This window comes from Streptomyces sp. NPDC015345, from assembly GCF_043078805.1.
In the GTDB taxonomy this organism is placed as follows: domain Bacteria; phylum Actinomycetota; class Actinomycetes; order Streptomycetales; family Streptomycetaceae; genus Streptomyces.
The window spans coordinates 841,212-1,046,166 of the sequence record NZ_JBIBTX010000003.1 but is presented as its reverse complement, the minus strand read 5'-3'; the positions used below and the strand labels follow the sequence as shown (position 1 = coordinate 1,046,166).

The 204,955-nt window shown below is 70.1% G+C and carries 208 protein-coding genes, 4 tRNA genes and 3 pseudogenes; 154 read left to right on the top strand and 61 right to left on the bottom strand.

Going from position 1 to position 204,955, the window contains the following annotated elements; translation table 11 throughout:
* Nucleotides 1–104 precede the first annotated feature (104 nt).
* Complete coding sequence (locus ACF062_RS17220) at nucleotides 105–542, bottom strand: hypothetical protein (RefSeq protein WP_030565229.1); 438 nt, start codon at nucleotides 540–542, stop codon at nucleotides 105–107.
* Between the two features lie 335 nt (nucleotides 543–877).
* Here ACF062_RS17220 and hemL point away from each other — a divergent pair, with 335 nt between their 5' ends.
* The 8 genes from hemL (at nucleotide 878) to ACF062_RS17180 (ending at nucleotide 9,180) form a co-directional block, all read left to right on the top strand.
* Complete coding sequence (gene hemL / locus ACF062_RS17215; RefSeq protein WP_392138826.1) at nucleotides 878–2,203, top strand: glutamate-1-semialdehyde 2,1-aminomutase; 1,326 nt, start codon at nucleotides 878–880, stop codon at nucleotides 2,201–2,203.
* Complete coding sequence (locus tag ACF062_RS17210; protein WP_392138824.1) at nucleotides 2,200–2,892, top strand: histidine phosphatase family protein; 693 nt, start codon at nucleotides 2,200–2,202, stop codon at nucleotides 2,890–2,892. The genes hemL and ACF062_RS17210 overlap by 4 nt, the downstream gene beginning before the upstream one ends.
* 202 nt (nucleotides 2,893–3,094) lie before the next feature.
* A complete protein-coding gene (locus ACF062_RS17205; RefSeq protein WP_392138822.1) occupies nucleotides 3,095–4,324 on the top strand; it encodes a hypothetical protein in 1,230 nt (409 codons plus the stop codon).
* A 66-nt stretch (nucleotides 4,325–4,390) separates the two neighbouring features.
* Complete coding sequence (locus tag ACF062_RS17200) at nucleotides 4,391–5,038, top strand: TlpA disulfide reductase family protein (protein ID WP_223776066.1); 648 nt, start codon at nucleotides 4,391–4,393, stop codon at nucleotides 5,036–5,038.
* A complete protein-coding gene (locus ACF062_RS17195) occupies nucleotides 5,038–5,802 on the top strand; it encodes a cytochrome c biogenesis CcdA family protein (RefSeq protein ID WP_223776067.1) in 765 nt (254 codons plus the stop codon). Before ACF062_RS17200 ends, ACF062_RS17195 begins: the two co-directional genes overlap by 1 nt.
* A 3-nt stretch (nucleotides 5,803–5,805) precedes the next feature.
* Nucleotides 5,806–7,539, top strand: coding sequence for a cytochrome c biogenesis protein ResB (locus ACF062_RS17190; protein ID WP_392138820.1), 1,734 nt, complete (start codon nucleotides 5,806–5,808; stop codon nucleotides 7,537–7,539).
* Nucleotides 7,536–8,627 carry a c-type cytochrome biogenesis protein CcsB gene (gene ccsB, locus ACF062_RS17185; RefSeq protein WP_392138818.1) on the top strand — a complete coding sequence of 364 codons (1,092 nt, stop codon included), beginning with the start codon at nucleotides 7,536–7,538 and terminating at the stop codon, nucleotides 8,625–8,627. The genes ACF062_RS17190 and ccsB overlap by 4 nt, the downstream gene beginning before the upstream one ends.
* 46 nt (nucleotides 8,628–8,673) lie before the next feature.
* Nucleotides 8,674–9,180: an SRPBCC domain-containing protein gene (locus ACF062_RS17180; protein ID WP_392138816.1), complete on the top strand. Its 507-nt coding sequence runs from the start codon at nucleotides 8,674–8,676 to the stop codon at nucleotides 9,178–9,180.
* Here the strand turns inward: ACF062_RS17180 and ACF062_RS17175 are convergent.
* Nucleotides 9,170–10,144, bottom strand: a complete 975-nt coding sequence (locus ACF062_RS17175; protein WP_392138815.1) for a zinc-binding alcohol dehydrogenase family protein — start codon at nucleotides 10,142–10,144, stop codon at nucleotides 9,170–9,172. The two genes, ACF062_RS17180 and ACF062_RS17175, sit on opposite strands and share 11 nt — an antisense overlap.
* A 119-nt stretch (nucleotides 10,145–10,263) precedes the next feature.
* On the opposite strand from ACF062_RS17175, the gene ACF062_RS17170 reads away from it, so the two are divergent.
* On the top strand, nucleotides 10,264–10,581 hold the full coding sequence (locus ACF062_RS17170; RefSeq protein WP_392138813.1) for an ArsR/SmtB family transcription factor: 318 nt from the start codon (nucleotides 10,264–10,266) through the stop codon (nucleotides 10,579–10,581).
* A 128-nt stretch (nucleotides 10,582–10,709) separates the two neighbouring features.
* Nucleotides 10,710–11,675, top strand: coding sequence for a DMT family transporter (locus ACF062_RS17165; RefSeq protein ID WP_392138811.1), 966 nt, complete (start codon nucleotides 10,710–10,712; stop codon nucleotides 11,673–11,675).
* Here ACF062_RS17165 and ACF062_RS17160 read toward each other — a convergent pair.
* A pseudogene (locus tag ACF062_RS17160) lies at nucleotides 11,572–12,468 on the bottom strand (LysR family transcriptional regulator); the annotation flags it as partial. The gene ACF062_RS17165 and the pseudogene ACF062_RS17160 sit on opposite strands and share 104 nt — an antisense overlap.
* Nucleotides 12,468–12,800 carry a PLDc N-terminal domain-containing protein gene (locus tag ACF062_RS17155; RefSeq protein WP_392138809.1) on the bottom strand — a complete coding sequence of 111 codons (333 nt, stop codon included), beginning with the start codon at nucleotides 12,798–12,800 and terminating at the stop codon, nucleotides 12,468–12,470. The pseudogene ACF062_RS17160 and the gene ACF062_RS17155, both read right to left, overlap by 1 nt.
* An 89-nt stretch (nucleotides 12,801–12,889) precedes the next feature.
* Between ACF062_RS17155 and ACF062_RS17150 the strand changes: the two genes are divergently transcribed.
* The 3 genes from ACF062_RS17150 to ACF062_RS17140 are packed head-to-tail and all read left to right on the top strand — an operon-like array spanning nucleotide 12,890 to nucleotide 15,955.
* On the top strand, nucleotides 12,890–14,344 hold the full coding sequence (locus ACF062_RS17150) for a menaquinone biosynthesis decarboxylase (protein ID WP_392138807.1): 1,455 nt from the start codon (nucleotides 12,890–12,892) through the stop codon (nucleotides 14,342–14,344).
* A complete protein-coding gene (mqnP, locus tag ACF062_RS17145) occupies nucleotides 14,341–15,246 on the top strand; it encodes a menaquinone biosynthesis prenyltransferase MqnP (RefSeq protein ID WP_392138805.1) in 906 nt (301 codons plus the stop codon). The genes ACF062_RS17150 and mqnP overlap by 4 nt, the downstream gene beginning before the upstream one ends.
* Nucleotides 15,247–15,253: 7 nt before the next feature.
* A complete protein-coding gene (locus ACF062_RS17140) occupies nucleotides 15,254–15,955 on the top strand; it encodes a UbiX family flavin prenyltransferase (RefSeq protein WP_392138803.1) in 702 nt (233 codons plus the stop codon).
* A gap of 86 nt (nucleotides 15,956–16,041) precedes the next feature.
* On the opposite strand, the gene ACF062_RS17135 is transcribed toward ACF062_RS17140, so the two are convergent.
* Nucleotides 16,042–16,167: a hypothetical protein gene (locus ACF062_RS17135; protein WP_392138924.1), complete on the bottom strand. Its 126-nt coding sequence runs from the start codon at nucleotides 16,165–16,167 to the stop codon at nucleotides 16,042–16,044.
* Between the two features lie 132 nt (nucleotides 16,168–16,299).
* On the opposite strand from ACF062_RS17135, the gene ACF062_RS17130 reads away from it, so the two are divergent.
* From ACF062_RS17130 to ACF062_RS17100, 7 genes are all read left to right on the top strand, one after another.
* A complete protein-coding gene (locus tag ACF062_RS17130) occupies nucleotides 16,300–16,755 on the top strand; it encodes an Lrp/AsnC family transcriptional regulator (protein WP_030791839.1) in 456 nt (151 codons plus the stop codon).
* Nucleotides 16,756–16,824: 69 nt separating this feature from the next.
* The gene (gene mqnE, locus ACF062_RS17125) at nucleotides 16,825–17,988 is read left to right on the top strand and encodes an aminofutalosine synthase MqnE (protein ID WP_223776078.1); all 1,164 of its coding nucleotides are present in this window, start codon (nucleotides 16,825–16,827) and stop codon (nucleotides 17,986–17,988) included.
* 97 nt (nucleotides 17,989–18,085) lie between these two features.
* Complete coding sequence (locus ACF062_RS17120) at nucleotides 18,086–18,610, top strand: GNAT family N-acetyltransferase (protein ID WP_392138801.1); 525 nt, start codon at nucleotides 18,086–18,088, stop codon at nucleotides 18,608–18,610.
* A 160-nt stretch (nucleotides 18,611–18,770) separates the two neighbouring features.
* A complete protein-coding gene (locus ACF062_RS17115; RefSeq protein WP_392138799.1) occupies nucleotides 18,771–19,064 on the top strand; it encodes a DUF4229 domain-containing protein in 294 nt (97 codons plus the stop codon).
* A gap of 375 nt (nucleotides 19,065–19,439) precedes the next feature.
* Entirely contained in the window at nucleotides 19,440–20,813 is a 1,374-nt protein-coding gene (locus ACF062_RS17110; RefSeq protein ID WP_392138797.1) for a dicarboxylate/amino acid:cation symporter, read from the top strand.
* A 204-nt stretch (nucleotides 20,814–21,017) separates the two neighbouring features.
* Entirely contained in the window at nucleotides 21,018–21,638 is a 621-nt protein-coding gene (locus ACF062_RS17105) for a TetR/AcrR family transcriptional regulator (RefSeq protein WP_392138916.1), read from the top strand.
* 447 nt (nucleotides 21,639–22,085) lie between these two features.
* Complete coding sequence (locus ACF062_RS17100) at nucleotides 22,086–23,594, top strand: alpha/beta hydrolase (RefSeq protein ID WP_392138914.1); 1,509 nt, start codon at nucleotides 22,086–22,088, stop codon at nucleotides 23,592–23,594.
* A 13-nt stretch (nucleotides 23,595–23,607) separates the two neighbouring features.
* Here the strand turns inward: ACF062_RS17100 and ACF062_RS17095 are convergent, their stop codons facing one another.
* Nucleotides 23,608–24,591 (bottom strand): helix-turn-helix transcriptional regulator, encoded by a 984-nt coding sequence (locus tag ACF062_RS17095; RefSeq protein WP_392138795.1) that lies wholly within the window; start codon nucleotides 24,589–24,591, stop codon nucleotides 23,608–23,610.
* 232 nt (nucleotides 24,592–24,823) lie between these two features.
* Between ACF062_RS17095 and ACF062_RS17090 the strand changes: the two genes are divergently transcribed.
* Nucleotides 24,824–26,233, top strand: coding sequence for an MFS transporter (locus ACF062_RS17090; protein WP_392138793.1), 1,410 nt, complete (start codon nucleotides 24,824–24,826; stop codon nucleotides 26,231–26,233).
* A gap of 16 nt (nucleotides 26,234–26,249) precedes the next feature.
* On the opposite strand, the gene ACF062_RS17085 is transcribed toward ACF062_RS17090, so the two are convergent.
* From ACF062_RS17085 to ACF062_RS17070, 4 genes are read right to left on the bottom strand one after another with little or no spacing between them, the layout of a single operon-like run.
* On the bottom strand, nucleotides 26,250–27,146 hold the full coding sequence (locus ACF062_RS17085) for an aminoglycoside phosphotransferase family protein (protein WP_392138791.1): 897 nt from the start codon (nucleotides 27,144–27,146) through the stop codon (nucleotides 26,250–26,252).
* A gap of 1 nt (nucleotide 27,147) precedes the next feature.
* Nucleotides 27,148–27,408: a DUF397 domain-containing protein gene (locus ACF062_RS17080; protein WP_392138789.1), complete on the bottom strand. Its 261-nt coding sequence runs from the start codon at nucleotides 27,406–27,408 to the stop codon at nucleotides 27,148–27,150.
* A gap of 19 nt (nucleotides 27,409–27,427) precedes the next feature.
* A complete protein-coding gene (locus ACF062_RS17075) occupies nucleotides 27,428–27,676 on the bottom strand; it encodes a DUF397 domain-containing protein (RefSeq protein ID WP_392138788.1) in 249 nt (82 codons plus the stop codon).
* Nucleotides 27,673–28,542 (bottom strand): helix-turn-helix domain-containing protein, encoded by an 870-nt coding sequence (locus tag ACF062_RS17070; protein ID WP_392138786.1) that lies wholly within the window; start codon nucleotides 28,540–28,542, stop codon nucleotides 27,673–27,675. Before ACF062_RS17070 ends, ACF062_RS17075 begins: the two co-directional genes overlap by 4 nt.
* 130 nt (nucleotides 28,543–28,672) lie before the next feature.
* On the opposite strand from ACF062_RS17070, the gene ACF062_RS17065 reads away from it, so the two are divergent.
* Nucleotides 28,673–29,098 (top strand): ATP-binding protein, encoded by a 426-nt coding sequence (locus ACF062_RS17065; RefSeq protein WP_392138784.1) that lies wholly within the window; start codon nucleotides 28,673–28,675, stop codon nucleotides 29,096–29,098.
* Between the two features lie 130 nt (nucleotides 29,099–29,228).
* Entirely contained in the window at nucleotides 29,229–30,284 is a 1,056-nt protein-coding gene (locus ACF062_RS17060) for a methyltransferase (protein ID WP_392138912.1), read from the top strand.
* Nucleotides 30,285–30,296: 12 nt separating this feature from the next.
* On the opposite strand, the gene ACF062_RS17055 is transcribed toward ACF062_RS17060, so the two are convergent.
* The 3 genes from ACF062_RS17055 to ACF062_RS17045 form a co-directional block, all read right to left on the bottom strand.
* Nucleotides 30,297–30,767 carry an MSMEG_6728 family protein gene (locus ACF062_RS17055; RefSeq protein ID WP_392138782.1) on the bottom strand — a complete coding sequence of 157 codons (471 nt, stop codon included), beginning with the start codon at nucleotides 30,765–30,767 and terminating at the stop codon, nucleotides 30,297–30,299.
* Between the two features lie 172 nt (nucleotides 30,768–30,939).
* Nucleotides 30,940–31,083: a hypothetical protein gene (locus ACF062_RS17050; RefSeq protein ID WP_392138780.1), complete on the bottom strand. Its 144-nt coding sequence runs from the start codon at nucleotides 31,081–31,083 to the stop codon at nucleotides 30,940–30,942.
* A 109-nt stretch (nucleotides 31,084–31,192) separates the two neighbouring features.
* Nucleotides 31,193–32,365 (bottom strand): lipase family protein, encoded by a 1,173-nt coding sequence (locus ACF062_RS17045; RefSeq protein ID WP_392138779.1) that lies wholly within the window; start codon nucleotides 32,363–32,365, stop codon nucleotides 31,193–31,195.
* A 212-nt stretch (nucleotides 32,366–32,577) separates the two neighbouring features.
* On the opposite strand from ACF062_RS17045, the gene ACF062_RS17040 reads away from it, so the two are divergent.
* Nucleotides 32,578–33,411, top strand: coding sequence for a tetratricopeptide repeat protein (locus ACF062_RS17040; RefSeq protein ID WP_392138777.1), 834 nt, complete (start codon nucleotides 32,578–32,580; stop codon nucleotides 33,409–33,411).
* Here the strand turns inward: ACF062_RS17040 and ACF062_RS17035 are convergent.
* Nucleotides 33,297–34,436: an AraC family transcriptional regulator gene (locus ACF062_RS17035; RefSeq protein ID WP_392138775.1), complete on the bottom strand. Its 1,140-nt coding sequence runs from the start codon at nucleotides 34,434–34,436 to the stop codon at nucleotides 33,297–33,299. The two genes, ACF062_RS17040 and ACF062_RS17035, sit on opposite strands and share 115 nt — an antisense overlap.
* A gap of 99 nt (nucleotides 34,437–34,535) precedes the next feature.
* On the opposite strand from ACF062_RS17035, the gene ACF062_RS17030 reads away from it, so the two are divergent.
* Complete coding sequence (locus ACF062_RS17030) at nucleotides 34,536–36,317, top strand: AMP-dependent synthetase/ligase (protein WP_392138773.1); 1,782 nt, start codon at nucleotides 34,536–34,538, stop codon at nucleotides 36,315–36,317.
* Nucleotides 36,318–36,488: 171 nt separating this feature from the next.
* Here ACF062_RS17030 and ACF062_RS17025 read toward each other — a convergent pair whose 3' ends face one another.
* Together ACF062_RS17025 and ACF062_RS17020 are read right to left on the bottom strand one after the other, a co-directional pair.
* Nucleotides 36,489–36,803 (bottom strand): AzlD domain-containing protein, encoded by a 315-nt coding sequence (locus ACF062_RS17025; RefSeq protein ID WP_223776095.1) that lies wholly within the window; start codon nucleotides 36,801–36,803, stop codon nucleotides 36,489–36,491.
* Nucleotides 36,800–37,576 carry an AzlC family ABC transporter permease gene (locus tag ACF062_RS17020; protein ID WP_392138771.1) on the bottom strand — a complete coding sequence of 259 codons (777 nt, stop codon included), beginning with the start codon at nucleotides 37,574–37,576 and terminating at the stop codon, nucleotides 36,800–36,802. The genes ACF062_RS17025 and ACF062_RS17020 overlap by 4 nt, the downstream gene beginning before the upstream one ends.
* 132 nt (nucleotides 37,577–37,708) lie before the next feature.
* Between ACF062_RS17020 and ACF062_RS17015 the strand changes: the two genes are divergently transcribed.
* The gene (locus ACF062_RS17015) at nucleotides 37,709–38,272 is read left to right on the top strand and encodes a helix-turn-helix domain-containing protein (protein ID WP_392138769.1); all 564 of its coding nucleotides are present in this window, start codon (nucleotides 37,709–37,711) and stop codon (nucleotides 38,270–38,272) included.
* A gap of 149 nt (nucleotides 38,273–38,421) precedes the next feature.
* Here the strand turns inward: ACF062_RS17015 and ACF062_RS17010 are convergent, their stop codons facing one another.
* Entirely contained in the window at nucleotides 38,422–38,625 is a 204-nt protein-coding gene (locus tag ACF062_RS17010) for a cold-shock protein (RefSeq protein WP_006138897.1), read from the bottom strand.
* A 337-nt stretch (nucleotides 38,626–38,962) separates the two neighbouring features.
* On the opposite strand from ACF062_RS17010, the gene ACF062_RS17005 reads away from it, so the two are divergent.
* Both ACF062_RS17005 and ACF062_RS17000 read left to right on the top strand, forming a co-directional pair.
* Nucleotides 38,963–39,817 carry a menaquinone biosynthetic enzyme MqnA/MqnD family protein gene (locus tag ACF062_RS17005; protein ID WP_392138910.1) on the top strand — a complete coding sequence of 285 codons (855 nt, stop codon included), beginning with the start codon at nucleotides 38,963–38,965 and terminating at the stop codon, nucleotides 39,815–39,817.
* A gap of 370 nt (nucleotides 39,818–40,187) precedes the next feature.
* Nucleotides 40,188–41,870, top strand: coding sequence for a protein kinase (locus tag ACF062_RS17000; RefSeq protein ID WP_392138767.1), 1,683 nt, complete (start codon nucleotides 40,188–40,190; stop codon nucleotides 41,868–41,870).
* 259 nt (nucleotides 41,871–42,129) lie between these two features.
* Here the strand turns inward: ACF062_RS17000 and ACF062_RS16995 are convergent, their stop codons facing one another.
* Nucleotides 42,130–46,887: an FtsK/SpoIIIE domain-containing protein gene (locus ACF062_RS16995; protein WP_392138765.1), complete on the bottom strand. Its 4,758-nt coding sequence runs from the start codon at nucleotides 46,885–46,887 to the stop codon at nucleotides 42,130–42,132.
* A 258-nt stretch (nucleotides 46,888–47,145) separates the two neighbouring features.
* Here ACF062_RS16995 and ACF062_RS16990 point away from each other — a divergent pair, with 258 nt between their 5' ends.
* Nucleotides 47,146–47,445, top strand: a complete 300-nt coding sequence (locus ACF062_RS16990; protein ID WP_392138763.1) for a WXG100 family type VII secretion target — start codon at nucleotides 47,146–47,148, stop codon at nucleotides 47,443–47,445.
* Between the two features lie 94 nt (nucleotides 47,446–47,539).
* Here ACF062_RS16990 and ACF062_RS16985 read toward each other — a convergent pair whose 3' ends face one another.
* The 7 genes from ACF062_RS16985 to ACF062_RS16955 all read right to left on the bottom strand — a co-directional run bounded on the left by ACF062_RS16985 (nucleotide 47,540) and on the right by ACF062_RS16955 (nucleotide 52,902).
* Nucleotides 47,540–48,142 (bottom strand): hypothetical protein, encoded by a 603-nt coding sequence (locus tag ACF062_RS16985; protein ID WP_392138761.1) that lies wholly within the window; start codon nucleotides 48,140–48,142, stop codon nucleotides 47,540–47,542.
* A complete protein-coding gene (locus ACF062_RS16980) occupies nucleotides 48,139–48,837 on the bottom strand; it encodes a hypothetical protein (RefSeq protein ID WP_392138759.1) in 699 nt (232 codons plus the stop codon). Before ACF062_RS16980 ends, ACF062_RS16985 begins: the two co-directional genes overlap by 4 nt.
* Nucleotides 48,837–49,415: a hypothetical protein gene (locus ACF062_RS16975; RefSeq protein ID WP_392138757.1), complete on the bottom strand. Its 579-nt coding sequence runs from the start codon at nucleotides 49,413–49,415 to the stop codon at nucleotides 48,837–48,839. The genes ACF062_RS16980 and ACF062_RS16975 overlap by 1 nt, the downstream gene beginning before the upstream one ends.
* 35 nt (nucleotides 49,416–49,450) lie before the next feature.
* Complete coding sequence (locus tag ACF062_RS16970; RefSeq protein ID WP_392138755.1) at nucleotides 49,451–50,677, bottom strand: hypothetical protein; 1,227 nt, start codon at nucleotides 50,675–50,677, stop codon at nucleotides 49,451–49,453.
* A complete protein-coding gene (locus ACF062_RS16965) occupies nucleotides 50,674–50,985 on the bottom strand; it encodes a type VII secretion target (protein ID WP_230902219.1) in 312 nt (103 codons plus the stop codon). The genes ACF062_RS16970 and ACF062_RS16965 overlap by 4 nt, the downstream gene beginning before the upstream one ends.
* 166 nt (nucleotides 50,986–51,151) lie before the next feature.
* Nucleotides 51,152–52,231: a hypothetical protein gene (locus ACF062_RS16960; RefSeq protein WP_392138753.1), complete on the bottom strand. Its 1,080-nt coding sequence runs from the start codon at nucleotides 52,229–52,231 to the stop codon at nucleotides 51,152–51,154.
* Nucleotides 52,228–52,902, bottom strand: a complete 675-nt coding sequence (locus tag ACF062_RS16955) for a hypothetical protein (RefSeq protein ID WP_392138751.1) — start codon at nucleotides 52,900–52,902, stop codon at nucleotides 52,228–52,230. Before ACF062_RS16955 ends, ACF062_RS16960 begins: the two co-directional genes overlap by 4 nt.
* A 225-nt stretch (nucleotides 52,903–53,127) precedes the next feature.
* On the opposite strand from ACF062_RS16955, the gene ACF062_RS16950 reads away from it, so the two are divergent.
* From ACF062_RS16950 to ACF062_RS16930, 5 genes are all read left to right on the top strand, one after another.
* Complete coding sequence (locus ACF062_RS16950; protein WP_392138908.1) at nucleotides 53,128–53,397, top strand: GntR family transcriptional regulator; 270 nt, start codon at nucleotides 53,128–53,130, stop codon at nucleotides 53,395–53,397.
* Nucleotides 53,398–53,470: 73 nt separating this feature from the next.
* Complete coding sequence (locus ACF062_RS16945; protein WP_392138749.1) at nucleotides 53,471–54,007, top strand: DinB family protein; 537 nt, start codon at nucleotides 53,471–53,473, stop codon at nucleotides 54,005–54,007.
* 98 nt (nucleotides 54,008–54,105) lie between these two features.
* Nucleotides 54,106–54,747 (top strand): hypothetical protein, encoded by a 642-nt coding sequence (locus ACF062_RS16940; RefSeq protein ID WP_392138747.1) that lies wholly within the window; start codon nucleotides 54,106–54,108, stop codon nucleotides 54,745–54,747.
* 161 nt (nucleotides 54,748–54,908) lie between these two features.
* Nucleotides 54,909–55,139, top strand: a complete 231-nt coding sequence (locus ACF062_RS16935; protein WP_392138922.1) for a hypothetical protein — start codon at nucleotides 54,909–54,911, stop codon at nucleotides 55,137–55,139.
* 301 nt (nucleotides 55,140–55,440) lie between these two features.
* Nucleotides 55,441–56,187 (top strand): hypothetical protein, encoded by a 747-nt coding sequence (locus ACF062_RS16930; RefSeq protein WP_392138746.1) that lies wholly within the window; start codon nucleotides 55,441–55,443, stop codon nucleotides 56,185–56,187.
* Between the two features lie 232 nt (nucleotides 56,188–56,419).
* Here the strand turns inward: ACF062_RS16930 and ACF062_RS16925 are convergent, their stop codons facing one another.
* Together ACF062_RS16925 and ACF062_RS16920 are read right to left on the bottom strand one after the other, a co-directional pair.
* Entirely contained in the window at nucleotides 56,420–57,295 is an 876-nt protein-coding gene (locus ACF062_RS16925; RefSeq protein WP_392138744.1) for a S1 family peptidase, read from the bottom strand.
* Between the two features lie 209 nt (nucleotides 57,296–57,504).
* Nucleotides 57,505–58,476, bottom strand: coding sequence for a hypothetical protein (locus ACF062_RS16920; RefSeq protein ID WP_392138742.1), 972 nt, complete (start codon nucleotides 58,474–58,476; stop codon nucleotides 57,505–57,507).
* A 482-nt stretch (nucleotides 58,477–58,958) separates the two neighbouring features.
* On the opposite strand from ACF062_RS16920, the gene ACF062_RS16915 reads away from it, so the two are divergent.
* From ACF062_RS16915 to ACF062_RS16875, 9 genes are all read left to right on the top strand, one after another.
* On the top strand, nucleotides 58,959–59,687 hold the full coding sequence (locus tag ACF062_RS16915) for a hypothetical protein (protein WP_392138741.1): 729 nt from the start codon (nucleotides 58,959–58,961) through the stop codon (nucleotides 59,685–59,687).
* Nucleotides 59,688–59,704: 17 nt separating this feature from the next.
* Nucleotides 59,705–60,574: a hypothetical protein gene (locus ACF062_RS16910; protein WP_392138739.1), complete on the top strand. Its 870-nt coding sequence runs from the start codon at nucleotides 59,705–59,707 to the stop codon at nucleotides 60,572–60,574.
* Nucleotides 60,571–61,881 (top strand): CpaF family protein, encoded by a 1,311-nt coding sequence (locus ACF062_RS16905; protein ID WP_392138738.1) that lies wholly within the window; start codon nucleotides 60,571–60,573, stop codon nucleotides 61,879–61,881. The genes ACF062_RS16910 and ACF062_RS16905 overlap by 4 nt, the downstream gene beginning before the upstream one ends.
* A gap of 7 nt (nucleotides 61,882–61,888) precedes the next feature.
* Entirely contained in the window at nucleotides 61,889–62,914 is a 1,026-nt protein-coding gene (locus ACF062_RS16900) for a type II secretion system F family protein (RefSeq protein ID WP_392138736.1), read from the top strand.
* On the top strand, nucleotides 62,911–63,840 hold the full coding sequence (locus tag ACF062_RS16895) for a type II secretion system F family protein (protein ID WP_392138734.1): 930 nt from the start codon (nucleotides 62,911–62,913) through the stop codon (nucleotides 63,838–63,840). The genes ACF062_RS16900 and ACF062_RS16895 overlap by 4 nt, the downstream gene beginning before the upstream one ends.
* 64 nt (nucleotides 63,841–63,904) lie before the next feature.
* Nucleotides 63,905–64,156 (top strand): hypothetical protein, encoded by a 252-nt coding sequence (locus ACF062_RS16890; protein WP_392138732.1) that lies wholly within the window; start codon nucleotides 63,905–63,907, stop codon nucleotides 64,154–64,156.
* Nucleotides 64,157–64,188: 32 nt separating this feature from the next.
* On the top strand, nucleotides 64,189–64,641 hold the full coding sequence (locus tag ACF062_RS16885; RefSeq protein WP_392138730.1) for a TadE family protein: 453 nt from the start codon (nucleotides 64,189–64,191) through the stop codon (nucleotides 64,639–64,641).
* The gene (locus ACF062_RS16880; protein WP_392138728.1) at nucleotides 64,641–65,099 is read left to right on the top strand and encodes a TadE/TadG family type IV pilus assembly protein; all 459 of its coding nucleotides are present in this window, start codon (nucleotides 64,641–64,643) and stop codon (nucleotides 65,097–65,099) included. Before ACF062_RS16885 ends, ACF062_RS16880 begins: the two co-directional genes overlap by 1 nt.
* Nucleotides 65,096–65,560: a pilus assembly protein TadG-related protein gene (locus ACF062_RS16875; RefSeq protein WP_356577981.1), complete on the top strand. Its 465-nt coding sequence runs from the start codon at nucleotides 65,096–65,098 to the stop codon at nucleotides 65,558–65,560. Before ACF062_RS16880 ends, ACF062_RS16875 begins: the two co-directional genes overlap by 4 nt.
* 11 nt (nucleotides 65,561–65,571) lie before the next feature.
* Here ACF062_RS16875 and ACF062_RS16870 read toward each other — a convergent pair whose 3' ends face one another.
* A complete protein-coding gene (locus ACF062_RS16870) occupies nucleotides 65,572–65,958 on the bottom strand; it encodes a hypothetical protein (protein WP_392138726.1) in 387 nt (128 codons plus the stop codon).
* 226 nt (nucleotides 65,959–66,184) lie between these two features.
* Here ACF062_RS16870 and ACF062_RS16865 point away from each other — a divergent pair, with 226 nt between their 5' ends.
* From ACF062_RS16865 to ACF062_RS16840, 6 genes are all read left to right on the top strand, one after another.
* Nucleotides 66,185–69,220 (top strand): BTAD domain-containing putative transcriptional regulator, encoded by a 3,036-nt coding sequence (locus tag ACF062_RS16865; protein WP_392138724.1) that lies wholly within the window; start codon nucleotides 66,185–66,187, stop codon nucleotides 69,218–69,220.
* Nucleotides 69,217–69,957 carry a prepilin peptidase gene (locus ACF062_RS16860; RefSeq protein ID WP_392138722.1) on the top strand — a complete coding sequence of 247 codons (741 nt, stop codon included), beginning with the start codon at nucleotides 69,217–69,219 and terminating at the stop codon, nucleotides 69,955–69,957. Before ACF062_RS16865 ends, ACF062_RS16860 begins: the two co-directional genes overlap by 4 nt.
* A 71-nt stretch (nucleotides 69,958–70,028) precedes the next feature.
* Entirely contained in the window at nucleotides 70,029–71,243 is a 1,215-nt protein-coding gene (mqnC, locus tag ACF062_RS16855) for a cyclic dehypoxanthinyl futalosine synthase (RefSeq protein WP_223776130.1), read from the top strand.
* Between the two features lie 7 nt (nucleotides 71,244–71,250).
* Complete coding sequence (locus tag ACF062_RS16850; protein WP_392138721.1) at nucleotides 71,251–71,850, top strand: hypothetical protein; 600 nt, start codon at nucleotides 71,251–71,253, stop codon at nucleotides 71,848–71,850.
* Between the two features lie 194 nt (nucleotides 71,851–72,044).
* Nucleotides 72,045–72,740 (top strand): demethylmenaquinone methyltransferase, encoded by a 696-nt coding sequence (locus ACF062_RS16845; protein WP_392138719.1) that lies wholly within the window; start codon nucleotides 72,045–72,047, stop codon nucleotides 72,738–72,740.
* Nucleotides 72,741–72,874: 134 nt separating this feature from the next.
* Nucleotides 72,875–75,361 (top strand): zinc-ribbon domain-containing protein, encoded by a 2,487-nt coding sequence (locus tag ACF062_RS16840; RefSeq protein WP_392138717.1) that lies wholly within the window; start codon nucleotides 72,875–72,877, stop codon nucleotides 75,359–75,361.
* A 45-nt stretch (nucleotides 75,362–75,406) separates the two neighbouring features.
* Here ACF062_RS16840 and ACF062_RS16835 read toward each other — a convergent pair whose 3' ends face one another.
* Complete coding sequence (locus ACF062_RS16835; protein ID WP_392138715.1) at nucleotides 75,407–75,949, bottom strand: GNAT family N-acetyltransferase; 543 nt, start codon at nucleotides 75,947–75,949, stop codon at nucleotides 75,407–75,409.
* A gap of 97 nt (nucleotides 75,950–76,046) precedes the next feature.
* On the opposite strand from ACF062_RS16835, the gene ACF062_RS16830 reads away from it, so the two are divergent.
* On the top strand, nucleotides 76,047–77,333 hold the full coding sequence (locus ACF062_RS16830) for a geranylgeranyl reductase family protein (protein ID WP_223776135.1): 1,287 nt from the start codon (nucleotides 76,047–76,049) through the stop codon (nucleotides 77,331–77,333).
* A gap of 104 nt (nucleotides 77,334–77,437) precedes the next feature.
* Nucleotides 77,438–77,767, top strand: a complete 330-nt coding sequence (locus ACF062_RS16825; RefSeq protein ID WP_392138713.1) for a putative quinol monooxygenase — start codon at nucleotides 77,438–77,440, stop codon at nucleotides 77,765–77,767.
* A 101-nt stretch (nucleotides 77,768–77,868) separates the two neighbouring features.
* On the opposite strand, the gene ACF062_RS16820 is transcribed toward ACF062_RS16825, so the two are convergent.
* Nucleotides 77,869–78,696 carry a C40 family peptidase gene (locus ACF062_RS16820; RefSeq protein ID WP_223776137.1) on the bottom strand — a complete coding sequence of 276 codons (828 nt, stop codon included), beginning with the start codon at nucleotides 78,694–78,696 and terminating at the stop codon, nucleotides 77,869–77,871.
* 830 nt (nucleotides 78,697–79,526) lie between these two features.
* Between ACF062_RS16820 and ACF062_RS16815 the strand changes: the two genes are divergently transcribed.
* From ACF062_RS16815 to recQ, 15 genes are all read left to right on the top strand, one after another.
* Complete coding sequence (locus ACF062_RS16815) at nucleotides 79,527–79,886, top strand: NADH-quinone oxidoreductase subunit A (RefSeq protein ID WP_003992243.1); 360 nt, start codon at nucleotides 79,527–79,529, stop codon at nucleotides 79,884–79,886.
* Between the two features lie 21 nt (nucleotides 79,887–79,907).
* Nucleotides 79,908–80,462, top strand: a complete 555-nt coding sequence (locus ACF062_RS16810; protein ID WP_031035164.1) for an NADH-quinone oxidoreductase subunit B family protein — start codon at nucleotides 79,908–79,910, stop codon at nucleotides 80,460–80,462.
* Nucleotides 80,459–81,196, top strand: coding sequence for an NADH-quinone oxidoreductase subunit C (locus ACF062_RS16805; RefSeq protein ID WP_392138711.1), 738 nt, complete (start codon nucleotides 80,459–80,461; stop codon nucleotides 81,194–81,196). Before ACF062_RS16810 ends, ACF062_RS16805 begins: the two co-directional genes overlap by 4 nt.
* The gene (locus tag ACF062_RS16800; protein ID WP_392138709.1) at nucleotides 81,196–82,518 is read left to right on the top strand and encodes an NADH-quinone oxidoreductase subunit D; all 1,323 of its coding nucleotides are present in this window, start codon (nucleotides 81,196–81,198) and stop codon (nucleotides 82,516–82,518) included. The genes ACF062_RS16805 and ACF062_RS16800 overlap by 1 nt, the downstream gene beginning before the upstream one ends.
* Nucleotides 82,519–82,559: 41 nt before the next feature.
* Nucleotides 82,560–83,393: an NADH-quinone oxidoreductase subunit NuoE gene (gene nuoE / locus ACF062_RS16795; RefSeq protein ID WP_392138906.1), complete on the top strand. Its 834-nt coding sequence runs from the start codon at nucleotides 82,560–82,562 to the stop codon at nucleotides 83,391–83,393.
* Nucleotides 83,393–84,754 carry an NADH-quinone oxidoreductase subunit NuoF gene (nuoF, locus tag ACF062_RS16790; protein ID WP_392138707.1) on the top strand — a complete coding sequence of 454 codons (1,362 nt, stop codon included), beginning with the start codon at nucleotides 83,393–83,395 and terminating at the stop codon, nucleotides 84,752–84,754. The genes nuoE and nuoF overlap by 1 nt, the downstream gene beginning before the upstream one ends.
* Nucleotides 84,751–87,261, top strand: a complete 2,511-nt coding sequence (locus ACF062_RS16785) for an NADH-quinone oxidoreductase subunit G (RefSeq protein ID WP_392138706.1) — start codon at nucleotides 84,751–84,753, stop codon at nucleotides 87,259–87,261. Before nuoF ends, ACF062_RS16785 begins: the two co-directional genes overlap by 4 nt.
* The gene (gene nuoH / locus ACF062_RS16780; RefSeq protein WP_392138904.1) at nucleotides 87,261–88,649 is read left to right on the top strand and encodes an NADH-quinone oxidoreductase subunit NuoH; all 1,389 of its coding nucleotides are present in this window, start codon (nucleotides 87,261–87,263) and stop codon (nucleotides 88,647–88,649) included. Before ACF062_RS16785 ends, nuoH begins: the two co-directional genes overlap by 1 nt.
* Complete coding sequence (nuoI, locus tag ACF062_RS16775) at nucleotides 88,642–89,367, top strand: NADH-quinone oxidoreductase subunit NuoI (protein WP_392138704.1); 726 nt, start codon at nucleotides 88,642–88,644, stop codon at nucleotides 89,365–89,367. The genes nuoH and nuoI overlap by 8 nt, the downstream gene beginning before the upstream one ends.
* On the top strand, nucleotides 89,364–90,203 hold the full coding sequence (locus ACF062_RS16770; RefSeq protein WP_356578009.1) for an NADH-quinone oxidoreductase subunit J: 840 nt from the start codon (nucleotides 89,364–89,366) through the stop codon (nucleotides 90,201–90,203). The genes nuoI and ACF062_RS16770 overlap by 4 nt, the downstream gene beginning before the upstream one ends.
* On the top strand, nucleotides 90,200–90,499 hold the full coding sequence (nuoK, locus tag ACF062_RS16765; RefSeq protein ID WP_067282377.1) for an NADH-quinone oxidoreductase subunit NuoK: 300 nt from the start codon (nucleotides 90,200–90,202) through the stop codon (nucleotides 90,497–90,499). Before ACF062_RS16770 ends, nuoK (ACF062_RS16765) begins: the two co-directional genes overlap by 4 nt.
* A gap of 10 nt (nucleotides 90,500–90,509) precedes the next feature.
* Nucleotides 90,510–92,405 (top strand): NADH-quinone oxidoreductase subunit L, encoded by a 1,896-nt coding sequence (gene nuoL / locus ACF062_RS16760; RefSeq protein ID WP_392138701.1) that lies wholly within the window; start codon nucleotides 90,510–90,512, stop codon nucleotides 92,403–92,405.
* Nucleotides 92,406–92,410: 5 nt separating this feature from the next.
* The gene (locus ACF062_RS16755; protein ID WP_392138699.1) at nucleotides 92,411–94,024 is read left to right on the top strand and encodes an NADH-quinone oxidoreductase subunit M; all 1,614 of its coding nucleotides are present in this window, start codon (nucleotides 92,411–92,413) and stop codon (nucleotides 94,022–94,024) included.
* Nucleotides 94,021–95,670 carry an NADH-quinone oxidoreductase subunit NuoN gene (gene nuoN, locus ACF062_RS16750; RefSeq protein WP_392138697.1) on the top strand — a complete coding sequence of 550 codons (1,650 nt, stop codon included), beginning with the start codon at nucleotides 94,021–94,023 and terminating at the stop codon, nucleotides 95,668–95,670. The genes ACF062_RS16755 and nuoN overlap by 4 nt, the downstream gene beginning before the upstream one ends.
* A gap of 193 nt (nucleotides 95,671–95,863) precedes the next feature.
* Nucleotides 95,864–97,855 carry a DNA helicase RecQ gene (recQ, locus tag ACF062_RS16745; protein WP_392138695.1) on the top strand — a complete coding sequence of 664 codons (1,992 nt, stop codon included), beginning with the start codon at nucleotides 95,864–95,866 and terminating at the stop codon, nucleotides 97,853–97,855.
* A gap of 100 nt (nucleotides 97,856–97,955) precedes the next feature.
* Here the strand turns inward: recQ and fahA are convergent, their stop codons facing one another.
* From fahA to ACF062_RS16720, 5 genes and pseudogenes are all read right to left on the bottom strand, one after another.
* Entirely contained in the window at nucleotides 97,956–99,293 is a 1,338-nt protein-coding gene (gene fahA, locus ACF062_RS16740; RefSeq protein ID WP_356578021.1) for a fumarylacetoacetase, read from the bottom strand.
* A gap of 140 nt (nucleotides 99,294–99,433) precedes the next feature.
* Nucleotides 99,434–100,822 (bottom strand): SUKH-3 domain-containing protein, encoded by a 1,389-nt coding sequence (locus tag ACF062_RS16735; protein WP_392138693.1) that lies wholly within the window; start codon nucleotides 100,820–100,822, stop codon nucleotides 99,434–99,436.
* A gap of 162 nt (nucleotides 100,823–100,984) precedes the next feature.
* A complete protein-coding gene (locus ACF062_RS16730; RefSeq protein ID WP_392138902.1) occupies nucleotides 100,985–101,416 on the bottom strand; it encodes an RHS repeat-associated core domain-containing protein in 432 nt (143 codons plus the stop codon).
* A 280-nt stretch (nucleotides 101,417–101,696) separates the two neighbouring features.
* Nucleotides 101,697–101,831: pseudogene (locus ACF062_RS16725) on the bottom strand (hypothetical protein); the annotation flags it as partial.
* A 194-nt stretch (nucleotides 101,832–102,025) separates the two neighbouring features.
* A pseudogene (locus ACF062_RS16720) lies at nucleotides 102,026–102,379 on the bottom strand (putative T7SS-secreted protein); the annotation flags it as partial.
* Between the two features lie 331 nt (nucleotides 102,380–102,710).
* Between ACF062_RS16720 and ACF062_RS16715 the strand changes: the two are divergent.
* The gene (locus ACF062_RS16715; protein ID WP_392138691.1) at nucleotides 102,711–103,526 is read left to right on the top strand and encodes an HAD family hydrolase; all 816 of its coding nucleotides are present in this window, start codon (nucleotides 102,711–102,713) and stop codon (nucleotides 103,524–103,526) included.
* A 76-nt stretch (nucleotides 103,527–103,602) separates the two neighbouring features.
* Here ACF062_RS16715 and ACF062_RS16710 read toward each other — a convergent pair whose 3' ends face one another.
* Together ACF062_RS16710 and ACF062_RS16705 are read right to left on the bottom strand one after the other, a co-directional pair.
* Nucleotides 103,603–105,603 (bottom strand): CocE/NonD family hydrolase, encoded by a 2,001-nt coding sequence (locus ACF062_RS16710; protein WP_392138689.1) that lies wholly within the window; start codon nucleotides 105,601–105,603, stop codon nucleotides 103,603–103,605.
* A gap of 64 nt (nucleotides 105,604–105,667) precedes the next feature.
* On the bottom strand, nucleotides 105,668–106,996 hold the full coding sequence (locus ACF062_RS16705; protein WP_392138687.1) for a peptide MFS transporter: 1,329 nt from the start codon (nucleotides 106,994–106,996) through the stop codon (nucleotides 105,668–105,670).
* Between the two features lie 258 nt (nucleotides 106,997–107,254).
* On the opposite strand from ACF062_RS16705, the gene ACF062_RS16700 reads away from it, so the two are divergent.
* The 4 genes from ACF062_RS16700 to ACF062_RS16685 all read left to right on the top strand — a co-directional run bounded on the left by ACF062_RS16700 (nucleotide 107,255) and on the right by ACF062_RS16685 (nucleotide 111,870).
* The gene (locus ACF062_RS16700; protein WP_223776149.1) at nucleotides 107,255–108,265 is read left to right on the top strand and encodes a polyprenyl synthetase family protein; all 1,011 of its coding nucleotides are present in this window, start codon (nucleotides 107,255–107,257) and stop codon (nucleotides 108,263–108,265) included.
* Between the two features lie 285 nt (nucleotides 108,266–108,550).
* On the top strand, nucleotides 108,551–109,855 hold the full coding sequence (locus tag ACF062_RS16695) for an outer membrane lipoprotein carrier protein LolA (RefSeq protein ID WP_392138685.1): 1,305 nt from the start codon (nucleotides 108,551–108,553) through the stop codon (nucleotides 109,853–109,855).
* A gap of 133 nt (nucleotides 109,856–109,988) precedes the next feature.
* The gene (locus ACF062_RS16690; protein WP_392138683.1) at nucleotides 109,989–110,972 is read left to right on the top strand and encodes an ABC transporter ATP-binding protein; all 984 of its coding nucleotides are present in this window, start codon (nucleotides 109,989–109,991) and stop codon (nucleotides 110,970–110,972) included.
* Entirely contained in the window at nucleotides 110,959–111,870 is a 912-nt protein-coding gene (locus ACF062_RS16685; protein ID WP_392138682.1) for an ABC transporter permease, read from the top strand. The genes ACF062_RS16690 and ACF062_RS16685 overlap by 14 nt, the downstream gene beginning before the upstream one ends.
* Nucleotides 111,871–111,888: 18 nt before the next feature.
* Here ACF062_RS16685 and ACF062_RS16680 read toward each other — a convergent pair whose 3' ends face one another.
* From ACF062_RS16680 to ACF062_RS16670, 3 genes are all read right to left on the bottom strand, one after another.
* A complete protein-coding gene (locus ACF062_RS16680) occupies nucleotides 111,889–112,485 on the bottom strand; it encodes a flavodoxin family protein (RefSeq protein WP_392138680.1) in 597 nt (198 codons plus the stop codon).
* Between the two features lie 149 nt (nucleotides 112,486–112,634).
* Nucleotides 112,635–114,251, bottom strand: a complete 1,617-nt coding sequence (locus tag ACF062_RS16675) for a hypothetical protein (protein WP_392138678.1) — start codon at nucleotides 114,249–114,251, stop codon at nucleotides 112,635–112,637.
* A 410-nt stretch (nucleotides 114,252–114,661) separates the two neighbouring features.
* Nucleotides 114,662–115,114, bottom strand: coding sequence for a VOC family protein (locus ACF062_RS16670; protein WP_392138676.1), 453 nt, complete (start codon nucleotides 115,112–115,114; stop codon nucleotides 114,662–114,664).
* A gap of 221 nt (nucleotides 115,115–115,335) precedes the next feature.
* Between ACF062_RS16670 and ACF062_RS16665 the strand changes: the two genes are divergently transcribed.
* Nucleotides 115,336–116,451, top strand: a complete 1,116-nt coding sequence (locus ACF062_RS16665; RefSeq protein WP_392138675.1) for a hypothetical protein — start codon at nucleotides 115,336–115,338, stop codon at nucleotides 116,449–116,451.
* Here the strand turns inward: ACF062_RS16665 and ACF062_RS16660 are convergent.
* Nucleotides 116,388–117,251: an AraC family transcriptional regulator gene (locus ACF062_RS16660; protein WP_392138673.1), complete on the bottom strand. Its 864-nt coding sequence runs from the start codon at nucleotides 117,249–117,251 to the stop codon at nucleotides 116,388–116,390. The genes ACF062_RS16665 and ACF062_RS16660 overlap by 64 nt on opposite strands.
* 81 nt (nucleotides 117,252–117,332) lie before the next feature.
* Between ACF062_RS16660 and ACF062_RS16655 the strand changes: the two genes are divergently transcribed.
* The gene (locus ACF062_RS16655; RefSeq protein ID WP_392138672.1) at nucleotides 117,333–118,259 is read left to right on the top strand and encodes an NAD(P)H-binding protein; all 927 of its coding nucleotides are present in this window, start codon (nucleotides 117,333–117,335) and stop codon (nucleotides 118,257–118,259) included.
* Between the two features lie 51 nt (nucleotides 118,260–118,310).
* On the opposite strand, the gene rarD is transcribed toward ACF062_RS16655, so the two are convergent.
* A complete protein-coding gene (gene rarD, locus ACF062_RS16650) occupies nucleotides 118,311–119,294 on the bottom strand; it encodes an EamA family transporter RarD (RefSeq protein WP_356578047.1) in 984 nt (327 codons plus the stop codon).
* Nucleotides 119,295–119,421: 127 nt separating this feature from the next.
* Nucleotides 119,422–120,282 carry an SDR family oxidoreductase gene (locus tag ACF062_RS16645; RefSeq protein WP_392138670.1) on the bottom strand — a complete coding sequence of 287 codons (861 nt, stop codon included), beginning with the start codon at nucleotides 120,280–120,282 and terminating at the stop codon, nucleotides 119,422–119,424.
* Between the two features lie 123 nt (nucleotides 120,283–120,405).
* Here ACF062_RS16645 and ACF062_RS16640 point away from each other — a divergent pair, with 123 nt between their 5' ends.
* Nucleotides 120,406–120,777, top strand: coding sequence for a winged helix-turn-helix transcriptional regulator (locus ACF062_RS16640; RefSeq protein ID WP_392138668.1), 372 nt, complete (start codon nucleotides 120,406–120,408; stop codon nucleotides 120,775–120,777).
* Nucleotides 120,778–120,817: 40 nt separating this feature from the next.
* Here the strand turns inward: ACF062_RS16640 and ACF062_RS16635 are convergent, their stop codons facing one another.
* The 5 genes from ACF062_RS16635 to ACF062_RS16615 form a co-directional block, all read right to left on the bottom strand.
* Nucleotides 120,818–121,879, bottom strand: coding sequence for a 2-oxoacid:ferredoxin oxidoreductase subunit beta (locus ACF062_RS16635; protein WP_392138667.1), 1,062 nt, complete (start codon nucleotides 121,877–121,879; stop codon nucleotides 120,818–120,820).
* Complete coding sequence (locus tag ACF062_RS16630) at nucleotides 121,872–123,803, bottom strand: 2-oxoacid:acceptor oxidoreductase subunit alpha (protein WP_392138665.1); 1,932 nt, start codon at nucleotides 123,801–123,803, stop codon at nucleotides 121,872–121,874. Before ACF062_RS16630 ends, ACF062_RS16635 begins: the two co-directional genes overlap by 8 nt.
* 314 nt (nucleotides 123,804–124,117) lie before the next feature.
* Nucleotides 124,118–124,777 carry a response regulator transcription factor gene (locus tag ACF062_RS16625; protein WP_276573902.1) on the bottom strand — a complete coding sequence of 220 codons (660 nt, stop codon included), beginning with the start codon at nucleotides 124,775–124,777 and terminating at the stop codon, nucleotides 124,118–124,120.
* 217 nt (nucleotides 124,778–124,994) lie between these two features.
* A complete protein-coding gene (locus tag ACF062_RS16620; protein ID WP_392138901.1) occupies nucleotides 124,995–126,353 on the bottom strand; it encodes a sensor histidine kinase in 1,359 nt (452 codons plus the stop codon).
* 229 nt (nucleotides 126,354–126,582) lie between these two features.
* Nucleotides 126,583–127,788, bottom strand: a complete 1,206-nt coding sequence (locus tag ACF062_RS16615; protein ID WP_392138663.1) for a sensor histidine kinase — start codon at nucleotides 127,786–127,788, stop codon at nucleotides 126,583–126,585.
* A gap of 284 nt (nucleotides 127,789–128,072) precedes the next feature.
* Between ACF062_RS16615 and ACF062_RS16610 the strand changes: the two genes are divergently transcribed.
* The 13 genes from ACF062_RS16610 (at nucleotide 128,073) to ACF062_RS16550 (ending at nucleotide 140,305) form a co-directional block, all read left to right on the top strand.
* Nucleotides 128,073–128,462, top strand: coding sequence for an NADH-quinone oxidoreductase subunit A (locus tag ACF062_RS16610; RefSeq protein WP_055547887.1), 390 nt, complete (start codon nucleotides 128,073–128,075; stop codon nucleotides 128,460–128,462).
* Nucleotides 128,453–129,091: an NADH-quinone oxidoreductase subunit B gene (locus ACF062_RS16605; RefSeq protein ID WP_392138661.1), complete on the top strand. Its 639-nt coding sequence runs from the start codon at nucleotides 128,453–128,455 to the stop codon at nucleotides 129,089–129,091. Before ACF062_RS16610 ends, ACF062_RS16605 begins: the two co-directional genes overlap by 10 nt.
* On the top strand, nucleotides 129,088–130,518 hold the full coding sequence (locus ACF062_RS16600; protein WP_392138659.1) for an NADH-quinone oxidoreductase subunit C: 1,431 nt from the start codon (nucleotides 129,088–129,090) through the stop codon (nucleotides 130,516–130,518). Before ACF062_RS16605 ends, ACF062_RS16600 begins: the two co-directional genes overlap by 4 nt.
* Nucleotides 130,515–131,483 carry an NADH-quinone oxidoreductase subunit H gene (locus tag ACF062_RS16595; RefSeq protein ID WP_392138657.1) on the top strand — a complete coding sequence of 323 codons (969 nt, stop codon included), beginning with the start codon at nucleotides 130,515–130,517 and terminating at the stop codon, nucleotides 131,481–131,483. Before ACF062_RS16600 ends, ACF062_RS16595 begins: the two co-directional genes overlap by 4 nt.
* Complete coding sequence (locus tag ACF062_RS16590) at nucleotides 131,483–132,091, top strand: NuoI/complex I 23 kDa subunit family protein (protein WP_392138655.1); 609 nt, start codon at nucleotides 131,483–131,485, stop codon at nucleotides 132,089–132,091. Before ACF062_RS16595 ends, ACF062_RS16590 begins: the two co-directional genes overlap by 1 nt.
* Nucleotides 132,088–132,708 carry an NADH-quinone oxidoreductase subunit J gene (locus ACF062_RS16585; protein ID WP_392138653.1) on the top strand — a complete coding sequence of 207 codons (621 nt, stop codon included), beginning with the start codon at nucleotides 132,088–132,090 and terminating at the stop codon, nucleotides 132,706–132,708. The genes ACF062_RS16590 and ACF062_RS16585 overlap by 4 nt, the downstream gene beginning before the upstream one ends.
* A complete protein-coding gene (gene nuoK, locus ACF062_RS16580) occupies nucleotides 132,708–133,106 on the top strand; it encodes an NADH-quinone oxidoreductase subunit NuoK (protein ID WP_320590203.1) in 399 nt (132 codons plus the stop codon). Before ACF062_RS16585 ends, nuoK (ACF062_RS16580) begins: the two co-directional genes overlap by 1 nt.
* On the top strand, nucleotides 133,103–135,097 hold the full coding sequence (locus tag ACF062_RS16575) for an NADH-quinone oxidoreductase subunit L (protein ID WP_392138652.1): 1,995 nt from the start codon (nucleotides 133,103–133,105) through the stop codon (nucleotides 135,095–135,097). The genes nuoK (ACF062_RS16580) and ACF062_RS16575 overlap by 4 nt, the downstream gene beginning before the upstream one ends.
* 6 nt (nucleotides 135,098–135,103) lie before the next feature.
* Nucleotides 135,104–136,732 (top strand): NADH-quinone oxidoreductase subunit M, encoded by a 1,629-nt coding sequence (locus ACF062_RS16570; protein WP_392138650.1) that lies wholly within the window; start codon nucleotides 135,104–135,106, stop codon nucleotides 136,730–136,732.
* Nucleotides 136,729–138,261, top strand: a complete 1,533-nt coding sequence (locus tag ACF062_RS16565) for an NADH-quinone oxidoreductase subunit N (RefSeq protein ID WP_392138648.1) — start codon at nucleotides 136,729–136,731, stop codon at nucleotides 138,259–138,261. The genes ACF062_RS16570 and ACF062_RS16565 overlap by 4 nt, the downstream gene beginning before the upstream one ends.
* 158 nt (nucleotides 138,262–138,419) lie before the next feature.
* Nucleotides 138,420–139,283, top strand: coding sequence for a zinc metalloprotease HtpX (gene htpX / locus ACF062_RS16560; RefSeq protein ID WP_392138646.1), 864 nt, complete (start codon nucleotides 138,420–138,422; stop codon nucleotides 139,281–139,283).
* Nucleotides 139,280–139,675 carry a YccF domain-containing protein gene (locus ACF062_RS16555; RefSeq protein ID WP_392138644.1) on the top strand — a complete coding sequence of 132 codons (396 nt, stop codon included), beginning with the start codon at nucleotides 139,280–139,282 and terminating at the stop codon, nucleotides 139,673–139,675. The genes htpX and ACF062_RS16555 overlap by 4 nt, the downstream gene beginning before the upstream one ends.
* A gap of 81 nt (nucleotides 139,676–139,756) precedes the next feature.
* Nucleotides 139,757–140,305 carry an SMI1/KNR4 family protein gene (locus ACF062_RS16550; RefSeq protein ID WP_392138642.1) on the top strand — a complete coding sequence of 183 codons (549 nt, stop codon included), beginning with the start codon at nucleotides 139,757–139,759 and terminating at the stop codon, nucleotides 140,303–140,305.
* Nucleotides 140,306–140,389: 84 nt separating this feature from the next.
* Here ACF062_RS16550 and ACF062_RS16545 read toward each other — a convergent pair whose 3' ends face one another.
* Complete coding sequence (locus ACF062_RS16545; protein ID WP_392138640.1) at nucleotides 140,390–141,622, bottom strand: APC family permease; 1,233 nt, start codon at nucleotides 141,620–141,622, stop codon at nucleotides 140,390–140,392.
* 104 nt (nucleotides 141,623–141,726) lie between these two features.
* Here ACF062_RS16545 and ACF062_RS16540 point away from each other — a divergent pair, with 104 nt between their 5' ends.
* Nucleotides 141,727–141,993 carry a GlsB/YeaQ/YmgE family stress response membrane protein gene (locus tag ACF062_RS16540; protein WP_392138639.1) on the top strand — a complete coding sequence of 89 codons (267 nt, stop codon included), beginning with the start codon at nucleotides 141,727–141,729 and terminating at the stop codon, nucleotides 141,991–141,993.
* 55 nt (nucleotides 141,994–142,048) lie between these two features.
* Here ACF062_RS16540 and ACF062_RS16535 read toward each other — a convergent pair whose 3' ends face one another.
* Nucleotides 142,049–142,537 (bottom strand): YajQ family cyclic di-GMP-binding protein, encoded by a 489-nt coding sequence (locus ACF062_RS16535; RefSeq protein ID WP_223776178.1) that lies wholly within the window; start codon nucleotides 142,535–142,537, stop codon nucleotides 142,049–142,051.
* A 196-nt stretch (nucleotides 142,538–142,733) separates the two neighbouring features.
* Here ACF062_RS16535 and ACF062_RS16530 point away from each other — a divergent pair.
* Nucleotides 142,734–142,815, top strand: a tRNA-Tyr gene (locus ACF062_RS16530).
* Nucleotides 142,816–142,893: 78 nt separating this feature from the next.
* Nucleotides 142,894–143,106 carry a hypothetical protein gene (locus ACF062_RS16525; protein WP_223776198.1) on the top strand — a complete coding sequence of 71 codons (213 nt, stop codon included), beginning with the start codon at nucleotides 142,894–142,896 and terminating at the stop codon, nucleotides 143,104–143,106.
* A gap of 42 nt (nucleotides 143,107–143,148) precedes the next feature.
* On the opposite strand, the gene ACF062_RS16520 is transcribed toward ACF062_RS16525, so the two are convergent.
* Both ACF062_RS16520 and ACF062_RS16515 read right to left on the bottom strand, forming a co-directional pair.
* Nucleotides 143,149–143,805, bottom strand: a complete 657-nt coding sequence (locus ACF062_RS16520) for an SDR family oxidoreductase (RefSeq protein WP_392138636.1) — start codon at nucleotides 143,803–143,805, stop codon at nucleotides 143,149–143,151.
* Nucleotides 143,806–144,260: 455 nt separating this feature from the next.
* Complete coding sequence (locus ACF062_RS16515) at nucleotides 144,261–145,547, bottom strand: amidohydrolase family protein (RefSeq protein ID WP_392138634.1); 1,287 nt, start codon at nucleotides 145,545–145,547, stop codon at nucleotides 144,261–144,263.
* 256 nt (nucleotides 145,548–145,803) lie between these two features.
* On the opposite strand from ACF062_RS16515, the gene ACF062_RS16510 reads away from it, so the two are divergent.
* From ACF062_RS16510 to ACF062_RS16485, 6 genes are all read left to right on the top strand, one after another.
* Nucleotides 145,804–145,876: transfer RNA gene (locus tag ACF062_RS16510), tRNA-Thr, on the top strand.
* Between the two features lie 48 nt (nucleotides 145,877–145,924).
* Nucleotides 145,925–145,997 (top strand) — tRNA-Met (locus ACF062_RS16505).
* Between the two features lie 89 nt (nucleotides 145,998–146,086).
* The gene (gene rpmG, locus ACF062_RS16500; protein ID WP_004571794.1) at nucleotides 146,087–146,251 is read left to right on the top strand and encodes a 50S ribosomal protein L33; all 165 of its coding nucleotides are present in this window, start codon (nucleotides 146,087–146,089) and stop codon (nucleotides 146,249–146,251) included.
* 103 nt (nucleotides 146,252–146,354) lie between these two features.
* A complete protein-coding gene (locus tag ACF062_RS16495; RefSeq protein ID WP_223776201.1) occupies nucleotides 146,355–146,819 on the top strand; it encodes a MaoC family dehydratase N-terminal domain-containing protein in 465 nt (154 codons plus the stop codon).
* A 4-nt stretch (nucleotides 146,820–146,823) separates the two neighbouring features.
* Nucleotides 146,824–147,252: a MaoC family dehydratase gene (locus ACF062_RS16490; protein ID WP_392138633.1), complete on the top strand. Its 429-nt coding sequence runs from the start codon at nucleotides 146,824–146,826 to the stop codon at nucleotides 147,250–147,252.
* An 80-nt stretch (nucleotides 147,253–147,332) separates the two neighbouring features.
* Nucleotides 147,333–148,388: a UDP-N-acetylmuramate dehydrogenase gene (locus ACF062_RS16485; RefSeq protein ID WP_392138631.1), complete on the top strand. Its 1,056-nt coding sequence runs from the start codon at nucleotides 147,333–147,335 to the stop codon at nucleotides 148,386–148,388.
* Nucleotides 148,389–148,410: 22 nt separating this feature from the next.
* Here the strand turns inward: ACF062_RS16485 and ACF062_RS16480 are convergent, their stop codons facing one another.
* Nucleotides 148,411–149,043, bottom strand: coding sequence for an NAD(P)-dependent oxidoreductase (locus ACF062_RS16480; protein ID WP_392138629.1), 633 nt, complete (start codon nucleotides 149,041–149,043; stop codon nucleotides 148,411–148,413).
* Between the two features lie 100 nt (nucleotides 149,044–149,143).
* On the opposite strand from ACF062_RS16480, the gene ACF062_RS16475 reads away from it, so the two are divergent.
* Nucleotides 149,144–149,743 carry a TetR/AcrR family transcriptional regulator gene (locus ACF062_RS16475; RefSeq protein ID WP_392138628.1) on the top strand — a complete coding sequence of 200 codons (600 nt, stop codon included), beginning with the start codon at nucleotides 149,144–149,146 and terminating at the stop codon, nucleotides 149,741–149,743.
* Here the strand turns inward: ACF062_RS16475 and ACF062_RS16470 are convergent.
* Nucleotides 149,733–150,752 carry an adenosine deaminase gene (locus ACF062_RS16470; protein ID WP_356578094.1) on the bottom strand — a complete coding sequence of 340 codons (1,020 nt, stop codon included), beginning with the start codon at nucleotides 150,750–150,752 and terminating at the stop codon, nucleotides 149,733–149,735. The genes ACF062_RS16475 and ACF062_RS16470 overlap by 11 nt on opposite strands.
* 180 nt (nucleotides 150,753–150,932) lie before the next feature.
* Nucleotides 150,933–152,159: a pyridoxal phosphate-dependent aminotransferase gene (locus ACF062_RS16465; protein WP_392138626.1), complete on the bottom strand. Its 1,227-nt coding sequence runs from the start codon at nucleotides 152,157–152,159 to the stop codon at nucleotides 150,933–150,935.
* A 181-nt stretch (nucleotides 152,160–152,340) separates the two neighbouring features.
* On the opposite strand from ACF062_RS16465, the gene ACF062_RS16460 reads away from it, so the two are divergent.
* The 17 genes from ACF062_RS16460 (at nucleotide 152,341) to tuf (ending at nucleotide 172,679) form a co-directional block, all read left to right on the top strand.
* A tRNA-Trp gene (locus ACF062_RS16460) sits at nucleotides 152,341–152,413 on the top strand.
* Between the two features lie 107 nt (nucleotides 152,414–152,520).
* A complete protein-coding gene (gene secE / locus ACF062_RS16455) occupies nucleotides 152,521–152,808 on the top strand; it encodes a preprotein translocase subunit SecE (RefSeq protein WP_223776208.1) in 288 nt (95 codons plus the stop codon).
* A 77-nt stretch (nucleotides 152,809–152,885) separates the two neighbouring features.
* A complete protein-coding gene (gene nusG / locus ACF062_RS16450; RefSeq protein WP_392138623.1) occupies nucleotides 152,886–153,797 on the top strand; it encodes a transcription termination/antitermination protein NusG in 912 nt (303 codons plus the stop codon).
* 192 nt (nucleotides 153,798–153,989) lie between these two features.
* Nucleotides 153,990–154,424, top strand: a complete 435-nt coding sequence (rplK, locus tag ACF062_RS16445; RefSeq protein WP_030782612.1) for a 50S ribosomal protein L11 — start codon at nucleotides 153,990–153,992, stop codon at nucleotides 154,422–154,424.
* An 89-nt stretch (nucleotides 154,425–154,513) separates the two neighbouring features.
* Nucleotides 154,514–155,236 (top strand): 50S ribosomal protein L1, encoded by a 723-nt coding sequence (gene rplA / locus ACF062_RS16440; protein WP_055698213.1) that lies wholly within the window; start codon nucleotides 154,514–154,516, stop codon nucleotides 155,234–155,236.
* A 158-nt stretch (nucleotides 155,237–155,394) separates the two neighbouring features.
* Nucleotides 155,395–156,297: a hypothetical protein gene (locus tag ACF062_RS16435; RefSeq protein ID WP_392138621.1), complete on the top strand. Its 903-nt coding sequence runs from the start codon at nucleotides 155,395–155,397 to the stop codon at nucleotides 156,295–156,297.
* Between the two features lie 103 nt (nucleotides 156,298–156,400).
* Nucleotides 156,401–157,387 carry a hypothetical protein gene (locus tag ACF062_RS16430; protein ID WP_392138619.1) on the top strand — a complete coding sequence of 329 codons (987 nt, stop codon included), beginning with the start codon at nucleotides 156,401–156,403 and terminating at the stop codon, nucleotides 157,385–157,387.
* A gap of 261 nt (nucleotides 157,388–157,648) precedes the next feature.
* On the top strand, nucleotides 157,649–158,179 hold the full coding sequence (gene rplJ / locus ACF062_RS16425; protein WP_223776212.1) for a 50S ribosomal protein L10: 531 nt from the start codon (nucleotides 157,649–157,651) through the stop codon (nucleotides 158,177–158,179).
* A 108-nt stretch (nucleotides 158,180–158,287) separates the two neighbouring features.
* Nucleotides 158,288–158,671 carry a 50S ribosomal protein L7/L12 gene (gene rplL / locus ACF062_RS16420; protein ID WP_030782597.1) on the top strand — a complete coding sequence of 128 codons (384 nt, stop codon included), beginning with the start codon at nucleotides 158,288–158,290 and terminating at the stop codon, nucleotides 158,669–158,671.
* A gap of 575 nt (nucleotides 158,672–159,246) precedes the next feature.
* Nucleotides 159,247–162,732: a DNA-directed RNA polymerase subunit beta gene (rpoB, locus tag ACF062_RS16415; protein WP_223776214.1), complete on the top strand. Its 3,486-nt coding sequence runs from the start codon at nucleotides 159,247–159,249 to the stop codon at nucleotides 162,730–162,732.
* Between the two features lie 98 nt (nucleotides 162,733–162,830).
* Nucleotides 162,831–166,745, top strand: coding sequence for a DNA-directed RNA polymerase subunit beta' (locus ACF062_RS16410; protein ID WP_356578106.1), 3,915 nt, complete (start codon nucleotides 162,831–162,833; stop codon nucleotides 166,743–166,745).
* A 133-nt stretch (nucleotides 166,746–166,878) separates the two neighbouring features.
* Nucleotides 166,879–167,637, top strand: coding sequence for a hypothetical protein (locus ACF062_RS16405; protein ID WP_392138615.1), 759 nt, complete (start codon nucleotides 166,879–166,881; stop codon nucleotides 167,635–167,637).
* 11 nt (nucleotides 167,638–167,648) lie between these two features.
* Nucleotides 167,649–168,065, top strand: a complete 417-nt coding sequence (locus ACF062_RS16400; RefSeq protein ID WP_392138613.1) for a hypothetical protein — start codon at nucleotides 167,649–167,651, stop codon at nucleotides 168,063–168,065.
* Nucleotides 168,066–168,331: 266 nt separating this feature from the next.
* Nucleotides 168,332–168,703 (top strand): 30S ribosomal protein S12, encoded by a 372-nt coding sequence (gene rpsL, locus ACF062_RS16395; protein ID WP_003948652.1) that lies wholly within the window; start codon nucleotides 168,332–168,334, stop codon nucleotides 168,701–168,703.
* Between the two features lie 2 nt (nucleotides 168,704–168,705).
* Nucleotides 168,706–169,176, top strand: a complete 471-nt coding sequence (rpsG, locus tag ACF062_RS16390) for a 30S ribosomal protein S7 (protein ID WP_003974303.1) — start codon at nucleotides 168,706–168,708, stop codon at nucleotides 169,174–169,176.
* A gap of 39 nt (nucleotides 169,177–169,215) precedes the next feature.
* A complete protein-coding gene (fusA, locus tag ACF062_RS16385) occupies nucleotides 169,216–171,342 on the top strand; it encodes an elongation factor G (RefSeq protein ID WP_223776218.1) in 2,127 nt (708 codons plus the stop codon).
* A gap of 143 nt (nucleotides 171,343–171,485) precedes the next feature.
* Complete coding sequence (gene tuf, locus ACF062_RS16380) at nucleotides 171,486–172,679, top strand: elongation factor Tu (RefSeq protein WP_127910221.1); 1,194 nt, start codon at nucleotides 171,486–171,488, stop codon at nucleotides 172,677–172,679.
* Nucleotides 172,680–172,816: 137 nt separating this feature from the next.
* On the opposite strand, the gene ACF062_RS16375 is transcribed toward tuf, so the two are convergent.
* The 3 genes from ACF062_RS16375 to ACF062_RS16365 all read right to left on the bottom strand — a co-directional run bounded on the left by ACF062_RS16375 (nucleotide 172,817) and on the right by ACF062_RS16365 (nucleotide 174,450).
* Nucleotides 172,817–173,074 carry a hypothetical protein gene (locus tag ACF062_RS16375; RefSeq protein WP_392138611.1) on the bottom strand — a complete coding sequence of 86 codons (258 nt, stop codon included), beginning with the start codon at nucleotides 173,072–173,074 and terminating at the stop codon, nucleotides 172,817–172,819.
* Nucleotides 173,071–173,418, bottom strand: a complete 348-nt coding sequence (locus ACF062_RS16370) for a hypothetical protein (RefSeq protein WP_392138609.1) — start codon at nucleotides 173,416–173,418, stop codon at nucleotides 173,071–173,073. Before ACF062_RS16370 ends, ACF062_RS16375 begins: the two co-directional genes overlap by 4 nt.
* 87 nt (nucleotides 173,419–173,505) lie before the next feature.
* Nucleotides 173,506–174,450: a helix-turn-helix domain-containing protein gene (locus tag ACF062_RS16365; RefSeq protein WP_392138607.1), complete on the bottom strand. Its 945-nt coding sequence runs from the start codon at nucleotides 174,448–174,450 to the stop codon at nucleotides 173,506–173,508.
* Nucleotides 174,451–175,306: 856 nt separating this feature from the next.
* Between ACF062_RS16365 and rpsJ the strand changes: the two genes are divergently transcribed.
* From rpsJ to truA, 31 genes are all read left to right on the top strand, one after another.
* Complete coding sequence (gene rpsJ, locus ACF062_RS16360; RefSeq protein ID WP_003948644.1) at nucleotides 175,307–175,615, top strand: 30S ribosomal protein S10; 309 nt, start codon at nucleotides 175,307–175,309, stop codon at nucleotides 175,613–175,615.
* 14 nt (nucleotides 175,616–175,629) lie between these two features.
* Nucleotides 175,630–176,274 (top strand): 50S ribosomal protein L3, encoded by a 645-nt coding sequence (gene rplC / locus ACF062_RS16355; protein ID WP_030782583.1) that lies wholly within the window; start codon nucleotides 175,630–175,632, stop codon nucleotides 176,272–176,274.
* A gap of 8 nt (nucleotides 176,275–176,282) precedes the next feature.
* A complete protein-coding gene (rplD, locus tag ACF062_RS16350) occupies nucleotides 176,283–176,936 on the top strand; it encodes a 50S ribosomal protein L4 (RefSeq protein ID WP_223776219.1) in 654 nt (217 codons plus the stop codon).
* Nucleotides 176,936–177,355 carry a 50S ribosomal protein L23 gene (gene rplW, locus ACF062_RS16345; protein ID WP_223776220.1) on the top strand — a complete coding sequence of 140 codons (420 nt, stop codon included), beginning with the start codon at nucleotides 176,936–176,938 and terminating at the stop codon, nucleotides 177,353–177,355. The genes rplD and rplW overlap by 1 nt, the downstream gene beginning before the upstream one ends.
* A 39-nt stretch (nucleotides 177,356–177,394) precedes the next feature.
* Complete coding sequence (gene rplB / locus ACF062_RS16340) at nucleotides 177,395–178,231, top strand: 50S ribosomal protein L2 (protein ID WP_223776221.1); 837 nt, start codon at nucleotides 177,395–177,397, stop codon at nucleotides 178,229–178,231.
* A 12-nt stretch (nucleotides 178,232–178,243) separates the two neighbouring features.
* Nucleotides 178,244–178,525 carry a 30S ribosomal protein S19 gene (gene rpsS, locus ACF062_RS16335; protein ID WP_062775140.1) on the top strand — a complete coding sequence of 94 codons (282 nt, stop codon included), beginning with the start codon at nucleotides 178,244–178,246 and terminating at the stop codon, nucleotides 178,523–178,525.
* 42 nt (nucleotides 178,526–178,567) lie between these two features.
* On the top strand, nucleotides 178,568–178,915 hold the full coding sequence (gene rplV / locus ACF062_RS16330) for a 50S ribosomal protein L22 (RefSeq protein ID WP_004571827.1): 348 nt from the start codon (nucleotides 178,568–178,570) through the stop codon (nucleotides 178,913–178,915).
* Nucleotides 178,915–179,748 (top strand): 30S ribosomal protein S3, encoded by an 834-nt coding sequence (gene rpsC / locus ACF062_RS16325; protein ID WP_356578120.1) that lies wholly within the window; start codon nucleotides 178,915–178,917, stop codon nucleotides 179,746–179,748. Before rplV ends, rpsC begins: the two co-directional genes overlap by 1 nt.
* 5 nt (nucleotides 179,749–179,753) lie before the next feature.
* On the top strand, nucleotides 179,754–180,173 hold the full coding sequence (rplP, locus tag ACF062_RS16320) for a 50S ribosomal protein L16 (protein WP_014047785.1): 420 nt from the start codon (nucleotides 179,754–179,756) through the stop codon (nucleotides 180,171–180,173).
* A complete protein-coding gene (gene rpmC / locus ACF062_RS16315; protein ID WP_127912615.1) occupies nucleotides 180,173–180,397 on the top strand; it encodes a 50S ribosomal protein L29 in 225 nt (74 codons plus the stop codon). The genes rplP and rpmC overlap by 1 nt, the downstream gene beginning before the upstream one ends.
* Nucleotides 180,397–180,681 carry a 30S ribosomal protein S17 gene (gene rpsQ, locus ACF062_RS16310; protein WP_125514477.1) on the top strand — a complete coding sequence of 95 codons (285 nt, stop codon included), beginning with the start codon at nucleotides 180,397–180,399 and terminating at the stop codon, nucleotides 180,679–180,681. Before rpmC ends, rpsQ begins: the two co-directional genes overlap by 1 nt.
* Before the next feature lie 106 nt (nucleotides 180,682–180,787).
* Nucleotides 180,788–181,156 carry a 50S ribosomal protein L14 gene (rplN, locus tag ACF062_RS16305; RefSeq protein WP_003974257.1) on the top strand — a complete coding sequence of 123 codons (369 nt, stop codon included), beginning with the start codon at nucleotides 180,788–180,790 and terminating at the stop codon, nucleotides 181,154–181,156.
* 2 nt (nucleotides 181,157–181,158) lie between these two features.
* The gene (rplX, locus tag ACF062_RS16300) at nucleotides 181,159–181,482 is read left to right on the top strand and encodes a 50S ribosomal protein L24 (protein WP_223776223.1); all 324 of its coding nucleotides are present in this window, start codon (nucleotides 181,159–181,161) and stop codon (nucleotides 181,480–181,482) included.
* The gene (gene rplE / locus ACF062_RS16295) at nucleotides 181,482–182,039 is read left to right on the top strand and encodes a 50S ribosomal protein L5 (RefSeq protein WP_062775145.1); all 558 of its coding nucleotides are present in this window, start codon (nucleotides 181,482–181,484) and stop codon (nucleotides 182,037–182,039) included. The genes rplX and rplE overlap by 1 nt, the downstream gene beginning before the upstream one ends.
* A 5-nt stretch (nucleotides 182,040–182,044) precedes the next feature.
* Complete coding sequence (locus ACF062_RS16290; protein ID WP_003956452.1) at nucleotides 182,045–182,230, top strand: type Z 30S ribosomal protein S14; 186 nt, start codon at nucleotides 182,045–182,047, stop codon at nucleotides 182,228–182,230.
* A 221-nt stretch (nucleotides 182,231–182,451) separates the two neighbouring features.
* A complete protein-coding gene (rpsH, locus tag ACF062_RS16285; RefSeq protein ID WP_018528360.1) occupies nucleotides 182,452–182,850 on the top strand; it encodes a 30S ribosomal protein S8 in 399 nt (132 codons plus the stop codon).
* 21 nt (nucleotides 182,851–182,871) lie between these two features.
* Complete coding sequence (gene rplF / locus ACF062_RS16280) at nucleotides 182,872–183,411, top strand: 50S ribosomal protein L6 (RefSeq protein ID WP_055527119.1); 540 nt, start codon at nucleotides 182,872–182,874, stop codon at nucleotides 183,409–183,411.
* A gap of 3 nt (nucleotides 183,412–183,414) precedes the next feature.
* Entirely contained in the window at nucleotides 183,415–183,798 is a 384-nt protein-coding gene (rplR, locus tag ACF062_RS16275; protein ID WP_127912613.1) for a 50S ribosomal protein L18, read from the top strand.
* Nucleotides 183,799–183,839: 41 nt separating this feature from the next.
* Nucleotides 183,840–184,448, top strand: coding sequence for a 30S ribosomal protein S5 (gene rpsE, locus ACF062_RS16270; RefSeq protein ID WP_127912612.1), 609 nt, complete (start codon nucleotides 183,840–183,842; stop codon nucleotides 184,446–184,448).
* Nucleotides 184,448–184,630, top strand: a complete 183-nt coding sequence (rpmD, locus tag ACF062_RS16265) for a 50S ribosomal protein L30 (protein WP_005481207.1) — start codon at nucleotides 184,448–184,450, stop codon at nucleotides 184,628–184,630. The genes rpsE and rpmD overlap by 1 nt, the downstream gene beginning before the upstream one ends.
* A 1-nt stretch (nucleotide 184,631) precedes the next feature.
* The gene (gene rplO / locus ACF062_RS16260) at nucleotides 184,632–185,087 is read left to right on the top strand and encodes a 50S ribosomal protein L15 (RefSeq protein WP_062775150.1); all 456 of its coding nucleotides are present in this window, start codon (nucleotides 184,632–184,634) and stop codon (nucleotides 185,085–185,087) included.
* Between the two features lie 225 nt (nucleotides 185,088–185,312).
* Entirely contained in the window at nucleotides 185,313–186,626 is a 1,314-nt protein-coding gene (gene secY, locus ACF062_RS16255; RefSeq protein ID WP_223776224.1) for a preprotein translocase subunit SecY, read from the top strand.
* Complete coding sequence (locus ACF062_RS16250; RefSeq protein ID WP_392138599.1) at nucleotides 186,626–187,279, top strand: adenylate kinase; 654 nt, start codon at nucleotides 186,626–186,628, stop codon at nucleotides 187,277–187,279. The genes secY and ACF062_RS16250 overlap by 1 nt, the downstream gene beginning before the upstream one ends.
* Nucleotides 187,280–187,397: 118 nt before the next feature.
* A complete protein-coding gene (gene map / locus ACF062_RS16245) occupies nucleotides 187,398–188,234 on the top strand; it encodes a type I methionyl aminopeptidase (RefSeq protein WP_223776226.1) in 837 nt (278 codons plus the stop codon).
* A 163-nt stretch (nucleotides 188,235–188,397) separates the two neighbouring features.
* On the top strand, nucleotides 188,398–188,619 hold the full coding sequence (gene infA / locus ACF062_RS16240; protein ID WP_003948620.1) for a translation initiation factor IF-1: 222 nt from the start codon (nucleotides 188,398–188,400) through the stop codon (nucleotides 188,617–188,619).
* Between the two features lie 58 nt (nucleotides 188,620–188,677).
* The gene (rpmJ, locus tag ACF062_RS16235; RefSeq protein WP_003948619.1) at nucleotides 188,678–188,791 is read left to right on the top strand and encodes a 50S ribosomal protein L36; all 114 of its coding nucleotides are present in this window, start codon (nucleotides 188,678–188,680) and stop codon (nucleotides 188,789–188,791) included.
* A 206-nt stretch (nucleotides 188,792–188,997) separates the two neighbouring features.
* Nucleotides 188,998–189,378, top strand: a complete 381-nt coding sequence (rpsM, locus tag ACF062_RS16230; protein WP_030782528.1) for a 30S ribosomal protein S13 — start codon at nucleotides 188,998–189,000, stop codon at nucleotides 189,376–189,378.
* A gap of 65 nt (nucleotides 189,379–189,443) precedes the next feature.
* Nucleotides 189,444–189,848, top strand: coding sequence for a 30S ribosomal protein S11 (gene rpsK / locus ACF062_RS16225; RefSeq protein WP_003948617.1), 405 nt, complete (start codon nucleotides 189,444–189,446; stop codon nucleotides 189,846–189,848).
* Nucleotides 189,849–189,964: 116 nt separating this feature from the next.
* The gene (locus ACF062_RS16220) at nucleotides 189,965–190,987 is read left to right on the top strand and encodes a DNA-directed RNA polymerase subunit alpha (protein ID WP_016645160.1); all 1,023 of its coding nucleotides are present in this window, start codon (nucleotides 189,965–189,967) and stop codon (nucleotides 190,985–190,987) included.
* A 135-nt stretch (nucleotides 190,988–191,122) separates the two neighbouring features.
* The gene (rplQ, locus tag ACF062_RS16215) at nucleotides 191,123–191,623 is read left to right on the top strand and encodes a 50S ribosomal protein L17 (RefSeq protein WP_392138597.1); all 501 of its coding nucleotides are present in this window, start codon (nucleotides 191,123–191,125) and stop codon (nucleotides 191,621–191,623) included.
* A 140-nt stretch (nucleotides 191,624–191,763) separates the two neighbouring features.
* Nucleotides 191,764–192,618 (top strand): tRNA pseudouridine(38-40) synthase TruA, encoded by an 855-nt coding sequence (gene truA / locus ACF062_RS16210; RefSeq protein WP_392138595.1) that lies wholly within the window; start codon nucleotides 191,764–191,766, stop codon nucleotides 192,616–192,618.
* Between the two features lie 23 nt (nucleotides 192,619–192,641).
* Here the strand turns inward: truA and ACF062_RS16205 are convergent, their stop codons facing one another.
* The gene (locus tag ACF062_RS16205; RefSeq protein WP_392138593.1) at nucleotides 192,642–193,508 is read right to left on the bottom strand and encodes a hypothetical protein; all 867 of its coding nucleotides are present in this window, start codon (nucleotides 193,506–193,508) and stop codon (nucleotides 192,642–192,644) included.
* 74 nt (nucleotides 193,509–193,582) lie between these two features.
* Here ACF062_RS16205 and ACF062_RS16200 point away from each other — a divergent pair, with 74 nt between their 5' ends.
* The 4 genes from ACF062_RS16200 (at nucleotide 193,583) to glmM (ending at nucleotide 197,510) form a co-directional block, all read left to right on the top strand.
* Nucleotides 193,583–194,788, top strand: coding sequence for a glycosyltransferase family 87 protein (locus tag ACF062_RS16200; protein ID WP_392138591.1), 1,206 nt, complete (start codon nucleotides 193,583–193,585; stop codon nucleotides 194,786–194,788).
* 243 nt (nucleotides 194,789–195,031) lie between these two features.
* Nucleotides 195,032–195,475, top strand: a complete 444-nt coding sequence (gene rplM / locus ACF062_RS16195; protein ID WP_076684960.1) for a 50S ribosomal protein L13 — start codon at nucleotides 195,032–195,034, stop codon at nucleotides 195,473–195,475.
* Between the two features lie 42 nt (nucleotides 195,476–195,517).
* Nucleotides 195,518–196,039: a 30S ribosomal protein S9 gene (gene rpsI, locus ACF062_RS16190; RefSeq protein WP_392138590.1), complete on the top strand. Its 522-nt coding sequence runs from the start codon at nucleotides 195,518–195,520 to the stop codon at nucleotides 196,037–196,039.
* A 103-nt stretch (nucleotides 196,040–196,142) separates the two neighbouring features.
* Nucleotides 196,143–197,510, top strand: coding sequence for a phosphoglucosamine mutase (gene glmM, locus ACF062_RS16185; protein WP_392138589.1), 1,368 nt, complete (start codon nucleotides 196,143–196,145; stop codon nucleotides 197,508–197,510).
* Here glmM and ACF062_RS16180 read toward each other — a convergent pair.
* On the bottom strand, nucleotides 197,507–198,454 hold the full coding sequence (locus ACF062_RS16180) for a DUF389 domain-containing protein (RefSeq protein ID WP_392138588.1): 948 nt from the start codon (nucleotides 198,452–198,454) through the stop codon (nucleotides 197,507–197,509). The two genes, glmM and ACF062_RS16180, sit on opposite strands and share 4 nt — an antisense overlap.
* Nucleotides 198,455–198,488: 34 nt before the next feature.
* On the bottom strand, nucleotides 198,489–199,484 hold the full coding sequence (gene coaA, locus ACF062_RS16175; protein WP_392138899.1) for a type I pantothenate kinase: 996 nt from the start codon (nucleotides 199,482–199,484) through the stop codon (nucleotides 198,489–198,491).
* 107 nt (nucleotides 199,485–199,591) lie between these two features.
* On the opposite strand from coaA, the gene ACF062_RS16170 reads away from it, so the two are divergent.
* The 5 genes from ACF062_RS16170 (at nucleotide 199,592) to tsaE (ending at nucleotide 204,845) form a co-directional block, all read left to right on the top strand.
* Entirely contained in the window at nucleotides 199,592–199,960 is a 369-nt protein-coding gene (locus ACF062_RS16170) for a holo-ACP synthase (RefSeq protein ID WP_223776234.1), read from the top strand.
* A gap of 295 nt (nucleotides 199,961–200,255) precedes the next feature.
* Nucleotides 200,256–201,695, top strand: a complete 1,440-nt coding sequence (locus ACF062_RS16165; RefSeq protein WP_392138587.1) for an NAD(P)H-hydrate dehydratase — start codon at nucleotides 200,256–200,258, stop codon at nucleotides 201,693–201,695.
* Nucleotides 201,696–201,940: 245 nt separating this feature from the next.
* On the top strand, nucleotides 201,941–203,101 hold the full coding sequence (gene alr, locus ACF062_RS16160) for an alanine racemase (protein ID WP_392138586.1): 1,161 nt from the start codon (nucleotides 201,941–201,943) through the stop codon (nucleotides 203,099–203,101).
* A 33-nt stretch (nucleotides 203,102–203,134) separates the two neighbouring features.
* Nucleotides 203,135–204,322, top strand: a complete 1,188-nt coding sequence (locus ACF062_RS16155) for an alpha/beta fold hydrolase (RefSeq protein ID WP_392138585.1) — start codon at nucleotides 203,135–203,137, stop codon at nucleotides 204,320–204,322.
* A 10-nt stretch (nucleotides 204,323–204,332) separates the two neighbouring features.
* Nucleotides 204,333–204,845, top strand: a complete 513-nt coding sequence (tsaE, locus tag ACF062_RS16150) for a tRNA (adenosine(37)-N6)-threonylcarbamoyltransferase complex ATPase subunit type 1 TsaE (protein ID WP_392138584.1) — start codon at nucleotides 204,333–204,335, stop codon at nucleotides 204,843–204,845.
* Nucleotides 204,846–204,955: the final 110 nt, after the last annotated feature.

The following is a 204,955-nucleotide window of genomic DNA, read 5'->3' as shown; positions in this document are numbered from 1 at the left end:
GCGTTCACTGACCGGCGCGATCACGTCCGTGGATCCGGACAGCGGCTTCGATGTCGTCCCCTTCGCCCAGCAGCTCGCCGCCCTGCGCGTCGAGTGACGGGACGTCAGGGCCACACCAGGCAGTACGCCTGGTGCCCCGCGTCGTGCAAACGGTGGCTGAAATCCTGCCACTCGTGCAGGAGTTGGTAGACGTTGAAGGCGTCGCGCGGGCCGCCGCGGTCGGGCACGGTGGACCAGATGAAGGCCGCGGCGCCCACCGACTCCTCGCCGACGCCGCGCAGCGGGTCGACGACGGTCATGGGGAGCTTCACCACGGCGTAGTCGGGGTGCAGGACGACCAGTTCGAGCGGGGGCACCTTGTGCAGGGGTATGCCCTCGATGCCGGTCAGGACCATCGCGGCCATCGTCTCCGGCTTGATCTTCGTGAACATGCCGCCCATGCCGAGCTCGTCGCCGCCGAGCTCCTCGGGCCGCATCGAGATCGGCACGCGGGCGGCGGTCGCACCGTCCGGGGCGCCGAAGTACTTGTACGTCACCCCCACCCCGCCACTCCTGCTGCTCATCCGGTCCGGCCGGGATTCGATCGACTCGCTCCGCGCCTGGTCGGGCGCCTGCGCAGGCTGCGCTTGTGCCTCACGTCGGTGCTTGCCCCGCCGGGCACGCCGGGGGCCCAGGCCGTCGGTCCCCTCGCCCAGTCCGCCACCGCGATGCATATCTCCACCCGACTGCTTTTCCAGGGCGGCACGGCCCTGTCTTTTCTAGGCCTCGCGGCCCCCGCCACGCAACCCGATCATCGTGTCAGTGACCTCCCCCACGGTCACCCGCTAAAACGTGGAGTGAAACACCTGTCCGCAGGAAGTCCGGACCCTCTGACACCATGGCTCGTGTGAGCTTCCCGTATAGCGCCCCAGTTTCGCAGACTCTTTTCGACCGTGCGGCGGCCGTGACGCCCGGCGGTGTGAACTCTCCCGTGCGCGCGTTCCGCGCTGTGGGTGGTACGCCCCGTTTCATGGTGTCCGGTACCGGTCCGTACCTGACTGACGCCGACGGCCGCGAGTACGTCGACCTCGTGTGCTCGTGGGGTCCGATGATCCTCGGGCACTCCCACCCCGAGGTGACCGCCGCCGTGCAGGAGGCCGTCGCCCGCGGCACCTCCTTCGGTACGCCCGGCGAGGGCGAGGTCGCCCTCGCCGAGGAGATCGTGGCCCGCATCGCGCCCGTCGAGCAGTTGCGGCTCGTCTCCAGCGGCACCGAGGCCACCATGTCCGCCATCCGGCTCGCCCGTGGCTTCACCGGGCGCGCCAAGGTCCTCAAGTTCGCCGGCTGCTACCACGGGCATGTCGATGCCCTCCTGGCCTCCGCCGGTTCGGGCGTGGCGACCCTCGGCCTGCCCGACACCCCGGGCGTCACCGGCGCCCAGGCGGGCGACACCATCGTCGTCCCCTACAACGACCTGGACGCCGTGCGCGCCGCCTTCGCCGCGCACGAGGGCCAGATCGCCTGCGTCATCACCGAGGCCTCGCCCGGCAACATGGGCGTCGTACCGCCCGGGGAGGGCTTCAACCAGGGCCTCGCCGACCTGTGCCGGGAGAACGGCGCGCTGTACATCTCCGACGAGGTGATGACCGGCTTCCGTACGTCGAAGGCGGGCTGGTACGGCGTCGACGGCGTGCGCCCCGACCTGATGACCTTCGGCAAGGTCATGGGCGGCGGCTTCCCCGCGGCGGCCTTCGGCGGGCGCGCCGACGTGATGGCGCACCTCGCCCCGGCCGGTCCGGTCTACCAGGCGGGAACGCTGTCGGGGAACCCGGTCGCCACGGCCGCGGGCCTCGCGCAGCTGCGGCTTTTGGACGATGCCGCGTACGAGAAGATCGACGCGGCCTCGGAGCGGCTGCGGGGTCTTGTGAGCGAGGCGCTGGGCAAGGAGGGCGTCGCGCACACCGTGCAGAACGCCTCCAATATGTTCTCCGTCTTCTTCACCGACCGCGCCGTGCGCAACTACGACGACGCCAAGGCGCAGGAGTCCTTCCGCTTCACCGCCTTCTTCCACTCGATGCTGTCCCAGGGCGTCTATCTGCCGCCCTCGGCCTTCGAGTCCTGGTTCGTGTCCACCGCCCACGACGAGCGGGCCATCGAGCGGATCGCCGCCGCCCTGCCGGGTGCCGCGCGCGCGGCCGCGGAAGCCACGGAGGCCGGCGCATGAGCGGCACGGCAGCGGGTGACGAGCTGACCGTCGTCCATGTGATGCGCCACGGCGAGGTGCGCAACCCCGACGGGATCCTGTACGGGCGGCTGCCCGACTACCACCTGTCGGAGCTGGGCCGGCAGATGGCCGACCGCGTCGCCGAGCACCTCGCCCAGCGCGACGTCACGCACGTCGTCGCCTCGCCGCTGGAGCGCGCCCAGGAGACCGCCGCGCCGATCGCCAAGGTGCACGGCCTGGAGCTCGCGACGGACGCCCGGCTCATCGAGGCGGAGAACGTCTTCGAGGGCAAGACCTTCGGAGTCGGCGACGGCGCGCTGAAGAACCCCGAGAACTGGCGGCATCTGGTCAACCCCTTCAAGCCGTCCTGGGGCGAGCCGTACATCGAGCAGGTCGTACGGATGATGGGCGCCCTGGACGCGGCGAAGGACGCGGCCCGCGGGCACGAGGCGGTCTGCGTCAGCCACCAGCTGCCGATCTGGATCGTGCGCAGCTTCGTGGAGAAGCGGCGGCTGTGGCACGACCCGCGCAAGCGGCAGTGCACCCTCGCGTCGCTGACGACGTTCACCTACCGCGGTGACCGCATCGTCTCGGTGGGTTATTCGGAGCCCGCCCGGGATCTCGTCCCCGCGCATCTCCTCGCCGGTGCCAAGCCGGTGAAGGGCAAAGGCAAGGCTTTCGGCGCCTGACGCCGATTACCGCCCGCGGGCCCCGTTTTATCTACGTCATGTGATCACGCCGCAACTGTACGTCCCTTTCGGGTAAAGCGCGGCAAATAACCGCGATGTGCAGGAACCTCGCTGTTCGTCGCGCCCTCTAACAGGTCGTCCCTCTTGCAAACCGGATACGGGCAGGAGGCGGACCCAAGGGCGCGACGAATGGGGATGTGGAATGCGCGACATCAGCCGCAGGGGAATGCTCGGACTGGGAGCAGGTGCCGCGGCCGCTGTCGGACTCGCGGCATGCGGCTCCGGGGGCGACGGGGATTCCTCGGGGCCCGCGGAAAAGGCCAAGGAGGGCCAGGCGGGCGGCAAGGCGCCGGCCAAGCCGATCGGTGACGGGTCGACCGCCTACACCGGCAAGCAGCCCCACCAGCCCGGCAAGCCCGTACCGCTGGAGCCGGGCGAGACGCCCCCGCAGTTCGTGATCTTCTCCTGGGACGGCGCGGGCGAGGTCGGGAACGGTCTGTTCCCGCGCTTTTTGAAGCTCGCCGAGGACCACGGCGCGCACATGACGTTCTTCCTCTCCGGGCTTTATCTGCTGCCCGAATCGAAGAAGCGTCTGTACCGTCCGCCGAACAACGCGGTCGGCGCCTCCGACATCGGTTATCTCACCGACGGTCACATCAAGGACACGCTGAAGTACGTGCGCCAGGCATGGCTGGAGGGCCACGAAATCGGCACGCACTTCAACGGGCACTTCTGCGGGGGTTCCGGTTCGGTCGCCAACTGGACGTCCGCGCAATGGCAGGACGAGATCGACCAGGCCAAGTCCTTTGTGAAGAAGTGGCGTACGAACACCGGCTGGAGCGATCTGCCGCCGCTGCCCTTCGACTACGACAAGGAACTCGTCGGCGGCCGCACGCCCTGTCTGCTCGGGCAGGACAACCTCCTGCCGACCGCGAAGAAGATCGGCTGGCGCTACGACGCGTCCTCGCCCGGCGGCCGCCAGCGCTGGCCCGAGAAGAAGATGGGCGTCTGGGACCTGCCGCTCCAGGCGGTGCCCTTCCCCGGGCACTCCTTCGAGGTCCTGTCGATGGACTACAACATCCTCGCCAACCAGTCGCAGAACTCCACGAAGGCGCCGCCCCACAACTACCCGGGCTGGCGCAAGCAGGCCACCGAGGCCTACATAGCCGGGTTCAAGCGGGCCTACGAGTCCAACCGCGCGCCGTTCTTCATAGGCAACCACTTCGAGGAGTGGAACGGCGGCATCTACATGGACGCCGTCGAGGAGGCCCTGAAGCACATCGCGGGCAAGAAGGACGTACGCCTCGTCTCCTTCCGGCAGTTCGTCGACTGGCTCGACGTGCAGGACCCGAAGGTCCTCAAGCAGCTCCAGGGCCTCGACGTCGGCCAGGCGCCCGCAGGGGGCTGGAAGGGGCTCGGAAAGGCCGCCTGAAATGGGACTTTCCGCAACCGCGGGGGGTGCGGAAGATCCCCGAAACAGACATGCGAAACTTTTCACATGAGTGCCGCCTGCCGCGCCCCCCACAGCACGAACCGCAGCCGTAGCCGCCGCCGAGGCGGTCGCGGCCGCGCCGCCCTGCTGGCCGCGGGGGCCGCTGCCGGAGCGCTGACGCTCGCGGCCTGCGGCTCCGGCGGGACGTCGGGCGGGGGCGGCAACACCAACTTCGTGGCCGGGAAGGACGGCATCGCCACCGCCGCGAAGGCGGACCGCAAGCCGCTCCCCGAGCTCGACGGCGAGACCCTCGACGGCAAGCACCTGAACCTCACCAAGGCTTACAAGGGCAAGATCCTCGTCATCAACGTGTGGGGTTCCTGGTGCGCGCCGTGCCGGGCCGAGGCGCCGAACTTCGTGAAGGTCGCGAAGGAGACGAAGGCCAAGGGCGTCCAGTTCGTCGGCATCAACACCCGTGATCCCGAGCGCGGCCCGGCGATCGAGTTCGAGAAGGCGCACAAGGTGCCCTACCCGAGCGTGTACGACCCGACGGGCAAGCTGATGCTGCGCTTCCCCCAGGGCTCGCTCAACCCCAACGCCATCCCCTCCACGCTCGTCGTCGACCGGGACGGGAAGATCGCGGCGCGCACGCAGCAGCCACTCAACGAGGCGAAGCTGCGCAAGATGATCGACCCCGTGGTCGCGGAGAAGTGATGCTCACGCTCGCGGCCGTCACCGGCACGAACCAGACCGTCATGAGCGGGGCCCTGCTCCTCGCGATCCCGGTCGCCGTGCTCGGCGGGCTCGTCTCCTTCTTCTCGCCGTGCGTACTGCCGCTCGTCCCGGGCTATCTGTCGTACGTCACCGGGGTCAGCGGCCAGGATCTCGGTGAGGCGCGGCGGGGCCGGATGGCGGCCGGTGCCGCCCTCTTCGTCCTCGGCTTCACCGTGGTCTTCGTCTCCGCGACCGTCTTCTTCGGGGCGCTGGGGCGCACGCTCAGGGAGCACCAGGACACCATCTCGACGGTGCTCGGCGTGGTGATGATCGTGCTCGGGTTCTTCTTCATGGGGCTCATGCCCTGGCTGACCCAGCGCGAGTTCCGCTTCCACAAGCGGCCCGCCGTCGGGCTGATCGGCGCGCCGGTCGTGGGCGCGCTCTTCGCCGTCGGCTGGACGCCGTGCATCGGCCCGACACTCGCCTCGGTCCTCACGCTCTCCGCGGAGGGCGGCAACGCGCAGCGCGGCGCGGTGCTCGGCGTCGCGTACTCGCTCGGGCTCGGCATTCCGTTCATCCTCGCGGCCGTCGCCTTCCGCAAGGCGCTCGGCGCCTTCGGGTGGATCAAGCGGCACTACGCGTGGGTGATGCGTGTCGGCGGCATCATGATGATCGCGACCGGCCTGCTGCTCGTCACCGGCGTGTGGGACAGCATGGTGCAGCAGATGCAGGTCTGGACAAGCAGTTACAGCGTGGGGATCTGATCCATGAGCAAGACCGAAGCCCCCGAGCAGCGGGACGACCTCGGCGCCGCGGGCGAGCAGCTTTCGACGGCCCCCCGGGAGGACGCGCCGAACCTCCCCTCGCTCGGTGTCATCGGCTGGCTGCGCTGGTTCTGGCGCCAGCTCACCTCGATGCGGGTCGCGCTGATCCTGCTCCTGCTGCTCTCGCTCGGCGCGATCCCCGGCTCGCTGATCCCGCAGAGCAACGTCGACGAGCTCAAGGTCCAGGACTTCATGGACCGGCACACCACGCTCGGGCCGCTCTACGACAAGCTCCAGCTCTTCGACGTCTACAGCTCGGTGTGGTTCTCCGCGATCTACCTCCTGCTTTTCGTCTCCCTCATCGGCTGCATCGTGCCGCGCACCTGGCAGTTCGTCGGCCAGCTGCGCGGCCGTCCGCCGGGCGCCCCCCGGAAGCTGACGCGGCTGCCCGCGTACACGACGTGGCGCACGGAGGCCGAGCCCGAGCAGGTGCACGAGGCCGCGCTCGCGCTGCTCAGGCAGCGCCGCTTCCGCGCGCACACCGCCGCCGGTTCGGTCGCCGCCGAGAAGGGGTATCTGCGCGAGGCCGGGAACCTGATCTTCCACATCGCGCTGATCGTCATGCTGATCGCCTTCGCCGCCGGGCAGCTCTTCAAGTCCGAGGGCGGCAAGCTGGTGATGGAGGGCGACGGCTTCTCCAACACGCTCTCCCAGTACGACGATTTCAAGTCCGGCAGCCTCTTCGACACCAACGACCTGGCGCCGTTCCACTTCACCCTCGACGACTTCAAGGGCACGTACGAGAAGTCGGGCCCCAACCGCGGCACGCCCCGCACCTACCGGGCCGACGTCACCTACAGCGAGGGCGCCGACGGCCCCGAGAAGAAGAAGTCCATCGAGGTCAACGAACCGCTGGAGATCGACGGCTCGAAGGTCTACCTCATCGGCCACGGCTACGCCCCCAAGGTCACCGTCCGCGACCCCAAGGGCAAGGTGATCTACGAGGCCGCCGTGCCGCTGCTGCCCATCGACCAGAACGGCACCGCGACCGGCGCCATCAAGGTCCTGGACGGCTACAAGAACAAGAGCGGTGTGAAGGAGCAGCTGGGCTTCAACGCCTTCTTCGTGCCGACGTTCGCGGGCGAGGGCAAGGGCCAGATGTTCTCGCAGTTCCCCGCCCCCGACTTCCCGGTGCTCGCGCTGTCCGCCTACCACGGCAGCCTGGGCGTCGACTCCGGTGTCCCGCAGAACGTGTACCAGCTGGACACCCGGAAGATGCAGAAGTTCAAGGACTCCCAGGGTGAGCTGTTCAAGAAGCGGCTGCTGCCCGGCGAGACCATGAAGCTGCCGAACGGCGCCGGCTCGATCACCTTCGAGAAGGACCTCAAGGAGTGGGCGACCTTCCAGATCTCGCAGGAGCCCGGCTCCGTGTGGGCGCTGGCCGGCGCGCTCGCCGCGATCGCGGGCCTCGCCGGCTCGCTGTTCATCCAGCGCCGCCGCGTGTGGGTGCGGGCGGTCAGGGGCGCCGACGGCGTCACGGTCGTGGAGATGGCGGGCCTCGGCCGCAGCGAGTCCGCGAAGCTCCCCGAGGAACTGTCCGACCTCGCCGCCCACCTGTACGAGAAGGCGCCCAGTGCGCCCGAGAAGGCGCCGAGCGCGCCCGACACCGACCCGGGCGCCCACGCCGCCTCCGACTCCGAGCCCGACGTAGCACCTGCCGAAGGGGCTGAGAAGTGAATCTCGCCGCCACCCTGGCCGCCGAACCCAACGAGGACCTCGCGCACATCAGCAATGTGCTGATCTACTCCGCGATGGCCGTCTACCTCCTGGCCTTCTTCGCGCACATGGCGGAGTGGCTCTTCGGCAGCCGCAGCAAGGTCGCCCGCACCGCCGCCGCGCTCACCCCGAGCAAGACCGCCGCGGCGGCCCCCGCGGTGACCGTCCAGGCCAAGGGCGGCACCGCCACCCTGGAGCGCCCGAAGGTCGTCACGCGGTCCGTCACCGGCGCGCGCGACGTGCCGGACGGGCCGGGCGCCGCGGCGGGCGACGAGAAGGGCGACCTGTACGGGCGCATCGCGGTCTCCCTCACCGTGCTGGCGTTCCTGCTGGAGTTCGGCGGTGTCCTGACCCGTGCCCTGTCGGTGCAGCGGGCGCCGTGGGGCAACATGTACGAGTTCTCCATCACCTTCTCCACCGTCGCCGTCGGCGTGTACCTGGTGCTGATGGCGCTGAAGAAGAACATCGCCTGGCTCGGCCTCCCCCTGGTCACCACGGTCCTGCTCGACCTCGGGCTCGCCGTCACCGTGCTGTACACCTCCAGCGACCAGCTGGTCCCGGCCCTGCACTCGTACTGGCTGTGGATCCACGTCTCCACCGCGATCTTCTGCGGCGCCGTCTTCTACGTCGGCGGCGTCGGCACGCTGCTCTACCTCTTCCGCGACAGCTACGAGACGAAGCTGGTGAACGGCGGCAAGCCCGGCAAGTTCGCCACCTCCGTGCTGGAGCGGCTGCCCTCGGCGGCCTCGCTCGACAAGTTCTCGTACCGCCTGAACGCCGCGATCTTCCCGCTGTGGACGTTCACGATCATCGCGGGCGCCATCTGGGCGGGCGACGCCTGGGGCCGCTACTGGGGCTGGGACCCCAAGGAGGTCTGGTCCTTCATCACCTGGGTCGCGTACGCCGGCTACCTGCACGCCCGCGCGACGGCCGGCTGGAAGGGCCGCAAGGCCGCCTACCTGGCGCTCATCGCCTTCGGCTGCTGGCTGTTCAACTACTACGGCGTGAACATCTTCGTCACCGGCAAGCACTCGTACGCCGGGGTCTGACCCCGTCAGGGGTGCGGAACGGGCCGCTCCGGGTCAGGCTGGTGTCATGACCGAGACGATCGGGCAGGGCACTAGCCGGACCGAGGGTGCCACCCAGCACCTGCACTACGAGCTGAGCCTTCCCCACCCCGTGGAGAACGTCTGGGCGGCGGTGGCCACTCCCGAGGGGCTCCCGGGGTGGCTGGCCGCCGCTGACGTGTTCGAGCCCCGGCTCGGCGGTGCCGTCACGCTGCGCTGGCTCAACGGCGAGCCGGACGCCGTGCACTGCGGGCACATCACCGCCTGGGACCCGGACGTCGTCGCCGAATACACCATCGACCTGCACGGCCGCTGCCGCTTCCACCTCGAACCGGGGGCCGGACACGCCGGGACCACGCTGCGCTTCACCAACGAGTTCGACGGCGACGACGCGCTGCGCCTCGACTGCCTCGCCGGGTGGCACCAGCACTTCGAGTTCCTGGTGGACGCCCTCGCCGGCCGCCCCAAGGACTGGTCGACGTGGAACCTCGACCGCTGGCGGCAGCTGCGCGAGACCTACGCCGCTACGGACTGACCCGCAGCAGCAGCTTCCCCGTCGTGGTCCGCCCGCCCATCAGGCGGTGCGCCTCGGCCGCCTCGCTCAGCGGGAACTCGGCGGTCACCGGCAGCGTCACCGTGCCGTCGGCCACCAGCCGGAACGCGCGCCCGGCCAGCGTGCGCAGCGCCTCGGGAGCGCTCTGGGCCAAGGTGAGGATGGAGAACGCCGAGACCGTGTGAGCCCCCGGGAACAGCTCGGGCTGGCCGACCCGCCACGGCTCGGCCCCGCTCGCGTTCCCGAAGGAGACCAGTCGGCCGAAGGCGGCGAGGGCGGCCATTGACTGCCGGAACGTGTCGCCGCCGACCGGGTCGAGCGCGAGGTCGACGCCGCGGCCGCCGGTCGCCCGGCGCGCGTCGGCCGCGAAGGTGTCGCCGACGAACACCTCGTCGTAGCCGTGCTTCAGGGCGTACTCCGCCTTGGCCGGGCCGGAGACCACGCCGTACACCGTGGCGCCCGCCGCCTTCGCCACCTGGCCGACGACCGTGCCCACGCCGCCCGCGGCCCCCTGCACGAGCACGCTCTCCCCGGCCGTGAGGCGGCCCACCTCGTGGACCAGGGCGTGCGCGGTCGGCAGCACGGTCGGCAGGGTCGCCGCGGTACGCAGGTCCATGCCATCGGGCAGCGCGAAGACGGTGGCGGCGTCCGCGAGGGCGACCTCGGCGTAGGCGCCGCCCGCGGTGAGCGCGGCCACCTCCTGACCGGGCCGGAGCCCGGTGACGTCGGCGCCGACCGCGCGGACACGGCCGGAGACCTCGATGCCGGGGACGTGGGGCAGCGCGGGCACGCGGTAGCCGTCGGAGCGGGCCTTGATGTCGGCGAAGTTCACGCCGGTGTAGGCGACGTCGACGGTCACCTGACCGGGGCCCGGCTCGGGGACGGCGGCGGCCACCACCTCCAGGACCTCGGGCCCGCCGTACTCCTTGAACTGGACTGCGCGCATGGCTGTGCCACCTTTCCGCCGGGTGCTCGATGAGAACCGGGTGTTCAATCAAAAGCGAACACCCGGGAGTGTATGGTTTTCATCGAACACTCGGCAAGGCGGGAAGGGCGTGGGCAGGCATGGCGGGTCACCGCGTGGCACCGGCGCACACGCACCCCGACGACGTCCCCGTGCAGACCGCGCTGGCGGCGCTCGCCGATCCCGTACGGCTCTACCTCGTACGGGAGTTGGCCGGATCCGGCGACTGGACCCGGGCCTGCGGCAGCTTCGACGTCTCCGTCGGCAAGGCCGCCCTGAGCCACCACTTCGCGACCCTGCGGGCGGCCGGCATCGTCGAGCAGCGCGACGAGGGCGCCCGGCGCGTCAACCGCCTGCGCCGCGCGGAGTTCGAGGCCCGCTTCCCGGGGCTGCTCGCGCTGGTGCTGCGCGGCGACTGACCCCGGCCCGGGGGAGCCGCACGCCCCGAGGCCGTGGTCAGGCCTCATCGACGGCGCCGATGGAGCCATCGGGAGGACGCCGCGGCAGCGCGTGGACCTGTGGCTTCGCCCGCTCGTACGTTCCTGCCATGACCCCAGAGAACGCTTCGCAGAACAAGGGCACGGCCCAGCTCACCGCCGCCATGGTGCTCTCCGGCACCCTCGGCGTCTTCGTCGTGGAGTCCGGCGCCGCCGCCTTCGACGTCGTCTTCTTCCGCGTCCTGTTCGGCGCCCTCGCCCTCGGCGCGTACGCCTTGGCCCGTGGCTACTTCCGCGACCACGGCCTCACCCCCAAGAAGCTCGGACTCGCCGCGCTCGGCGGGGTGTTCACCGTCTTCAACTGGGTGTTCCTCTTCAAGGCGTACGAGGCCACCTCGATCTCCCTGGCCACCGTCGTCTACCACACGCAGCCCTTCTTCCTGGTGCTGCTCAGCGCCCTGATCCTGCGCGAGCGGCTCAGCCGCGCCCAACTGGGCTGGCTGGCCGCCGCGTTCGCGGGCCTCGTGCTCGTCTCCGGGGTGCGTCCCGGCGACGCGGCCTCCCTCGCAGGCATCGGCCTCGCGCTGCTCGCCGCCGTCCTCTACGCCCTTTCCACGCTCGTCACCAAGCGCGTCACCGGCGTCCGCCCGCACCTGATCGCCCTGGTCCAGGTCCTCGTCGGCATCCCGCTGCTGCTGCCCTTCGCCGACTTCGGCGCGGTGCGCGGCACCGGCACCGGCTGGGCCTGGCTCGTCGGCCTCGGCGTGATCCACACCGGCCTGATGTACGTCCTGATGTACGCGGCGTACGCCAAGCTGCCCACGCCGAAGATCGCCGTGCTCGCCTTCACCTACCCGGCGGTCGCGATGGTCGCCGACTGGGCCGTCTACGGCCACCACATCGGTGTCGTGCAGGCCCTCGGCGTCCCGCTGATCGTGCTGGCGAGCCTCAAGGTCACGCTGGGCCGGGCGCCGCGCTCTGCTCGCGCACGAGCCGCACGGCCTGCTCCACGAACAGCCGCACATGCGCCGGAAGCCGCTTCCCCGACCGCCACGCGAGCTGCGTCCACAGCGTGAACGGCGGCTCCCACGGCAGCCGGACGAGGGTGCCCTCCGCAAGCTCCCTGGCCACCGTCACGGCGGGCAGCAGCGCCACGCCGAGGCCGCCCGCCACGCCCTGCTTCGTCGCCTCGATGGTGCCGAACTCCATGAACGGCGGCGGCGCCCCGGTCCGCGTCCGCAGCTCGGCCTCGAAGAGGTCCCGGTAGGGGCAGCCGGGCTCGGTGCCGACCAGCTGCACCGCCGCCAGCTCGTCCGTGGCGAGCTTGGCCGCGCCGCCCGAGGTCAGCGGATGGCCCGGGGCGCAGACCAGGACCAGCGGCTCCTCGGCGAGGACCTCGCACTCCAGCCCCGGATGCTCGGTCCCCGGCTCCATCAGGAACCCCACGTCGTACGTACCCTGCCGCAGCGCCCGCCGGGTCTCGTCACCCAGCGTCGGACGCAGCGAGAGCCGCACCTTCGGATAGCGGTGGTGGAAGAGTTCGAGGAGCGGCGGCAGCCGGTAGGAGGTCAGCGACTCCATCGTGCCGACCGCGATCGCGCCGGCCGGTTCCTCGGCGCCGACGGCCGCGGCGCGCGCCTCGTCGGTGAGTTCGATGATCTGCCGGGCGTAGGGCAGCAGCCGCGCCCCCGCCTCGGTCAGGCGGATGCGGCTGCCGAGCCGGTCGAAGAGCTCCGTGCCGAGGGAGGTCTCCAGGGCCCGGATCTGGCTGGTCACGCTGGACTGCGCGTACGCCAGGTCGGCGGCGGCGCGGGTGAAGCTGAGGACGGTGGCGACCTTCTCGAAGGTCACCAGGAGCCGCAGTTCCATCAGCTGTCGCTGCCCTTGTCCCGCTTCCTGTCGTTGTCGTCGGCGTCCTCGTCGGGGGCGTCGTCCTTGAGGGACTTCAGGAACTCGGGGTTGTCGTCGGGCGCCACCCACTGGGTCCTGCCCCGGCCGCCACCCCCGGCGGGCGCCTTGCGCACCTTGCCCGTCGCGAACCAGGCGATCGGGCCGAGCAGCACTTCGCCGAAGAGGAGCACGATGATGACCCACACCACCTTGGGCAGATGCCTGACCTCCTTCTCCGGAGTGTTCAGGACATCGATGAAGGCGTAGATCCACACCGCCAGGACCAGCAGGAACGGCAGATACCTGAGCATGGTGGCGCGATCCCCCAACGAGCGACGGCGAGAGGCGTGCGAGCCCCCGGTGACGGGGCCAGGGTAACCGGTGCCGGATACTGGAACGCATGGCTTACGACGATCTTCGCTCCCTGCTCCGCGCACTGGAGCGCGAGGGCGATCTCAAGCGCATCAAGGCCGAGGTCGACCCGTACCTGGAGGTCGGTGAGATCGTCGACCGGGTACAGAAGTCCGGCGGTCCCGCGCTCCTCTTCGAGAACGTCAAGGGCTCGGCGATGCCCCTGGCGATGAACGTGTACGGGACGGACCGCCGTCTGCTCAAGGCGCTCGGCCTGAAGTCGTACGCCGAGATCAGCGAGAAGATCGGCGGCCTGCTCAAGCCGGAGCTGCCGCACGGCTTCGTCGGGGTGCGCGAGGCGTTCGGCAAGCTCGGCGCGATGACGCACGTACCGCCCAAGAAGGTCAAGGAGGCCCCCGTCCAGGAGGTCGTCCTCACCGGCGACGACGTGGACCTGGAGCAGTTGCCCGCGCTCTTTACGTGGCCCGAGGACGGCGGCTCCTTCTTCAACCTCGGCCTGACCCACACCAAGGACCCCGACTCCGGGGTGCGCAACCTCGGCCTGTACCGCCTCCAGCGCCACGACAAGCGCACCATCGGCATGCACTGGCAGATCCACAAGGACAGCCGCAACCACTACCAGGTGGCCGCCCGCAGGGGCGAGAAGCTGCCCGTCGCGATCGCCTTCGGCTGCCCGCCGGCGGTCACGTACGCCTCCACGGCGCCGCTGCCCGGTGACATGGACGAGTACATGCTGGCCGGGTTCATCCAGGGCAAGCGCGTGGAGATGGTCGACTGCAAGACGGTCCCGCTCCAGGTGCCGGCGCACGCCGAGGTCGTCATCGAGGGCTGGCTTGAGCCGGGCGAGATGCTGCCGGAGGGGCCCTTCGGCGACCACACCGGCTTCTACACGCCGCAGGAGCCGTTCCCCGCGCTGACGATCGACTGCGTGACCATGCGCAAGCGGCCGCTGCTCCAGTCGATCGTGGTCGGCCGCCCGCCGACGGAGGACGGCCCGCTCGGCCGTGCCACGGAGCGGTTCTTCCTGCCGCTGCTCAAGGTGATCGTGCCGGACATCGTCGACTACCACCTGCCGGAGTCGGGCGGCTTCCACAACTGCGCGATCGTCTCGATCGACAAGAAGTACCCGAAGCACGCGCAGAAGGTCATGCACGCCATCTGGGGCGCGCACATGATGTCCCTGACCAAGCTGATCGTGGTCGTGGACAAGGACTGCGACGTCCACGACCTGCACGAGGTGTCCTGGCGGGCGCTCGGCAACACCGACTACGCCCGCGACCTCACCGTCGTCGAGGGCCCGGTGGACCACCTCGACCACGCGTCCTACCAGCAGTTCTGGGGCGGCAAGGCGGGCATCGACGCGACGAAGAAGCTGCCCGAGGAGGGCTACACGCGGGACGGGGGCTGGCCGGACATGGTCGAGTCCGACCCGGAGACCGCCTCGAAGGTCTCCCGCCGCTGGAAGGAGTACGGACTCTCGTGACCTCAGCATCCGCCGCGATCCCGCGACAGCCGGGCAGGACCAAGGCGTTCCTGCGGCTCGTCATGATCGAGCACTCCGTCTTCGCGCTGCCCTTCGCCTACATCGCCGCCCTGACCGCGATGTTCCAGGTCGACGAGAACATCCACTGGGCGCGGCTGCTCCTGGTCACCGTCTGCATGGTGGGCCTGCGGACCTTCGCCATGGCGGCGAACCGGATCATCGACCGCGAGATCGACGCCCGCAACCCGCGCACCGCCCACCGCGAACTCGTCACCGGCGCCGTGTCGGTGAGGTCCGCGTGGACCGGCGCGCTGATCGCGCTCGCCGTCTTCCTCGGCGCGGCCGCCCTGCTGAACCCGCTCTGCCTGGCGCTCGCGCCCATCGCGGTGATCCCGATGGTCGTCTATCCGTACGGCAAGCGGTTCACGAACTTCCCGCAGGCGATCCTCGGCCTCGCCCAGGCGATGGGGCCGGTCGGCGCCTGGATCGCCGTCACCGGCGAGTGGTCGTGGCAGGCCGTCATCCTCGGCCTCGCGGTCGGCGTGTGGATCGGCGGTTTCGACCTGATCTACGCCTGCCAGGACGTGGAGACGGACCGCGAGGTCGGCGTGAAGTCGGTGCCCGCGCGGTTCGGCATCCCGGCCGCGATCCGGGGCGCGCGCGGCTGCCACCTGGTGACCACGGCGCTGTTCGTCTGGTACGCGCTCGACACGGGCGCCGGCCTGTTCTTCTGGCTGGGACTCGTGGTCGTCGCGGGCGCCTTCCTGTACGAGCACTCGATCGTGAAGCCGCACGACCTGTCGCGCCTGAACCGTGCCTTCTTCCAGGTGAACGGCTTCATCGGAATCGCCCTGTTCGCGTGCGCGCTGCTCGATCTGCTCGTACGCGGCCTCACCGTCTGAAACACCCATGGGTAGGCTTCACAGCGTGAACCCAGGAGATACGGAGCGTAGGCCTTGGATCGTGGGGGTGTCGGGCGCCTCCGGGACCCCGTACGCCGCCGCGGTGCTGCGCGCGCTGCTCGCGGCGGGACAGAGCGTGGACCTCGTCGTATCGCGGGCCTCGCGGCTGACGCTGCTCGACGAGACGGGCATCTCCTTCCGGGACGCGCACTGGCGGGACGACCTGCGGCAGTGGCTCGCGCGCGGCGCGGACGGGAAGCCGGACACCTTCGACGTGACCGCGGGCGACCTGGCCGATGTGCGGTACTGGGCGGCCGGTGATCTGGCGGCGGGCCCGTCCTCGGGGTCGTACGCGACGAAGGGGATGCTGATCGCGCCGGCGTCGACGGCGTGCGTGGCCGGGGTGGCGCTCGGACTCTCGAAGGATCTGTTGCAGCGGTCGGCGAGCGTGACGCTCAAGGAAGGCCGCCGGCTGGTGGTCTGCGTACGCGAGACGCCGCTGAACGGTCAGACGCTGAAGCACTTGGTGAGCCTGGACGAGGCGGGCGCGATCGTGCTGCCCGCCTCTCCGGCGTTCTACGCGGGGGCGACGCACATCCAGGATCTGGTGGACTTCGTCGCGGGGCGGGTGCTGGACGCGGCGGGTGTGCCGCACGAGCTGTACCGCCGGTGGAAAGGGGAGCTGGGGGGCGCTTCCAGTGCCGACTGAGCGCGCCCCCGAAGGGGCGCGGGGAACTGCGCGAGCAACCAAGACGAACCCGCGGTCGGCGCCGCGCCCCCACCTCAACGGTGGAACTACCGCTTCTTGGCGCCCCGCAGCTTCCGGGTCGCCTTCCGCGGCACCGCAACATTCGCACGCGAGCGGTTGGCCATGTCCTGAAGCTCGCGCATACGGGCGTAGGCCATCTCGATCGAGTACACGGTGACTCACTCCTGAAGGATCGTCGTTGATCTGCTGAGATTGAGAAAGATTCGCAGGGTGTAATCCCTGTTGCGCCTTAGATTCTACACATAGACTCGCGGTATCGCTGAATAATGAAAGGCATCGCACCTATGGACGCCGTGGACAGGCAGCTCATCCAGGCCCTGCGGGAGAACGGCCGCGCCTCGTACGCCGAACTCGGGCGGCTCGTGGGACTCTCCGGGCCCAGCGTCACGGACCGGATCAACCGCCTCGAAGCGGCCGGTGTCATCACGGGCTACCGCGCGACCGTCGACTCCGCCTCGCTCGGTCTCGGGGTCATCGCCCTCATCGGCATCTCGCTCTCCGACGCGGCCGACCACGAGGACGTGGCGCGGCGCCTGAAGGACCTGCACGAGATCGAGGACTGCTGGTTCATCGCGGGCGACGACTCGTACATGCTCAAGGTCAGGGCGAGCGACGTGGACGGCCTGGAGAAGACGATCCGCAGGCTCAGCGGCACGCGCGGGGTCTCCCGGACGCGTACGACGATCGTGCTCTCCACCAAGTGGGAGAACCGGGTCGGGGAGCTGCCCGAGGAGGAATAAGGGCGGGGGCGTACCGTTGGCGGGAGTTTGTGGCAGGTCGTAGGTCGCTGGAGAGGTAAGGGCGAGGGCATGGACGCAGGTCTCAAGCGCGAGCTGGAGCAGAAGGTCCGGGACGGCGAGCGGCTGTCCCGCGAGGACGGCATCGCGCTCTACGAGTCGGACGACCTGGCCTGGCTCGGCGGCCTGGCCCACGAGGTGCGCACCCGCAAGAACGGCGACGTCGTGCACTTCAACGTCAACCGTCACCTCAACATGACGAACGTGTGCACCGCGTCCTGCGCGTACTGCTCATTCCAGCGCAAGCCGGGCGAGAAGGACGCGTACACGATGCGCATCGAGGAAGCGGTCCGCCTCGCCAAGGCGATGGAGGGCGAGAACCTCACCGAGCTGCACATCGTCAACGGGCTCCACCCCAACCTGCCGTGGCGCTACTACCCGCGGTCGCTGAGCGAGCTGAAGAAGGCCCTGCCGAACGTCTCGCTCAAGGCCTTCACCGCCACCGAGATCCACCACTTCGAGACGATCTCCGGGCTGTCCGCCTCCGAGATCCTCGACGAGCTGATCGAGGCCGGTCTGGAGTCGCTGACCGGCGGCGGCGCGGAGATCTTCGACTGGGAGGTGCGTCAGCACATCGTCGACCACCGCACCCACTGGGAGGACTGGTCGCGCATCCACCGCCTCGCGCACGAGAAGGGTCTGAAGACCCCGTGCACGATGCTGTACGGCCACATCGAGGAGCCGCGCCACCGCGTCGACCACGTGCTGCGGCTGCGTGAGCTCCAGGACGAGACGAACGGCTTCCAGGTCTTCATCCCGCTGCGCTACCAGCACGACTTCGTGGACATGAAGGACGGCAAGGTCAGGAACCGCCTCCAGGCGCGCACGACCATGGCGTCCGGCGCCGAGGCCCTGAAGACCTTCGCGGTCTCGCGCCTCCTCTTCGACAACGTCCCGCACGTCAAGGTCTTCTGGGTCATGCACGGACTCCAGACCACGCAGCTCGCGCTCCAGCACGGCGCCGACGACATGGACGGCTCGGTCGTCGAGTACAAGATCACGCACGACGCGGACAACTTCGGTACGCCGAACAAGCTGACCCGCGAGGACCTGCTCGACCTGATCCGCGAGGCCGGCTTCCGCCCGGTCGAGCGGAACACGCGCTACGAGGCGATCCGCGAGTACGAGGGCCCCGACCCGATGCTGCGTGAGACGCCGCAGGCGATGCGGGTCTGACCCGCTTGTCGTTCGCTGCGAGCCCCGGCCCATCAGGGCCGGGGCTTGTTTTGTTTTTCCCTGGCGACCCGTCATGTGTAATGGTTAATCTTGCCTTATGACTCTTACCTTTAAGTTGGACCCGGTGATCGATCCCGCCCTGCGCGACGGGGTGCTCACCCTGTGGACCGACGTGGTCAACGCCGGCGGAGCGGTCGGCTTCGTACCGCCCGTGACCGTTGACGACATCCGGCCCGAATGGCTGGGACGCCTGACCGAACTGAGCGAGGGCCGCACCCGGCTCCTCGTCGGGTACGACGAGCAGGGCGCCGTCGCCGCGACCGCCTTCCTCACCCGCAACGGGCACCGCCTGATGAAGCACTGGATCTGGCTGTACGTGGTGATGGTCCACCCGCGCCACCAGGGCAAGGGGTACGGGCGCGAGCTGATGGCCGCCGCCGAGGACGCCGCCCGCACCTTCGAGGGCATCGAGGCGATCCGGCTGACCTGCCGGGGCGGCACGGGCGTCGACCGCTTCTACGCCTCCTGCGGATACAAGGAAGTCGGACGGGTGCCCGACGCGATACGGGTCGCGCCCGGCGACGACCGCGAGGACATCATGATGCTTCTGTCGCTGCACTAGACCGCTGCACTGGACCGCTGCACTGGACCGCTGCACTGGGACCGCTGCACCAGGCCGCGGTTTCGGAGCGGTACCCACTTGCCGGGCGCGGGTCCTTCCATGCTTCACTGGAGAGGCTCGTCCAGCTCGGGCCCATTTCGGAACGGAAGAGTGGATTGACATGCTCCGCTACACGCTGATGCGCCTCGGGATCTTCGTGGGTTGCTTCCTGGTCGTCTGGGGCCTCGTCTACTCCGGGATGCTGCCGCGCGGCCTCGGTGACTCCAACATGCTGTGGATCCTGCTGCTCGCACTGGTCGTCTCGGCGCCCATCAGCTTCGTGGTGCTGCGCAAGGAGCGCGACCGCGCCTCGGAGGACGTCGTCGCCCGCGTGGACCGCGCCAAGGCCAGCCTGGAGGCGAACCGCACCCAGGAGGACATTGCGGACGACATGGCGCGCGCGCAGCGGTCGTAAGCTTCGTCACTCTCGCCGGAACCCCGGTCCGGAGCCATTTGGCTTCGGGCCGGGGTTCTGTGCGTTGTCTGAAGGGCTCGGGCGGAGCTCGGGGAGGGCTCGGGCGGGGCTTTACCTCAAACAAGGCCTTTGATGTTCTCAAAGCGCGAGTGTTAACGTGTTCGACATGAAGACAGCAGCAGCGCACCACCACGCCATGAGCGTCCCGCTCGTGGCGCGCCTGCATGTCGATCTCTGCCGCTGCATGTCCGCGGCCTGTCACGTCTGACCGTGACCCCCGATGCAGTGGCGACGCTGACCCTTCGCGGTCGCCGCTCCCGTATGTCCCTCTCCCCGATCTCCTTGATCCCCTGATTTCCCCACCGGAGTGTGTCCGTGTCCGCGAATTCCGCGCCGTCCGCCGACCAGGCGGGCCAGAGCCGGCCGCCCGAGCCGAGCTTCCGGATATCCGAGTTCCTCAAGATCCCCTTCTGGGCCCAGATCCTCGCCGGTCTGCTCCTCGGCGTCCTGCTCGGCTGGATCGCCCGCAGCCAGGACGTCTCCTGGCTCGTCACCACCCTGGACAAGGTGGGCAGCACCTTCATCGGGCTGCTGAAGCTGGCCGTCGCCCCGCTCGTCTTCTTCGCGATCCTGGTGTCCATCACCAACCTGCGCAAGGTCAACAACGCCGCACGCCTGGCCACCCGCACTCTGCTGTGGTTCATGATCACCTCGCTGATCGCGGTGGCCATCGGCCTCACCATCGGCCTGCTGACCAACCCCGGCTCCGGCACCGGCCTCACCCCGAAGGACGGCAAGGCGCCCGACCACGCCGGCTCCTGGATCGACTTCCTGACCGGGATCATCCCGACGGACGTCATCACGCCGTTCACCCAGCTCAACGTCCTCCAGATCGTCTTCATGGCCGCCGTCGCCGGTGTCGCCGTACTGAAGATCGGTGACAAGGCCCAGCCGATCCTGGAGCTGAGCGAGTCGGTTCTCGCCCTCCTCCAGAAGGCCCTGTGGTGGGTCATCAAGCTCTCCCCGATCGGCACCGTCGGCCTGATCGGCTTCGCCATCGCGGACTACGGCTGGAACCTCATCAGCAAGTACGCGACGTTCACCGCGGACATCTACATCGGCTGCGCCCTGGTGATGTTCGGCGTCTACCCGCTGCTGCTCGCCTTCGTCGCCAAGGTCAGCCCCGTCCAGTTCTTCAAGGGCGCCTGGCCCGCGATCCAGCTGGCCTTCGTCTCCCGCTCCTCCGTCGGCACCATGCCGGTCACCCAGAAGGTCACCGAGCGGCTCGGCGTCCCGAAGGAGTACACCTCCTTCGCGGTGCCCTTCGGCGCCACGACGAAGATGGACGGCTGCGCCGCGATCTACCCGTCGATCGCCGCGATCTTCGTCGCGCAGATCTTCGACGTGAACCTCGGCATCAAGGAGTACCTGCTCATCGCGTTCGTGTCCGTGGTGGGTTCGGCGGCCACCGCCGGCCTGACCGGGGCCACCGTCATGCTGACGCTGACCCTCTCCACGCTCGGCCTGCCGATGGAGGGTGTGGGTCTGCTGCTCGCCATCGACCCCGTCCTCGACATGATGCGCACCGCCACGAACGTGGCCGGGCAGGCGCTGGTGCCGGTGATCGTCGCCGCCCGCGAGAAGATCCTCGACCGTGAGGCGTACGAGAGCGCGTCGTCGTCGCCGCTCGAAGACTTCGACGCGGTCGAGGACGCGCCGCCGGCGCGGTCGGTGCCCGCCACGGCCTGAGCGGCCCCCCCGGGATCCGTCCCCAACGAGTGAGCCCTGCCCCGGAGTTGATCCGGGGCAGGGCTCTTCGCCGTCCGGTGGCGGTCCGGTCCGGTAATCGTGGACCTGTCTCCGTTGACCGTACGCTGACCCGTGAACGGACAGCTGTGAAAGCGGCGTGAGAAGGCGGGGGCCGGGGTGGGCGAGAAGCGGCGGCAGAAGCGGATGCCGCGGGCCGTGCGCGAGCAGCAGATGCTGGACGCGGCGGTGCGGATCTTCGGGCGGCGGGGGTACCGGGCCGCGTCCATGGACGAGATCGCGGAGCTCGCGGGGGTTTCAAAGCCGCTGGTGTATCTGTATCTGAACTCCAAGGAGGAGCTGTTCGGCGCGTGCGTCCGGCGGGAGGCCGCCGCGCTCGTCGACGCGGTGCGGGAGGGGGTGGGCGCCGCCTCGGGAGAACGTGCCGACCGGCAGCTCTGGGGTGGGCTGCGGGCGTTCTTCGCGCATACCGCGGAGCGGCCCGACGGGTGGGCGGTGCTGCACGGGCAGGCGCGTACGCAGGGGGAGCCGTTCGCGGCGGAGGTCGCCGCGATGCGGGCGGAGGTGCTGGCCTTCGTGACGTCGCTGATCGTGGCGGCGGCGCGGGAGGCCCATGGGGATCCCTTGCTGCCGGAGCGGGAGGTCGCCGGGCTCGCGCGGGCGTTGGTGGGGGCCGCGGAGTCGCTGGCGGACTGGGCCAACGCGGATGCGTCCGTCTCCGGCAAGGAGGCGGCTGCCACGTTGATGCGGTTTGCGTGGGCGGGGCTCGGGGGGTTGCTGGAGGGGCGGGGGTGGGAGTCGGCTTAGGCCGCCGGCGGCCTCGCTGGGGCCGTTTCGTACGGCGCCTTGGGTTCGTCTTGGGGGCGGGGCCCCGGGGGTATGTCCGTGCTCGCCATCTTGGTCTTGGGGCCTTGTTGCTTCGGGGGCCCCTATGACCACCACTGTGCTCCGCGCGCACATACCCCCGTGGCCCCTCCGGTGCGTTCGCGGGTGCGGGGTGTCGTCGGTTCGTGTCCCGCTCCGGTCGTTCGCGGGTGCGGGGTGTCGTCGGGTCGCGTTCCCCTCCGGTCGTTTGCGGGTGCGGGTGGGGCCGCCTTTGGGTGGGTGGGGTTTGCCGCGAGAGGCGGTGGGGCGTGTGTGACCTTAGGGTGGGCCGAGGGGGTGACCCCTGGGAGGTTGGTTGTCGTGCGGGGAACGTGCGCAGTCGCCGGTATAGCCGTGCTGGCCGTCGTGGGAGCGGGAGTGCCGGGCGTGATGTCGGGAGCCGCCGCCGACCAGAGCGGATCGCCCGACCTGTCGCGCTACTACACGCAGAAGATCAAATGGGCCGCCTGTGAGGGCGAGACCGAGGCCATGGCGGAAGCCACGGGGCACGCCAAGGACGTGCGGTGCGGGAAGGTGCGCGTACCGATCGACTATGCCGAGCCCGGTGGCGGAGACGTCGAGGTCGCCATGATCCGGATGAAGTCCAGCGGGAGTGGTGAGCCGCGGGGATCCCTGTTGTTGAACTTCGGCGGGCCGGGCGGTCCCGGTGTCTCCGCGCTCGCCGGGTCGCAGAAGGAGTTCGGCTTCCTCAGCAAGGACTACGACATCGTCTCCTTCGACCCGCGCGGCGTGGGCCAGTCCGACCCCGTCAGCTGCGGTGACCTGGGCACCGGCCCCCTGGACAGTGGTCTGGGCGAGCAGTCCGACGACCCGGGCGCCGTCCTCGCCGAGCTGCGCAAGGCCGCCAAGGAGTGCGAGGACAAGTCCGGCCCCGTCCTGCCGCACATGGGGACCGTGAACGTCTCGCGTGACCTGGACGTCATGCGGCAGGCCCTCGGTGACAAGAAGCTGAACTACCTGGGCTTCTCCTACGGGACGCGCCTCGGGGCCGTCTACGCCGCCCAGTTCCCGAAGAAGGTCGGGCGGATGGTTCTGGACGGTGTGGACACGCTGACCGAGCCCGTCGCCGAGCAGTCCCTCGCGACCGCCGAAGGGCGGCAGACGGCCCTCGACAATTTCCTGGAGTGGTGTACGGGCAACGCCGGCTGTGTCTTCGGCACCGACGTGCGGGCCGCGCGGGACGGCATGGTGAAGCTCATCCAGGACATGGACGCGATGCCGCTGCGGTCCATGGAGGGCGAGGAGTTCACCGGGCAGGACGTCGTCGGCGTCCTCAGCCAGGCCCTCTACAGCAGGCAGGCCTGGCCCGCGCTGTCACAGGCGCTCGGCGCGCTGCTCGCGGACGGGGACCCCCGGGCGCTGATACGGATGAGCGGCGGGCTCATGGGGGGCGTGGACACGGACGGGCCGCGGGTGGACGTGCCCATGGACAACATGTCCGCCGCCCTCATGGCCGTGAACTGCGCCGACGACCCCGACCGGCCCGACGCCGCCCGCATAGAGAAGGAAGTGGGCAGGCTCCGGACCCAGTTCGAGGAGGTGTCGCCCGTCTTCGGCAAGTCGATGCTGATGCCGGTGCTGCTGTGCTTCGGCCGTCCCGCGGGGACCGACTACATCCGTGAGCGCGTACGGGACGTGAAGACGCCGAAGCTGCTGCTCGTCGGCACGCGCGGCGACCCCGCGACGCCCTACCGCTGGACTGAGGAGACCGCGCGGCGGCTCGGCTCCCAGGCCGTCGTCCTGGACAACAAGGGTGACGGGCACACCGGTTACCTGGGGTCCGTCTGCGTGCACGACAAGGTGAACGGCTTCCTGCTGTACGGGGAGACGCCGAAGAGCGGCAGTTCGTGTCCGGTGGACCCGAAGGCCCAGGAGTGAGCGCGGGAGGGGCTCACTCGGTGGCGCCGCCGTCCGCCGGGACGAGCGCGTGCATGGCTCTCTCGTCCGGGGAGCCCGGCTTGGCCTGGTAGACCACCATGCGCTGGCCGCCCGTCCTAGCCAGCTTCATCACCTCGTACGTGAGGGTCATCGCGCCGACCCGCGGATGGGCGAAGGACTTGGTGCCGCCGCCGCGCTCGCGTACGTCGTAGCGCTCCCAGATGCGGGCGAAGTCCGGTGACTTGAGGAGCAGTTCGCCGACGAGGTTCGTCAGGCGGGGTGAGTCCGGGTCCGTGCCGCCGACCGCGCGCAGGTGTGCGACCGAGGTGGCGACCGTCTCCTCCCACGGCTGGTAGAGCGTGCGGCCCACCGGGTGCAGGAAGAGGTAGCGGGTGAGGTTGCGCTGCTCGGCGGGCCACTCCCACAGGCCGGGCAGCAGCGCCCTGGCGGGGGCGTTGGCGGCCAGCATGTAGCTGTGCCGGTTGTTGACGTACGCGGGCAGCGGGGCCAGCGCGTCCAGCATGCGCATGGTGGACTCGCGGACCGTGTCGTCGGCCATGGGGTGTGGTTCCGTCAGGCGGCCCGAGGCCAGCTCGGCCAGTTCGTGCAGGCGTTCGTGGGCGTCGCCCGTCAGTCGCAGGGCGCGGGCCAGGGCGTCGATGACGGCGGGGGAGGGGTTCGTCTCCCGGCCGCGCTCCAGGCGTGTGTAGTAGTCGACGCTCACCCCGGCGAGGGTCGCCAGTTCCTCGCGGCGCAGGCCGGGCGTGCGGCGCAGCCCGGTGCCCGCCGGGAGGCCCGCTTCGGCGGGGGTGACGCGGGCGCGGCGGGCGCGGAGGTATCTGCCCAGTTCGGTGCCGGTGCCGGTGCCGGTGCCGGTGCCGGTGCCAGTGCGCGTGGCGGTGCCCGTGCCGGTGCCTGTACCCGTACCCGTGCCGGTGCCGGTGCCGGTGCCTGTGCCGGTGGCCACGGCCGTGGCGTGCGGTGTGCTGTCCGTCATCCGTCCATTGTCCTCGGCGGGCCGCGGCCGTGGGGGGCCGTGTCAGGGCCAGGAACACGGCGGTCTGCCGCGCCGGCCGCGCCGGGCGGAGAGTGAGTGGCGTCGCGGGCGGCACGGCCACCGGGGCCCAGGGGGCGCGTCGTCGCCGGGCCGCGGCCCCGGTGGCCGTCCCCGCCCGCGCTCACGTCACATCCCTGTTTCGCCCCGCAGTGGGCCCCACCGTAGGAGCACGATGTCCGTCACGCTCACGCCCGTCCCGGGCCCGGTACGTACGGAGGCCGGCCCCTCCGTCGCTTCTCGCCGCTCGGGGTCGCCCGCCGCCCTGCTCGCGTCCCTGCTCGGCTTCAGCGTCATCACCATCGACGTCACGGCCGTGAACATCGCGCTGCCCGACATCCGCGCCGACCTGCACGGCGGCATGGCGGGCCTCCAGTGGGTCGTCGACGCGTACACGCTCATGTTCGCCGCGCTGATGCTCTCTGCGGGGGCGCTCGCCGACCGGGCGGGGGCGCGGCGGGCGTACGCCTGGGGGGTGGGACTCTTCACCGCGGCCTCGCTGGCCTGCGCCCTCGCGCCCGGCATCGGCTCGCTGATCGCCGCCCGCGTCGCGCAGGGCGGGGCCGCCGCCATCGTGATGCCCGCCTCGCTCGCCCTGATCCGCCAGGCGTACGACGATCCGCGCCTGCGGGCCCGTGCCATCGCGCTGTGGACGGTGGGCGGCTCGGCGGCGGTCGCGGTCGGACCGGTGCTCGGCGGCATCCTCACGGAGAGCGCCGGGTGGCGCGCGGTCTTCCTGCTGAACCTCCCGGTGGGCGCGGTGATCCTGGCTCTCCTGGCCCGTACCGCCCGCTCGCCCCGCCGCCCCGCGCCGCTCGACCTCGCGGGGCAGGTGAGTGCCGTGCTGGCCCTCGCCGGGCTCGCGTTCGCCGTCATCGAGGGCGGTCACCTGGGGTGGGCGCATCCGTCCGTGCTCGTCGCGGCCGCCGTGGCCGTCGGCTCCGCGTTCGCCTTCCACGCCGCCGAGAAGCGGCACCGCGCGCCCATGGTCCCGCTGGGCCTGCTGCGGCAGCGGCAGGTCTCGATCGCCCTCGCGGTCGGCTTCGCCATCAACGCCGGGTTCTACGGCGTGACGTTCCTCCTCGGCCTCTACTACCAGCAGCTGCGCGGCATGTCGGGTGTCGCGGCGGGCCTGATGTTCGTGCCGATGGCCGCCTTCGTCACCGGTACGAACCTCGTCTCGCCGCGCCTCGCCGAGCGCATCGGCCGCCGCCGGGTCGTCGTCATCGGCCAGGCGGTGCTGGCCGTGGCCATGTTCGCCCTGCTGCCGCTGGCACCGCACACCCCGCTGTGGCTCGTCCTGGCGCTGCTCATCCCGTCCGGCATCGGCGGCGCGCTCGCGGTCCCCGCGCTCACCGCCCAGCTCATTGACAGCGTCCCCGGCGAGCGCGCAGGCACGGCCTCCGGGCTCCTCAACTCCCTGCGCCAGACGGGCGGCGCGCTGTCCGTCGCCCTCTTCGGCGCCCTCCTCGCGGGCACCGGCGACGCGTTCTCCCTGCCGGGGATGCGCGTCGGGCTCCTGGTGGCGGGGCTCACCCTGTGCGCCACCACCGCCCTCGCGGCGTGGCTGCTGCCGAGGGACTGACCGGCCGCCGGGCCCGTCAGCCGTCCGCCACCACCCGGCGCAGCGCTGCCCGGCCCGCATGGCCCCACGTGACCTTGCCGCCGGGCAGGCCGCGGTCGCCGGCGCGGCCGATGCCGATCAGGGCGAGGCTGTGCAGGATCGCCCGCCCCCGGGCGCGGCGGACCGCCGCGTCGTCGGCGTGCGCGTACGCCGCGAAGAAGCGGGATGCCTGGCCATCCGGCAGCAGCATCCACGCCGCCGCGAGGTCGATGGCCGGGTCGCCCGCGCACAGCTCGCCGAAGTCCAGCACCCCGGAGAGGGCGTCGTCCGTGACGACGACGTTGGCGGGGTGCAGGTCGCAGTGGAGCCACACGGGCGGCCCCTGCGGGCCCGGCGCCGCCACCGCGTCCTCCCACACGGCCCGTACACCGGGCGGTACGTCGTCGGCGACCTCCCGCACCTGCCGCTCGAACACCTCGGTGAGCGTGTCCAGCGGCGCGGTCCGGCCCGGATTCGACGGGGCGTCGCCGGGCGCCGGCTCGTGCAGCTCCCGCAGGAAGCCCGCGAGGGTGTCGGCCGCGCGGCCGCCCTGCGCGGGGGTGAGCGGCGTACGGTCCGCGGGTACGCCCTTGAGCCACTTCACGATGGTCCACGGCTGGGGGAAGAGGACGGACGGCTCCCCGAGGCGAAGGGGCGCGGGAACGGGCAGCGGCAACCGCATGGCCAGCTCCGGCAACCACCGGTGCTCTTTGCGGATGAGGGCGGGGGCACGTTCCGTACGGGGCAGCCGCAGCGCCAATTCACCGCCGAGCCGCCAGAGTTCGTTGTCCCAGCCTCTGATGGGTGGGTGGATGTCCAGGTCCGCGAGGTCGGGGTGCTGGTCCTTGAGGAGGGCGTGGATCAGGGAGGCGTCGGGGGGGCGGTCGCTGTGCATGTCAGAGGGTGGGGGTGGTAGTGGCGTAGGCGAGGAAGTGGGTCCAGGGGGTGGGGGTGACGGTGAGGGTGGGGCCGTTGCCGTGGTGCTGTTTGGAGTCGCGGATGTGGATGGCGTGGGGGCAGGGGGACACCTCGACGCATTCGCCGCCGGCGCCGCCGCTGTGGCTGGACTTCCGCCAGAGGTAACTGACTTCGAGGCATTCACCACCCTCGCCGGTGCTGTAGCTGCTCTTGAACCAGTCGCGCTCGGTGTCGTTCATCGTTCCCCCAGCATGGGTGTCACGGGGTGGTGGCGTAGGCGAGGAAGTGGGTCCAGGGGGTGGGCGTGACGGTGAGTATGGGGCCGGTGCCGTCGTGCTGCTTGGAGTCGCGGATGTGGATGGCGTGGGGGCAGGAGGCCACCTCCACGCATTCGCCTCCGCCTCCGCTGCTGTAGCTTGATGTCCGCCATGCGTAGGCGACTTCGAGGCATTCGCCGCCGCCGCCGCTGCTGTAGCTGGACTTGAACCAGGCAAGTTTCTCAGTCATTGGTCTCCCAGCATCTTCTCGATCAGGGTCAATGAATCGCGGGGCGTGAGCGCCTCCGATTGCAGGATTCCATAGCGGACAGCCAGTACGCGGACTTCCTCCGGAACGGTGACCAACCGCGGGTACGTGTGGATCTCCATGTATGCCACCTGCTGTTGCTTCTTGTCCGTGAGGAGGGTGAACGGGCCATCCAGGCTCGGCTGTTCCTCACGGATCAGTGGCATCACCTGCAGTTGCACCGTGCGCATGCCTCCGATCTGCAGCAGCTTACGGAGCTGTTCCTCGTGGACGGCCTTCCCGCCGATCGGACGCAGCAACACGCTCTCGTCCAGGATGAAGCTGAACGTCGGGGATGGCCAGGGGTCGAAGATCCGCTGCCGGTCGAGGCGGTCCGCGACGCGCTTCTCGATGGTCTGCTCGCTCAGCAGTGGTTTCCACTGGGCGAACATGGCTCGGGCGTACGCCTCGGTCTGCAACAGGCCGGGCACAGACTGGTTGGTGTACACGTACAGCTGGACGGCCTGCGCCTCCAAGCTCGCGTACCCCCGATACCACTCCGGGTGCCTGGTCCGCGCCTTCTTCTGCGCCTCCCGTACGTCCTCGATCGCCGCCAGCAGCACCCCGTCCGCCCCCAGTAACGGATCTGCCAGTTCCAGGAACTCCGGCTGCGGCGTACGGACACCGCGCTCCATCGCCGAGATCAGGTCCTCCCCGCAGTGCGCCGCTGCCCCGAGGTCCCTCTGACTCATCCCCGCGCGGACGCGCAGCACCTTGAGTTGCTTCCCCACCGCCCTGAAGAGATGTGCCGTGCCGTCCTCCTCGGCGGGCCGCTCCGGGCGCCGCTCCTCCGGTTCCGAGTTCGCCATGTGCACGTACCGCCTTCACCCGATGGTCACGGCCGACAACCCGACAAGGAGCCCGGCGTACCCGTACGGTTACGGGGAGTCGCGCTGTCGCTGCTGGTCAGCGTAGAACCGACCCACCACGCTCAGTGACATGAATCAACGAATCCCCACCCCCACGGGAGAGTTCACCGCGTTCCGGCAGCTGCTCAGCGCCACCCCCAGAGGCGCTCGTCTCGCCCGGCGGCTGGCCCTGCACCAGCTGGAAACCTGGGGGTTCCCCCACGGCGGCGACGTGTCCGACGCGGCCGCGCTCATCGTGGCCGAGCTGGCGGCGAACGCCATCACGCACGGCCGGGTCGCCGGGCGGGACTTCGAGCTGCGGCTGACCCGGCGGGAGCCGAACACGCTGCGTATCGAGGTCGCCGACGCACGCGGTGACCGGCTGCCCCGCTGCTGGCCCGGCGAAGCGGAGGACGACGCGGGGCGCGGGCTGTGCCTCGTCGCGGCGTTGGCCACCGTCTGGGGTGTCACCGAGCGGAAGGTCGGCAAGGCGGTCTGGGCCGAGCTGACGATGTGACCGGTTGACGCGCGGAACTTTCGTTCAAGACGCGGACACGGAAGTGGGCCATGGTGAGGGCGTCCGTCCAACACCCCAGTAGGCGACAAGACATGGAGGGCAGCCGCCCGTGGTGAACGTCGACACAGACATGGCCGACCGCGACCTCATCGTCCGGATCGCGTTCGGAAGCATGGCCGCGCAGACCCTGCGCGCGGCGATCAGCCTGAGGGTCGTCGAGCTGATCGGCGACGGGCGGCGCGCGGCGGCCGACGTCGCCGCCGACGCGGGAGCCGAGCCGCAGCCCATGACGCGGCTGCTGCGGGCCCTGGCCGGCCTCGGCCTGGTGCGGGAGCACACTCCCGGGACCTTCTCCGTGACGCGCGCGGGGACGCTGCTCGACCCCGGACGGGCCGACTCGCTCACGTCGTTCGTACGGATGTTCACCGATCCGGCGCTGACACGGGCCTGGGAGCACCTGGACGGCAGCGTCCGTACCGGGAAGACCGCCTTCGACGGCGTCTTCGGCACGGACTTCTTCGGTCACCTGGCCCGGCACCCGGAGCTGTCGGCGGAGTTCAACGCGGCGATGAGCCAGGCCGCGGGGGAGGCCGCCGCCGCGCTGCCCCGCGCGTACGACTTCGGCCGGTTCACGGCGGTCGCCGACGTGGGCGGCGGTGACGGCACGCTGCTGACGGGGGTGCTCGCCGCGTACCCGGCGCTGCGCGGTGTCCTGTACGACACGGAGGAGGGGCTCGCCCAGGCTCCGCAGACGCTGGCGCGGCATGGGCTGACCGGCCGCTGCTCCGTGGTCGCCGGGGACTTCTTCCGCGCGGTGCCGAAGGGCGCGGATGCCTACCTGGTGAAGAGCATCCTGCACGACTGGACCGACGACCAGGCGGTCACGATCCTCGGCCACTGCCGCGAGGCGCTGCCGCCCGGCGGCCGCGTCCTGATCCTGGAGCCGGTGCTCCCCGAGGTCGTGGACCCGGGGCCCGAGCCCGGCCTGACCGAGGCCGCGCTCACCCACCTGAGTGACCTCAACATGCTGGTGAACGTCGGCGGCCGCGAACGCACCCGCCGCGACTTCGATGACGTCTGCGCCCGCGCGGGCCTGCGCGTCACCTCTGTCACGCCGCTGAGGGAGGCGGCACCGTTCTCCGTCATAGAGGCCGAGCCCGTGGGCCGCGTCCCCCGCACCCCCTGAGGGCCGGGAAAGCTACGAGGAGTCCCGGTCGGAGGCCGGCCAGAGGTAGGGCAGATCGTCGGGGACGCCCGGGAAGAGGGCGGCGTAGAACTCCGGTGCCTTGCGTTTCAGCGCGGACTGGTGGCTTCGGTGGAAGGCGGGGTCCCCGAGCCAGGGAGGGAGGTCACCGGCGTCGGCGAGCTCGTCCTGGGTGCGCACGGCGGCGCCCGGACGGTGCCGGGTGAAGTCCGTGACGAGCGTGGTGGCGCACGTATCGGCGCGGCCCCCCTCCACCCACACCGCGCACACGTCGAGGCCGTAGCGGACTAAGGCCTCCTCGTACCCGGTCCACATGCGCACCGCGGGGTGGTGGCGCCAGCCGTAGCCCGGCACGGTCAGGCCGCGCAGTACCTGGAGGGCCTCGACCCGCTGCTTGCCCAGGCGCGCCCGGTCCAGGGCCGTGGCGGACCGCGTGAAGTCGGGGTAGGGGAGAAAGGTCTGCACGCTGAAGGCCTACCGCGGCAGGCCCGTCCCCATACGGGCGGTACGGGTGGACCGCCCGTATGGGGACCGCCGTGAGCTGCCGTGCGGGCAGGGCGAGGACCGCGGGCAGGTCCAGGCGCGGGGCCGCTCGACCATGCCCTCGACGGTCAGCGTCCAGGCGTCGGCGACGCGGTCATCGGGCGGCACCCTCCGTCGGACGGTCGGGTGTGGCCGCCGGGTCCGCCGGCTGTCCCAGCGGCGCCACGTCGGACGACTTCATCGCCAGGACGAACAGGGCCAGCATGATCAGGGACACTGCGGTGGGTGCCAGGAGCACGATGAGAATTCCCCCCGGGTTCTCGAAGTCTCTGCGGGCGAACCTCAAGATCCTATGAGGGGCGGTGCGGAGCCGCCCACTTCTTTTCCGGGGGGATCAGCGGTGTGGTCTAGCAGTTGGGCCGTGACGGCCTGCCCTCGAAGCGGTCCGCCAGCCACCGCGTCGCCAGTGGCGACTGCGTGATGACGCCGCTGACGTGCTCGCCGAGCGGGATGGTGTGCCACTCCACGTCCGCGCCCCGCGCGCACCAGTCCTCGCGGACCTGTCGGCCCACGCCGTAGGGGATCAGCTCGTCGGCGAGCGCGTGGTAGAGGTACACCGGCGCGGCCGGTTTCGCCGTGCCGACCCGCGACTCCTTCAGCCGCTGCCGCCAGTCCGGCTCGTCGAGCGGGTTCTTCGTGGTCATCGAGTCGATCGTCTTGAAGGAGCCGAGCACCGCGCCGTCCGCCACGCAGGTGTTCTTCATGGCGCCGACGAGTGTCCTGCCGAGCGGGTTCAGGTAGGAGTCGAGGCGCAGTTCGGGGAACGCCGCGTTCTGGCCGATCGCCGCCATGAAGATCAGCCCCGAGCCGTACGAACCGTCGTTGAAGTCCGCCACCTTCATCAGGTCGCCGGGTACGCCGCCGGTCGCCGTGCCCTTGACGTCGAGCTCGGGTGCGTACGAACCGTGCAGCTCGGCCGCCCACGAGGAGGCCTGGCCGCCCTGCGAGTAGCCCATGATCCCGACGGGTGTGTCCTCGCCGAGTCCCGCCTCGGGGAGGCGGATCGCGGCGCGGGCCGCGTCGAGCATGGCGTGACCGGCCGAGCGGCCCACCGTGTAGGTGTGGTCGCCTGGGGTGCCGAGGCCCTCGTAGTCGGTGACGGCCACCGCCCAGCCGCGCAGGGTGAGCTGCTGGATGAGGTTGGCTTCGAGGGCGGTCCCCTTCGGGAAGTTCGCGCTGGGCGCGCAGTGGTCGCCGACGCCGACCGTCCCCACGGCGTACGTGATCAGAGGGCGCGGGCCCGTCCTGCCGTCCTGGGGCACGACGACCGTGCCCGACACGGTGGTGGGCTCGCCCGTGGCCGTGGTCGAGCGGTAGTGGATCTTCCAGGCCCGGGTGTTCGTCGGCTGGCCCGGCAGGGGGTGGAAGGCGCTCGGCTCCGAGCGCACGATGTCGCCGGGGGCGGCCGGGCCGCTCTCCTTCGCGTGGGCGGTGCCGAGCGGGACGACGGCCGACAGGCCGAGGGCGACCACCGCGGCCGCCGCGACCCACGGTCCTCTGAGGCTGGTGCGTATGCGCATGCGGCTCTCCCAACTGTCCGTGAGGGGTGGGATGTGCGGCCTCGACCGTAGTGACACACGGGGGAGCGGAGGGCTGACCGGGACGCTCAGCTTCGTTGACCTCGGCTCGCAGGTATCCGGCGCACGGGCGCGGCGCTACTTTGACGAAGGGGGCGCCGCCGTGCCGCGCGCCGGGAACGGACCGACCATCCGACGCCGAACGGAGACCCACCATGCCGGAAGCGAACAGTCCACGCCGGCCCGCACGGTTCGAGCAGGCACTTGAGTGCTTCCGCGAGGCGCGCGACCTGACCGACCCCGAGGCCTCGCCGGGGGTCTACGGCGTCATCCTGCACGACATCGCCGACACCTACCGCGACGCCCAGGATTTCAAGGAGGCCGCCGAGCACTTCCGGCAGGCCGTCTCGTACAAGGAGCGTGCCGACAACCCCGGCGACCTCGCCACCACGATGACCGCCCTCGCCAACACCCTGGCCTCGATGGGCGAGGCCGCCGAGGCGCGCGAGGTCCTGGAGCGGCTGGCCGGGCAGGTCCCGAAGATCGCGGACACCGAGCGGCGGGCCGCCGTACTGCACAACATGGGCCTCAGCCACGAGGAGTTGGGCCGCCTCGGGCTCGAAGGGGCGTACGCCGACGCGGTGGCCGCCTATCAGGCCGTGCTCGCCCTGATCGACGGCGAGAGCGACCCCGGCTGGTACGCGACCGTCCTCAAGGACATCGGCGACGCCTACGCATCGCAGGAGATGCTGCCGCAGGCCCACGCCTCGTACACGGAAGCCGTGCGGTACACGCGGCGCATTGGGGAGACACCCGCCTCGCTGATCACCGTCCTGATCGCTCTCGGCCGCACCAGCAGGCGGCTCGGCAGGCTGGAGGGGGAGGCCGAGGGCGGGGCGGCGGTGAACGGGTCGGTGCGTGAACCGGGTGCGTCTCAGGCGGACGCGGGTGTCCCCGGCGCCGCCCCGCCGAGCGACGCGTCCCCCGCCGACACCGGACCCCTCGACGCCCCGCCCCTCGACGTCCCGCCGTCCCGCGACGAGCCGTAGCGCGGCGGGGTCCCGCGAGGCTGTCGTTCCCTCTCCGTGCGGTACGCGCCCGGCGTCGTCCCCGTCCAGCGGCGGAACGCCCGGTGGAAGGCGGTGTCCTCGGAGAAGCCGAGCCGCGCCGCCAGTTCGGCGATCGGCTCGCCGCCCTCCGCGAGGCCCGCGATCGCCGCGTCCCGCCGCACCGCGTCCTTCAGCCGCTGGTATGACGTGGCCTCCTCGGCGAGGCGGCGGCGCAGCGTCGCCGGGCTCACCGCGAGCCGCGCCGCGATCTCGCCCAGCGAGGGGAGGCGGGGCGAGGAGCGCAGGGACCGCGCGAGGGCGCGGCCCACCTGTTCGGCGACCGTCGTGCCGTACTCGCGGCGGCTGAGCAGCTCGAAGGGCGCGCGGCGCAGCATCTCGTCCAGCGCCGCCTCGTCCCTGACCAGCGGCGCGTCCAGCCAGTGCGCGGGGAACCCGGCACCGGTGCGCTCCGCCCCGAACCGCACGGGGCAGCCGAAGAGCATCTCGTACTCGTCCCGGTGCGGGGGCGGCGGATGCCGGAACTCGGCCCAGCGCAGCGGGATGCGGCGGCCGATGAGCCAGCTGCACAGGCGGTGCCAGATGATGAGGAGGCACTCGGCGAGGAAGTAGTCCTCTTCGAGGTCGCTGCGGACGCCGAACACGGCTTCCGGGCCGGGGCGTTCCAGGCTCAGGTCGGGGCCGCCGGGGAAGAGCCCGTAGAACGTGGCGCCGCGCCGCACCGCCGCTCCGAGGTCGGCGCAGCCCAGCGAGGCGTGGCACATCATGGCGAAGGTGCCGGGCCTGCTGACGGCGGAGCCGAGGCCGAGGAACTCGTCCTGCGTGGCGCGGTACAGCTCCCGGAAGAGCCGCGCGAACTGCGGGGCCGTGACCCGCGCCCGGTCGTCGCCGAGGAGCAGCGGCGGGATCTGGGCCTCCCGCAGCAGCGGCACGGTGTCCAGGCCATGCCGCTGTGCGCCGCGCAGCACGGCCCGCACATGGTGCACGGTGATCGTCCGCCTGGCCATGTACACGACGGTAGCGCCCGCCGCGCTGAGCGCCCAGGCCGGTGCCGCTGACGTTTCGGGTCATCCCGTACGCGGGGTGCGCTCCCTAGCGTCGTACGCATGGAGCAGACGCGGAACAACGCCGTGAAGCCGTCCGAACTGCCGGAAACCTTGAGCATGCTGGCCGAGTGGGCGGCCGAACGGTACGGCACGCTGCCCGCCCTGCGGTACCGGCGCGACGGGGCGTGGACCACGCTCTCCTACACCGGTCTGCGGGACGCCGCGCGCCGCCTGGGCCGCGCCCTGATCGCGCTCGGCGTGCGCCCCGGCGACCGCGTGGCGATCCTCGCGGAGACCCGCCCGGAGTGGACGTGCGCCCACTTCGGCGCGTTCGCGGCGGGCGCGGTCGTCGTGCCGGTCTATCCGACGGCGGGCGACGACGAGGTCGCGTGGGTCCTGGACGACTCGGGCGCCGCAGTGGTGCTCTGCGAGGACGAGGCGCAGACGGCGAAGGTCGAACGGCTGCGGGGGAAGGGGCGGCTGCCCGGGGTGCGGCAGGTGGTGCCGCTGACGCAGCCGGGCGGCGGACCTGCCGCCTCGGACGAAGCCCTCCTGGAGAGCGCACGAGGGCGGGCGGCGGCGGACCCGGCCACCATCATCTACACCTCCGGCACCACGGGCCTGCCCAAGGGCTGCCTGCTCACGCACGGGAACCTGCTCGCCGTGCAGCGCGCCACCGTGCCGGTCGTCGACGGCGGCCCCGGCGACTCCACGTACCTCTACCTGCCGCTCGCCCATCTCCTCGCCCAGCTCATCGAGTTCACGACGCTCCTCCAGGGCGGCGAGCTGACCTTCTTCGGCGGGCGCGTCGAGGACGTCGTGGCCGAACTCGCCGAGGCGCGGCCCACCCATCTGCCGTCCGTGCCCCGCCTCTTCGAGAAGGTGCGCTCGGTCGTGCTGTCCCTGGCCGAGGCGCACCAGGGCGGACGCAGACGCTTCGAGGAGGCCATCCGCATCGGGGTCCTGGCCGCCGAGGGCAGGCTGCCGCCCGGGCTGCGGGACGCGTACGAAGAGGCCGACAAGGCTCTTTACAGCCTGGTCCGGCAGGCGCTCGGCGGCCGGGTCAGGCGGGCGCTGACCGGCGGCGCGCCCATCGCGCCGGACACCGTCGACTTCCTGCGGGCCTGCGGCGTCCCCGTCTTCGAGGGGTACGGCATGACCGAGTCGGCCGGGGTCCTCACCCTCAACGTGCCGGGAGCCGTGCGGTACGGCACCGTCGGCCGGCCCGTGGACGGCGCCGAGATCCGGATCGCCGAGGACGGCGAGGTCCTCGCCCGGGGCCCCATGGTCTTCACCGGCTACCACGGCGACCCCGATGCCACGCGCGCCGCCCTCGACGACGACGGTTGGCTGCACACCGGAGACCTGGGGAAGCTGGACGAGGACGGCTACCTCACGATCACCGGCCGCAAGAAGGACCTCATCATCACCTCCGCGGGCAAGAACCTCACGCCGTCGCTCAGCGAACTCGCCGTCCAGAACTCGCGGTTCGTCTCCCGCGCCGTGATGGTCGGCGACCACCGCCCGTACCCCGTGGCGCTGATCACCCTGGACACGGAGGAGGTCACCGGCTGGGCCGCGCGCGAGGGCGTGACCCTGACCCGGCCGCTCTCCCGCGACCCCCGGGTCCGGGCCCTCGTCCAGGAGGCCGTGGACGCCGCCAACGCCACGGTCTCGCGCCCGGCCCGGCTGCGCGCGTTCGCCGTACTCGACGAGGACTTCACGGTGGAGGGCGGCCTGCTCACGCCGAGCCTGAAGGTGCGCAGACGGGCGGTCACCGAGCGGTACGCGGACGTGGTGGAGGGGCTGTACGGCGGCGCCGCCTCGTCGGGTCCGGGCTAGGGCCTGTCTGACAATTCCCGCCTGCCTCGCGACGCCATGCACGCACTCTCGCCGCACCGGGCGCAGAGCCAAGTACATCCAGTACGAGGCCCTACGCCCGGCACGCCGAGAGCACGCACCTGACGCCGCGAGGCCGCCCTCCGGGCGACGACGGGAATTGTCAGACAGGCCCTAGGCCACCCCCGCCAGCCGCAACAGCCCCGTCGCCGCCGCCGCGCCCACCACGACCACCGCGAAGGGCGCCCGGCGCCAGGCAAGGACACCGCCGACCACGACACCCGCCGGCCGCGCCCAGCCCGCGAACTCCTGGCCCTGCGTGAGCGCCCCCGTGGCGAGCAGCGCGACGAGCAGCACCGTGGCCCCCACGGTCAGCAACTCCTGCACCCGGGCGGGCAGTTCGACGCGGCCGTGCAGTACGGGCCCGGCCAGCCGGAAGGCGTACGTCCCGGCGGCGAGGACGAGGACACAGGCGAGCGTGGCGTTCACGAGGCGCTCCCGGAAGTGGTCGTGCGGGGACGGCGCGGCCCGCGGCGCGCCGCGAGGAGGCCGAGCAGGGCGAGCAGCACCGGCACCCCGGCGGGCAGCAGCGGGGCCGCGGCCACGGCGATCACCGCGCCGGCGGCCGAGGCGCGCCGGGCCGCGCTGTCGCCGCGCAGCGCGGGCAGCACCAGGGCGAGCAGCACCGCGGGGAACGCGGCGTCGAGTCCAAGGCGGTCCGTGTCACCGAGGGCGGAACCGGCGAGGGCGCCCGCGAGGACGCTGAGGTTCCACGCCGCGAACAGGCCGATGCCGGATATCCAGAAGGCGGCCTTGCGCTGCCGGCGGCCGCTCTGGGCGAGGACGAAGGCGGCCGTCTCGTCGGTGATGAGGTGCGCGCCGATCAGCCGAGCCGTCCAGGAGCGGCCGAGGTCCTCGGCGAGGGCCAGGCTGAACGCCGCCGTACGGGAGTTGAGCAGCAGTCCGGTCGCCGCCGCGGCGACGGGGCCGCCGCCCGCGGTGAGCAGACCGACCGCGCTGAACTGGGCGGAGCCCGCGTACACGAGCAGCGACATCAGAACCGGCACCCATAGCGGGAGGCCGCCCCCGACGGCGATCGCGCCGAAGGAGACGCCGACGACGGCGTCGGCGAGCCAGACGAGGGCGATGTCGCGCAGGACGCCGGGCGGGAGGTCGGAGAGGCGGACGAGACCGGAGGAGGCTGCCTCGGAGCCATCGTCCGTTCGATTTGACGGTTGATCTGTTCGGTGTGACGAACGCATGCGTCGTAGGATGAAGTGTGGGCTCGTCGTTCGTCAAGGCGAACGGATGGTCCGCTGTAGCGAACGGTGCGTCCCGGAGACGATGAGGGCTCGGGCATGCCGGAATTCAGGAGAGAGACAGGAGCCGACGACGTGACGACCGAAGGGTCCCGCCTGCCGCGCGAGTGGGTCGCCGCGGCCCTGCGCCGTGAGCGCACGAAAGCCGGGATCTCCCTCTCCGAACTGGCCAAACGCGCCGGTATCGCGAAGTCCACGCTCTCCCAGCTGGAGGCGGCCACCGGCAACCCCGGCATCGAGACGCTCTGGGCGCTGGCCGTGGCGCTCGGCGTGCCGTTCAGCGTGCTCGTGGAGTCACCCGCCCCGGCGGTGACCGTGATCCGCGCGGGTGAGGGCCCGTCCATGCGGGCCGAGGACGCGCCGTACGTGGGCACACTGCTCTCGGCGGGCCCGACCGGCGCGCGGCGCGACATCTACCACGGGGCGATGGAGCCGGGGGCGGCGCGCGAGTCCGAACCGCACATCCCGGGCTCGGTCGAACACATCGTCATCAGCACGGGCCGTCTCCTCGCGGGCCCACGCGAGGAGACGGTGGAGCTGGCCGCCGGGGACTACATGTCGTACCGGGGGGACGTGCCGCATCTCTACCGGGCCCTGGAGCCCGGCACGACGTTCGTGCTGGTCATGCAGCACGTCTGACTCGTCCGTGACCAGGGACGGCCCGGGGAAAAGGCAGGAGCCCCGCTTCCTCCGCTCGCGCGGAGGAGCAGGGCTCCTTGGGTACTGCATCCATGTCCGGATCAAGTCACCGGAGCGAATCACACGCCCCACTCAGGTGAGGCGCCCGATCACATCGGGGTGACGTTCTCCGCCTGCGGACCCTTCGGGCCCTGCGTCACGTCGAAGCTGACGGCCTGGTTCTCCTCGAGGGAGCGGAAGCCGTTCGCGTTGATCGCGGAGTAGTGGACGAAGACGTCCGGGCCGCCGCCTTCCTGGGCGATGAATCCAAAGCCCTTTTCAGCGTTGAACCACTTCACGGTTCCGGTAGCCATAAGCCCTCCTTGGGCCAAAGGGTTGCCCTGCTCCAGAACCAGCGATTGTTAAAACAACTGCATAAGTCTGAAAAAGACGAGAGCCTACGGGGTCACATGCTCCGCAGGCTCTGTACTGCAAGGGAAACCAAACTGCAACTTGCGGCGAGCTTAGCACGCAGGCAGGGGAATGCAATAGGGGGCAAAGATCACGTCACCCGGAGGTTTGAAGGGACTCCCGAGGGGGTTGACAGGACGCGGAAGGGACCCGGCGCCTGCACCGTACCGCACGGGGGCTAGCCTCCCCGATGTGGACAATTCTCCCCTGGACGCCTTTGCGGGGGCAGGCGCCGAACAGCTGCCCGACTCCCGTCGCACTCCTCGGCCGCGCGTCGGCCACATCCAGTTCCTGAACTGCATGCCCTTGTACTGGGGGCTCGCACGGACCGGGACGCTCCTCGACTTCGAGCTGACGAAGGACACCCCCGAGAAGCTCAGCGAGCAGCTCGTGCGGGGCGAGCTCGACATCGCCCCCGTCACCCTCGTCGAGTTCCTCAGGAACGCGGACGACCTCGTCGCCTTCCCCGACCTCGCGGTCGGCTGCGACGGCCCCGTCATGTCCTGCGTGATCGTCTCGCAGGTGCCGCTGGACCAGCTTGACGGGGCGCGCGTCGCGCTCGGCTCGACCTCGCGCACATCCGTACGGCTCGCGCAGCTGCTGCTCGCCGAGCGGTACGGCGTACGGCCCGACTACTACTCCTGCCCGCCCGACCTGGGCCTGATGATGCGGGAGGCGGACGCCGCCGTCCTCATCGGCGACGCCGCGCTGCGCGCGAATCTGATCGACGCGCCCCGGCTCGGGCTCGACGTCTACGACCTGGGCCAGATGTGGAAGGAGTGGACGGGCCTGCCGTTCGTCTTCGCCGTCTGGGCCGCCCGGCGCGACTACGCGGAACGTGAGCCGGAGGTGGTGCGCCAGGTGCACCAGGCCTTCCTCTCCTCCCGCGACCTCTCCCTCGAGGAGGTCACGAAGGTCGCCGAGCAGGCCGCCCGCTGGGAGTCCTTCGACGCCGAGGTCCTGGAGCGGTACTTCACGACGCTGGACTTCCGCTTCGGTGCCGCGCAGCTGGAGGGCGTCACCGAGTTCGCCCGCCGGGTCGGCCCGACGACGGGCTTCCCGGCGGATGTCGACGTACGGCTGCTGGAGGCCTGACCGGTGGTCCGGTGGGGGGAGGCGGTGACGAAATCGGGGGCGACCGTCCTTCGGCCATCGGCCGGTTTCGTTCACCGCGGGATATCGCCGCCGCCATGAGCGGCGCAGGCGTCGTAATAGTTCTTGATAGCGCTTGACGTCCGGATAGTTCTCGGCGTCCGGATTGCGCACCGGTATCGCTCCGATGAACAGCGGGTGGTAATTGGTGGGGCGGCTGTTGCCGCCCGCTCCGCGGTTATCGGCGGGAATGCGTGCGGGGCCGCTGCCCGCGCCGCACGCGCACTACGCTGATCCGCAGTGGTAAGGCGCGCGGGATGTCCGGTGGATGCCCGGGGGATGTCCGGTGGCGCGCCGGGGGGAGGCCAACGACATGCGTCCGCTCGAAGCCGGCGAACCCACCGTGATCGGTCCCTACCGGCTGCTCGGCCGGCTCGGTTCGGGCGGCATGGGCCGCGTCTATCTGGGCCGCAGCGAGGGCGGCCGCACCGTCGCGGTCAAGATCGTGCACCCGCACTTCGCGCTCGACGAGGAGTTCCGCGCCCGCTTCCGGAACGAGGTCGAGGCGGCCCGCCTGGTGGGCGGCGACTGGACGGCGCCCGTCCTGGACGCCGACCCGGACGCCGCCGTGCCGTGGGTCGCCACGGGGTACGCGGCCGGCCCCTCGCTCACCGAGGCGGTCCGCGAGGGCGGCCCGCTGCCCGCCCACTCCGTACGCGTCCTCGGCGCGGGCCTCGCCGAGGCGCTGGCGCACGTGCACGGCCTCGGGCTCGTCCACCGGGACGTGAAGCCCTCGAACGTCCTGCTCACTCTCGACGGGCCACGTCTCATCGACTTCGGCATCGCCCGCGCCACCGACGGCACGGCCTCGCTCACCGCCACCGGCGTCTCCGTCGGCTCGCCCGGCTACATGGCACCCGAGCAGATCCTCGGCAAGGGCGTCACGGGCGCGGCGGACGTCTTCTCCCTGGGGGCCGTCCTGGTCTACGGGGCGACGGGGCAGTCACCCTTCTCCGGCGACTCGTCGGCCGCGCTGCTCTACAAGGTGGTCCACGAGGAGCCGGAGCTCGGCGCCCTCGACGGCGGTGTACGGGACCTCGCCGCCGCCTGCCTCGCCAAGGACCCGGCCGCGCGGCCCGCCCCCGAGGACCTGGCCCGCCGCCTCGCCCCTGAGGGCGCCGCCCGGCTCGTGGCGGCCGGGTGGCTGCCGGGGCCCGTGGTGGAGCGGGTGAGCCGCGGCGCGGTACGGCTCCTTGACCTGGACACGGGGGCGGGGGCGGCATCGCCGGACGCGGCGTCCGGGCCGGTGTCGTTCGACTCCGTGGCGGTGCGGGGAGGTTTCGACGCGCCGCCGGAAGGATTGCCCGCACCGCCCTCGGACGGCGCGGGATTCGGGCCGCCCGACCCTTCGTACGGCGACTCCCACGCGCCCACCGGGCCCACCGCGCCTCCCGCGGCCCCCAGGCACTCGCTCTCCGTCTCGGTGGCCGCGACGTCGGCGCCCGAAGGTCCGGACGGACGCGGCCGCAAGGTGAGTTGCACGGTGGCCCTCGCCGTGGCCGGGGTGATGGCCGCCGTCACGGTGGGCTCGGCGTTCGTCTTCGGGATGCTGCCCGGCGACGACCACGCCTCGGACAACGCGGACGGAACGACCCGGCCCCCGGCGGCGACGGGCGCGCCCAGCCCCACCGGGCCGGCCACCGGCAAGGTCCCGCCGTCCTACCTCGGTACATGGCGCGGCAAGGCGGCGGCGAGCGGCGGCACGATCCCCCTCGGCACCTTCGAGGTCACCCTGCGCCAGGCGAAGCCGGGCGGGCGGGTCGGCACGGTCGTACAGCACGACCTGATCGGCAACACCTGCGAGGACGTACTCACCCTGAAGTCGGCCACGGAGAAGGAACTGGTGGCGACGGGCAAGGGCGCCCCGTCGAACGGCGGCCAGTGCGCGCAGACGCCCCACACGGTCCACCTCCGCCCCGACGGCAAGAACCTCACGTACACGTCGGACGATCCGGACGCGGGGGATCCGAGGGCGCGGCTGGCTCGGGTGGAGTGAGGAGGCGCTCGCGCCACTGGGCACGCACGTCGTACAGCCACCCGGCCACGACCAGGCACAGGAAAGTCGCAGCGCCGCGCCCGCGCCCGGAAGCGCCGCAACGGTCCAGAGCGCCGAACGCGGCTTGCGGCGGCGCCCGCGCCACATCTCACCGGCCCGGCGAATGGGGCCGAGGACGAGCGCCGCGGACCCCACGAGCAGGCAGACGGCCACATGCGGGCGAAGCCCACGGAGCGCGGGGCCTCCATGAGCCCCGCCCCTACAACGGTGTCGTCAGCGTGGCCAGTTCGCCATTGCCCAGGTGCAGCATGCCCTTGCCCGGTGCCACCGGACCGCCGACCACACTGCGCGAGATCCGCAGACCGATGAGGTCACCGCTGGAGCTGTCCTGCGGGGAGAGCAGGATCCCGCGGCGGCCCTTCTTCGCCTCGACCTGCCAGCCCGAGAAGCCGCTGCACACGTCCTCCTCGTCACCGGCGAGGACCATCGCGAGGCCCTGGTCGGCGCCGCGCTGGATGATCCGCTTGAACTGGCTCGCGGCGTCGGCGTCCTCCAGCATCTCGGCGTCGTCGATGAGGACGACCACCGGGTCCTCCCGGGACGCGTCCGCCTCCTCGATCAGCTCCTCGAACTCGTCCTCGTCGATGTCGTCACCGGTGAAGACCTTCAGCACGCCCTCCGTGCCCTCCAGCTCACGCAGCGGCGACTGGCGCGGGGCGGCGACGATGAGGCGTACGCCCTGGGCGCGGAACGACCGCGCCATGTTCATCAGCACCGTGGAGCGCCCCGACTTGGCCGGACCGGCGATGACGAAGGCGGGCACGCCCTCCGCGAGGTCCGGCCCGTACCCCATGACCTCGTCGCCGCCGATGCCGACCAGCGCCCACAGCTTGGAGCGCGAGGCCTCCGGGTCGCGCAGCTCCCACGCCTCCTCGAAGGAGATGCGGCTCGGCAGCGTGTCCACGCGGAACGGCCTGCGGTGGCGCGGCACATCGGCGTCGCGGGCCGCGGCCTGCTCACCGATCGCGGCGATGGCGGCGGCCTGCCCCTGACCGGTGACGTCGCCGGAGAGCAGCGCGAACTGCGTCTCCGTACCCGTCTCGTTCCTGAAGGCGCGGCCCGGCGGGATCTCCTCGGGGACCTTACGGGCGGGGATGCCGAGCATCGAGAAGTCGGAGCGGTCCGCGAGGCGCAGGCCGTACTTGTCCTCGGTGAGGGAGGAGATGCGGCCCACCAGGATCTGCCGGTCACCCGTCATCACCATGTGGATGCCGACGCTCGCGCCCTCCCGCATGATCGTCGTGATCTCGTCGGTGAGCGAACCGTGGTCGATCTCGCCGAGCGTGGGCAGCCAGCCCTCCCACCGGTCGAGCAGTACGACGAGGTGCGGCAGCCGCTCGTCCTCGGCGGCGTCGGCCCGCTGTTCGCCGATGTCCGCGTAGCCCTTGTCGGCCAGCAGGTCCTGGCGTCGGGTCAGTTCGCCCTTGAGCCGGTTGATGAGCCGGACGACCCGCTCGGTCTGGTTGCGGCCGACGACGGCGCCGCAGTGCGGCAGCCGGGTCAGCGCGTTGAGCGCGCCGTTGCCGCAGTCGATGCCGTACAGGTGGACGTCGGCGCTGGAGTGCGTGCGCGCCAGGGAGCCCGCGATGGTACGGAGCACCTGGGAGCGGCCGGAGCGCGGGGCGCCGCCGATCATCAGGTGGCCGAAGGTCGCGAAGTCCACGACGACCGGGCGGCGCGCCTGGTCGGCGGGCAGATCCTCGATGCCGTACGCGGCGGGCGCGAGGGAGCCGGGCGCCGTGCGGGCCGCGGGGAGCGGGATCTCGTCGAGCAGCAGGGTCTCGCCGAGCGCGGGCAGCCACGGGCTGTGCTGGGCGGGGATGCCGAGGGTCCGGTTGGCCTCGATGATGGTGTCGACCAGGACCTTCAGGTCGGTGATCTCCTCCTCCTCGCGGGCCTCGGCCTTCGGCTTCACCAGCGAGGCGCGGCCGAGCGCCGACCAGTCCAAAGCGTCGACCCAGGGCGCGAGCGCCGTCGGGTCGGCGGCGCCGGGCCGGCGGCCACCGACGCGTCCCGACTGGAAGGGCACGAGCGAGGCGTGCCCGAGACGCACGTAGGCGCGGCCCGGGGTGCTCTTGCTGATGTGCCCGGCCTCGGGGGAGTCGATGACGTCACTGGACTCGCCGCCGTCGGTCACGCGCAGCGCGATGCGGAGGTTGGTGTTGGCGCGGATCTCGGGGGAGACGACGCCGGAGGGCCGCTGCGTGGCGAGGAGCAGGTGGATGCCGAGCGAACGGCCCCGCTGGGCGATGTTGACGAGCCCGGTGACGAAGTCCGGCAGGTCACGGACCATGGAGGCGAACTCGTCGATGACGATGAGGAGCCGGGGCACGGGCGGGTGCGACGGATCGCGCCGCACGAGGTCCTGGTAGTCCTCGATGTCCTTCGCGTCGGCGTCGGCGAGGATGTGCTCGCGCCGCTTCAGCTCGGCGCCCAGTGATTCGAGGGCGCGCTCGACGAGGTGCGCGTCGAGGTCGGTGACCATGCCGACGGTGTGCGGCAGCTTCACACAGTCCTTGAACGCGGACCCGCCCTTGTAGTCGACGAGGACGAACGTCATGTTCTCGGGTGTGTTGGCCACGGCGAGGGCCGCCACGATCGTCTGGAGCAGTTCCGACTTACCGGAACCGGTCGTACCGGCGATCAGGCCGTGCGGGCCGTCCTTGCGCATGTCGATGCCGAACGGACCGTCGTACGACTCACCGATGACCGCCATCGTCGACTGGCCGCCCGCCTGCCAGCGTGCCGTGATCGCGCCGGGCGTCGGCGGCTCCAGCTGGAGCACGTCGAGCAGTCGGCTGGACGCCGGCAGGGCGGAGTCCTCCGTCTCCCCGCTGATGTCGCGCAGCGGCGAGACGGCCCGCGCCAGACGCAGGCACCAGGAGGGCGACACGAAGTCCGGGCGTACGTCCTTCAGGCGCTCGGCGCCCGCCATCTCGACGCGCAGCCGCAGCTCGCGCGGTGCGCCGGCCTGGCCGGGGTCGGGTGCGGTGCTGTGCCACGCCTGGAAGGACGGGAAGCCGCCACCTGCGGGCGGCCGGGGCACGCCGCCCTGCGGCGGGGCGGCGAGAGCACGTCCCGCCGCGGCCGGGACACCGGTGAGTTCTCGAGGCTTCGGCTCGGCGACGACGAAGGCCAGGCACTCACCCGGCAGGAACCGTTCCTCGGTGTCGAGGCAGAGCGCGTACATGCCCACGGAAGGGCCCTCGCGCAGCAGCCGCACCACACCGGGCAGGGAACGCAGCCGCCGCGCCCCGTCCCACACCACGACGATGTCGGGGTCGGCGAAGTTCGCGCCCTGGCCCCTGTTCTCCTCCAGGGCCTTCAGACGCGCGTCGAGGATCTGCGTCAGCTCACCGATGCGGGCGCCGACGGTCTCGGCGTCCGTGCCGATGAGTACGTTGACGTCCTGCCCGCCCGACGGCCGCGCGTGCGGCAGCCAGCGCACCCAGTCCCAGCTCTCCCTGGCGGAGTTCTCGGTCAGGACGTAGAACTGCACGTCCATCGGGCTGTGCAGCGTCGCGGCCTGGGCCACCGCCCAGCGGCCGAGCGCGGCCGCGGAGTCGTCGGGTCCGGCGATGCCGATGACGCCGAGGCCCTTCAGAGGCAGCGCGACGGGCGCGTCCTCGATGTGCCACGTCACCTGGCGCCGGTGGTCGTCCTTCTCCGGGTCGTCGAGGACGACCTCGGAGGGCAGCCGGCCGGTGCCGAAGCGCAGGAGCAGATGGTCGGCGTCGGTCCGCCGCCGCTCCCACAGGCGGGTGCGGGGCCCGGTGCCGAGCGCGAGGACGGCCGCGGGGTCGGGGATGGCCTGACGCCGGTCCATCCGCTCGGCGACCAGCGCGTCCCGCGCGTCCTTCTCGATCCGCGCCTTGGTCTCCTTGTACTCCTTGACCTGCTTCGCATGGGACTTGCGCCCGTGCTTCTTGTCCATGAAGTAGTTGCCGAAGAGCATGATCGGGCTGAGCCCCGCCATGATCAGGTAGTACCAGCGATCAAAGATCATCGCGGCGACGACGGCACCGACCAGCGGGAACAGCGCCATCAGCCAGGGCAGCGGGCGCGCCTCGAACTCCCTTGGCGGGGACGGCAGCCGGAAGGTCGTCTGCCGCTCGGGCGGCCGCAGCCGCGGGGGCCGGTTGTAGTCGAGGCCGGCGCCGTCCTCGGACCACTTCAGGGCGGCGTTCGGAGGGGAGTAGCGCGTGAGTTCGAGGAGGGTGTTGCCGAGGGCTATCTGGGCGCCGAGGGGCCACGGCACCGTATCGAGCCGCCCCTTCGCACGGGCCTTCGCCCGCGCCTCCTTGCGCTCCTTCCACTCCTTGCGCTCTTGCTTCTCCCGCTTCTCCCGCGCCTTCCGGTCCTTCTTGGACTCTCCCTCGGGCGGGGTCGCCCCGGCCGGTTCGGGCTCTTCCTTCTCCACGCCGAACGGCTCGCCGTCGAGGGTTACGCCCTCCTTGTCCTTCTCCTCCCCGTGCAGCGTGACTTGGCAGGTGCCATCAGTTGCAACTGACAACGTCAGGGCGCGGGCGGGCATCTCCGGATCGTCGATACGGACGTACGAGGCGGGCCCGCTGCCGATGTCGTAGCGCCCGATCCCGAGCCGGTGCACGGACCCCGCGGAGGGCCCACTGGCGACGCGCAGCTCGACCAGACCGGAGGGCTCGCCCGGCAGACAGCCCGCCGGGTCGTCGAGACTGACGACGGCGCCCTCGCGCAGCGGCGAGGTGACGACGGTGGCCGTCGGATCGACCGCGTACCCGTCCACGTAGATCACCGGGGCACCGCCGGCGGGCGTCTGCTGACCGTGTCCGATGGGGATGACCTGCGCACCGCTGTGGCCGACCTGCCGGGCCAGTTCCACCGCGATGTCCCGCACGGTGGACTCGGGATCGGCGTCGAGGACCACGTCGGCGGAGCCTCCGCCGAACGGATCGACGACGGTCAGAGTCAGGCGCACGACGGTCCTCCCCGGAGCTGGACAATGGCTGTGACGATAGCCGCTCCACCCTTCCCACAGGCAACGCCCTGTGCACCGGCTCATACCGGAACCGGGCGCGCCGTCATAGCAGACCTGTGACTCAACCGGGCTGCGTTCCCGTTCGCCTCACCCGTAAGCTGCTGGCGCAAGAGCGGACGATCACATCATCCGTCTCGCATCCGTCTTACGGGAGCCACGGGGGTTGGCCCTGCGGCGAGTTGATTAGGAGAGAGCCTCATGGCCAAGGACCTTGATGTCACATATCAGGACATGCGTGATGCGGCCAAGCACGTGGTCAAGGAGAAGGACAAGCTCAACGAGAAGCTGGACGGCCTGAAGAAGTACATCAAGAACCTCGTCGAGACGGGCTTCGTCACCAAGAGCGCCTCGAAGGCGTTCGACGAGAACTTCGACGACTTCGTCGAGGGCGCGAAGAAGACCCTCGAGGGCCTGGACGGCATGGGCGACTACCTGACCAACGCCGCGGACAAGTACGAGCAGATCGATGACGAGCTGGGCAAGGCCGCGCGGAAGTAGCGGAAGCGGTCTGCCGTTCGAGAGGGGCGACGGAGGTCATTCCGTCGCCCCTCCGCCGTGCAGACCTCAACCGAGCCGTCCGGGCAGCCCCGGTTCACGTGGCGCCCTTCCGGGCAGGGCGCACCCACCGCAACGAGTGCGCGATGGCCTCACACAGCTCGCCCATGGAACTCTCGACGCCGCTCACGGGCACGGAGAACGCCAGCAGCAGGTACCCGGCTCCGCCGGGCATCTGGACATACAGGTCCAGCGTCGTCGTCGAACTGACACGGACCGTCTTCCCGGCGGGGAGATCCACCAGGGTGACCTCTGCGCCGCTGCCCCTGCGGGCGGCGAGGGAGTCCCCCAGCTCCGAAGGTTCGGTGTGCGGGACTCCGGACAACGGGAGCGGGGAAACCAGGAGAGTGGCCGGTGTCGCCGCGTCAGTGGTGGCCTCCGACCGGAGGAAGACCTCCAGCGCACCGTGAGCCGCACCGCTCTCCGCGGTGTTGCGCAGGGCGGTCCACAGGCCCTGCCTGGCCTCCTCGGACATGCGGCGGCGCGCGGCCTGCTGATCGACGAACTTCTTCAGCTGTGGGCGCCAGCGGTCGAGCGTGAGGTCGATGCGGAACCAGTCCCGGGGGACGAGCAACTGGTAGTCCTCGGGAGGTTCTTCCAGGCACGCGGACTCATGGGGAGCGCGTGGCGAGCCGGTCACCTGTCGGTCTCCAAAGGGGTGCCCCTGGTGTCGATCAGCGTGCCGTCGGCGTCGAACAGGCGCAGGCTCTTCGCCACCCCCGCGAACATCGAGGAGAAGACGTCCCAGCCCTCCTGAGTGGGTGTGCTCATCTCCAGTACGACGGCTGTGCCGTTGCGGAGCGGTACTTGCAGATTGATGAAGGAGCTCCAGAAGGGCTCCTGCTCCCCGGACGGGGTCAGCGCGGCGTCGATGGCCGCTTGTCGCGTACCGATCCACGAGACGGCCGGCCCACAGGGGAGGGTGACCTCGGAGACGTCACCGTGCCCCAGCCCGCGCAGGGCCTCCGCCGTCCTGGAGACCGGGCTGATCAGCGCCTCCTCCGCGATGTCGACGAGCGAGACGTTCACCGTGGCGGTGCAGCGTGCGCCGTCCACCTCGGTGATGACGAACCCGGAGTACTGGACTCCGGCGTCGACCAACTCGTCGTAGGTGGAGGCGCACAAGGCGGCCCACCGGTACTGCATGTCCGGGGTGCCCTTGGGCATGATCTTCTTTGCCAGCTCGATGAGCTGATCGGCGAGGTCGTCGTGGGACTCCGCCTCGGTCGGCAGCTCGAAGAAGCCTTCGGGCATGACCCACCGGACGTGGACCAGTTCCCCGTTGGCCGCGGAGGTGACCGCGGGGGTCGCCGTCCCGGTCGTCACCGAGGTCATCAGAACTTGTTCCTCTCGGGCAGCTCCAGCTCGTCCGCGTCGGGGTGGAAGTTGGCCGCGAACGTATAGGGACCGTAATGCGGATAGAAAGCCGGGACCTCGGCCCCGCCTTCCGCGGCGATGTGCGAGATCTTCCGGTAGGCAGCCGCCCTGGCCCGGACCTTCTGACGTGCGCGGTTGCCCCACTGGCGGATCAGCGTCACGACGAAGTACAGGACGAAGAGCCCGACGACGGCTCCTGCCCCCGCGTAGAAGAGCTTCTGGTTCTCACTGGACTCCCAGTGCTGTACGTAGCCTCCCCAGTAGACGAAGAGGCCCATGAGCACGAGGGCCAAGGGGTAGCCGGCCCTCTTTCCCGCACTGGTCAGCTGCGCCTCGTCGATGTGGCGCAGGCGCAGCATCTTGAGGACGGCCTCGTCGTCCAGAAAGTCGAACCGCAGCCTGCGACCCTCGGCCTCGGCGGCCTGACGAGCCGCCGGGACCGCCGCGAAGACCTCGCCGGGGATCATCTTCCTGACGATTCCCCCGCGCGCTCTGTACTCCCACGCCCCGGGTTCGTGTGCGGTCTCGTCAGCCATGTCAATCGTCTCCTTCGCTGGGGCGGTGGCGTGCGTCAGTGGGCCAGCGCGGTGTGGAACGGCGCCGGAGAAGGGGTCGGGGACGGTTGCGGAGAAGGCCGCGGAGTGGGAGGTGTGGTGCCCTTGGGGCGCGGTGCGGGGTCGCCGGGGTCACCGGTGCTGGCCCCGTCCTTGCCGGTGAAGATCTTGTAGACCGCGCTGGCGAAACCACCGGTCTTGATGCCCGCGGTCAGACGCTCGCCCGCGATGACCGGTTTCCCCGCCTTCGTCAGAACTCCGTTCACCACCTTCACGGCGATTCCGTTGAAGAACTTGTCCGTGACGCCGCCCGCCGCGCCCGACCCGCTGAAGCGGATGCCCCGGAGCCTGGAAAGCCCCTTGAGCCCCTTCAGCGCACTGAACCCTCTGAGCGCACCCACTCCGGGCATGACGCCCAATACGTCGAGGCCCAGCTTCATCAGGTTCAGTTTGCCGCCGCGCGCTGTCATGTCGTACGCGTGTCCCGCCAGGGCGGCCGCGCTGGTGATCACCGCGAGGGCGGTGAACACGGGGAGGAGCACCTGCAACGGTGGGACGAACGCGCAGATGACCGCGAGAATGGAGAAGACCGCCGAGAGATTGGCGAATCTGTCGGCCCAGTCCGCCAGGAAGTTCATGATTCCACCGGGGTCACGCACCCCGTCGTGATGGATGATGTTCTTGATGTGTTTCGCGGCGGCGTCGGCCGCATCGTCGCGGATTTCCTTCGCGCGGTCGATCTCGCGTCGGCAGTCACCCAAAGTGCTCAACGCGGCGGAACGCTTCTTGGCGAGACGTTCGCGTTCCGTGTCCGACATGTCCGATGAGGGCTTGCCCCCGGACGGCTTGAGCGGGGTGTCCGTGTCCCCGAGGTCGCCCTCCACCGCACGGAAGTCCTTCAGGGCCTTGTCGGCGATCTTCTGAGCCCGGTGGAGTTCGCTCGCGTACTCCTTCGACTCACCGCCGTCGACGACTTTGGTGCCCAGGGCCTTGGCGGCCTCGTCGTAGCGCTCGAACGAACGCTTCAGACGACCGGCGGTACCGTCAGCGATCTCATGGAACCCACGGCCGGCGTCGCTGTCCCAACTCTCCACGGACGACAGGGCCTTGATGTTGCGTGCCTGCTTGTCTATCTCGTCGGCCATGCCGCGCAGCTTCTTGCCGAGGCGCGCCACTTCGTAGGGATCGCCGGGGACGGGGTCACCGTCGTGCAGCGGCTCCCAATCGGTCGGTCGCGTACTCACTTCTTCCCCTTGGCTTCCTTGCGGGCCTTGCGAAGGGCCTCGGCCAGTTCGTGATCCACCTTGTCGTAGGTGTCGGCCGCGGTATCAGTGAACTTGGCCAGCTGTTCTATGTCCTTCATGAGCTTCTTGCGCGTCTTCTTCCATGTCTCCGAGAAGTCGTCGAAGATGTCCCGGAGCTTTTCGCTGCCGAGAGCATTGCCGTAATCGTCCGCAGGGTTGCTGTTGTCCTTGAACTCGCGGTGAATTCTGAACAGCGATTCCGAGCACTCCCTGATCATGTCAAGATCGGCTCTCGTGCGCTCGCTCATCTGAGCCCCCGTGTGCTGTGTGGATCGACGTGCTGGGCCTGGCAAGGTGCCGGCTCTGTGCGGAGCGATGCTCCGGTCAACTGCTCGTGACGCATCTGTTCCGGTGGTGGTGGTCTGCGAACCGCGAAGGCTACGATCGCATGCCACCTGTCGCGGTTCGCGGGGTTCATCGGTTGATGGACTGCACTTCCTCGACCGCGATCTCCTGGACGACCTCGATCGTGCCGTCGGGCATGCCGACCGGAGTGTCCTGTCCCGTCCCCGTCCAGCTGATCTCCCACGTGAGGGCGGCCTTGAGGGGGAACGTGGCCCCCTCGGACGAGCGGTTGTAGACGATGCCGCAGGGTGGGGTCTCCTTGGACTTGCCCTTCGCGTACGGTGCGCCGATCTTGCCGTCGACGATGGGGCATTCGCCGCTGGCAGGGATCATCGTGGCGTCGCCCGTGCCCGGGTCGAGGGTGAGCGACTTGGGCTTGGCGGTCGTCGTCGCCTCGATGTGGAAGCCGGGGACGTCGACGGTCGCCGTGGCCTGGACGTCGTCGAAGACGGCCTTGTCTAGCCAGGCCCAGGTCGGCAGGTTCACCTTCGTGGTGCCGTCGGGGGCGAGGGAGACCTTCGTCCTGGGCAGCTGCATGTGCTGGTAGGCGAGCGCGGCCAGCATCTCCGGCTTGATGGCTTCCTCGTACTGCGGCGGCGGGGCCTCGCCGTTGTCGACCCAGAAGGGGATGTCGCTGCACGAGTTGCGCTTGAGGATGTCCGGCTCGTCGGGGTTCTCGACGGCGGCCCAGAACATCCCCTTGCCGTCCTTGTCGACGTTGTAGTCCTTGTAGCCGGGGGTGTCGGTCCAGCCGTAGTCGTCCTCGTAGTGGCGCTGCATCTCGTTGAGCGCCTGGCCGGCGTGGCCTGCCATGCCGGGGGCGCCCATGGCGTCCTTGAGGTCCTTGGACATCTTCTTCTTGAAGTCCTTGGCGCCGAGGTAGGGGGCGTACCAGCAGGGGGGCGGGGCCCAGGTGACGTCGGATGCAGTGACGTTTCCCTTGCCGCCGCCCTTGGCGACGGCGCCGGTGTAGCGGATTTGGGCTGCGGCGTAGATGCCGGTCGCGTCGCTGCCGCCGTTTGCTTCGGCGGTGCTGCCCTTGCCGGAACCCACCGGCTTGGCGGCGTAGGCGGATTCGGTGAGGACAAGGGCTCCGAAAGTGAGTGTCAGGGCCACGGTACAAAGGGTCGTGCGACGTGCTCTGCTCACCGGCACTGCCCCGCCTCCGTCTCGACGAACACCTTGGACGCTTGCCACAGGCCGTTGCCCGTGGGCAACTTGGTCATGATGAGCTTGTAGTGGTCGAAGTCCTTGATGCTGGGCTTGGTCTTCAGGACTTTCCCGGTCTTGATCTCTTTGCCGAAGTACTTGCCCGAGTCCGCGCAGAACGCGACCTCGACCGAATTGCCGTTGGCGGTGGAGCGCGTGGAGGCTCGGTAGTGGCGCAGAGTGCCGGTGGCGGTCCAGCCGCCCTTGAGCCATTCGTTGATCTGCACCTGCGCGTAGTGAAGACCATCACCGGTCGCATAGGCGGACACGGCCGCGTCCTTGGTCGTGCGCTTGTCGACGCCCCGATAGATGGCACGGAAGAAGTTGGCGGCGTCGTCCATGGCCGCCGCTTCGTCCTTGTCGTTCGGCTTGTTCCAGTCGAAGACCAGGTTCATGTCCTTCGGCAGGGACACATCCACGCCGTCCGGCTTGTCCGCCGCCGGCGCGCCCGACGGCTCTGCCGACTTCTTCGGCTTCCCGGCGTCCTGGTCGGCGCCCGCGATCTTGTCGGTGTCCTTGGAGCCACCGTCGTCTCCGCTGCCGCAGGCCGACAGAAGCAGGGCGGCGGTCGCGGTGAGCGCGATGGCGACAGGCGTGGTGCGGCGGTTCACGGTCGGCTCCCGGTGGGGCGAGGGGTGTCTCCAACGGGCCGACGTTATCCACGGGGTTGTTGGTTCCGCCAGGTTCGATAGCGGGGCAAGTCGCCTGAATTGGCTGGACTGTCACCGTGTCGTGACGCAGAACCCGCGATGGCCGGTGGCCCCGGCCGCATTGTGGCTGCCGGGGCCGTGGTGGCGGACTTCGGTTGTGGTCGTCATCGCGGTTGAGGCCGAGGTCTGCAAGCGCGGGCAGGCGCAGAGTGCGTATGCCGAGGCCCGGAAAACGGGGCCGATGCGACGAGGCCCAAGTGGGAGCAGATCGCCGCGGAGATCCGCAGGCGGATCGCCAGCGAGGAGTACCCAGTGCACGGACTGATCTCCGAAGTGCGCCTTGAGCAGGAGTTCGGCGTCTCCCGCCTCACTGTCCGCAAAGCCACCGCCGCCTTTCGGGCCGAAGGCCTCATCGTCACCACCCGCGGCATGGGCTCCTTCGTCGCCGACAAGTGACCGGCTGACTGCCGCTGTGGCGCCCAATTCGCAAATCCGAGCGAGCCCCGCCCCACCTCGGCATGATGGACCGATGTCCGACGAGAACCCCGCTCACGTGCCCCGCCCGCCCCGCCGCACCGAACCCCCACACACCGCCGCCGACGAACGCGCCTCCCTCACCGCCTTCCTCCAGTACCAGCGCGAGACCCTCGCGATGAAGTGCGCCGGGCTGACCGCCGAGCAGCTCAAGGAGCGGGCCGTGCCGCCCTCGGACATGTCGCTGCTCGGCCTGGTACGGCACCTCGCCGAGGTCGAGCGGAGCTGGTTCAGGAACGTGATGAACGGCGAGGCGCTGAGGGCCAACTGGACGGGGCGGGTGCCCGGCGAGCACGCCGACTTCGACGTGGCGGACGCCGACCCGGACGAGGCCTTCGAGGTGTGGCACGCGGAGTGCGCCAGCTCCCGCGCCGTCGTGGACGCCCTGGACTCCCTCGACGCCACCGCCGATTTCCGCGGCGACACGTACTCGCTCCGCTACGTCCTCACCCACATGATCGAGGAGTACGCACGCCACAACGGCCACGCGGATCTGCTGCGGGAGCGGATCGACGGCGTCACGGGGGAGTAGCGGGCGCTCCTCCCGCGGAGGGCGCCGCCTCGTAGGCTGGCTCCCGGACCGGTGAGCGACCGGACCGGCGCACGCCGACAAAGGAGACGAGAACAGCCATGGCCCGCTACACAGCTCCGCAGACCGTCGCGCGCGGCGGATTCAGCATCAAGGTGCCGGAGACGTGGTGGGAGTTCGACGTACGCCCCGAGTCGCGCGACTCCGCGATCCGCCAGATGATCAACGACCGGGTCCGCGCGCGCCCCGAGTTGGCCCCGTACCGCGGGACCTTCGAGGCGTTCCTGCGCAAGGCCTCGAAGGACGCCTGGCAGTCCGGCGCGCTGTACTGCGGCTGCATGGCGGAGACCTTCGGCGGCGATACGCCGGTCACCGGCTCGGTCACGGTCTCCTTGGTCGGCGCGCGCACGCCCAGCGGCGACATCCTGCCCACCGACCCGGAACGCATCGTCGCCCAGCTCGGCGTACGCGAGGCCAAGCGGGAGGGCGACGCCTGGCGGAAGGTCACGACGGTCGACATCCCGGGCGTCGGCCTCGCGGCGCGGACGTACGGCATCGAGGACATATCCGTGGACGGCGACGACCGTACGATCCGTGTCGTCCTGATGCAGACGTTCATCCCGGTCCCCGGACAGGAGGGCAAGGTCGCCCTCGTCTCGGGAAGCAGTCAGATCCTTGACCTCGCGGACTCCTTCTTCGACATCTTCGACGCGGTGACCTCTACGTTCCGCTTTGTGGAGTAGCGGAGTAGCGGAGTGGCGAAGTAGAGGAGCAGCGGTGGAAGCGGGGACGGCTTTCCCCCGATCAGAGAGCTGCTAGTAACTCCGCTTCCGCATACGGTCACTGAAGTGAGTGAGTGACGGGGGAAACGTCTAATGGGGGCCATCGGCCGTCGGACTGGCATGTGCTGGATCTGGAGAAGGATCCGACGCCGGGTGATCCGCACCGGGTGCGGTCGCTGGCGCAGAACCTGCTCGCCGAACTGACGGTGTGGGGTTCCGGCGAGGCACAGTTGCAACTCGGCGACCTGGCCGACGGTCACGTCGCCGAGGAGCATCTGCGCCTGGCCGACGCGGGAGAGCTCGCGGCGGCCGTGGAGCGGATGATGGCGTGGGCAACACGGCAGGGCGACTGAGCGTGCGGCCCCGGCGGGGGCCGGACATCAGGGGAACCTCCGCTCCCTGGGTCGTCTTCGTACCCGAGCGGGCGGCCGAGGTTCAGTGGCAACTGCGCGAACTGGAGGGGAGGGGCGGCACCGTCCACCACTTCGCCGCCGCTGACCTGATGACCGAACAGGGGGTCAGTATGCGTGTGGGACCACGACAAAGACTCGCGGAGCTCGATATCGCCCGGCCCTCGAAAGTCTCCTCCGCAGCGCGCTCGGGGATGCGGGCGAGGACTGGTACCGCTGAAGCCCCGACCGAAGGAATCCCGCCGTGTGGGCCATTGACTTCAACTCGCTGCTTTCCGGGCTTCCCGGAGTCGCTCCCCTCTCCGACATGGAAGCCGCCTGGCGGTGGTCTCCCAATCCGATGTTCACTTTCACCGCCGCGCTCAGCGCGGACCGCGAGCACTTGCTCCAGGTCAATGTGCGGGGAGCGAACGATGAGAGCCTTGTCAGGGAAATGCTTGCATCCGCACGGGAGCGCAGCCCCGAGTTCGTCGGCACCGGCGTCCAGTTGTGTGCGCTCGAAGGCTTTCGGCATGAAGGCAGCCCCTTCGACGCCGTGGGCGTGGCGGCGCCAAAGGTGCACGGCTGTCACGCGACCGAAAAACCTGAGTTGAACGCGGTGACGTACGCCCTCTTCCCCGCGTACCGCACGGAGATCTCCGGGCGGGAGACGGAGGAAGAGGCCTGGGGCCGCTTCCGCAAAATGCTCCGACCGACCAAGCTCGACCGCGTGCCCGTACCTTTCGTGAAGATGCGCTACGACAACACGAGGACACTCAGCCACAGCACCGGCAGTGGGCGTGGGTTCACTCAGGTCGCCGCCTTGCAGCGTGAACTGGGGCTGCTGGAGGGCGCCGAAGGCAGCTTCGTCGAGTGGGAGAACCGGCACGGGCAAGTGCGGCGAGCGGAATGGGTCGACGGGGTCTGCTCGGTGACCTCCGGCGGCCAGGAGCGGCGCGAGATGACGGTCGCCGAGCTTCAGGAACTGGGCCGGACCGACGTCGAAAGCTGATGGCGGGGGCATGGGCTCGAACGGGACGCCTTCGGGAGGCTTGTCGCGCAGACGGGCCCGGACGGCTCCCGCAATCACGGCGGTGACCTAAGAGGTGACTGAGGAATCGACTGAGGAATCCCCGGGCGTTGGATCGCGGAGTCCCATTGCGGAGTCCGACCGCGCGCTTCGGCCCGGGGCGGCCCGGGACTCGGTTGTCCGTCCCGGGCCGCCCGCCCGCGTCAATCTGCCGTCAGCGCCGGTTCATCGCCCGCTTGATCTTCTTGCCCGCGGGCGACTCGTCCAGCGTCTTCCACAGCTTCGACGAGCTGAGCGACGTATAGACGCCGGGGGCGCCCTGCGCGCCGCAGCCGTCGCCGTAGGAGACGACGCCGATCAGGATGGGGGCCTCGCGGCCGGGGACCTTGCGGAAGATGGGGCCACCGCTGTCACCCTGGCAGGAGTCCTTGGTCTCGACGCCGGCGCAGAAGTTGACCTTGGCGTCGTACTCCTTGTAGCTCGTCTTGCACTCCGCGTGGGAGAGGATCGGGACCCGTACCTGGCGCAGGCGGTCGGGCGTGTGGGGCAGCTCCGTGTCCGTGTTGCCCCAGCCCGCGACCGTCGCCTTCTGGCCCGGCCGGATCAGCGCGTCCGTGCCCTGCGTGGGGAGCGCGACCGGGGAGATGCCCCGCACCGGCTTCTTCAGCTGGAGGAACGCCACGTCGTAGGCCTCCTGGCCCTTGAGGTAGCGCGGGTGCACGACGACGCCGCCCTTGGCGATGTCGCGTATCTGGCCCTGCCGGGCGGACAGGACCGTGCGGCCCACCGCCACCTGGAGCGTCTTCGGCTTCACCGGCTTGCCCGCGTCGTCGACCAGGCAGTGCGCCGCCGTGACGACCGTGTCCGGCGTGACGAGGCTCGCGCCGCAGAACTGGCGGTCGAGCGCGCTGCCCGGGCCCTTGTCCAAGACGGCCGTCATGAAGGGGTAGGCGTCGTTGGGGACTTCGGTGCCGCCGATGATCGCGTGTGCGGCGGGGGCGGACGTGGCGACCATCGCAAGGGCGGCGCCGGTCGCGGCGAGGCCGGCGGCCATGGAGGTCTTGCGTGTGGGGATTCTCGTGGAATTCATGGGGGGTTGTTTCTCTTTCGTACGGCAGGAATAGCGGAATGCGGTGCGGTGTGCGGTCACCGCCGACGCACTGTTCTGCGCGCGAAAGGTCCGGACCAGGCTGTCCTGGGCGGGCTTTGCTCAACGCTTCAACAATCCCGTCGGACCCTCGCGCCGGAAAGAGAGAGGGCAATTCCCCGGGGCAGGTTCATTCCGTCGCCATGCCGTCTTCATTCCGTCGCTCGCCCGGTCTCCTCGGCGAGCAACTTCCGCAACACAGGCGACAATTCCGGCACCCGTGCTCCCGCCGCCTGCGCCGCCGCGAGCGCCCGTACGTACGCCGTCGCCTCCTCGCGCAGCCGCTGCCTCTCCCTGCCCCGGCGGGCGCCCGCCAGCCACGTCACGATCGCCAACGGAACCAGCGCGCCCGCCAGATAGCCGGCCGGGACGTCCTGTGTCACGCCATAGGCCACGCCGATCGCCCCCGCGACCAGCAGGAGGCAGCCCGCTTCGTCGTGCCAGCCCCCTTCGTCGGCGCCCGCCTCGTACTGGCTGACGGCCGGAGGTTTGGCCGGGACCGCCACGACGGCCGGACCACCCGCCGCGCCGTCCGAACTCGCAGCGCCGTCCGAACTCGCAGCGCCGCCCGGACCCGCCACGGCGGAGCCCGGCCCGGGCGCCGCTGCCGCCTCCGGGTACGAGGGGATCGGCGCCGCCCCCTTCCCGCTGCTGTTCTGCGTGCGGCCCACCAGCCAGTCCGGTATGTGGGTCACCGGAACCCCGTGTGCTCGCGCGCAACCGATCACCTCGCGGTACCCGGCCAGCAGCGGATGCAGCAACTGCCGCTTCCAGCGCCGCCGCACGAGCACCCAGAGCCAGGACCCGAGGGCCAGGAGGGGGACGGCCGGACCGAACAGCAGGGCCGGGGGTCTGCCGGACATGGCGGGGACCATGGGGAAGAAGAGCGGCCAGAGGACGCCCGCGACGATCAGCAGGGCGCCGATCCAGCCCGGAGCGCTGGTGCCCGCCCGGTGGACCGCCTTCCGGCGCTCCTCCAGCATTGCCGCCGTCGCCGCGTCGTCCGTGTAGTCGAAGCCGCGCCGGACGCCGATCCCGCGCACGGCCGCGAGAAGTCGCGGATCGGAGGCGAGAGTTGCGTGGGAGAGGGGGAGGAGTGGGGTGCGGTCGGCAGGGGTGCTCACGGTCGGTTCCTTCCCGTCGTGTGTGGTGGGGCACGTGAGTCCGCGGTCGGGAACCGGTACGGCATCCGTCGGCGTCGTCCTTGGCGTCGTCCTCCGCGTCGACGGATCATGGCACGGCTGTGCCGCGCCCGGTCCGGGACGTGTGGGAACCGTGTGGAAGTCGCCGCCGGCCAGGTGCGAGCGGGTGCGGGACGCCAGTTGCGCAAAGTTCACGCCTTCGCGTACGCACATGTCGAGCGTGCCCCGCAGGCCAGGAACCGCATCGCAACCAACCCGTCCCGATTGCGCGTGGATAACGATGAGAGGTGTGAGCTTCGCGATCTTTAACGCGCCTTGAGGGGCTTATGTGCTGCTGATACGGTGCGATGGCTTGACACTGAGCCTGGGGCTGAATAGCCCGCCCGAGGCGGGGCGAGAGAGTCGCGAGTGTCACAAATGACGGAAATTGACCGAATCTTCTTGGGCGTGCGGGGAGCAGTTGCGTGAAGATCCAGGAGCGTATGGGGGCGGGCAACAGCCGTTCCTCCGCACCGGTTCAGCCGGCGGTCGGTGAGCGCCTTCCCGCGCCGCCTCGCGAGCGCAAACCGGCACTTGCCGCACTGGCCGTCCTCCTCATCCTCGTCGGCGCGCTCGGCGCCACCGTGCTCGTGCTGCGCGCCGGTGACCGGATCGAGGTCGTGAAGGTGACGAAGGAGATCCCGGCGGGCGAGTCGGCCGCCGAGGGCGTGAACATCACCTCTGTGATGGTCGCCGAGGACGACTCGATCAACTACGTCCAGTGGAAGCAGCGCGGGATCCTCACCAAGCTGAAGGCCAAGAGCACCATTCCCCAAGGCGCTGTCGCCGTCGGCGAGATGTTCGGCGCCAAGGAGACCCTGCCCGCGGGCAAGGCCTCCGTCGGCCTCGCTCTCAAGGAGGGCCAGTACCCCGCCGACCTGAAGAGCGGTGACACCGTCGCCGCCTACCCCGTCCTCTCCGGCACCTCCAGCGGCAAGGGCTCCACGGGCAGCGGCGGCTCCAGCTCCGGCGGCGGCACCCCGCTCGTCGCCGCCGCCAAGGTGAGCAAGGTCAGCAGCAAGAGCGACGCCACCGTGAGCACCGGCAACCAGAACATCACCCTCCTCGTCCCGCAGGAGGAGGTCGCGGCCCTGGCGAGCGCCGCGTCCGAGGGCAAGGTCGTCGTCGTACGCGTCACCGGCAACGGCAACTAGAGGCGAGTAGAGGAGACATGGCGCTCATCGCTCTCGCCGCCGACAAGGGGTCGCCCGGCGTCACCACCGCCGCCGTCGCGCTCGCCGCGGTCTGGCCGCGCCGCGTACTGGTCGCGGAGACCGACCCCGCGGGCGGCGACCTGGTCTACCGCAGCGCCGCCGCGCACGGCGGACCGCTCAACCCCAACACCGGCATGCTGTCCATCGCGGCCACGGCGCGCCGAGGCCTCGTACCGGACCAACTCTGGGACCACGTACAGCCCTTGAGCGGCGGCCTCGAAGTGCTCGTCGGGCTCGGGGTCGCCGAGCAGGCGGCCGGTCTCGCCGGGCTCTGGCCGACCCTCGGCCGCGCCTTCTCCCAGCTCGCCGACTCGCCGCACGCGCCCGCCGACGTCATCGCGGACTGCGGGCGCGTCAGCGGCGACACCCCGGCCGTCGAACTCTTTCCGCAGGCCGCCCTCGTCCTGCTCGTCTCGCGCACCGAACCTGAGTCGCTCGCCCGCGTACGCGACCGTGCCGCGGCCCTCGCCGCCAAGCTGCACGGCGGCTCGCGCGGCGCCGCCTCGCTCGCGACCCCGCTCATCGGCGTCCTCCTGATCACCGACCCGTCGACCTCGGCCAAGCTGGTCCACCAGGTCAACGACATGCTGATGGCCGCGCAGACCGGCGCCCGCGTCGTCGGCACCCTCGCCGACGACCCGGCGGGCGCCGACCAGCTGGCCGGGCGCAAGCGCGGACGGCTCGACAAGTCGCTGCTCATCCGCTCCGCGCGCAAGGTGACCGTCGACCTGTACCAGCAGTACGGCGCCGCCTGGACGAACCCCGTCGCGCAGCAGCCCGGCGGCATCACCCAGCAGCCGCAGCCGCAGCCCGGAGCGGGCCGATGAGTACGCCCGTCGACCATCAACTGGTGAAGCGGTTCCGGCAGGACGCCGGTGACCGCATCGCCGAGCAGCGCCGCCTCGACCAGATATCCGGCGTCACCCCGATGTCGGGCGAGGACGAGCGGCACTACGCCCGCGCCGTCATCGCCCAGATCCTGGAGGAGTACGCCCGCGCGGAGATCAACGCCGGGCGCACCCCGCTCGACGCGGAGACCGAGGAGCAGTACGCGGCCGCCGTGCACGCCGCGCTCTTCGGCGTCGGCCGGCTCCAGCCGCTGCTCGACGACCCCGAGGTCGAGAACATCGACATCAACGGCTGCGACCAGGTCTTCGTCGGATACGCCGACGGCCGGGAGACCAAGGCCGACCCGGTCGCCGAGACCGACGAGGAACTCGTCGAGCTCATCCAGGTCCTCGGCGCGTACTCGGGTCTGTCCTCGCGCCCCTTCGACTCCGCGAACCCGCAGCTCGACCTGCGGCTGCCCGACGGCTCGCGTCTGTCGGCGGTCATGGACGTCACGCGCCGCCCCGCCCTCTCCATCCGCCGCGCCCGCATGGGCAAGGTCTTCATGTCGGACCTGGTCGGCAACGGCACGCTGACCCCGGAGATCGGCCACTTCCTCGCCTGCGCGGTCCGCGCCCGCAAGAACATCATGATCGCGGGCGCGACGAACGCCGGCAAGACCACGCTGCTGCGCGCCCTCGCCAACGAGATCCCGCCGCACGAGCGCCTGGTGACCGTCGAACGCGCCCTGGAGCTCGGCCTCGACCAGTTCGCCGACCTGCACCCGAACGTCGTCGCGTTCGAGGAGCGGCTGCCCAACTCCGAGGGCCAGGGCGAGATCTCGATGGCGGAGCTGGTGCGCCGCTCGCTGCGCATGAACCCCTCGCGCGTCATCGTCGGTGAGGTTCTGGGCGACGAGATCGTGACGATGCTGAACGCGATGTCGCAGGGCAACGACGGCTCGCTCTCCACGATCCACGCCAACAGCTCCAGCGAGGTGTTCAACCGTATTTCCACGTACGCGTTGCAGGCCTCCGAGCGGCTGCCCATCGAGGCGAGCCAGATGCTCGTCGCGGGAGCGGTCAACTTCGTCGTCTTCATCCAGCGGCGCAACAACTACCAGTCCGGCGGCAGGCTCCAGCGCATGGTGACCTCGATCCGCGAGGTCAACGGCGTCGACGGCCGCGTCCTGTCCAGCGAGGTCTTCGCGGAGGCCCCCGACGGACGGGTCGTCGCCCACGCGCCGATAGCCTGCATGGACGACCTGGCGGCGTTCGGCTACCGGCCCGCCGGGCAATGGGGGTGAGCACGACATGAACACGCTGGACTCGCAAGCCGTGGGATCCCTCGGCGCCATGGGCGGCCTCTTCTCGCTGCCCGTCCTGTACGCACTGGGCTGCGGTGTCGCCGCGGGCGGCGGCCTCGCGCTCCTCGCCATCGCGATCCGCGGCCTGCCCGCCAAGCCCGCCCACGAGAAGCACAAGGCGAGCGAGCGCGCGAGCGAGCTGATTCGTTTCGCCGGCCGGCGCGGTTCCCTCGCGGCCGGTGTCGGCCTGGTCGTCCTGCTCCTCACCCGCTGGGCGGTGGCCGGCATCGCCGCCGGCATCCTCGTCTTCTTCTGGGACAAGCTCTTCGGCGGCGCCGCCGAGGAACGGGCGCAGATGAAGCGGGTCGAGGCCCTCGCCGCCTGGACGGAGTCGCTGCGCGACACCATCGCGGGCGCGGTCGGCCTGGAGCAGGCCATTCCCGCCTCCGCCCGTGCGGCGGCGCCGGTGCTCCGCCCCCACCTGGACGCCCTGGTCGACCGGCTGCGCGCCCGCACCCCGCTGCCCGAGGCCCTCCAGATCCTCGCCGACGAGATCGACGACGCCTCGGCGGACATCATCGTCGCGGCGCTCATCCTCAACTCCAAGCTGCGCGGCCCCGGCCTGCGCCAGGTCCTCGGCGCGCTCGCCAAGTCGGCGCGTGAGGAGGTCGACATGCGCCAGCGCGTCATGGCACAGCGCGCGTCGACCCGCCGCTCGGTGCAGATCGTGGTGGCGGTCTCGGTCGCCTTCGTCCTCGGCCTGTCCATCTTCAACCGCGAGTTCGTCGAGCCGTACGGCACGCCCGTCGGGCAGCTCGTGCTCGCCATGGTGTGCGCGCTGTTCGCGCTCGGCTTCTGGTGGCTGCGGAAGCTGTCGACCGTGGAGACGCCGGACCGCTTCCTGGTCAAGGACGAGCCGGGCGTGCAGTTCGTCCGCCCGAGGGGCCCGGCCGCCGCCACCGACCAGACGCCGCAGCCGTCCCAGCAGGGGCTGCCGGGCTACACCAACTCTCCCGAGGGGGTACGTCGATGAGCCTGACGACGCCGATCGTGATCGGCGCGGTCCTCGGCCTCGGCGTGTTCGCCCTCATCCGCGCCCTGATGCCGTCGAAGCGCAGCGCGGTCGCCACCGTCGCCCGCATCGACGCGATGCGGGCGCGCGGCGCGGCGTACGAGTCGCACCGGGCCACCTCGGACACCGAGAAGCCCGGCCGCATCGGGTCGATGCGCACCCGCGTCGGCATGCGCGTCGCGGAGTTCTACCTCCAGCAGGGGTGGGAGCAGCGGTCGCTGCGGGCCGACCTCGCGGTCCTCGACCGCAGCTGGGAGAAGTTCCTCGCGACGAAGGTGCTCCTTGCCGCGGTCGGCGTCTTCTTCGGCCCGTTCCTCTTCGCCGTCGTCTACACGCTCGGCGTCGGCCGCAGCCCGATCATCCCGGTCTGGCTCGCGCTGATGTTCGGTGCGCTCTTCTTCTTCCTGCCCGACCTGGAAGTACGCAGGGACGCGGCGGACAAGCGGCGCGATCTGCGCCGCGTCATCGGCGCCTATCTGGACCTGGTGTCGATGAGCCTCGCCGGCGGCCGCGGCCTGCCCGAGGCGCTCATGGCGGCGGCGGAGGTCTCCGACGGCTGGGCGACGCAGCGCATCCGCAGCGCGCTGGCCGACGCCCGCATCACCGGTGTCAGCCAGTGGCAGGCACTCGGTCTGCTCGGCGAGGAACTGGGCGTCGAGGAGCTGAAGGACCTGTCGGCGTCCCTGGCGCTGGTGGCGGACGACGGCGCGAAGGTACGTGAGTCCCTCGCCTCCCGCGCGGAGACGATGCGGCACCGCGAGCTGGCCGAGATCGAGGGCAGCGCCGGCGAGAAGTCCCAGTCGATGCTGGTCGCGCAGCTGCTGCTGTGCGCGGGGTTCCTGGTCTTCCTCATCTTCCCGGCGGCGATGCGCGTGTTCCAGGTCTAGCGGCGCCGGCGACAACGGGGACCGGCGCTTCTTCCCCCCACCACTCCTGAGAGGACAACTCACCATGAACGGACGGAACTTCGGCACCGGCAACCCGGGCCTGGACTTCGTGATCACCTTCCTTCAGGGCCGCGTGCAGCGTGCCCGCTCCGGCGAACTCGACCGCGGTGCGTCCGCGGTCGAGTGGGTCATCATCTCGGCGGTCGTGGTGGCGATCGTGGGTGTGGTGGCCGCGGTCATCAACGCCGCGCTGAAGGGCGGCGCCGACAAGGTGAGCGACTGCATCAAGGGCGCGGACGCCGGCAGCACCTGCTGACCGCGGCCCGACCAAGGACGACGGGGGTGCACATGCGGGGAACGCCGGGCATACGCGGATTCGTACGCCGCAGGGTGGAGGCCGCCTCCGCCCGCGGCGAATCCGGCATGACCGCGATCGAGTTCGTGCTGCTCACCCCGGTGCTGTTCTTCATGATCTTCGCGACGGTGCAGTTCGCGCTGTACTTCTTCGCCGATCACGTCGCCCAGGCCGCGGCGCAGGCGGGCGCCCGCAAGGCCCGCGCCACGGCCGACGAGAACCCCGGCGGCTGGCGGGGCGAGGCCCGTGACGTGGCCGACGCGTACATCCGCCAGCTCGGCCCGAAGCTGGTGCTCGGCCCGGAGGTGAAGACCGTCCAGCCGGAGCAGAACACGGTCGGCGTGGAGGTCACGGCGCGGATCCCCACGGTCTTCCCGGGGCTCGACCTGACCGTGCACGCACGGTCCGCGGGACCGGTGGAGCGGTTCGTGGAGGAGGCCGGCTGATGCGGGACGTACGGGACGCGTGGGCCAAGGCGCGTACGGCGGCGCGGGAGCGCTGCCGCCGCGACGACCGGGGCCTTTCGACCGTCGAAGTGGTGATCCTCGCCCCGGTGATGATCCTCTTCATCCTGGTCCTGGTGGCCTTCGGCCAGCTCGTCGAGGGCCGGGGGGCCATCGACGGCGCGGCCCGCGACGCGGCCCGCGCCGGGTCGATCCAGAAGGAGCACGGGACGGCGCTGGCCGAGGCGCGCAAGGCCGCGGCGGCCGACCTCGCCGACGTGTGCTCGGGCCCGGTCTCGGTCGTCCAGAAGAGCACCGGCTTCGACGAGAAGATCGACCCGTTCTTCACCGTCGAGGTCAGCTGCGAGGTCAAGGGCCTCGCCATGCTGGGCCTGGACATCCCGACGACGCTGGAGGCCACCTTCAGCTCGCCGCTGGACCCGTACCGGAGGTCGGCGTGAGACGCCGTTTCGTCGTACGCGACTGGATCGCGTCCCGCCGCGCACATCTCGACGACCGGGGCTCGGGCGCCGGGGCCGTCATCGTCTTCGCGCTGGTCTTCCTCACGCTGTCGGCGTTCGTCATCGACGGCGGCCTCTCCATCTCCAAGCGGGAACGCGCCGCGGACATCGCGGAACAGGCCGCGCGCTACGCCGCGCAGGACCTCGAGCTGGAGGACATCTACGAGGGCGCGAAGGGCGCACCCATCAACTACGAGAACTGCGCGGCCAGGGTCAGGGCCTTCGTCGAGGAGGCGGGCCTCAAGGGCGCGGACGTGGCCAACACCCAGTGCGTGACGGCCAACCCGCAGCAGGTCGAGGTCGAGGTCCAGATGACCTACAGCCCTGTGTTCACGGGCATGTTCTACGGCGGCGACGTGACGGTGAAGGGCAGGGCGGTCGCGGAGAACGAGGTGGGCTGAGGCCGCCGCGGTCACTTGCCGCCGCCCTCGCCCTTCCCGTCACCCTTGCCGCCCTTGCCCCCCTTGTCGCCCTTGTCGCCTTTGCTCTCGTTCACCTTCACCGCGTCGTTGACGGCCTTCGTCAGGTCGTCGTCCAGCTTCTTGAACTCGCGTACGACGGCGTCGGACAGGTCCGCCAGCTGGTCCAGCTGCTGGCCGATGTCCTCGCGGCCGTCCTCCCAGTTGGACTCGAAGTCGTCGAGGGCGTCGTAGACACCACCGTCGCCGATGTCGTCGCGGTAGGACTCGAAGATCTTCTTCGTGCGGTTCATGCGGGTCTTGATGGAGCGCAGCCGACTGCCGTAGTCCTCCAGATCCGTGAGCGGGATCGTGAGGTCGCTCTTGCCCTTGCCACCCATGTCCGTCTCCCCCCGAGCAACTCGCTCCGCCCGTGCGTCGCGGGCCGCCATCATGCTGCACGCCATGATGGCCGATGAGCGCCGCGCGGGCACACCCGATCCGTACCGGAACTGTGACGGGCACCCTCGATGCGGGTGACGCGCCTTCCGTACCATCACCTCAGTACTCCCGCCCGACCCGTCACTTGCCCATCCACTCCTCCCACAGGACACCAGGACACCCGCCATGGCGCGCACCACCTCACGCTCGACGAGCCCGCCTGACCCGCAGTCGCCGCGGAACCGGACGCCGCAGCCCCTGCCGAGGCGCGGGCGTACCGTCGGGGACTTCGTCAAGGCCTTCCTCGCCTTCGTGGCGTTGGCCGTGCTCCTGGTCGGCGTGCCCGCGGCCCTCGTGGTGTTCGTGGGGTGGCCGCTGCCGGGCGGGGCGCCCTCGCTGAGCTGGTTGCAGCAGGAGATCACCGTCGGCACGTTCATCAACGTGCTGACCGTCGTCGTCTGGTTCGCCTGGGCGCAGTTCACCGCCTGCGTGCTCGTGGAGATAAAGGCCGCGCTGTCCGGCGTGGGGATCCCGAGCCGGGTGCCCGGCGCCGGCGGCAGTCAGATGCTCGCGCGGCAGCTCGTCGCCGCCCTGCTCCTGGTGGGCGCCACCGCCGCCAGCTTCGCGCCCGGGCTCTCGCAGTTCGGGCAGTCGCTGGAGGGGAACCAGAAGCCCGGGTCCGCCGCGAGCGCCCAGCAGACCCCCGGCCTCTTCGGGCAGGGGCAGCAGTCCGCGGCGTCCGCCGCCGACGCGCTCGCCGCGCAGGCCGAGCAGGCCGCCGCGCACGCCGAGGGCGGCGGCGGCGCCAAGGAGGGCGACACGAAGTACTACCGGATCCAGCCGCCCGAGGGCCGCCACCACGACTCCCTGTGGGAGATCGCCGAGCGGCACCTGGGCGACGGCCGCCGGTACAAGGAGATCTACCAGCTCAACAAGGACCGCGAGCAGCCCGACGGTTCGAAGCTCTCCGAGGCCAGCCTCATCCGGCCCGGCTGGATCATGGAGATGCCCGCGGACGCGCACGGTGGCGAGCTCGTCGAGATGCCCGACGAGGCCCCGAAGGTCTCCGAGGACGTCAAGGAGCAGATCTCCGACTACTCCAAGACCGGCGGCGACCAGCGGCAGGGCGGCGGCCAGGAGCAGGGCGGCGGCAGCTCCGTCGACCGCGACACCGCGCACATCGTCCTGCCCGAGCAGCGGCCCGCCGCGCCGGAGAAGTCCGCGATGCCGCAGGCCCCGGCCACCCCCGAGACACCCGCCGCCGAAGGCCCCGCCGCCACCGACGGCGGCCAGTCCGAGGGCTCCGGCTTCGGACTGCCGGAAGCCCTCCTCGGCGCGCCCCTCCTCGCCGCCGGTCTGCTCGGCGCCCTCGGCCGCCGTCGCCGCCACGCCCTGTGGCAGTCGGCCATGGGCGCGGTCGGCGGGCGCCGCGGCATGCAGCCGCGGACCCCGACCGGGGACGCCGCCGACGCGCACGACGCGCTGCTCGTGGGCGCCGACCCCGAGGGCGTACGCCTGCTCGACCTCTCCCTGCGCGGTCTCGCCGCCTCCCTCGCCGCGGAGAACCGCGAGCTGCCGACCGTGTACGCGGCCTGGCTGACCAACGGCGACCTGCACCTCCAGCTCGCCCAGCCCGCCGGACGCCCGCCCGCGCCCTGGCAGTTGGGGCAGGACCAGACGTTCTGGGTGCTGGCGCGCACCGACGCCGAGCGGTACGAGGACGTGGACACCGCCGCGCCCTACCCGGGCCTCGTCAGCCTCGGCACCCTCGGTGCCCCCGAGGAATCACGGCTGCTCCTCAACCTCGAGTCCGTGCCCGGCATCGTCTCGCTGAGCGGCACCGAGAGCGACCGCGCCGCCGTCTTCGCCTCGGTCGCCGCCGAACTCGCCACCAACGGCTGGTCGGACCGCATGACCATCACCGTCGTCGGCTTCGGACAGGACCTCACCCCGCTCGCGCCCAACCGGCTGCGGCACCTCGAAGACGTCGAGGCCCTCCTGGAGACCATGGAGGCCGAGACGCGGCAGCGGCGCGGCGCGCTCGGCGCCGCGGGGCACGACTCCGTGCTCACCGGCCGCACCGGCCCCGCCCAGCACACCCGCTGGGCCCCGCACCTCGTCCTGCTCGCCGCCGAACCGACCGGTGAGGACGCCGTCAAGCTCGCCGAACTCGCCGCCGACGCCGGCCGCCTCGGCATCGGCTACCTCGTCGGTACGGAGTCGGGGAACCTGCCCGGCGCCGCCTGGGAGATGGAGATCACCGGCGCGGGCAAGCTCCTCGCGCCCCTGCTCGGCCTCGAACTCCAGGCCCAGACGCTGCCCGAGGCCCAGCAGCGGGCCGTGGTCCGGCTGTTCACCGAGGCGGACCCGGAGAGCGACTCCGGCCCCACGGGCCCCGGCGACGGGCCCACGGGCGCCGCGCCGCCGTTCCTCGTCGACGTCACCGAGCAGGGGCGGCCCGCGGTCTACGCCCGCCTCGTCGGTACGTACGAGATCATCGGCCTCGAAGCGCCGGACGGCGAGCGCAGCGCGCTGATGCACGAGGCCCTCGCCCTGCTGCTGCTGCACCGCGAAGGGGTGCACCCCCGGGTGCTTGCCTCCGCGCTGTGGCCGCGCGGCGTCACCGACGACGTGCGCGACGCGCTCATCGAGCGGCTGCGCGAGTGGCTCGGCACCGACCCCGACGGATCGCCGCGGCTGCGGGCCGACCAGCGGGGGCGGCTCACGCTCGCCAAGTCCGTCGTCTCGGACCTGGACGTGCTGCGCTCGCTCTACCACGAGGCCACGCAGGGGCGCGGCGCCGGCAACCGCGCCGTGCGCGGGCGGATGCTCACCGACGCGCTGGTGCTCGTACGCGGACCGCTCCTCGCCGACCGGCCGCAGGGCCGCTACGCCTGGCTCACGCACGAGATCATCGACGCGCAGCTGCCGTTGCTCGTCGCCGACATCGGGCTCGCCCTCTGTGAGTTCCACCTGGAGAAGGGGCGGGCTCAGAAGGCGATCGAGGCGTTGAACGCCGCGCTGGGCTCCGCGCCGGGCGACGAGCGGCTCTGGAACGAGCTGCTGCGGGCCACGGCCGCCACGGACGATTCCGCCCGGCTTCAGCAGGTGGCGGCGGATCTGCTCGCACGGAGCGGGGCGCGGGGGCTGCCGCCCCGTACGGAAGCCCTGCTGGACGAGCTGCTTCCGGCCTGGCGCAGCGGGGTCTCGGCGGCAGGATGACGGGCGACGTGGACGTCGTGTTCGTGCTCCTCGCCCTCGGCGGCGCGCTCTGGGGCGCCCTCACCGGCGCCCTCGTGCCCCGCGCCGCCTACCGCCTCTCCGTCCCGCCCGACGACACCTGGCGAGGGGAGTGTCCCGAGGGGCACCCCCTCGGTGGCTGGCTCGGGCTCGCGCGGTGCGGGCACGGGCACCGTTACGGACCCCGCACCGCCGTGGTCACCGCGGCCACCGCGGCCGTCTGCGCCGCCCTCGCCCTCACCACCGGCGCCCGCCCCGAGCTCGGCGCATGGCTGCTGCTGGCCCCCTTCGGCGTCCTCCTGACCGTCGTCGACTTCGGGGTGCACCGACTGCCGGACGTCCTCACGCTGCCGCTCGCCGGGGCCGCGCTCGCGCTGCTCGGGGGCGCCGCGCTGCTGCCCGAGCACGGCGGCTCGTGGACCGGGGCGCTGTACGGGGCGCCGGCGCTGGCCGGGGCGTACTTCGTGCTCTTTCTGATCAACCCCAACGGCATGGGGTTCGGTGACGTGAAGCTCGCCCTCGCGCTCGGGGCGGCGCTCGGCTGGTACGGCTGGGGCGTGCTGCTGATCGGCACCTTCGCCGGGTTCCTGCTGGCCTCGCTGTACGGCATCGCGCTCGTCGCGGCCCGCCGCGCGGGGCGCAAGACGGCGATCCCCTTCGGGCCCTTCCTGCTCGGCGGCGCCTTCGTGGGAGTGCTCCTCGGGGCGTACACCGCCTGACGTCAGGGCCCCGGAAGGGCTGGCGTACGCTGGCTTGGTCTGTCCACAACCCTTACGAAAGGGACGTCCCGGTGACCGAGAAGGCCGACCTCACGTCGTTTGATGTCACAGCCGTCCTCGACCGTGCCGCCGCAGGTGGGCGGATCACCCCCGAGGAAGCGCTCGTCCTCTACCGGGACGCCCCGCTGCACGCGCTCGGCGCCGCCGCCGACGCCATCCGTCGCCGGCGCTACGCCGGTACGGAGCACATCGCGACGTACATCATCGAGCGCAACATCAACTACACGAACGTCTGCGTGACGGCGTGCAAGTTCTGTGCCTTCTACGCCGCCCCCAAGGACACCAAGAAGGGCTGGAGCCGCGACCTCGACGACATCCTGCGCCGCTGCGCGGAGACCGTCGAGCTGGGCGGCACCCAGATCATGTTCCAGGGCGGGCACCACCCGGACTACGGCGTCGAGTACTACGAAGAGCACTTCTCCGCCATCAAGAAGAACTTCCCGCAGCTGGTCATCCACTCCCTCGGCGCGTCCGAGGTCGAGCACATGGCCCGCATCTCCAAGGTGTCGGTGGAGGAGGCCATCCAGCGCATCAACGCCGCGGGCCTCGACTCCTTCGCGGGAGCGGGCGCCGAGCTGCTCCCGGCCCGCCCGCGCAAGGCCATCGCCCCGCTCAAGGAGAGCGGCGAGCGCTGGCTGGAGATCATGGAGACGGCGCACAACCTCGGTGTGGAGTCCACGTCCACCATGCTCATGGGCACGGGCGAGACGAACGCCGAGCGCATCGAGCACCTGCGGATGATCCGCGACGTGCAGGACCGGACCGGAGGGTTCCGGGCCTTCATCCCGTACACGTACCAGCCCGAGAACAACCACCTCAAGGGCCGCACGCAGGCGACGATCTTCGAGTACATCCGAATGATCGCGATCGCGCGGATCTTCCTCGACAACGTCGCGCACATCCAGGGCTCCTGGCTGACCACCGGCAAGGAGGCGGGCCAGCTGACGCTGCACTACGGCGCGGACGACCTCGGCTCGGTGATGCTGGAGGAGAACGTGGTCTCCTCGGCCGGCGCCAAGCACCGCTCGAACCTGCGCGAGATGATCGAGATGATCCGTACGGCGGACCGCGTGCCGGCCCAGCGCGCCACGACGTACGAGCACCTCGTCGTGCACGACGACCCGGCGAACGACCCGGTCGACGACCGCGTCGCCTCGCACATCTCGTCCACCGCGATCGAGGGCGGCACGGCACACCCCGAGCTGAAGCTCCTCGCCACGAACTGAGGCCCTGTTGCTCACCCTTCACGTCGCCGAGCACTCTCCGGAGGCGGCGGTCCTGGTCGACGGGGCGGTCGTCGCCGCCGTCGGCCCGTACGACGAGCTGGCGGCGGCACACCCGGCGGCCCGCGTCCGCCGCTGGCCCGGCATCCTGACCCCCGGGCTGCTCAACCCGTACGGCCCCGAGCTCCTGGAGGCCACGTACCACCCCGATCCGCGCGAGGCCGACCGCCTGGGCACGGAGCCGATCGGCGGGGAGCGCGCCCGGGCGATCTTCCGCGCGGACCCGTCCCGCGTCGGCGCCAGCGCGCGGCGCGGGGTGCAGCGGCTGCTGGCCCACGGCACGGTGGCCGTCGCGGGCGAACTCCGCGCCCGCCCCGTCATCGACGCCGTACGCGGGGCGGGCCTCGCGGTGGGCCAACGCCCGCCGAGGCTCCCGGGCCCCGCGTCCCTCTCCCCGACCCCCTTGATCCTGCTCCCGCCCTTGACCCCGGGAGCCCCGGCCCGGTTCGCGGTCTTCGACGTACCCGACCGCACGGAGCTGGTGCGCCGGGGCGCGCAAACGTGCGTGGCAACAGTGCTGGCCGGCCGCCTCCTCTACCGCGCCCGCTAGGGCCTAAAGGGGCGCCGGAGGCGCTTTCAAGGGGCGCGAGGAACTGCGCGACAAGCCACAACCAACCCGCACCCGCCAGACCCCCGAACCCGGCAGAGCGCCCCGCGCATCAGCCCGCCGCAGGCGAAACACCCCCACCCCCGGCACCCAAGGCCCCCGCCAAAAGAGAAGACCGGCCTGACACAATGGGCCGGGTGACCCGCGCATCCTTGGACAAGCAGCCCCACGAAGTCGCCACGATGTTCGACGACGTCGCGGAACGATACGACCTCACCAACGACGTGCTCTCCCTCGGCCAGACCCGCCTCTGGCGCAAGGAGGTCGCCAAGGCCGTCGACGCGCGCCCCGCGCAGAAGGTCCTGGACCTCGCCGCAGGCACCGCCACCTCCTCCCAGCCCTTCGCGCAGGCCGGCGCGTACGTCGTGCCCTGCGACTTCTCGCTCGGCATGCTCCGGGTCGGCAAGGAGCGCCACCCCTGGATGCCGTTCACGGCGGGCGACGGGACGAAGCTGCCGTTCAAGGACGACACCTTCGACGCCGTCACCATCTCCTTCGGGCTGCGCAACATCCAGGACACGGACGTCGCGCTGCGCGAGCTGTACCGCGTGACGAAGCCCGGCGGCCGGGTCGTGATCTGTGAGTTCTCCAGCCCGACCTGGGCCCCGTTCAGGACCGTCTACACCGAGTACCTGATGCGGGCCCTGCCGCCGGTCGCCCGCGCCGTGTCCTCCAACCCCGACGCGTACGTCTACCTCGCCGAGTCGATCCGCTCCTGGCCCGACCAGCCCGCGCTGGCCGCGCGGCTGAAGGACGCGGGCTGGTCGAAGGTGGCCTGGCGGAACCTCACGGGCGGCGTCGTGGCGCTGCACCGAGGCTTCAAGCAGGGCTGAACCGGGCCGGACCGGGAACCGGCCACCCGCCAAGATGTGTCCGTTGCTACGACCCCCGACAGAACTTATGCGGTTCTTATAGGGTCGGTCCTTCCCGCTCGTGGGTGAACTCCTGGACTGTGACGGAGCGTTTGATGGCGTCGTACTGCCCGCACTGTGGGGCATCAGCCCCGGATGAGGCCCGCTTCTGCATGAAGTGCGGGAAGGAACGCCTCCCGGATCCACCCGTTCCGGACACCCCGCCCGCCCCGGCCCAGGCGCCCTCGGAACCACGGCCTCCCGCGTCACCGCCCCCGCCGGTCTACACCCCGGCCCCGGCGTCGGCCCCCGCGGCCACCGCCCCCTCTCCCGTCGGCGCCTTCTTCGGCCGTACGTTCCGCGGCGACTGGGCCGGAGCCGCCCAGGCCGCGCTCTGGCCCTTCGCGCTGCTCCTGATCGGCGGCCTCTCCCTCGCCATCCCGTCGTACGGCCAGGGTGACGAACCGGTCGCCGGCTTCACCGACCGGCTGCGGATCGCCCTCGCGCTGCTCCTCCAATCGGTGGGCGGCGGCTTCGATGTGACGGGCCATGAGCAGCGGCAGCCGTCCTTCGGCGATTCCAACGGCTTCGGCACGGGGCCGGACGGCCTGGGTTCGGACGGTATGGGCTCGGGCGGCCTCGGCTCGGACTCCTCGGCGGCCACGCTCGAAGGAACGGCCTCCCTGCACATCGTCCCGCTCACCGTGACCGCGCTGTGGATCGTGGCGCTCCTCATCGGCGTACGCGTCCTGCGCAACCGCCTCCTCGCACGCGGGTACGGGCACCAGGGCGGCGGCACGGCCGGGCTGGAAGCGGCCGTGCGGGTCTCGCTGCTGGCGACCGCGGGCGTCCTGGCGCTGTCCCTCTTCGCGCAGCCCGAGATCGAGGGCGTCGAACTGTCGTCGTCCCCGGTGCTCGCCGCGCTCGGCGCGCTGGGCATCGCGCTCGTCGTCTCCTACGGGGTGCTGCACCGCGTAGACCCGCTCCAGGTCGCCGCGCGGCCCGGCGTGCGGGCCGCCTTCCGGGCCGTGGGCACCGCGCTGCGGGCCCTGGCCGTCGTCCTCGTGCTCTGCGCGGTCGTCGCCTTCATCAGCCTGGCGCAGGTCGACGACCTGGCCGAGGTCTCTGACCTCGATGACGACGGTGTCTCGCCGCTCCTGGTCGCGCTGCTCATCCTGCCGAACCTCGCCGTCGCGGCGCTCGGCATCAGCTGGGGCGCGGGGGCCGAGGCCTCCGTGCGGGGCAGCGGCTCGCTGTACGGCGGCCGGTCCGAGAGCGAGACCTTCGGCCTCTCCGAACTGGGCGACGTCACCAACGACTGGGCGATCGTGGGCGCGTTGGCGCTCGGCCTCGTCTGCGCGCTGACGCTCGGCGTCCTCGCCGCGCGGCGCTGCGCGAGCCGGGGAGAGCAACTCCTGTGCGCGGGCGTCTTCTTCGGGCTCGTCCTGCTGCTCGCCGCGGCAGGCGGTCTCGGCGTCGAGGCGTCCGGCGCGGTCACCGGCGAGTCGGGGTTCGGCGGGGCCGGTGGCAACGGCGGCATGGAGATCGGGCTCAGCGTCCCGGAGGTGCTGCTCTTCGGACTGCTGTGGATCTTCCCCGCCGCGCTGCTCGGGCCGTACCTGCTGCGGATGGCGGGGCAGAGCGGCGCCCCCGCGGTGCCCGCGTACGCACCGGCGGTGCCGCCGGTTCCGGGGGCCCCGGCCGGAACGTCCGCCTCCGAAGCCGCCGCGCTGGTCACCCACTCGGCACCCACCGGCCCCGCCACGCCTCCCGCCCCGGGCACGCCCGCCCCCGGCACGCCCGTCCACACGTACGGCCCCCACGCCGTCCAGCCCGCCCCGCAGCCCCCCGCCGCCAAGCCGCGCGGCCGGGCCGGAGTCTGGGTGGCCACGCTCGCCGGGGCCTTCCTCATCGGCGGTGGCGCGACGGCCGGCGTGCTGGTCTGGCAGGACAACCACGACGACAAGACAGCCAAAGAGGAGAAGGCGGACAAGGCCGCCGCCGTCGGCAAGGACGACAAGCCCTCCGCCTCCGAGGAGCCGAGCCAGGAGCCCGGCCCGTCCGCCGCGCCGACCACACCGAGCCCGGAGAAGAGCGACGGCACGGACCCCGGAGCCGCCGACGAGGACGGGACGGAAGTCCCCGAGGGCTCCGAGCGGGTGACGGACTCCGAGGGGTTCTCCTTCGCCGTCCCCGAGGGATGGACGCGGCAGTCCGTGGACCCGGAGCGGCCCGGGCAGATCACGTACGCGGGGTCGACCGGGCGGGAGGAGTTCCTCGTCGGCGTCGTGAGGGACGCGCCCTACACCTCGTACGAGAACTTCACGAACATCGAGAAGCACACCAAGTCCGCCCCGGACAAGTCGGACTACCAGCGGATCCGGATGGAGCGGAACACCTTCCAGGGGCAGGACGGCGCGATCTGGGAGTACACGTACACCGACGAGGCGGACCGCACGATCCACGCCGTCAACCAGAGCTACATCGCCGAGGACGGCACCGAGTACGCCATCCAGCTCTCCTGGCGCGAGGACTTCTGGCCCGCGGGCGAGGGCGCGAAGACGCACCGGACCGCGCTGAAGACCTGGCAGCTCACGGACTGAGGCAAGGGAGCGGGGGACCCGTCACCCGCAGGGTCCCCGCGCGCTCTACAGGGCGAGCCGGAAGCAGTACGCCACGCGCCGCTCCTCCTCGCCCGCCCCCGGCACCGTGAACGTCTCGCCGAGCTCCATGCCGAGCCGCCGGGCCACCGCGACGGAGCGTTCGTTCCCGGCGGCGACCATCGCCACCACGCTCGGTACTCCCGCCGCCCGCAGCCGCTCCAGCGTGGCGTGGGCGGCGGCGGTCGCGTACCCCTTGCCCCAGGCCGCGCGCTCCAGCCGCCAGCCGATCTCGATCTCGCCGGTCGGGCCCCACGGGCGGGTCCAGGGCTGGGCGCCCGCGAAGCCGACCGGCTCCCCGGTCCCGTCCAGCAAGGTCCAGAAACAGAACCCCAGTTCGGCGTCGTGTCTGCGCTGCCGCGCGGTCAGCTCCTCGTACACGGACAGCTCCGCGGGCACGCCCCCGAGGAACTCCATCACCTCGCGGTCGCGGAAGAGCCGGTGCCAGGCGAAGGCGTCCTCATGGGTGGGGACGCGCAGCCGCACCTCGGGGAGGTGCAAGGCGGGCAGGGTCTCGGTCTGCTCGGTCACAAGTGGCCCTTCGGCTGGCTGGTGAGTACCGCCTCATAGACTGCCCATATCCCGTGCCGGTCGGCACATAGATTTCGAGCCCTGGGGAGAACCCGCCGTGACCGAGCCCCTCTCCGAACACTCAGCGGACGTCATCGTCGTCGGAGCCGGGCCCGCCGGTTCGACGACGGCGTACTACCTGGCGAAGGCCGGACTCGACGTCCTCCTCCTGGAGAAGACCGCCTTCCCGCGCGAGAAGGTCTGCGGCGACGGGCTCACCCCGCGCGCCACCAAGCAGCTCGTGTCCATGGGCATCGACATCTCCGAAGAGGCGGGCTGGCTGCGGAACAAGGGCCTGCGCATCATCGGCGGCGGCATGCGGCTCCAACTGGACTGGCCCGAACTCGCCTCCTACCCCGACTACGGCCTCGTACGGAAGCGCGACGACTTCGACGAGCAGCTCGCCCGGCAGGCGCAGAAGGCGGGCGCGCGGCTGTACGAGCGGTGCAACGTGGGGGAGCCGGTCATCGACGACCGCACCGGCCGCATCACCGGCGTGCACGCCAAGCTCGGCGAGGAGAAGACCCCGGTCACCTTCCACGCCCCGCTGGTCGTCGCGGCCGACGGCAACTCCTCACGGATCTCGCTCGCCATGGGCCTGCACCGCCGCGAGGACCGGCCGATGGGCGTGGCCGTGCGGACGTACTTCACCTCGCCCCGCCACGACGACGACTACCTGGAGTCCTGGCTGGAGCTGTGGGACCGCCGCGGACCCGGCGAGGACCGGCTCCTGCCCGGCTACGGCTGGATCTTCGGCATGGGCGACGGCACCTCCAACGTCGGCCTCGGCATCCTCAACTCCTCCAAGGCCTTCCGCGAGCTCGACTGGCGCGAGGTCCTCAAGGCGTGGTGCGCCTCGATGCCGGAGGACTGGGGGTACACCCCGGAGAACATGACGATGCCCATCCGCGGCGCCGCCCTGCCGATGGCCTTCAACCGCCAGCCGCACTACACCAAGGGCCTGCTCCTGGTGGGTGACGCGGGCGGTCTGGTCAACCCGTTCAACGGCGAGGGCATCGCGTACGCCATGGAGTCCGGCCAGATCGCGGCCGACGTCATCGTGCAGGCACACGCGCGTGCCACCCCCGCCCAGCGGGAACGGGCGCTCCAGAACTACCCGCAGACCCTCAAGGACGTCTACGGCGGCTACTACACGCTGGGCCGCGCCTTCGTGAAGCTCATCGGCAACCCGAAGGTCATGAAGATCGCGACACAGCGCGGTCTGACCCACCCCATCCTGATGAAGTTCACGCTGAAGATGCTGGCGAACCTCACCGACCCGACGGGCGGCGACGCGATGGACCGCATCATCAACGGCCTGAGCAAGGTGGCGCCGAAGGCGTGAGACCGGGGCTCGGCGCGGGGAGGGGCGCGGTGCGGAGAGCGGAGCCGTCCGCGTCCGCAAGGTCTGATTTGGCCGTAGTGTCGGACACGAGGCACGCTGGCCCCATGATTTTCATCGCCGTCAAGTTCACCGTCCGCCCCGAGCACGCCGACACCTGGCTGGAGCGGACCGCCGAGTTCACCCGGGCCACGCGCGCCGAGCCCGGCAACCTCTTCTACGAGTGGTCGCGCAGCGTCGACGACCCGAACCAGTTCGTGCTCCTGGAGGCGTTCGCCTCGCCCGAGGCGGGCGCCGCGCACGTGAACTCCGACCACTTCAAGGCCGGCATGGAGACGATGGCCGAGGCCATCGCCGAGGTCCCGCGGATCATCAACACGGAGATCGAGGGCGACGACTGGTCGCGGATGGCGGAGCTGTCGCCGAAGAGCAACTAGCCGTTCGCCTCTGGAACGGCTGTACGGCCGTCTGAGGGCACGCCAAGGGCCGGAACCCCACCCGGGGGTTCCGGCCCTTGGTACGTCGCTCTAAGGGGCCGTCAGAGGACGCGCACGGCGCCCGAGGCCGGGTAACCCGACAGGTCCTGGATGACAACGCCCTTGCTGGGGTTGGCGGCGTCCAGGTACTGGCCGTTACCGATGTACACACCGACGTGGTACGCGGAGCCGGCGCCACCCCAGTAAAGGATGTCGCCCACCTGGATGTTGGAGAGCGAGACCGGCGTGCCGGCGACCGACTGGTCCTGCGAGACGCGCGGAAGGTCCACGCCCGCCTGCTTGAACGCGGCCTGCACGAGGCTGGAGCAGTCCCAGGCGTTCGGGCCCGAGGCACCCATCACGTAGGCGTCGCCGAGCTGCGCCTTGAGGAAGCTGATGACCGTGCCGACGCTGCCGCTGGCCGGGGCGACCGAGTCGGAGGCGGAGGCGGTGGCGCCGGAACCGGACGTCGACTGGGTGGAGAGCGTCGTGCGCTCGGTGGCACGGGAGGCGCGCTCCTCCTCGGCCTTCTTGGCCGCGGCGGCCTTCGCCTTGCGCTCGGCCTCGGCCTTCTTCTCGGCCTTCGCCTGGTCTTCCTTGGCCTGCTTGGCGGCCTTGGCGGCGGCGGCGTCCTGCTCGGCGCGCGACTCGTAGGAGTCGGCGGCCTGCTGGGTGGCGTCCGCCGACTGCGCGATCTGAGCGGACAGATCAGCGGTCAGGGTGGGCATTTCGATGGTCTCGGACACCGGCTCGGCCGCGTTCGCCGTACCGGCCGCCGCGGCCACTGCCAGGGTGCTGAGGACGCCACCGGCAACTCCGGCCCGCAGGGCGATCTTGGAGGCGCTGCGACGGGGCTTCCGGTGGCTGGGTATGTGAGCGGTGTGGGACATGAGAACAACCGCTATCAGGGACTCACGGTTCCCTTCAAGAAACGTGTGGTGCGCCACAGTTGCCGTTCCGCGGCATGAATCCCGGGCGTGTCGCTCTTTATTGACGCCGTAACGGGCAATGCGGACACGGCCGATCACGCCTGTGATCATGGGTTTTCTGAGATACGCCCGAATTGCCCGCGGACTACCACCGGTTGAGGCAGTTGGCCAAGCCCGGTTGATTGGGGGGCGGGGTGGGTGTGATGCAGGTCACAGGGGTCCCCTCGGGGATCTCCCTGAGATCTCGCTGAGACCTCCCTGAGATCTCCCGTACTTTTCGGCTGCCCTTCAGGCGGATCCCGAACCATTTCCGGGCCCCTCGGGGGCACGTCGCCCCGCGGACGCCGCCGACCGGGTGCGCTCGCGACGCGCCGACCGCGCTCGTGAATCGGTGCACGCGTCCACACCTGTCCACATCTCTGCCGCCAAAGTGTGAACGGGGCGCCTTTATCAAGTAATCCGGTCCAGCGCCAATTTGCTTGCGGTGGCCACATCTTGATAGAGCGCCAACCCTTCGACCAGCGGTGACGCGCCGAGATGTCACCTCTGGTGATCACTCAGGCGCTTCGCGTACGAAGATCACCGCTCATCCGACTTCATGATCCTTCGTCAGGTGGTGGAGATCACAAAGCCGTTGTCGCACCCCGTGTCGCAGATCACAGACCGCCGGGCATAAGATGCGGGGCAGTTGGGCTTGTGACCTGCTTCACATGTAAGCGATCTTCAACGGGAGCCGGGGCTCGTCCGACGTAACCGCCAACAGTCAGTGCCGACTGAGAGGAGCGAGGAGCGTGAACGCCTATGCGCCCATCCTCGTGCTGGGAGCCCTCGGGGCAGGCTTTGCGATCTTCTCCGTGGTCATGGCCACGCTTATCGGTCCAAAGCGGTACAACCGCGCGAAGCTAGAGGCCTATGAGTGCGGTATCGAGCCGACGCCGACGCCGGCCGGTGGTGGGCGATTCCCCATCAAGTACTACCTGACGGCGATGCTCTTCATCGTCTTCGACATCGAGATCGTCTTCCTCTACCCCTGGGCCGTCACCTTCGACGCGCTGGGGATTTTCGGGCTCGTGGAGATGCTGCTCTTCGTGCTCACCGTCTTCGTCGCGTACGCGTACGTATGGCGGCGCGGCGGCCTGGAATGGGACTAAAGGTCTGAGGGGCCAAAGAGCATGGGACTCGAAGAGAAACTGCCGAGCGGTTTTCTGCTGACCACCGTCGAACAAGCCGCGGGCTGGGTGCGCAAGTCATCCGTCTTCCCCGCCACGTTCGGCCTCGCGTGCTGCGCCATCGAGATGATGACGACGGGTGCGGGGCGGTACGACCTGGCGCGCTTCGGCATGGAGGTCTTCCGCGGCTCACCGCGCCAGGCGGATCTGATGATCGTGGCCGGCCGGGTGAGCCAGAAGATGGCGCCGGTGCTGCGACAGGTCTACGACCAGATGCCCAACCCCAAGTGGGTGATCTCCATGGGAGTTTGCGCATCATCGGGTGGGATGTTCAACAATTACGCGATTGTGCAGGGTGTAGACCATGTCGTCCCTGTTGACATCTATTTGCCTGGTTGCCCGCCGCGGCCCGAGATGCTGATGGACGCGATTCTCAAGCTCCACCAGAAGATTCAGGGCTCCAAACTCGGCGTGAACGCGGAAGAAGCGGCCCGCGAGGCGGAGGAAGCGGCCCTGAAGGCGCTCCCCACCATCGAGATGAAGGGGCTGCTCCGGTGAGCGACACGCACGACTCGCAGAGCGAGAACCTGAACGGCAAAGGCAACGGCGTGCCCGTCCCTCGCGAGGCGGCCGGCGACGTCATCCGCGTACGCAAGGGCATGTTCGGCGCCGAGAACGGCGGGGACACCTCCGGCTACGGCGGGCTCGTCCGGACCATCGCGTTGCCCGGCGCCTCCGCGCGCCCCTACGGCGGCTGGTTCGACGAAGTCGCGGACGAACTGGAAGGGGCCCTGGAGGAACAGGGCCTGCTCCCGGAGAACGCGATCGAGAAGACGGTCGTCGACCGCGGCGAGCTGACCTTCCACATCGCGCGCGAACACCTCGTCCGCGTCGCCCAGACGCTGCGCGACGACCCGGCCCTGCGCTTCGAGCTCTGCACGGGCGTCTCCGGCGTGCACTTCCTGGAGGACAAGGGCCGCGAGCTGCACGCCGTCTACCACCTGCGCTCGATCACCCACAACCGGCTGATCCGGCTCGAAGTCAGCGCCCCCGACGCCGATCCGCACGTCCCCTCACTGGTCTCCGTCTATCCGACGAACGACTGGCACGAGCGCGAGACGTACGACTTCTTCGGGCTGATCTTCGACGGTCACCCGGCCCTGACGCGGATCATGATGCCGGACGACTGGCAGGGCTTCCCGCAGCGCAAGGACTACCCCCTCGGCGGCATCCCCGTCGAGTACAAGGGCGCCCAGATCCCGGCTCCGGACCAGCGGAGGTCGTACAGCTGATGTCTGCTTCACATGCTTCCGCTCGGGAGACGACCGAGGGGACCGTATATACGGTCACGGGCGGCGACTGGGACGAAGTCGTCCAGTCCGCGGCCAAGGCCGACGACGAGCGCATCATCGTCAACATGGGGCCCCAGCACCCCTCCACGCACGGCGTGCTCCGCCTCATCCTGGAGATCGAGGGCGAGACCGTCTCCGAGGCCCGCTGCGGCATCGGCTATCTGCACACGGGCATCGAGAAGAACCTCGAATACCGCACGTGGACGCAGGGCACGACGTTCGTCACGCGGATGGACTACCTGACGCCGTTCTTCAACGAGACGGCGTACTGCCTCGGGGTCGAGAAACTCCTCGGCATCGAGGACCAGATGCCCGACCGCGCCTCGGTCATCCGCGTGCTCCTCATGGAGCTCAACCGCCTCTCCTCGCACCTGGTGTGCATCGCCACCGGCGGCATGGAGCTCGGCGCGACCACGATCATGATCTACGGCTTCCGTGATCGTGAACTCATTCTCGACATCTACGAACTCATCACCGGCCTGCGGATGAACCACGCGTACATCCGGCCCGGCGGACTCGCCCAGGACCTGCCGCCGGGCGCGGTGGACCAGATCCGCGAGTTCGTGAAGAAGATGAAGAAGAACCTTCCCGAGTACGACAAGCTCGCCACCGGGAACCCCATCTTCAAGGCCCGTATGCAGGACGTCGGCTATCTCGACCTCGCCGGCTGCATGGCGCTCGGCGCCACCGGTCCGGTCCTGCGCTCGGCCGGCCTCCCGCACGACCTGCGCAAGTCCCAGCCCTACTGCGGCTACGAGAACTACGAGTTCGACATCCCGACCGCGGACACCTGCGACTCCTACGGCCGCTTCCTGATCCGCCTCGAAGAGATGCGCCAGTCGCTGCGCATCGTCGAGCAGTGCCTGGACCGGCTGCGGCCGGGCCCGGTCATGGTCGCCGACAAGAAGATCGCCTGGCCGGCACAGCTGGCGCTCGGCCCGGACGGGCTCGGCAACTCCCTCGACCACATCAAGAAGATCATGGGTACCTCCATGGAGGCCCTGATCCACCACTTCAAGCTGGTGACCGAGGGCTTCCGGGTGCCGGCCGGACAGGCGTACACCGCGGTCGAGTCACCCAAGGGCGAACTGGGCGTGCATGTCGTCTCCGACGGCGGCACCCGCCCCTACCGGGTCCACTTCCGCGATCCGTCCTTCACCAATCTCCAGGCCATGGCGGCGATGTGCGAGGGCGGCCAGGTCGCCGACGTCATCGTCGCCGTCGCGTCCATCGACCCCGTGATGGGAGGCGTCGACCGGTGACCGCCACTCCTTCAGAGAAGGCCGCGGGCGTCAGCCTGGGCATGCCCCAACTCCCCGCCCCCGACTATCCGGCCGACGTACGGGCCCGGCTCGAGGCGGACGCCGCGGAGATCATCGCCCGCTACCCGGACTCGCGGTCCGCGCTCCTGCCGCTGCTGCACCTGGTGCAGTCCGAGGAGGGCCACGTCACGCGCACCGGCATGCAGTTCTGCGCCGACGTACTTGGCCTGACCACGGCCGAGGTCACCGCCGTCGCGACCTTCTACACCATGTACCGGCGCAAGCCCTCCGGTGACTACCAGGTCGGGGTGTGCACCAACACGCTCTGCGCGGTCATGGGCGGTGACGCGATCTTCGACGAGCTCAAGCAGCACCTCGGCGTCGGCAACGACGAGACGACCGAGGACGGCAAGATCACGCTCGAACACATCGAGTGCAACGCCGCCTGCGACTTCGCCCCCGTGGTGATGGTCAACTGGGAGTTCTTCGACAACCAGACCCCCGAGTCCGCCAAGAGGCTCGTCGACGACCTGCGCGCGGGCGTGCCGGTCGAGCCCACGCGCGGCGCGCCCCTGTGCACGTACAAGGAGACCGCCCGGATCCTCGCCGGCTTCCCCGACGAACGGCCCGGTGCCGTGGAGGCGAGCGGTGGCGCGGGCCCCGCCTCCCTGATCGGACTGCGCCTGGCCAAGGGCGAGGCGCCACAGCGGCGCGTGGTCCACCCGCGCGCGGGAGGCCCGCAGGACGAAGGCTCCCACGCGGACCCGCAGGACGAAGCGGCCGCCGAGCACCTCAGCTCGCACGACGCACCGCAGCAGACCTCGGCATCCGACCCGGCCCACCCGGCCGGACCGACCGCCGAGGAGGGGGAGTGATGACCTTGGCAGCCGAGATCGACCACGAGACGAGCCCGGAGAAGCTGCTCGCGCCGGTCCTCTCCGCGTTCTGGGACGCGGAGAAGTCCTGGACGCTGGAGACCTACCGGCGGCACGACGGGTACGAAGGCCTGCGCAAGGCGCTCGCCATGGTGCCGGACGACCTCATCGCGTACGTGAAGGACTCGGGCCTACGGGGCCGGGGCGGCGCCGGATTCCCCACCGGGATGAAGTGGCAGTTCATCCCACAGGGAGACGGCAAGCCGCACTATCTAGTTGTCAACGCCGACGAGTCGGAGCCGGGGACCTGCAAGGACATCCCGCTCCTCTTCGCGAACCCGCATTCCCTCATCGAGGGGATCGTGATCGCGTGCTACGCGATCCGGTCGTCGCATGCCTTCATCTATCTGCGCGGCGAGGTCGTCCCCGTGCTGCGCAGGCTGCACGAGGCCGTCCGCGAGGCCTATGCGGCGGGCTACCTCGGCAAGGACATCCTGGGCAGCGGACTCGATCTGGAACTCACCGTGCACGCGGGCGCGGGCGCGTACATCTGCGGTGAGGAGACCGCGCTGCTCGACTCGCTCGAAGGCCGCCGGGGCCAACCGCGACTGCGTCCCCCCTTCCCGGCCGTCGCGGGCCTCTACGCATGCCCCACTGTGGTGAACAACGTCGAGTCCATCGCGTCGGTTCCCGCGATCCTCCAGCGCGGAAAAGACTGGTTCAAGTCGATGGGCAGCGAGAAGTCCCCGGGCTTCACGCTCTACTCGCTCAGCGGCCACGTCACCAACCCCGGCCAGTACGAGGCCCCGCTCGGCATCACGCTGCGCCAGCTGCTCGACATGAGCGGCGGCATGCGTGCCGGGCACCGTCTCAAGTTCTGGACGCCCGGCGGCTCTTCGACGCCGATGTTCACCGACGAGCACCTCGACGTGCCCCTGGACTACGAGGGCGTGGGCGCCGCCGGTTCGATGCTCGGCACGAAGGCGCTCCAGTGCTTCGACGAGACGACGTGCGTCGTGCGCGCCGTGACGCGCTGGACCGAGTTCTACGCCCACGAGTCCTGCGGAAAGTGCACGCCCTGCCGCGAAGGGACGTACTGGCTCGTGCAGTTGCTCCGCGACATCGAGGCCGGCAAGGGCGTCATGGCCGACCTCGACAAGCTGAACGACATCGCCGACAACATCAACGGCAAGTCCTTCTGCGCCCTCGGCGACGGCGCGGCCTCACCGATCTTCTCCTCGCTGAAGTACTTCCGGGAGGAGTACGAGCAGCACATCACCGGCAGGGGCTGCCCCTTCGACCCGGCCAAGTCGACTCTCTGGGCCGACAGGCCCGCTGGAAACGCGCAGGTGAACGCATGACAGTGACCACGAACAGCGCTCCTTCCGGGGGCGGGGAGGCAGCCGTCCCGCCGGAGGATCTCGTCTCGCTGACGATCGACGGCATGGAGATCAGCGTCCCCAAGGGCACGTTGGTGATCCGCGCCGCCGAACTCCTCGGCATCGAGATCCCCCGGTTCTGCGACCACCCGCTGCTCGATCCGGCGGGCGCCTGCCGCCAGTGCATCGTCGAGGTGGAGGGCCAGCGCAAGCCGATGGCGTCCTGCACCATCACCTGCACCGACGGCATGGTCGTGAAGTCGCAGCTGACCTCGCCGGTCGCCGAGAAGGCGCAGCGCGGTGTGATGGAGCTGCTGCTCATCAACCACCCGCTGGACTGCCCGGTCTGCGACAAGGGCGGCGAGTGCCCGCTCCAGAACCAGGCGATGCAGGTCGGCGACCCGGACTCCCGCTTCGACGGCAAGAAGCGGACGTTCGAGAAGCCGGTGCCGATCTCCACACAGGTACTGCTCGACCGTGAGCGGTGCGTACTGTGCGCGCGCTGCACCCGCTTCAGCAACCAGATCGCCGGCGACCCGATGATCGAACTCATCGAGCGCGGCGCCCTCCAGCAGGTCGGCACCGGCGAGGGCGACCCCTTCGAGTCGTACTTCTCCGGGAACACCATCCAGATCTGCCCGGTCGGCGCGCTGACCTCGGCGGCGTACCGATTCCGCTCCCGCCCCTTCGACCTGGTGTCGTCGCCGTCGGTGTGCGAGCACTGCTCGGGCGGCTGCGCGACCCGCACCGACCACCGGCGCGGCAAGGTCATGCGGCGCCTCGCGCGGGAAGACCCCGAGGTCAACGAAGAGTGGATGTGCGACAAGGGGCGCTTCGCCTTCCGTTACGCGCAGCGGCCCGACCGGCTCACCCATCCCCTGGTGCGCAACGCGGCGGGTGCCCTTGAGCCCGCCAGCTGGCCCGAGGCCCTGGCGGCCGCGGCCCGCGGTCTCGCCGCCGCGCGCGGCCGGGCGGGCGTGCTGACCGGCGGGCGGCTCACGGTGGAGGACGCCTACGCGTACAGCAAGTACGCGCGCGTGGCGCTCGACACGAACGACATCGACTTCCGCGCGCGCGTGCACAGCAGCGAGGAGGCCGACTTCCTCGCGGCACGCGTGGCCGGGCGGGGCCGGGACCTCGACGGGAGCGGCGTCACGTACACCGCCCTGGAGAAGGCGCCCGCCGTCCTGCTCGCCGGGTTCGAGTCCGAGGAGGAGGCGCCCGGCGTCTTCCTGCGGCTGCGCAAGGCCTGGCGCAAGCACGGCCAGCGCACCTTCTCCCTCGCCACGCACATGACCCGGGGCCTGGAGAAGGCGGGCGGCACGCTGCTGCCCGCGGCTCCCGGCACCGAGACGGAGTGGCTGGACGCGCTCGCCGCCGGGGCGGGCCTCGCGGACGACGCGGCCAGGGCCGCCGAGGCGCTGCGTACGCCCGGCGCGGTCATCGTCGTCGGTGAGCGGCTCGCGGCCGTGCCCGGCGGGCTCACCGCCGCCGTCCGCGCGGCCACCGCGACCGGCGCGCAGCTGGTGTGGATCCCGCGCAGGGCGGGGGAGCGGGCCGCCGTCGAGGTGGGCGCGCTGCCGTCGCTGCTGCCCGGCGGGCGTCCGGCCACCGACCCGCGTGCGCGGGACGAGGTCGCGGCCGCCTGGGGGGTCGCCGAACTCCCGCACCGCTACGGCCGGGACACCGGCCAGATCATCGAGGCCGCCGCGACCGGCGAGCTCGGCGCGCTGCTCGTCGCGGGCGTCGAGGTCGCCGACCTGCCCGACCCGGCACGCGCGCGTGAGGCGCTCGACGCGGTCGGCTTCCTGGTCTCGCTGGAGCTGCGGCCCAGCGAGGTGACGGAGCGGGCGGACGTCGTCCTCCCGGTGGCCGCGGTCGCGGAGAAGCCGGGCACGTTCCTCAACTGGGAGGGCCGGGCGCGGATGTTCGACGCCGCGCTGAAGCCGGACCAGATGACCCGCAGGCTGGCGCCCACCGACGCGCGGGTGCTGCACATGCTGGCCGACGCCGGTGACGTCCACCTCGGTCTGCCCGACCTGTTGACGCTCCGCAGGGAGCTGGACCGGCTCGGCGCCTGGGCCGGGCCGTACGCGGACGGCCCCCGCGAGGCGGGGGCGCGGCCGCCGAGGCCCGCCTCCGGAGAGGCCGTGCTCGCAGGGCACCGGCTGCTGCTCGACCAGGGCCGCCTCCAGGACGGCGACGAAGCGCTGGCCGGTACGCGCCACGCCGCCCACGCGCGCGTGTCGGCCGCCACGGCGGCCGAAGCGGGCGTGAAGGACGGCGACCTCCTCACGGTCACCGGGCCCGCCGGCTCGACCGCGCTGCCGCTCCAGGTCACCAGCATGCCGGACCGTGTGGTCTGGCTGCCGCTGAACTCGACCGGGGGAGGCGTCACTTCGGACACCGGCGCCCGCCCCGGCGACCTCGTCCGCATCGGCCCGGCGGTCCTGCCGGAGCCCTCCGAGGCCCCGGAGGTGACGTCGTGATGCACACCGTGGTGCCGCTTGCGGCGGAAGACCTGTCCATGTTCGGCCGTGACCCGTGGTGGCTGGTCGCCGTCAAGGCGGTCTTCTGCTTCGCGTTCCTGATGGTGACGGTGCTCTTCTCCATCGTGTGGGAGCGCAAGGTCGTCGCCTGGATGCAGCTGCGCATCGGCCCCAACCGGCACGGCCCCTGGGGCATGCTCCAGTCCCTCGCCGACGGCATCAAGCTGATGCTCAAGGAAGACGTGATCGTCAAGCGCGCGGACAAGGTGGTCTACATCCTTGCCCCGATCGTCGCGGCGATCCCGGCCTTCATGGCGATCGCGGTGATCCCCTTCGGGCCCGCGGGCAACGAAGTCTCGATCTTCGGCCAGCGCACCACGATGCAGCTCACCGACCTGCCGATCGCGATGCTCTACATCCTCGCGGTCGCCTCCGTCGGCATCTACGGCATCGTGCTCGCGGGCTGGAGTTCCGGATCCACCTATCCGCTCCTCGGAGGCCTGCGCTCCTGCGCGCAGATGATCTCGTACGAGATCGCGATGGGCGCGGCGTTCGCCTCCGTCTTCCTCTACTCCGGGTCGATGTCGACCTCGGCGATCGTGGAGGCGCAGGCGGACCGCTGGTACGTACTGCTGCTGCCGGTCTCGTTCCTGATCTACATCGTGACGATGATCGGTGAGACCAACCGCGCGCCGTTCGACATGCCGGAGTCCGAGGGAGACCTCGTCGGCGGCTTCAACACCGAGTACTCCTCCATCAAGTTCGCGCTGTTCATGCTCGCCGAGTACGTCAACATGGTCACCGTCTCGGCGGTCTCGGTCACGCTCTTCCTGGGCGGCTGGCGGGCCCCGTACCCGGTCAGCACCTTCTGGGAGGGCGCGAACCACGGCTGGTGGCCGATGCTCTGGTTCGTGATCAAGGTCCAGCTGCTGCTGTTCTTCTTCATCTGGCTGCGCGGCACGCTGCCCCGCGTGCGCTACGACCAGCTGATGAAGCTCGGCTGGAAGGTCCTCATCCCGGTCTCGGTCCTGTGGCTGATGCTCGTCGCCACGGTCAGGGCGATGCGGAACGAGAACTACGACTTCACCTCGATCGTGCTCTATGTGGCCGGTGGGGTCATCGCGCTGCTGTTGCTCTCCGTGGTCGTCGACATCTTCCGCGACAAGCGGGAGAAGGAGGCCGCCGCCGAGGAGAAGCCGGTCGCCTTCGACCCGATGGCGGGCGGATTCCCCGTGCCACCGCTGCCCGGGCAGAGCCTGCCGCCCGTCCTGCGGCGGCGTCCGCGCCAGGAGCGGGAGCTGATTGTCAGTGGCGGACCGGATACTCAAAGTGACGGAACGGGAAGTGGTGGAACCCGAAGTGACGGAAAGGAGGCGTCCGATGGCTGAGTCGAACAACGAATCACGGGCAACACCGGGATCACCGGCATCGCCGGAATCACCCCACGAGTCGAACCAATCGAAGCAGGGGTTCCAGAACCCCGTCGCGGGCTTCGGCGTGACCTTCAAGGCCATGTTCAAGAAGCGGCTCACCGAGCAGTATCCGGAGCAGCAGAAGACCACAGCTCCCCGCTTCCACGGCAGGCACCAGCTGAACCGCCATCCGGACGGCCTGGAGAAGTGCGTCGGCTGTGAGCTCTGCGCCTGGGCCTGCCCCGCGGACGCCATCTACGTGGAGGGCGCGGACAACACCGAAGAGGAGCGTTACTCCCCCGGCGAGCGGTACGGCCGCGTCTACCAGATCAACTACGCCCGCTGCATCCTGTGCGGGCTGTGCATCGAGGCGTGCCCCACGCGCGCGCTGACGATGACGAACGAGTTCGAGCTGGCCGACAGCACCCGCGAGAGCCTCATCTACACCAAGGAGCAGCTGCTCGCCGGGCTGGAGGAGGGCATGGTCGAGACCCCGCACTCGATCTTCCCCGGCATGGACGAGCAGGACTACTACCAGGGCCTGGTCACCGAGGCCGCTCCCGGAACGGTTCCCCAGGTGGCCCGCTCCAAGAGCGAGACACCCCAGCAGGCGGCCTCCGACTTCGGGGACGACGAGCCGGCGTCGGAGCACGTGGTCGAGGGACCGGCCATCAGGAAGGCGGCCGGCCGATGACGCAGCTCGCCGCCTACACCACCTCCACCGGCGAGGCCATCCAGTTCTGGGTGCTCGGCACGGTCGCCGTGATCGGCGCCCTGTGCACGATCCTCATGAAGAAGGCCGTGCACAGCGCGCTCTGCCTCGCGGGGACCATGATCATCCTCGCGGTGTTCTACCTCGCCAACGGCGCGTACTTCCTGGGCGTCGTCCAGATCGTCGTCTACACCGGCGCGATCATGATGCTCTTCCTCTTCGTGGTCATGCTCGTCGGTGTGACCGCCGCCGACTCCCTGAAGGAGACCATCAAGGGCCAGCGCTGGCTGGCCCTGCTCTGCGGTCTCGGCTTCGCGGTGCTGCTCTTCGCGGGCATCGGGAACGCCTCGGTGCGGGAGTTCAACGGCCTCGGCAAGGCGAACGCCGGCGGCAACGTGGAGGGCCTCGCGACCCTCATCTTCACCAAGTACGTCTTCGCCTTCGAGATCACCGGCGCCCTGCTCATCACCGCCACGGTCGGCGCGATGGTGCTCACCCACCGGGAGCGCACGGAGCGCGCCAAGACCCAGCGCGAGCGGTCCGAGGAGCGCGTGCGCGAGGGCAAGCACCTGCCGCCCCTGCCGGCCCCGGGTGTGTACGCCCGGCACAACGCCGTGGACATCGCGGGCCTGCTGCCCGACGGCACCCCGTCGGAGCTCACGGTCAACAAGACGCTGCGCGAGCGCGGCCAGATCCGCGACGTGTCGGCCGAGGCCCTGGACGACCTGCGGGCGCTGGAGCAGCGCTCCGCCGACCGTCTGGAGCGGCCGGACCTGCGCGGCACCGACATCGGGCGGACCGAGGAGGCGTCGAAGTGAACCCCGTCAACTACCTCTACCTGGCCGCCCTGTTGTTCGCGATCGGCGCGACCGGCGTGCTCATCAGGCGCAACGCCATCGTGGTGTTCATGTGCATCGAGCTCATGCTCAACGCCTGCAACCTCGCGCTCGTGGCCTTCTCCCGGATGCACGGCAACCTCGACGGCCAGATCATCGCCTTCTTCACGATGGTCGTCGCCGCCGCGGAGGTCGTGGTCGGGCTGGCGATCATCGTGTCGCTGTTCCGTTCCCGCCACTCGGCCTCGGTCGACGACGCCAGCCTGATGAAGCTGTGAGGGGCTGAAAGTGGAGAACCTGATCGCGCTGCTCGTCGCGGCGCCTCTGCTCGGAGCGGCCGTACTGCTGTGCGGCGGGCGGGCGTTGGACCGCGTGGGCCACTGGCTCGGCACGCTGCTCGCGGCCGCCTCCTTCGTCATCGCCGTGGTGCTCTTCACCGACATGCTGGGCAAGGGCGCCGAGGAGCGCACCCTGTCGCAGCACCTGTTCAGCTGGATCCCCGTCGAGGGCTTCCAGGCGGATGTCGCCTTCCAGCTCGACCAGCTGTCGATGACGTTCGTCCTGCTGATCTCCGGTGTCGGCACCCTGATCCACGTCTACTCCATCGGGTACATGGAGCACGACGAGCGGCGCCGCCGCTTCTTCGGCTATCTGAACCTCTTCCTCGCGGCGATGCTCCTCCTCGTCCTCGCCGACAATTACCTCCTGCTGTACGTCGGCTGGGAGGGCGTCGGCCTCGCCTCGTACCTCCTGATCGGCTTCTGGCAGCACAAGCCCAGCGCGGCGACCGCCGCGAAGAAGGCCTTCCTGGTCAACCGGGTCGGCGACATGGGCCTGTCGATCGCGATCATGCTGATGTTCACCACCTTCGGGACGTTCGCCTTCGGGCCCGTCCTGGAGGCGACGGGCGACACCAGCGAGGGCAAGCTCACCGCCATCGGCCTGATGCTGCTGCTCGCCGCGTGCGGCAAGTCCGCGCAGGTGCCGCTCCAGTCCTGGCTCGGCGACGCGATGGAGGGCCCGACTCCGGTCTCGGCCCTGATCCACGCCGCCACGATGGTGACCGCCGGCGTCTACTTGATCGTCCGCTCCGGAGCGATCTTCAATGGCGCGCCGGACGCCCAGCTCGTCGTCACGATCGTCGGAGCGGTCACGCTCCTGTTCGGTGCGATCGTCGGTTGCGCGAAGGACGACATCAAGAAGGCCCTCGCCGGCTCGACGATGTCCCAGATCGGCTACATGATCCTCGCCGCGGGCCTCGGCCCCATCGGCTACGTCTTCGCGATCATGCACCTGGTGACGCACGGCTTCTTCAAGGCCGGGCTCTTCCTCGGCGCCGGTTCGGTCATGCACGGCATGAACGACGAGGTCGACATGAGGAAGTACGGCGGCCTCAGGAAGTACATGCCGGTCACCTTCGTGACGTTCGGCCTCGGTTATCTGGCCATCATCGGATTCCCCGGCCTTTCGGGCTTCTTCTCCAAGGACAAGATCATCGAGGCCGCCTTCGCCAAGGGCGGCACGGAGGGCTGGATCCTCGGCTCGGTGGCGCTCCTGGGCGCGGCCATCACCGCGTACTACATGACGCGCGTGATGATCATGACGTTCTTCGGGGACAAGCGCTGGCAGCCGGATGCCGACGGACACGCACCGCACCCCCACGAGTCGCCGAAGTCCATGACGATCCCGATGATCGTGCTCGCCTTCGGGTCGGTCTTCGCGGGCGGCTTCTTCGGCATCGGTGACCGCTTCATGCACTGGCTGGAGCCGGTCACCCAGCACGACCACGGGAACTCCCCGCTCAGCGCCGCCACGGTCACGGGCGCCACCATGGTGGTCCTCGTCATCGGCGTCGCCCTGGCCTACGTCCAGTACGGGCGCCGGCCGGTCCCGGTCACCGCCCCGCGCGGCTCGCTGGTCACCAGGGCCGCCCGCCGCGACCTCCTCCAGGACGACTTCAACCACGTCGTCCTGGTGCGCGGCGGCGAGCACCTCACGCGGTCCCTGGTCTACGTCGACCACAGCCTGGTCGACGGTGTCGTCAACGGCACGGCGGCCTCCATGGGCGGCCTCTCCGGGCGCCTGCGCAAACTGCAGAACGGCTACGCCCGCTCCTACGCGGTCTCGATGTTCGGCGGCGCTGCGGTGCTCATCGCCGCGACCCTGCTGATGAGGGCGGTCTGATACCGATGTCCTTTCCTCTGCTGACAGCGACGGCGGCCCTGCCCGCGGTCGGCGCGATCCTCACGGCGGCCGTCCCGGCCGCCCGGCGGACCGCCGCCAAGTGGCTCGCGCTGCTCGTCTCGCTCGCCACGCTCGCGCTCGCCGTGACCGTGCTCGTGCGGTTCGACCCGGACGGAGACCGCTATCAACTCACCGAGTCCCGGGCGTGGATCGCGGACTTCGGGGTGCGGTACGAACTGGGGGTCGACGGCATCGGCGTCGCCCTCATCGGACTCACCGCGCTGCTGATCCCCTTCATCATCCTGGCGGGCTGGCACGACGCCGACCCTTCCCCAAGCTCTCAACTTCGTTCGAGCAGGGGAGGCCCCAATGAAACGAAAGCCCCCTACAAATGGCGGCCCACTCAGGGCTTCTTCGCCCTGATCCTCGCCGTCGAGGCGATGGTGATCATCTCCTTCGAGGCCACCGACGTCTTCCTCTTCTACATCTTCTTCGAAGCCATGCTCATCCCGATGTACTTCCTCATCGGCGGCTTCGGGGACCGCGCCCACGCGGGCAGCGACGAGAACGCGTCGGCGCAGCGCAGCTACGCCGCCGTGAAGTTCCTCCTCTACAACCTCGTCGGCGGCCTCATCATGCTGGCCGCGGTCATCGGGCTCTACGTGGTCGCGGGGAACTTCTCGCTCCAGGAGATCGCCGAGGCCCGGGCCAACGGCACGCTGGACATGGCGACCAACACCGAGCGGTGGCTCTTCCTCGGCTTCTTCTTCGCCTTCGCGGTGAAGGCGCCGCTGTGGCCGCTGCACACCTGGCTGCCGAACGCGATGGGGGAGGCCACGGCCCCCGTCGCCGTACTGATCACGGCGGTGGTCGACAAGGTCGGCACCTTCGCGATGCTGCGGTTCTGCCTCGGACTCTTCCCCGAGGCGAGCAAGTGGGCGACGCCGGCCATCCTCGTCCTCGCGCTGATCAGCATCATCTACGGCGCGCTGCTCGCGGTCGGCCAGCGCGACATCAAGCGCCTGGTGGCGTACGCGTCGATCTCGCACTTCGGGTTCATCATCCTCGGCATCTTCGTGATGACCTCGCAGGGCCAGTCCGGCGCGACGCTCTACATGGTCAACCACGGCATCTCGACCGCCGCGCTGATGCTGGTGGCCGGCTTCCTGATCTCGCGGCGCGGCTCGCGTCTGATCGCCGACTACGGGGGGGTGCAGAAAGTCGCCCCGGTGCTCGCGGGCACCTTCCTGATCGGTGGTCTCGCCACGCTCTCGCTGCCGGGGCTCGCGCCCTTCGTGAGTGAATTCCTGGTCCTGGTGGGCGCGTTCGCGCGCTACCCGGTCGTCGGGATCATCGCGACGGTCGGCATCGTGCTCGCGGCGCTCTACACCCTCGTCCTCTACCAGCGGACGATGACGGGCCCCGTGAAGCCCGAGGTGTCGGCCATGCCGGACCTGCGGGTGCGGGAGCTGGTCGTCGTCGCCCCGCTGATCGCGCTCCTGATCGGCCTCGGGGTCTATCCGAAGCCGCTCACCGAGCTGGTGAACCCGGCGGTCGAGCACACCATGTCCGACGTCCAGAAGAAGGACCCCGAGCCCGAGGTGGAGGCGGCCAAGTGAGCGCATCAGCCGTCCACAGCCTGTGGACAATGGCGGCGGATCCGGTCGACAAGATCGGCGCCCCCAAGATCGAGTATGGGCAGCTGTCGCCGACGTTGATCGTCATCGGAGCCGCCGTCGTCGGAGTGCTCATCGAAGCCTTCGTCCCGCGCAAGTCCCGTTACTACGTCCAGCTGTTCGTCTCCGTCGTCGCCCTCGCCGCCGCCTTCGCCGCGGTGGTCGGCCTCGCGGCCCGCGGCTTCGGCACGACGAAGGCGCAGATCGCGGCGATGGGCGCGATCGCGGTCGACGGGCCCGCGCTCTTCCTCCAGGGCACCATCCTGCTCGCCGGGCTCGTCGCCGTCTTCACCTTCGCCGAGCGGCGGCTCGACCCGGTGGCACACGGCAACCGCGTCGACTCGTTCGTCGCCCAGGCCGGCGCCGTGCCGGGCAGTGAAGGGGAACAGGCCGCCACGAAGGCCGGGTTCAGCACCACCGAGGTGTTCCCGCTGGCGCTCTTCGCCATCGGCGGCATGCTCGTCTTCCCCGCGGCCAACGACCTCCTGACGTTCTTCATCGCGCTGGAAGTCTTCTCCCTGCCGCTGTACCTGCTCTGCGCGCTCGCCCGCCGCAAGCGCCTCATGTCGCAGGAAGCCGCCGTCAAGTACTTCCTGCTCGGCGCCTTCGCCTCCGCGTTCACGCTCTTCGGCATCGCCCTCCTGTACGGGTACGCGGGCTCCGTGTCGTACGCGACGATCGCGAACGTCGTCGAGGGCAACGTCACGACCGTGGACCCGGCGCTCGCCGACACCATGGGCAATGACGCACTGCTCCTGATCGGCGTCGCCATGGTCGTGATGGGCCTGCTCTTCAAGGTGGGCGCGGTGCCGTTCCACATGTGGACCCCGGACGTGTACCAGGGCGCGCCCACACCGGTCACCGGCTTCATGGCGGCGGCGACGAAGGTGGCCGCGTTCGGCGCCCTCCTGCGGCTGCTCTACGTGGTCCTGCCGGGCCTGCGCTGGGACTGGCGGCCGGTCATGTGGGGCATCGCGATCATCACGATGCTGGGTGGCGCGATCATCGCGATCACCCAGACCGACATCAAGCGGCTCCTCGCCTACTCGTCCATCGCGCACGCGGGCTTCATCCTGGCCGGTGTGATCGCCACCACTCCGGACGGTGTCTCCTCCGTCCTCTTCTACCTCGCCGCCTACTCCTTCGTGACGATCGGCGCCTTCGCCGTCGTCACGCTGGTCAGGGACGCGGGGGGCGAGGCCACGCACCTGTCGAAGTGGGCGGGGCTCGGACGCAGGTCCCCGCTGGTCGCGGCGGTCTTCGCGGTCTTCCTGCTGGCCTTCGCGGGCATTCCGCTGACCTCCGGGTTCACCGGGAAGTTCGCGGTGTTCAAGGCGGCCGCGGAGGGCGGCGCGGGCGCGCTGGTCGTGGTCGGTGTGCTGTCGTCGGCGATCGCCGCGTTCTTCTACATCCGCGTGATCGTGCTGATGTTCTTCAGCGAGCCGAAGACGGACGGCCCAACGGTCGCCGTGCCCTCGCCGCTGACGATGACGGCGATCGGCGTGGGCGTCGCGGTGACGCTGGTGCTCGGTGTGGCCCCGCAGTACTTCCTGGATCTGGCCGGGCAGGCGGGAGTCTTCGTCCGGTAGGCCGTCGTCTTCGAAGTCGAACATGTGTCGCCGCCCGGCATCCCGATCTGGGGATGCCGGGCGGTGGCCTGTGGATAACTTCTCGGGCTGTCGGTGCGGGGCCCTATCGTGGAGGCAGGTCGGGGCAGTGACCGGAGCGGTGACCGAGGCAGGACGTACGGCGGGGGACAGAGCGATGGACGGGAACAGCGGTATGAGCGAGGTGACGGAGAGCGACGCGCTGCGGACGCTCCATCGCGTCTTCGGGTACGACGCCTTCCGGGGCGAGCAGGAGGCGATCATCGAGCATGTGGTCGCCGGCGGGGACGCCGTCGTCCTCATGCCCACCGGCGGCGGAAAGTCCCTCTGCTATCAGATCCCTGCCCTGGTCAGACCGGGCACGGGCATCGTGGTCTCACCGCTGATCGCACTCATGCAGGACCAGGTGGACGCGCTGCGGGCGCTCGGCGTGCGCGCCGGGTTCATCAACTCCACGCAGGACTTCGACGAGCGGCGCGTGATGGAGGCGGAGTTCCTCGCGGGGGAGCTCGACGTGCTCTACCTCGCCCCGGAGCGGCTCCGGCTCGACGCCACCCTGGGCCTCCTGTCGCGGGGCAAGATCTCCGTCTTCGCCATCGACGAGGCGCACTGTGTGGCGCAGTGGGGCCACGACTTCCGGCCCGACTACCTCACGCTCTCCGTACTCGGGCAGCGCTGGCCGGACGTGCCCCGCATCGCGCTGACGGCGACGGCCACGCACGCCACGCACCGGGAGATCACCGAGCGGCTCGGCATGCCGGACGCCAAGCACTTCGTGGCGAGCTTCGACCGGCCCAACATCCAGTACCGCATCGTGCCCAAGGCCGAGCCGAAGAAGCAGCTGCTGTCCTTCCTGAAGGAGGAGCATGCGGGCGACGCGGGCATCGTCTACTGCCTGTCGCGGAACTCGGTCGAGAAGACCGCCGAGTTCCTGTGCAGGAACGGCATCGAGGCCGTCCCGTACCACGCGGGCCTCGACGGCGGCACGCGCGCGGCGCACCAGTCCCGCTTCCTGCGCGAGGAAGGGCTCGTCGTCTGCGCCACCATCGCCTTCGGCATGGGCATCGACAAGCCGGACGTCCGCTTCGTCGCCCACCTCGACCTGCCCAAGTCGGTCGAGGGGTACTACCAGGAGACGGGCCGCGCGGGCCGTGACGGCCTGCCCTCGACGGCCTGGATGGCGTACGGCCTCCAGGACGTCGTCCAGCAGCGGAAGATGATCCAGGGCAGCGAGGGCGACGAGGCGTTCCGGCGCCGCGCCGCCTCGCACCTGGACTCGATGCTGGCGCTCTGCGAGACGGCGCAGTGCCGCCGCGCCCAGCTCCTCACCTACTTCGGCCAGGAAGCGACCGCGCAGTCGTGCGGCAATTGCGACACGTGCCTGACCCCGCCCGAGACCTGGGACGGCACGGTCGCCGCGCAGAAGGTGCTCTCCACGGTGGTGCGCCTCCAGCGTGAGCGCGGCCAGAAGTTCGGCGCGGGCCAGATCATCGACATTCTGCTCGGCAAGAAGACCGCGAAGGTCATCCAGTTCGACCACGACCAGCTCTCCGTCTTCGGCATCGGCGAGGAGCTGGCGGAGGCCGAATGGCGGGGCGTGGTGCGGCAGTTGCTGGCGCAGGGCCTGCTCGCGGTCGAGGGGGAGTACGGCACGCTGGTGCTCACCGAGACGAGCGGTTCCGTGCTGGGCCGCGAGCGTGAGGTGCGGCTGCGCAAGGAGCCGAAGCGGGTCCCGGCGGCGCGGTCCGCCAAGGGCGAGCGCAAGACGAAGTCGGCGGCGGCCGTCGCCGACCTGCCCCAGGAGGCAGTGCCGGTCTTCGAGGCGCTGCGCGCCTGGCGCGGCGCCCAGGCCAAGGAGCAGGGCGTCCCCGCGTACGTCATCTTCCACGACGCCACGCTGCGCGAGATCGCCACGCTGCGGCCGACGTCCGTGGCGGACCTCGCGGGCATCAGCGGGGTGGGCGAGAAGAAGCGGGCGACATACGGCGAGGGCGTGGTCGGGGTCGTCGCGGAGTTCCTGGGCGGGGCGGCCGGTGGGGGCGGCGGTGCGGTGCCCGCCGGGGGCGCGACTGCGGGGGAAGCTTCGCCTGGCGGGAGCGAGTCGGCGCCGGGTGATGAGGTGGAGCCGGACTGGGGGTTCGAGGAGGAGCCGGACTGGGCGTCGTGACGGGGTGACGGGAGGGGGCCGGGACAGGGGCGGCGTCTCGCCGTCCACCCGCTCCGGCCCCGCCCCTGCCTCGCCCCGCCCCCGCTCACCTCACGTCACCTCACCGCGCTGCCACGATGCGTCCCGTCACCTCGCCGAGGCCCACCCTGGTGCCGGCCGGGCCCGGGGCCCACGCGGAGAGCGTGACCTCGTCGCCGTCCTCCAGGAACGTCCGCTTGCCGTCGGGCAGTTCGAGGGGGTCGCGGCCGTTCCAGGTGATCTCGATCAGGGAACCGTACTGACCGGCCGAGGGCCCGCTGACCGTGCCCGAGCCGTACAGGTCGCCGGTGCGCAGGGAGGCGCCGTTGACCGTCATGTGCGCCAGCTGCTGCGCGGCCGTCCAGTACACGGTGGAGAACGGCGGCTCGGAGATGACGTGGCCGTTGAGCGTGACGGTCATGCGCAGGTCGTAGCCGCCCGGCTCGTCCGCCGCGGATTCGGCGGAGTCGTCCAGGTACGGCAGGAGCTGGTGGGTGCGCTCCGGGGGCGCGACCCGGGCGGCGTCCAGCGCTTCGAGGGGGGTGATCCACGCCGACACCGACGTGGCGAAGGACTTGCCGAGGAAGGGGCCGAGGGGGACGTACTCCCAGGCCTGGATGTCGCGCGCCGACCAGTCGTTGAGGAGGGTGAGCCCGAAGACGTGCTCGCGGAAGTCCGCGAGGGGCACGGGCGTGCCGTGCGTGGAGGGCGCGCCGACCACGAAGCCGACCTCCGCCTCGATGTCGAGGCGGACCGAGGGGCCGAAGACGGGGGCCGTGTCGGCGGGCGCCTTGCGCTGGCCGCAGGGGCGCACCACGTCCGTCCCGGAGACCACGACGGTGCCGGACCGGCCGTGGTAACCGATGGGCAGATGCTTCCAGTTGGGGGTCAGCGGCGTCGGCGAGTCCGGGCGGAAGATCTGGCCCAGGTGGGTCGCGTGGTGCTCGGACGCGTAGAAGTCGACGTAGTCCGCGACCTCGAACGGCAGATGCAGGGTTGCGTCGGAGAGGGGGTGGAGCAGAGGGCGTACGGAGTCGCGGTACGACGGGACGGTCACCCACGCGGTCAGGGCGCGCCGCACGTCGGACCAGGCGGTGCGGCCCGCGGAGAGCAGCGCGTTCAGCGTGGGCCGGGCGAGCAGCGAGACGTAGGGGGAGCCGAGCGCGGCGGCCGCGGCGCCCGCGTCCAGGACGTACGAGCCGAGCCGCACCCCGACCCTGCGCTGGTCGTCCCGCTCGCCGGGCAGGGAGAACACGCCGTAGGGGAGGTTGTGCGGTCCGAAGGGGTCACCCTCGGGCAGGCCGAAGGGATCGCCCTCGGACGCGCTGAGGGGGTCGCCCCCGGTCCGGCCGAAGGAGTCGCTCTCGGGGAGGCCGGAGGAGTGACCGGCGGCCGGGTCGAGCGGGGTCTGCTCGGACATGCGTACCTGCCTCGCTTTCCATGGGATGTGCCACAGGGTGTGCCACACGTTACGTGTGGAGCCCCCCGTTACGGCAGTGCCTGAAGAGTCCCCAATGCCCGGGATGTTCTGAGTTCCGGTGGGGTCGGCCGCTCCGAGCGCTACCGGATCCCCTCGATGAGTTTCCGCAACGCCTCGTCGCCGTTCTCCGCCAGGAACTCCACGTCGTCCATGCCCCTGTAGACCGTTCCGTCCGGGGCCATGCCGAGATAGGAGACGCCACGGCCGATCCCACCGACGGGGTAGAGATACTTTCCCGCCTGCTCGCCGAGTTCGTCGAAGATCTCGCGGTCCCACTGGGCCGACAGGGGATCGAGTCCGAAAGGAGAGCGCGGGGCCGTCCTCCCCGGGCCCTTCTGACGGATCTCCAGACCGCCGAACTCCCGCAGGAAGTCACGGGCGGCCTGGTGCATCTCGAAGTCTTCGTCGGCCTCGTGCAGCGTTCGCTCCCACTCCTCGGTGGGGACGGACCGGCCGGGGAACCAGCCGGCGAGCCGCAGCACACGGTCGGTCTCGGCGGACCAACGTGTGCCGATCTCCGCGCTCCGGTCGTGCTCGGGGCTGTGGGGGAGTTCGAGGTGGTCCCCCGCCGGGACGAACGGGAGCGGAGCATCGGTGCGGCGCTCCATGACGAGTTTTTCCACGGCGCCGTAGCCGTTGTCCGCGAGCAGCTCGGCGCTGTCCGTGCCGACATATACCGCGCCGTCCACGGCCATGCCCAGCCAGCTGTCACCGCTGTCCGCCCGGCCGATGGGGCAGAGGGTGGTCCCGGCCGCCTGGCTGAAGGCGGCGAAGGCACCGGTGTCGGTGACCGCGCCGAGAGGATCGAAGTTGTAGGGCGACTGAGGCATGACCGGGCCGGGTGTCCACTCGTCGGTGCGCAGTCCGCCGAACTCGGCGAGGAACCGCCGAGCCGCCTCATGGACCGTGAAGCCGCGCTCTCGCAGCTCGCTCTCCCACTCCGGTCTGGCGACCCGGCGGTCCGGATCCCAGCCGGACGAGCGGAGTACGCGCTGGGTCAACGCGGACCAACGGGCACGGAGTTCCCCGCCCGTTTCCGCTGCCCCCGCCGCTTCCGAGCCCGACACGAGCTTGTCCAGCGCCTCACCGGGAGAAGGCGCGAGGAGCCTCGCGCTCTCCTTGCCGACGTAGACCGCGCCACTCGGAGCGATGCCCACCCCGTCACCACGATCCGTGGTGCCGATGGGGTAGAGATACGCCGGTGAGCCCTCGTCCGGCACGTCGAAGACCTTGTCTTCCCAGCCCGCTGCGAGCGGGTCGGTCCGGAGCCCTCCGGCCTGTCCCGTGACGAGCAGCCCTCCGAACTCGGCCAGGAACCGGCGGGCCGCTTCGGACATGTCGATGCCACCCCGACCCAGTAGCGAGCGCCGCCACTCCTCGGTGGGCACCGCGCGACCGGGGTGCCAGCCTGCCTGCCGCAACGCGCGGTCGGTTGTCGCGGACCAACGCGGTTCCAGCGGGTCACTCATGGACGTTCGGTAACTCATGGCAGTGGAGCCTCCCTCACTCCTAGGCGGTCAAGCACGAATTTGCAAGATCGCAGGCTTCCTTCGGTCTTTGGTGCGCGGCGTTGCCTGCCGCACGCACCTCCACAGCGGCCATCACACCTCCCCGCGGATCAACGCCCGCCTTCATGGCCTCCGACAGCGCTTCCGCCTCCCCGCACCGGTGAAGGGGGCCTCGTGCCCCGGCACCGAAAGACCGGCCGCGCTCGTCGGCCGGGTCTTCTTGCTCTGGCCGGTCGGCGCGTCCTGCTCTTCCTGCGCCTGCCGCCTCGCCGCGTCCCTCGCCGCCGTCTCGCAGTCCGGCGCGAGTCCCAGCGGATCCACCGCGGTGAACGGGTTCGGGACGTAGGCGCGCGGGTTCGGGCCCGGGGCGAGGCCGAGCGGGTCGAGGGATGCGTACTGGCCGGTCTTGGGGTCGTAGTGGCGGTAGTAGTTGTAGTTGAGCGCGGACTCGGGGTCCCGGTACTGGCCCGGGAAGCGCAGCGGGCAGTACGCCTCGTCCGTGCCGGTGTCCTCGAAAGGGGCACCCCAGACCGTGGACCGGGCGCGCCACGCCAGCTCGCCCTGCTCGTCGACCAGTTCGGTCGGGTGTGCCTACCAGGTCGGTCACGATTGAGTAGAACCGGTCGTCCACCCAGTCCTGCGGGCGTTCGGCGAGGGCGACGCGATCGACTTGGGTCACCGGGCTGAACCGGTCGGGCTCCCAGTCCCACACCGTGCAACGAGGTGCCTGGTCGTCCGTTCGTACGACCTGCTCGGCCAGGGCGAAGCCGTCCCAGGCGAACGTCACCTCCTCGACCACCGTCTCGCCGTCCGGGGCGAACCGCTGCTTGGCCACGCGGCGGCCCAACGGGTCGTAGCGGTAGGCACACTTGGTGCCGTCCGGGGTGGTGACCTCGACCAACCGGTCCTGGGTGTCCCAGGCATACCGCCAGACGTCGGGCTTGCGTGAGAGGCGCTTCTTCCGGCGCACCACCACCCGGCCGGACGACGGCGACGACGACCTTGCAGACCTCGACGATGGTGTCCCAGTTGTCGGAGACCCAGTCGCCGATCTCCTCCCACCACTTGCGGTTCGGGATGCCCGCGTCGGAGGCCTCGTCGATCTTCCGCTTCGCGGTCCCGGCCGCCTCCTGACGCATCTTGCGGGCGTCCTCGGCCATCTTCTTCGCCGCGCTCCTTGCCCGCCTTCTCCACCCAGGAATCGGCCGAGGTGAGACGGGACTTGGCGGAGGCGAGATCGGCCTGGGCCTCACGGCCCTTCACCAACGCCTTGTCCGCCAGGGCCTGGGCGCGCTCCAGTTCCCGCCAGTACGCGGACAGGGCGTCGCCCGCCATCCCGTAGGACTTCTTGAGCTTCTTCAGCTTGGCCGGCGCGTCCTCGAACTGCTCCGTGAAGGCGTCCGCGGTCTTGCCCGCCCACCGCAGGATCGCGTCCTCGCCCGCCATCCCCTTGATGTCCCGCAGCACCTTGCCGACGTCATCGGAGAAGTCATGCAGGTCCTTGGCGAGCTTGCGCACCCGGTGCGGATCACCCGGCGTCGGATCCTTGTCCAGATCCAGGACATGCCAATCCTTCGGCCGATGGCCCCCCCGTGCGTCATCCCCCGTCGTACCCGTTCGTTCAGCAGCGCATACGAAGCAAAGCCACTGGCTGTACGGGTGGACGGGCGGGTCAGGGGCGAGCGGGCCGCGGACGGGACGTCGCCGCGCCGAGCGGGGCTTCCGGGGTGTTGTGTTGGAACGTTAACTTCCACTTTCTGATGAACTGCATGCGGCTCCGCCGCCCCCCATCCGTACCGGCCTTGCCAAGCCGCTTCCCGCATCGCTCAGGATCCGTATTCTCTGGATCATGGCCGCTCCCCTCGCATATGCCCTCATCGCCACTGACCTGGACGGGACGCTGCTGCGCGGCGACGACACGGTTTCCGACCGGTCACGGAGGGCGTTGGCCGCCGTGGGCGGGGCGGGCGCGCGGCACTTGGTGGTGACGGGGCGGCCCGCGCCACGGGTGCGGCCCCTCTTCGACGACCTCGGGTATGGCGGGCTCGCCGTCTGCGGGCAGGGCGCGCAGCTCTACGACGCCGGTGCGCACCGCATGGTGTGGTCCGTGACCCTCGACCGGGAGCTCGCCGAGGTCGCCCTCGGGAAGATCGAGGCGGAGGTCGGGCAGGTCTTCGCCGCCGTCGACCAGGACGGCGTGGACGGGCTCACGCTCATCGAGCCGGGGTACGAGATGCCGCACCCCACGCTCCCCGCGATGCGCGTGCCCGAGCGTGACGTGCTCTGGGAGGCCCCCATCAGCAAGGTGCTGCTGCGCCATCCGACGCTGGCCGACGACGAGTTGGCGGCGGTGGCGCGCGGCGTCGTGGGGTCGCTCGCGACGGTGACGATGTCCGGGCCGGGCACCGTGGAGCTCCAGCCGTGCGGGGTGACCAAGGCGACGGGGCTCGCGCTCGCCGCCGAACGGCTCGGCCTGACGGCCGCCGACACGGTCGCCTTCGGGGACATGCCCAACGACATCCCGATGTTCCTGTGGGCGGCGCACGGCGTAGCCATGGCCAACGCCCATGGGGAACTCAAGTCCGTGGCCGACGAGTTGACCCTTTCGAACGAGGACGACGGGGTCGCCGTCGTCCTCGAACGGATGCTGAACGGACGACGATGAGCGGGGTCCAGTAGTCCCTGCTGTCTGCTGTCTGCTGTCTGCTGTCTGCCGCCTGCCCCGGGTCCGCCGCGGGCGCTCAGCCCGCCGTGCGCCTGATCCGCCGCTCCCACGTGCGGTGGAAGACGACCTCGTCGCCGTGGCGGCAGATCACCTCGTCCGAGGTGAGGAAGTCCGCCGCGTCGCAGGTGATCTCGGAGTGCGTCTCGACCGAGACGTCCCAGCCCAGTTCGGGGCGGTGCAGGCGGATCGTCCAGTCGGAGCGGGTGCGGGCGCTCAGCGGGTCCTTCTCGTGGATCGTGTACGTCTCCAGGGCGTCCTCGGTGAACTCCAGGCCGTCGGGGTACACGCGCGTGCCGCCGTAGCGCGGGTCGACCTCAAGGCGCCACTCGCCCTTGGCGACATCGCGTACGACCAGCCGTTCGGGGCGCTCCTCGTCGAGGGTCGCCGGGTATGCCACGCCGAGCGGTTCGGCCTGCTCCGGGGGCTCGAAGGTGATCGCCGGGTCCAAGCCGCCCGCTCGCACCGGAAGTTCGAGGGTGCTGCCGACCGGCTCCAGGGTGAAGCCGGCCGTGTCCGCCTGCGGCCAGATCCACGGCCAGTACGCGGAGGAGATCGCGAGGCGGATGCGGTGGCCCGGCGGGAAGGTGTGCCCGATGCCGCTGAGTTCGAAGGTCACGTCCTCCGTGACGCCGAGCGGCCAGGCGTGCGCGCGGTCCCTGCCGTGCCGGGCGGAGAGGTTCAGCACGCCACGCGTGACCAGCGTGGACGAGCCGTCGGGCGCGATGTCGCACAGGCGTGCGATGGTCTGGCCGTACGGCACGTCCATCCGCAGCCGCAGCGTCACCTTCGGGCGCCCGAGGATCCGTACCTCCGAAGGGACCTCGAACTCGAAGCACGCCGACTTCGCGTCCTCCTCCCGCTGATCGGGCGGCAGGTCGGCGTCGCCGCCGAACGGGAGGTAGCGGCCCGCGTCCAGGCCGGTGTGCTGCGGGGAGTTGACCAGCAGCGGGGCGCCCTGGAGGGCGTAGGCGACCGGGGTGACGTTCGGGGAGGGCCAGGCGGGGTCGCCGACCCAGCCGCCGCGCAGCTCCGGATAGACCGTGGCCGGCGGGTGCGATGCGCTGATCCAGGAGCGGAGCTTCGGCTCGGCCATGACACCGGTGTCGACGCCCTTGAGGTGGTGGTCCCACCAGCGCAGCGTCTCCTGGAGGAAGCCGATCGCCGGGCCCGGCGGCAGGCCCCGGTCCGGGTACTGGTGCGACCACGGGCCGATCAGGCCCCGCACCTGGTCGTCGGGGAGGTGTTCGACCAGGCGCAGGACCGTGTCCCGGTAGGGGTCGTGCCAGCCGCCCACCGCGAGGACCGCGGCGCCGATCGCGGAGTGGTCCTCGCGGACGCTGCCGTGCCGCCAGTAGTCGTCGCGGGTCTGGTGGTCCAGCCAGGTGTGGATGAAGGGTTCGACGGCTTCCAGGCGCGTCAGCCACATCTCGCGCCACGCGTCGCCGACGAAGTACGGGTCGGGCGGGCGCGAGACGAAGGCGAGCATCGTCGCCGCCCAGGCGTGCATGTCCACCGCGAGGACGGAACCACCCATGTAGTGCACGTCGTTGTCATAGCGGTCGTCCGCCGAGCAGACCGTGACGACCGCCTTGAGCGGCTCGGGCGCGAGGGCCGCGATCTGGAGGGAGTTGGAGCCGCCCCAGGAGATGCCGAACATGCCGACCTTGCCGGTCGACCATGGCTGCGCGGCCAGCCAGTTCACCACCTCGACGCCGTCGGCCAGCTCCTGCGCCGAGTACTCGTCCGTGGGCAGGCCCTCGCTGTTGCCGTGGCCCCGGACGTCGACGCGCACGGAGGCGTAGCCGTGGCCCGCGTACCAGGGATGGCGCTGCCGGTCGCGGGGCGCCGTCCAGTCGCTGAGGCGGTGGGGGAGGTATTCGAGGAGCACGGGCACGGGCTCGTCGGTGACGGGACGCCACACGCGCGCGTAGAGCTTGGTGCCGTCGGCGAGGGGTACGCGGATGTCCTCGTGCGTCGTCTCGTACGGGAAGTCGGTCCGGATCTTCGGGTGCGTCATGGGAGGAACCTCGGTGAACGGGGCGGGGGGTGCGGGATCGGCGGGGCGGGCGTGCGGTGCCTCCTCAGTGGACCGGGTGCATGGTGCGGCGCAGCCACGGCGCGAGCGTGCTCACGGCCATGTCCGCGAGCACGGCGATGGCGCCGTTCACGCCGGAGCAGGCGGGGTGGGAGACGTCTCCGTACACCTTCACGACCTGTGCCCGGATGCCGTTGGCGAGCGCGAGGGAGAGGAACCAGAGCGCCATGGTCTGGCCGGCGAAGGCCTCCGGGGCGAGCTTGGTCGTCGCCGACATGCCGGAGGTCTCCAGGAGGATGTCGCCGAGGCCGAGCAGCAGACAGGACCCGACGATCCACCACGCGGCCATCTTGTACGTGTCGTCGGCGTGCCGCGAGGTGGGCAGCACCATCAGCAGGAACGACAGGCCGCCCAGAACCACGCCGAACGCGATCTTGTTGGAGGCGTGCGGCCGGCGCGGGCCCATCCGTGCCCAGACGGCGGCGACCACCGGCTCCTCACCGGTGACGCGCGGGCTGCGGGACATCACCGCGAAGCAGACGACCGGCGCGATCACCGAGACGAGGGTGAGCAGGTCGACGAAGCGGTCCATGGTCAGCCGGCCCACGGCGGTGAGCAGGCCGGCGGCCGCGGCGGACGCGACCACCCCGGCGACGATCATCACGACCGCGCGGCGCGTCGCCTGCCGCGGCAGCGCGAACTCCGCGGCGGCCTTGCGTCCGGCGAGATGGCGGCGCCCCAGCACGTACTGGACGAGGCCGAACGTCATACCGATCGCGGCCGCCGAGAAACCCAGGTGCCAGTCCCGGTGGTCGCCGAGCCAGCCGGTGATCAGCGGACCGGCGAAGGCGCCCACGTTGATCGCCATGTAGTACAGCGCGAAGCCCGCGTCGCGGTGGTCGTCCTCGGTGCGGTAGAGCTTGCCGACCATCGAGGCGACGTCTGGCTTGAGCAGGCCGGTGCCCGCGCTGATCAGACCGAGGCCCCCCCAAGTCATCCCCGCGGCAGGCACCGCCATCGCGCAGTGGCCGCAGGCGATGAGCACGCCGCCCCACAGCACCGCGCGGTACGAACCGAGGATGCGGTCGGCGAGCCGGCCGCCCGCGACGGAGACCAGACAGACCAGCGTCCCGTACGCCGCCGAGACCCACGCGGCCGTGCCGGGAGCCATGCACATGCCGTCGTGTCCGACGGAGTCGGCGAAGCAGGGGATCAGGATGGCCTGCATACCGAGGAACGAGAAGCGCTGCCAGACCTGGAGACCGGAGAGGGTGAGCAGTCCGCGAGGCCGGCCGAAGAACGCGCGGTCGTCACCCGGCGGCGGATCCGCCGCCGATCCCGCAGGCGGCTCGTACTCGTCGGTAGTACGGGACAAAGTGGCTGCTCCCGGTCTTCGCATACTTTCTGGTGCGGATCGGTCCTGTCAGTCGTATGGGCTGATCAAGAACATACCGGTGGTGATCGCGGGCTGCCCGGCCGCCTTCGCACGGGCAGGTGCTCGCTGTGATCGAAAGGCGACCGGATACGCTGACTTGAGTGATGGCAGCGACACATCGACAAACCGTGTCATCGACCGAGATCCAATGATCGACCGAGTTCGCCATGTGATCGTCAGCAGACAGGAGAACCTCTCGTGACCGTCGTCGGGCCTTTTGGGCTGAGCGTGCGGGACCAGGCTCTCGAAGCCGATGTCCAGGCAGGGTTGGCGGCTGTCGAGGAGGGCCTGCTCGAGGCCACCAAGAGCGAGGTCCCGTTCATCACCGAGGCAGCTCAGCACCTCGTCAAGGCCGGGGGGAAGCGTTTCCGCCCGCTGCTCGTGATGCTCGCCTCCCAGTTCGGCGACCCCTACGCGCCGGGCGTCGTGCCCTCAGCCGTGGTCGTCGAGCTCACGCACCTCGCGACGCTCTACCACGACGACGTGATGGACGAGGCGGACGTGCGCCGCGGCGTCGCCAGCGCCAACCAGCGCTGGGGCAACTCCGTGGCCGTGCTGACCGGCGACTTCCTCTTCGCCCGCGCGTCGTACATCCTCGCCGACCTCGGCCCGGAGGCCGTCCGCATCCAGGCGGAGGCCTTCGAACGGCTGGTCACCGGCCAGATCCTGGAGACGGCCGGACCGACCGAGGGCCGCGATCCGGTCGACCACTACCTCGACGTGCTCGGCGGCAAGACCGGCTCGCTGGTCGCCGTGGCGTGCCGGTTCGGCGCGATGATGTCGGGCGCCGACGAGACCGTCGTGGACGTCCTGACGCAGTACGGCGAGCGGCTCGGCGTCGCCTTCCAGCTCGCCGACGACGTGCTCGACATCGCCTCCGACTCGCACGAGTCCGGCAAGACCCCGGGCACCGACCTGCGCGAGGGCATTCCGACGCTGCCGGTCCTGCGCCTGCGCGAGCGCGTCGAACGGCTCGGGCTGCCCGAGGACATCGCCCTGAGCGAACTGCTCGACTCCGACCTCACCGACGACGCCCGGCACGCCGAGGCGCTCACCGGGCTGCGCGCACACCCCGCGCTGGAGCAGGCCCGCCGCGACACGGTGCGTTACGCCGAGGAGGCGCGGGCCGCGCTGGCGCCGCTGCCGGAGTGCGACGCGAAGGTCTCGCTGGTCGAGCTCTGCGACCTGGTGGTGCACCGGGCGGGCTGACGCCGATCGGTACCGGAAGGGACCGGTACGCGGTACGGCTGATCGGCGGCGTCACCCCCTACGGGTCGGGGGAGGCGCCGCCGCTTTCTGTCATCCCGTGGCAGTACGTCGAGTTGCGCCCGGGGGCTGACGCTTCTGCCCGGCCGATTTGGTCGGATAGACCTCAGCAAGGACCACCACTCCTGACCAATTCGGGTGAGAATGGCGGCGCGGGGTGGACGCAGGCACGTGCGCATGTATGGACGTACAGGAAGGCCGCCGCCGACCACGGAGGTAGGGCACACAATGGCACCGTACGAACCGGAACAGGACACCAGTGAAGCCGGGGAACTGCGCGTCGGGCGCCGCAAGGCGGCCCGTTACGTAGTCCCGGTCGCGGTGGCGGGGGTGGCGGCGGCGACCATCGGGCTCGTCCCGGCGCTCGCCACCTCGGGCGACCCGGATCTACCGAAGGTCACCGCTCAGGAACTCATGGAGAAGATCGCCGCGTCGGACACGCAGCAGCTCTCCGGCACCGTCAAGATCAGCACGGATCTGGGGCTGCCGTCGATGGGCGGCATGGCGGGCGGCTTCGCCGGCGGTGGCGGTGGCGCCGACCGCGGCGGGGACGACGAGGGCGGCGGAGGCTCGGCCGCCGATCCCAAGAACAAGCTGATGGAGCTGGCGTCCGGCACGCACACGCTGCGCGTCGCGGCCGACGGCCCCGACAAGCAGAAGGTGTCCGTCCTGGAGGACGCCGCCGAGTACAGCCTGATCCACAACGGCGACGAGGTGTGGGCGTACGACAGCGCGTCGAACGAGGCGTACCACGCGAAGGGCTTCCAGGTCTCGGGAGAGAAGGGAGACAAGGGCGACAAGGGCGAGGCGGAGCCTCCCGCAGGCATGCCCGCCACGCCCGAGGAGTTCGCCGAGCAGGCGTTGAAGGCGGTCGACGACACGACGTCCGTGAAGGTCGACGGCACGGCGCAGGTCGCGGGCCGCGACGCGTACCGCCTGGTGATCGAGCCGAAGCAGTCCGGTTCGACGGTCGGCCGGATCACGGTCGCCGTGGACGCGAAGACGGGGACACCGCTCAAGTTCACCCTGACCCCGTCCTCCGGTGGCGCGGCGGTGATCGACGCGGGCTTCACGAAGGTCGATTTCGGCAAGCCGTCCGCGAGTACGTTCGACTTCGCGCCGCCCAAGGGCGCGAAGGTCACCGAGGCCGATGAACACTCGGCGCTGAGCCGTGATTTCAAGGGCCGTGACTTCAAGGACCACGACTTCACGGACAAGGCCAAGGGCGGCAAGGAGTTCAAGGAAGAGGACCTGAACGACCTGAAGGTCATCGGCGAGGGCTGGACCTCCATCGCCGAGCTGCGGCTGCCGGGCGGCCAGGGTCTGCCGACGGCCGGTTCGGGCGACGTCCCGCCGGACGCGCAGAAGCTGCTCGACTCGCTGGGCGACCAGGTCAGCGGGAAGTTCGGCTCCGGCACGGTCTTCTCGACCCGCCTGATCAACGCCCTCGTCACCGACGACGGCAAGGTCTACGCGGGCGCGGTCACGAAGGACGCCCTGGTGAAGGCGGCGAACGCGGCGCACCAGGCGTGAGCCCCGGGCGGTGGTCCACGGTGGGGACACCGCGGACCACCGCGCCGGGCCGTGCGGCACCGCCGATCCGCGCGCGTGCCGAAGGGCCGAAGAGCCGAAGAGCGCCGGGCGACAGGAGGATGCGGTGCCGGGCATGATCGGGGGGCCGTCGGACGGTGACGCGCCGCTCCCCTACGTCATCGAGACGCGCGGGCTCACCAAGCGGTACGGCAAGCACCTCGCCGTCGACCGGCTGGACCTGACCGTTCCCGAAGGCAGCGTCTTCGGGTTCCTCGGGCCGAACGGCTCCGGCAAGACGACCACGATCCGCATGCTGATGGGCCTCATCGAGCCGACTTCGGGCACCGCGCGCGTCCTCGGCAGCTCCATGCCGCGCTCCACGCGCACCGTCCTGCCGCACGTGGGCGCGCTGATCGAGGGCCCCGCCCTCTACGGCTTCCTGTCGGGCCGCGACAACCTCCTGCGGTACGACTCCGCCGACCCGACCGCCGATCCCCGTACCCGGCGGCGGCGCGCCGAGGCCGCCCTGGACCGGGTGGGCCTGACCGCCGCCGCGGGCAAGAAGGCGAAGGCGTACTCGCTGGGCATGAAGCAGCGGCTCGGCCTCGCGGCCGCGCTGCTCCAGCCGCGCAGGCTCCTGGTCCTGGACGAACCGACGAACGGCCTCGACCCGCAGGGCATGCGCGAGATCCGCGCCCTGGTGCGGGAGCTGGCGCGGGAGGGCACGACCGTCTTCCTCTCCTCGCACCTCCTCGACGAGATCGAGCAGGTCTGCACCCACGCGGCCGTGATGACCCGGGGCCGTCTGATCACCCAGGGCCCGGTCGCCGAGCTGGCGGCGGGCGCGCGCGGCCGGCTGGTCGTGACCACACCGGATCCGGGCGACGCGGCCCGCGTCCTGAAGGAGCGGGGCGTGGCGGATCTCGTCGTGACGGAGGACCGCGTGACGGGTGAGCCGCCGGGCAAGGACGCGTCCGGCCGGGACACGGAACTCGCCGAGCTGAACGCCGCGCTGGTCGAGGCGGGCGTACGCGTCCGTGGCTTCGGGCTCGAACGGGCCTCGTTGGAGGACGCGTTCGTGGCGCTGACGGGGGAGGGCTTCGATGTCGCGGGCTGAGCCGATGGACGTACTCAAGGCGGGCGTGGCGGGTGAGCGCGGCCCGAGCGAACCGAGGCCGAGCTGGACCCTCGGGCTCTTCCGCAGCGAGCTGGCGATCACCTTCCGCCGCTGGCGGACCCTCGCGCTGCTCGGCGTGCTCGCCGCGGTGCCGGTCCTCGTGGGCGTCGCCGTCAGGATCGAGACCAGCGACGGCTCGTCGATCGGCGGGGGCGGCGATGGCGGCGGCCCCGCGTTCATCGCGCAGATCACCAACAACGGCCTCTTCCTGGTCTTCACCGCGCTCGCCGCGACGCTGCCGTTCTTCCTGCCGATGGCGGTCGGCGTCGTCGCCGGCGACGCCATCGCGGGAGAGGCGAGCGCGGGCACGCTGCGCTACCTGCTGGTGGCACCCGCCGGACGCACCCGCCTGCTCCTCGTCAAATACGCGACCACACTGACGTTCTGCCTGGTCGCGACCCTGGTCGTCGCCGCGTCCGCGCTCGCGACGGGCGCGCTGCTCTTTCCGCTCGGCGAGGTCACCACGATCTCCGGCACCCGCATCAGCTTCGGCGAGGGGCTGTTGCGGGCCCTGCTCATCGCGCTGGTCGTCGCCGCGTCACTGATCGGCGTGGCGGCGCTCGGACTGTTCGTCTCGACGCTCACCAGCAGCGGCATCGCGGCCATGGCGACGACCGTCGGCCTGCTGATCACGGTCCAGATCCTCGACCAGATCCCGCAACTGGACGCCCTGCACCCGTACTTCTTCTCCCACTACTGGCTGTCGTTCGCCGACCTGATGCGCGAGCCCGTCCACTGGGACGACCTCGTCAAGAACTTCCAGATGCAGGGGCTCTACGCGGCGGTCTTCGGCTCGGCGGCGTGGGCGCGGTTCGGGGCGAAGGACGTCATGGCGTAGCCGCGGGTGTCGTCGTACTCAGCCCTTGTCGTACGGGTAGCGGGCGAGCGGCGGCTCCTGCGCGAAGAACGTCTTGGCGCGCGCCAGGGCCTCGGAGTCCTCCAGTACGTGGCCGGGCCGGGTGCCGTTGCCGAGCAGGACGCCGCCGAAGCGCATCGGGAAGAAGGCGGCGGTGTGGTTCAACGTACCGACCAGCGGGTCCGCCACCTCCTCCTCGCGGTGCGCGAGTGCCGTCACGCCCCACAGGGTGCGGCCCTTGAGGGTGTCCTTGAAGGCGATCTCCGGCGTCTCCAGCCACGCGTCCCAGTAGTCGAGGTACCGCTTGACGGTGGCCGACACCGAGTACCAGTACAGCGGCGACACGATGACGATGTCCGTGGCGTCGAGGGTGGCGTCAAGGAGCAGTGCCTCGGTGTCGCCCTCGGGGCGCGGGCGGGCGCGGGGCCGGGTGTCGTCGTGACGCAGGTCCTGGAAGTCGGGCAGCGGGTGATCGGCGAGGTGGATCCAGCGCTGCTCGACGTCCGGGGGCAACTGCTCGGCGGCCTCGCGGGCCAAGAGCTCGGTGTTGCCCTCGGGACGGGCGCTGCCGACGACGAAGAGGAACTTGCGGGTCATAAGAGTCTCCCCCTGGAGGTGGCCCGGCACGGCCGACGGGTGCGGCGGCGGGCCGATCGCTGCGGCAATTGCTTGCGCGTGCACTATATGCATGCGCAAGCAACTGCGTCCAGGGTTTCCCGGTAACACCCCGCGTCAGGAACGCCCCTTCACGGGCGTACGTGGATGACCCACCCGCGTACATACGTGCCGGGCACCGTATGGCTGGGCCAGTCGCGGGCCCACTCCGGAGGCGCCGCCCCGCGCATCACCAGGGCGGTGGGGCGGCGCGGATCGTCGAGTCCGCCGCCGGGCGCGCAGCCGGCGGTGTGGGCGAGGGGGATGACGGAGGTGTTGCCGTTCAGGAGGCAGGGCGTGCCGGTCCCGGCGCCGGGGCCAGGGCCGTTGCCCACGCCGTGCCGCTCCAGGGTCTCCGCGACCCGGACCCAGTCGCGGCGGGCCTCCCCCTGGATCGTGGCGTTGCCGTGGGCGAGGGCGGCCTGGACGGCGAGATGGCCGCCGAGTACGAGTGCGGGGACGGCGACACCGGCCCACCGGGGCCTGGCCGCGCGGGCGAGGCGGAGCAGGGTGAGGAGTCCGATGGCCGCGGTGGGGGCGAACAGGGCATGGGTCGGGAGCAGGAAACGCGGGGTCGCGTAGGGGACGAGGACGAAGTACGGCAGGGCGATGGCCAGGCCCGTGACAAGGGCGAGGAGGGCGTCGCGCAAGGGGCCGGCCGGGGCTGCGGTGGGGGCGGGTGGCGCGGAGGCCTGTCGGGGCGTGGGCCGGGAGCCCGCGCGGCGCAGGGTCCACAGGCCGGCCACCACCAAGAGCGTCAGCAGCAGCCACCACTCCGCCGCCACGGGCCGGACGCTGTCGTTGTCGCAGGGGCGGCAGAGCAGCGGCCCGTCGATGACCGTGAGGTGGTGGACGAACGAGAGCAGCGGACGCAGATCGCCCTGCACCTCGCTCGCCTCCGTCAGCCGTTCGCGGACCCCGCCGAAACGGATGTACGCCTCCACGGCCCAGGGCAGCGCGCCCGCCGCGAGCCCGGCGAGCACCGCGAGGACGCGGCTCCGTCCGCGCCAGGCGGGCACCAGCAGGGCGGCGACGAGGAGGGGCAGCCCTATGGCGAAGCCGTCGTTGGGCCGCATCAGCGTGGCGAGGGCGATACCGGCGGCGATACCGGTGCACGTGAGGAGGGACTGCCGTGGCCACAGGAAGAGCCCGACCGCGCCGACGGCGCCCATGGCCGTGTAGTGGTTGGGCATGGCCGAGTTCGCGTAGAAGAGCGTGATCCAGAGGCTGCCGTACAGCGCGGCGGCGACGGGCGCCGCCCAGGGCCGGTGGGCCGCGCGGAGCCAGGGGCGGAACCCGAGATAGAGGGCGGCGGCCGCCAGCAGCGTCAGCCACACCCTGAGGAGCACGGTGGAGTCGCTCCAGGTGGCCACGGGCGCGATGAGGAACGGCACGCCGCGGGTCCGGGGGGCGCTGAACGGCGTGGCGGGGGCGTAGGGCGAGTACCGGCTGGCGTAGACGAGCTCGTCCCAGCCGAGGGGGAGCGTGAGCGGGACGAGGACGCAGGACAGCAGGGCGAAGGCGCAGCAGACGGCGAGGAGGAGGCGGTGGGCGAGGCGTGCGTGTGCCTGGTTGGGGTGTGCGGGGTGTGCGGGGTTCGTGGGGTGGCCGGGGTGCGTGGGGTCGGTCTGGCCGGTGCCGTGCGGGGGGCGGCCCGGATCCGTGGCGGTCTCGTCGGGCGGGGCGGGGGCTTTGGCGGGCGGATCCACGGAGGCTTCGCCGGGCGGACCCACGGAGGCTTCGCCGGGCGCGGAGCTTGCGGGTGGCGCCGGGCTGCCGGCGTTCGTGGCGGTCTGGCGGCGTGCGACCCCTCGTTCGCTCACCGTGTCTTCGCCGCCGCGATCAGCCCCTCCACCGGAATGCCCAAGGCCCCCGCATGCCCTGGTCCGGCGTATGCGGCGCCCTGGGGCCACACGTACCGGCAGCCGGGACCGGCCGCGTGATCGGCGGGAAGGGGAAAGGGAGGGTCGTCCTCCTGGACCACGAGCCGACCGGACAGGGCCATAAGGGACGGCCTCCTCGACGCTGGCAGGTTGGGCAGGCTGGCAGTGCCGTCACCCTGCGGCCCACGGGGCCAGGGAGACGCCACGGCCAGCTTGCCACCGCCGGGCCGCCGCCCCTAGTGGACACAGAGCTCGTTGCCCTCCGGATCGGTCATGATCACCCACTCGCCGCCCGGCTCCTTGACGTGCCGTGCCACGGAGGCGCCCAGTCCCTCCAGGCGGGCCACTTCCTCGTCGCGGCGCCCGGGCTCGGCGTGCACATCGAGATGCAGCCGGTTCTTGCCGGTCTTGGCCTCGGGAACGCGCTGGAAGAGGATCCGGCGGCCCTGCCCCACGCCGGTCTCCTCGTCGTACGGGTCGTCGGGGTGCCGCACGGCGATGAGGTCGCGCCAGGCGCGGCGGCCGCGGAGCTCCACGGTCGCCTCCTCCGGTGCGGCGCCGAGGCCGAGGAGGCGGTCGATCAGCGCGCTGTTGTCCTCGACCTCGTATCCCAGCGCCTCGCCCCAGAAGGCGGCCTGCGCGTGCGGGTCGGTGGCGTCGATGACGAGCTTCCAGTGCAGAGTGGTCATGTAACCAGTTATATCGGTTACGACATAGGAGTGGGGCAAGTCAGGGGGCGTGGAGGCGCTGTTCTCCACGCCGCGCGACATCGCGCGAACTCACGTCACCTAGGGGGTAGTTGAGGGTCGGTTCGGGGTGTTCCCGGATCACGGGGAGGGGCCCGGGGCGGCACGCTGGAGTGGTCACGGGAGACCTGGAGTGCCATGGGAGAAGGAGGGGGGAGGCCACGTTGAAGCGACGGAGCCGCTCGCTCGTGCACGCCACGGACGCCGCCACCTACGTCAACGCCTTCGCGCTGACCGGCATCGCCACGGTCCTGGCCACCCGCGCCTTCCTGGCCCTGGCCGGTTATCCGAAGCTCGGCGGGAGCGGCGGCAGCCGGCTGCACATCGCCCACATGCTCTGGGGCGGGCTCCTGATGGCGGCCGCGATCCTGCTCACGCTCGGCTTCCTCGGCCGCGCGGCCCGGCTCACGGGTGCGGTCGTCGGCGGCGCCGGCTTCGGACTCTTCATCGACGAGGTCGGCAAGCAGATCACCGACGAGCCGGGGTACTTCTACCGACCGGCCGCTGGAATCATCTACTTGAGCTTCGCCTCGCTGCTCCTGCTCACCCACCTCATACGCGGCCGCACCGCCGACGCCTCGGCCCTGGACGCCCGGCAGCGCACCGCGCACGCCGCTGACCACGCCCTGGCCGGCGTCGTCACGGGCCTCACGGCCGAGCAGCGCCAGGCGGCGATACGGCTCGTCGAGGGCTCGGGCCGGGAGGTGGACGCGGCGCTGGTCCGCCTGCTCGCCGCCCTCCCGGAGCGCCCGCCCGCCGCGCCCGCGCGGTGGCGGACATGGGCGGACGGTGCGGGGCGGGCGCTGCGGTGGCTGGCGCGTACGCGGGTGGTGCTTGGCGCGGCCGTGCTCTGCCTGCTGACCGAGGCGCTGCTGTTCGCCGTCTGGATGTCCATGGACTTCTTCGGCGGGCAGCTGGCGCGGGAGCCGCAGCCGGGCGCCCACCTCGCCGTCGCGCTCACCGAGGTGGCCTCGGCCGCGCTGGGCATCGCCGGGCTGACACGCCTGCGCGGAGACCGGAGGGCGGCCTTGCGGCTCTTCCGGGCGGCGCTGCTCGTGGACATCCTGGTCGGCCAGATATTCAAGTTCACGATGGACCAGTTCGCGGCGGTCATCGAGCTGGGCATCGATCTGGCGCTGCTCTGGGTGGTCTCCGCGTTCCTGGCGGCGCGGACCACCGTTCAGTCCGCAGCTCAGCCCGCAGCTCGGACCACCGTTCAGCCGGCCGCGCGGAGCGCCGTGCCCGAGGTCGTCCCGCCCGCGGTCAGTGAGGCGCGGTAAGCGCTCGGCGCGATACCCCGGATCCGCTTGAAGGCGTCGCTGAAGCCGAAACCGTCGGCGTAGCCCACCTGTCCGGCCACGGAGGCGACCGTCGCGCCGGGCTCGGCGAGCAGTTCCGCGGCGAGCGTCATGCGCCACTCGGTGAGGTACGCCATCGGGGGCCTGCCGACCAGATCGGTGAAGTTCCTGGCGAACACAGCGCGCGAGACCCGGGCGCGCGCGGCGAGCGCCGCCACCGTCCAGGGGCGCGCGGGTTCGTCGTGCATGGCGTGCAGGGCGGGGCCGACGACGTCGTCGCCGAGCGCGCGGTACCAGGCGGGCGGGCAGGCCTCGGGCAGGTCGAACCACTCGCGCAGGGTGCAGGCCAGCATCCAGTCGAGCATCCGGTCCATCACGTACTGGCGCCCGGGGCGGTCGGCGGAGATCTCGGCGGCGATGAGTTCCACGATGGGCATGCACTCCTCGCCGGAGGGGACGACGAGCAGAGGCGGCAGCGCGCTGATCAGGCGCCGCCCGACAGAGCTGTCCAACTGGTAGGCGCCGCTGACCAGTTCACACTCGGCGCCGACGGCGGACAGGGTGAACGGCGCCTTCGTGCACACGATCGCGGCGCCGCCCTCTCGCAGGGTCCGCGGTTCGTCCGGCGCGACGGAGACGCGGGCCGAGCCGCGGACCACCGTGATCAGTTCGAGAGCCGCCGCCTCGGCGCGATTGGTCTCCCAAGGGCGCGTCAGCACCGTCCGGTTGAACAGCGCGCCGTCCGCGCGCACCCCTCGCAGCAGATCCCCCAGAGCGTCCATGCCACCCACGGTAGACGGACGCGGATCCCTTGGAGACGGATGCCCATGCCCCACGACACGTCAAAGCGGTTGGCTGAACACATGACCAGCAACCAGCAGACCCCGCAGGCACAGCAGACCTCCCAGGCACAGCAGACCGAGAAGCGGCAGCAGCACTCCGCCGCGCGGAACCAGCCGTCCGGCCGTGGCGCCCCGATCCTCGTCCTCGGGGCCACCGGCAAGACCGGCAGCCGCGTCGCCGCCCGGCTCCGCGCGGCCGGGCACACCGTGCGCGCCGCCTCCAGGACGGCTCAGACACCCTTCGACTGGACCGACCGCACCACCTGGGGCCCCGTCCTGGAGGGGGTGGGCGCGCTCTATCTGGTCGGCCCGCCCGACCCCGAGCCGATCGCCGACTTCGTCGCGCAGGCGCGGGTCGCGGGCGTGCGCCGCTTCGTGGTCCTGTCCGGCAGGGGCATCGAGGTCTACGGCGACTCCTTCGAGCCGTCCATGGCGGAGGCCGAGCGCGTGGTCCGCGAGGCGGGCGTGGACTGGACGGTGATCCGTCCGAACAACTTCTCGCAGAACTTCGACGAGGACATCTTCCACGAGCCCCTGCTCGAAGGGCGCCTGGCGCTGCCCGTCGGTGACGTGCCGGAGCCGTTCATCGACGTGGAGGACATCGCGGAGGTCGCCGCGGTCCTGCTCACCGAGGACGGCCACTCGGGCCGTACGTACGAACTCTCCGGGCCCCGCTCGCTGACGTTCGCCGAAGCGGTGGCGGAGATGGCGAAGGCGTCGGGGCGGCCGATGCGGTTCGAGGACATCACGGAGGAGGCGTACGTGGCCGAGATGATAGGGCGGGGCACGCCCGAGGATGCCGCCCGGTCGCTCGCGGCCGTGCTCACCTTCCTCGCCGGGGGCCACAACTCCGCGCCGGTTTCCGGTGTCCGCGAGGTCCTCGGCCGGGAGGCCCGCGATTTCACCGAGTACGCGAAGCGGGCCGCGCAGTCGGGTGCCTGGGGATAGAGCGGGGGACGGACCTGGGGATGGCGCGGGCGGCAGGACCGGAGCCGGCCGTCAGGCCGCGGGCTCCCGCTCGCCCTGGACGGCGGGCGGGGCGGCCGCCGCGGCCCGGCGAGCGGCGGCCAGCCGACCCGCGTTCCGGCGGGCTGTCCGCAGCGCGTCCCACGTCAGCAGCGAGAGCGCCAGCCACACGAGGCCGAAGCCCGCCCACCGCTCGGGCGGCATCGCCTCATGGAAGTACAGGATGCCGAGGAGGAACTGGAAGACGGGCGCGAGGTACTGCAGCAGCCCCAGCGTGGAGAGCGGCACCCGGATCGCCGCCGCGCCGAAGCAGACCAGCGGGGCGGCGGTCACCACACCGGTGGCGGCCAGCAGCGCCGCGTGGCCGAGGCCCTCCGTGCCGAAGGTGGCCTCGCCCCGCGAGCCGAGCCACAGGAGGTAGCCGACGGCGGGCAGGAACTGCACGGCGGTCTCGGCGGTGAGCGACTCCAGGCCGCTGAGGTTGACCTTCTTCTTCACCAGGCCGTACGTGGCGAAGGAGAAGGCGAGGCAGAGCGAGATCCACGGCGGCTGTCCGTAACCGAAGGCCAGGACGAGGACCGCCGCGAGCCCGACGGCGACCGCCGCCCACTGGACGGGCCGCAGCCGTTCGCCGAGCAGCAGGACGCCCATCGCGATGGTGACCAGGGGGTTGATGAAGTAACCGAGCGAGGCTTCGACGACGTGGCCGGTGTTCACCGACCAGATGTAGACGCCCCAGTTGATGGTGATGACGGCCGCGGCGATCGCCACCAGGCCCAGCCTGCGCGGCTGGCGGATCAGCTCGCGCGCCCAGCCCCAGCGCCGCACGAAGAGCAGCGCGATGCCCACGACGACCAGGGACCACGCCATGCGGTGCGCGAGGATCTCGGCGGCCCCGGCCGGCTTGAGGAGCGGCCAGAAGAGGGGGACGAGGCCCCACATCCCGTACGCCGCGAAGCCGTTCAGCAGACCGATGCGCTGCTCGCTCCTCGACTGTCCGGCTGCTCCGCTGTCCACGGCCCCTCCTTCGCGCACGGCAGCCCGACGCTGCCAGACCGAAGGTAGCGCCGAAACCACCCGGCTGTCATGCCCGTATGGCCGAGACGCTCATGACAGTCGCGAGCGCCCCGGCGCCTCCGGTGCGTCAGCCCCGGAGTGCCACGGAGACCGCGTCGGCGAGAGGCGTGGTCGGCCGGCCGATCAGCCGCGCCAGGTCCCCGCTGGTTCCCGCGAGGCGGCCGCGCGCGATGGCCGCGTCCACGTCGACGAGGATCGCCGCCATCGGCTCGGGCACGCCGGCGCCGGTCAGGATCGCGAGGTGCTGCTCGGCGGGGACGTTCGCGTAGCCGATGTCCTTGCCGCTCTGCCGGGCGACCTCGGCGGCGTACTCGGCCATGCTCCACGCGATGTCGCCGCTCAGCTCGTACGCCTTGCCCTCGTGGCCCTCACCGGTCAGCACGGCGACGGCCGCCGCGGCGTAGTCGGCGCGCGAGGCGGAGGCGACGCGGCCCTCGCCCGCGGAGGCGACGACGGCACCGTGTTCGAGGACCGGGGCGAGGTGCTCCGTGTAGTTCTCGTGGTACCAGCCGTTGCGCAGGAAGGTGTACGGCAGGCCCGAGTCGAGCACCAGCCGCTCGGTCACCTTGTGCTCGGCCGCCAGGTCGAAGTCGGCGTCGGGACCGCCGAGGACGCCCGTGTAGGCGAGGAGCGCGACCCCGGCTTCGCGCGCGGCGTCGATCACCGCGCGGTGCTGCGCCACGCGCTGCCCGACCTCACTGCCGGAGATCAGCAGGACGCGGTCGCCCGCCGCGAAGGCGCCGCGCAGGGTCTCGGGGGCGTTGTAGTCGGCGATCCGCAGCTCGACGCCGCGCTCCGCGAGGCCGGCGGCCTTGTCCTTGTCGCGGACCACGGCGGCGACCTCCCCGGCGGGTATGCCGGCGGCGAGGAGGCCCTCGATGACGAGGCGGCCGAGGTGTCCGGTGGCTCCGGTGACGACGATGCTCATGTCTGGGTGCTCCTATTACGTGCTGAATGCGCGTGTTACATGCGCAATGGCGTGCGGTACGGCACTCACCCTAGCTCCGGCACTAACTATCCGTAAGTACCCACTTTGAAGTAAGGTACCGGTATGGCCGTAAGTAATTGGAACCAGGGCGCCGAGGACATGTGCCCCTACCGCCTCGTCCTGGAGCATGTGACGAGCCGGTGGGGCGTCCTCGTGCTGATCGCCTTGGAAGAGCGCTCCCACCGCTTCAGCGAGCTGCGCCGCGCCATCGGCCGCGTCAGCGAGAAGATGCTGACCCAGACCCTCCAGACCCTGGAGCGCGACGGCCTGGTGCACCGCGACGCCAAGCCGGTCATCCCGCCCCGCGTCGACTACTCCCTCACGGAGCTCGGCCGCGAGGCCGCCGCGCAGGTCAGGGGCCTCGCGGCCTGGACGGAGCGGCGCATGGCCGACGTACAGAAGGCGCGCACGGCATACGACGAGGCCCGGTCCTGAGGGATTCAGGACCGGGCCCCGGAGGCAGGATGCGGCCCAGCTAGCCGACGACCGTCCAGGTGTCGCCGCCCGCGAGCAGGGCCGCGAGGTCGCCCTTGCCGTCTCTCTCGATGGCGGTGTCGAGCTGATCGGCCATGAGGGTGTCGTAGACCGGGCGTTCCACGTTCCGGAAGACACCGATCGGCGTGTGGTGCAGGGTGTCCGGGTCGGCGAGGCGGGAGAGGGCGAACGCGGTCGTCGGGGACGCGGATCGCGCGTCGTGGACGAGGATGTCGCGCTCGTTCTCCGGGGTGACGGCGACGACCTTCAGGTCACCGGTCACCGCGTCGCGCACGACGCCCTTGGAGCCGTCGGCGCCGAAGCGGATCGGCTGCCCGTGCTCCAGGCGGATCACCGCCTCCTCGGCCTGCTGCTTGTCCTTGAGGACCTCGAAGGCGCCGTCGTTGAAGATGTTGCAGTTCTGGTAGATCTCCACCAGCGCGGTGCCGGGGTGGTCGGCGGCCTCGCGCAGCACCGACGTGAGGTGCTTGCGATCGGAGTCCACCGTCCGCGCCACGAAGGACGCCTCCGCGCCGATCGCCAGCGAGACCGGGTTGAAGGGCGCGTCGAGGGAGCCCATCGGCGTCGACTTGGTGATCTTGCCGACCTCCGAGGTGGGGCTGTACTGCCCCTTGGTCAGGCCGTAGATCCGGTTGTTGAAGAGGAGGATCTTCAGGTTCACGTTGCGGCGCAGGGCGTGGATGAGGTGGTTGCCGCCGATGGAGAGCGCGTCGCCGTCGCCGGTGACCACCCACACGCTCAGGTCGCGCCGCGAGGAGGCGAGACCGGTGGCGATGGCCGGGGCGCGGCCGTGGATGGAGTGCATCCCGTAGGTGTTCATGTAGTACGGGAAGCGGGAGGAACAGCCGATGCCGGAGACGAAGACGATGTTCTCCTTCGCCAGGCCCAGCTCCGGCATGAAGCCCTGCACGGCGGCCAGCACGGCGTAGTCCCCGCAGCCGGGACACCAGCGCACTTCCTGGTCGGACTTGAAGTCCTTCATGGACTGCTTGGCCTCGGCCTTGGGCACCAGCTTCAGCAGCGTGTTGCCGACGTCAGTCATCGATGGCCTCCTTGAGAGCCGTGGCGAGCTGCTCGGCCTTGAACGGCATTCCATTGACCTGGTTGTACGAGACCGCGTCCACCAGGTACTTCGCCCTGATGAGGGTGGCGAGCTGACCGAGGTTCATCTCGGGGATCACCACCTTGTCGTAACGGCGGAGCACCTCGCCCAGATTCCGCGGGAACGGGTTCAGGTGGCGCAGATGGGCCTGCGCGATGGGGACACCGGCCGCGCGCAGCCGGCGGACCGCCGCGGTGATCGGGCCGTACGTCGAGCCCCAGCCGAGGACCAGCGTGCGGGCCTCGCCGCTCGGGTCGTCGACCTCCAGGTCGGGTACGTCGATGCCGTCGACCTTGGCCTGGCGGGTGCGGACCATGAAGTCGTGGTTGGCGGGGTCGTAGGAGATGTTGCCCGTGCCGTCCTGCTTCTCGATGCCGCCGATCCGGTGTTCGAGGCCGGGCGTGCCCGGGATCGCCCACGGGCGGGCCAGGGTCTGCGGGTCGCGCTTGTAGGGCCAGAACACCTCGGTGCCGTCGTCCTCGGTGTGGTTGGTGCCCGAGGCGAACTGCACGCGCAGGTCGGGCAGTTCGTCCACGTCCGGGATCCGCCACGGCTCGCTGCCGTTGGCGAGGTAGCCGTCGCTCAGCAGGAAGACCGGCGTGCGGTAGGTGACCGCGATCCGGGCCGCCTCCAGGGCGGCGTCGAAGCAGTCCGCCGGGGTCCTGGGCGCCACGATCGGCACCGGCGCCTCGCCGTTGCGGCCGTACATCGCCTGGAGCAGGTCGGCCTGCTCGGTCTTGGTCGGCAGACCGGTGGAGGGCCCGCCGCGCTGGATGTCCACGATCAGCAGCGGCAGCTCCAGCGAGACGGCGAGCCCGATCGTCTCCGACTTCAGCGCCACGCCGGGCCCCGACGTCGTCGTCACCGCCAGCGAACCGCCGAACGCCGCGCCGAGCGCGGCCCCGATCCCCGCGATCTCGTCCTCGGCCTGGAAGGTGCGCACGCCGAAGTTCTTGTGCTTGGACAGCTCGTGGAGGATGTCCGAGGCCGGCGTGATGGGGTACGAGCCCAGATACAGCGGCAGATCCGCCTGCCGGCCCGCCGCGATCAGCCCGTACGACAGCGCGAGGTTGCCGGAGATGTTGCGGTAGGTGCCCGTCGGGAACGCCGTCGAGGCCGGAGCCACCTCGTAGGAGACCGCGAAGTCCTCGGTCGTCTCACCGAAGTTCCAACCCGCGTGGAAAGCCGCGATGTTCGCCTCGGCGATCTCGGGCTTCTTGGCGAACTTCGTCCGCAGGAACTTCTCGGTGCCCTCCGTCGGCCGGTGGTACATCCACGACAGCAGACCCAGCGCGAACATGTTCTTGGACCGGCCCGCGTCCTTGCGCGAGAGGTCGAAGTCCTTCAGCGCCTCCACCGTCAGCGTGGTCAGCGGCACCGGGTGCACGCTGTAGCCGTCCAGGGAGCCGTCCTCCAGCGGCGAGGTGTCGTAACCGACCTTCTGCATCGCGCGCTTGGAGAATTCGTCCGTGTTGACGATGATCTCCGCGCCGCGCGGCACGTCCCCGATGTTCGCCTTCAGGGCCGCCGGGTTCATCGCCACCAGCACGTTCGGGGCGTCACCGGGGGTCAGGATGTCGTGGTCGGCGAAGTGCAGCTGGAAGGAGGAGACACCCGGCAGGGTCCCGGCGGGAGCCCTGATCTCGGCCGGGAAGTTCGGCAGCGTCGACAGGTCGTTGCCGAAGGACGCGGTCTCCGAAGTGAAACGGTCACCCGTGAGCTGCATGCCGTCACCGGAGTCACCCGCGAAACGGATGATCACCCGGTCCAGGCGTCGTACGTCCTTCTCACTCACGGGCCTGCGTTGCTCTCCGACGAGTGCCCCGTCGGCCTGCTCGGCTTCGCTACTGACCTTGCTGGTCACTGAACTGGACCTCCCTCAAGGCGGCTGAGGGCAATCGCCGGGACGCCCGGCGCTCCCAAGGCCCACCCTACGTCTGTAAGGGGTGCCTTCCTCGGGTAGCTCGTATTTTGGACGCCGTTTTGAGACGCCTTGTTGTCCTGGTCTGTCATGGTCTGCCTATTCCCCCGGCCCCTGGTAGGTGACGCTCCCCGCTCATCCTTTGGTTCTAGGACTCCTACGGGTTGTCTCTGACCGATCCCTGACCTGGTCCTGACACGACCGGCTCATCTCTGACCTCGCTCCGACCTCGGCCGGTCGAGTCGAGGTAGCTCCGGTCACGAGTTGAGGTAGGTCAGGACGGCCAGCACCCTGCGGTGATCTCCGTCACTCGGGGACAGGCCGAGCTTCAGGAAGATGTTGCTCACGTGCTTCTCGACGGCGCCGTCGCTCACCACGAGCTGCCGGGCGATCGCCGAGTTCGTCCGCCCTTCCGCCATCAGCCCGAGCACCTCGCGCTCACGCGGCGTGAGCCCGGCGAGGACGTCCTGCTTGCGGCTGCGGCCGAGCAGCTGCGCCACGACCTCCGGGTCGAGCGCGGTGCCTCCCTCGGCCACCCGCACCACCGCGTCCACGAACTCGCGCACCTCGGCGACCCGGTCCTTGAGCAGATAGCCCACGCCCCGGCTTGACCCGGCGAGCAGCTCGGTGGCGTACTGCTCCTCGACGTACTGCGAAAGGACCAGTACCCCGAGCCCGGGGTGCTGGTGACGCAGATGCACCGCGGCCCGCACCCCCTCGTCGGTGTGCGTCGGCGGCATCCGCACATCGGCGACGACCACGTCCGGCAGGGCGTTCTCCGCCGCGAGGCCGGTGATCGTCTTGATCAGCGCCTCGGCATCACCCACGCCGGCGACCACGTCATGCCCGCGGTCGGTCAGCAACCGGGTCAGGCCCTCCCTGAGCAGCACTGAATCCTCGGCGATGACCACCCGCACTTTGTCCTCCACTGTTCTTGGCCCCCCGGCGCGCTCGGCTGAGTCACCGGCGCGCTCCGACGTCGGTGACGTCGGCCGGGCGTCCGGCACCTCAGTATCGCGCGATCCGGGGCCGTCCACCGGTGCTGTCGCCAGACTGGTTCATCCGTCACCCGTCGCGCCGCCCCCGGTCCGGCGTACGGACCAGGGGCGGCGCGACGGCTGAGGGTCTGTCAACTCACGCCTGACGCCAGGGAAGTTCGGCCGTGACCGTCGTCGGGCCGCCCTGCGGCGAGTCGACGACCAGGATCCCGTCGACCGCGTCCAGCCGCTCCGCGAGGCCCGCGAGACCGGAGCCCGCGCTCACGTCGGCGCCGCCCGAGCCGTCGTCCGTGACCTGGAGCATCAGCCGGTCCTCGGACCGCCACACGTCCACCGAGGCGCGGCTCGCCCGGCTGTGCTTGCTGATGTTCTGAAGCAGCTCGGAGACCGTGAAGTACGCGATGCCCTCGATGGCGGGGGCCGGACGGCTCGCCAGGTCCACCTCCACCTGGACCGGCACCGTGCAGCGGGCGGCCAGCGAGGAGAGCGCGGCGTTCAGACCGCGGTCGGTGAGGACCGCGGGGTGGATGCCGCGGGCGAGGTCGCGCAGCTCCTGGAGGGCGACCTTCACCTCGCCGTGCGCCTCGCCCACCATGCGGGCAGCGGCCTCGGGGTCCTCGGTGAGCTTCTCCTTGGCGAGGCCGAGGTCCATGGCGAGGGCGACCAGGCGGGCCTGCGCGCCGTCGTGCAGATCGCGCTCGATGCGGCGCAGATCGGCGGCGGCGGTGTCCACGACCACGCCCCGGTCCGACTCCAGTTCGACGACGCGGGACGCGAGCCGCGAGGGGCCGAGCAGCCCGTGCACCATCAGCCGGTCCACCGTCGTCAGGGCCCGCAGGATCCACGGCGTGGCCAGCGTGATCAGCAGGCCGGTCGCCGCAGTGACGCCGAGCTCGAAGGGGTTGTCGAGGTAGATGCGGTGGTGGTCGTCACCGTAGAGCTGGATGCCGCTCTGGCCGCCGTAGAGCGGGAAGAGCCAGAACCACAGCGGATACGTGAGCATCAGCCAGCCGTACGTCCAGAAGACGACCGCCACGACGAACGAGAAGATCGCCCAGGGCATCAGCAGCACGGAGTAGAGCAGGTGCCGCCAGGACGCGCCGCTCTTGAGGACGGCCCCGATGAGCGCGAACGCGCCGCCGCCCTTGGGCCGCAGCGGCTCCGGGGGAGCGACGTCCAGGCCGAGCAGGCCCCGGGCCCGCGTCCGCTCCAGGGCGCCGATGCCGCGGCAGCCGGCCAGGGCGCCGGCGAGGACCGGCACGCCGACGAAGGTGATCAGCAGTCCCGCGCCGAGCGAGAGCATCGTGACCGCGAACACGAAGGAGACGATGCCGATGGGCAGGCTCAGCAGGGTGTAGCCGAGCTCCTTCCAGGTGCGGGCCTCGATCGGGGCGCGCAGCCCCGCGGGGAGGCGGTGGCGCCGCCGGTCGGCGTCGGTTGCGCGGAAGTCCGGCCGGTCCATGTGCGCGTACCCCTGTCCGTACTCCGTGGCCATCACTGCCATCCGTTTCTGCTCGAGTTCCGCACCCAGGTTCTGCTGCTTCCGCTGCCCTGCTGCTGGAGCTGCCTGTTTTCCGTACCTCCAGCCTCGCGGCCGGGCCGTCCCCGGGCCATGGAGCGCGTCGGCGTCTTGGGGCGGGGGTTTTCCCTACCTTCGGCGGGGCCCTCGGCGGGGCCTTCGGCAGGTGGGGGCCTTCGGCGGGGGGTTTTCGGGGGGAACGGTGTCACGACGTCCCGTGGGACCCGGAAGGGGCGTCCGCCGTGCGGTCGCGCCACGGCAGCTCCGCGGTGATCGTCGTCGGCCCGCCCTCCGGCGAGTCGATCACGAAGAGGCCGTCGACCGCGCCGAGCCGGTCCGCGAGCCCCGCCATGCCGGTGCCGCCGTCCAGCCGGGCCCCGCCCCGCCCGTCGTCCCACACCTGGATGAGCAGCCGCTCGTCCGCGCGCCACACCTCGACGCTCGCGCTGCGCGCCCCGCTGTGCTTGCTGACGTTCTGCAGCAGCTCGGAGACCGTGAAGTACGCGATGCCCTCGATGGCCGCCGCCGGACGCGTCGGCAGGTCGGCGGTCACCTTCACCGGCACCGTGCAGCGCGACGCCACCGAGGAGAGCGCGGCGTTCAGACCGCGGTCGGTGAGGACCGCGGGGTGGATGCCACGGGCGAGATCGCGCAGCTCCTGGAGGGCCAGCTTCACCTCGCCGTGCGCCTCGTCCACCATCAGGGCCGCGGCGTCGGGGTCCTCCAGCAGCTTCTCCTTGGCGAGGCCGAGCCCCATCGCGAGGGCGACCAGGCGGGCCTGCGCGCCGTCGTGCAGATCGCGCTCGATGCGGCGCAGATCGGCGGCGGCGGTGTCCACGACCACGCCCCGGTCGGACTCCAGTTCGGCGATGCGGCGCTCCAACTCGTCGGAAGGGCAGAGCAGCCCGCGCACCATCATCCGGTCGACGTTGGTCAGCCCACGGACGACGAAAGGCAGCACCGGCCAGAGCACGAAGAGCCCCACGAGCGTGACGGCGAAGGTGAGCACGCCCCACGGCAACCGGATGAACGCGTACAGCATCGTGCGCCAGCCCACCGGGTCCTTCAGGGTCGACCAGAGTCGGCCGAAGAAGCCGCCCCCGCCGAGCACCCGCATCGGGCTCGGCTCCTCGACCCGCACCCCGAGCAGCTTCCTGGCCCGCGCCCGCTCGGCCCGGCCGAGCAGCCGCGCGCCGAGCAGCCCCATCGCGAGCAGCGGCAGGCCGACGACCGTCACCGTCAGACCGGCGCCCAGCGCGAGCGCGCCCACCGCGTAGACGAAACCGGCGATGCCCATCGGCAGGTTCACCAGAAGGTGGGCGATCTCCCGCCAGGTACGCGCGTCGTACGCGAAGCGCGCGGGCGGCAGTGGATCGTCGTCATGCGGGAGCGTGGTGCTGCGTGCGGTCATACGCGCCAGAGTGCCCGGCGCGCCGCCGTAACGCCATGAGGACCCCCGCCCGGACGACCGGGGGATAACCCCACCTTCACCGGCCGACGCGTGCGGCTGCCCCTGACCGACGCGTGCGGCTGACCCTGACCGATGTACGCCGCCCACCCTGACCGATGTGTGTCGCTCGCCCTGACGGATGCGTGACGCTCTGCTTACCGATCCTTTAGCAGGCCCTAGACTCCCGTGCGTACAGATCGTCGAACAGGATCAGGATCAAGGCGGTCGGGGAGTGAGGGGCTGACGTGCACGTGACGAACGTCGCGGCGAGCTACTACCAGTCGTACTCCGTCGTGGGGCTGCTCGCGGTCGTCGGCGTGCTGTTCGTCGCCGTCGCCTTCGGCGCCGGACGGCTGCTGCGCCCGGTGGTGCCCACCCCCGAGAAGCTCCTGACGTACGAGTGCGGCGTCGACCCCGTCGGCGAGGGCTGGGCCCACACCCAGGTCCGCTACTACGTCTACGCCTTCCTCTACGTGATCTTCGCCGTCGACTCGATCTTCCTCTTCCCCTGGGCGACGGTCTTCGCCGCGCCTGGTTACGGCGCGACGACGCTCGTGGAGATGTTCATCTTCCTCGGCTTTCTCGCCGTGGGCCTGCTGTACGCATACAAGAAGGGCGTCCTTACATGGACGTGAGCCCCGGGACCTCTGTGCCCCCCGTGACCCCCGCTCCCGTGGACCTGCCGGAGCCGAAGCGCCTCGGCGTGCTCTCCCGCCTGGCCCCCGAGCCGATGAAGGTGGTCCTCAACTGGGGCCGCCGCTACTCCCTGTGGGTCTTCAACTTCGGCCTCGCCTGCTGCGCGATCGAGTTCATCGCCGCCTCCATGGCGCGCCACGACTTCATCCGGCTCGGCGTCATCCCGTTCGCGCCGGGGCCGCGCCAGGCCGACCTGATGGTCGTGTCCGGCACGGTGACCGACAAGATGGCGCCCGCCGTGAAGCGCCTGTACGAACAGATGCCCGAACCGAAATACGTGATCTCCTTCGGCGCCTGCTCCAACTGCGGCGGGCCCTACTGGGACTCGTACTCCGTCACCAAGGGCGTCGACCAGATCATCCCGGTCGATGTGTACGTCCCCGGCTGCCCGCCCAGGCCCGAGGCGCTGCTCCAGGGCATTCTCAAGCTCCAGGAGAAGATCGCCCGCGAATCGCTCGGCGAGCGGTACGGCGGCGGAGCGCGGCCTTCCGTGGCGGCGCTGCGCAGCGGCCTCGTCCAGGGCCCGGCACCGGCACCGGGACCCGAGACCCAGGAGGGTGACCGGTGACCGGCTGGCTGCCGAGCCCCGTCGAGGAGCTCTTCGGCGCGGAGGCGACGGCCGAGGAGTCGTACGACGTACTGACCGTCGACGTCCCCCCGGATCGGTGGACCACCGCCCTGGAGACGGCCCGCACCACGCTCTCCTGCACCTACTTCGACTGGCTGAGCGCGGTCGACGAACCCGGCACGGGCTTCCGGATCTGCGCCCACGTGGTCGCACTCACGCCAGTACGCCGCCTTCTCCTGCGTACGACGGTCCCGCACGACGCCCCGGTGCTCGCCTCCGCGGTCGACATCTACGCGGGCGCCGCCTGGCACGAGCGCGAGACGCACGAGATGTTCGGCGTGACGTTCGAGGGCCACCCCGGGCTGACCCCGCTGCTGCTGCCGGAGACCTTTGAGGGCCACCCGCTGCGCAAGGACTTCGTGCTCGCGGCGCGCGTCGCGAAGGCCTGGCCGGGCGCCAAGGAGCCGGGGGAGTCCGAGCACGGCGGCCCCAAGCGTCGCCAGATGCTGCCGCCCGGCGTCCCCGACCCCAACGAATGGGGCCCCCTGAAGGGCCGGCTCCCCGCGGCCCCGGCCCGCCCGGCCCGAGGCGCGGCGGGCGCCGCCGGTCGAGCGGCGGCCGGTGAACGTCCGGTGCGGCGGACCCGCACGGCGAGCGAAGGCTCGGCCAGCCAGGCCGCGACGCCCCCGGCCGACCCGCAACAACCGGAAACCCCGACCCGCCCCCCACGCCGCTCGCGCAGCGTCAGCCAGGGCTCGGCCTCCCAGCGGACGCCACCGGTTCTGCCGGGGGAGCCGGCGGAGGCTGCGGCCAAGCCTGAGGCGGTCCGGCAGGCGGAGTCCGAGAGCGCGGCCGCGGGCCCCGAACCCAAGCGGCCATCGGCGCCACGCAGCTCCGACGCCCCGTGGCACCAAGCCCGCCCGGCGTTCGACGCCCCGCCCCAGGCGGTGCCGGGGGCCGAGCGTCCGGAGCCTGGGGCCGAGCGTCCGGAGCCTGGGCTTGTGCGTCCCGCGCCCGAGGGGGAGCGTCCCGCGCCGGAAGCTGTCCGGCCGGTTGCGGAGCCCGCGCACCCCGAGGCTGGGGCTGACCGGGCCGAGGTGGAGCCGGTGCGTCCCGAGCCCGAGGCCGCCGAGCGTCCCGAGCCCGAGGTCGAGCGTCCCGCGCCCGAGGGGGAGCGTCCCGCGCCGGAAGCTGTCCGGCCGGTTGCGGAGCCCGCGCACCCCGAGGCTGGGGCCGACCGGGCCGAGGCGGAGTCCACGCAGCCCGCGCAGCCAGAGTCTGCGCAGGCCGAGCCCGAGCCCGAGCCCGAGCCCGAGCCCGAGCCCGCGCAGCCCCACCCCGGGCCCGCGGACCCCGAAGCCGCGCCCTCCCCGCCCACGCCGCCCACCCCGCACGAAAACGACCACCGCACCGGAGGCACCGAGTGAACGACGCCCTCGACGTCGCCCTGCGCCTCGTCATCGTCTTCGCGGTGTTCCTGGTCCTGCCCCTCGTCATCGGCCAGACCGAACACAAGGTGATGGCCCACATGCAGGGCCGCCTCGGCCCCATGTACGCCGGCGGCTTCCACGGCTGGGCCCAACTCGTCGCCGACGGCGTCAAGTTCGCCCAGAAGGAAGACATCGTTCCGGCCGAGGCCGACCGCCGCGTCTTCCAGCTCGCGCCCGCCATCGCCCTGCTGCCCTACCTCCTCGTCCTGGTCGCCATCCCGATCGGCCCCGGCGAGGGCGCGGTCGGCGAGGTCGTCGACGCGGGCATCTTCTTCGTCCTCGCGATCATGGGCATCAGCGTGCTCGGCTCCCTGATGGCGGGCTGGGCCAGCGCCAACAAGTTCTCCCTCCTCGGCGGCCTGCGCACCGCCGCCCAGCTCCTCGCCTACGAACTGCCGATGCTGCTCGCCGCCGCCTCGGTCGCGATGGCGGCGGGCACGGTCTCGCTGCCCGGCATCGTCGACGTGTTCGAGTGGTGGTGGCTGCCCTGGCAGATCGTCGGCGCCCTCGTCTTCTTCGTGGCGGGCCTCGCCGAGCTCCAGCGCCCGCCCTTCGACATGCCGGTCGCCGACTCCGAGATCATCTTCGGTGCCTACACCGAGTACACCGGTCTGCGCTTCGCCCTCTTCCTCCTCGCCGAGTACGCCGGAATCGTCGTCCTGTGCGGCCTTACCACCGTCCTCTTCCTGGGCGGCTGGCACGGGCCGTGGGGCGCCGACGGCCTGGGCTGGGTCTGGACCCTGCTCAAGACGGCCGTCCTCGCGTTCGTCGTGATCTGGCTCCGCGTGTCCTACCCCCGTCTCCGTGAGGACCAGCTCCAGAAGCTCGCCTGGACCACCCTCGTCCCCCTCGCCCTCGCGCAGATCGCGCTCACCGGAATCGTGAAGGTGGCGATCAACTGATGCCTCCGATCCCAGGGTCAGGCCTCGCCAAGGGCCTCGCCGTCACCCTCCGCACGATGACGAAGAAGACCGTCACCGAGCAGTACCCCGAGCACCAGCCCGAACTGCCGCCCCGCAGCCGTGGCGTCATCGGTCTCTTCGAGGAGAACTGCACGGTCTGCATGCTGTGCGCCCGCGAGTGCCCGGACTGGTGCATCTACATCGACTCCCACAAGGAGACGGTGCCGCCCGCCGCCCCCGGTGGCCGCGAGCGCAGCCGCAACGTCCTCGACCGCTTCGCCATCGACTTCTCCCTCTGCATGTACTGCGGCATCTGCATCGAGGTCTGCCCCTTCGACGCCCTCTTCTGGTCCCCGGAGTTCGAGTACGCCGAGACCGACATCCACGAACTCACCCACGAGCGCGACAAGCTCCGCGAGTGGATGTGGACGGTCCCGGCCCCGCCTGCCCTGGACCCGGACGCCGAGGAGCCGAAGGAACTGGCCGCCGCCCGCAAGGCCGCGGAGAAGCTCGCCGCCGCCCAGGAGCCCAAGCCCGGCCCCGAGCCGCAGGCGCCCGCGCCCGCCGCCGAGGGGCCCACGCCCGAGACGCGGGAAGGGGAGTCGTGACCTCAGCAGCAGCCACCGCGGCGACGGCGGCCGCGGCCGCCGAGAGCCACGGTTTCCTCTCGCCGACCGGCGTCGAGATCGCCTTCGTCCTCGTCGGCCTCGTCACTTTGGGCGCGGCGGTCATCACCGTCACCACCCGGCAGCTGGTGCACGCCGCCCTGTGGCTGGTCGTGGCGCTCGGCGGCCTCGCCGTCGAGTACCTCCTGCTGACCGCGGAGTTCATCGCCTGGGTGCAGGTCCTCATCTACGTCGGTTCCGTCGTGGTCCTCCTCCTCTTCGGTCTGATGCTCACCCGGGCGCCCATCGGCCGCTCCCCGGACGCCGATTCGGGCAACCGCCCGGTCGCGCTCGCCGTGGCCCTCGCCGCCGCGGCCGCCCTGGTCTGGGTCGTCGTGGACGCGTTCCGCACCACGGTGATCGACCTGGACGGCGCCGCCCAGGGCTCCACCGGTGTGACCGGCTCGGTCCTCTTCCGGCACTGGGTGCTCCCCTTCGAAGCGCTCTCGGTCCTCCTCCTCGCCGCCCTCGTCGGCGCGATCGTCCTGTCCCGCAAGAACGCCGCGGCGGATGCGCGGGCCATGGATGCCCCAGCCACGGACCGGGAGGGGAACCGCTGATGCATCTCCACCTCGCGTATCCCGCCGTCCTCGCCGTCCTCCTCTTCTGCGTCGGCCTCTACGGCGTGCTCGCCCGCCGCAACGCGATCCTGGTCCTGATGTCCGTCGAGCTGATGCTCAACGCCGTCAACCTCAACCTGGTCGCCTTCGACGTCTGGCTCCGCGACGCCCTCCACGCCGGCCAGGCCCTGACGCTCTTCACCATCGCCATCGCCGCCGCCGAGATCGGCATCGGCCTCGCGATCGTCCTCGCCGTCTACCGCAACCGCGGCACCTCCGCCGTCGACGATCTCCGTGACACCGCCGAGCCCACCGGGCCGGACGAGTCACAGGAGCCGCAGCAGGCAGCGCAGGCAACGCAGTCACCGCAGTCGCAGAAGACCGAGGCCACCGCGTGACCACGACCACCCTCGCCATCCTCGTCCCCCTCCTCCCGTTCCTGGGCGCGGCCGCGGGCCTGCTGCTCGGCCGCCGGAGCCCCGGACTCGTACGCCCCCTCGCGGTGCTGCCCACGCTGACGGCGCTCGTGCTGGCCGTCCTCGTGGCCGTCCGCCAGGGCGGCGACCGGGCCGTCGACGCCGCCACCGAACTGACCCCGACCGGCTCGGTCCCCATCGAGCTCGCCCTGCACATCGACGGCTTCGCCGCCCTCGTCGCCGTCCTGGTCGGCGTCGTCGCCTCCTGCGTGCAGATCTACTCGACGGGCTACCTCCGCGAGGACCCGCGCTACCCCTCGTACGCCGCTCTCGTCTCCCTCTTCACCTCCGCGATGCTCCTCGTCGTCTACTCCGGCGACCTGATGGTGCTCCTGGTCGGCTGGGAGATCATGGGCATCTGCTCGTACTTCCTCGTCGGCCACTATTGGGAGACGCCCGAGGCGCGCGCCGCCTCCCTGAAGGCCTTCCTGGTCACCAAGCTCGGCGACGTCCCTTTCCTGATCGGTCTGTTCGCCCTCGCCGTCGACGCGGGCTCCTTCCGCATCACGACGATCCTGGCGGCGGTCCGGGACGGCGGCCTGGACCACCCGACGCTGATCGCCCTGCTGCTCCTCGCGGGCGTGGCGGGCAAGTCGGCGCAGTTCCCGCTGCACACCTGGCTGCCCGACGCGATGGCGGGCCCCACGCCCGTCTCCGCGCTGATCCACGCCGCGACGATGGTCACCGCCGGTGTGTACTTCGTGGCCCGCCTCCTCCCCGTCTTCGCCGCCTCCGCGGCGGCCCTGGTCGTCCTCGCCGTCATGGCCGCCGTCACGATGGCCGGCTCGGCCCTCGCCGCGCTCGCCCAGGACGACATCAAGCGCGTCCTCGCGTACTCGACGATCGGCCAGCTCGGCTACATGACCGGCGCACTCGCCGTCGGCGACCGCGGCGCCGCCGTCTTCCACCTCCTGTCCCACGGCGCCTTCAAGGCGCTGCTGTTCCTCGCGGCAGGCGTGATCATCCACGCCGCCGGCACCAACTCCCTGGCCGCCATGTCCCGCATGCGGGGCCTGCGCGACCGCATCCCGGACGCCTACTGGACGATGACCGTGGCGCTCCTCGCGCTCGCCGCGATGCCGCCGTTCAGCGGCTTCTTCTCCAAGGAGGCCGTGCTCGGCGCCGCCGAGCACACCGCCACGGGCCACACCGCGTCCGCGCCCGCCTCAGCCGGCTGGATCGTCCTCGTCGCCGGACTGCTCACCGCCCTCCTCACCGCCGCCTACGCGACGCGTCTGTGGCTGCTCGCCTTCCACGGAAAGGGCACCGAGGCCCCGGACCACGGGAAGCAGCCGATGGCCATGACGGCCGTGCTCTGGGTGCTCGCGGTCCCCTCCCTCGCCTTCGGTCTCACGGTGGGTGTCCTGCCCGACTGGTTCGACGGCCACTCGCTCACGCCGACGCTGACGACGTCCGTGCTCGGTACGGGCCTCGCCCTCGTCGGCGGCCTCGTCACGTACGGCGCGTGGCGGCACACCACCGCGCTCGCCGCCCGTGTCCCGATGGGCGCGGTCGCGGCGAGTCCGGGCGGTGACGCAGGGCAGGTCGAGTCGGAGGCCATCGCCTCGCACGCCCCCGCCTACGGGGACGTGGCCTCGGCCCACGACCCGGCCGACCCCGGCCGCCTGCTGCTCGGCCCCCTGCACCGCCACGCCGCCGGCGGCTTCCGCCTCGACGCCGTCTACACCGTCCTGTTCGTCCGCCCGGTCCAGGCCGCCGCGCGACTCGTCCGCTTCCTCGACCGCGAGGTCGTCGAGACGTACGTGCGCGGCGCGGGCACCGCACCCCGCTGGCTCGGCGCGGCCGTCCGTCGCGCGCAGACCGGCAACGTGCAGACCTATCTGAGCGCGCTGCTCGCAGGCACGGTCGTCCTGGCCGTCGCCGCCGTCCTCGTCGCCACCGCCGGAGCGTGAGCAGCCGTGATCGGTATCAGTGAGTCCGTGATGCAGTTTCTTCTGGCGTTGATCGTCGTCGGTCCGCTCATCGGCGCCGTGGCCGCACTCCTGCCGGCCCCACCCGGGCTGAAGGGAAAGTCGCCCGACCAGGCCGTGCTCCGCCACGGCGTGCTGGTGACCGGCGTCATCCTGCTCGCGGCGATCGTCCTCGCGCTCGGCTTCCACCATCCCCAAGCTCTCGACTCCGCTCGAGCAGGGGAGACCGCATCCCAGCCGTCAAAGATGCAGGCCACGACCGACATCAGCTGGATCCCCGCACTCGACGTGCGCATCCACCTCGGCGTCGACGGCATCTCGCTCCCCCTTCTGGTCCTGACCGCGCTGCTGACCTTCCTCTGCGCGCTCTACAGCTACTTCAAAATGCCGAAGGGCCCGTCCCCCAAGGCATTCGTCGCACTGATCCTCGTCCTCGAGTCCGGCACCCTCGCGACCTTCGCCGTCCTCGATCTGCTGCTGTTCTTCCTGGCGTTCGAGATGGTGCTCATCCCGATGTACTTCCTCATCGCCCGCTGGGGCGGCGAGCAACGAACCCAGGCAGCCTGGAAGTTCATCCTCTACACCCTGCTCGGGTCCGTCGTGATGCTGCTGGGCCTGCTCCTCATCGGGCTCAAGTCCGGCACATTCGACATGGTGGCACTCGCCACTGACAACGGCCGCGGGCTGAGTACGTCCGTGCAGGTCATCGCCGTTCTGGCGGTCGGGATCGGGCTCGCGGTCAAGACGCCGATGTGGCCGCTGCACAGCTGGCTGCCGGACGCCCACACCGCCGCGCCCACCGTCGGCTCGGTCCTGCTGGCCGGCGTGCTGCTGAAGATGGGTACGTACGGGTTCGTCCGCATCCTCCTGCCCATCGCCCCCGACGGCATGCGGGAGTTCGCGCCCTACCTCGCGGCCTTCGCGGTCGTCGGGATCATCTACGGGTCCCTCGCCTGCCTCGCCCTCGCCAAGCGGGGCGCGAAGGGCGACCTCAAGCGGCTCATCGCGTACTCGTCGGTCGGCCACATGGGCTTCGTGCTGCTCGGCATCGCGACGATGAGCCCGACCGGCGTGAACGGCGCGCTGTTCGCCAACATCGCCCACGGCCTCATCACCGGCCTGCTCTTCTTCCTCGTCGGCGCGCTCAAGGACCGCACCGGCACCACCGACCTCGACTCGCTCGCCCAGGAGTCCGGCGCCGCGCTCTACGGCAAGGCCCCCCGCCTCGGCGGCCTGCTCGCGTTCGGCGCGGTCGCCTCGCTCGGCCTGCCGGGCCTCGCCGGATTCTGGGGCGAGATGCTCGCGCTGTTCGGCGCCTTCAAGCCCGCCGACGACCTGAGCCGCCCCGCCTTCCTCGTCTTCATGGCGATCGCCGCCTTCGGCACGCTGCTCACCGCCGCGTACATGCTCATCGTCGTACGCCGTGTCTGTATGGGCCCGACGCCGCAGGCCGCGGAGGAGCCCGCGCCCCCGGCGCTCGCCGACGTCCACGGCTACGAAGTCGCCGCCTGGACCCCGCTCGTCGCCCTCACCGTTCTCGCCGGACTCTGGCCCGCGGCTCTCCTCGGCCTGACCGACCCGGCCGTGCAGAAGCTCCTCACTGGAGGCAAGTCGTGACCGTGGCCGCCGCAAGCGTCGTCCAGTCAGTCGACTGGCTCGCGATCGCGCCGCCGACCATCGCCGCGGTGGTCGGGCTCGTCGTGCTCGTCGCCGACCTCTTCGTGGGCGACGGCAAGAAGGCTGTCCTCGGCTGGATCTCCGTGGCAGGCCTGGCCGCGGCCGGGCTCGCCCTGCTGCCCCTCCTGGACGACGACCGCTCGACCTTCTGCCTGACCGGCGGCGGCACGCACGCGTGCAGCTACACCGCCGACCGCTTCACCCTGGTCATCCAGCTCCTCGTCCTCGGCGGCGCCCTGCTGGCGGCCCTGCTCTCCATGAGCACCCTCAAGGACTCCCGAGGCGACCTGCCGGTGGGGGAGTACTGGTTCCTCCTGCTGTCCTCCGCCGCGGGCGCCGCCCTGCTGCCCGCCTCACGCGACCTCGCGACGCTCATCGTCGCCCTGGAGGTCGCCTCCCTGCCCGCCTTCGCCCTCGTCGGCCTCAGGCACGGTGACAAGCGCTCCTCCGAAGCGGCCCTGAAGTTCTTCCTCTCCTCGGTCACCGCGACCGCCGTGAGCCTCATGGGCGTCAGCTTCGTGTACGCGGCCACCGGCACCCTGCACCTCACCGAGATCGCCACCAAGCTCCAGAGCACCCAGGTCACCGGCGGACAGCTGGACACGCTCGCCCAGACCGGCGTCGCACTCACCCTCGTCGGCTTCGCCTTCAAGGTGGCGGCCGTGCCGTTCCACTTCTGGGTACCGGACACCTACGTAGGCGCGCCGCTGCCCGTCGCCGCATATCTCTCCGTCGTCGGAAAGGCCGTCGGCTTCACCGGGCTCATCCTCGTCACCGTCGTCGCCTTCCCCTCGTACGCGGACGTCTGGGGCCCGGCGCTCGCCGTCCTCGCGGCGCTCACCATGACCGCGGGCAACGTCGCCGCCCTGCGGCAGCAGTCCACGCGCGCGTACAGCGCGGTCCGCCTCCTCGCCTGGTCCTCGGTCGGCCAGGCCGGCTACCTCCTGGTGCCGATCGCCGCCGCCGGATACGCCGACAACGAAGCCGCCGCGGAGAAAGCCGTCGGCTCCACCGTCGCGTACGCCCTGATGTACGCGGCCGTGAACCTCGGGGCCTTCGCCGTCGCCGCGCTCGTCGGCCGCGCCCAGCGCCTGAACCGCGTCAGCGACTACCGCGGCCTGTACGCGCGCAGCCCCCTGACCGCCCTCGTATTGGCCTTCTTCCTGCTCTGCCTGGCGGGCCTGCCGCCCGGCATCATCGGCCTCTTCGCCAAGGTCACCGTCTTCTCGGCGGCGGTCGACGCGGGCCTCGGCTGGCTCGCCGTGGTGATGGCCGTGAACGTCGTGATCGCGCTCTACTACTACCTCCAGTGGACCGCGCTCCTCTTCCGCGCCCCCGAGGGCGAGCCGGTCGAGCACCGCGCCCCGGCCCCCCTCACGGCGGCCATCGCCCTGACCGCGGTCCTCGGGATCGCGCTCTCCGGAGCGCCCCAGCTCGTCCTGAGGTTCTCGGACACCGGCCTCTTCTGACGCGGGCCGGGCCATCACCCGCGTGGCCCAAACCGCTCCTGAGCGCACAAGGGAACTAGTGCTCCCCGCCTGGCGTTGACCAGTACGGGAGGGTCCACTGAACAGTGGAAGCACCAGCCAGCAGAGGGTTCCCCCACGCACCACCAGGAGGGCGTACCGTGCACCGCCGGCACAACGGGTTGAAGACCGCCGTACTCCTCGGGGGACTGTCCGCGCTCATCCTCGTCATCGGCAGTTTCTTCGGGCGTACGGGCCTGATCGTCGCGCTCTTCGTAGCCCTCGGCACGAACGCGTACGCGTACTGGAACAGCGACAAGCTCGCCCTGCGCGCCATGCGTGCCCGCCCGGTCAGCGAATTCGAGGCCCCCACGCTGTACCGCATGGTCCGCGAGCTCTCCACCCAGGCCCGCCAGCCCATGCCCCGCCTGTACATCTCGCCCACGGAGGCCCCGAACGCCTTCGCGACCGGCCGCAATCCGCGCAACGCCGCGGTGTGCTGCACCGACGGCATCCTGCGCCTCCTCGACGAGCGCGAGCTGCGCGGCGTCATCGGCCACGAGCTGAGCCACGTCTACAACCGCGACATCCTGATCTCCTCGGTGGCGGGCGCCCTCGCCTCCGTGATCATGTTCCTGGTCAACTTCGCCTGGCTGATCCCCATCGGCCGGTCGAACGACAACGAAGGCCCCGGCATCTTCGGGATGCTCCTGATCATGCTGCTGGGCCCGCTGGCGGCCTCCATCATCCAGCTGGCCATCAGCCGCTCCAGGGAGTACGAGGCCGACGCCTCCGGCGCACAGCTCACCGGCGACCCCCTCGCTCTCGCGAGCGCCCTGCGTAAACTCGAAGCCGGGACAAAGCAGTTGCCGCTGCCACCCGAGCCCCGCCTTGAGACGGCGAGCCACATGATGATCGCGAACCCGTTCCGTCCGGGGCAGGGCATGTCCAAGATGTTCTCCACGCACCCCCCGATGGCGGAGCGCATCGCCCGGCTCGAGCAGATGGCAGGTCCTCACCAGTGAAGACACTCCTCAACGTCATATGGCTCGTCCTCTGCGGGTTCTGGATGTTCCTCGGCTACCTGGTGGCGGGCGTGCTGCTCTGCGTCACGATCATCGGCATCCCGTTCGGCCTGGCCAGCTTCCGCATCGGCCGCTATGCCCTGTGGCCCTTCGGCTACGCCGCGGTCGAGCGCCGCGACGCGGGCGCGCCCTCCTGCGTGGGCAACGTCCTGTGGCTGCTCCTCGCGGGCTGGTGGCTCGCGCTCGGCCACATCGCCACGGGCCTCCTCCTGTGCGTCACGATCATCGGCATCCCCCTCGGCGTAGCCAACTTCAAGCTGATCCCGGTCTCACTGCTGCCGCTCGGCCGCGAGATCGTCCGCACGGACCAGCCGTTCACCGCGCGCTACTAGACCCGGCACCCTCCGGTGCGACAGCCGGAGAGGAGCGACGCGCCGGGTCCGATTGTCAGTGCCGTGGTCCACCATGAACTCATGACCGACACCGAGCAGTTGCTGGCCCGCGTCGCCGCCGAGGCGCGCGCCACCCGCCCCTGGGGGTGGGACGTCCTGCCCGCACCCCTGGACGCGCAGACCCTGGCCCGCGCTGAGGCCGCCTTGGGCTTTCGCCTGCCGCCGCTGCTCGCCGCCCTCTACACCCGCATAGGCGACGGCGGTTTCGGCCCGGAGTACGGCCTGTTGCCCCTGCTCGAAGGCAAGTCCTCCGGAGGTGAGCCGACCGTCGTCGAGAAGTACCTCGGGATGCGCGACTCCGACGACTGGGGCTGGCCGGAAGGCGTGCTGCCGATATCCCACTGGGGATGCGCGATGTACGCGTGCGTGAACTGCCGTACGGACACGGCCCAGGTCCTGCTCTTCGAACCCAACGGCGGAGACCCCGACCAGGCCTGGTTCGTCGACTCCCCGAGCCTCACGACCTGGCTCACCGCCTGGCTCGACGGCACGGGCTGGTACGAGGAGAACAACGACGGTCCGGAACTGCCGACATGGCGAGACGACCACGCGCGCGTGACGCCTGCCTGAGGTGACGCCCGCCTGGCACAGGGCAGCGAAGCGGTCGACCGCGTCCTGCCCGCCCTGCTGCCCGCGCCCGGCCACGCCGAAGCGTCAGCGCAGCCGCCGTACCCCGTACGCCGCGACCCCCACCGCCAGCACCGCCCCACCGGCCACCACCGACGACAAGGGCAGCGCGAACGCCAGTACCGCGCACCCGAGACCACCCACAGCCGGCACGGCACGCGCCGCGACCGACGAACTGAGCGTCCACGCCGAAGCATTGGCGACCGCGTAGTACACGAGCACCCCGAAGGAGGAGAAGCCGATCGCCCCGCGCACATCCACCGTCGCCGCCGCCACCGCCACCACCGCGCCCACCGCGAGCTCCGCGCGATGCGGCACCTGGAAGCGCGGGTGCACGGCCGCGAGCGCCCCCGGCAGGTGCCTGTCCCGCGCCATGGCGAGGGTCGTCCGCGAGACGCCCAGGATCAGCGCCAGCAGCGAGCCGAGCGCCGCCACCGCGGCCCCCACCCGCACGACGGGCACGAGCCCCGGCACACCCGCCGCACGCACCGCGTCGGCGAGCGGGGCGGTCGCGTCGGCGAGCCCAGAGGGGCCGAGGACGGACAGCACGGCGACCGCCACGGCCGCGTACACGCACAGAGCGATACCCAGCGCCAGGGGGATCGCCAGTGGAATAGTGCGCTCCGGGTCACGCACCTCCTCGCCGAGCGTCGCGATCCGCGCGTACCCCGCGAAGGCGAAGAACAGCAGCCCGGCGGCCTGGAGCACCCCGCCGACCCCGCCCGAGAGCCCCACATCGAGACGCCCCGCGTCGGCCGCCCCCGAACCGAGGCAGGCGACGACGACCGCCGTCAGCACGGCGAGGACCACCGCCACGATCCCGCGCGTCAGCAACGCCGACTTCTGGACGCCCAGGTAGTTCACGGCGGTGAGCAGCACCACGGCCCCGACCGCCACTGCGTGCGCCTGCCCCGGCCAGACGTACGCCCCCACGGTCAGCGCCATCGCCGCACAGGACGCGGTCTTGCCGACGACGAACGACCAGCCCGCCAAGTACCCCCAGAACTCCCCGAGCCGCTCCCGGCCGTACACGTAGGTCCCGCCCGAGGCCGGATAGCGGGCGGCGAGCCGCGCCGACGACATCGCGTTGCAGTACGCGACCACGGCGGCGACCCCGAGGCCGATCAGCATCCCGGACCCCGCGGCGCCCGCCGCCGGCCCGAGCGCCGCGAAGATCCCTGCCCCCACCATCGACCCGAGACCGATCACCACGGCGTCGAAGATACCGAGGGTCCGCCGAAGTTCTGGCTGCTGTGTCATGCGCCGCACCCTACGGATCACCGCAACCGCGGCACTCCGTAGAGACGTCCTCCAGGACAACAGCGCACAAAGAACTCACCGCGCGAGAAAGGCCGGGTCACTACATGGGCATCATCAGCTGGATCGTTCTGGGACTGCTCGCCGGAGCCGTCGCCAAACTGCTGCTGCCCGGCCGCGACCCGGGCGGCTTCATCGGCACGACCGTCATCGGCATCGCGGGCGCCTTCATCGGCGGCTGGATCTCCGCCCGCTATCTCGACCGCCCGATCGTCAACCACTTCTACGACGGCGCCACCTGGGCGGCGGCCATCGGCGGCTCGCTCGTCCTGCTGGTCGCCTACCGCATCTTCTTCGGCCACTCGCGCCGCTGAGCACAGAGACCGGCGGCCCGTCCAAAGGGACGGGCCGCCGGGTACACGCGTCTGTCTACCGGTAGTTCACGAACTGCAGCGCGAAGTCGAAGTCCTGCCCCTTGAGCAGCGCCTGCACGGCCTGGAGGTCGTCCCGGCTCTTCGAGCTGACCCGCAGCTCGTCGCCCTGAACCTGCGCCTTGACGCCCTTCGGGCCCTCATCGCGGATGATCTTGGCGACCTTCTTCGCGTTCTCCTGGGAGATGCCCTCCTCGATCGAGGCGAAGATCTTGTACTCCTTGCCGGACAGCTGCGGCTCGCCCGCGTCCAGCGCCTTCAGCGAGATGCCGCGCTTGACCAGCTTGGACTGGAAGACATCGAGGATCGCCTTGACTCGCTCCTCGCCGCTCGCCTCCATCAGGATCTTCTCGCCGGACCACGAGATCGAGGCGCCCGTGCCCTTGAAGTCATAGCGCTGCGAAATCTCCTTGGCGGCCTGGTTGAGGGCGTTGTCGACCTCCTGCCGCTCGACCTTCGAGACGATGTCGAAACTGGAGTCGGCCATGTCCTGTGGCTCCTTGTATCGGGGTGTGCGTACTCAGCGGATACACGGCCGCCTGACGCTGGCCGCATCCGCAAAGCCTAGCCACCGCCCCCGCGCGGGGTGCCGATCAATCGGGTGGCGAAGCACCCCTGTCCATCAGGTATCGTTTACGTCGTTGCCACGGAGCGCCGCGAAAGCGGGGCGAGGCAGCAAACCCGGCGGTGTGCCCGAGCGGCCAAAGGGAGCAGACTGTAAATCTGCCGGCTCAGCCTTCCCAGGTTCGAATCCTGGCGCCGCCACACGAAGGAGACCCTCCCCGACTTGCGGAAACGCGAGACGGGGAGGGTCTTTTCGTGCGTCCAAAGCAGAATGGGTTCATGTCGTCCCGTCGCAGAAACTGCCCGGAGTGCCGCCGCGAGATCGCCGTCGTCGGCGGACGGTTCGCCCGTCATGACCCGCCGGGCCCGCGCGCCACCGGCGACCTGGTCTCCTGCCCGGGGTCGCGCCGCCAGGCCCAGCTGGGCGCCGTACAGCCCGCGCTGGACGGTTACACGGTTCCGGACCTGCCGGGCCAGCTCCCGCTGTTCTGAGCGGGAGGAGGGAGTTCCTCAGGGTCGGGCGGCGTTCGGAAGTCAGTTCCCCGCAACGGACTTGACCGCCACCGACACCGGCACCGAGCCGCTCACCAGCTCCAGCGTCAGCCCGGCCGTCGCGGACGTCTCCAGAAGCTCCGCGAGCACCGCGGCGACGTCGTCCCGCGGGATCGGCCCGCGCCCGGTCGAGGCCTCCAGGCGTACGAGGCCGGTGCCCGCGTCGTCCGTCAGCATCCCGGGACGCAGGATCGTCCAGTCCAGCGCGGCACGCGCGCGTACGTTCGCGTCCGCCTCGCCCTTGGCCCGCAGGTAGGCGTCGAAGATCTCATCGCCCTGGTGGGCCGGATCGGCGCCCATCGACGACACGACGATGTACCGCCGCACGCCGGCCCGCTCCGCCGCGTCCGCGAAGAGCACGGCCGCGTCCCGGTCCACGGTGTTCTTGCGGTCCGCGCCGCTGCCGGGCCCCGCGCCCGCCGCGAAGACGGCCGCGTCGGCTCCGCGCAGCTTCTCGGCGACCTCGTCGACCGAGGCCGACTCCAGGTCGCACAGCACCGGTTCGGCGCCGGCCGCACGCAGATCGGCCTCTTGGCCGGCGTTGCGGATCAGCCCTGCGACCTCGTCACCACGCGCGGCGAGCAGACGCTCCAGCCGCAGCGCGATCTGACCATGACCCCCAGCGATGACAATGCGCATGCTGTCGACCGTACGGCAGGGCGGACGCGTTCGCCGCACACGCAGCGGGCGGAGCAGCCGGATCACGCGTATGCGGGTACGTGGGCTCTTCCTGGGGAGGGCGGGGCCAAGCCGGGCGCGGGTGCCTGCGCTGCTCCCGGCGGGCGTCTGAAGGGCCTCTCCCCCCCCCGCGGGCGGGCACCAGCCGTCCCCCGGCATCACCCGCTGCGCCGTTCCACCCAGGCGCCCAGCCGTCAATCGGCGCGGATCCGGAGTCTCCCCAGCCCGCCGACCACCAGCGCCCTCCCCTGGGGATCACAGCGACCGCCCGGATCAGCGGCTCCCAGCCTCCGCGTGCGCCTCCGCGCTCCCCTTCACGCCCCCTGTGCAGCCACAAGCCCCCAACGCCATCACATACCCACCCCGCGGCCCCCCGCGCAGCAGCTCACCGGCCACCCGCACCGCCCCGCCACCCCTCAGGAAGACGCCTCGCCACCCTTGAACCGCCCCGGCTCGTCTCCCTGCGCGCGGCCCTGGCGCGGCAGGTCCAGGGCCACGGCCGCCGCCGAGTCGCAGTACTCCCGCACCGCGCTGGTCCGCGCCACCACGCGCCCCCTGTGCACCACGATCCGGCTGTACGCGAGCGACAGCGCCCCCGCGAGCCGGTCGCCCCGCACCGCGAGCAGCTCCGCGGGGAAGCCCGCCTCCACCCGCACCTCGGCCAGGCCCATGGCTTCCCGCGCTGCCCCGCTCACCGCCGCGTAGGCGGCCTCAGGCCGCAGCCCGCACCGCGAGGCCAGCAGGTAGGCGGCCTCCAGCGGATCCCCGCGCCCCACCGGGTTCGACACGTCCCGCATGGCCCCGCTGCCCGCGGCCACCCGCACCCCCGCCGACCGCAGCAACCGCACCGGCGCCACCCCGCGCCGCTCCGCGTTCCCGCACCCGCCCTGCGGCAGGCAGACCACGGTCACCCCGGCGGCCGCCAGCTGCTCGGCCGTGCGCGCGGCGACGTCCCACGGCAGGCGGCCGAGCCCGCCGCACGGGCCGATCGTGACCCCCGCGCGCAGCCCGGCCGCCATCGCCGCGAGCCGCCCGAGCCGGGCCGGATCGTCACCGTCCGTATGCAGATCGACGGGGGAGCCATGCTCGGCGGCGAGTTCCAGGACCGCCTCCGTGTAGCCCGCCGGGTCGGGGTCGAGATCCGGACAACCGCCCACTACGGAGGCGCCCATTTTCACCGCGTCCCGCAGCATCGCGAGCCCGTCGGCGCCCGCGACGCCGGTGAGGAGCCGCGGCACCGCGACCGTCGTCAGATCGACCAGGCCCCGCAGCGAGCGCCGTGCCTGGAGCACCGCCTCCATCGGATCGAGCCCCTGGACGTCGCCGATCCGCACGTGCGACCGCACGGCCGTCGCACCGTGCCCGAGCTGGAGCAGGGCCGCCTCTGTGACTCTGCGCTGCACATCGGGGATGTCGTACGACACAGGGCCCACCGCGTCCGCCGACAGGGCCGTGTCGCCGTGCGCGTGGGCTTCGGCGGCGGCCGGCAGCAGCAGGTAGCCGGCCAGGTCCACGCGCGCGGTGTGCGCGGGGAGGCTTCCGGTCGTGCCGACCGCCTCGATGCGCCCGCCGCCGAGCCGGACGTCCACCGTCCTGCCGTCGGTGAGCCTGGCACCGCAGAGCAGCAGGGAACCGGATTCGGCCGTGGGGTCGGGGCCGGAGGAGCCGGAGGAATGGGGCTGCTGCGGCTGGCTGTCGGGCATCGCGCTCCTGGGGTTCGGGGGCGGCTGCTGTCGTTCGTGGCGTCAAGATCACGCAGCGTGTGCCGAGCCTAGGACGGCGACAGGCCCGCTTCGAGGAGGAGCGAAATAGTCGTACCGGTGTGGTGCGACGGCTCTGACGAACGGTGCGGATGAGGTCTTCGGAGACGCCTGAGGCGCTCTTCCCGATGCCCTCGGACGGCCCTGGCGAAACGGATTTGGGCGATCGGCGACCAACCGTGTAATGTCTTCATCGCTCGCCCCAATAGCTCAGTCGGTAGAGCGTCTCCATGGTAAGGAGAAGGTCTGCGGTTCGATTCCGCATTGGGGCTCTGATGTCGAGTGATCCTCGCCTTCGGGCGGGGGGGATCCGGCATCGCAGCGGTGTAGCTCAGTCGGTAGAGCAAGCGGCTCATAATCGCTGTGTCACCGGTTCAAGTCCGGTCACCGCTACTCCTGGTAGCCGATTGTGGGGTCGGTCCTTCGATCGGCTACTCTTTTATGCGTTCATCCGTCCATCCGTCCGTCCAAGGAGCACTCACGTGGCTGCCACCGACGTCCGCCCGAAGATCACGCTGGCCTGCGTGGAGTGCAAGGAGCGGAACTACATCACCAAGAAGAACCGGCGTAACGACCCGGACCGTCTTGAGATGAAGAAGCACTGTCCGCGCTGCAACGCGCACACTGCGCACCGCGAAACGCGCTGACACGCAGGCTCGTACACGAGGCCGTCCCCGTTTGTTGGGGGCGGCCTCGTGTCGTTTCCATACGAATTCCGCGTCACCACCAACCACAGGAGGTACCGAGTCCATGGCGCTCGACCAGTCCTTCGTGGGGCGGTCCTATCCGCCCACCGATCCATATGAGGTCGGCCGGGAGAAGATCCGCGAGTTCGCCGAGGCCGTCGGGGACACCAATCCCGCGTACGCCGACGCGGAAGCCGCCAAGGAACTCGGTCACCCCGATGTGATCGCCCCGCCGACTTTTGTGTTTGCGATCACTTTCAAGGCCGCGGGTCAGGTGGTCCAGGACCCGCAGCTCGGGCTCGATTACAGCCGCGTCGTACACGGCGACCAGAAGTTCGCCTACACGCGTCCGGTGCGCGCGGGTGACCGGCTCACCGTCACCTCGACCATCGAGGCCATCAAGACGCTCGCCGGCAACGACATCATCGACATCCGCGGTGAGGTCCACGACGAGGCCGGGGAGCACGTCGTGACCGCCTGGACCAAGCTCGTCGCGCGTGCGGCGCAGCCCGCGGGAGAGGGAGTCTGAGGCGATGACGGCGAAGATTTCTTACGACGACGTCGAGGTCGGCACCGAGCTGCCGGCCCAGACCTTCCCGGTGACACGCGCCACACTCGTGCGGTACGCGGGCGCCTCGGGGGACTTCAACCCGATCCACTGGAACGAGAAGTTCGCGATGGAGGTGGGCCTTCCCGACGTCATCGCGCACGGCATGTTCACCATGGCCGAGGCGATCCGGGTCGTGACCGACTGGGTGAGCGACCCGGGAGCGGTCGTCGAGTACGGCGTCCGTTTCACCAAGCCCGTCGTCGTCCCCAACGACGACAAGGGCGCCACCATCGACGTCAGCGCCAAGGTCGCGGCCAAGATGGACGACAAGCGGGTCCGGGTCGACCTGGTCGCCAAGAGCGCGGACCAGAAGGTGCTCGGCATGTCGCGTGCGGTCGTGCAGCTGGCCTGACGGCCGTGATCGCGGCCTGACCGCTCCTCGCGGCAACGGCCCCGCCGGACCGGCGGGGCCGTTCTCGTACTCTTGGGCACGTGCAGGAACTCATCGACGCCCCCCTCGCCCCGCTGACCACCTTCCGTCTCGGTGGCCCCGCGACCCGCCTGATCACCGCGACGACCGACGACGAGGTGATCGCGGCCGTCCGCGAGGCCGACGACTCCGGGACCCCGCTGCTGCTCATCGGCGGCGGATCGAACCTGGTCATCGGCGACAAGGGCTTCGACGGGACCGCCCTGCGCATCGCCACCCAGGGCTTCGCCCTCGACGGTACGAAGCTGGAGCTGGCGGCCGGTGAGGTCTGGACGGACGCGGTCGCCCGCACCGTCGAGGCGGGCCTCGCGGGCATCGAGTGCCTCGCCGGGATCCCCGGTTCCGCGGGCGCGACGCCGATCCAGAACGTGGGGGCGTACGGCCAGGAGGTCTCCTCGACGATCACCGAGGTGGTCGCGTACGACCGGCGGACCCGCGAGACGGTCGTGATCCCGAACGCCGAGTGCGACTTCTCGTACCGCCACAGCCGCTTCAAGGCAGACCCCGAGCGCTTCGTGGTCCTGCGGGTCCGCTTCGCGCTGGAGGACGCGCAGGGGATGAGCGCTCCGCTGAAGTACCCCGAGACGGCGCGCACGCTCGGCGTCGAGGCGGGCGAGCGGGTTCCGGCGGCGGTCGCGCGGGAGACCGTCCTGAAGCTCCGCGCCGGCAAGGGCATGGTGCTCGACCCCGAGGACCACGACAGCTGGTCGGCCGGGTCCTTCTTCACCAACCCGATCCTCACCGAGGACGAGTTCGCCGCCTTCCACGCGCGCGTGGCGGACCGGCTCGGCCCGGGCATCGACCCGCCCGGCTTCCCCGCGGGCGACGGCCGCGTGAAGACCTCCGCCGCCTGGCTCATCGACAAGGCGGGCTTCGCGAAGGGCTACGGAGAGGGCCGGGCCCGGATCTCCACCAAGCACACCCTCGCCCTCACCAACCGTGGCGGCGCGACCACCGAGGATCTGCTGGCGCTCGCCCGCGAGGTCGTCGCCGGGGTGCGGGACGCCTTCGGGATCACCCTGGTCAACGAACCGGTCATGGTCGGCGTCAGCCTGTAGCCGACTGCCGCCGACGGCGGCCTCAGTAGGCCACGCCCACGCCCTGCTTCACCGTCGACGGGTCGTCGATCATCGCCAGCATCGCGTGCGCCACATCGGCGCGCCCGATGAAGCGCCCGCTGCGCGGAGTGCCTCCGACGACCTTCCTGTAGACGCCCGTCACGGGCTTGTCCTGGAGCCTCGGCGGGCGTACGGACGTCCAGTCCGTGGCGCTGCGTGCCAGTTCGGCCTCCATGGCCCGCAGATCCACGTACACGTCCTTCAGGACCGCGCTGACCACGAGCCCCATGGCCTTGTCGACCAAGGGCTGCCGCTCGGCGGGCGGGCCGACCGGCGCGGCGCTCACCACGAGGAGCCTGCGCACCCCCTCGGCCTCCAGCGCGCGCACCATCGACCGGGTGAGCTCCGCCGCGATCCCGGCGTCCGACCGCTTGCGCGCCCCGAGCCCCGAGAGCACCGCGTCCCGCCCGGTCACTGCCGCCCGCAGCGCCTCGGCGTCCCTCAGGTCGGCCCGGAAGACCTCCAGGCCCTCGCCCTCGACGGCCAGCCGCGCCGGGTCGCGCACCACTGCCGTGACCTGGTGACCCGCCGTCAGGGCCTGCCGGACGATCTCCCCGCCGATACCGCCGGTCGCACCGAACACCGTCAGCTTCATCGCGCACCCTCCGGGAGGAGTAGTAGATGGGTGGGTGAGTATTCACTCACCTCTAGAGTGAGTAAACACTCACCCCTCGTCAAGTCTGGTTGGACGGCACATGCAGCAGAAACCCACCAGGGCCCGCATCCTCGACGCGGCGCACGACCTCATGCGCACCATCGGCCTCGCCCGCGCCACCACCAAGGAGATCGCCAAGGCCGCGGGCTGCTCCGAAGCGGCGCTCTACAAGCACTTCGCGAGCAAGGAGGAGCTGTTCGTGGCCGTCCTCCAGGAGAGGCTGCCCCGCCTCGGCCCGCTGCTGCACCGCCTGACCGAGGAGCCGGGGGAGCGCGACGTCGAGGAGAACCTCGCCGAGATCGCCCGCCTGGCCAGCGACTTCTACGCTGAGAGCTTCCCGATCGCCGCGTCGCTGTACGCCGAGACCAAGCTCAAGCGACGCCACGAGGACGCGCTCCAGCAGATGGGCGCCGGCCCCCACATCCCCATCGAGGCCCTGGACGCCTACCTCCGGGCCGAACGCGACGCCGGACGGATCGCCGCCGACGCCGACACGTTCGCGGCCGCCTCGCTGCTCCTGGGCGCCTGCGCGCAGCGCGCCTTCGCCTACGACGCCGTGATCGGCAAGCGCCCCCCGCAGCCCGTCGAGGAGTTCGCGGCGGCCCTCGCCCGCACGCTCCTCGCGGGAATCAGCCGCTGAGCCAGGCGTCGACCCCGGACAGCAACTTCTCCCGCACGTCCACGGGGGCGGCCGAGCCGCGGATCGACTGCCGCGCCAGCTCGGCCAGTTCGGCGTCGTCGAAGGCGTGGTGCTCACGCGCGATCTCGTACTGGGCGGCGAGACGCGAGCCGAAGAGCAGCGGGTCGTCGGCGCCGAGCGCCATCGGCACCCCCGCGTCGAAGAGGGTCCGCAGTGGCACGTCCTCGGGCTTCTCGTAGACCCCGAGGGCGACGTTGGAGGCCGGGCACACCTCGCACGTCACGCCGCGGTCCGCGAGCCGCTTCAGGAGCCGCGGGTCCTCGGCGGCCCGCACCCCGTGCCCGATCCGGGCCGCGTGCAGGTCGTCCAGGCAGTCCCGCACCGAGGCGGGCCCGGTCAGCTCACCGCCGTGCGGCGCCGCGAGGAGCCCCCCGTCGCGCGCGATCGCGAAGGCCCGGTCGAAGTCCCGCGCCATGCCCCGCCGCTCGTCGTTGGAGAGCCCGAAGCCGACGATGCCCCGGTCCGCGTAACGCACCGCGAGCCGCGCCAGCGTGCGGGCGTCCAGCGGGTGCTTCATGCGGTTCGCGGCGACCAGGACGCGCATCCCGAGGCCGGTCTCCCGCGAGGCGGTGTCGACCGCGTCCAGGATGACCTCGAGGGCCGGGATCAGACCGCCGAGCCGCGGCGCGTACGAGGTCGGGTCGACCTGGATCTCCAGCCACCCAGAACCGTCCCGCAGATCCTCCTCGGCGGCCTCCCGCACCAGCCGCTGGATGTCCTCGGGCTCACGCAGACAGGAACGCGCCGCGTCGTAGAGCCGCTGGAAGCGGAACCACCCGCGCTCGTCGGTGGCGCGCAGCTTCGGCGGTTCGGCACCGGTCAGCGCGTCCGGGAGCCGCACCCCGTACTTGTCGGCCAGCTCAAGCAGGGTGGAGGGCCGCATCGACCCGGTGAAGTGCAGGTGCAGATGGGCCTTTGGCAGCTCTCTTATGTCTCGTACACGCTCCATTCCAGGATCTTGCCGTACGCACCTGGCGTCCCGGTAGCGCCTTTCCCCTTCGAGGCCTTCCCCGAACGAAGAAACGGACCGCCCCTCAGCAGGAACGGGCCGCCTCTCCGGTGGAAAGGCGGCCCGCACGCGCGCGTGGAGCGCGATTTTCTCCAGAGACCTCAGTTTTCTCCAGAGACCTCAGTCGCGGGCCTCCGCAAGGAGCTCCTGGAGGCGCGAGACGCCCTCGACGAGATCCTCGTCACCGAGCGCGTACGAAAGGCGCAAGTAACCCGGCGTCCCGAAGGCCTCGCCCGGGACCACCGCGACCTCGGCCTCCTCCAGGATCAGCGCGGCCAGCTCGACGGAGTCCTGCGGGCGCTTGCCGCGGATCTCCTTGCCGATGAGGCCCTTGACCGAGGGGTAGACGTAGAAGGCGCCCTCGGGCTTGGGGCAGAAGACGCCCTCGATGTCGTTGAGCATCCGCACGATGGTCTTGCGGCGCCGGTCGAAGGCCTCGCGCATCTTGTCGACGGCGACCAGGTCACCGGAGACGGCCGCGAGCGCGGCGGCCTGCGCGACGTTGGAGACGTTGGACGTGGCGTGCGACTGAAGGTTCGTCGCGGCCTTCACGACGTCCCTCGGGCCGATGATCCAGCCGACGCGCCAGCCGGTCATCGCGTACGTCTTGGCGACGCCGTTGACCACGATGCACTTGTCGCGCAGCTCGGGGAGGATCGCGGGGAGCGAGGTGAACGTCGCGTCTCCGTAGACGAGGTGTTCGTAGATCTCGTCGGTCATCACCCACAGGCCGTGCTCGACGGCCCAGCGGCCGATCGCCTCGGCGTCGGCCTCGCTGTAGACGGCGCCCGTCGGGTTCGACGGCGAGACGAAGAGGACGACCTTGGTGCGCTCCGTGCGGGCGGCCTCCAGCTGCTCGACGGAGACGCGGTAACCGGTCGTCTCGTCGGCGACGACCTCGACGGGGACACCGCCGGCCAGGCGGATCGACTCCGGGTACGTCGTCCAGTAGGGGGCCGGGACGATGACCTCGTCACCCGGATCGAGGATCGCGGCGAACGCTTCGTAGATGGCCTGCTTGCCGCCGTTCGTCACCAGGATCTGCGAGGCGTCCACCTCGTACCCGGAGTCGCGCAGCGTCTTGGTGGCGATCGCGGCCTTGAGCTCTGGGAGGCCGCCGGCCGGTGTGTAGCGGTGGAACTTCGGGTTCTTGCAGGCCTCGACGGCCGCCTCGACGATGTAGTCCGGAGTGGGGAAGTCGGGCTCACCCGCGCCGAAGCCGATCACCGGGCGCCCGGCGGCCTTCAGGGCCTTGGCCTTGGCGTCGACGGCGAGGGTCGCGGACTCGGAGATCGCGCCGATGCGCGCGGACACCCGGCGCTCGGTCGGAGAAGTTGCAGCGCTCATGGCCCCATCGTTCCAGACCTGAAAGGCCCCCGGCGCGTGGGTTTCCCGCACCGTCGGAACCCAATCTGTTCGACGGGGGGCCGTAGACCACGTACACTCACTGCTCGTTGGCCCTCACCGGCCGCACCCTCTCGAGGCACTCCGTGCACCTGGGCGGATGCGGTAGGTTGGGGGAAATCAAAGGGTCGTAGCTCAATTGGTAGAGCACTGGTCTCCAAAACCAGCGGTTGGGGGTTCAAGTCCCTCCGGCCCTGCTACACACTCCTTCGCCAGGATGTGTGCGCATGTACGTACTGCAATGCACCGCCGTGCGGCTCAACCGGGCGCGGCACGGCCACGACCCGGAATCAGGTGAGGACGAGTGACGGACGCCGTGGGCTCCATCGACATGCCTGATGCCCAGGACGAGGCGCCGGAGTCCAAGAAGAAGGCCCGCAAGGGCGGCAAGCGCGGCAAGAAGGGCCCCTTCGGCCGTCTCGCGCTCTTCTACCGCCAGATCATCGCGGAGCTCCGCAAGGTCGTCTGGCCGACTCGCAGCCAGCTCACGACCTACACCACAGTGGTGATTGTCTTCGTCGTCATCATGATCGGCCTTGTGACCGTGATTGACTATGGCTTCAGCCACGCTGTCAAGTACATCTTCGGCTGAGCCGAGAGCGAAGGGCGCCGTACTCGGCGCCCCTATTCGCGTGTTCCACCCCTTGTATCCAGGAAGAAGCAGCCACCGTGTCTGACCCGAACCTGAACGACGCCGTTGAGCCTCGCGGAGAGGACGCGGAGTCCGTGGAGGACCAGCTCGACATCGTCGAGGCGGCGGACGCCGAGGAGCCGGATCAGGCCGAGGCAGCCGACGCCGCCGCGGGCGAGCCCGCCGAAGAGGCCGCCGTCCACCTGGAGGGCGACGCCGAGGCTGCCGCCGAGTCCGAAGAGGACGAGGCCGCGGACGATGCCGATGTCGACGCCGACGCCACGGATGCCGAGGCCGCCGACGAGGAGCCGGTGGAGGAGGAGTCCGAGCCGGTCGACCCGATCGTCGCCCTGCGCGAGGAGCTCCGCACCCTGCCCGGCGAGTGGTACGTCATCCACACCTACGCCGGTTACGAGAACCGCGTGAAGACCAACCTCGAGCAGCGCGCCGTCTCGCTGAACGTCGAGGACTTCATCTTCCAGGCCGAGGTGCCGCAGGAAGAGGTCGCCCAGATCAAGAACGGCGAGCGCAAGACCATCCGTCAGAACAAGCTCCCCGGCTACGTGCTGGTGCGCATGGACCTGACGAACGAGTCCTGGGGCGTCGTCCGCAACACCCCCGGCGTCACCGGCTTCGTGGGCAACGCCTACGACCCGTACCCGCTGACCCTGGACGAGATCGTCAAGATGCTCGCCCCCGAGGCCGAGGAGAAGGCCGCCCGCGAGGCCGCGGAGGCCGAGGGCAAGCCGGCTCCCGCCCGCAAGGTCGAGGTCCAGGTCCTGGACTTCGAGGTCGGCGACTCGGTCACCGTCACCGACGGCCCGTTCGCGACGCTTCAGGCGACGATCAACGAGATCAACGCCGACTCGAAGAAGGTCAAGGGCCTCGTCGAGATCTTCGGCCGCGAGACCCCGGTCGAGCTCAGCTTCGACCAGATCCAGAAGAACTAGCCCGCGGCCCTCGCGGCTGCCTCGGCTTCCTCTGGAACACACGCCTCCGAACAGGTCAGACGGGCTGCCAAAGCCGGTCTGACCTGCTCGGTTTTTAGCCGCGCGACTATACCCGTTATCGTTGTGCGGTATGCCTCCATCCGGATGACCGGACGGTCGGCTGAAAACTCTCACTAGGACCCGGAGAGAGCAATGCCTCCCAAGAAGAAGAAGGTCACGGGGCTGATCAAGCTCCAGATCCAGGCTGGTGCCGCCAACCCGGCCCCGCCGGTCGGCCCCGCCCTGGGCCAGCACGGCGTCAACATCATGGAGTTCTGCAAGGCCTACAACGCCGCGACCGAGTCGCAGCGTGGCTGGGTGATCCCGGTGGAGATCACGGTCTACGAAGACCGCTCCTTCACCTTCATCACCAAGACGCCGCCGGCCGCCAAGATGATCCTGAAGGCCGCTGGTGTCGAGAAGGGCTCCGGCGAGCCCCACAAGACCAAGGTCGCCAAGGTCACCGAGGCGCAGATCCGCGAGATCGCGCAGACCAAGATGGAAGACCTCAACGCCAACGACCTGGACGCCGCGTCGAAGATCATCGCCGGCACCGCCCGTTCCATGGGCATCACGGTCGAGGGCTGAGACTCCTCCCCCGTCTGACCTTTCTCCAGTGGTAGGGCCAAGCGCTGGCCCGCACCACGACTCCATACCTGAACACACCAGGAGCAGAAGTGAAGCGCAGCAAGACTCTCCGCGCTGCGGACGCCAAGATCGACCGGGAGAAGCTGTACGCCCCGCTCGAGGCCGTCCGTCTCGCCAAGGAGACCTCCGCGACCAAGTTCGACGGCACTGTCGAGGTCGCCATGCGTCTGGGCGTCGACCCGCGCAAGGCCGACCAGATGGTCCGTGGCACCGTGAACCTCCCGCACGGCACCGGCAAGACCGCCCGGGTCCTGGTCTTCGCGACCGGTGACCGTGCTGCGGCCGCGGAAGCCGCTGGGGCCGACATCGTCGGCGCCGACGAGCTGATCGACGAGGTCGCGAAGGGCCGCCTGGACTTCGACGCCGTCGTCGCCACCCCGGACCTCATGGGCAAGGTCGGCCGCCTCGGCCGCGTGCTCGGTCCGCGTGGTCTGATGCCGAACCCGAAGACCGGCACCGTGACCCCCGATGTCGTCAAGGCTGTCAACGACATCAAGGGCGGCAAGATCGAGTTCCGCGTCGACAAGCACTCGAACCTGCACTTCATCATCGGCAAGGTGTCCTTCGACGACACCAAGCTGGTGGAGAACTACGCCGCGGCCCTGGAGGAGATCCTCCGTCTGAAGCCGTCGGCCGCCAAGGGTCGCTACATCAAGAAGGCCGCCATCACCACCACGATGGGTCCCGGCATCCCGCTGGACTCGAACCGCACCCGCAACCTCCTCGTCGAGGAGGACCCGGCCGCCGTCTGAAACTGACGGCAGCCGCGTCGCGTACGCGTTCTGTGGACGGGCCCCGCAACCTTTCGAGGTGCGGGGCCCGTCCTGTTTGTGTACGAGCCTTTCGGATACGACTGTCAGAGGCCCGCGGCAAGGAAGCGGACCTCCACGAAGCCAAGGGGTGGGACGGGATGAACAGCACGACCATGCGGCGTACGGGTCTCTCGATCGCGGTGGCGGCCGCGCTGACGGGCCTGGCGGCCTGCGGTTCCGGTGACTCGGGAGGTTCCTCCGACAAAGCCGGGGGCGGGCAGGACGAGGGCGGGATCAAGGTCAGCCCGATAGCCGCCCTGCGTACGGTCCAGAAGTCGACCGACAAGGCGGACACCGCCCGGATCGACGGCACGACCTCCATGGGCTCACAGGTGTCCATGGACATGAAGGGCGTCATGGGCTGGTCCGACGGCATCACGGGCAATGTGACCGTGACCTTCACGGGCGGCGCCCAGGCCCAGCAGATGGAGCAGCTCGGCCAGCGGAAGATCGACTACCGCTACTTGAAGAACGGCTTCTACGCGCACATGGGGGACACGTTCGCGTCCCAGGCGGGTGGCGGCAAGCACTGGCTGGAGTACGACTACGACACGCTGGCGGAGATGAGCGGCGCCGCGGGCGAGGCGTTCCAGGACCAGATGCAGAAGAGCACGCCGAACCAGTCGGTGAAGATGCTGCTCGCCTCGGGCGACGTGAAGCGCGTCGGCGAGGAGGAGGTCCGCGGGACGAAGGCGACGCACTACTCCGGGAAGGTCGACGTCGCCGACTTCACCGCCAAGAACACCGACCTGGACGAAGAGCAGCTGAGCGAGCTGAAGAAGCAGTTCGAGCAGGCCGGCATGAGCACCGAGACGATCGACATCTGGGTCGACGACGACGACCTGCTCGTCAAGAAGATCGAGAAGGCCGACACGAAGAACGGCGCCTTCTCGCAGACCGCCTACTACAGCGACTACGGCACGCCGCTCTCCGTCGAGAAGCCCCCGGCCTCGGACACCGTGAGCTTCAAGGAGCTCATGAACAAGCAGCCCGCCGCGTAGCCGCGCAGCGCACCCCGCATAACCCGCGAGCCCCGGGAGCCGGTGCTCGGGTACTCTCAGCACTCAGAAAATGGATCGATCATATGTTCCTAGGGGTGGGGTCATGACTGCTGGTGCCGTACGTGGAAGCAAGGCGCGCGGGCGGCGGGCGGCGGGTGCCGTGCTCGCCACCGCGCTGCTCTGTACGGGCGCGGTCGCCTGTACGGGCTCGGACGACAAGTCCGACAAGAGGGCGGGGGGCTCGGGCGAGCACCAGTCCCGTTCGCAGGTGGCCGAGGTCATCACGGCCGCGTACAAGAAGACCTCGGCCGCGAAGTCGGCCAAGGTCGAGATGACGATATCCACCCCGCCGGGCGAGACCGCCAAGGCCATGGGCGGGGCCGGTGAGATGAAGATGTCCGGCGTCATGGGCTGGGACCCGACCGTCATGGACGTGACGATGTCGGGCTCCGCGCTCACGGAGGGGGACCCCAGCGCCCCCAAGCAGATCCGGATGCTCTGGCGCGACAACGTCATGTACATGGACATGGGCGCGGCCGCGGCCAAGGACATGGACGGCAGGCGCTGGATGAAGATGGACCTGAACTCCATCGCGAAGCAGACCGGCGACGACAAGCTGACCAAGCAGATGACCGGCGGCCTGGACAGCATGAGCCAGGACCCCGCGCAGCAGCTCGCGATGCTCCTCGACTCGCCGAACCTGAAGCACCTGGGTGCCGCGAAGATCGAGGGCGTGCAGACCCAGCGCTATAAGGGCCGGCTCACCGTCAAGGAGATGATGGAGTCCAACGACGGGCTCAAGGACGTCCTCGGCAAGAGCGAGCGTGAGCAGCTCTTCAAGAACGTCGAGAAGGCCGGCATCAAGGGCTACGACACCGAGGTCTGGGTCAACGAGGACGACTACCCGGTCCGCATGGACATCGACATCAAGACGCCCGACGGCACGGTGAAGACCTCGCAGACCTTCTCGGACTACGGCGCGGCCGCCAAGGTCACCCCGCCGCCGGCCGGGCAGACCCTGGACCTGATGGAGATGTTCAAGGAGCTCGGCAAGGGCGGCTCCGGAGCGGGCTCCGACAGCGGCTTCTGACCGGATTTGCTTGACGAGGACCCGTTCGCGTACGCTTCCCCAGAAGCCAAAGACCGCTGGTCGTTGCTGTGCTCGTGCTAGAGGGTGCAGTGGCCGAAGGATCCGCTGAAACTGCGGACGACCCGCGTAGGTGACTGTGGAAGTGCTCCCGGACGGGTTCCTGTTCGGTCGAGCTCAGCCCCGTGCGCCTGCGCCGGGGCGTTCTGTTTTTCCCAGCCCCTTCTGAGCGGTCCTCATCACCCGGAAGGAGGCCGACGCTCTATGCCGACGCCCGACAAGGCTGCCGCGGTAGCCGAGCTCACGGACAAGTTCCGCAGCTCGAACGCCGCCGTGCTGACCGAGTACCGGGGTCTCACCGTGGCCCAGCTCAAGCAGCTGCGCCGTTCTCTCGGTGAAAACTCCGAGTACGCCGTGGTGAAGAACACGCTGACCAAGATTGCGGCCAACGAGGCCGGGATCAACACGCTGGACGACCTGTTCACGGGTCCGACGGCGGTTGCCTTCGTCACCGGTGACCCGGTGGAGTCGGCCAAGGGTCTTCGTGACTTCGCCAAGGAAAACCCGAACCTCGTCATCAAGGGCGGTGTCCTTGACGGCAAGGCGCTGTCCGCCGACGAGATCAAGAAGCTTGCGGACCTCGAGTCCCGCGAGGTTCTGCTCGCCAAGCTGGCGGGCGCCATGAAGGGCAAGCAGTCCCAGACTGCCGCGCTCTTCCAGGCGCTTCCCTCGAAGTTCGTCCGCACCGCGGAGGCGCTTCGTGCCAAGCAGGCCGAGCAGGGCGGTGCCGAGTAATTCGGCTCGCACATTGACCGCCGCCTGAGGCGACGGTCACCGCGGGCCCAACGTACGCCCGCCTTCATGTACACCCGGCACCAGCCGAATTAGTGGAAGGACGCCATCATGGCGAAGCTGTCCCAGGACGACCTGCTCGCGCAGTTCGAAGAGATGACCCTCATCGAGCTCTCCGAGTTCGTGAAGGCCTTCGAGGAGAAGTTCGACGTCACCGCCGCCGCGCCCGTCGCCGTTGCCGCTGGTGGCGCCGCTGCCGCCCCGGCCGAGGCCGAGGCCGAGCAGGACGAGTTCGACGTCATCCTCACCGGCGCCGGCGAGAAGAAGATCCAGGTCATCAAGGTCGTGCGTGAGCTGACCTCGCTGGGTCTCAAGGAGGCCAAGGACCTCGTCGACGGCACCCCGAAGCCGGTCCTCGAGAAGGTCGCCAAGGACGCCGCGGAGAAGGCCGCCGAGGCCCTCAAGGGCGCCGGCGCCTCCGTCGAGGTCAAGTGACCTCACGAGTCGTCCGACTCTTCTGACCGTTCGTATGGCGGAAACGCTGTAACGCGCGGGACGCCTAAGGCGATCACCCATGTGGGTGGTCGCCTTTCGGCGTTCACGGGACGTGCGCGAGGCCTGCCTTGCGATGTCGGTCCCGGCGAGTATGGTGATCTTCGTTGTGCCTCGGGACAGCCCGTGACGGTGAGTGTCTCAGGGCGACGTCTGGGCATGGGGGCCTTGACGAACCGCACGCAGCGCGCAATTCTCAGGACGCGTCGTCACAACGATCCGCATCCGAGGCATGGATCGGCGGCGAAGAGGGCAGTATCGATGTGCATCGAGGGCGTGGCTTGCAGCAGGGGTTGAGAACAACGAGGGTCTCCCAGAACCCGCACTGGACATCAGTGGGCCAACTGGCTACACTGACCCTTTGCGCTGCCTGTTAGCTGCCTCCTGCCCGTCACCAGGGGCATGCCCATGCTTGAGCACTGTGGACCGAAGCTTCCCTGACCTGGGATCTCCGTCTCTGTGTCCAGCTTGGGACCGGTACGCGCGTAGTGAGTCCGAGCCCTCGGAAGGACCCCCTCTTGGCCGCCTCGCGCACTGCCTCGACCGCGAATACGAACAACGGCGCCAGCACCGCCCCGCTGCGCATTTCCTTTGCAAAGATCAAGGAGCCCCTCGAGGTTCCGAACCTTCTTGCGCTGCAGACCGAGAGCTTTGACTGGCTGCTCGGCAACGACGCGTGGAAGGCTCGTGTCGAGGCGGCTCTCGAAAGCGGACAGGACGTCCCCACCAAGTCCGGTCTGGAGGAGATCTTCGAGGAGATCTCCCCGATCGAGGACTTCTCCGGGTCGATGTCCCTTACGTTCCGCGACCACCGTTTCGAGCCTCCCAAGAACTCGATCGACGAGTGCAAGGAGCGCGACTTCACGTTCGCCGCCCCGCTCTTCGTCACCGCCGAGTTCACCAACAACGAGACCGGCGAGATCAAGTCCCAGACGGTCTTCATGGGCGACTTCCCGCTCATGACCAACAAGGGCACCTTCGTCATCAACGGCACCGAGCGTGTCGTCGTGTCGCAGCTGGTCCGTTCGCCGGGTGTCTACTTCGATTCCTCGATCGACAAGACGTCCGACAAGGACATCTTCTCCGCCAAGATCATCCCGTCCCGGGGTGCCTGGCTGGAGATGGAGATCGACAAGCGCGACATGGTCGGTGTCCGCATCGACCGCAAGCGCAAGCAGTCGGTCACCGTTCTGCTCAAGGCTCTCGGTTGGACGACCGAGCAGATCCTCGAGGAGTTCGGCGAGTACGAGTCCATGCGCGCCACCCTGGAGAAGGACCACACCCAGGGCCAGGACGACGCGCTGCTCGACATCTACCGCAAGCTCCGTCCGGGCGAGCCGCCGACCCGTGAGGCCGCTCAGACGCTGCTCGAGAACCTCTACTTCAACCCCAAGCGCTACGACCTCGCGAAGGTCGGCCGCTACAAGGTCAACAAGAAGCTGGGTGCGGACGCTCCGCTCGACGCGGGCATCCTCACGGTCGAGGACATCATCGCCTCGATCAAGTACCTGGTGAAGCTGCACGCCGGTGAGACCGAGACCGTTGGCGACAGCGGCACGTCGATCGTCGTCGAGACCGACGACATCGACCACTTCGGCAACCGCCGTCTGCGCAACGTGGGCGAGCTCATCCAGAACCAGGTCCGCACGGGTCTGGCTCGTATGGAGCGCGTCGTCCGCGAGCGCATGACGACCCAGGACGTCGAGGCGATCACGCCGCAGACCCTGATCAACATTCGCCCGGTCGTGGCGTCGATCAAGGAATTCTTCGGCACCTCGCAGCTGTCGCAGTTCATGGACCAGAACAACCCGCTGTCGGGTCTCACCCACAAGCGCCGCCTGTCGGCTCTTGGCCCGGGTGGTCTCTCCCGTGAGCGGGCCGGCTTCGAGGTCCGTGACGTGCACCCGTCTCACTACGGCCGCATGTGCCCCATTGAGACGCCCGAAGGCCCGAACATCGGTCTGATCGGTTCGCTCGCCTCGTACGGCCGCGTCAACGCGTTCGGCTTCGTCGAGACGCCGTACCGCAAGGTCGTCGAGGGCCAGGTCACCGACGATGTCGACTACCTGACGGCCGACGAGGAGGACCGCTTCGTCATCGCGCAGGCCAACGCGCCGCTGACGGACGACCTCCACTTCGCCGAGGCCCGCGTCCTGATCCGCCGCCGTGGCGGAGAGATCGACTACGTGCCCGGCACGGACGTCGACTACATGGACGTCTCGCCGCGCCAGATGGTGTCGGTCGCGACCGCCATGATCCCGTTCCTCGAGCACGACGACGCCAACCGTGCCCTCATGGGCGCGAACATGATGCGTCAGGCCGTGCCGCTGATCACCGCCGAGGCCCCCCTCGTCGGCACCGGCATGGAGTACCGCTGCGCGGTCGACGCCGGTGACGTGATCAAGGCCGAGAAGGCGGGTGTGGTCCAGGAGGTCTCCGCGGACTACGTCACCGTCACCAACGACGACGGCACGTACACCACGTACCGCATCGCCAAGTTCTCCCGGTCGAACCAGGGCACCTCCGTCAACCAGAAGGTTGTCGTCGACGAGGGCGCCCGCGTGATCGAGGGCCAGGTCCTGGCCGACGGTCCCGCGACCGAAGAGGGCGAGATGGCCCTCGGCAAGAACCTGCTCGTGGCGTTCATGCCGTGGGAGGGTCACAACTACGAGGACGCGATCATCCTGTCGCAGCGCCTCGTGCAGGACGACGTCCTCTCCTCGATCCACATCGAGGAGCACGAGGTCGACGCCCGTGACACCAAGCTCGGCCCGGAGGAGATCACCCGGGACATCCCGAACGTCTCCGAGGAGGTCCTCGCCGACCTCGACGAGCGCGGCATCATCCGTATCGGTGCCGAGGTCGTCGCCGGCGACATCCTCGTCGGCAAGGTCACGCCCAAGGGTGAGACCGAGCTGACGCCGGAGGAGCGCCTGCTCCGCGCGATCTTCGGTGAGAAGGCGCGCGAGGTGCGCGACACCTCGCTGAAGGTGCCGCACGGTGAGATCGGCAAGGTCATCGGCGTCCGCGTCTTCGACCGCGAAGAGGGCGACGAGCTGCCGCCGGGCGTGAACCAGCTGGTCCGTGTCTACGTGGCGCAGAAGCGCAAGATCACCGACGGTGACAAGCTCGCCGGCCGTCACGGCAACAAGGGCGTCATCTCGAAGATCCTGCCGATCGAGGACATGCCGTTCCTGGAGGACGGCACCCCGGTCGACATCATCCTCAACCCGCTGGGTGTCCCGTCCCGAATGAACCCGGGACAGGTCCTGGAGATCCACCTCGGCTGGCTCGCCAGCCGCGGCTGGGACGTCTCCGGCCTCGCGGACGAGTGGGCGCAGCGCCTTCAGGCCATCGGTGCCGACAAGGTCGAGCCCGGCACGAACGTCGCGACCCCCGTCTTCGACGGTGCCCGCGAGGACGAGCTGGCCGGTCTGCTCGAGCACACGATCCCGAACCGCGACGGCGAGCGCATGGTGCTCCCGACCGGTAAGGCGCCGCTGTTCGACGGCCGCTCGGGTGAGCCCTTCCCGGAGCCGATCTCGGTCGGCTACATGTACATCCTCAAGCTGCACCACCTGGTCGACGACAAGCTCCACGCCCGTTCGACCGGCCCGTACTCCATGATCACCCAGCAGCCGCTGGGTGGTAAGGCACAGTTCGGTGGTCAGCGCTTCGGTGAGATGGAGGTGTGGGCGCTTGAGGCATATGGCGCCGCGTACGCCCTTCAGGAGCTCCTGACGATCAAGTCCGACGACGTGACCGGCCGCGTGAAGGTCTACGAGGCCATCGTCAAGGGCGAGAACATCCCCGAGCCCGGCATCCCTGAGTCCTTCAAGGTGCTCATCAAGGAAATGCAGTCGCTCTGCCTCAACGTGGAGGTGCTGTCCTCGGACGGCATGTCCATCGAGATGCGCGACACCGACGAGGACGTCTTCCGCGCGGCGGAGGAGCTCGGCATCGACCTGTCCCGGCGCGAGCCGAGCAGCGTCGAAGAGGTCTGACGGGTCTGGTCGGGGCCTCCTCGTGAGGCCCCGGCCCTGCCCCGGACCCGTACAGACCATGATTGAGACTCGACCCCGAAAGAGGGATTGACGACAAAGTGCTCGACGTCAACTTCTTCGACGAGCTGCGGATCGGCCTTGCCACCGCGGACGACATCCGACAGTGGTCCCACGGCGAGGTCAAGAAGCCGGAGACCATCAACTACCGCACGCTCAAGCCCGAAAAGGACGGACTCTTCTGCGAGAAGATCTTCGGTCCGACCCGGGACTGGGAGTGCTACTGCGGCAAGTACAAGCGTGTCCGCTTCAAGGGCATCATCTGTGAGCGCTGTGGCGTAGAAGTCACGCGCGCCAAGGTGCGCCGCGAGCGGATGGGCCACATTGAGCTGGCCGCTCCCGTCACCCACATCTGGTACTTCAAGGGCGTCCCGTCGCGCCTCGGCTACCTGCTGGACCTCGCCCCGAAGGACCTCGAGAAGGTCATCTACTTCGCGGCGTACATGATCACGTTCGTGGACGAGGAGCGTCGTACCCGCGACCTGCCGTCCCTGGAGGCGCATGTCTCCGTCGAGCGTCAGCAGATCGAGAACCGTCGCGACTCCGACCTGGAGGCCCGCGCCAAGAAGCTCGAGACCGACCTGGCCGAGCTCGAGGCCGAGGGCGCCAAGGCCGACGTACGCCGCAAGGTGCGCGAAGGCGCCGAGCGCGAGATGAAGCAGCTCCGTGACCGCGCCCAGCGCGAGATCGACCGTCTCGACGAGGTGTGGAACCGCTTCAAGAACCTCAAGGTCCAGGACCTCGAGGGCGACGAGCTGCTCTACCGCGAGCTGCGTGACCGCTTCGGCACGTACTTCGACGGCTCCATGGGTGCCGCTGCCCTGCAGAAGCGCCTGGAGTCCTTCGACCTGGACGAAGAGGCCGAGCGGCTTCGCGAGATCATCCGTACCGGCAAGGGCCAGAAGAAGACCCGTGCGCTCAAGCGCCTCAAGGTCGTCTCCGCGTTCCTGCAGACGAGCAACAGCCCCAAGGGCATGGTGCTCGACTGCGTGCCGGTCATCCCGCCGGACCTGCGTCCGATGGTGCAGCTGGACGGTGGCCGCTTCGCGACCTCCGACCTGAACGACCTGTACCGCCGCGTCATCAACCGCAACAACCGCCTGAAGCGGCTTCTCGACCTCGGCGCGCCCGAGATCATCGTGAACAACGAGAAGCGCATGCTCCAGGAGGCCGTCGACGCGCTCTTCGACAACGGCCGTCGTGGTCGCCCGGTCACGGGCCCCGGCAACCGTCCGCTGAAGTCGCTGTCCGACATGCTCAAGGGCAAGCAGGGTCGTTTCCGTCAGAACCTGCTCGGTAAGCGTGTGGACTACTCCGCGCGTTCCGTGATCGTCGTCGGTCCGCAGCTGAAGCTGCACCAGTGTGGTCTGCCGAAGGCCATGGCGCTGGAGCTCTTCAAGCCGTTCGTGATGAAGCGTCTGGTCGACCTGAACCACGCGCAGAACATCAAGAGCGCCAAGCGGATGGTCGAGCGCGGCCGCACGGTCGTGTACGACGTCCTCGAAGAGGTCATCGCCGAGCACCCGGTGCTGCTGAACCGTGCGCCCACGCTGCACCGCCTCGGCATCCAGGCCTTCGAGCCGCAGCTGGTCGAGGGCAAGGCCATCCAGATCCACCCGCTCGTCTGCACCGCGTTCAACGCGGACTTCGACGGTGACCAGATGGCCGTGCACCTGCCGCTCTCCGCGGAGGCGCAGGCCGAGGCCCGCATCCTGATGCTGTCCTCGAACAACATCCTGAAGCCGGCCGACGGCCGTCCCGTCACCATGCCGACCCAGGACATGGTGCTTGGCCTCTTCTTCCTCACCACGGACGAGGAAGAGCGCGAGGTCATCGGCGAGGGCCGGTCCTTCGGCTCCACGGCCGAGGCGATCATGGCGTTCGACGCCCGTGAGCTCTCGCTGCAGGCGAAGGTCGACATCCGCTTCCCGGTGGGCACCATCCCGCCGCGCGGCTGGACCCCGCCGGTCAGCGAAGAGGGCGACGACTTCGGTGGCGAGCGTGCCTACCAGCAGGGCGACAGCTTCCGGCTGCGTACGACGCTGGGCCGCGCGCTCTTCAACGAGCTGCTGCCCGAGGACTACCCCTTCGTCGACTACTCGGTCGGCAAGAAGCAGCTCTCCGAGATCGTCAACGACCTCGCCGAGCGCTACCCCAAGGTCATCGTGGCGGCGACGCTCGACAACCTGAAGGCGGCGGGCTTCTACTGGGCGACCCGTTCCGGCGTCACCGTGGCCATCTCCGACGTCGTCGTGCCCGAGGCCAAGAAGGCCATCGTCAAGGGCTACGAGGAGCAGGACGAGAAGGTCCAGAAGCAGTACGAGCGCGGTCTGATCACCAAGGACGAGCGCACGCAGGAGCTCATCGCGATCTGGACCAAGGCGACCAACGAGGTCGCCGAGGCGATGAACGCGAACTTCCCCAAGACCAACCCCATCTTCATGATGGTTGACTCGGGTGCCCGAGGAAACATGATGCAGATGCGGCAGATCGCCGGTATGCGTGGTCTGGTGTCGAACGCGAAGAACGAGACCATCCCGCGTCCGATCAAGGCCTCGTTCCGTGAGGGCCTCTCCGTCCTCGAGTACTTCATCTCCACGCACGGTGCCCGTAAGGGTCTGGCGGACACGGCTCTGCGTACCGCCGACTCCGGTTACCTCACCCGTCGTCTGGTCGACGTCTCCCAGGACGTCATCATTCGCGAGGAGGACTGTGGCACCGAGCGCGGTCTGAAGCTCAAGATCGCGGTCAAGGGCGAGGACGGCGTGCTCCGCAAGACGGAGAACGTCGAGACCTCGGTGTACGCCCGCATGCTGGCCGAGGACGTCGTCATCGACGGCAAGGTCATCGCGCCGGCCAACGTCGACCTCGGTGACGTGCTCATCGACGCCCTGGTCGCCAACGGCGTCGAGGAGGTCAAGACCCGCTCGGTCCTGACCTGTGAGTCGGCGGTCGGCACCTGTGCCTTCTGCTACGGCCGTTCGCTCGCCACCGGCAAGCTGGTCGACATCGGTGAGGCGGTCGGCATCATCGCCGCCCAGTCCATCGGTGAGCCCGGTACCCAGCTGACGATGCGTACCTTCCACACCGGTGGTGTGGCCGGTGACGACATCACCCAGGGGCTGCCCCGTGTCGTCGAGCTCTTCGAGGCTCGTACGCCGAAGGGTGTCGCCCCGATCTCCGAGGCCGCGGGCCGTGTCCGCATCGAGGAGACCGAGAAGACCAAGAAGATCGTCGTCACCCCGGACGACGGCAGCGACGAGACGGCGTTCCCGATCTCGAAGCGTGCCAAGGTCCTGGTGCGTGAGGGTGACCACGTCGAGGTGGGCCAGCCGCTCACCTTCGGTGCCACCAACCCGCACGACGTGCTGCGGATCCTCGGTCAGCGCGCGGTCCAGGTCCACCTGGTCGGCGAAGTCCAGAAGGTCTACAACTCGCAGGGTGTGTCGATCCACGACAAGCACATCGAGATCATCATCCGGCAGATGCTGCGCCGCGTGACGATCATCGAGTCCGGCGACGCGGAGCTGCTGCCGGGCGAGCTCGTCGAGCGCTCGAAGTTCGAGACCGAGAACCGTCGTGTGGTCACCGAGGGCGGTCACCCCGCCTCCGGCCGTCCGCAGCTGATGGGTATCACCAAGGCCTCGCTGGCGACGGAGTCGTGGCTGTCCGCGGCTTCCTTCCAGGAGACGACCAGGGTCCTGACGGACGCGGCGATCAACGCCAAGTCCGACTCCCTGATCGGCCTCAAGGAGAACGTCATCATCGGTAAGCTCATCCCGGCCGGTACGGGTCTTTCCCGCTACCGCAACATCCGGGTGGAGCCCACCGAAGAGGCCAAGGCCGCGATGTACTCGGCCGTCGGGTACGACGACATCGACTACTCGCCGTTCGGCACGGGCTCCGGTCAGGCCGTTCCGCTGGAGGACTACGACTACGGGCCGTACAACCAGTAGGGTCTGAGTTCACTGAAGGGCGGTCGCCCCGCATTGCGCGGGGTGGCCGCCCTTCGGCGTTCCCGGCTGACTAGGATGCGGGTGGTCCGGGCCGAAGTACCCTGCGGCGCGGGGGAGTTGGAGGGGCGGGGGAGTGGAGACGGCTCGGGTCTCTTTCGGTCTGGCGGCCGCGGTGCTGATCCCGCTGGGACTGGCATGGCACGGCCCGCGCCCCTGGCGGATGGTCGCCTTCACGGCCCTCTACGGGGCGTACGCGGTTCTCCCGTACGGCGACGAGGGCAAGCCCTGGGTCGCGCTCTGCGTGGCCGCCCTGCTGTCCCTGGGCCTCGTCCTGTGGAAGCACCCGGCGGGCATGCCGGCCCTCGGCTTCTCGGTCACGCTGCCGCTGATGGTGGGGAGAGTCGCACGCAACCGCTGGGTGAGCGCCGCGGCCCTCTCTGCGGCCGTGGGCCTCGCGGCATGGTCCGCCGGCCCGACCGCCGGGGCGCTCGGGCGGGGGCTGTTGCTGAGCGACGAGGTGGCGGTGTTCCTCTCGGCGGCGCTCATCTCCGTGTTCGGGGGCGGAGCCCTGGCCAAGACCGCGACCGCACCGGTACGCCGGGAGATCCTGGCCCTGGAGGACGGTCCGGAGCGGCGGGCCGCGGTCGAGTTCATGAGCGCTGGGCGGGCGATCGGCCTGCTGGAGCGGGGGCTGCTCTTCGCGTTCCTCGCCGCGGGCCGGCCGGAGGCCGCGGCACTGGTGCTCGCCGCCAAATCGCTGGCCCGGGTGCCCACGAGCGAACACGGCAAGCACGCGTCCGAGTACTTCCTCATCGGTACGCTGGCCAGTGTCATCGCCTCGCTGGTGATGAGCATGGCCGCTCGCACGGCGGTCGGGCTGCCCATCCTCTAGGAGGCGCCGCCTTGGAGCTGCGAAGGCACCCCTTGGTCGTGAAGCTGCTGTCCCTGCACCTGCCGGCCGCGGATTACGTGGTGGCCGGGAGCGGGGCGCTGCTGGCCCACGGCATCCGGGACCAGATCGGGGACCTGGACATCGTCGCGCGCGGCGCCGCATGGAAGACCGCCGAGGCGTTGGCCGATCCGGTCCCCGCGCCGTCCTGGCACGGCCGCATGGTGTTGCTCTTCGGGGGCGACATCGAGGTATTCGACCGCTGGCTGCCCGGGACGCCGGAGCCGGACGTGTTGATCGAGGGGGCCGAGTGGGTGTCCGGCATCCCGTTCTGCCCGCTGTCCCAGATCCTCCTCTGGAAAGAGCGTTCGATCCGCCCCAAGGACCAAGCGGACGCTCGATCGATCAAGAACTTCCTGCGGCGCTCCTGATGCGGCCAGATGTCCGGCGTGTCGCCCCCCATCGCATTTGTTTTGACCAGACTCGATGAGGTAGGTACGCTCAGACCTTGTGCCTGGGGTGTGCCTGGGCTCGTGCGCGTGTCTTCAACCGCATCGCGAGTCCGTCAACGGCCACCGTAATCTGCGCCCCTTTCCGCCTTGCGGCGGGAGTCTGCAGCATTCGACACACCCGACCGCGTGGGTCGGGGACGTTCCAGGTTAGCTTTACTATTCGGCACACAGAAACCGGAGAAGTAGTGCCTACGATCCAGCAGCTGGTCCGTAAGGGCCGGCAGGACAAGGTCGAGAAGAACAAGACGCCCGCACTCGAGGGTTCGCCCCAGCGCCGTGGCGTCTGCACGCGTGTGTTCACGACCACCCCGAAGAAGCCGAACTCGGCCCTCCGTAAGGTCGCGCGTGTGCGTCTGACCTCCGGGATCGAGGTCACGGCCTACATTCCGGGTGAGGGACACAACCTGCAGGAGCACTCCATCGTGCTCGTGCGTGGTGGCCGTGTGAAGGACCTGCCTGGTGTTCGCTACAAGATCATCCGCGGTTCCCTCGACACCCAGGGTGTCAAGAACCGCAAGCAGGCCCGCAGCCGCTACGGCGCCAAGAAGGAGAAGTAAGAATGCCTCGTAAGGGCCCCGCCCCGAAGCGCCCGGTCATCATCGACCCGGTCTACGGTTCTCCTCTGGTGACCTCCCTCATCAACAAGGTGCTGCTGAACGGCAAGCGCTCCACCGCCGAGCGCATCGTGTACGGCGCCATGGAGGGCCTGCGCGAGAAGACCGGCAACGACCCGGTCATCACGCTGAAGCGCGCGCTCGAGAACATCAAGCCGACCCTCGAGGTCAAGTCCCGCCGTGTCGGTGGCGCGACCTACCAGGTCCCGATCGAGGTCAAGCCGGGCCGTGCGAACACGCTCGCCCTGCGCTGGCTGGTCGGTTACTCCCGCGCCCGTCGCGAGAAGACCATGACCGAGCGTCTGCTCAACGAGCTCCTCGACGCCTCCAACGGCCTCGGTGCCGCTGTGAAGAAGCGCGAGGACACCCACAAGATGGCCGAGTCCAACAAGGCCTTCGCGCACTACCGCTGGTAGTCGCTACCCACATCGAGACCGAGAGAAGACTGAGCCGACATGGCTACCACTTCACTTGACCTGGCCAAGGTGCGCAACATCGGCATCATGGCTCACATCGACGCGGGCAAGACGACGACCACCGAGCGGATCCTGTTCTACACCGGTGTCTCGTACAAGATCGGTGAGGTCCACGACGGCGCCGCGACGATGGACTGGATGGAGCAGGAGCAGGAGCGTGGCATCACGATCACCTCTGCTGCCACCACCTGTCACTGGCCGCTGAACGACGTCGACCACACCATCAACATCATCGACACCCCGGGCCACGTCGACTTCACCGTCGAGGTGGAGCGTTCGCTCCGCGTGCTCGACGGTGCCGTGACGGTGTTCGACGGCGTCGCCGGCGTTGAGCCCCAGTCCGAGACCGTGTGGCGTCAGGCGGACCGCTACGGCGTCCCGCGTATCTGCTTCGTCAACAAGCTCGACCGTACCGGTGCCGAGTTCCACCGCTGCGTCGACATGATCGTCGACCGCCTCGGTGCGACCCCCCTGGTCATGCAGCTGCCCATCGGCGCGGAGGCTGACTTCAAGGGTGTCGTCGACCTCGTCACCATGAAGGCCTTCGTCTGGTCCGCCGAGACCAAGATGGGCGAGGCCTACGACATCGTCGACATCCCCGACACGCACACCGAGGCTGCCGAGGAGTACCGCGGCAAGCTGCTCGAGGCCGTCGCGGAGAACGACGAAGAGATGATGGAGCTGTACCTCGAGGGCCAGGAGCCCACCGAGGACCAGCTGTACGCGGCGATCCGTCGCATCACCATCGCCTCCGGCAAGGGCGGCGACACCACCGTCACCCCCGTCTTCTGCGGTACCGCGTTCAAGAACAAGGGCGTCCAGCCCCTGCTCGACGCGGTCGTGCGCTACCTGCCGTCTCCCCTGGACGTCGAGGCCATCGAGGGCCACGACGTGAAGGACCCGGAGCTGGTCGTCAAGCGCAAGCCGTCCGACGACGAGCCGCTGTCGGCCCTCGCGTTCAAGATCGCGAGCGACCCGCACCTCGGCAAGCTCACCTTCGTCCGGATCTACTCCGGTCGCCTGGACGCCGGCACCGCGGTGCTGAACTCCGTCAAGGGCAAGAAGGAGCGCATCGGCAAGATCTACCGCATGCACGCGAACAAGCGTGAGGAGATCGACTCGGTGGGCGCCGGCGACATCGTCGCCGTCATGGGCCTGAAGCAGACCACCACCGGTGAGACGCTGAGCGACGACAAGAACCCGGTGATCCTGGAGTCCATGGACTTCCCGGCGCCGGTCATCGAGGTCGCCATCGAGCCGAAGTCCAAGGGCGACCAGGAGAAGCTGGGTGTCGCCATCCAGCGTCTCTCGGAGGAGGACCCCTCCTTCCGCGTTCACTCGGACGAGGAGACCGGCCAGACCATCATCGGTGGTATGGGCGAGCTTCACCTCGAGGTGCTCGTCGACCGCATGAAGCGCGAATTCCGCGTCGAGGCGAACGTCGGCAAGCCGCAGGTGGCCTACCGCGAGACGATCCGCAAGGCCGTCGAGCGCGTGGACTTCACCCACAAGAAGCAGACCGGTGGTACCGGTCAGTTCGCGAAGGTGCAGATCGCGATCGAGCCCATCGAGGGCGGCGACGCGTCGTACGAGTTCGTGAACAAGGTCACGGGTGGCCGCATCCCCAAGGAGTACATCCCCTCGGTGGACGCGGGTGCTCAGGAGGCCATGCAGTTCGGCATCCTGGCGGGCTACGAGATGACGGGCGTCCGCGTCACGCTCATCGACGGCGCCTACCACGAGGTCGACTCCTCCGAGCTCGCCTTCAAGATCGCCGGTTCGCAGGCCTTCAAGGAGGCCGCGCGCAAGGCGTCCCCCGTGCTCCTTGAGCCGATGATGGCCGTCGAGGTCACCACGCCCGAGGACTACATGGGCGATGTCATCGGTGACATCAACTCCCGCCGTGGCCAGATCCAGGCCATGGAGGAGCGCAGCGGCGCTCGCGTCGTGAAGGGCCTCGTGCCCCTCTCGGAGATGTTCGGCTACGTCGGAGACCTCCGCAGCAAGACGTCGGGTCGCGCAAGCTACTCAATGCAGTTCGACTCCTACGCCGAGGTTCCGCGGAACGTCGCCGAGGAGATCATCGCGAAGGCCAAGGGCGAGTAACTCACCCCAGTTAACGCTTTAGGCTTGACACCATCCGCCGGGGTTCGACCCCGTAGGGCAAGAATCCCGGCGGCTGGCTTCCCAGCAAAGATCACCTGGCGCCGATGAAGCAAGGCGTACAGAACCACTCCCAGGAGGACCCAGTGGCGAAGGCGAAGTTCGAGCGGACTAAGCCGCACGTCAACATCGGCACCATCGGTCACATTGACCACGGTAAGACGACCCTCACGGCCGCCATTACCAAGGTGCTGCACGACGCGTACCCCGACCTGAACGAGGCCTCGGCCTTCGACCAGATCGACAAGGCTCCCGAGGAGCGCCAGCGCGGTATCACGATCTCGATCGCGCACGTCGAGTACCAGACGGAGACGCGTCACTACGCCCACGTCGACTGCCCCGGTCACGCGGACTACATCAAGAACATGATCACGGGTGCCGCGCAGATGGACGGCGCCATCCTCGTGGTCGCCGCCACCGACGGCCCGATGCCGCAGACCAAGGAGCACGTGCTCCTGGCCCGCCAGGTCGGCGTTCCGTACATCGTCGTCGCCCTGAACAAGGCCGACATGGTGGACGACGAGGAGATCCTGGAGCTCGTCGAGCTCGAGGTCCGTGAGCTCCTCTCCGAGTACGAGTTCCCGGGCGACGACCTGCCGGTCGTCAAGGTCTCGGCGCTCAAGGCGCTCGAGGGCGACAAGGAGTGGGGTGAGTCCGTCCTCAACCTGATGAAGGCTGTCGACGAGTCGATCCCGGAGCCCGAGCGTGACGTCGACAAGCCGTTCCTGATGCCGATCGAGGACGTCTTCACGATCACCGGTCGTGGCACCGTCGTCACCGGTCGTATCGAGCGTGGTGTCCTCAAGGTCAACGAGACCGTCGACATCATCGGCATCAAGACCGAGAAGACCACCACCACGGTCACCGGCATCGAGATGTTCCGCAAGCTGCTCGACGAGGGCCAGGCCGGTGAGAACGTCGGTCTGCTCCTCCGTGGCATCAAGCGCGAGGACGTCGAGCGCGGCCAGGTCATCATCAAGCCCGGTTCGGTCACGCCGCACACCGAGTTCGAGGCCCAGGCCTACATCCTGTCGAAGGACGAGGGTGGCCGTCACACCCCGTTCTTCAACAACTACCGCCCGCAGTTCTACTTCCGTACGACGGACGTGACCGGCGTCGTGACCCTCCCCGAGGGCACCGAGATGGTCATGCCGGGTGACAACACCGAGATGAAGGTGGAGCTCATCCAGCCCGTCGCCATGGAAGAGGGCCTGAAGTTCGCCATCCGTGAGGGTGGCCGGACCGTCGGCGCCGGCCAGGTCACCAAGATCAACAAGTAAGCTTCCCGCTTGCTTGAAGATCGGGGAGACCCGGTCGCTCTGAACTGAGCGCATCGCAGTACCCGCAGTAAGGGAAGGGCCCGTACGACTTCGGTCGTACGGGCCCTTTCGCGTGCGCGATGGGCGGGCTCCGGGCCTCAGAAGGCCAGGTAGGTGAGCTGGACGATGTAGACGCGTTCGCTGCGTACGACGATTTGGTACCGGAACATTCCGCCCCGGACGGTGATGTCGCCGCCCTTGGGGTCGACGCCTTGGTGACTGCGGCCGTGTACGTGCAGTGCTTCGGCTGCCCTGACCAGTTCTTCCGCCTTGCGTTCCACCTCGGCGAGAAAGTTCGGAGGCGCGGTGCGTGCGGATTCCTCCGCCGCGAAGGCGTACTCCCAGCTCCAGGTCACATCCGTACTGCCTTCATGGCCTCGTCAAAGACGGCGCTCAGCTCGCGCAGTGCCTCATGGGCGAGGGCCGCGTCCGCATGCTCCAGATGGCGTATGGCATGGGCATGCCGTGCCGCCAGGTCGGGGCGGCGGGCGATCTCGATGTCCCTCGCCCAGGCCAGGACCCAGCTCTGCACCGGGCTGAGGGACTGCCACTCGACGGCCTTTGCGAAGGCCTCGTCCTTGGTCCGCTGCATCTCCGGCAGGCGTGCGGGGGCGACGATGGCGAGGGCGGCGCGGAGGGCGTCCGGCGTCTGCTCGGGGCGGGGAACCAGCTCGTGTCCGTGATCGGCCTGTGTGCCCATGGAGTCCTCCCGGTGGTGCCCTGGCCAGGTTAGTCGGCCGGGGCGCATGGGGTGTGAGGACGTGAACATGCGGGATGTTCTCCCTGCTCAGCGGCTGCGGATGGGGGTCGGTCGGCAGTCGCGGCAGCGGCCCGGCGCCGGGGCGCGGAAGGCGCGGTCGCAGGAGTCGCAGTTGTGCAGGGGGTGGCGTGCGGGTGGCGGGGCCGCGGCCGGGGGCCTGAACGGCGGTGGTGGCGGCAGCAGGGCCGCGAGGCGGTGGGCGAGCAGGGCGGCCGGTCGGCGTGGGCCCTCGGGCGGCAGGTCGCGGGTGAGGGCGTGGCGTACGGCGACGGGCTCGACGTCGCGTTCCAGCCAGGCGGCGACGCCGGGGGCCAGGTGGGCGGTGTCGTGGGCGGAGAGGAGCAGGCGGGGGTCGTGGTGGCGCAGCTCCGCGAGGAGGTCGGCGGCCTGCTGGAGGAGCGCGGGGGCCGGGTACGCGGGGTGCGGTACGGCCGGGAGGGGGCGTGGCTGCTTGCGTGGCGGGGGGTGCGGCGCCGGGTGGTCGTTGGCCTCGGACGGGCGGGTCCGCGTCGGAGCGGCGGGGGGCGGCTGATTTCGGGCCACGCCCGGCTGGTTGCAGGAGATCGTGCGGGTGACGATGCGGCCGGCGGGGGTGCGTTCGCGCTCGCGGCGCAGATAGCCGTGGGCCTCCAGCTCGCGCAGGGCGGCGGCGATACGGGTCGTGCCCTCCGGGAAGCGGGCGGCGAGCGTCTTGATGTCGGCGCGGGCACCGGCGGGCAGCGACTGGATGTGGCAGGCGAGGCCGATCGCCAGGAGGGAGAGCTCCGGGTGCTGGGTGAGGTGGTTGCCGATCACCGTGAAGCGGGTGGTGTGGCGGGTGTTGTCATGGGCGATGCCGGAAGGGCGGGCGGCGGTGCGCCGCCGATGAGCGTCGGGCCGGGCGGGCGGGCGCTGGGTCGCTCGTGCGTGGGATGGACTGCCGCCAACGGCGGACCGCGCGCGCGGGGGCACGCTAGGGTTTTGGGTATCCATCGGGAAGCTTCCTCTTCCTCGGTGGTCAGGCCCTCGCCAATGGGATTGCAGTCCCGGCGGGGGCCGTCGCATGTCTGCTGTTGTTTTGCCTGCTGGCGCTGAGAGTAAGGGCGTTGGGGGGCCGCAGATCCAGCTGAACCCGGGATGTTCACCCGCGTGAGTGAGCGGGGCGTGACGCTGGACGTGGGGCGGGTGGGGTGGGGCTTGGTGGGGGTTCTTTCTCACTCACGGTTCTTCAGGGAAGGCACCCGCGACACCGGAGTACGTGGGGACGGGTTCCGGTCCGGGGCAGCCTGGACAGCCTGTACAAAAGCAGGCGGCCGATCACCATACGCAGTCGTCGCGTCACAGCGCGTGGGCGGCGCGGCATGGGCGGAATTCGTGGCGCACGCTGCTGGGAGCTGACCCCGGGCAGGACCCTCGGGCGGGCGGACCGCCACGCCGGGTTTGACCTTCGTCACTCACGGGGTAATGTCTTCGGCTCGATTGGCACCAGACGTGCCCCGTATGGCAGACTGTCCTGGTTGCTCGGTTGAGTGCCGATGCTGCGCGCCTCCCGCCGGGAGGACCGGAAGCGAGTCCCACAGTACTCGTCGCCCCATCTGTCGCTTGCGGCAGCGCTGGAGCGGACGTACGGGAATCTTTCGGGAAGTGCAGCGCGGGGTTCGGCCAGGCACCCGGTGGGTTTCTTCCCCCGGACCCGCGGTCATCAGGGCCGCAGCCCCTGGCAGGGATTCTCCTTCGGGAGAACTGTGTGAGCGGGACTGCGACACGCCCGACCGCGTGGGTCGGAGGAAGTAGAAAAAAGGGCCTCCCGGGAGCCAGAGCGTTCGAGACAAAGGACTACTAAGTAGCCATGGCGGGACAGAAGATCCGCATCCGGCTCAAGGCCTACGACCACGAGGTCATCGACTCTTCGGCGAAGAAGATCGTCGAGACGGTGACTCGCACTGGTGCGTCGGTCGCGGGCCCGGTGCCGCTGCCCACTGAGAAGAACGTGTACTGCGTCATCAAGTCGCCGCACAAGTACAAGGACTCGCGCGAGCACTTCGAGATGCGCACGCACAAGCGCCTGATCGACATCCTCGACCCGACGCCCAAGACCGTTGACTCGCTGATGCGCCTGGACCTTCCGGCCGGCGTTGACATCGAGATCAAGCTCTGAAGGGCGCGAAGAAGATGACCAAGCAGATCAAGGGCATCCTGGGCGAGAAGCTCGGCATGACCCAGGTCTGGGACGAGAACAACCGTGTCGTCCCGGTGACCGTGGTCAAGGCCGGGCCCTGCGTCGTTACCCAGGTCCGTACGAATGACAGCGACGGCTACGAGTCGGTCCAGATCGCCTTCGGCGAGATCGACCCGCGCAAGGTGAACAAGCCCCTCAAGGGCCACTTCGCCAAGGCCGACGTGACCCCCCGTCGCCACCTCGTCGAGATCCGTACCGCTGGTGCCAGCGAGTACACCCTCGGCCAGGAGCTGACCGCCGAGACGTTCGAGGCCGGTATCAAGGTCGACGTCACCGGCAAGAGCAAGGGCAAGGGCTTCGCCGGTGTGATGAAGCGTCACAACTTCCACGGCGGCAAGGCCTCCCACGGTGCCCACCGCGTGCACCGCAAGCCCGGTTCCATCGGTGGCTGTGCCACCCCCGGCCGTGTCTTCAAGGGCATGCGCATGGCGGGTCGCATGGGCAACGAGCGGGTCACCACCCAGAACCTGACCGTCCACGCCGTTGACGCGGAGAAGGGCCTGCTGCTCATCAAGGGCGCGGTTCCTGGTCCGAACGGCGGCCTCGTCCTGGTCCGTACCGCGGCCAAGGGGGCCTGAGGTAACCCATGAGCACCATTGACATCCTTTCGCCGGCAGGCGACAAGACCGGGACGGTCGAGCTCCCCGCGGAGATCTTCGACGTCGAGAAGATCAGCATTCCGCTGATCCACCAGGTCGTCGTCGCGCAGCTGGCCGCGGCCCGTCAGGGCACGCACAAGACCAAGCGCCGTGGCGAAGTCCGCGGTGGCGGCAAGAAGCCGTACCGCCAGAAGGGCACCGGCCGCGCGCGCCAGGGTTCGACCCGTGCGCCGCAGTTCGCCGGCGGTGGCGTCGTCCACGGCCCCGTGCCGCGTGACTACTCCCAGCGCACCCCCAAGAAGATGAAGGCTGCCGCTCTGCGTCACGCCCTCACCGACCGGGCGCGCAACTCCCGCATCCACGTCGTCTCCGGCGTGGTCGAGGGCGAGATCTCGACGAAGGCCGCGAAGAGCCTGCTCGGCAAGGTCAGCGAGCGCAAGAACGTGCTCCTGGTCATCGAGCGCTCGGACGAGCTTTCGCTGCTCTCCGCCCGCAACCTGCCCCAGGTGCACATCCTGGAGCCGGGCCAGCTGAACACGTACGACGTGCTCGTCTCGGACGACGTGGTCTTCACCAAGGCCGCGTTCGAGTCCTTCGTGTCTGGCCCCAAGGCCGATGAGACCGAAGGGAGCGAAGCCTGATGGCTATTCGTCACCAGAGCATCGCGTCCAAGGCTGCGAAGGCCGCCAAGGCCGCGCGCGTCGCCAAGGCGAAGCGCATCGCGACCGAGGGCAAGATCGCCGTTGAGCCCACCCCGCTGAGCAAGTCCTTCTCGGACCCGCGCGACGTCCTCGTCAAGCCGGTCGTCTCCGAGAAGTCGTACGCGCTTCTCGACGAGGGCAAGTACACGTTCATCGTGGCCCCCGGCTCCAACAAGACCCAGATCAAGCAGGCCGTCGAGTCGGTCTTCTCGGTCAAGGTCACCGGGGTCAACACGATCAACCGTCAGGGCAAGCGCAAGCGCACCAAGTCTGGTTTCGGCAAGCGTGCCGACACCAAGCGCGCGATTGTGACCCTTGCTGAGGGCGACCGTATCGACATCTTCGGCCAGGCCTCCTAACGGAGCGCCCTGGTCCGAATATCGGACGAGGACTGAGAAATGGGAATCCGCAAGTACAAGCCGACTACGCCGGGCCGTCGTGGCTCCAGCGTCGCCGACTTCGTCGAGGTAACGCGGTCCACGCCGGAGAAGTCGCTGGTTCGCCCGCTGCACAGCAAGGGCGGCCGTAACAACGCCGGTCGGATCACCGTTCGCCACCAGGGTGGCGGACACAAGCGCGCCTACCGCGTGATCGACTTCCGTCGTCACGACAAGGACGGCGTGCCGGCCAAGGTCGCGCACATCGAGTACGACCCCAACCGCACCGCGCGCATCGCGCTGCTGCACTACGCGGACGGCGAGAAGCGCTACATCCTCGCCCCGCGCGGCACGCAGCAGGGTGACCGGATCGAGAGCGGCGCCGGCGCCGACATCAAGCCCGGCAACAACATGGCGCTGCGCAACATCCCGGTCGGTACGACCATCCACGCCATCGAGCTGCGGCCCGGCGGCGGCGCGAAGTTCGCCCGCTCCGCGGGTGCCTCCGTGCAGCTGCTCGCGAAGGAAGGCGCCATGGCGCACCTTCGCATGCCGTCCGGTGAGATCCGTCTGGTCGACGTCCGCTGCCGCGCCACCATCGGCGAGGTCGGCAACGCCGAGCAGTCGAACATCAACTGGGGCAAGGCCGGCCGTATGCGCTGGAAGGGCGTTCGCCCGACCGTGCGCGGTGTCGTGATGAACCCGGTCGACCACCCGCACGGTGGTGGTGAAGGCAAGACCTCCGGTGGTCGTCACCCGGTCTCGCCGTGGGGCAAGAAGGAGGGTCGTACTCGTGATCGCAACAAGGCGAGCAACAAGTACATCGTCCGCCGCCGCAAGTCGAACAAGAAGCGCTAGGAGCGGGTTTAGATGCCGCGCAGTCTCAAGAAGGGGCCCTTCGTCGACGACCACCTCGTAAAGAAGGTGGACGCCCAGAACGAAGCCGGCACCAAGAACGTCATCAAGACCTGGTCCCGTCGCTCGATGATCGTCCCCAGCATGCTGGGTCACACGATCGCGGTGCACAACGGCAAGACCCACATCCCGGTGTTCGTCACCGAGTCGATGGTCGGCCACAAGCTCGGCGAGTTCTCGCCGACGCGCACCTTCCGGGGTCACGTCAAGGACGACCGGAAGTCGAAGCGCCGCTAAGGCGGGGTGGAATCGACTATGACTAACACCGAAGGGACAACCATGGAAGCCAGGGCCCAGGCGCGGTACATCCGCGTCACGCCCATGAAGGCCCGCCGCGTGGTGGACCTCATCCGTGGCATGGATGCCACGGAGGCTCAGGCGGTCCTGCGTTTCGCCCCGCAGGCCGCGAGCGTGCCGGTCGGCAAGGTGCTGGACAGCGCCATTGCCAACGCCGCGCACAACTACGACCACACCGACGCCTCTTCGCTGGTCATCAGCGAGGCGTACGTGGATGAGGGCCCGACCCTGAAGCGGTTCCGTCCGCGTGCTCAGGGCCGTGCCTACCGGATCCGTAAGCGGACCAGCCACATCACCGTGGTCGTCAGCAGCAAGGAAGGAACCCGGTAATGGGCCAGAAGGTAAACCCGCACGGGTTCCGGCTCGGTGTCACGACCGACTTCAAGTCGCGTTGGTACGCCGACAAGCTGTACAAGGACTACGTCAAGGAAGACGTCGCCATCCGTCGGATGATGACGTCCGGCATGGAGCGCGCCGGCATCTCGAAGGTTGAGATCGAGCGCACCCGTGACCGCGTGCGTGTGGACATCCACACCGCTCGTCCCGGCATCGTCATCGGCCGCCGTGGCGCCGAGGCCGACCGCATCCGCGGTGACCTCGAGAAGCTCACGGGCAAGCAGGTCCAGCTGAACATCCTCGAGGTCAAGAACCCCGAGGTCGACGCTCAGCTCGTGGCCCAGGCCGTGGCGGAGCAGCTGTCCTCCCGCGTCTCCTTCCGTCGCGCCATGCGTAAGAGCATGCAGTCGGCGATGAAGGCGGGCGCCAAGGGCATCAAGATCCAGTGTGGTGGCCGTCTCGGCGGCGCCGAGATGTCCCGCTCGGAGTTCTACCGCGAGGGCCGCGTGCCCCTGCACACGCTCCGCGCCAACGTCGACTACGGCTTCTTCGAGGCCAAGACGACCTTCGGCCGCATCGGCGTGAAGGTCTGGATCTACAAGGGCGACGTCAAGAACATCGCCGAGGTTCGCGCCGAGAACGCCGCTGCCCGCGCCGGCAACCGCCCGGCCCGTGGTGGCAACGACCGCCCGGCCCGTGGTGGCCGCGGTGGCGAGCGTGGCGGTCGCGGTCGCAAGCCGCAGCAGTCGGCTCCGGCCGCCGAGGCCCCCAAGGCCGAGGCTGCCGCCGCTGCTCCGGCTGCTGAGAGCACCGGAACGGAGGCCTGACCGAAATGCTGATCCCCCGTAGGGTCAAGCACCGCAAGCAGCACCACCCGAAGCGCAGCGGTATGTCCAAGGGTGGTACGCAGGTTGCGTTCGGCGAGTACGGCATTCAGGCCCTCACTCCGGCGTACGTGACCAACCGCCAGATCGAGGCGGCTCGTATCGCGATGACCCGCCACATCAAGCGTGGCGGCAAGGTCTGGATCAACATCTACCCGGACCGTCCGCTCACCAAGAAGCCTGCCGAGACCCGCATGGGTTCCGGTAAGGGTTCTCCCGAGTGGTGGATCGCGAACGTCAAGCCCGGTCGGGTGATGTTCGAGCTGTCCTACCCGAACGAGAAGATTGCTCGTGAGGCGCTCACCCGCGCTGCTCACAAGCTTCCGATGAAGTGCCGCATCGTCCGGCGCGAGGCAGGTGAGTCGTGATGTCGGCCGGTACCAAGGCGTCCGAGCTGCGCGAACTGGGCGACGAGGAGCTTGTCAACAAGCTTCGCGAAGCCAAGGAAGAGCTGTTCAACCTCCGCTTCCAGGCGGCGACGGGTCAGCTCGAGAACCACGGCCGGCTCAAGGCCGTCCGTAAGGACATCGCGCGGATCTACACCCTGATGCGTGAGCGCGAGCTGGGCATCGAGACGGTGGAGAGCGCCTGATGAGCGAGAGCAACGTGACTGAGAACACCGAGACCCGCGGATTCCGCAAGACCCGTGAGGGTCTGGTCGTCAGCGACAAGATGGACAAGACCGTCGTCGTCGCCGTCGAGGACCGCGTCAAGCACGCGCTGTACGGCAAGGTCATCCGCCGTACGAACAAGCTCAAGGCGCACGACGAGCAGAACGCTGCCGGCGTCGGCGACCGCGTCCTCCTGATGGAGACGCGTCCGCTGTCGGCGACCAAGCGCTGGCGCATCGTCGAGATCCTCGAGAAGGCCAAGTAATTCTCCCAGGGGTATCCCTAGGAGTTCGTTCCGCCAGGCTCGGCAGGGGCCCAGCTCGTAAGAGTGAAGCCCCTGCCGGGAACCGGCAGACAAACAGGAGATAGACGTGATCCAGCAGGAGTCGCGACTTCGCGTCGCCGACAACACGGGTGCGAAGGAAATTCTCACCATTCGTGTTCTCGGTGGCTCGGGTCGCCGCTACGCGGGTATCGGTGACGTCATCGTCGCCACCGTCAAGGACGCGATCCCCGGTGGCAACGTGAAGAAGGGTGACGTCGTCAAGGCGGTCATCGTTCGCACCGTCAAGGAGCGCCGCCGTCCGGACGGCTCGTACATCCGCTTCGACGAGAACGCCGCCGTCATTCTGAAGAACGACGGCGACCCTCGCGGCACCCGTATCTTCGGCCCCGTCGGCCGTGAGCTGCGCGAGAAGAAGTTCATGAAGATCATCTCGCTCGCGCCGGAGGTGCTGTAAGCATGAAGATCAAGAAGGGCGACCTGGTCCAGGTCATCACCGGTAAGGACAAGGGCAAGCAGGGCAAGGTCATTGCCGCTTTCCCGCGCGAGGAGCGCGTCCTGGTCGAGGGTGTCAACCGGGTCAAGAAGCACACGAAGGCCGGCCCGACCGCCAGCGGCTCGCAGGCCGGTGGCATCGTGACGACCGAGGCCCCCGTCCACGTCTCCAACGTCCAGCTGGTCGTGGAGAAGGACGGCAACAAGGTTGTCACGCGCGTCGGTTACCGCTTCGACGACGAGGGCAACAAGATCCGCGTTGCCAAGCGGACGGGTGAGGACATCTGATGACGACCACCACCACTCCGCGTCTCAAGACGAAGTACCGCGAGGAGATCGCGGGCAAGCTGCGTGAGGAGTTCTCGTACGAGAACGTCATGCAGATCCCCGGCCTCGTCAAGATCGTGGTCAACATGGGTGTCGGCGACGCCGCCCGTGACTCGAAGCTGATCGACGGCGCCATCCGCGACCTCACCACGATCACCGGCCAGAAGCCGGCCGTGACGAAGGCCCGGAAGTCCATCGCGCAGTTCAAGCTGCGCGAGGGTCAGCCGATCGGCTGCCACGTCACGCTCCGTGGCGACCGCATGTGGGAGTTCCTGGACCGCACCCTGTCGCTCGCGCTGCCGCGCATCCGCGACTTCCGTGGTCTGTCCCCCAAGCAGTTCGACGGCCGTGGCAACTACACCTTCGGTCTCACGGAGCAGGTCATGTTCCACGAGATCGACCAGGACAAGATCGACCGCGTCCGGGGTATGGACATCACCGTGGTCACCACGGCGACCAACGACGCTGAGGGCCGTGCGCTCCTTCGTCACCTCGGCTTCCCGTTCAAGGAGGCGTAAGCGAGATGGCGAAGAAGGCTCTGATTGCCAAGGCTGCTCGTAAGCCCAAGTTCGGTGTGCGTGCGTACACCCGCTGCCAGCGCTGCGGCCGTCCGCACTCCGTCTACCGCAAGTTCGGCCTCTGCCGCGTGTGCCTTCGTGAGATGGCTCACCGTGGCGAGCTGCCGGGCGTGACCAAGAGCTCCTGGTAGTCCTCCCTTTTCAAGGGTTTCAAAGGACTCCTGGATCTCTCGGTAAGTAAAGGGTCGGCAGAGGCCCCCCTCTCCATGGCTTAGGCTAGGAGGGTTGGGCGTCTGCCGCCCTGACCGACTTACTACGCCGTAGGTCCCCGCGCCGCACCCGTCCCGCCTCTGAGTGGGGAGAGGGATGGCGCAGATAGGAAACCCCGGCGAGAGAGGCCGAAGGCCAATTCATGACCATGACTGATCCGATCGCGGACATGCTGACTCGTCTGCGTAACGCGAACTCGGCGTACCACGACACCGTGGCGATGCCGCACAGCAAGATCAAGTCTCACATCGCGGAGATCCTCCAGCAGGAGGGCTTCATCACGGGCTGGAAGGTCGAGGACGCCGAGGTTGGCAAGAACCTCGTTCTCGAGCTGAAGTTCGGCCCGAACCGTGAGCGCTCCATCGCGGGCATCAAGCGGATCTCCAAGCCCGGTCTCCGGGTTTACGCGAAGTCCACCAACCTGCCCAAGGTCCTCGGCGGCCTCGGCGTGGCGATCATCTCCACGTCGCACGGTCTCCTGACCGGCCAGCAGGCAGGCAAGAAGGGCGTAGGTGGGGAAGTCCTCGCCTACGTCTGGTAGTCGGGAACGGAGGAATAGCTAATGTCGCGTATTGGCAAGCTCCCCATCACGGTTCCCGCCGGCGTGGACGTCACCATCGACGGCCAGACGGTCGCGGTCAAGGGTCCCAAGGGCACCCTGAGCCACACCATCGTCGCGCCGATCGAGATCGCTAAGGGTGAGGACGGCGTTCTGAACGTCACCCGCCCGAACGACGAGCGTCAGAACAAGGCCCTCCACGGCCTGTCCCGCACGCTGGTGGCGAACATGATCACCGGCGTGACCCAGGGTTACGTGAAGAAGCTCGAAATCAGCGGTGTCGGTTACCGCGTCCTGGCGAAGGGCTCCAACCTGGAGTTCTCGCTCGGCTACAGCCACCCGATCCTGATCGAGGCGCCCGAGGGCATCTCCTTCAAGGTCGAATCGGCGACCAAGTTCTCGGTCGAGGGCATCGACAAGCAGAAGGTCGGCGAGGTTGCGGCCAACATCCGCAAGCTGCGCAAGCCCGACCCGTACAAGGCCAAGGGCGTCAAGTACGAAGGCGAAGTCATCCGCCGCAAGGTCGGAAAGGCGGGTAAGTAAGCCATGGCATACGGTGTCAAGATTGCTAAGGGCGACGCTTACAAGCGTGCTGCCATCAAGCGTCGTCACATCCGCATCCGTAAGCACATCTCGGGTACGGCTGAGCGTCCGCGCCTGGTCGTGACGCGCTCCAACCGCCACATCGTGGCCCAGGTCATCGACGACATCAAGGGTCACACCCTTGCGTCGGCGTCGACCCTGGACAGCACGATCCGCGGCGCCGAGGGCGACAAGTCCGCGGCCGCCAAGTCGGTCGGCGCCCTGGTCGCCGAGCGCGCCAAGGCCGCCGGTGTCGAGACTGTCGTGTTCGACCGTGGTGGTAACCAGTACGCCGGGCGCATCGCCGCCCTGGCGGACGCCGCCCGCGAAGCCGGACTCAAGTTCTGAGTCGGTTCCGTAGCTAGCGGAAACAGAGAGAGGTAATTCCAATGGCTGGACCCCAGCGCCGCGGTGGCGGTGCCGGTGGCGGCGAGCGGCGGGACCGGAAGGGTCGCGACGGTGGCAACGCCGCCGCCGAGAAGACCGCGTACGTTGAGCGCGTTGTCGCGATCAACCGCGTCGCCAAGGTTGTGAAGGGTGGTCGTCGCTTCAGCTTCACCGCGCTGGTCGTGGTGGGCGACGGTGACGGCACCGTGGGTGTCGGTTACGGCAAGGCCAAGGAGGTGCCGGCCGCCATCGCCAAGGGTGTTGAGGAGGCCAAGAAGCACTTCTTCAAGGTCCCCCGTATCCAGGGCACCATCCCGCACCCGATCACGGGCGAGAAGGCGGCGGGCGTCGTCCTGCTGAAGCCTGCTTCCCCCGGTACCGGTGTTATCGCCGGTGGCCCGGTGCGTGCCGTGCTCGAGTGCGCCGGCGTTCACGACATCCTGTCGAAGTCGCTCGGTTCGTCGAACGCGATCAACATCGTGCACGCGACCGTGGCGGCCCTCAAGGGTCTGCAGCGTCCCGAGGAGATCGCGGCTCGCCGTGGTCTGCCCCTCGAGGACGTCGCTCCCGCGGCTCTGCTGCGGGCGCGTGCCGGGGCTGGTGCTGCGTAATGGCACAGCTCAAGATCACGCAGACGAAGTCGTACATCGGCAGCAAGCAGAACCACCGCGACACCCTGCGCTCCCTTGGTCTCAAGGGCATCAACACGCAGGTCGTCAAGGAGGACCGTCCCGAGTTCCGCGGCATGGTGCACACCGTCCGCCACCTCGTGACGGTTGAGGAGGTCGACTGACATGGCGGAGCAGAACCCGCTGAAGGTCCACAACCTCCGGCCCGCCCCGGGCGCCAAGACCGCCAAGACCCGTGTGGGTCGTGGTGAGGCGTCCAAGGGTAAGACCGCTGGTCGTGGTACCAAGGGCACCAAGGCCCGTTACCAGGTTCCGGAGCGCTTCGAGGGTGGCCAGATGCCCCTCCACATGCGTCTCCCGAAGCTCAAGGGCTTCAAGAACCCGTTCAAGACCGAGTTCCAGGTCGTGAACCTCGACAAGCTGAGCGCGCTGTACCCGGAGGGTGGCGAGGTCACCGTCGAGGGTCTCGTCGCCAAGGGTGCCGTTCGCAAGAACAGCCTCGTCAAGGTCCTCGGCCAGGGTGAGCTCACCGTGGCGCTGCAGGTGACGGTCGACGCCGTCTCCGGCTCCGCCAAGGAGAAGATCACCGCCGCGGGCGGTACTGTCACCGAGCTCGTCTGATTCCCTCAGACGTGTCGATGACATGAGCGATTCCCAGCCGGGGATGCCCCACAAAAGGGGCATCCCCGGTTGGTCGTTCCAAGGGGGGCACGGTCGCCGGTAAGGTGGCGTGCACTGTCTAAGCTCCGTGCGGTCTGCCCGCACGGTTTTGTTGACTGATACGTATTCGTCGAACCTCAAGACCACCACCTCTGACGCACGCGCGCGGGGGTCGCAGGAGGCACCGTGCTCACCGCGTTCGCCCGGGCGTTCAAGACGCCCGACCTGCGCAAGAAGCTGCTCTTCACGCTCGGCATCATCGTGATCTACCGGGTGGGTACGCATGTGCCGATCCCCGGGGTCAGCTACAAGAACGTCCAGGCCTGCATCGACAACGCAAATCAGAATCAGGGCCTGTTCGGTCTCGTCAACATGTTCAGTGGTGGCGCGCTGCTTCAGATCACGATTTTCGCGCTCGGCATCATGCCGTACATCACGGCGAGCATCATTCTGCAGCTGCTGACCGTGGTGATCCCGCGGCTCGAGGCCCTCAAGAAGGAGGGTCAGGCCGGCACGGCGAAGATCACGCAGTACACGCGCTATCTGACCATCGCGCTCGCGATCCTTCAGGGCACCGGCCTGGTGGCCACCGCCCGTACCGGCACCCTCTTCCAGGGCTGCCCCGTCGCCAGCGAGATCGTTCCTGACCAGTCGATCTTCGTCACGATCACGATGGTGATCACGATGACCGCCGGTACGGCCTGTGTGATGTGGCTCGGTGAGCTGATCACCGACCGCGGCATCGGCAACGGCATGTCGATCCTGATGTTCATCTCGATCGCCGCGACCTTCCCGAGCGCCCTGTGGGCCATCAAGGAGCAGGGCTCGCTCGCCGACGGCTGGATCGAGTTCGGCACGGTCATCGCGGTCGGGCTCGTCATGGTCGGCCTGGTGGTCTTCGTCGAGCAGGCGCAGCGGCGCATTCCGGTCCAGTACGCGAAGCGCATGATCGGCCGCCGGTCCTACGGCGGGACGTCGACGTACATCCCGCTGAAGGTGAACCAGGCGGGCATCATCCCTGTGATCTTTGCCTCCTCGCTGCTCTACATTCCGGCCCTGGTCGCCCAGTTCGCGGGCGGCAATGCGGGATGGAAGACGTGGATCGAGGCAAACCTGACCAGTGGTGACCACCCGATTTACATCGCCACATACTTCGTGCTGATTGTCTTCTTCGCCTTCTTCTACGTCGCGATCTCCTTCAACCCCGAGGAAGTCGCGGACAACATGAAGAAGTATGGTGGCTTCATCCCGGGCATCCGGGCTGGCCGTCCGACCGCTGAGTACCTGAGTTACGTACTCAACCGGATCACGTGGCCGGGTTCGCTGTATCTGGGTCTGATCGCTCTTGTGCCGACGATGGCGTTGGTGGGCTTCGGGGCCAACCAGAACTTCCCGTTCGGCGGGACGAGCATCCTCATCATCGTGGGTGTGGGTCTGGAAACCGTGAAGCAGATCGAGAGCCAGCTCCAGCAGCGCAATTACGAAGGGTTCCTCCGCTGATGCGAATCGTCCTCGTCGGGCCGCCCGGTGCGGGCAAGGGAACGCAGGCCGCGTTCCTCGCCAAGAACCTGTCGATCCCGCACATCTCCACGGGCGACCTCTTCCGCGCCAACATCAGCCAGGGCACGGAGCTGGGCAAGCAGGCGAAGGCGTACATGGACGCCGGGAACCTCGTGCCCGACGAGGTGACGATCGGCATGGCGAAGGACCGCATGGCGAAGCCGGACGCCGAGAACGGCTTCCTGCTCGACGGGTTCCCGCGCAATGTCTCGCAGGCCGAGGCGCTGGACGTGGCCCTCAAGGCCGATGACGTGAAGCTCGACGCCGTCCTGGACCTGGAGGTCCCGGAGGACGAGGTCGTCAAGCGGATCGCCGGCCGCCGGATCTGCCGCAAGGACTCCAGTCACGTCTTCCACGTGACGTACTCCCAGCCGAAGCGGGACGGCGTCTGTGACGTCTGCGGCGGTGAGCTGTACCAGCGCGAGGACGACAGCGAGGACACCGTCCGCAAGCGCCTTGAGGTCTACCACACGCAGACCGAACCGATCATCGACTACTACCGGACCCAGGGTCTGGTCGTGACGATCTCGGCGCTCGGCAAGGTGGACGAGGTCACCGCGCGTGCGATGGAAGCCCTGAAGGGCGACAAGTAGTCAGTACGCTGTTTCGGCCGCGGTGCCCGTGAGGGGACCGCGGCCTTACTGTTGTCTACGTACTCGGTACGTGTGTACGTAGCCGGTTTGTCGACGGATGACGGAGAGCGGAAGCCCCATGGTGCAGATCAAGACCCCCGAGCAGATCGCGAAGATGCGTGAGGCGGGCCTTGTCGTCGCCGCGATTCACGCCGCCACACGTGAGGCCGCGGTGCCCGGCGCCACCACCAAGGATCTGGACGAGGTCGCCCGCAAGGTGATCGAGGAGCACGGCGCCAAGTCCAACTTCCTCGGGTACGGCGGCTTCCCCGCCACGATCTGCACCTCGGTCAACGAGGTCGTCGTGCACGGCATCCCCGACGACAAGACCGTCCTCAAGGACGGCGACATCATCTCCATCGACGCCGGCGCGATCATCGACGGCTGGCACGGCGACGCCGCGTACACCGCGTTCGTCGGCACCGGTCACGCCCCGGAGCTGGTCGAGCTCTCCCGGGTGACCGAGGAGTCGATGTGGGCCGGCATCGCGGCCATGAAGCAGGGCAACCGCCTCGTCGACATCTCCCGCGCGATCGAGACGTACATCCGCCGCCAGCCGAAGCCGGGCGGCGGCAAGTACGGCATCGTCGAGGACTACGGCGGGCACGGCATCGGCACCGAGATGCACATGGACCCCCACCTCCTGAACTACGTCGAGCGCCGCCGCGGCAAGGGCCCCAAGCTGGTCCCCGGCTTCTGCCTGGCCATCGAGCCGATGGTCTCCCTGGGCACCCCCCGCACGGAGGTCCTGGAGGATGACTGGACGGTCATCACCACGGACGGCACCTGGTCCTCGCACTGGGAGCACTCGGTGGCGCTGACGGAGGAGGGGCCGCTGGTCCTGACGGCTCCGGACTGCGGCAGGGCCAGGCTGGCGGAGTACGGGGTCACTGTCGCGCCGGATCCGCTGGGCTGAGGGGGTTCACCCCTCTTGCTTAAGGATCTTCGTCGTGGGGCAGACTTTCTCGATTCGTCTTTCGGAGTGCACTGACGTAGACTGACGCGTCGGCTCTCGTGCATCCGTGTGCCTGCATACGGAGCATGAAGTCGATCAAGGTAGTCGATTCGAAGGGCGAAGCGTGGCCAAGAAGCAAGGTGCCATCGAGATCGAAGGCACTGTCGTCGAGTCTCTTCCGAACGCCATGTTCAAGGTGGAGCTCCAGAACGGCCACCAGGTCCTGGCACACATCAGTGGCAAGATGCGCATGCACTACATCCGCATCCTCCCTGACGACCGGGTCGTGGTGGAGCTGTCTCCGTACGACCTGACGCGTGGCCGGATCGTCTACCGGTACAAGTAGATCTTGCCCGCACCCCGCCGCGGCGGGGTGGTGGCACTGACCCGGAGAACCTCACCCAATGAAGGTCAAGCCGAGCGTCAAGAAGATCTGCGACAAGTGCAGGGTGATCCGCCGTCACGGCCGGGTCATGATCATCTGCGACAACCCGCGCCACAAGCAGCGCCAGGGCTGACGTACGACTGCAGTTCGCAGAGTTTCGCGCGACGCAAGTAAGCACATATGCAGGACCCGTCCCTCTTCACTTCCCTTGGTAATGGAGGGCGACACCCCCGGTCGGAGGCCGGGGACCCAGTACGTACCAACTCTTCTCGAGCAGAAGAGGACGGCGGCTGGGAGTGGTTCTGCTGAAGACCTCCGAAGAATCAACAGGAGCCATGAATGGCACGCGTTGAAGGCGTTGACCTCCCGCGCGAAAAGCGCATCGAGGTTGCCCTCACCTACGTGTTCGGCATCGGCCGCACGCTGGCCCAGCAGACGCTGGACGCCACCGAGGTGGACCGCAACACCCGCGTCCGCGACCTGACCGAGGAAGACCTGGTCAAGATCCGCGAGTACGTGGACGCCAACATCAAGACCGAGGGTGACCTCCGTCGCGAGATCCAGGCCGACATCCGCCGCAAGGTCGAGATCGGTTGCTACCAGGGTCTGCGTCACCGTCGTGGCCTGCCCGTCCGCGGTCAGCGCACCAGCACGAACGCCCGCACCCGCAAGGGCCCGCGTCGCGCCATCGCCGGTAAGAAGAAGCCGGGCAAGAAGTAGTCCTCGCTCAGCGGTCTATCGACAGCTGTCGCTGCAGGACCGACCACCTCCCGTAGGAGTTATAGATGCCCCCCAAGGGTCGTCAGGGCGCTGCCAAGAAGGTGCGCCGCAAGGAAAAGAAGAACGTCGCTCACGGGCACGCTCACATCAAGAGCACGTTCAACAACACGATCGTGTCCATCACGGACCCGACCGGCAACGTGATCTCGTGGGCCTCCGCCGGCCACGTCGGCTTCAAGGGCTCGCGCAAGTCCACGCCGTTCGCCGCGCAGATGGCCGCCGAGTCGGCTGCCCGTCGCGCGCAGGAGCACGGCATGCGCAAGGTCGACGTCTTCGTCAAGGGCCCGGGTTCCGGTCGCGAGACCGCCATCCGTTCGCTCCAGGCGACCGGCCTTGAGGTCGGCTCGATCCAGGACGTGACGCCCACGCCGCACAACGGCTGCCGTCCGCCCAAGCGCCGCCGCGTCTGACGCACGGTATTTCTTGAGGTTTCGGGCGGTACGGCTCTTCGGAGGCGTGCCGCCCGTACCCTTGTAGTGAATTCAGGGCATCAAATAGTGGGTGCCCCTGACTGAAGGATCGCAACATGCTGATTGCTCAGCGTCCCTCGTTGACCGAAGAGGTCGTCGACGAATTCCGCTCCCGGTTCGTGATCGAGCCGCTGGAGCCGGGCTTCGGCTACACCCTCGGCAACTCCCTGCGTCGTACGCTCCTCTCGTCGATCCCCGGCGCTGCTGTCACCAGCATCCGCATCGACGGTGTCCTGCACGAGTTCACCACCGTGCCGGGCGTCAAGGAGGACGTCACCGACCTGATCCTCAACATCAAGCAGCTGGTCGTGTCCAGCGAGCACGACGAGCCCGTCGTCATGTACCTGCGCAAGCAGGGTCCGGGCCTGGTCACCGCCGCTGACATCGCCCCGCCGGCCGGTGTCGAGGTCCACAACCCCGACCTCGTCCTCGCCACGCTCAACGGCAAGGGCAAGCTGGAGATGGAGCTGACCGTCGAGCGCGGTCGCGGCTACGTCTCCGCCGTGCAGAACAAGCAGGTCGGCCAGGAGATCGGTCGTATCCCGGTCGACTCCATCTACTCCCCGGTGCTCAAGGTCACGTACAAGGTCGAGGCGACCCGTGTCGAGCAGCGCACCGACTTCGACAAGCTGATCGTCGACGTCGAGACCAAGCAGGCCATGCGTCCGCGTGACGCCATGGCGTCGGCCGGCAAGACCCTGGTCGAGCTGTTCGGTCTGGCGCGCGAGCTCAACATCGACGCCGAGGGCATCGACATGGGCCCGTCCCCGACGGACGCCGCCCTGGCCGCCGATCTGGCGCTGCCGATCGAGGAGCTGGAGCTCACCGTTCGGTCGTACAACTGCCTCAAGCGCGAGGGCATCCACTCGGTGGGCGAGCTCGTGGCCCGCTCCGAGGCGGACCTGCTCGACATTCGCAACTTCGGTGCGAAGTCGATCGACGAGGTCAAGATGAAGCTGAACGGCATGGGTCTCGCGCTGAAGGACTCGCCTCCCGGCTTCGACCCGACCGCCGCCGCCGACGCCTTTGGGGCGGACGACGACGCGGACGCCGGGTTCGTCGAGACCGAGCAGTACTAAGAGCTCGGGACTGACGGTTTGATTTTGGCTGCGCGTGCGTTGTGGTTGCTCGCGCAGTTCCCCGCGCCCCTATCGGGGCGCGGCCGCTGACTCCGGTACCTGATACGGCCGGGGCAGATCACTAGGAGAAACACCATGCCGAAGCCTGCCAAGGGTGCCCGTCTGGGCGGCAGCGCCGCGCACGAGAAGCTTCTGCTGGCGAACCTCGCCAAGCAGCTCTTCGAGTACGGCCGCATCACCACCACCGAGGCGAAGGCCCGTCGCCTGCGTCCGTACGCGGAGCGTCTGGTCACCAAGGCGAAGAAGGGTGACCTTCACAACCGCCGCCAGGTGCTGTCCGTCATCACCGACAAGAGCATCGTGCACACGCTCTTCACGGAGATCGGCCCGCGCTACGAGAACCGCCCGGGTGGCTACACCCGTATCACCAAGATCGGTAACCGTCGTGGCGACAACGCGCCCATGGCGATCATCGAGCTGGTGGAGGCCCTGACCGTGGCCCAGGAGGCCACCGGTGAGGCCGAGGCCGCGACGAAGCGCGCGGTCAAGGAAGACAGCCTCAAGAAGGACGACGCCGTCGAGGCCAAGTCCGACGAGGCCGCCGAGGCTCCGGCCGAGGAGTCGAAGGACGCGTAAGCGTTCTGCCGGGGGCTGTGCGTCTTCGGCTGCGGGCTCGTCGTGGCTGGTCGCGCAGTTCCCCGCGCCCCTTCGGGGCGATGCGGGTCCGTCCCTTGTCAGGGGCGGGCCCGCTTTTTGTTGCCTGAAAGGATCCACGAGTGAGTGACGAAGTAGAGCCCGGGTTCGTGCGGGTGCGGCTGGACCTGTCGTACGACGGCAAGGGCTTCTCCGGCTGGGCCAAGCAGCGTGACGGGCAGCGGACCGTCCAGGGGGAGATCGAGGCCGCGCTGCGGACCGTCACGCGCTCCCAGGAGACGTACGAGCTGACCGTCGCGGGCCGGACCGACAGCGGAGTGCACGCGCGGGGGCAGGTCGCGCACGTCGATCTGCCCGAGGCCGTGTGGGAGGAGCACCGCGAGAAGCTGCTGCGGCGGCTCGCGGGGCGGCTGCCGCACGACGTGCGGGTGTGGAAGGTCGCCGAGGCGCCCGCGGGGTTCAACGCGCGCTTCTCGGCCGTGTGGCGGCGGTACGCCTACCGCGTGACCGACCACCCCGGTGGCGTCGACCCGCTGCTGCGCGGTCATGTGCTGTGGCACGACTGGGAGTTGGACCTCGACGCCATGAACGCCGCCGCCGAGCATCTGATCGGCGAGCACGACTTCGCCGCCTACTGCAAGCGGCGTGAGGGGGCCACCACCATCCGTACGCTCCAGGAGCTGCAGTGGGAGCGGCGGCCCGACGGGATCCTCGAGGCGACCGTCCGCGCCGACGCCTTCTGCCACAACATGGTGCGTTCGCTCGTCGGCGCCATGCTCTTCGTGGGGGACGGGCACCGGCCCGTGGAGTGGCCGGGGAAGGTGCTTCAGGCGCGCGTGCGGGACTCGGCGGTGCACGTCGTGCGGCCGCACGGGCTCACGCTGGAGGAAGTCGGCTATCCCGCCGACGAGTTGCTCGCCGCGCGCAGCAAGGAAGCGCGCAACAAGCGGACGCTGCCCGGCGCCGGCTGCTGCTGAGCCGGGGCCGGGGGAGCCGGTCGCTACTGCGGGGCGGCGGCCGCGGCCGATGCCTGGGCCTCGCCCCGCTGGTTGATCCGCTGGAAGGCGAAGCGGGCCAGGGTGTCGCCGGCGGCGTAGGCCTTGCTGTCGCCCGTCGTCACGTTCTTGCCGTTGGTGTAGCCCGTGGTGGTGAAGTACGCGTAGCGGCCGTACGCGTTGTACGTCCCGCGGCACACCCCGGTCTGGCAGAAGCCCGGCACGCCCTTGCCCGGCAATGCGGTGACCAGGCCCTTCTTCACCTCGTCCTTGACCTTCGCGGCCTCGGCCGAGGTGTCGAAGACGGCGACGCCGATGGTGACCGCGACGCCGCCCTTGAGGTAGCTGACGCGGATCATGCGCGAGCAGTCGTGCTTGGTGAGGATCGCGCCGAGGGCGGGCTGGGTGACGGACGCGCAGCTCTTGGTGTCGGCCGTCGCGCCCTTCTTGTAGACCGTCTCGCCCGAGGTGAACGTCTTGCCCGGGAAGAGGCCCTCGGGGGTGAGCGGCGCCTTGTCCTTCTTGGCGCTGGAGATGAAGTCCTTGGGGTTCGGCGGGGGCGGCGGCGTCGTCTCCTTGAAGGTCGGGCCGGGGTCGTCGCTCGCCCCGGGGATGTCCGCCGTCGCAGGCAGCTCACTGGCCGGCTTGTTCGAGGCGGTGGCGTCGTCGCTGTTCGCGGAGACGACGGTGATCGCCACGGCCGCCGCGATGCCGATCGTGGCGAGCGCGCCGCCGCCGATCATCAGCCATTTGCGGCGCCGTGTGCGCGCCTCGGAGGCTTCGGCGAGCGCCGCCCAGTCGGGCGTGGGTCCGCCGCCGGGTCCGCCCGTTCCGCCCGGACCCCACTGAGGTCCCCCTTGCCCAAAGCTCATGGGGCGCATCTTAGACGGGGAGTTGGGGATGTTGAGGCGGGGTCGCGTGGGGTTCCCGGCCTAGCCTGAGCCGTATGAATACGGGCAAATCGGCGGTAAGCGGATGGTTGTTGCGGCCTTCCGGATGGCATGTCCGGGCCGTGCTCGCTCTGGTGCTGCTCGCAGGGGCCGTCCGGGTGGGGCTGCGGTCGCCCGACGGCGGCATGGACAACGCCATCGTGGTGCGGGCCGCCGAGGCGTGGATCCACGGGCGCTCGCCCTACGCCGACCGGCACTTCCTCTATCTGCCCGCGGCCGTCCTCGCGGCGGTGCCGCAGGCCCTGCTGCCCGCCGGGGTGGTGCGCTTCCTGGTGCCCGCGGGCGTCACCGCGGGCCTCGTCACCGGCTGGCTGTGCGCGCTGCGGCTGTACGACGTGCCGTGGCGCAGCCGGTTCGCCGCGTACGGCCTGCTGGGGCTCGCGCTCGGCTTCACGCCCTTCGGGCACCTGATCGCGCTCGGCAACTGGACGGTGGCCTCCGCGGCGGCGCTGCCGTTCGCCCTGCTGCTCGTGTGCCGCGGGCGGTGGACCGCGGCCGGGCTCGTCATCGGCGCCGCCGTCGCCGTGAAGCCGCTGCTCGCGCCGGTCGTGCTCCTCTTCGTCTTCGCGGGGCGGTGGCGGGCGCTCGGGGCGGCGGTCGCGGTCCCGGTGGCGGCGTCGCTGGGGGCCGCGCTGGTGATGCCGGACCCCGCCGGGTTCTTCACGCGGACGCTGCCCTTCCTGCTGCGCGGCGACGACGCCTTCGTACGGCTCTACGAGGCGTCGCCCGCGGCGGTCCTCGCGCGGGTCGGGGTGCCGCAGTCGGGGGCGGCGCTGCTCGCGGGGTGCGCCGCCGGTGCCGGGGTGTGGTGCGCCTGGCGGCGGTGGGGGAGAGGGGACGAGGGGCCGGCCCGGGTGGTGGAGTGCGCCACGATGCTGATGCTCTCGGCCTTTCTCGTCTCCCGGCCCTCCTACGACCACTACCTCCTCGTCGTGCTGCCGCTGCTGCTCGCGGGGGTGCTGACGGCGGGGGCGCCGGGGCGCGGCCCGTGGTTCTGGGTGGCGCTGGTCCCGCAGGTGCCCGGCTTCACGTGGCCCTGGCTGGAGCCGATGACGCGGCGGGCCTTCAAGGACGCGGCGACGCTGTGTCTGCTCGCGGCCACGGTCGGGTGGGCGTGTGCGGCGGGGGCGCTGCGCGGTCGGTGCGGGGTGGAGCGGGCGGGCGGTTACCCTGATGAGTACAGACCTGTCCGTGATGTGTGAGTCGCCGGTGCCGGTCTTCAGGCCGCGTTTTGACCGGTACGGGGCGGCGCAGGTACTCTCGGACATTGATACGTATTGGTGTCCTCGATCTCACGCGAAAGGGCCCTTACGTAGGTTCCCTGGAGCAGTTACCAGTGGCTCGCATACGGGCAGCGTCCCCGGCATTGTGGGCCCCAGCTGCATGATCGCTTCCTGGGTGCCGTGTGTCTGGACCCCATCCACTGAAGAAGCGAAGGCTACTAAGTGCGTACGTACAGCCCCAAGCCCGGCGATGTGACCCGCCAGTGGCACGTCATCGACGCCCGGGACATCGTCCTGGGCCGTCTGGCGACCACCGCTGCCACCCTCCTGCGCGGCAAGCACAAGCCGATCTACGCCCCCCACGTTGACACCGGTGACTTCGTCATCATCATCAACGCGGAGAAGGTGCACCTCTCCGGCAACAAGAAGACCCAGAAGATGGCGTACCGCCACTCCGGTTACCCGGGTGGTCTGCGTTCCGTCCGCTACGACGAGCTGCTCGCCAAGAGCCCCGAGAAGGCCGTTGAGAAGGCCGTCAAGGGCATGCTCCCCAAGAACACCCTGGGCCGTCAGATGCTCTCGAAGCTGAAGGTCTACGCGGGCGACCAGCACCCGCACGGCGCTCAGCAGCCGGTCCCGTTCGAGATCACCCAGGTCGCGCAGTAGTTCCGGCCACCCCCAAAGACGAAAAGAAATCTGAGGAGAATCGTGGCCGAGACCACCGTTGAGCAGCCGGTCGAAGAGACCGAGATCGCTGACGTCGAGCAGTACACCACCGAGTCCGAGGTCCCCGTCGAGGGCGAGTACACCTCGGAGTCGAACGCCGCGCGCTTCGGCGACCCGCAGCCGGCCGCCGGCCTGGGCCGTCGCAAGAACGCCATCGCCCGCGTCCGGATCGTCCCGGGCACCGGCAAGTGGAAGGTCAACGGGCGCACGCTCGAGGACTACTTCCCGAACAAGGTCCACCAGCAGGAAGTCAACGAGCCCTTCAAGGTGCTCGAGCTCGACAACCGCTACGACGTCATCGCCCGCATCTCGGGTGGCGGCGTCTCCGGTCAGGCCGGTGCGCTCCGTCTCGGTGTCGCCCGTGCGCTGAACGAGGCCGACGTCGACAACAACCGCGGCGCCCTGAAGAAGGCCGGTTACCTCAAGCGTGACGACCGTGCGGTCGAGCGCAAGAAGGCCGGTCTCAAGAAGGCCCGCAAGGCCCCGCAGTACAGCAAGCGCTAATCGCTGCCTGCTTGGCCTGCTTGTACTTTTCGTTCGCCCCGGCGGCACATCCTGTGCTTGCCGGGGCGTTCGTCTATCAAGAACAATCGTTCGGAGGACAGCAGTGGGACGACTCTTCGGCACGGACGGCGTGCGCGGTGTCGCCAACGCGGATCTGACGGCCGAGCTCGCGCTCGGACTCTCCGTGGCGGCGGCGCACGTACTGGCCGAGGTGGGCACCTTTGAAGGCCATCGCCCGGTGGCGGTGGTCGGGCGGGACCCGCGCGCGTCCGGGGAGTTCCTGGAGGCCGCTGTGGTCGCCGGCCTCGCGAGCGCGGGCGTGGACGTCCTGCGCGTCGGTGTGCTGCCCACCCCCGCGGTGGCGCATCTCACCGGTGCGCTGGGCGCCGACCTCGGCGTGATGCTCTCCGCCAGTCACAACGCCATGCCCGACAACGGCATCAAGTTCTTCGCCCGCGGCGGCCACAAGCTCGCCGACGAGCTGGAGGACCGCATCGAGGCCGAGTACGACGAGCAGTTCGTGCACCGCACCGCAGCTCCCTGGCAGCGGCCCACCGGCGCCGGCGTCGGCCGCGTCAAGTCGTACGACCAGGGGCTCGACCAGTACATCGCGCACCTGCTCGGCGTCCTGCCCAACCGCCTCGACGGACTGAAGATCGTCCTCGACGAGGCGCACGGCGCCGCCGCCCGCGTCTCGCCCGAGGCGTTCACGCGCGCCGGTGCCGAGATCGTCACCATCGGCGCGCAGCCCGACGGACTGAACATCAACGACGGCTGCGGCTCCACCCACCTGGACCTGCTCAAGGCCGCCGTCGTCGAGCACAAGGCCGACCTCGGCATCGCGCACGACGGCGACGCCGACCGCTGCCTGGCCGTGGACCACACCGGCGCCGAGGTCGACGGCGACCAGATCCTCGCCGTGCTCGCCCTCGCCATGCGCGAGCACGGCACGCTGCGTCACGACACCGTTGTCGCCACCGTCATGTCGAACCTCGGCTTCAAGCTCGCCATGGAGGGGCAGGGCCTCTCGCTGGTGCAGACCGCCGTCGGCGACCGGTACGTCCTTGAGTCGATGAAGGAGCACGGCTTCGCCCTCGGCGGCGAGCAGTCCGGGCACGTCATCATCCTCGACCACGCCACCACCGGCGACGGCACGCTGACCGGGCTGCTGCTCGCGGCGCGAGTCGCCGAGACCGGCCGTACGCTGGCCGACCTCGCCGGTGTCATGGAGCGCCTGCCGCAGGTCCTCATCAACGTGCCGGACGTCGACAAGTCGCGCGTGAAGACCTCCGCCGAGCTCGCCACCGCCGTCGCCGACGCCGAGCGCGAGCTGGGCTCCACGGGGCGGGTGCTGCTGCGGCCCTCCGGGACGGAGCCGCTGGTGCGGGTCATGGTCGAGGCCGCCGACATCGAGCAGGCGCGGTCCGTGGCCGAGCGGCTCGCGGACTCGGTGAAGTCCGCGCTGGGCTAGGCGCGCCGGGGCTTGGCGGTACGGTCGCGCTGCGTGGCCCAGAGCGCCTTCTGGGCCAGCAGCGTGAGCGTACCGGCGAGGACGATGCCGAGCAGGTTCAGCAGGAGCTGCTCGGTGGAGCCCCACGCCTGTTTGTACTCGCTGTAGCTGAAGGCGACCGCGGCGTTCGCCGCCGCGGGGACCGTCGTCACGGAGATCGCCACGCCCACCAGGGCGCCCGACTTCGCCGACGTGAGGGAGAGCGTGCCCGCCGCGCCCGCGAGGACCGCCACGACGAACGAGAACCAGTCGGGGCGGTAGATGAAGTTCGTGTTCGGCCGCTCCGCCTTCAGGGCCTCGTGGGTGAACAGGTCCGTGGCGTCCATGAAGTAGCTGAAGCCGACCGTCACCACCATCGCCACCAGGAAGCCCACCAGCAGCGCGATCAGTGAGCGCAGCGCCAGCCTCGGCGCTCGCCGCACCAGGGCCGTGCAGAAGCCGGCGAGCGGGCCGAACTCCGGTCCGACGGCCATCGCGCCCACGATCAGGATCGCGTTGTCGAGCACGACGCCGCAGGCCGCGATCATCGTGGCGAGCGTGATGAACGCGACGTACGTGATCGAGAGCGTCGACTCCTCGTGCGTCGCGTCGGACAGCTGCTCCCACAGGACCGCGTCCGCCGCCTCGCCCGGCGCCTCGTGCTCCGCCTTGTCGGCGCGGTCGGAGAGGGAGAGGTCGATGTTCTCCACCGCGATCGACCCGCACTTGTCGAGGTCCAGCGCGCGCAGGCCGCCGATCAGCTCGTCGCCCGCCTCGCGTGCGACGTCGCACATGATCACGTCGCCCTTGGGGCTGCGGGCGGCGCCGGGCACCACGGCCAGGTGCGTGGTGCCCGTCGTCGCCTCGATCAGGCGCAGCACGTCGTCGGTTTTGTCCGCGGGGGAGATCAGGCGTAGGTGCAGCATGTGCGCAGGGTAGTCGGGCGGGGCGTGTGTCCCTTCAGAGTTTGCGCAGGCTCAGGCGCTGCACCTTGTGGTCGGGGCCCTTGCGGACCACCAGGGCGGCGCGGCCCCGGGTGGGCGCCACGTTCTCCAGCAGGTTCGGCTTGTTGATCGTGCGCCAGGTCGTGCGGGCGTAGTCCAGGGCCTCCTCCTCCGACACCTGCGTGTACTTGCGGAAGTACGAGGACGGGTTCTGGAAGGCCGTGTCGCGCAGCTTCCTGAAGCGGTTCAGGTACCAGCGCTCGATGTCCTCGGTGCGGGCGTCGACGTACACGCTGAAGTCGAAGTAGTCCGCGAGGCCCACGCGGGTGCGGCCGTCCTTGCCGGGGAGGGCGGGCTGAAGGACGTTCAGGCCCTCCACGATGAGGATGTCGGGGCGGCGGACGGTGAGGCGTTTGCCCGGGATGATGTCGTAGATCAGGTGGGAGTAGACCGGGGCCGTGACCTCCTGCTTGCCCGCCTTGATGTCCGCCACGAAGCGGGTGAGGGCGCGGCGGTCGTACGACTCGGGGAAGCCCTTGCGGGACATAAGGCCGCGTGCTTCGAGTTCCTTGGTGGGGAGGAGGAAGCCGTCGGTCGTGACCAGCTCCACGCGGGGGTGCTCCGGCCAGCGGGAGAGCAGGGCCTGGAGGAGGCGGGCGACGGTTGACTTGCCGACGGCCACGGAGCCGGCGACCCCTATGACGAAGGGGGTGCCGGACTGGGATCGCTTTTCGCCGAGGAAGGTGTTGAGGGCGCCGCGGAGGCCGTCCGTCGCTCCCACGTAGAGGTTCAGGAGGCGGGAGAGCGGGAGGTAGATGTCGCGGACCTCGTCCAGGTCGATGACGTCACCGAGGCCGCGCAGCTTCTCCACCTCCTCCGCCGTCAGGGGCAGGGGCGTTTTCTCCCGCAGAGCGCTCCACTCGGCGCGGGTCAGGTCGAGGTAGGGAGTCGCCTCCGGTTTGTGCCGGTGGGCGCTCCGCTGCGCCTTGTCTGGCGCGGAGACCGAAGAGATCACAGTCCATTGTTACGGCTGTTTGAACGGCCGTGGGGCGGGGCGTGTGGTGGGGTGTGTCACGCTGACCCGGTGTTTTTCGGGCGATTTCTGGGGTGAGTGGGCCTGTGATTATCGGGGTCGGCATCGACGTGGCCGAGATCGAGCGGTTCGGGGCGGCGTTGGCCCGGACGCCGGGGATGGCCCAACGGCTGTTCCTGGAGAGCGAGTTGTTGCTGCCGAGTGGGGAGCGGCGGGGGGTGGCCTCGCTGGCGGCGCGGTTCGCGGCGAAGGAGGCCTTGGCGAAGGCGTTGGGGGCGCCGGGGGGGCTTCGGTGGACCGATGCCGAGGTGTATGTCGAGGGGAGTGGGCAGCCTCGGGTGCGGGTGCGGGGGACTGTGGCGGCGCGGGCTGCGGAGTTGGGGGTGCGGGCCTGGCATGTGTCGCTCAGCCATGATGCGGGGGTTGCTTCCGCGGTGGTGATCGCTGAGGGGTAGGTGGGGGTTGGAGCGGGGCGCCTGCGGTTCGTCTTGGGGCGGGGCGCCTGCGGTGCGTCTTGGACCGGGGCGCCCTGCGGTTCGTCTTGGACCGGGGCGCCTTGGGTTCGTCTTGGGGGCGGGGCCACGGGGGTATGTCCGTGCTCGCCATCTTGGTCTTGGGGCCTTGTTGCTTCGGGGGCCTTATGACCACCACTGTGCTCCGCGCGCACATACCCCCGTGGCCCCTCCGGTGCGTTCGCGGGTGCGGGATGTCGTCGGGTTCGCGGCTCGCTGGTGGGGGACACTCACGGGCATGCGTGGTGCGTACGGTGTGGAGACTGTCAGGGCGGCGGAGCTTGAGCTCATGGCGCGGGGGCCCGCCGGGGCCTTGATGCAGCGGGCCGCGGCGGGGCTTGCCGCCGAGTGTGCGCAGTTGCTCGGCAAGGTGTACGGCTCCCGGGTCACGCTGCTGGTGGGCAGCGGGGACAACGGTGGGGACGCCCTGTACGCCGGGGCTCGGCTGGCCCGGCGGGGGGCGGGTGTGAGCGCGGTGCTGCTGGCTCCGGAGCGGGCCCATGCCGGAGGGCTCGCCGCGTTGCGGGGCGCCGGGGGTGTGGTCGTGGACGGTGGTGCCGACCGGGCGCAGGACGTGGTCGCGCGGGCCCGGCTGGTCGTGGACGGCATCGTGGGGATCGGGGGGCGCGGCGGGCTCCGGGAGCGGGCGGCCGAGCTTGTCGCCGCCGCCGCGCGGGACGCGTTGGTCGTCGCCGTGGATCTGCCGAGCGGCGTCGACGCGGACACCGGCGAGGTGCACGGCGAGGCGGTGCGGGCCGATGTGACGGTGACGTTCGGGGCGTACAAGCCGGGGCTGTTGATCGATCCCGGGCGGGAGTATGCGGGAGCGGTGCGGCTTGTCGACATCGGGCTGGAGCCGGCTTCCGGGGAGCGGGTGTTGGAGGCGTTGCAGTACGCGGATGTCGCGGGGCTGCTGCCGCTGCCGAGGGGGGAGAGCGACAAGTACCGGCGCGGGGTCGTCGGCATCGTCGCCGGTTCCGCGCGGTATCCCGGCGCCGCCGTGCTCTGCGTGGCCGGGGCGCTGCGCGGGGGCGCGGGCGCGGTGCGGTACGTGGGGCCCGCCGCGGACGCCGTCATCGCGCGGTTCCCCGAGGCGCTGGTCTCCGCCGGGCCGCCGTCGAAGGCGGGGCGGGTGCAGGCCTGGGTCGTGGGGCCCGGCCTCGGTGACGACGAGGAGCGGCTGCGGGACGCGGTCGGCGCCGAGGTGCCGGTCCTGATCGACGCCGACGGGCTGCGGCTGGTGGCGGAGCGGGCGGTGCGGGAGCGCCGCGCGCCCACGCTGCTCACACCGCACGCCGGGGAGGCCGCCGCCCTGCTCGGTGTGCGGCGTGAGGAGGTGGAGGCGGGCCGGCTCTCCGCGGTGCGGGAACTGGCGGGGCGGTTCGGCGCGACCGTTCTGCTCAAGGGGTCCACCACCCTGGTCGGCTCGGCCGAGGGCGCCGTGCGCGTCAACGCCACCGGCACGCCCTGGCTCGCCACCGCGGGCAGCGGCGACGTCCTGTCCGGCCTCGCGGGCTCCCTGCTCGCCGCGGGCCTCGGGGCGCGGGACGCGGGGTCCGTCGGCGCCTACCTGCACGGCCTCGCCGCCCGGCACGCCGCGGACGGGGCGCCCGTGGCCGCGCAGGACGTGGCCGACGCGATCCCCGCGGCCTGGCGGGACGTGCGGCGCCCCGGCTGACCGGTTGCGATGGGGTGGCGTGGGCGGGCTCGTGTTCTTGGGCTCGTCGTGGGTCTCGGTGGCATGCGGCGGGTGCGGCGCGCGAGTGGGGTGGTCCGGTCGGCCGGCTCCAGCAGGTGGCCCGGGTGCCGTATCGGTCGGGGCGTGCGGGGTGTAGCCGGGGGGTTCGGGTCGGCTCCGCCTGACCGTGCCAGGCCCCGCCGTGCGGGCGGGGCTGTCGGTGCGCTCTGAGACACTGGTCCGCGATGAACGAGACAGCCCCTTTCCGTGTCCGCGCCGAGATCGACCTCGCCGCCCTCCGCGCCAACGTGCGCTCGCTGCGCGCTCGGGCGCCGGAAGCCGCCTTCATGGCCGTGGTGAAGGCCGACGGGTACGGCCACGGAGCTGTGCCCTGTGCCAGGGCCGCTGTCCAGGCGGGTGCCACGTGGATCGGTACCGCGACACCGGAGGAGGCCCTGGCCCTGCGTGCCGCTGGCCTGCCGGGGCGGATCATGTGCTGGCTGTGGACGCCCGGCGGCCCCTGGCGCGAGGGCGTCGAGGCCGACCTGGACATGGCGGTGAGCGCCCTGTGGGCGCTGCGCGAGGTGACGGCGGCGGCCCGCGAGGCGGGGCGCCCCGCGCGTATCCAGCTCAAGGCCGACACCGGCCTCGGGCGCAACGGCTGCATGCCGGCCGACTGGCCCGAGCTGATCGCCGAGTCCCTGCGCGCCGAGGCCGAGGGACTGGTCAGGGTCACCGGTCTCTGGTCGCACTTCGCGTGCGCCGACGAGCCGGGGCACCCCTCGATCGCCGCCCAGCTCACCGTCTTCCGGGAGATGGTCGCGTACGCCGAGGACCAGGGGATACGCCCCGAGGTGCGGCACATCGCCAACTCGCCGGCGACGCTCACGCTCCCGGAGGCCCACTTCGATCTCGTACGGGCGGGCATCGCGACGTACGGCGTCTCGCCGAGCCCCGAGGTGGGCACCCCCGAGGACTTCGGGCTGCGGCCCGTCATGACGCTCACCGCCTCGCTCGCCCACGTGAAGCGCGCCCCGGCCGGTCACGGCGTCAGCTACGGACATCACTACGTCACTCCGGGGGAGACGACCCTCGGCCTCATCCCGGCCGGGTACGGCGACGGCATCCCGCGCCACGCCTCCGGCACGGCCCCCGTGCTCGTCGGCGGCAAGTGGCGGACGGCCGCGGGCCGCGTGGCGATGGACCAGTTCGTGGTCGACCTCGGCGGGGACGAGCCCGAAGTGGGCGCCGAGGCCGTGCTGTTCGGGCCCGGCGGCCGGGGGGAGCCGACCGCGGAGGACTGGGCCCAGGCGGCGGGCACCATCGCGTACGAGATCGTCACCCGCATCGGATCGCGCGTCCCGCGGCTGTATGTGAATGAGCTGCCCGGCGCCGGAGAGATGTGAACGAGCAGTCCGACCACTGACTAGGAGCGGCACGTGAGCGAGAGCAGCACGGGGGCTGCCGCGGCGGAAGCGGTGACGGAAGTCGTGACGGAGGCCGCCGCCGTGGCGGGGAGCTGGCGCCGGGCCGGGGTGGCCGGCGCGGCGCTGGGTGTCATCGCCGCGGGCGCGGCCGCGGGCGTCGCCATAGAGCGGCTCACCGTCGGCCGGGGCATGCGCAAGAAGGCCCGCCTCGCCCTGGACGCCGCGGGGCCGTACGGCTCGCTGCGCGGCATGCCCGGCACGGCGTACGCGGACGACGGCACGGAGCTGGCCTACGAGGTCGAAGAGGTCGAGGACGCGCCGCGCGACGCGGTCACCGTCGTCTTCAGCCACGGCTACTGCCTGAACCAGGACTCCTGGCACTTCCAGCGCGCCGCCCTGCGCGGGGTGGTCCGGGCGGTCTACTGGGACCAGCGCAGCCACGCCCGTTCGGCCCGGGGCGTCGACCAGGTGGAGCGCGATGTGCCGGTCTCCATCGACCAGTTGGGGCGCGACCTGGAGGCCGTCATCGACGCGGCCGCCCCCGAGGGGCCGCTCGTCCTCGTCGGGCACTCCATGGGCGGCATGACGACCATGGCCCTGGCCGACCAGTTCCCGGAGCTGATTCGCGAGCGCGTCGTGGGCGTCGCCCTTGTCGGTACGTCCTCGGGGAAGCTCGGTCAGGTGAACTTCGGGCTGCCGGTGGCGGGGATGAACGCGGTCCGGCGGGTGCTGCCCGGCGTGCTGCGGGCGCTGGGCTCGCAGGCCGAGCTGGTGGAGCGCGGGCGGCGGGCCACCGCCGACCTCTTCGCCGGCGTCATCAAGCGCTACTCGTTCTCGCGCAGGGACGTCGACCCGGCGATCGCGCGCTTCGCGGAGCGGATGATCGAGTCGACGCCGATCGACGTCGTCGCGGAGTTCTACCCGGCCTTCGCCGAGCACGACAAGGCGGCGGCCCTGGCGCATTTCGAGGGGCTGCCGGTGCTGGTGCTCGCGGGCGAGAAGGACCTCGTCACGCCGAGCGAGCACAGCGAGGCGATCGCCGCGCTGCTGCCGGACGCCGAGCTGGTCCTGGTCCCGGACGCCGGGCACCTGGTCATGCTGGAGCACCCCGAGGTGGTCACGGACCGGCTCGCCGAGCTGCTGTCCAGGGCGGGCGCCGGTGGCCGGGCGGCAGCCGACGCGGGGTCCTCCAGCGGCTAACGTGGTCGGTATGGAAGCACCGCACCACCAGGCCCCCGCCAACGTACTCAAGATCACCGTCAACTCCCCCGAACAGATGGGCGAGTTGGGCCGCCGCCTGGCCAAACTGCTGCGCCCCGGCGACCTCGTCATGCTCAACGGCGAGCTCGGTGCCGGCAAGACCACGCTGACCCGCGGCCTCGGTGAGGGCCTCGGGGTGCGCGGCGCCGTCACCTCGCCGACCTTCGTCATCGCCCGCGTCCACCCGCCGCTCGGCGCGGGCCCCGCGCTGGTGCACGTCGACGCGTACCGCCTGGGCGGCGGTCTCGACGAGATGGAGGACCTGGACCTCGACGTCTCGCTCCCCGAATCGGTGATCGTCGTGGAGTGGGGCGAGGGCAAGGTCGAGGAGTTGACGGATGACCGGCTGCACGTCGTCATCCACCGGGCCGTCGGCGACACGACGGACGAGGTGCGCGAGGTGACCCTGACCGGGCTCGGCGAGCGGTGGGCCGGCGCGGATCTGGCGTCGCTCGCGGCCTAGGCGCGGCACGGACTCGTACGTTCACCCGAAGGTTCCGACAAGTCGTCGGCAAGATGTTGCGTCGCGTGCGTCGCGCGTGGTCACATGGACACCGGTACTGGTTAGGTCTA

Excerpts from the sequence above, each read along its gene's own strand:
- hemL (WP_392138826.1), top strand. The coding sequence starts at position 878 with ATGGCTCGTGTGAGCTTCCCGTATAGCGCCCCAGTTTCGCAGACTCTT.
- ACF062_RS17210 (WP_392138824.1), top strand. The coding sequence starts at position 2,200 with ATGAGCGGCACGGCAGCGGGTGACGAGCTGACCGTCGTCCATGTGATG.
- ACF062_RS17205 (WP_392138822.1), top strand. The coding sequence starts at position 3,095 with ATGCGCGACATCAGCCGCAGGGGAATGCTCGGACTGGGAGCAGGTGCC.
- ACF062_RS17200 (WP_223776066.1), top strand. The coding sequence starts at position 4,391 with ATGAGTGCCGCCTGCCGCGCCCCCCACAGCACGAACCGCAGCCGTAGC.
- ACF062_RS17195 (WP_223776067.1), top strand. The coding sequence starts at position 5,038 with ATGCTCACGCTCGCGGCCGTCACCGGCACGAACCAGACCGTCATGAGC.
- ACF062_RS17190 (WP_392138820.1), top strand. The coding sequence starts at position 5,806 with ATGAGCAAGACCGAAGCCCCCGAGCAGCGGGACGACCTCGGCGCCGCG.
- ACF062_RS17180 (WP_392138816.1), top strand. The coding sequence starts at position 8,674 with ATGACCGAGACGATCGGGCAGGGCACTAGCCGGACCGAGGGTGCCACC.
- ACF062_RS17175 (WP_392138815.1), bottom strand. The coding sequence starts at position 10,144 with ATGCGCGCAGTCCAGTTCAAGGAGTACGGCGGGCCCGAGGTCCTGGAG.
- ACF062_RS17170 (WP_392138813.1), top strand. The coding sequence starts at position 10,264 with ATGGCGGGTCACCGCGTGGCACCGGCGCACACGCACCCCGACGACGTC.
- ACF062_RS17165 (WP_392138811.1), top strand. The coding sequence starts at position 10,710 with ATGACCCCAGAGAACGCTTCGCAGAACAAGGGCACGGCCCAGCTCACC.
- ACF062_RS17155 (WP_392138809.1), bottom strand. The coding sequence starts at position 12,800 with ATGCTCAGGTATCTGCCGTTCCTGCTGGTCCTGGCGGTGTGGATCTAC.
- ACF062_RS17150 (WP_392138807.1), top strand. The coding sequence starts at position 12,890 with ATGGCTTACGACGATCTTCGCTCCCTGCTCCGCGCACTGGAGCGCGAG.
- ACF062_RS17140 (WP_392138803.1), top strand. The coding sequence starts at position 15,254 with ATGGGTAGGCTTCACAGCGTGAACCCAGGAGATACGGAGCGTAGGCCT.
- ACF062_RS17130 (WP_030791839.1), top strand. The coding sequence starts at position 16,300 with ATGGACGCCGTGGACAGGCAGCTCATCCAGGCCCTGCGGGAGAACGGC.
- mqnE (WP_223776078.1), top strand. The coding sequence starts at position 16,825 with ATGGACGCAGGTCTCAAGCGCGAGCTGGAGCAGAAGGTCCGGGACGGC.
- ACF062_RS17120 (WP_392138801.1), top strand. The coding sequence starts at position 18,086 with ATGACTCTTACCTTTAAGTTGGACCCGGTGATCGATCCCGCCCTGCGC.
- ACF062_RS17115 (WP_392138799.1), top strand. The coding sequence starts at position 18,771 with ATGCTCCGCTACACGCTGATGCGCCTCGGGATCTTCGTGGGTTGCTTC.
- ACF062_RS17105 (WP_392138916.1), top strand. The coding sequence starts at position 21,018 with ATGCCGCGGGCCGTGCGCGAGCAGCAGATGCTGGACGCGGCGGTGCGG.
- ACF062_RS17100 (WP_392138914.1), top strand. The coding sequence starts at position 22,086 with ATGTCGGGAGCCGCCGCCGACCAGAGCGGATCGCCCGACCTGTCGCGC.
- ACF062_RS17095 (WP_392138795.1), bottom strand. The coding sequence starts at position 24,591 with ATGACGGACAGCACACCGCACGCCACGGCCGTGGCCACCGGCACAGGC.
- ACF062_RS17090 (WP_392138793.1), top strand. The coding sequence starts at position 24,824 with ATGTCCGTCACGCTCACGCCCGTCCCGGGCCCGGTACGTACGGAGGCC.
- ACF062_RS17085 (WP_392138791.1), bottom strand. The coding sequence starts at position 27,146 with ATGCACAGCGACCGCCCCCCCGACGCCTCCCTGATCCACGCCCTCCTC.
- ACF062_RS17080 (WP_392138789.1), bottom strand. The coding sequence starts at position 27,408 with ATGAACGACACCGAGCGCGACTGGTTCAAGAGCAGCTACAGCACCGGC.
- ACF062_RS17075 (WP_392138788.1), bottom strand. The coding sequence starts at position 27,676 with ATGACTGAGAAACTTGCCTGGTTCAAGTCCAGCTACAGCAGCGGCGGC.
- ACF062_RS17070 (WP_392138786.1), bottom strand. The coding sequence starts at position 28,542 with ATGGCGAACTCGGAACCGGAGGAGCGGCGCCCGGAGCGGCCCGCCGAG.
- ACF062_RS17065 (WP_392138784.1), top strand. The coding sequence starts at position 28,673 with ATGAATCAACGAATCCCCACCCCCACGGGAGAGTTCACCGCGTTCCGG.
- ACF062_RS17060 (WP_392138912.1), top strand. The coding sequence starts at position 29,229 with ATGGCCGACCGCGACCTCATCGTCCGGATCGCGTTCGGAAGCATGGCC.
- ACF062_RS17045 (WP_392138779.1), bottom strand. The coding sequence starts at position 32,365 with ATGCGCATACGCACCAGCCTCAGAGGACCGTGGGTCGCGGCGGCCGCG.
- ACF062_RS17040 (WP_392138777.1), top strand. The coding sequence starts at position 32,578 with ATGCCGGAAGCGAACAGTCCACGCCGGCCCGCACGGTTCGAGCAGGCA.
- ACF062_RS17035 (WP_392138775.1), bottom strand. The coding sequence starts at position 34,436 with ATGGCCAGGCGGACGATCACCGTGCACCATGTGCGGGCCGTGCTGCGC.
- ACF062_RS17030 (WP_392138773.1), top strand. The coding sequence starts at position 34,536 with ATGGAGCAGACGCGGAACAACGCCGTGAAGCCGTCCGAACTGCCGGAA.
- ACF062_RS17020 (WP_392138771.1), bottom strand. The coding sequence starts at position 37,576 with ATGCGTTCGTCACACCGAACAGATCAACCGTCAAATCGAACGGACGAT.
- ACF062_RS17010 (WP_006138897.1), bottom strand. The coding sequence starts at position 38,625 with ATGGCTACCGGAACCGTGAAGTGGTTCAACGCTGAAAAGGGCTTTGGA.
- ACF062_RS17000 (WP_392138767.1), top strand. The coding sequence starts at position 40,188 with ATGCGTCCGCTCGAAGCCGGCGAACCCACCGTGATCGGTCCCTACCGG.
- ACF062_RS16990 (WP_392138763.1), top strand. The coding sequence starts at position 47,146 with ATGGCCAAGGACCTTGATGTCACATATCAGGACATGCGTGATGCGGCC.
- ACF062_RS16980 (WP_392138759.1), bottom strand. The coding sequence starts at position 48,837 with ATGACCTCGGTGACGACCGGGACGGCGACCCCCGCGGTCACCTCCGCG.
- ACF062_RS16975 (WP_392138757.1), bottom strand. The coding sequence starts at position 49,415 with ATGGCTGACGAGACCGCACACGAACCCGGGGCGTGGGAGTACAGAGCG.
- ACF062_RS16965 (WP_230902219.1), bottom strand. The coding sequence starts at position 50,985 with ATGAGCGAGCGCACGAGAGCCGATCTTGACATGATCAGGGAGTGCTCG.
- ACF062_RS16945 (WP_392138749.1), top strand. The coding sequence starts at position 53,471 with ATGTCCGACGAGAACCCCGCTCACGTGCCCCGCCCGCCCCGCCGCACC.
- ACF062_RS16940 (WP_392138747.1), top strand. The coding sequence starts at position 54,106 with ATGGCCCGCTACACAGCTCCGCAGACCGTCGCGCGCGGCGGATTCAGC.
- ACF062_RS16925 (WP_392138744.1), bottom strand. The coding sequence starts at position 57,295 with ATGAATTCCACGAGAATCCCCACACGCAAGACCTCCATGGCCGCCGGC.
- ACF062_RS16910 (WP_392138739.1), top strand. The coding sequence starts at position 59,705 with ATGGCGCTCATCGCTCTCGCCGCCGACAAGGGGTCGCCCGGCGTCACC.
- ACF062_RS16905 (WP_392138738.1), top strand. The coding sequence starts at position 60,571 with ATGAGTACGCCCGTCGACCATCAACTGGTGAAGCGGTTCCGGCAGGAC.
- ACF062_RS16900 (WP_392138736.1), top strand. The coding sequence starts at position 61,889 with ATGAACACGCTGGACTCGCAAGCCGTGGGATCCCTCGGCGCCATGGGC.
- ACF062_RS16895 (WP_392138734.1), top strand. The coding sequence starts at position 62,911 with ATGAGCCTGACGACGCCGATCGTGATCGGCGCGGTCCTCGGCCTCGGC.
- ACF062_RS16890 (WP_392138732.1), top strand. The coding sequence starts at position 63,905 with ATGAACGGACGGAACTTCGGCACCGGCAACCCGGGCCTGGACTTCGTG.
- ACF062_RS16885 (WP_392138730.1), top strand. The coding sequence starts at position 64,189 with ATGCGGGGAACGCCGGGCATACGCGGATTCGTACGCCGCAGGGTGGAG.
- ACF062_RS16880 (WP_392138728.1), top strand. The coding sequence starts at position 64,641 with ATGCGGGACGTACGGGACGCGTGGGCCAAGGCGCGTACGGCGGCGCGG.
- ACF062_RS16870 (WP_392138726.1), bottom strand. The coding sequence starts at position 65,958 with ATGGGTGGCAAGGGCAAGAGCGACCTCACGATCCCGCTCACGGATCTG.
- ACF062_RS16865 (WP_392138724.1), top strand. The coding sequence starts at position 66,185 with ATGGCGCGCACCACCTCACGCTCGACGAGCCCGCCTGACCCGCAGTCG.
- ACF062_RS16860 (WP_392138722.1), top strand. The coding sequence starts at position 69,217 with ATGACGGGCGACGTGGACGTCGTGTTCGTGCTCCTCGCCCTCGGCGGC.
- ACF062_RS16840 (WP_392138717.1), top strand. The coding sequence starts at position 72,875 with ATGGCGTCGTACTGCCCGCACTGTGGGGCATCAGCCCCGGATGAGGCC.
- ACF062_RS16825 (WP_392138713.1), top strand. The coding sequence starts at position 77,438 with ATGATTTTCATCGCCGTCAAGTTCACCGTCCGCCCCGAGCACGCCGAC.
- ACF062_RS16820 (WP_223776137.1), bottom strand. The coding sequence starts at position 78,696 with ATGTCCCACACCGCTCACATACCCAGCCACCGGAAGCCCCGTCGCAGC.
- ACF062_RS16810 (WP_031035164.1), top strand. The coding sequence starts at position 79,908 with ATGGGACTCGAAGAGAAACTGCCGAGCGGTTTTCTGCTGACCACCGTC.
- ACF062_RS16800 (WP_392138709.1), top strand. The coding sequence starts at position 81,196 with ATGTCTGCTTCACATGCTTCCGCTCGGGAGACGACCGAGGGGACCGTA.
- nuoE (WP_392138906.1), top strand. The coding sequence starts at position 82,560 with ATGCCCCAACTCCCCGCCCCCGACTATCCGGCCGACGTACGGGCCCGG.
- nuoF (WP_392138707.1), top strand. The coding sequence starts at position 83,393 with ATGACCTTGGCAGCCGAGATCGACCACGAGACGAGCCCGGAGAAGCTG.
- ACF062_RS16785 (WP_392138706.1), top strand. The coding sequence starts at position 84,751 with ATGACAGTGACCACGAACAGCGCTCCTTCCGGGGGCGGGGAGGCAGCC.
- nuoH (WP_392138904.1), top strand. The coding sequence starts at position 87,261 with ATGCACACCGTGGTGCCGCTTGCGGCGGAAGACCTGTCCATGTTCGGC.
- nuoI (WP_392138704.1), top strand. The coding sequence starts at position 88,642 with ATGGCTGAGTCGAACAACGAATCACGGGCAACACCGGGATCACCGGCA.
- ACF062_RS16770 (WP_356578009.1), top strand. The coding sequence starts at position 89,364 with ATGACGCAGCTCGCCGCCTACACCACCTCCACCGGCGAGGCCATCCAG.
- ACF062_RS16755 (WP_392138699.1), top strand. The coding sequence starts at position 92,411 with ATGTCCTTTCCTCTGCTGACAGCGACGGCGGCCCTGCCCGCGGTCGGC.
- recQ (WP_392138695.1), top strand. The coding sequence starts at position 95,864 with ATGAGCGAGGTGACGGAGAGCGACGCGCTGCGGACGCTCCATCGCGTC.
- fahA (WP_356578021.1), bottom strand. The coding sequence starts at position 99,293 with ATGTCCGAGCAGACCCCGCTCGACCCGGCCGCCGGTCACTCCTCCGGC.
- ACF062_RS16735 (WP_392138693.1), bottom strand. The coding sequence starts at position 100,822 with ATGAGTGACCCGCTGGAACCGCGTTGGTCCGCGACAACCGACCGCGCG.
- ACF062_RS16715 (WP_392138691.1), top strand. The coding sequence starts at position 102,711 with ATGGCCGCTCCCCTCGCATATGCCCTCATCGCCACTGACCTGGACGGG.
- ACF062_RS16710 (WP_392138689.1), bottom strand. The coding sequence starts at position 105,603 with ATGACGCACCCGAAGATCCGGACCGACTTCCCGTACGAGACGACGCAC.
- ACF062_RS16695 (WP_392138685.1), top strand. The coding sequence starts at position 108,551 with ATGGCACCGTACGAACCGGAACAGGACACCAGTGAAGCCGGGGAACTG.
- ACF062_RS16690 (WP_392138683.1), top strand. The coding sequence starts at position 109,989 with ATGATCGGGGGGCCGTCGGACGGTGACGCGCCGCTCCCCTACGTCATC.
- ACF062_RS16685 (WP_392138682.1), top strand. The coding sequence starts at position 110,959 with ATGTCGCGGGCTGAGCCGATGGACGTACTCAAGGCGGGCGTGGCGGGT.
- ACF062_RS16680 (WP_392138680.1), bottom strand. The coding sequence starts at position 112,485 with ATGACCCGCAAGTTCCTCTTCGTCGTCGGCAGCGCCCGTCCCGAGGGC.
- ACF062_RS16670 (WP_392138676.1), bottom strand. The coding sequence starts at position 115,114 with ATGACCACTCTGCACTGGAAGCTCGTCATCGACGCCACCGACCCGCAC.
- ACF062_RS16660 (WP_392138673.1), bottom strand. The coding sequence starts at position 117,251 with ATGGACGCTCTGGGGGATCTGCTGCGAGGGGTGCGCGCGGACGGCGCG.
- ACF062_RS16655 (WP_392138672.1), top strand. The coding sequence starts at position 117,333 with ATGACCAGCAACCAGCAGACCCCGCAGGCACAGCAGACCTCCCAGGCA.
- ACF062_RS16645 (WP_392138670.1), bottom strand. The coding sequence starts at position 120,282 with ATGAGCATCGTCGTCACCGGAGCCACCGGACACCTCGGCCGCCTCGTC.
- ACF062_RS16640 (WP_392138668.1), top strand. The coding sequence starts at position 120,406 with ATGGCCGTAAGTAATTGGAACCAGGGCGCCGAGGACATGTGCCCCTAC.
- ACF062_RS16635 (WP_392138667.1), bottom strand. The coding sequence starts at position 121,879 with ATGACTGACGTCGGCAACACGCTGCTGAAGCTGGTGCCCAAGGCCGAG.
- ACF062_RS16620 (WP_392138901.1), bottom strand. The coding sequence starts at position 126,353 with ATGGCCACGGAGTACGGACAGGGGTACGCGCACATGGACCGGCCGGAC.
- ACF062_RS16615 (WP_392138663.1), bottom strand. The coding sequence starts at position 127,788 with ATGACCGCACGCAGCACCACGCTCCCGCATGACGACGATCCACTGCCG.
- ACF062_RS16605 (WP_392138661.1), top strand. The coding sequence starts at position 128,453 with ATGGACGTGAGCCCCGGGACCTCTGTGCCCCCCGTGACCCCCGCTCCC.
- ACF062_RS16590 (WP_392138655.1), top strand. The coding sequence starts at position 131,483 with ATGCCTCCGATCCCAGGGTCAGGCCTCGCCAAGGGCCTCGCCGTCACC.
- nuoK (WP_320590203.1), top strand. The coding sequence starts at position 132,708 with ATGCATCTCCACCTCGCGTATCCCGCCGTCCTCGCCGTCCTCCTCTTC.
- ACF062_RS16550 (WP_392138642.1), top strand. The coding sequence starts at position 139,757 with ATGACCGACACCGAGCAGTTGCTGGCCCGCGTCGCCGCCGAGGCGCGC.
- ACF062_RS16545 (WP_392138640.1), bottom strand. The coding sequence starts at position 141,622 with ATGACACAGCAGCCAGAACTTCGGCGGACCCTCGGTATCTTCGACGCC.
- ACF062_RS16540 (WP_392138639.1), top strand. The coding sequence starts at position 141,727 with ATGGGCATCATCAGCTGGATCGTTCTGGGACTGCTCGCCGGAGCCGTC.
- ACF062_RS16535 (WP_223776178.1), bottom strand. The coding sequence starts at position 142,537 with ATGGCCGACTCCAGTTTCGACATCGTCTCGAAGGTCGAGCGGCAGGAG.
- ACF062_RS16525 (WP_223776198.1), top strand. The coding sequence starts at position 142,894 with ATGTCGTCCCGTCGCAGAAACTGCCCGGAGTGCCGCCGCGAGATCGCC.
- ACF062_RS16520 (WP_392138636.1), bottom strand. The coding sequence starts at position 143,805 with ATGCGCATTGTCATCGCTGGGGGTCATGGTCAGATCGCGCTGCGGCTG.
- ACF062_RS16515 (WP_392138634.1), bottom strand. The coding sequence starts at position 145,547 with ATGCCCGACAGCCAGCCGCAGCAGCCCCATTCCTCCGGCTCCTCCGGC.
- ACF062_RS16495 (WP_223776201.1), top strand. The coding sequence starts at position 146,355 with ATGGCGCTCGACCAGTCCTTCGTGGGGCGGTCCTATCCGCCCACCGAT.
- ACF062_RS16490 (WP_392138633.1), top strand. The coding sequence starts at position 146,824 with ATGACGGCGAAGATTTCTTACGACGACGTCGAGGTCGGCACCGAGCTG.
- ACF062_RS16480 (WP_392138629.1), bottom strand. The coding sequence starts at position 149,043 with ATGAAGCTGACGGTGTTCGGTGCGACCGGCGGTATCGGCGGGGAGATC.
- ACF062_RS16475 (WP_392138628.1), top strand. The coding sequence starts at position 149,144 with ATGCAGCAGAAACCCACCAGGGCCCGCATCCTCGACGCGGCGCACGAC.
- ACF062_RS16470 (WP_356578094.1), bottom strand. The coding sequence starts at position 150,752 with ATGGAGCGTGTACGAGACATAAGAGAGCTGCCAAAGGCCCATCTGCAC.
- ACF062_RS16465 (WP_392138626.1), bottom strand. The coding sequence starts at position 152,159 with ATGAGCGCTGCAACTTCTCCGACCGAGCGCCGGGTGTCCGCGCGCATC.
- rplK (WP_030782612.1), top strand. The coding sequence starts at position 153,990 with ATGCCTCCCAAGAAGAAGAAGGTCACGGGGCTGATCAAGCTCCAGATC.
- ACF062_RS16435 (WP_392138621.1), top strand. The coding sequence starts at position 155,395 with ATGAACAGCACGACCATGCGGCGTACGGGTCTCTCGATCGCGGTGGCG.
- ACF062_RS16430 (WP_392138619.1), top strand. The coding sequence starts at position 156,401 with ATGACTGCTGGTGCCGTACGTGGAAGCAAGGCGCGCGGGCGGCGGGCG.
- rplJ (WP_223776212.1), top strand. The coding sequence starts at position 157,649 with ATGCCGACGCCCGACAAGGCTGCCGCGGTAGCCGAGCTCACGGACAAG.
- rplL (WP_030782597.1), top strand. The coding sequence starts at position 158,288 with ATGGCGAAGCTGTCCCAGGACGACCTGCTCGCGCAGTTCGAAGAGATG.
- rpsG (WP_003974303.1), top strand. The coding sequence starts at position 168,706 with ATGCCTCGTAAGGGCCCCGCCCCGAAGCGCCCGGTCATCATCGACCCG.
- fusA (WP_223776218.1), top strand. The coding sequence starts at position 169,216 with ATGGCTACCACTTCACTTGACCTGGCCAAGGTGCGCAACATCGGCATC.
- ACF062_RS16370 (WP_392138609.1), bottom strand. The coding sequence starts at position 173,418 with ATGGGCACACAGGCCGATCACGGACACGAGCTGGTTCCCCGCCCCGAG.
- ACF062_RS16365 (WP_392138607.1), bottom strand. The coding sequence starts at position 174,450 with ATGGATACCCAAAACCCTAGCGTGCCCCCGCGCGCGCGGTCCGCCGTT.
- rpsJ (WP_003948644.1), top strand. The coding sequence starts at position 175,307 with ATGGCGGGACAGAAGATCCGCATCCGGCTCAAGGCCTACGACCACGAG.
- rplC (WP_030782583.1), top strand. The coding sequence starts at position 175,630 with ATGACCAAGCAGATCAAGGGCATCCTGGGCGAGAAGCTCGGCATGACC.
- rplD (WP_223776219.1), top strand. The coding sequence starts at position 176,283 with ATGAGCACCATTGACATCCTTTCGCCGGCAGGCGACAAGACCGGGACG.
- rplW (WP_223776220.1), top strand. The coding sequence starts at position 176,936 with ATGGCTATTCGTCACCAGAGCATCGCGTCCAAGGCTGCGAAGGCCGCC.
- rplB (WP_223776221.1), top strand. The coding sequence starts at position 177,395 with ATGGGAATCCGCAAGTACAAGCCGACTACGCCGGGCCGTCGTGGCTCC.
- rpsS (WP_062775140.1), top strand. The coding sequence starts at position 178,244 with ATGCCGCGCAGTCTCAAGAAGGGGCCCTTCGTCGACGACCACCTCGTA.
- rplV (WP_004571827.1), top strand. The coding sequence starts at position 178,568 with ATGGAAGCCAGGGCCCAGGCGCGGTACATCCGCGTCACGCCCATGAAG.
- rpsC (WP_356578120.1), top strand. The coding sequence starts at position 178,915 with ATGGGCCAGAAGGTAAACCCGCACGGGTTCCGGCTCGGTGTCACGACC.
- rplP (WP_014047785.1), top strand. The coding sequence starts at position 179,754 with ATGCTGATCCCCCGTAGGGTCAAGCACCGCAAGCAGCACCACCCGAAG.
- rpmC (WP_127912615.1), top strand. The coding sequence starts at position 180,173 with ATGTCGGCCGGTACCAAGGCGTCCGAGCTGCGCGAACTGGGCGACGAG.
- rpsQ (WP_125514477.1), top strand. The coding sequence starts at position 180,397 with ATGAGCGAGAGCAACGTGACTGAGAACACCGAGACCCGCGGATTCCGC.
- rplX (WP_223776223.1), top strand. The coding sequence starts at position 181,159 with ATGAAGATCAAGAAGGGCGACCTGGTCCAGGTCATCACCGGTAAGGAC.
- rplE (WP_062775145.1), top strand. The coding sequence starts at position 181,482 with ATGACGACCACCACCACTCCGCGTCTCAAGACGAAGTACCGCGAGGAG.
- ACF062_RS16290 (WP_003956452.1), top strand. The coding sequence starts at position 182,045 with ATGGCGAAGAAGGCTCTGATTGCCAAGGCTGCTCGTAAGCCCAAGTTC.
- rpsH (WP_018528360.1), top strand. The coding sequence starts at position 182,452 with ATGACCATGACTGATCCGATCGCGGACATGCTGACTCGTCTGCGTAAC.
- rplF (WP_055527119.1), top strand. The coding sequence starts at position 182,872 with ATGTCGCGTATTGGCAAGCTCCCCATCACGGTTCCCGCCGGCGTGGAC.
- rplR (WP_127912613.1), top strand. The coding sequence starts at position 183,415 with ATGGCATACGGTGTCAAGATTGCTAAGGGCGACGCTTACAAGCGTGCT.
- rpsE (WP_127912612.1), top strand. The coding sequence starts at position 183,840 with ATGGCTGGACCCCAGCGCCGCGGTGGCGGTGCCGGTGGCGGCGAGCGG.
- rpmD (WP_005481207.1), top strand. The coding sequence starts at position 184,448 with ATGGCACAGCTCAAGATCACGCAGACGAAGTCGTACATCGGCAGCAAG.
- rplO (WP_062775150.1), top strand. The coding sequence starts at position 184,632 with ATGGCGGAGCAGAACCCGCTGAAGGTCCACAACCTCCGGCCCGCCCCG.
- ACF062_RS16250 (WP_392138599.1), top strand. The coding sequence starts at position 186,626 with ATGCGAATCGTCCTCGTCGGGCCGCCCGGTGCGGGCAAGGGAACGCAG.
- map (WP_223776226.1), top strand. The coding sequence starts at position 187,398 with ATGGTGCAGATCAAGACCCCCGAGCAGATCGCGAAGATGCGTGAGGCG.
- rpmJ (WP_003948619.1), top strand. The coding sequence starts at position 188,678 with ATGAAGGTCAAGCCGAGCGTCAAGAAGATCTGCGACAAGTGCAGGGTG.
- rpsM (WP_030782528.1), top strand. The coding sequence starts at position 188,998 with ATGGCACGCGTTGAAGGCGTTGACCTCCCGCGCGAAAAGCGCATCGAG.
- rpsK (WP_003948617.1), top strand. The coding sequence starts at position 189,444 with ATGCCCCCCAAGGGTCGTCAGGGCGCTGCCAAGAAGGTGCGCCGCAAG.
- ACF062_RS16220 (WP_016645160.1), top strand. The coding sequence starts at position 189,965 with ATGCTGATTGCTCAGCGTCCCTCGTTGACCGAAGAGGTCGTCGACGAA.
- rplQ (WP_392138597.1), top strand. The coding sequence starts at position 191,123 with ATGCCGAAGCCTGCCAAGGGTGCCCGTCTGGGCGGCAGCGCCGCGCAC.
- ACF062_RS16205 (WP_392138593.1), bottom strand. The coding sequence starts at position 193,508 with ATGAGCTTTGGGCAAGGGGGACCTCAGTGGGGTCCGGGCGGAACGGGC.
- ACF062_RS16200 (WP_392138591.1), top strand. The coding sequence starts at position 193,583 with ATGAATACGGGCAAATCGGCGGTAAGCGGATGGTTGTTGCGGCCTTCC.
- ACF062_RS16180 (WP_392138588.1), bottom strand. The coding sequence starts at position 198,454 with ATGCTGCACCTACGCCTGATCTCCCCCGCGGACAAAACCGACGACGTG.
- ACF062_RS16165 (WP_392138587.1), top strand. The coding sequence starts at position 200,256 with ATGCGTGGTGCGTACGGTGTGGAGACTGTCAGGGCGGCGGAGCTTGAG.
- alr (WP_392138586.1), top strand. The coding sequence starts at position 201,941 with ATGAACGAGACAGCCCCTTTCCGTGTCCGCGCCGAGATCGACCTCGCC.
- tsaE (WP_392138584.1), top strand. The coding sequence starts at position 204,333 with ATGGAAGCACCGCACCACCAGGCCCCCGCCAACGTACTCAAGATCACC.